At 56.7% G+C, this 230,686-nt stretch carries 210 protein-coding genes, 2 tRNA genes, 1 other RNA gene, 4 pseudogenes and 1 other annotated feature (2 of these 218 running past the window's edge); of the genes and pseudogenes, 99 read left to right on the plus strand and 118 right to left on the minus strand.

The window, feature by feature from the left end:
• From acnA to topA, 3 genes are all read right to left on the minus strand, one after another.
• Nucleotides 1-462: the 5' end (the start) of an aconitate hydratase AcnA gene (gene acnA / locus FCN80_RS02900; RefSeq protein ID WP_136988389.1), read on the minus strand. Its footprint begins 2,211 nt before the window's first position; the window shows 462 of its 2,673 coding nt (coding positions 1-462); the start codon lies at nucleotides 460-462; its stop codon lies beyond the left edge, outside the window.
• A 260-nt stretch (nucleotides 463-722) separates the two neighbouring features.
• A complete protein-coding gene (gene cysB, locus FCN80_RS02905; protein ID WP_136988390.1) occupies nucleotides 723-1,697 on the minus strand; it encodes an HTH-type transcriptional regulator CysB in 975 nt (324 codons plus the stop codon).
• A gap of 228 nt (nucleotides 1,698-1,925) precedes the next feature.
• The gene (gene topA, locus FCN80_RS02910) at nucleotides 1,926-4,514 is read right to left on the minus strand and encodes a type I DNA topoisomerase (RefSeq protein ID WP_136988391.1); all 2,589 of its coding nucleotides are present in this window, start codon (nucleotides 4,512-4,514) and stop codon (nucleotides 1,926-1,928) included.
• A 425-nt stretch (nucleotides 4,515-4,939) separates the two neighbouring features.
• On the opposite strand from topA, the gene FCN80_RS02915 reads away from it, so the two are divergent.
• Nucleotides 4,940-5,194 (plus strand): YciN family protein, encoded by a 255-nt coding sequence (locus FCN80_RS02915; protein WP_136988392.1) that lies wholly within the window; start codon nucleotides 4,940-4,942, stop codon nucleotides 5,192-5,194.
• A gap of 40 nt (nucleotides 5,195-5,234) precedes the next feature.
• Here FCN80_RS02915 and sohB read toward each other — a convergent pair whose 3' ends face one another.
• Complete coding sequence (gene sohB, locus FCN80_RS02920; RefSeq protein WP_136988393.1) at nucleotides 5,235-6,281, minus strand: protease SohB; 1,047 nt, start codon at nucleotides 6,279-6,281, stop codon at nucleotides 5,235-5,237.
• Nucleotides 6,282-6,561: 280 nt separating this feature from the next.
• Between sohB and FCN80_RS02925 the strand changes: the two genes are divergently transcribed.
• Together FCN80_RS02925 and cobO are read left to right on the plus strand one after the other, a co-directional pair.
• Nucleotides 6,562-7,320 carry a YciK family oxidoreductase gene (locus tag FCN80_RS02925; RefSeq protein ID WP_136988394.1) on the plus strand — a complete coding sequence of 253 codons (759 nt, stop codon included), beginning with the start codon at nucleotides 6,562-6,564 and terminating at the stop codon, nucleotides 7,318-7,320.
• 18 nt (nucleotides 7,321-7,338) lie between these two features.
• Entirely contained in the window at nucleotides 7,339-7,929 is a 591-nt protein-coding gene (gene cobO, locus FCN80_RS02930) for a cob(I)yrinic acid a,c-diamide adenosyltransferase (protein WP_136988395.1), read from the plus strand.
• A gap of 23 nt (nucleotides 7,930-7,952) precedes the next feature.
• Here cobO and rluB read toward each other — a convergent pair whose 3' ends face one another.
• From rluB to rnm, 3 genes are all read right to left on the minus strand, one after another.
• Nucleotides 7,953-8,834, minus strand: coding sequence for a 23S rRNA pseudouridine(2605) synthase RluB (gene rluB, locus FCN80_RS02935; RefSeq protein ID WP_136988396.1), 882 nt, complete (start codon nucleotides 8,832-8,834; stop codon nucleotides 7,953-7,955).
• A 131-nt stretch (nucleotides 8,835-8,965) separates the two neighbouring features.
• Nucleotides 8,966-9,586, minus strand: coding sequence for an L-threonylcarbamoyladenylate synthase (locus FCN80_RS02940; RefSeq protein ID WP_136988397.1), 621 nt, complete (start codon nucleotides 9,584-9,586; stop codon nucleotides 8,966-8,968).
• A gap of 49 nt (nucleotides 9,587-9,635) precedes the next feature.
• Entirely contained in the window at nucleotides 9,636-10,535 is a 900-nt protein-coding gene (gene rnm / locus FCN80_RS02945) for an RNase RNM (protein WP_136988398.1), read from the minus strand.
• Between the two features lie 187 nt (nucleotides 10,536-10,722).
• Nucleotides 10,723-10,826: a sequence feature (Trp leader region), on the plus strand.
• A 23-nt stretch (nucleotides 10,827-10,849) separates the two neighbouring features.
• On the opposite strand from rnm, the gene FCN80_RS02950 reads away from it, so the two are divergent.
• Genes FCN80_RS02950 through trpA form a run of 6 tightly spaced genes read left to right on the plus strand, consistent with a single transcriptional unit; the run spans nucleotide 10,850 to nucleotide 17,397 of the window.
• A complete protein-coding gene (locus tag FCN80_RS02950; RefSeq protein ID WP_136988399.1) occupies nucleotides 10,850-12,412 on the plus strand; it encodes an anthranilate synthase component 1 in 1,563 nt (520 codons plus the stop codon).
• Nucleotides 12,412-12,990 carry a glutamine amidotransferase-related protein gene (locus FCN80_RS02955; RefSeq protein ID WP_136988400.1) on the plus strand — a complete coding sequence of 193 codons (579 nt, stop codon included), beginning with the start codon at nucleotides 12,412-12,414 and terminating at the stop codon, nucleotides 12,988-12,990. The genes FCN80_RS02950 and FCN80_RS02955 overlap by 1 nt, the downstream gene beginning before the upstream one ends.
• A gap of 18 nt (nucleotides 12,991-13,008) precedes the next feature.
• Nucleotides 13,009-14,007 carry an anthranilate phosphoribosyltransferase gene (gene trpD / locus FCN80_RS02960; RefSeq protein ID WP_136988401.1) on the plus strand — a complete coding sequence of 333 codons (999 nt, stop codon included), beginning with the start codon at nucleotides 13,009-13,011 and terminating at the stop codon, nucleotides 14,005-14,007.
• Between the two features lie 3 nt (nucleotides 14,008-14,010).
• On the plus strand, nucleotides 14,011-15,369 hold the full coding sequence (gene trpCF, locus FCN80_RS02965) for a bifunctional indole-3-glycerol-phosphate synthase TrpC/phosphoribosylanthranilate isomerase TrpF (RefSeq protein WP_136988402.1): 1,359 nt from the start codon (nucleotides 14,011-14,013) through the stop codon (nucleotides 15,367-15,369).
• Nucleotides 15,370-15,400: 31 nt separating this feature from the next.
• On the plus strand, nucleotides 15,401-16,591 hold the full coding sequence (gene trpB, locus FCN80_RS02970; protein ID WP_136988403.1) for a tryptophan synthase subunit beta: 1,191 nt from the start codon (nucleotides 15,401-15,403) through the stop codon (nucleotides 16,589-16,591).
• Entirely contained in the window at nucleotides 16,591-17,397 is an 807-nt protein-coding gene (gene trpA, locus FCN80_RS02975) for a tryptophan synthase subunit alpha (RefSeq protein WP_136988404.1), read from the plus strand. Before trpB ends, trpA begins: the two co-directional genes overlap by 1 nt.
• A gap of 18 nt (nucleotides 17,398-17,415) precedes the next feature.
• Here the strand turns inward: trpA and FCN80_RS02980 are convergent, their stop codons facing one another.
• Genes FCN80_RS02980 through FCN80_RS02995 form a run of 4 tightly spaced genes read right to left on the minus strand, consistent with a single transcriptional unit; the run spans nucleotide 17,416 to nucleotide 21,612 of the window.
• Nucleotides 17,416-18,258, minus strand: coding sequence for a carbohydrate ABC transporter permease (locus tag FCN80_RS02980; RefSeq protein WP_136988405.1), 843 nt, complete (start codon nucleotides 18,256-18,258; stop codon nucleotides 17,416-17,418).
• Nucleotides 18,255-19,166, minus strand: a complete 912-nt coding sequence (locus FCN80_RS02985) for a carbohydrate ABC transporter permease (protein ID WP_136988406.1) — start codon at nucleotides 19,164-19,166, stop codon at nucleotides 18,255-18,257. Before FCN80_RS02985 ends, FCN80_RS02980 begins: the two co-directional genes overlap by 4 nt.
• A 10-nt stretch (nucleotides 19,167-19,176) precedes the next feature.
• Nucleotides 19,177-20,457 (minus strand): ABC transporter substrate-binding protein, encoded by a 1,281-nt coding sequence (locus FCN80_RS02990; RefSeq protein ID WP_136988407.1) that lies wholly within the window; start codon nucleotides 20,455-20,457, stop codon nucleotides 19,177-19,179.
• 51 nt (nucleotides 20,458-20,508) lie between these two features.
• Nucleotides 20,509-21,612 (minus strand): ABC transporter ATP-binding protein, encoded by a 1,104-nt coding sequence (locus tag FCN80_RS02995; protein ID WP_136988408.1) that lies wholly within the window; start codon nucleotides 21,610-21,612, stop codon nucleotides 20,509-20,511.
• Nucleotides 21,613-22,049: 437 nt separating this feature from the next.
• Between FCN80_RS02995 and FCN80_RS03000 the strand changes: the two genes are divergently transcribed.
• Nucleotides 22,050-23,327, plus strand: a complete 1,278-nt coding sequence (locus FCN80_RS03000) for an MFS transporter (protein WP_136988409.1) — start codon at nucleotides 22,050-22,052, stop codon at nucleotides 23,325-23,327.
• Nucleotides 23,328-23,392: 65 nt separating this feature from the next.
• Here FCN80_RS03000 and ompW read toward each other — a convergent pair whose 3' ends face one another.
• Nucleotides 23,393-24,031: an outer membrane protein OmpW gene (ompW, locus tag FCN80_RS03005; RefSeq protein WP_136988410.1), complete on the minus strand. Its 639-nt coding sequence runs from the start codon at nucleotides 24,029-24,031 to the stop codon at nucleotides 23,393-23,395.
• Between the two features lie 270 nt (nucleotides 24,032-24,301).
• Between ompW and FCN80_RS03010 the strand changes: the two genes are divergently transcribed.
• Genes FCN80_RS03010 through yciA form a run of 4 tightly spaced genes read left to right on the plus strand, consistent with a single transcriptional unit; the run spans nucleotide 24,302 to nucleotide 26,747 of the window.
• On the plus strand, nucleotides 24,302-24,883 hold the full coding sequence (locus tag FCN80_RS03010) for a YkgJ family cysteine cluster protein (protein WP_136988411.1): 582 nt from the start codon (nucleotides 24,302-24,304) through the stop codon (nucleotides 24,881-24,883).
• Between the two features lie 47 nt (nucleotides 24,884-24,930).
• Nucleotides 24,931-25,707, plus strand: a complete 777-nt coding sequence (locus tag FCN80_RS03015; RefSeq protein WP_136988412.1) for a YciC family protein — start codon at nucleotides 24,931-24,933, stop codon at nucleotides 25,705-25,707.
• 18 nt (nucleotides 25,708-25,725) lie between these two features.
• On the plus strand, nucleotides 25,726-26,271 hold the full coding sequence (locus FCN80_RS03020) for a septation protein A (RefSeq protein ID WP_136988413.1): 546 nt from the start codon (nucleotides 25,726-25,728) through the stop codon (nucleotides 26,269-26,271).
• A 53-nt stretch (nucleotides 26,272-26,324) separates the two neighbouring features.
• Nucleotides 26,325-26,747 (plus strand): acyl-CoA thioester hydrolase YciA, encoded by a 423-nt coding sequence (gene yciA, locus FCN80_RS03025; protein ID WP_136988414.1) that lies wholly within the window; start codon nucleotides 26,325-26,327, stop codon nucleotides 26,745-26,747.
• A 24-nt stretch (nucleotides 26,748-26,771) separates the two neighbouring features.
• On the opposite strand, the gene FCN80_RS03030 is transcribed toward yciA, so the two are convergent.
• On the minus strand, nucleotides 26,772-27,470 hold the full coding sequence (locus FCN80_RS03030) for a TonB family protein (protein ID WP_230492458.1): 699 nt from the start codon (nucleotides 27,468-27,470) through the stop codon (nucleotides 26,772-26,774).
• An 82-nt stretch (nucleotides 27,471-27,552) separates the two neighbouring features.
• Between FCN80_RS03030 and FCN80_RS03035 the strand changes: the two genes are divergently transcribed.
• The 3 genes from FCN80_RS03035 (at nucleotide 27,553) to FCN80_RS03045 (ending at nucleotide 28,818) form a co-directional block, all read left to right on the plus strand.
• On the plus strand, nucleotides 27,553-27,744 hold the full coding sequence (locus FCN80_RS03035; RefSeq protein ID WP_136988416.1) for a hypothetical protein: 192 nt from the start codon (nucleotides 27,553-27,555) through the stop codon (nucleotides 27,742-27,744).
• Between the two features lie 37 nt (nucleotides 27,745-27,781).
• Nucleotides 27,782-28,078, plus strand: a complete 297-nt coding sequence (locus FCN80_RS03040; RefSeq protein WP_136988417.1) for a YciI family protein — start codon at nucleotides 27,782-27,784, stop codon at nucleotides 28,076-28,078.
• Between the two features lie 506 nt (nucleotides 28,079-28,584).
• The gene (locus FCN80_RS03045; protein ID WP_136988418.1) at nucleotides 28,585-28,818 is read left to right on the plus strand and encodes a hypothetical protein; all 234 of its coding nucleotides are present in this window, start codon (nucleotides 28,585-28,587) and stop codon (nucleotides 28,816-28,818) included.
• An 80-nt stretch (nucleotides 28,819-28,898) separates the two neighbouring features.
• Here FCN80_RS03045 and FCN80_RS03050 read toward each other — a convergent pair whose 3' ends face one another.
• On the minus strand, nucleotides 28,899-29,072 hold the full coding sequence (locus FCN80_RS03050; protein ID WP_136988419.1) for a YciY family protein: 174 nt from the start codon (nucleotides 29,070-29,072) through the stop codon (nucleotides 28,899-28,901).
• Between the two features lie 303 nt (nucleotides 29,073-29,375).
• On the opposite strand from FCN80_RS03050, the gene cls reads away from it, so the two are divergent.
• Together cls and FCN80_RS03060 are read left to right on the plus strand one after the other, a co-directional pair.
• The gene (cls, locus tag FCN80_RS03055) at nucleotides 29,376-30,836 is read left to right on the plus strand and encodes a cardiolipin synthase (protein ID WP_136988420.1); all 1,461 of its coding nucleotides are present in this window, start codon (nucleotides 29,376-29,378) and stop codon (nucleotides 30,834-30,836) included.
• A 54-nt stretch (nucleotides 30,837-30,890) separates the two neighbouring features.
• The gene (locus tag FCN80_RS03060) at nucleotides 30,891-31,214 is read left to right on the plus strand and encodes an HI1450 family dsDNA-mimic protein (protein WP_136988421.1); all 324 of its coding nucleotides are present in this window, start codon (nucleotides 30,891-30,893) and stop codon (nucleotides 31,212-31,214) included.
• A gap of 139 nt (nucleotides 31,215-31,353) precedes the next feature.
• Here the strand turns inward: FCN80_RS03060 and oppF are convergent, their stop codons facing one another.
• The 5 genes from oppF to oppA form a co-directional block, all read right to left on the minus strand.
• A complete protein-coding gene (gene oppF / locus FCN80_RS03065) occupies nucleotides 31,354-32,370 on the minus strand; it encodes a murein tripeptide/oligopeptide ABC transporter ATP binding protein OppF (RefSeq protein WP_136988422.1) in 1,017 nt (338 codons plus the stop codon).
• Nucleotides 32,367-33,392, minus strand: a complete 1,026-nt coding sequence (oppD, locus tag FCN80_RS03070) for an ABC transporter ATP-binding protein (protein WP_136988423.1) — start codon at nucleotides 33,390-33,392, stop codon at nucleotides 32,367-32,369. Before oppD ends, oppF begins: the two co-directional genes overlap by 4 nt.
• Nucleotides 33,393-33,403: 11 nt before the next feature.
• The gene (oppC, locus tag FCN80_RS03075; RefSeq protein ID WP_136988424.1) at nucleotides 33,404-34,312 is read right to left on the minus strand and encodes an oligopeptide ABC transporter permease OppC; all 909 of its coding nucleotides are present in this window, start codon (nucleotides 34,310-34,312) and stop codon (nucleotides 33,404-33,406) included.
• Between the two features lie 18 nt (nucleotides 34,313-34,330).
• Nucleotides 34,331-35,251 carry an oligopeptide ABC transporter permease OppB gene (oppB, locus tag FCN80_RS03080; protein WP_136988425.1) on the minus strand — a complete coding sequence of 307 codons (921 nt, stop codon included), beginning with the start codon at nucleotides 35,249-35,251 and terminating at the stop codon, nucleotides 34,331-34,333.
• Nucleotides 35,252-35,356: 105 nt separating this feature from the next.
• A complete protein-coding gene (gene oppA, locus FCN80_RS03085) occupies nucleotides 35,357-36,994 on the minus strand; it encodes an oligopeptide ABC transporter substrate-binding protein OppA (RefSeq protein ID WP_136988426.1) in 1,638 nt (545 codons plus the stop codon).
• A gap of 1,772 nt (nucleotides 36,995-38,766) precedes the next feature.
• On the opposite strand from oppA, the gene adhE reads away from it, so the two are divergent.
• Nucleotides 38,767-41,484: a bifunctional acetaldehyde-CoA/alcohol dehydrogenase gene (adhE, locus tag FCN80_RS03090; protein WP_136988427.1), complete on the plus strand. Its 2,718-nt coding sequence runs from the start codon at nucleotides 38,767-38,769 to the stop codon at nucleotides 41,482-41,484.
• Nucleotides 41,485-42,756: 1,272 nt separating this feature from the next.
• Nucleotides 42,757-43,323: a histone-like nucleoid-structuring protein H-NS gene (gene hns, locus FCN80_RS03095; RefSeq protein ID WP_373880315.1), complete on the plus strand. Its 567-nt coding sequence runs from the start codon at nucleotides 42,757-42,759 to the stop codon at nucleotides 43,321-43,323.
• Nucleotides 43,324-43,952: 629 nt separating this feature from the next.
• On the opposite strand, the gene FCN80_RS03100 is transcribed toward hns, so the two are convergent.
• The 5 genes from FCN80_RS03100 to rssB form a co-directional block, all read right to left on the minus strand.
• On the minus strand, nucleotides 43,953-44,960 hold the full coding sequence (locus FCN80_RS03100) for an NAD-dependent epimerase (RefSeq protein WP_136988428.1): 1,008 nt from the start codon (nucleotides 44,958-44,960) through the stop codon (nucleotides 43,953-43,955).
• A gap of 8 nt (nucleotides 44,961-44,968) precedes the next feature.
• Nucleotides 44,969-46,312, minus strand: coding sequence for a UDP-glucose dehydrogenase family protein (locus tag FCN80_RS03105; protein WP_136988429.1), 1,344 nt, complete (start codon nucleotides 46,310-46,312; stop codon nucleotides 44,969-44,971).
• Between the two features lie 46 nt (nucleotides 46,313-46,358).
• A complete protein-coding gene (gene galU / locus FCN80_RS03110) occupies nucleotides 46,359-47,261 on the minus strand; it encodes a UTP--glucose-1-phosphate uridylyltransferase GalU (protein WP_136988430.1) in 903 nt (300 codons plus the stop codon).
• Between the two features lie 131 nt (nucleotides 47,262-47,392).
• The gene (locus FCN80_RS03115; RefSeq protein ID WP_136988431.1) at nucleotides 47,393-47,575 is read right to left on the minus strand and encodes a hypothetical protein; all 183 of its coding nucleotides are present in this window, start codon (nucleotides 47,573-47,575) and stop codon (nucleotides 47,393-47,395) included.
• 149 nt (nucleotides 47,576-47,724) lie between these two features.
• Entirely contained in the window at nucleotides 47,725-48,738 is a 1,014-nt protein-coding gene (gene rssB, locus FCN80_RS03120; protein WP_136988432.1) for a two-component system response regulator RssB, read from the minus strand.
• 464 nt (nucleotides 48,739-49,202) lie between these two features.
• Between rssB and FCN80_RS03125 the strand changes: the two genes are divergently transcribed.
• The 5 genes from FCN80_RS03125 (at nucleotide 49,203) to xthA (ending at nucleotide 51,827) form a co-directional block, all read left to right on the plus strand.
• Complete coding sequence (locus tag FCN80_RS03125; protein WP_136988433.1) at nucleotides 49,203-49,667, plus strand: YchJ family protein; 465 nt, start codon at nucleotides 49,203-49,205, stop codon at nucleotides 49,665-49,667.
• Between the two features lie 69 nt (nucleotides 49,668-49,736).
• The gene (purU, locus tag FCN80_RS03130) at nucleotides 49,737-50,585 is read left to right on the plus strand and encodes a formyltetrahydrofolate deformylase (protein ID WP_136988434.1); all 849 of its coding nucleotides are present in this window, start codon (nucleotides 49,737-49,739) and stop codon (nucleotides 50,583-50,585) included.
• A 145-nt stretch (nucleotides 50,586-50,730) separates the two neighbouring features.
• Nucleotides 50,731-50,815, plus strand: a tRNA-Tyr gene (locus tag FCN80_RS03135).
• A 45-nt stretch (nucleotides 50,816-50,860) separates the two neighbouring features.
• Nucleotides 50,861-50,992: non-coding RNA, RtT sRNA (locus tag FCN80_RS03140), on the plus strand.
• Nucleotides 50,993-51,020: 28 nt separating this feature from the next.
• Nucleotides 51,021-51,827 carry an exodeoxyribonuclease III gene (gene xthA, locus FCN80_RS03145; RefSeq protein ID WP_136988435.1) on the plus strand — a complete coding sequence of 269 codons (807 nt, stop codon included), beginning with the start codon at nucleotides 51,021-51,023 and terminating at the stop codon, nucleotides 51,825-51,827.
• An 80-nt stretch (nucleotides 51,828-51,907) separates the two neighbouring features.
• Here xthA and FCN80_RS03150 read toward each other — a convergent pair whose 3' ends face one another.
• Together FCN80_RS03150 and FCN80_RS03155 are read right to left on the minus strand one after the other, a co-directional pair.
• Entirely contained in the window at nucleotides 51,908-53,860 is a 1,953-nt protein-coding gene (locus FCN80_RS03150) for a DNA topoisomerase III (protein WP_136988436.1), read from the minus strand.
• Between the two features lie 47 nt (nucleotides 53,861-53,907).
• A complete protein-coding gene (locus FCN80_RS03155; protein WP_136988437.1) occupies nucleotides 53,908-54,459 on the minus strand; it encodes an NAD(P)H nitroreductase in 552 nt (183 codons plus the stop codon).
• A gap of 248 nt (nucleotides 54,460-54,707) precedes the next feature.
• Here FCN80_RS03155 and sppA point away from each other — a divergent pair, with 248 nt between their 5' ends.
• The 3 genes from sppA (at nucleotide 54,708) to pncA (ending at nucleotide 58,409) form a co-directional block, all read left to right on the plus strand.
• Nucleotides 54,708-56,558: a signal peptide peptidase SppA gene (gene sppA, locus FCN80_RS03160; RefSeq protein WP_136988438.1), complete on the plus strand. Its 1,851-nt coding sequence runs from the start codon at nucleotides 54,708-54,710 to the stop codon at nucleotides 56,556-56,558.
• Between the two features lie 161 nt (nucleotides 56,559-56,719).
• The gene (ansA, locus tag FCN80_RS03165; RefSeq protein WP_136988439.1) at nucleotides 56,720-57,775 is read left to right on the plus strand and encodes an asparaginase; all 1,056 of its coding nucleotides are present in this window, start codon (nucleotides 56,720-56,722) and stop codon (nucleotides 57,773-57,775) included.
• A complete protein-coding gene (pncA, locus tag FCN80_RS03170) occupies nucleotides 57,750-58,409 on the plus strand; it encodes a bifunctional nicotinamidase/pyrazinamidase (protein WP_136988440.1) in 660 nt (219 codons plus the stop codon). Before ansA ends, pncA begins: the two co-directional genes overlap by 26 nt.
• Here the strand turns inward: pncA and FCN80_RS03175 are convergent.
• Together FCN80_RS03175 and msrB are read right to left on the minus strand one after the other, a co-directional pair.
• Nucleotides 58,406-58,684, minus strand: a complete 279-nt coding sequence (locus FCN80_RS03175; protein WP_136988441.1) for a YeaC family protein — start codon at nucleotides 58,682-58,684, stop codon at nucleotides 58,406-58,408. The genes pncA and FCN80_RS03175 overlap by 4 nt on opposite strands.
• Before the next feature lie 134 nt (nucleotides 58,685-58,818).
• Nucleotides 58,819-59,232, minus strand: coding sequence for a peptide-methionine (R)-S-oxide reductase MsrB (msrB, locus tag FCN80_RS03180; protein ID WP_136988442.1), 414 nt, complete (start codon nucleotides 59,230-59,232; stop codon nucleotides 58,819-58,821).
• Nucleotides 59,233-59,582: 350 nt separating this feature from the next.
• Here msrB and gapA point away from each other — a divergent pair, with 350 nt between their 5' ends.
• Both gapA and FCN80_RS03190 read left to right on the plus strand, forming a co-directional pair.
• On the plus strand, nucleotides 59,583-60,581 hold the full coding sequence (gapA, locus tag FCN80_RS03185; RefSeq protein WP_170975306.1) for a glyceraldehyde-3-phosphate dehydrogenase: 999 nt from the start codon (nucleotides 59,583-59,585) through the stop codon (nucleotides 60,579-60,581).
• Nucleotides 60,582-60,662: 81 nt separating this feature from the next.
• Nucleotides 60,663-61,538, plus strand: a complete 876-nt coding sequence (locus FCN80_RS03190) for a D-hexose-6-phosphate mutarotase (RefSeq protein ID WP_136988444.1) — start codon at nucleotides 60,663-60,665, stop codon at nucleotides 61,536-61,538.
• A gap of 48 nt (nucleotides 61,539-61,586) precedes the next feature.
• Here the strand turns inward: FCN80_RS03190 and FCN80_RS03195 are convergent, their stop codons facing one another.
• Together FCN80_RS03195 and FCN80_RS03200 are read right to left on the minus strand one after the other, a co-directional pair.
• The gene (locus FCN80_RS03195) at nucleotides 61,587-62,444 is read right to left on the minus strand and encodes an aldo/keto reductase (protein ID WP_373880316.1); all 858 of its coding nucleotides are present in this window, start codon (nucleotides 62,442-62,444) and stop codon (nucleotides 61,587-61,589) included.
• A gap of 86 nt (nucleotides 62,445-62,530) precedes the next feature.
• Nucleotides 62,531-63,280 carry a MipA/OmpV family protein gene (locus tag FCN80_RS03200; RefSeq protein ID WP_230492459.1) on the minus strand — a complete coding sequence of 250 codons (750 nt, stop codon included), beginning with the start codon at nucleotides 63,278-63,280 and terminating at the stop codon, nucleotides 62,531-62,533.
• 440 nt (nucleotides 63,281-63,720) lie between these two features.
• Between FCN80_RS03200 and yeaG the strand changes: the two genes are divergently transcribed.
• Complete coding sequence (gene yeaG / locus FCN80_RS03205; RefSeq protein ID WP_136988446.1) at nucleotides 63,721-65,655, plus strand: protein kinase YeaG; 1,935 nt, start codon at nucleotides 63,721-63,723, stop codon at nucleotides 65,653-65,655.
• A gap of 36 nt (nucleotides 65,656-65,691) precedes the next feature.
• Nucleotides 65,692-66,966 (plus strand): YeaH/YhbH family protein, encoded by a 1,275-nt coding sequence (locus FCN80_RS03210; protein ID WP_136988447.1) that lies wholly within the window; start codon nucleotides 65,692-65,694, stop codon nucleotides 66,964-66,966.
• 108 nt (nucleotides 66,967-67,074) lie between these two features.
• Here FCN80_RS03210 and FCN80_RS03215 read toward each other — a convergent pair whose 3' ends face one another.
• Nucleotides 67,075-68,466, minus strand: a complete 1,392-nt coding sequence (locus FCN80_RS03215) for a diguanylate cyclase (RefSeq protein WP_136988448.1) — start codon at nucleotides 68,464-68,466, stop codon at nucleotides 67,075-67,077.
• Between the two features lie 455 nt (nucleotides 68,467-68,921).
• Here FCN80_RS03215 and FCN80_RS03220 point away from each other — a divergent pair, with 455 nt between their 5' ends.
• Complete coding sequence (locus FCN80_RS03220; RefSeq protein ID WP_136988449.1) at nucleotides 68,922-70,649, plus strand: potassium/proton antiporter; 1,728 nt, start codon at nucleotides 68,922-68,924, stop codon at nucleotides 70,647-70,649.
• A gap of 2 nt (nucleotides 70,650-70,651) precedes the next feature.
• Here FCN80_RS03220 and FCN80_RS03225 read toward each other — a convergent pair whose 3' ends face one another.
• The 3 genes and pseudogenes from FCN80_RS03225 to FCN80_RS03235 form a co-directional block, all read right to left on the minus strand.
• A complete protein-coding gene (locus tag FCN80_RS03225; protein ID WP_136988450.1) occupies nucleotides 70,652-71,086 on the minus strand; it encodes a MarR family winged helix-turn-helix transcriptional regulator in 435 nt (144 codons plus the stop codon).
• Nucleotides 71,087-71,178: 92 nt separating this feature from the next.
• Nucleotides 71,179-72,252: a catabolic alanine racemase DadX gene (gene dadX, locus FCN80_RS03230; RefSeq protein WP_136988451.1), complete on the minus strand. Its 1,074-nt coding sequence runs from the start codon at nucleotides 72,250-72,252 to the stop codon at nucleotides 71,179-71,181.
• A 34-nt stretch (nucleotides 72,253-72,286) separates the two neighbouring features.
• Nucleotides 72,287-73,575: pseudogene (locus FCN80_RS03235) on the minus strand (D-amino acid dehydrogenase).
• Between the two features lie 427 nt (nucleotides 73,576-74,002).
• On the opposite strand from FCN80_RS03235, the gene FCN80_RS03240 reads away from it, so the two are divergent.
• A complete protein-coding gene (locus tag FCN80_RS03240; protein WP_136988452.1) occupies nucleotides 74,003-75,538 on the plus strand; it encodes a SpoVR family protein in 1,536 nt (511 codons plus the stop codon).
• Between the two features lie 87 nt (nucleotides 75,539-75,625).
• Here the strand turns inward: FCN80_RS03240 and fadR are convergent, their stop codons facing one another.
• Nucleotides 75,626-76,342, minus strand: a complete 717-nt coding sequence (gene fadR, locus FCN80_RS03245; protein ID WP_136988453.1) for a fatty acid metabolism transcriptional regulator FadR — start codon at nucleotides 76,340-76,342, stop codon at nucleotides 75,626-75,628.
• A 565-nt stretch (nucleotides 76,343-76,907) separates the two neighbouring features.
• Between fadR and dsbB the strand changes: the two genes are divergently transcribed.
• The gene (dsbB, locus tag FCN80_RS03250; RefSeq protein WP_136988454.1) at nucleotides 76,908-77,438 is read left to right on the plus strand and encodes a disulfide bond formation protein DsbB; all 531 of its coding nucleotides are present in this window, start codon (nucleotides 76,908-76,910) and stop codon (nucleotides 77,436-77,438) included.
• A gap of 63 nt (nucleotides 77,439-77,501) precedes the next feature.
• On the opposite strand, the gene FCN80_RS03255 is transcribed toward dsbB, so the two are convergent.
• The 3 genes from FCN80_RS03255 to FCN80_RS03265 all read right to left on the minus strand — a co-directional run bounded on the left by FCN80_RS03255 (nucleotide 77,502) and on the right by FCN80_RS03265 (nucleotide 79,159).
• The gene (locus FCN80_RS03255) at nucleotides 77,502-77,948 is read right to left on the minus strand and encodes a YcgN family cysteine cluster protein (RefSeq protein ID WP_136988455.1); all 447 of its coding nucleotides are present in this window, start codon (nucleotides 77,946-77,948) and stop codon (nucleotides 77,502-77,504) included.
• Nucleotides 77,949-78,051: 103 nt separating this feature from the next.
• Complete coding sequence (locus FCN80_RS03260; RefSeq protein ID WP_136988456.1) at nucleotides 78,052-78,708, minus strand: fumarylacetoacetate hydrolase family protein; 657 nt, start codon at nucleotides 78,706-78,708, stop codon at nucleotides 78,052-78,054.
• Between the two features lie 178 nt (nucleotides 78,709-78,886).
• A complete protein-coding gene (locus tag FCN80_RS03265) occupies nucleotides 78,887-79,159 on the minus strand; it encodes a YcgL domain-containing protein (protein WP_136988628.1) in 273 nt (90 codons plus the stop codon).
• 292 nt (nucleotides 79,160-79,451) lie between these two features.
• Between FCN80_RS03265 and minC the strand changes: the two genes are divergently transcribed.
• The 3 genes from minC to minE are packed head-to-tail and all read left to right on the plus strand — an operon-like array spanning nucleotide 79,452 to nucleotide 81,236.
• Nucleotides 79,452-80,129 carry a septum site-determining protein MinC gene (minC, locus tag FCN80_RS03270; protein ID WP_136988457.1) on the plus strand — a complete coding sequence of 226 codons (678 nt, stop codon included), beginning with the start codon at nucleotides 79,452-79,454 and terminating at the stop codon, nucleotides 80,127-80,129.
• A 21-nt stretch (nucleotides 80,130-80,150) separates the two neighbouring features.
• Nucleotides 80,151-80,963, plus strand: coding sequence for a septum site-determining protein MinD (gene minD / locus FCN80_RS03275; RefSeq protein WP_136988458.1), 813 nt, complete (start codon nucleotides 80,151-80,153; stop codon nucleotides 80,961-80,963).
• 3 nt (nucleotides 80,964-80,966) lie between these two features.
• Nucleotides 80,967-81,236: a cell division topological specificity factor MinE gene (gene minE / locus FCN80_RS03280; RefSeq protein ID WP_136988459.1), complete on the plus strand. Its 270-nt coding sequence runs from the start codon at nucleotides 80,967-80,969 to the stop codon at nucleotides 81,234-81,236.
• 62 nt (nucleotides 81,237-81,298) lie between these two features.
• Here minE and rnd read toward each other — a convergent pair whose 3' ends face one another.
• The 5 genes from rnd to FCN80_RS03305 form a co-directional block, all read right to left on the minus strand.
• Entirely contained in the window at nucleotides 81,299-82,453 is a 1,155-nt protein-coding gene (gene rnd, locus FCN80_RS03285; protein WP_136988460.1) for a ribonuclease D, read from the minus strand.
• 51 nt (nucleotides 82,454-82,504) lie between these two features.
• Nucleotides 82,505-83,050, minus strand: a complete 546-nt coding sequence (locus FCN80_RS03290) for a Slp family lipoprotein (RefSeq protein WP_306767830.1) — start codon at nucleotides 83,048-83,050, stop codon at nucleotides 82,505-82,507.
• A gap of 131 nt (nucleotides 83,051-83,181) precedes the next feature.
• A complete protein-coding gene (gene tsaB / locus FCN80_RS03295) occupies nucleotides 83,182-83,883 on the minus strand; it encodes a tRNA (adenosine(37)-N6)-threonylcarbamoyltransferase complex dimerization subunit type 1 TsaB (protein ID WP_136988462.1) in 702 nt (233 codons plus the stop codon).
• 157 nt (nucleotides 83,884-84,040) lie between these two features.
• Nucleotides 84,041-85,942: a DNA repair helicase YoaA gene (locus tag FCN80_RS03300; protein ID WP_136988463.1), complete on the minus strand. Its 1,902-nt coding sequence runs from the start codon at nucleotides 85,940-85,942 to the stop codon at nucleotides 84,041-84,043.
• Nucleotides 85,939-86,145 carry a YoaH family protein gene (locus FCN80_RS03305; protein WP_136988464.1) on the minus strand — a complete coding sequence of 69 codons (207 nt, stop codon included), beginning with the start codon at nucleotides 86,143-86,145 and terminating at the stop codon, nucleotides 85,939-85,941. The genes FCN80_RS03300 and FCN80_RS03305 overlap by 4 nt, the downstream gene beginning before the upstream one ends.
• A gap of 301 nt (nucleotides 86,146-86,446) precedes the next feature.
• Here FCN80_RS03305 and pabB point away from each other — a divergent pair, with 301 nt between their 5' ends.
• The 3 genes from pabB (at nucleotide 86,447) to FCN80_RS03320 (ending at nucleotide 90,153) form a co-directional block, all read left to right on the plus strand.
• Complete coding sequence (gene pabB, locus FCN80_RS03310) at nucleotides 86,447-87,829, plus strand: aminodeoxychorismate synthase component 1 (protein ID WP_136988465.1); 1,383 nt, start codon at nucleotides 86,447-86,449, stop codon at nucleotides 87,827-87,829.
• Nucleotides 87,816-88,394 (plus strand): CoA pyrophosphatase, encoded by a 579-nt coding sequence (locus tag FCN80_RS03315; protein ID WP_136988466.1) that lies wholly within the window; start codon nucleotides 87,816-87,818, stop codon nucleotides 88,392-88,394. Before pabB ends, FCN80_RS03315 begins: the two co-directional genes overlap by 14 nt.
• Before the next feature lie 394 nt (nucleotides 88,395-88,788).
• The gene (locus FCN80_RS03320) at nucleotides 88,789-90,153 is read left to right on the plus strand and encodes an L-serine ammonia-lyase (RefSeq protein WP_136988467.1); all 1,365 of its coding nucleotides are present in this window, start codon (nucleotides 88,789-88,791) and stop codon (nucleotides 90,151-90,153) included.
• Nucleotides 90,154-90,162: 9 nt separating this feature from the next.
• On the opposite strand, the gene FCN80_RS03325 is transcribed toward FCN80_RS03320, so the two are convergent.
• The gene (locus FCN80_RS03325; RefSeq protein ID WP_136988468.1) at nucleotides 90,163-91,710 is read right to left on the minus strand and encodes a TerC family protein; all 1,548 of its coding nucleotides are present in this window, start codon (nucleotides 91,708-91,710) and stop codon (nucleotides 90,163-90,165) included.
• Nucleotides 91,711-92,275: 565 nt separating this feature from the next.
• Between FCN80_RS03325 and manX the strand changes: the two genes are divergently transcribed.
• From manX to mntP, 5 genes are all read left to right on the plus strand, one after another.
• Entirely contained in the window at nucleotides 92,276-93,238 is a 963-nt protein-coding gene (gene manX, locus FCN80_RS03330; RefSeq protein WP_136988469.1) for a PTS mannose transporter subunit IIAB, read from the plus strand.
• Between the two features lie 92 nt (nucleotides 93,239-93,330).
• Nucleotides 93,331-94,134, plus strand: coding sequence for a PTS mannose/fructose/sorbose transporter subunit IIC (locus FCN80_RS03335; protein ID WP_136988470.1), 804 nt, complete (start codon nucleotides 93,331-93,333; stop codon nucleotides 94,132-94,134).
• 12 nt (nucleotides 94,135-94,146) lie between these two features.
• Complete coding sequence (locus tag FCN80_RS03340; protein ID WP_136988471.1) at nucleotides 94,147-94,989, plus strand: PTS mannose transporter subunit IID; 843 nt, start codon at nucleotides 94,147-94,149, stop codon at nucleotides 94,987-94,989.
• Nucleotides 94,990-95,044: 55 nt separating this feature from the next.
• Complete coding sequence (locus FCN80_RS03345) at nucleotides 95,045-95,506, plus strand: DUF986 family protein (RefSeq protein ID WP_136988472.1); 462 nt, start codon at nucleotides 95,045-95,047, stop codon at nucleotides 95,504-95,506.
• Nucleotides 95,507-95,799: 293 nt separating this feature from the next.
• Complete coding sequence (gene mntP / locus FCN80_RS03350) at nucleotides 95,800-96,378, plus strand: manganese efflux pump MntP (RefSeq protein WP_136988473.1); 579 nt, start codon at nucleotides 95,800-95,802, stop codon at nucleotides 96,376-96,378.
• On the opposite strand, the gene rlmA is transcribed toward mntP, so the two are convergent.
• Nucleotides 96,361-97,209 carry a 23S rRNA (guanine(745)-N(1))-methyltransferase gene (rlmA, locus tag FCN80_RS03355; RefSeq protein ID WP_136988474.1) on the minus strand — a complete coding sequence of 283 codons (849 nt, stop codon included), beginning with the start codon at nucleotides 97,207-97,209 and terminating at the stop codon, nucleotides 96,361-96,363. The two genes, mntP and rlmA, sit on opposite strands and share 18 nt — an antisense overlap.
• Before the next feature lie 25 nt (nucleotides 97,210-97,234).
• Entirely contained in the window at nucleotides 97,235-98,974 is a 1,740-nt protein-coding gene (ftsI, locus tag FCN80_RS03360; protein ID WP_136988475.1) for a peptidoglycan glycosyltransferase FtsI, read from the minus strand.
• A gap of 192 nt (nucleotides 98,975-99,166) precedes the next feature.
• On the opposite strand from ftsI, the gene pgeF reads away from it, so the two are divergent.
• Nucleotides 99,167-99,910 (plus strand): peptidoglycan editing factor PgeF, encoded by a 744-nt coding sequence (pgeF, locus tag FCN80_RS03365; RefSeq protein ID WP_136988476.1) that lies wholly within the window; start codon nucleotides 99,167-99,169, stop codon nucleotides 99,908-99,910.
• Nucleotides 99,911-100,036: 126 nt separating this feature from the next.
• On the opposite strand, the gene cspE is transcribed toward pgeF, so the two are convergent.
• The 6 genes from cspE to kdgR form a co-directional block, all read right to left on the minus strand.
• Entirely contained in the window at nucleotides 100,037-100,246 is a 210-nt protein-coding gene (gene cspE, locus FCN80_RS03370; RefSeq protein ID WP_005968829.1) for a transcription antiterminator/RNA stability regulator CspE, read from the minus strand.
• 23 nt (nucleotides 100,247-100,269) lie between these two features.
• Nucleotides 100,270-100,404 (minus strand): DUF2627 domain-containing protein, encoded by a 135-nt coding sequence (locus FCN80_RS03375; protein ID WP_136988477.1) that lies wholly within the window; start codon nucleotides 100,402-100,404, stop codon nucleotides 100,270-100,272.
• A 1,351-nt stretch (nucleotides 100,405-101,755) separates the two neighbouring features.
• Entirely contained in the window at nucleotides 101,756-102,742 is a 987-nt protein-coding gene (locus FCN80_RS03380; RefSeq protein WP_136988478.1) for an MBL fold metallo-hydrolase, read from the minus strand.
• Between the two features lie 391 nt (nucleotides 102,743-103,133).
• Nucleotides 103,134-103,406 (minus strand): YebO family protein, encoded by a 273-nt coding sequence (locus FCN80_RS03385; RefSeq protein WP_136988479.1) that lies wholly within the window; start codon nucleotides 103,404-103,406, stop codon nucleotides 103,134-103,136.
• Nucleotides 103,407-103,583: 177 nt separating this feature from the next.
• Nucleotides 103,584-103,727, minus strand: a complete 144-nt coding sequence (gene mgrB / locus FCN80_RS03390; RefSeq protein ID WP_136988480.1) for a PhoP/PhoQ regulatory lipoprotein MgrB — start codon at nucleotides 103,725-103,727, stop codon at nucleotides 103,584-103,586.
• A gap of 232 nt (nucleotides 103,728-103,959) precedes the next feature.
• Nucleotides 103,960-104,751: a DNA-binding transcriptional regulator KdgR gene (gene kdgR / locus FCN80_RS03395; protein ID WP_136988481.1), complete on the minus strand. Its 792-nt coding sequence runs from the start codon at nucleotides 104,749-104,751 to the stop codon at nucleotides 103,960-103,962.
• A 208-nt stretch (nucleotides 104,752-104,959) separates the two neighbouring features.
• Between kdgR and FCN80_RS03400 the strand changes: the two genes are divergently transcribed.
• The gene (locus tag FCN80_RS03400; RefSeq protein WP_230492460.1) at nucleotides 104,960-106,351 is read left to right on the plus strand and encodes an MFS transporter; all 1,392 of its coding nucleotides are present in this window, start codon (nucleotides 104,960-104,962) and stop codon (nucleotides 106,349-106,351) included.
• A 37-nt stretch (nucleotides 106,352-106,388) separates the two neighbouring features.
• Here the strand turns inward: FCN80_RS03400 and htpX are convergent, their stop codons facing one another.
• The 4 genes from htpX to FCN80_RS03420 form a co-directional block, all read right to left on the minus strand.
• The gene (htpX, locus tag FCN80_RS03405) at nucleotides 106,389-107,270 is read right to left on the minus strand and encodes a protease HtpX (RefSeq protein ID WP_136988482.1); all 882 of its coding nucleotides are present in this window, start codon (nucleotides 107,268-107,270) and stop codon (nucleotides 106,389-106,391) included.
• Nucleotides 107,271-107,551: 281 nt separating this feature from the next.
• Nucleotides 107,552-109,606, minus strand: coding sequence for a carboxy terminal-processing peptidase (gene prc / locus FCN80_RS03410; RefSeq protein ID WP_136988483.1), 2,055 nt, complete (start codon nucleotides 109,604-109,606; stop codon nucleotides 107,552-107,554).
• A 19-nt stretch (nucleotides 109,607-109,625) separates the two neighbouring features.
• A complete protein-coding gene (gene proQ, locus FCN80_RS03415; protein WP_136988484.1) occupies nucleotides 109,626-110,348 on the minus strand; it encodes an RNA chaperone ProQ in 723 nt (240 codons plus the stop codon).
• A 95-nt stretch (nucleotides 110,349-110,443) separates the two neighbouring features.
• A complete protein-coding gene (locus FCN80_RS03420; RefSeq protein WP_136988485.1) occupies nucleotides 110,444-110,941 on the minus strand; it encodes a GAF domain-containing protein in 498 nt (165 codons plus the stop codon).
• A 234-nt stretch (nucleotides 110,942-111,175) separates the two neighbouring features.
• Between FCN80_RS03420 and yebS the strand changes: the two genes are divergently transcribed.
• The 5 genes from yebS (at nucleotide 111,176) to FCN80_RS27355 (ending at nucleotide 117,218) form a co-directional block, all read left to right on the plus strand.
• Complete coding sequence (gene yebS / locus FCN80_RS03425; RefSeq protein WP_136988486.1) at nucleotides 111,176-112,426, plus strand: membrane integrity lipid transport subunit YebS; 1,251 nt, start codon at nucleotides 111,176-111,178, stop codon at nucleotides 112,424-112,426.
• A complete protein-coding gene (locus tag FCN80_RS03430; protein ID WP_136988487.1) occupies nucleotides 112,398-115,022 on the plus strand; it encodes a PqiB family protein in 2,625 nt (874 codons plus the stop codon). Before yebS ends, FCN80_RS03430 begins: the two co-directional genes overlap by 29 nt.
• Before the next feature lie 364 nt (nucleotides 115,023-115,386).
• Nucleotides 115,387-115,875 (plus strand): hypothetical protein, encoded by a 489-nt coding sequence (locus FCN80_RS03435; protein WP_136988488.1) that lies wholly within the window; start codon nucleotides 115,387-115,389, stop codon nucleotides 115,873-115,875.
• Nucleotides 115,876-115,974: 99 nt separating this feature from the next.
• Nucleotides 115,975-116,220 (plus strand): hypothetical protein, encoded by a 246-nt coding sequence (locus tag FCN80_RS03440; protein WP_136988489.1) that lies wholly within the window; start codon nucleotides 115,975-115,977, stop codon nucleotides 116,218-116,220.
• Nucleotides 116,221-117,089: 869 nt separating this feature from the next.
• Entirely contained in the window at nucleotides 117,090-117,218 is a 129-nt protein-coding gene (locus tag FCN80_RS27355) for a YmiA family putative membrane protein (protein ID WP_136988490.1), read from the plus strand.
• 106 nt (nucleotides 117,219-117,324) lie between these two features.
• Here FCN80_RS27355 and FCN80_RS03450 read toward each other — a convergent pair whose 3' ends face one another.
• Nucleotides 117,325-117,810, minus strand: a complete 486-nt coding sequence (locus FCN80_RS03450) for a hypothetical protein (RefSeq protein WP_136988491.1) — start codon at nucleotides 117,808-117,810, stop codon at nucleotides 117,325-117,327.
• A gap of 265 nt (nucleotides 117,811-118,075) precedes the next feature.
• Here FCN80_RS03450 and pagP point away from each other — a divergent pair, with 265 nt between their 5' ends.
• Entirely contained in the window at nucleotides 118,076-118,648 is a 573-nt protein-coding gene (gene pagP, locus FCN80_RS03455) for a lipid IV(A) palmitoyltransferase PagP (protein ID WP_136988492.1), read from the plus strand.
• A gap of 67 nt (nucleotides 118,649-118,715) precedes the next feature.
• Here the strand turns inward: pagP and FCN80_RS03460 are convergent, their stop codons facing one another.
• Nucleotides 118,716-119,663, minus strand: coding sequence for a 2-hydroxyacid dehydrogenase (locus FCN80_RS03460; protein WP_136988493.1), 948 nt, complete (start codon nucleotides 119,661-119,663; stop codon nucleotides 118,716-118,718).
• Between the two features lie 398 nt (nucleotides 119,664-120,061).
• On the minus strand, nucleotides 120,062-121,045 hold the full coding sequence (locus FCN80_RS03465; RefSeq protein ID WP_136988494.1) for a VirK/YbjX family protein: 984 nt from the start codon (nucleotides 121,043-121,045) through the stop codon (nucleotides 120,062-120,064).
• A gap of 1,044 nt (nucleotides 121,046-122,089) precedes the next feature.
• Between FCN80_RS03465 and FCN80_RS03470 the strand changes: the two genes are divergently transcribed.
• On the plus strand, nucleotides 122,090-122,359 hold the full coding sequence (locus FCN80_RS03470; RefSeq protein ID WP_136988495.1) for a hypothetical protein: 270 nt from the start codon (nucleotides 122,090-122,092) through the stop codon (nucleotides 122,357-122,359).
• A complete protein-coding gene (locus tag FCN80_RS03475; protein WP_230492461.1) occupies nucleotides 122,359-122,769 on the plus strand; it encodes a type II toxin-antitoxin system death-on-curing family toxin in 411 nt (136 codons plus the stop codon). The genes FCN80_RS03470 and FCN80_RS03475 overlap by 1 nt, the downstream gene beginning before the upstream one ends.
• A gap of 328 nt (nucleotides 122,770-123,097) precedes the next feature.
• Here FCN80_RS03475 and FCN80_RS03480 read toward each other — a convergent pair.
• Nucleotides 123,098-123,833: pseudogene (locus FCN80_RS03480) on the minus strand (transposase); the annotation flags it as partial.
• 200 nt (nucleotides 123,834-124,033) lie between these two features.
• Between FCN80_RS03480 and FCN80_RS03485 the strand changes: the two are divergent.
• Nucleotides 124,034-125,089: a phage integrase gene (locus tag FCN80_RS03485; RefSeq protein ID WP_136988497.1), complete on the plus strand. Its 1,056-nt coding sequence runs from the start codon at nucleotides 124,034-124,036 to the stop codon at nucleotides 125,087-125,089.
• A 303-nt stretch (nucleotides 125,090-125,392) separates the two neighbouring features.
• Here the strand turns inward: FCN80_RS03485 and FCN80_RS03490 are convergent, their stop codons facing one another.
• The 3 genes from FCN80_RS03490 to ftnA form a co-directional block, all read right to left on the minus strand.
• A complete protein-coding gene (locus FCN80_RS03490; protein ID WP_136988498.1) occupies nucleotides 125,393-125,758 on the minus strand; it encodes a YebY family protein in 366 nt (121 codons plus the stop codon).
• Nucleotides 125,759-125,800: 42 nt separating this feature from the next.
• Nucleotides 125,801-126,685 (minus strand): copper homeostasis membrane protein CopD, encoded by an 885-nt coding sequence (gene copD / locus FCN80_RS03495; RefSeq protein WP_136988499.1) that lies wholly within the window; start codon nucleotides 126,683-126,685, stop codon nucleotides 125,801-125,803.
• A 347-nt stretch (nucleotides 126,686-127,032) separates the two neighbouring features.
• The gene (ftnA, locus tag FCN80_RS03500) at nucleotides 127,033-127,548 is read right to left on the minus strand and encodes a non-heme ferritin (protein ID WP_136988500.1); all 516 of its coding nucleotides are present in this window, start codon (nucleotides 127,546-127,548) and stop codon (nucleotides 127,033-127,035) included.
• 399 nt (nucleotides 127,549-127,947) lie between these two features.
• Here ftnA and FCN80_RS03505 point away from each other — a divergent pair, with 399 nt between their 5' ends.
• Both FCN80_RS03505 and exoX read left to right on the plus strand, forming a co-directional pair.
• Nucleotides 127,948-128,175 carry a DNA polymerase III subunit theta gene (locus tag FCN80_RS03505; RefSeq protein WP_136988501.1) on the plus strand — a complete coding sequence of 76 codons (228 nt, stop codon included), beginning with the start codon at nucleotides 127,948-127,950 and terminating at the stop codon, nucleotides 128,173-128,175.
• A 332-nt stretch (nucleotides 128,176-128,507) separates the two neighbouring features.
• Entirely contained in the window at nucleotides 128,508-129,182 is a 675-nt protein-coding gene (exoX, locus tag FCN80_RS03510; RefSeq protein ID WP_136988502.1) for an exodeoxyribonuclease X, read from the plus strand.
• A 7-nt stretch (nucleotides 129,183-129,189) separates the two neighbouring features.
• Here the strand turns inward: exoX and FCN80_RS03515 are convergent, their stop codons facing one another.
• Together FCN80_RS03515 and yebF are read right to left on the minus strand one after the other, a co-directional pair.
• Nucleotides 129,190-131,241 (minus strand): S9 family peptidase, encoded by a 2,052-nt coding sequence (locus FCN80_RS03515; protein ID WP_136988503.1) that lies wholly within the window; start codon nucleotides 131,239-131,241, stop codon nucleotides 129,190-129,192.
• A 263-nt stretch (nucleotides 131,242-131,504) separates the two neighbouring features.
• Entirely contained in the window at nucleotides 131,505-132,368 is an 864-nt protein-coding gene (gene yebF, locus FCN80_RS03520; RefSeq protein ID WP_136988504.1) for a protein YebF, read from the minus strand.
• A gap of 454 nt (nucleotides 132,369-132,822) precedes the next feature.
• Between yebF and purT the strand changes: the two genes are divergently transcribed.
• Nucleotides 132,823-134,001, plus strand: a complete 1,179-nt coding sequence (purT, locus tag FCN80_RS03525; protein WP_136988505.1) for a formate-dependent phosphoribosylglycinamide formyltransferase — start codon at nucleotides 132,823-132,825, stop codon at nucleotides 133,999-134,001.
• Between the two features lie 108 nt (nucleotides 134,002-134,109).
• Here purT and FCN80_RS03530 read toward each other — a convergent pair whose 3' ends face one another.
• Both FCN80_RS03530 and zwf read right to left on the minus strand, forming a co-directional pair.
• Complete coding sequence (locus FCN80_RS03530) at nucleotides 134,110-134,751, minus strand: bifunctional 4-hydroxy-2-oxoglutarate aldolase/2-dehydro-3-deoxy-phosphogluconate aldolase (protein WP_136988506.1); 642 nt, start codon at nucleotides 134,749-134,751, stop codon at nucleotides 134,110-134,112.
• 49 nt (nucleotides 134,752-134,800) lie between these two features.
• Entirely contained in the window at nucleotides 134,801-136,276 is a 1,476-nt protein-coding gene (zwf, locus tag FCN80_RS03535; protein ID WP_136988507.1) for a glucose-6-phosphate dehydrogenase, read from the minus strand.
• Nucleotides 136,277-136,588: 312 nt separating this feature from the next.
• Between zwf and FCN80_RS03540 the strand changes: the two genes are divergently transcribed.
• Nucleotides 136,589-137,473 (plus strand): MurR/RpiR family transcriptional regulator, encoded by an 885-nt coding sequence (locus FCN80_RS03540; protein WP_306767831.1) that lies wholly within the window; start codon nucleotides 136,589-136,591, stop codon nucleotides 137,471-137,473.
• 186 nt (nucleotides 137,474-137,659) lie between these two features.
• The gene (gene pyk, locus FCN80_RS03545; protein ID WP_136988508.1) at nucleotides 137,660-139,102 is read left to right on the plus strand and encodes a pyruvate kinase; all 1,443 of its coding nucleotides are present in this window, start codon (nucleotides 137,660-137,662) and stop codon (nucleotides 139,100-139,102) included.
• Between the two features lie 122 nt (nucleotides 139,103-139,224).
• Here pyk and lpxM read toward each other — a convergent pair whose 3' ends face one another.
• The 3 genes from lpxM to znuA all read right to left on the minus strand — a co-directional run bounded on the left by lpxM (nucleotide 139,225) and on the right by znuA (nucleotide 142,707).
• On the minus strand, nucleotides 139,225-140,184 hold the full coding sequence (lpxM, locus tag FCN80_RS03550; RefSeq protein ID WP_136988509.1) for a lauroyl-Kdo(2)-lipid IV(A) myristoyltransferase: 960 nt from the start codon (nucleotides 140,182-140,184) through the stop codon (nucleotides 139,225-139,227).
• A gap of 240 nt (nucleotides 140,185-140,424) precedes the next feature.
• Nucleotides 140,425-141,768 (minus strand): murein DD-endopeptidase MepM, encoded by a 1,344-nt coding sequence (gene mepM / locus FCN80_RS03555; protein WP_136988510.1) that lies wholly within the window; start codon nucleotides 141,766-141,768, stop codon nucleotides 140,425-140,427.
• Nucleotides 141,769-141,780: 12 nt separating this feature from the next.
• Complete coding sequence (gene znuA / locus FCN80_RS03560) at nucleotides 141,781-142,707, minus strand: zinc ABC transporter substrate-binding protein ZnuA (protein ID WP_136988511.1); 927 nt, start codon at nucleotides 142,705-142,707, stop codon at nucleotides 141,781-141,783.
• Between the two features lie 74 nt (nucleotides 142,708-142,781).
• Between znuA and znuC the strand changes: the two genes are divergently transcribed.
• Together znuC and znuB are read left to right on the plus strand one after the other, a co-directional pair.
• A complete protein-coding gene (gene znuC, locus FCN80_RS03565; RefSeq protein WP_136988512.1) occupies nucleotides 142,782-143,573 on the plus strand; it encodes a zinc ABC transporter ATP-binding protein ZnuC in 792 nt (263 codons plus the stop codon).
• Between the two features lie 85 nt (nucleotides 143,574-143,658).
• Complete coding sequence (gene znuB, locus FCN80_RS03570) at nucleotides 143,659-144,444, plus strand: zinc ABC transporter permease subunit ZnuB (RefSeq protein ID WP_136988513.1); 786 nt, start codon at nucleotides 143,659-143,661, stop codon at nucleotides 144,442-144,444.
• A 149-nt stretch (nucleotides 144,445-144,593) separates the two neighbouring features.
• Here the strand turns inward: znuB and ruvB are convergent, their stop codons facing one another.
• The 6 genes from ruvB to aspS form a co-directional block, all read right to left on the minus strand.
• Entirely contained in the window at nucleotides 144,594-145,610 is a 1,017-nt protein-coding gene (gene ruvB, locus FCN80_RS03575) for a Holliday junction branch migration DNA helicase RuvB (protein ID WP_136988514.1), read from the minus strand.
• Nucleotides 145,611-145,618: 8 nt separating this feature from the next.
• On the minus strand, nucleotides 145,619-146,236 hold the full coding sequence (ruvA, locus tag FCN80_RS03580) for a Holliday junction branch migration protein RuvA (protein WP_136988515.1): 618 nt from the start codon (nucleotides 146,234-146,236) through the stop codon (nucleotides 145,619-145,621).
• 170 nt (nucleotides 146,237-146,406) lie between these two features.
• Nucleotides 146,407-146,928 (minus strand): crossover junction endodeoxyribonuclease RuvC, encoded by a 522-nt coding sequence (gene ruvC, locus FCN80_RS03585; RefSeq protein ID WP_136988516.1) that lies wholly within the window; start codon nucleotides 146,926-146,928, stop codon nucleotides 146,407-146,409.
• A gap of 43 nt (nucleotides 146,929-146,971) precedes the next feature.
• The gene (locus tag FCN80_RS03590) at nucleotides 146,972-147,715 is read right to left on the minus strand and encodes a YebC/PmpR family DNA-binding transcriptional regulator (protein ID WP_136988517.1); all 744 of its coding nucleotides are present in this window, start codon (nucleotides 147,713-147,715) and stop codon (nucleotides 146,972-146,974) included.
• A 23-nt stretch (nucleotides 147,716-147,738) separates the two neighbouring features.
• Nucleotides 147,739-148,182 carry a dihydroneopterin triphosphate diphosphatase gene (gene nudB / locus FCN80_RS03595; protein ID WP_136988518.1) on the minus strand — a complete coding sequence of 148 codons (444 nt, stop codon included), beginning with the start codon at nucleotides 148,180-148,182 and terminating at the stop codon, nucleotides 147,739-147,741.
• Nucleotides 148,183-149,973, minus strand: a complete 1,791-nt coding sequence (gene aspS, locus FCN80_RS03600) for an aspartate--tRNA ligase (RefSeq protein WP_136988519.1) — start codon at nucleotides 149,971-149,973, stop codon at nucleotides 148,183-148,185. It lies immediately after the preceding gene.
• Nucleotides 149,974-150,333: 360 nt separating this feature from the next.
• Here aspS and FCN80_RS03605 point away from each other — a divergent pair, with 360 nt between their 5' ends.
• The 4 genes from FCN80_RS03605 to cmoB all read left to right on the plus strand — a co-directional run bounded on the left by FCN80_RS03605 (nucleotide 150,334) and on the right by cmoB (nucleotide 153,665).
• The gene (locus tag FCN80_RS03605) at nucleotides 150,334-150,915 is read left to right on the plus strand and encodes a hydrolase (RefSeq protein ID WP_136988520.1); all 582 of its coding nucleotides are present in this window, start codon (nucleotides 150,334-150,336) and stop codon (nucleotides 150,913-150,915) included.
• 42 nt (nucleotides 150,916-150,957) lie between these two features.
• On the plus strand, nucleotides 150,958-151,812 hold the full coding sequence (locus FCN80_RS03610; RefSeq protein ID WP_136988521.1) for a DUF72 domain-containing protein: 855 nt from the start codon (nucleotides 150,958-150,960) through the stop codon (nucleotides 151,810-151,812).
• A 141-nt stretch (nucleotides 151,813-151,953) separates the two neighbouring features.
• The gene (cmoA, locus tag FCN80_RS03615; RefSeq protein ID WP_136988522.1) at nucleotides 151,954-152,697 is read left to right on the plus strand and encodes a carboxy-S-adenosyl-L-methionine synthase CmoA; all 744 of its coding nucleotides are present in this window, start codon (nucleotides 151,954-151,956) and stop codon (nucleotides 152,695-152,697) included.
• Entirely contained in the window at nucleotides 152,694-153,665 is a 972-nt protein-coding gene (gene cmoB / locus FCN80_RS03620; protein WP_136988523.1) for a tRNA 5-methoxyuridine(34)/uridine 5-oxyacetic acid(34) synthase CmoB, read from the plus strand. Before cmoA ends, cmoB begins: the two co-directional genes overlap by 4 nt.
• A gap of 85 nt (nucleotides 153,666-153,750) precedes the next feature.
• Here cmoB and cutC read toward each other — a convergent pair whose 3' ends face one another.
• Nucleotides 153,751-154,509: a copper homeostasis protein CutC gene (cutC, locus tag FCN80_RS03625; RefSeq protein WP_136988524.1), complete on the minus strand. Its 759-nt coding sequence runs from the start codon at nucleotides 154,507-154,509 to the stop codon at nucleotides 153,751-153,753.
• 98 nt (nucleotides 154,510-154,607) lie between these two features.
• Between cutC and FCN80_RS03630 the strand changes: the two genes are divergently transcribed.
• A complete protein-coding gene (locus FCN80_RS03630) occupies nucleotides 154,608-155,750 on the plus strand; it encodes a MalY/PatB family protein (protein ID WP_136988525.1) in 1,143 nt (380 codons plus the stop codon).
• Here the strand turns inward: FCN80_RS03630 and FCN80_RS03635 are convergent.
• Nucleotides 155,747-156,307, minus strand: coding sequence for a VOC family protein (locus FCN80_RS03635; protein ID WP_136988526.1), 561 nt, complete (start codon nucleotides 156,305-156,307; stop codon nucleotides 155,747-155,749). The two genes, FCN80_RS03630 and FCN80_RS03635, sit on opposite strands and share 4 nt — an antisense overlap.
• 790 nt (nucleotides 156,308-157,097) lie before the next feature.
• Between FCN80_RS03635 and argS the strand changes: the two genes are divergently transcribed.
• Entirely contained in the window at nucleotides 157,098-158,828 is a 1,731-nt protein-coding gene (gene argS, locus FCN80_RS03640) for an arginine--tRNA ligase (RefSeq protein ID WP_136988527.1), read from the plus strand.
• A 43-nt stretch (nucleotides 158,829-158,871) separates the two neighbouring features.
• Here argS and murJ read toward each other — a convergent pair whose 3' ends face one another.
• The 4 genes from murJ to rimJ form a co-directional block, all read right to left on the minus strand.
• A complete protein-coding gene (gene murJ, locus FCN80_RS03645; RefSeq protein ID WP_136988528.1) occupies nucleotides 158,872-160,407 on the minus strand; it encodes a murein biosynthesis integral membrane protein MurJ in 1,536 nt (511 codons plus the stop codon).
• Between the two features lie 165 nt (nucleotides 160,408-160,572).
• Nucleotides 160,573-169,089, minus strand: coding sequence for a glycoside hydrolase family 94 protein (locus FCN80_RS03650; protein ID WP_306767832.1), 8,517 nt, complete (start codon nucleotides 169,087-169,089; stop codon nucleotides 160,573-160,575).
• A 259-nt stretch (nucleotides 169,090-169,348) separates the two neighbouring features.
• On the minus strand, nucleotides 169,349-170,293 hold the full coding sequence (locus tag FCN80_RS03655; protein ID WP_136988529.1) for a Gfo/Idh/MocA family protein: 945 nt from the start codon (nucleotides 170,291-170,293) through the stop codon (nucleotides 169,349-169,351).
• 63 nt (nucleotides 170,294-170,356) lie between these two features.
• Complete coding sequence (gene rimJ / locus FCN80_RS03660) at nucleotides 170,357-170,941, minus strand: ribosomal protein S5-alanine N-acetyltransferase (protein ID WP_136988530.1); 585 nt, start codon at nucleotides 170,939-170,941, stop codon at nucleotides 170,357-170,359.
• A 307-nt stretch (nucleotides 170,942-171,248) separates the two neighbouring features.
• Here rimJ and mdtH point away from each other — a divergent pair, with 307 nt between their 5' ends.
• Nucleotides 171,249-172,457 carry a multidrug efflux MFS transporter MdtH gene (mdtH, locus tag FCN80_RS03665; RefSeq protein WP_136988531.1) on the plus strand — a complete coding sequence of 403 codons (1,209 nt, stop codon included), beginning with the start codon at nucleotides 171,249-171,251 and terminating at the stop codon, nucleotides 172,455-172,457.
• A gap of 153 nt (nucleotides 172,458-172,610) precedes the next feature.
• Nucleotides 172,611-173,174: a lipoprotein gene (locus tag FCN80_RS03670; protein WP_136988532.1), complete on the plus strand. Its 564-nt coding sequence runs from the start codon at nucleotides 172,611-172,613 to the stop codon at nucleotides 173,172-173,174.
• Between the two features lie 45 nt (nucleotides 173,175-173,219).
• On the opposite strand, the gene FCN80_RS03675 is transcribed toward FCN80_RS03670, so the two are convergent.
• Nucleotides 173,220-173,786: a TorD/DmsD family molecular chaperone gene (locus tag FCN80_RS03675; RefSeq protein WP_230492462.1), complete on the minus strand. Its 567-nt coding sequence runs from the start codon at nucleotides 173,784-173,786 to the stop codon at nucleotides 173,220-173,222.
• A 55-nt stretch (nucleotides 173,787-173,841) separates the two neighbouring features.
• Nucleotides 173,842-174,780 (minus strand): 2-hydroxyacid dehydrogenase, encoded by a 939-nt coding sequence (locus tag FCN80_RS03680; protein WP_136988533.1) that lies wholly within the window; start codon nucleotides 174,778-174,780, stop codon nucleotides 173,842-173,844.
• Nucleotides 174,781-174,990: 210 nt separating this feature from the next.
• Between FCN80_RS03680 and FCN80_RS03685 the strand changes: the two genes are divergently transcribed.
• Nucleotides 174,991-175,080: transfer RNA gene (locus FCN80_RS03685), tRNA-Ser, on the plus strand.
• A gap of 415 nt (nucleotides 175,081-175,495) precedes the next feature.
• On the opposite strand, the pseudogene FCN80_RS27360 reads toward FCN80_RS03685, so the two are convergent.
• Nucleotides 175,496-175,776: pseudogene (locus FCN80_RS27360) on the minus strand (alpha/beta fold hydrolase); the annotation flags it as partial.
• Between the two features lie 236 nt (nucleotides 175,777-176,012).
• Entirely contained in the window at nucleotides 176,013-177,476 is a 1,464-nt protein-coding gene (locus FCN80_RS03695; RefSeq protein WP_136988535.1) for an MFS transporter, read from the minus strand.
• A gap of 97 nt (nucleotides 177,477-177,573) precedes the next feature.
• On the opposite strand from FCN80_RS03695, the gene FCN80_RS03700 reads away from it, so the two are divergent.
• Complete coding sequence (locus FCN80_RS03700; protein WP_136988536.1) at nucleotides 177,574-178,371, plus strand: helix-turn-helix transcriptional regulator; 798 nt, start codon at nucleotides 177,574-177,576, stop codon at nucleotides 178,369-178,371.
• A 52-nt stretch (nucleotides 178,372-178,423) separates the two neighbouring features.
• On the opposite strand, the gene FCN80_RS03705 is transcribed toward FCN80_RS03700, so the two are convergent.
• The 3 genes from FCN80_RS03705 to FCN80_RS03715 all read right to left on the minus strand — a co-directional run bounded on the left by FCN80_RS03705 (nucleotide 178,424) and on the right by FCN80_RS03715 (nucleotide 180,568).
• Nucleotides 178,424-179,146, minus strand: a complete 723-nt coding sequence (locus FCN80_RS03705; protein ID WP_136988537.1) for an SDR family oxidoreductase — start codon at nucleotides 179,144-179,146, stop codon at nucleotides 178,424-178,426.
• A gap of 310 nt (nucleotides 179,147-179,456) precedes the next feature.
• On the minus strand, nucleotides 179,457-180,248 hold the full coding sequence (gene phoH / locus FCN80_RS03710) for a phosphate starvation-inducible protein PhoH (protein WP_170975307.1): 792 nt from the start codon (nucleotides 180,246-180,248) through the stop codon (nucleotides 179,457-179,459).
• Between the two features lie 29 nt (nucleotides 180,249-180,277).
• Nucleotides 180,278-180,568, minus strand: a complete 291-nt coding sequence (locus tag FCN80_RS03715; RefSeq protein WP_136988539.1) for a hypothetical protein — start codon at nucleotides 180,566-180,568, stop codon at nucleotides 180,278-180,280.
• Nucleotides 180,569-181,021: 453 nt separating this feature from the next.
• On the opposite strand from FCN80_RS03715, the gene putA reads away from it, so the two are divergent.
• Nucleotides 181,022-184,825, plus strand: a complete 3,804-nt coding sequence (gene putA, locus FCN80_RS03720) for a trifunctional transcriptional regulator/proline dehydrogenase/L-glutamate gamma-semialdehyde dehydrogenase (protein ID WP_445081503.1) — start codon at nucleotides 181,022-181,024, stop codon at nucleotides 184,823-184,825.
• A 12-nt stretch (nucleotides 184,826-184,837) separates the two neighbouring features.
• Here putA and fliZ read toward each other — a convergent pair whose 3' ends face one another.
• From fliZ to FCN80_RS03735, 3 genes are all read right to left on the minus strand, one after another.
• On the minus strand, nucleotides 184,838-185,347 hold the full coding sequence (gene fliZ / locus FCN80_RS03725) for a flagella biosynthesis regulatory protein FliZ (RefSeq protein ID WP_136988541.1): 510 nt from the start codon (nucleotides 185,345-185,347) through the stop codon (nucleotides 184,838-184,840).
• A gap of 47 nt (nucleotides 185,348-185,394) precedes the next feature.
• Entirely contained in the window at nucleotides 185,395-186,120 is a 726-nt protein-coding gene (locus tag FCN80_RS03730; protein WP_306767833.1) for an RNA polymerase sigma factor FliA, read from the minus strand.
• Between the two features lie 241 nt (nucleotides 186,121-186,361).
• A complete protein-coding gene (locus FCN80_RS03735) occupies nucleotides 186,362-188,005 on the minus strand; it encodes a flagellin N-terminal helical domain-containing protein (protein ID WP_136988542.1) in 1,644 nt (547 codons plus the stop codon).
• A gap of 279 nt (nucleotides 188,006-188,284) precedes the next feature.
• Between FCN80_RS03735 and fliD the strand changes: the two genes are divergently transcribed.
• The 4 genes from fliD (at nucleotide 188,285) to FCN80_RS03755 (ending at nucleotide 191,410) form a co-directional block, all read left to right on the plus strand.
• Nucleotides 188,285-189,745, plus strand: a complete 1,461-nt coding sequence (gene fliD, locus FCN80_RS03740) for a flagellar filament capping protein FliD (protein WP_136988543.1) — start codon at nucleotides 188,285-188,287, stop codon at nucleotides 189,743-189,745.
• Nucleotides 189,746-189,787: 42 nt separating this feature from the next.
• Nucleotides 189,788-190,177 carry a flagellar export chaperone FliS gene (gene fliS / locus FCN80_RS03745; protein ID WP_136988544.1) on the plus strand — a complete coding sequence of 130 codons (390 nt, stop codon included), beginning with the start codon at nucleotides 189,788-189,790 and terminating at the stop codon, nucleotides 190,175-190,177.
• 137 nt (nucleotides 190,178-190,314) lie between these two features.
• Nucleotides 190,315-190,692 (plus strand): flagellar protein FliT, encoded by a 378-nt coding sequence (gene fliT, locus FCN80_RS03750; protein WP_230492464.1) that lies wholly within the window; start codon nucleotides 190,315-190,317, stop codon nucleotides 190,690-190,692.
• 463 nt (nucleotides 190,693-191,155) lie between these two features.
• Nucleotides 191,156-191,410 (plus strand): CsbD family protein, encoded by a 255-nt coding sequence (locus FCN80_RS03755; protein WP_136988545.1) that lies wholly within the window; start codon nucleotides 191,156-191,158, stop codon nucleotides 191,408-191,410.
• A gap of 32 nt (nucleotides 191,411-191,442) precedes the next feature.
• Here FCN80_RS03755 and FCN80_RS03760 read toward each other — a convergent pair whose 3' ends face one another.
• Nucleotides 191,443-191,646, minus strand: coding sequence for a hypothetical protein (locus tag FCN80_RS03760; protein ID WP_136988546.1), 204 nt, complete (start codon nucleotides 191,644-191,646; stop codon nucleotides 191,443-191,445).
• A gap of 641 nt (nucleotides 191,647-192,287) precedes the next feature.
• On the opposite strand from FCN80_RS03760, the gene FCN80_RS03770 reads away from it, so the two are divergent.
• Nucleotides 192,288-192,527 carry a con-10 family general stress protein gene (locus FCN80_RS03770; RefSeq protein WP_136988548.1) on the plus strand — a complete coding sequence of 80 codons (240 nt, stop codon included), beginning with the start codon at nucleotides 192,288-192,290 and terminating at the stop codon, nucleotides 192,525-192,527.
• A 199-nt stretch (nucleotides 192,528-192,726) separates the two neighbouring features.
• Complete coding sequence (locus FCN80_RS03775) at nucleotides 192,727-193,440, plus strand: helix-turn-helix transcriptional regulator (protein WP_136988549.1); 714 nt, start codon at nucleotides 192,727-192,729, stop codon at nucleotides 193,438-193,440.
• Between the two features lie 333 nt (nucleotides 193,441-193,773).
• On the opposite strand, the gene FCN80_RS03780 is transcribed toward FCN80_RS03775, so the two are convergent.
• Nucleotides 193,774-194,412 carry a PAS and helix-turn-helix domain-containing protein gene (locus tag FCN80_RS03780; RefSeq protein WP_230492465.1) on the minus strand — a complete coding sequence of 213 codons (639 nt, stop codon included), beginning with the start codon at nucleotides 194,410-194,412 and terminating at the stop codon, nucleotides 193,774-193,776.
• A 140-nt stretch (nucleotides 194,413-194,552) separates the two neighbouring features.
• Between FCN80_RS03780 and FCN80_RS26670 the strand changes: the two are divergent.
• Nucleotides 194,553-194,860, plus strand: a pseudogene (locus FCN80_RS26670) (IS3 family transposase); the annotation flags it as partial.
• Nucleotides 194,861-194,885: 25 nt separating this feature from the next.
• Here the strand turns inward: FCN80_RS26670 and fliE are convergent.
• On the minus strand, nucleotides 194,886-195,197 hold the full coding sequence (gene fliE / locus FCN80_RS03785) for a flagellar hook-basal body complex protein FliE (RefSeq protein ID WP_136988551.1): 312 nt from the start codon (nucleotides 195,195-195,197) through the stop codon (nucleotides 194,886-194,888).
• Between the two features lie 233 nt (nucleotides 195,198-195,430).
• On the opposite strand from fliE, the gene fliF reads away from it, so the two are divergent.
• The 13 genes from fliF (at nucleotide 195,431) to fliR (ending at nucleotide 206,341) form a co-directional block, all read left to right on the plus strand.
• Nucleotides 195,431-197,113: a flagellar basal-body MS-ring/collar protein FliF gene (gene fliF / locus FCN80_RS03790; RefSeq protein WP_136988552.1), complete on the plus strand. Its 1,683-nt coding sequence runs from the start codon at nucleotides 195,431-195,433 to the stop codon at nucleotides 197,111-197,113.
• A gap of 2 nt (nucleotides 197,114-197,115) precedes the next feature.
• A complete protein-coding gene (gene fliG, locus FCN80_RS03795) occupies nucleotides 197,116-198,102 on the plus strand; it encodes a flagellar motor switch protein FliG (protein WP_230492466.1) in 987 nt (328 codons plus the stop codon).
• Nucleotides 198,095-198,787 carry a flagellar assembly protein FliH gene (gene fliH, locus FCN80_RS03800; protein WP_136988554.1) on the plus strand — a complete coding sequence of 231 codons (693 nt, stop codon included), beginning with the start codon at nucleotides 198,095-198,097 and terminating at the stop codon, nucleotides 198,785-198,787. Before fliG ends, fliH begins: the two co-directional genes overlap by 8 nt.
• Nucleotides 198,784-200,142 (plus strand): flagellar protein export ATPase FliI, encoded by a 1,359-nt coding sequence (fliI, locus tag FCN80_RS03805; RefSeq protein WP_136988555.1) that lies wholly within the window; start codon nucleotides 198,784-198,786, stop codon nucleotides 200,140-200,142. Before fliH ends, fliI begins: the two co-directional genes overlap by 4 nt.
• An 18-nt stretch (nucleotides 200,143-200,160) precedes the next feature.
• On the plus strand, nucleotides 200,161-200,601 hold the full coding sequence (gene fliJ / locus FCN80_RS03810) for a flagellar export protein FliJ (RefSeq protein WP_136988556.1): 441 nt from the start codon (nucleotides 200,161-200,163) through the stop codon (nucleotides 200,599-200,601).
• Entirely contained in the window at nucleotides 200,601-202,040 is a 1,440-nt protein-coding gene (locus tag FCN80_RS03815) for a flagellar hook-length control protein FliK (RefSeq protein WP_230492467.1), read from the plus strand. Before fliJ ends, FCN80_RS03815 begins: the two co-directional genes overlap by 1 nt.
• A gap of 148 nt (nucleotides 202,041-202,188) precedes the next feature.
• On the plus strand, nucleotides 202,189-202,674 hold the full coding sequence (gene fliL / locus FCN80_RS03820) for a flagellar basal body-associated protein FliL (RefSeq protein ID WP_136988557.1): 486 nt from the start codon (nucleotides 202,189-202,191) through the stop codon (nucleotides 202,672-202,674).
• A 5-nt stretch (nucleotides 202,675-202,679) separates the two neighbouring features.
• Nucleotides 202,680-203,687, plus strand: coding sequence for a flagellar motor switch protein FliM (gene fliM, locus FCN80_RS03825; protein WP_136988558.1), 1,008 nt, complete (start codon nucleotides 202,680-202,682; stop codon nucleotides 203,685-203,687).
• The gene (fliN, locus tag FCN80_RS03830) at nucleotides 203,680-204,096 is read left to right on the plus strand and encodes a flagellar motor switch protein FliN (protein ID WP_136988559.1); all 417 of its coding nucleotides are present in this window, start codon (nucleotides 203,680-203,682) and stop codon (nucleotides 204,094-204,096) included. The genes fliM and fliN overlap by 8 nt, the downstream gene beginning before the upstream one ends.
• Nucleotides 204,097-204,501 carry a flagellar biosynthetic protein FliO gene (gene fliO / locus FCN80_RS03835; protein ID WP_136988560.1) on the plus strand — a complete coding sequence of 135 codons (405 nt, stop codon included), beginning with the start codon at nucleotides 204,097-204,099 and terminating at the stop codon, nucleotides 204,499-204,501.
• The gene (gene fliP / locus FCN80_RS03840) at nucleotides 204,498-205,265 is read left to right on the plus strand and encodes a flagellar type III secretion system pore protein FliP (protein WP_373880317.1); all 768 of its coding nucleotides are present in this window, start codon (nucleotides 204,498-204,500) and stop codon (nucleotides 205,263-205,265) included. Before fliO ends, fliP begins: the two co-directional genes overlap by 4 nt.
• Before the next feature lie 24 nt (nucleotides 205,266-205,289).
• On the plus strand, nucleotides 205,290-205,559 hold the full coding sequence (gene fliQ, locus FCN80_RS03845; protein WP_136988561.1) for a flagellar biosynthesis protein FliQ: 270 nt from the start codon (nucleotides 205,290-205,292) through the stop codon (nucleotides 205,557-205,559).
• 2 nt (nucleotides 205,560-205,561) lie between these two features.
• Nucleotides 205,562-206,341: a flagellar biosynthetic protein FliR gene (fliR, locus tag FCN80_RS03850; RefSeq protein ID WP_136988562.1), complete on the plus strand. Its 780-nt coding sequence runs from the start codon at nucleotides 205,562-205,564 to the stop codon at nucleotides 206,339-206,341.
• 113 nt (nucleotides 206,342-206,454) lie between these two features.
• On the opposite strand, the gene flgL is transcribed toward fliR, so the two are convergent.
• The 11 genes from flgL to flgB form a co-directional block, all read right to left on the minus strand.
• Nucleotides 206,455-207,420, minus strand: coding sequence for a flagellar hook-associated protein FlgL (flgL, locus tag FCN80_RS03855; RefSeq protein WP_136988563.1), 966 nt, complete (start codon nucleotides 207,418-207,420; stop codon nucleotides 206,455-206,457).
• Nucleotides 207,421-207,468: 48 nt separating this feature from the next.
• Nucleotides 207,469-209,112, minus strand: coding sequence for a flagellar hook-associated protein FlgK (gene flgK, locus FCN80_RS03860; protein ID WP_136988564.1), 1,644 nt, complete (start codon nucleotides 209,110-209,112; stop codon nucleotides 207,469-207,471).
• A 157-nt stretch (nucleotides 209,113-209,269) separates the two neighbouring features.
• Nucleotides 209,270-210,289, minus strand: coding sequence for a flagellar assembly peptidoglycan hydrolase FlgJ (gene flgJ / locus FCN80_RS03865; RefSeq protein WP_136988565.1), 1,020 nt, complete (start codon nucleotides 210,287-210,289; stop codon nucleotides 209,270-209,272).
• Nucleotides 210,289-211,413, minus strand: coding sequence for a flagellar basal body P-ring protein FlgI (locus tag FCN80_RS03870; RefSeq protein WP_306767834.1), 1,125 nt, complete (start codon nucleotides 211,411-211,413; stop codon nucleotides 210,289-210,291). Before FCN80_RS03870 ends, flgJ begins: the two co-directional genes overlap by 1 nt.
• A gap of 15 nt (nucleotides 211,414-211,428) precedes the next feature.
• A complete protein-coding gene (locus FCN80_RS03875; RefSeq protein ID WP_136988566.1) occupies nucleotides 211,429-212,157 on the minus strand; it encodes a flagellar basal body L-ring protein FlgH in 729 nt (242 codons plus the stop codon).
• Nucleotides 212,158-212,307: 150 nt separating this feature from the next.
• Entirely contained in the window at nucleotides 212,308-213,090 is a 783-nt protein-coding gene (gene flgG, locus FCN80_RS03880; protein ID WP_136988567.1) for a flagellar basal-body rod protein FlgG, read from the minus strand.
• 21 nt (nucleotides 213,091-213,111) lie between these two features.
• Complete coding sequence (locus FCN80_RS03885; RefSeq protein ID WP_136988568.1) at nucleotides 213,112-213,867, minus strand: flagellar basal body rod protein FlgF; 756 nt, start codon at nucleotides 213,865-213,867, stop codon at nucleotides 213,112-213,114.
• 21 nt (nucleotides 213,868-213,888) lie between these two features.
• On the minus strand, nucleotides 213,889-215,091 hold the full coding sequence (gene flgE / locus FCN80_RS03890; RefSeq protein ID WP_136988569.1) for a flagellar hook protein FlgE: 1,203 nt from the start codon (nucleotides 215,089-215,091) through the stop codon (nucleotides 213,889-213,891).
• A 57-nt stretch (nucleotides 215,092-215,148) separates the two neighbouring features.
• Nucleotides 215,149-215,826 (minus strand): flagellar hook assembly protein FlgD, encoded by a 678-nt coding sequence (flgD, locus tag FCN80_RS03895; protein WP_136988570.1) that lies wholly within the window; start codon nucleotides 215,824-215,826, stop codon nucleotides 215,149-215,151.
• A 12-nt stretch (nucleotides 215,827-215,838) separates the two neighbouring features.
• Nucleotides 215,839-216,243: a flagellar basal body rod protein FlgC gene (gene flgC, locus FCN80_RS03900; protein ID WP_136988571.1), complete on the minus strand. Its 405-nt coding sequence runs from the start codon at nucleotides 216,241-216,243 to the stop codon at nucleotides 215,839-215,841.
• 3 nt (nucleotides 216,244-216,246) lie between these two features.
• Complete coding sequence (flgB, locus tag FCN80_RS03905) at nucleotides 216,247-216,660, minus strand: flagellar basal body rod protein FlgB (RefSeq protein WP_136988572.1); 414 nt, start codon at nucleotides 216,658-216,660, stop codon at nucleotides 216,247-216,249.
• 187 nt (nucleotides 216,661-216,847) lie between these two features.
• Between flgB and flgA the strand changes: the two genes are divergently transcribed.
• The 3 genes from flgA (at nucleotide 216,848) to FCN80_RS03920 (ending at nucleotide 218,559) form a co-directional block, all read left to right on the plus strand.
• On the plus strand, nucleotides 216,848-217,621 hold the full coding sequence (gene flgA, locus FCN80_RS03910) for a flagellar basal body P-ring formation chaperone FlgA (protein WP_230492468.1): 774 nt from the start codon (nucleotides 216,848-216,850) through the stop codon (nucleotides 217,619-217,621).
• A 182-nt stretch (nucleotides 217,622-217,803) separates the two neighbouring features.
• The gene (gene flgM, locus FCN80_RS03915; RefSeq protein WP_136988573.1) at nucleotides 217,804-218,103 is read left to right on the plus strand and encodes a flagellar biosynthesis anti-sigma factor FlgM; all 300 of its coding nucleotides are present in this window, start codon (nucleotides 217,804-217,806) and stop codon (nucleotides 218,101-218,103) included.
• 12 nt (nucleotides 218,104-218,115) lie between these two features.
• Nucleotides 218,116-218,559, plus strand: coding sequence for a flagella synthesis protein FlgN (locus FCN80_RS03920; RefSeq protein WP_136988574.1), 444 nt, complete (start codon nucleotides 218,116-218,118; stop codon nucleotides 218,557-218,559).
• A gap of 98 nt (nucleotides 218,560-218,657) precedes the next feature.
• Here FCN80_RS03920 and FCN80_RS03925 read toward each other — a convergent pair whose 3' ends face one another.
• The 12 genes from FCN80_RS03925 to motB all read right to left on the minus strand — a co-directional run.
• On the minus strand, nucleotides 218,658-219,257 hold the full coding sequence (locus FCN80_RS03925) for a flagellar protein FlhE (RefSeq protein ID WP_136988575.1): 600 nt from the start codon (nucleotides 219,255-219,257) through the stop codon (nucleotides 218,658-218,660).
• A gap of 2 nt (nucleotides 219,258-219,259) precedes the next feature.
• Nucleotides 219,260-221,356, minus strand: coding sequence for a flagellar biosynthesis protein FlhA (gene flhA / locus FCN80_RS03930; RefSeq protein ID WP_230492469.1), 2,097 nt, complete (start codon nucleotides 221,354-221,356; stop codon nucleotides 219,260-219,262).
• Nucleotides 221,343-222,485, minus strand: coding sequence for a flagellar biosynthesis protein FlhB (flhB, locus tag FCN80_RS03935; RefSeq protein ID WP_136988576.1), 1,143 nt, complete (start codon nucleotides 222,483-222,485; stop codon nucleotides 221,343-221,345). Before flhB ends, flhA begins: the two co-directional genes overlap by 14 nt.
• Nucleotides 222,486-222,640: 155 nt before the next feature.
• A complete protein-coding gene (cheZ, locus tag FCN80_RS03940; protein ID WP_136988577.1) occupies nucleotides 222,641-223,276 on the minus strand; it encodes a protein phosphatase CheZ in 636 nt (211 codons plus the stop codon).
• A 12-nt stretch (nucleotides 223,277-223,288) separates the two neighbouring features.
• Nucleotides 223,289-223,678, minus strand: coding sequence for a chemotaxis response regulator CheY (gene cheY / locus FCN80_RS03945; protein ID WP_136988578.1), 390 nt, complete (start codon nucleotides 223,676-223,678; stop codon nucleotides 223,289-223,291).
• Nucleotides 223,679-223,717: 39 nt separating this feature from the next.
• Nucleotides 223,718-224,764: a protein-glutamate methylesterase/protein-glutamine glutaminase gene (locus FCN80_RS03950; protein WP_136988579.1), complete on the minus strand. Its 1,047-nt coding sequence runs from the start codon at nucleotides 224,762-224,764 to the stop codon at nucleotides 223,718-223,720.
• Nucleotides 224,761-225,621 (minus strand): protein-glutamate O-methyltransferase CheR, encoded by an 861-nt coding sequence (gene cheR, locus FCN80_RS03955; RefSeq protein WP_196239151.1) that lies wholly within the window; start codon nucleotides 225,619-225,621, stop codon nucleotides 224,761-224,763. The genes FCN80_RS03950 and cheR overlap by 4 nt, the downstream gene beginning before the upstream one ends.
• 33 nt (nucleotides 225,622-225,654) lie before the next feature.
• Complete coding sequence (locus tag FCN80_RS27210; RefSeq protein WP_306767835.1) at nucleotides 225,655-227,277, minus strand: methyl-accepting chemotaxis protein; 1,623 nt, start codon at nucleotides 227,275-227,277, stop codon at nucleotides 225,655-225,657.
• The gene (locus tag FCN80_RS03965; protein ID WP_136988582.1) at nucleotides 227,277-227,591 is read right to left on the minus strand and encodes a Tar ligand binding domain-containing protein; all 315 of its coding nucleotides are present in this window, start codon (nucleotides 227,589-227,591) and stop codon (nucleotides 227,277-227,279) included. The genes FCN80_RS27210 and FCN80_RS03965 overlap by 1 nt, the downstream gene beginning before the upstream one ends.
• 122 nt (nucleotides 227,592-227,713) lie before the next feature.
• Complete coding sequence (gene cheW / locus FCN80_RS03970; protein WP_136988583.1) at nucleotides 227,714-228,211, minus strand: chemotaxis protein CheW; 498 nt, start codon at nucleotides 228,209-228,211, stop codon at nucleotides 227,714-227,716.
• Nucleotides 228,212-228,248: 37 nt separating this feature from the next.
• Nucleotides 228,249-230,309 carry a chemotaxis protein CheA gene (cheA, locus tag FCN80_RS03975; protein WP_136988584.1) on the minus strand — a complete coding sequence of 687 codons (2,061 nt, stop codon included), beginning with the start codon at nucleotides 230,307-230,309 and terminating at the stop codon, nucleotides 228,249-228,251.
• Nucleotides 230,310-230,327: 18 nt separating this feature from the next.
• A protein-coding gene (gene motB / locus FCN80_RS03980; protein WP_136988585.1) for a flagellar motor protein MotB crosses the window boundary here: on the minus strand, nucleotides 230,328-230,686 show its end. The gene runs 1,213 nt beyond the window's last position; only the last 359 of its 1,572 coding nucleotides appear in the window; its start codon lies beyond the right edge, outside the window — the gene reads right to left on this strand; the stop codon is at nucleotides 230,328-230,330.

Raw genomic sequence — 230,686 nt, forward strand, 5'->3', positions numbered from 1 at the left:
CAAGTTCCGTTCCATTTCGAGATGGTTGTTTTCGGCATAGGCGCGATCATCGCCGTAGCGGTCCACGGTAACGGAATGATCGATGACCAAATCCACCGGCGACAAGGGATTCACTTTATCGACATCGCCGCCAAGCCGCCTGACCGCCTCGCGCATCGCGGCCAGATCCACCACCGCCGGCACGCCGGTAAAGTCCTGCATTAACACCCGGGCCGGACGATAGGCGATTTCCCCTTCCGCATGGGTATGCTCCAGCCAACCGGCTATCTGGCGCAAATGCGCTTCCGTGACAATATCGTCATCTTGATGACGCAGCAGGTTTTCCAGTAGCACTTTTAATGATTTGGGCATGGCATCCAGTGATCCGAGTTCGCTGGCCGCCCGTTGCAGGCTGTAGAAAGGGTAGGTTTTATCGTTTACCGTCAGGGAATCCTTACTGACTTTGCGAATATTCGACGACATAACTCCTCCAGGCTATTATCACCGTCATCTTTTGCGTTACGGCAAGGCGTAGGCGGGAACCACCCTGCCGCAACGCAAAATTGCGGGGGGAATAATATTTATTATAGTCATAACCCTATGGGAATTGAGGCTATCGCGCCACGATTTTATATAATGACTGCAACTTTTTCATAACATCGCCATGTCCAACCTTGGGGAGGGGCGGCCCCGCCGTTACCGCGCCAGGGTGAGCAGCCTGACCGATGAGCCTTCCGGCGCGGTTATTTGACCGGCAATTTAATGTCCCGGAACATCGTCTCGATTTCCTCGTTTGAACGCAAGGCAATGGCCGTGTCCACCACATCCCGGGTTAAATGGGGCGCGAAGCGCTGGATGAAATCATACATATAACTGCGCAGAAAGGTACTGCGCCGAAAACCGATTTTGGTCGTACTGAGGGCGAACATGGCATCGGCGCTGATTTTCACCAAATCCGGATCGGATTCGCTGTCCACCGCCATATTGGCGATAACGCCGACCCCCAGTCCCATTCGCACATAGGTTTTAATGACATCGGCATCGGTGGCGGTGAAAACGATGCGCGGGGTCAGACCAGCCCGGTTGAAGGCGGTATCCAGTTCAGAGCGGCCGGTAAAGCCGAAGGTATAGGTCACCAACGGATACGCCGCCAATTCTTCAATGCTCACATCGGTTTTGCCGGCCAAGGGATGGTTGGGCAATACCACGATGGCCCGGTTCCAGTGATAGCAGGGCAACATCACCAAGTCTTCGTACAAGTGCAGAGCCTCGGTGGCGATGGCGAAATCCGCCACGCCCTTGGATACCGCTTCGGCTATCTGCGTGGGGGATCCCTGGTGCATATGCAGCGATACGCGGGGATAGCGTTCGATAAAGCCCTTGATCACTTCAGGGAGGGCGTAGCGGGCCTGGGTGTGGGTGGTCGCCACATACAGGGAGCCTTTATCGGGGTAGGTATGTTCGCCCGCCACCGATTTGATGGCCTCCACTTTGGAGAGCACTTCGCGCGCGATACGAATGATTTCCTGCCCCGCCGGCGTGACTTGGGTGAGATGTTTGCCGCTACGGGCAAAAATCTGGACGCCCAGCTCGTCCTCCAGCATGCGCACCTGTTTGCTGATGCCGGGTTGTGAGGTATATAGCCCCTCGGCGGTGGAGGAAACATTCAGATTATGATTCACCACTTCGACGATGTAACGGAGCTGTTGCAATTTCATAATTGTCATCCTGGCATAACATGGCGCAAGGGTACTGTTTCGAGTCGCTGTCACTTTGCGTGGCCGGCTTTTTATCAGCATCAGACTGCAAACAACATTTTGCAATTAATACTATTTAATCATAAAAAATCTGTATATATAACTTATTTATAAACCAAAAAAAAACCAACCCGCAGGTTGGTTTTCCTTGAGCCGCCATAGCCCGCCATCGGCTCGGCCGCCAGCCGATTATTTGGCTACCGCCTGCCATTTGCCGTCAGTATAAAACGCGGTCCACCCCGTGGCTTTACCGTCTTTTTCCGACGCGACATATTGCTGTTTGGTCTTGCGGCTGAACCGCACCAAGGTTTTGTTGCCATCGGGATCGGTTTGCGGCGCATCAGCCAGATAACGCAACTTTTCCGGTAACCGGTCGCGGAAACGGGCCAATTCCTCCACCAACGGCGCACGGGTTTCCCGCGATTTCGGGAAAGTGTTGGCCGCCAGGAACACGCCGGCCGCGCCGTCGCGCAGGACGAAATAGGCATCTGATTTTTCGCACGGCAATTCCGGCAACGGTACCGGATCCTCTTTCGGCGGCGCGACCTCGCCATTGCGCAGGATTTTGCGGGTATTGCGGCACTCGTCATTGGTACATGCCATATACTTGCCGAAACGGCCCAGCTTCAAGTGCATATCGGATCCGCACTTCTCGCATTCCACCACCGGGCCGTCATACCCTTTGATGCGAAATTCCCCCTCTTCGATTTCATAACCGTCGCATAAGGGGTTATTGCCGCAAACATGCAATTTGCGGTGATTATCGATGAGATAGCTGTCCATGGCGGTGCCGCATTTCTTGCAACGCCGGCGCGCGCGCAGGGCATTGGTCTCGGCATCGTCGCCTTCCAGCACATTCAGGGTTTCCGATTCCGGGATCAGATTGATGGTGGTCTTGCATCTTTCCTTGGGCGGCAGCGCGTAACCGGAGCAACCGAGGAACACGCCGGTACTGGCGGTGCGGATCCCCATTTTACGTCCACAGGTCGGGCAATCGATGGTGGTCATCACCATCTGGTTCTGCCGCATGCCCCCCTCTTGCGGATCTTTCTCGGCCACTTCCAGCTGCTGGCTGAAATCGGTGAAAAACGAATCCAGCACTTCCTTCCATTCCGCCTGATTGGACGCCACCTGATCGAGTTTGTCCTCCATGCGGGCGGTGAAATCGTAATTCATCAGCTCGCGAAAATTTTCCTCCAGCCGATCGGTGACGATTTCCCCCATTTTTTCGGCGTAGAATCGCCGATTTTCCACATGAACGTATCCGCGTTCCTGAATGGTGGAAATAATGGAAACATAGGTGGATGGCCGGCCAATGCCGCGCTTTTCCAGTTCCTTTACCAGCGACGCTTCGCTATAGCGGGCGGGGGGCTTGGTAAAATGCTGGCTCGGCAGCAGTTTTTCCAACTCCAGCGTCTGCCCCACTTGAACGGCGGGCAATGTACGATCCTCATCCCCTTTGCGCAACGCCGGCATCACCCGGGTCCAGCCGTCAAAACGCAGGATGCGTCCCTTGGCCCGCAGGGAAAACTCGCCGGCCTTGACCGTCAGCGTGGTGGAATCATACAGGGCCGGCGTCATCTGACAAGCCACGAATTGACGCCAGATCAGTTGGTAAAGCTTTTGCGCATCGGCTTCCATGTCCTTTAGCTGTTCAGCCAGATTGGCCACATCGGAAGGCCGGATAGCCTCGTGGGCTTCCTGGGAATTTTCCTTGCTGGCGTACTCGTTGGCCTGCTTCGGCAGATATTTCCCGCCGAATTCCCGTTCGATATACCCGCGGGCCATGTTGAGCGCATCCTGGCTCAGGTTGGTGGAATCGGTACGCATGTAGGTGATGTGCCCGGCCTCATAGAGACGCTGGGCCAGCATCATGGTTTTTTTCACGCCGTACCCCAGCCGGGTGCTGGCGGCCTGTTGCAGCGTGGACGTGGTGAAGGGCGCGCCGGCTTTGCTGCTGGTGGGCTTATCCTCGCGGTCGGCGATGACATAGCGGGCTTTTTCCAAGTGCTCCACCGCCGCCTGGCTTTGCGCTTGGTTGACCGGTCTGAAGGGTTTGTCGCCTTGATGGGTGACTTGCATTTGCAATAGCGACTGGGCCGACACCCGCAAATCGGCATGCAATTCCCAATACTCTTCAGGCACAAAGGCCTTGATTTCCCTCTCCCGCTCCACCACCAGACGAACGGCCACCGACTGCACGCGGCCAGCCGACAATCCGCGCGCCAGTTTTTTCCATAACAGCGGCGAAACCATATATCCCACGACCCGATCCATGAAGCGCCGCGCCTGCTGAGCGTTCACCCGGTCGATATTCAGCTCGCCGGGGCTTTTGAAGGCCTGGGTGATGGCGTTGCGGGTGATTTCGTTGAACACGACCCGGCTAAAACGCTGGGCGTCGCCGCCGATCACCTCGCGCAAATGCCAGGCGATGGCCTCTCCTTCGCGGTCAAGGTCGGTTGCGAGATAAACGTGTTCGGCTTCCTGCGCCAAGGCCTTGAGTTCGGTCACGACCTTTTCTTTGCCGGGCAAAATCTCATAACGGGCTTTCCAGCCATGATAAGGATCTATTCCCATGCGATTAACCAATGCACTTTGCGCGTCGCTTTTCCCTTTCGTTTTTTTCGTTGTTTCGGCGCTTTTTTTACTGGCGGAACCGCTGGTGGGCAAATCACGGATGTGACCGACGCTGGACTTAACCACGTAGTCATTACCTAAGTATTTATTAATCGTTTTGGCTTTCGCCGGGGATTCAACGATAACGAGAGCTTTACCCATTTTTACCTTTACCTGAATGATTTCTTCTGTAAAAAGAAGCTTTTTTGTGCGCCAGACCCTGGCTGGGCTTGCCTCTGTTTTTATATTGCGGCAGCACCGCCAAAAATCAACCTCTTTCTCAACGGGTGTTTTCTTGATTGCAACATTCAATTAACTCTCTGTTAAATATAATAAATTTATCAATATTAACCCATGATATTGATAAATTCATTACCGAAACGGGCTGACCGACTCGTCCGGAGCCATGGAGGCCCACACTGTACATGATTAAAAACTTGACGCAACTTATTAGCGATGCAAAAAAGACCTCGGTTGTAAACCAATTAAGGAAAAAAAGTCCGCTTTCCGAATAAACCTTAGTCTGTTTGCAGCCAAACACAACCGGGGATTACAATAGTCCCGGCATTGACACAGGAGCGAAACTTATGCGTGCGAACACCACCCCCATTGATCGGCAGAGCCTGCTTGCCGAGGCGAATAGAATCATTCGCGAACATGATGAATATATGCACGGAATGGAAGCGACCGACGTTGAGCAAAAAGGCGGCGTGCTGGTTTTCCGCGGCGAGTTCTTTTTGGACGAGAACGGAATACCCACCCGCAAGACCACGGCGGTGTTTAATATGTTTAAACACCTGGCCGTCGTCCTGTCGGAGAAATATCATTTGCAGGAAGGGTAATTTGACCATGAGGGGGCCGAAACAGCCGGCCCCGCTAATATTACAGCAATGGCTTTTGGCTCCGTTGCCACCAATGCAGCAACCGTCCCTCGATACTTAACGCCGCACTATCGGTAAAACGCGAAAGCAAACGTTTACGTCTGGTGTATTTGATACCGATAACTTCATGATCGGCCATTTCGGCAATCAATAACTCATCACTGGTGCCGATGGCGTCAATGAGGCCGAGTTCCCTGGCCTGGCTGCCGTACCAATGTTCCCCGGTGGCGACCGCATCGATATTCAGCGTGGGGCGCATATCCTGGACAAAGCGTTTGAACAATTGATGGGTTTCGTTCAGGTCCTGGCGAAATTTTTCCCGTCCCTGTTCGGAATTTTCGCCAAACAGCGTCAAAGTCCGTTTGTAGGCGCCGGCGGTATGTAATTCGATATCGATATCATTACGCTTGAGCAAGCGGTTAAAATTGGGAATCTGCGCCACCACGCCAATGGAACCGAGAATAGCGAACGGCGCGGCGATGATCCGATCGGCCACGCAAGCCATCATGTAGCCGCCGCTGGCGGCGACCTTATCCACCGCCACCGTCAGGCGAATGCCATGCTCGCGCAGCCTTTGCAGTTGCGACGCCGCCAACCCATAGCCGTGAACCACCCCGCCGGGACTTTCCAGTCGCAGCAGCACCTCGTCCTCCGGTCGGGCGACCGCCAGCACCGCCGAAATTTCCTCGCGCAGCGAGCTGACCTCACCGGCATCCATGCTGCCTTTGAAGTCCAGCACGTACAAACAGGATTTGCCCGCCGCGCCGTCGCCTTGGCGGGCGCGGGCGCGGGCCAATTTGGCATCCTGCTTTTCCTGTTTTTTAAAGCGCTTGTGCCAGATACGCTGCTCGGCTTCACCCATACGGGCCAATTGCATCTCGCGCCGCATCTCGCGATAGTGCTTGCCCAAATCCTGTATCTGCAGTTCGCCCTGACGCCGCCGTTGCCGCTGCCGCAAACCGATAACCAACAACAAGACCGCGCCGATGGCTAGAACCACGGTGACGGCCTTGGCCAGAAATAATCCATAATTGAGTAAAAATTCCACACTGCCGCCTTGGGTAAAATGATTTGCATGAGACTTATTCTAACCAACGACCGGCTTTCCGTCGCCAGATAATTCGGAATATTCCTGATAAACTGCACAGTTACCGCAATCCGGCGCCCCATCGGGACGCCGTGCCCCTCCCCCTACCCATCCCCTGGTCCATCCTTTGGCCGACCGCAGACGATGCATTGAAATCGGGCGGCCTTTCAGGCATAACAGGAAAAGCCATTCCGGCATCCACCGCCGAGCCGGCCGTTCCCGTCAGTCAAAGGAGTACGACGTGTTTTACCAGCCCGCGCGCAATCTGCTGCAACAACGTATCATTATGGTGACCGGCGCCGGCGACGGTATCGGGCGCGAAGCGGCCTTAACCTATGCCCGTTACGGCGCGTCGGTGATCCTGCTGGGCCGAACGGCGGCCAAGCTGAACGCGGTGCGCTCGCGTATCGCCGACGAGGGCGGCGCCCAAGCCCGCGTGGTGGTCATGGACCTGTTGCAAGCCGCCGATGAGGATTACCGGCGGCTGGGCGAGGAGTTGCTGGCCCAAGTGCCCCGGTTGGACGGTTTGCTGAACAATGCCGGTCTGCTCGGCGAAGTGGCGCCCATGGCGCGTCAATCCGCTGACAGTTGGCGCCAGGTCATGGCGGTGAACGTTAACGGTACCTTTTTGTTGACCCAGGCCATGCTACCGCTTTTGCTCAAGGCGTCCCGGCCGTCGCTGGTGTTCAGCACCTCAAGCGTCGGCCATCGCGGGCGCGCCAACTGGGGCGCTTACGCGGTATCGAAGTTCGCCACCGAAGGTATGATGCAGGTTCTGGCGGATGAATACCCGGTCGGAACCCTGCGGGTCAATAGCGTGAATCCCGGCGGTACCCGCACGGCCATGCGGCGGCGGGCCTTCCCCGACGAAGACCCAAACAGACTTCCGACCCCGGCCGATATCATGCCGATATATCTTTACCTGATGGGTGACGACAGCCACCGCAAAACCGGCATCTGTTTCGATGCCCAGCCGGGCCGCAAGCCGGGACCGGCGTGAAAAGGACGAAAAGAAATTATGAGCGAAGAACGCCACCAGCAACGCCAGCAGCGCCTCAAAGAGAAAGTGGATGCCCGGATCGCCGCCGCCAATGAGCAGCGGGGAATTCTTATCGTGTTCACCGGCAACGGCAAGGGAAAGACCACCGCCGGCTTCGGTACGGTCACCCGCGCGGTCGGTCACGGCATGCGGGCCGGCGTGATCCAGTTTATCAAAGGACAATGGCCCAACGGCGAACGCAACCTACTGGAAGCCCACGGCGTGGAATTCCAGGTCATGGCCACCGGTTTTACCTGGAACACCCAAGACCGCGTCAGCGATCGGGCCGCCGCCCAGGAAGTCTGGCAACATGCCCGCCGCATGTTGGCGGATGACACCCTGGATCTGGTCCTGCTCGACGAGCTCACCTACATGGTGGCCTATGATTATATCGATTTACCCGAGGTTATCGCGGCGCTTAAAGCACGGCCCCATCACCAGACCGTCATCATTACCGGACGGGCCTGCCACCGTGAACTGACGGATTTGGCGGATACCGTCAGCGAACTGCGGCCCATCAAGCACGCCTTCGACGCGGGTATCAAGGCGCAGCAAGGCGTCGATTGGTGAATTCCGCAAGGTCGGCCCGGATGTCAATCGCCGGCGCGTTTGGCGCCCGAGCCGCCCCTTCTTCCCGACGTGAGCTGGGTGTGGCGTTTTACCGCCCGGCGGATTTGGTTGGCTTTCAACCGGCGGCGGTCGCGCTCAACCGGTACCTTGGATACCGTTTCAGCCGGCAGCGATACCAGCTCGCGCAGATAATTGGTCTGGGCCAGCGGCAGTTCGGTCCAGCCGCCGCGCGGTAACCCCTTGGGCAGGGCGATATCGCCATAGCGGGTGCGGATGAGACGGCTCACCTGCACGCCGACCGCCTCCCACAAACGCCGCACCTCACGGTTGCGCCCCTCGTTCAATGTCACGTTGAACCAAAGGTTAACCCCTTCGCCGCCCTGAAAACTTAAGGTCTTAAACGCGCCCGGCCCGTCTTCCAGTTGCACGCCCTGGGTCAATAGCCGGCGTTTTTCGTCATCCACCTGGCCGAAGACCCGCACCGCGTACTCCCTTTCCACTTCATGACGGGGATGCATCAGCCGGTTGGCCAGCTCGCCATCGGTGGTAAACAGCAACAACCCGGAAGTGTTGATATCCAGCCGCCCGACCGCTATCCAGCGCGCGCCCGTAAGCCGCGGCAGCCGATCAAAGACCGTGGGACGCCCCTCGGGATCCTTGCGGGTGCAAAGCTCCCCTTCCGGTTTATAATAAGCCAGTACCCGGCAGACGGATTCATCGGAAGCCGCGACGGTGATCACCCGACCGTCCACCCGAATCTTTAACGCGCCGACGGCGTCGACCCGATCGCCCAACGTGGCGATCTTGCCATTGACGCTAACGCGGCCCTGTTCGATAAGGGATTCGATTTCCCGGCGGGATCCCTGGCCGGCGCGGGCCAGGACTTTTTGCAATTTTTCGCTCATGGCGCTTCCTCACGTGTCGCCTTCACAGGCGTCTGGTCTGGTTGAACCGCCGCGACAAAGCGTCGCGCGGCCGCACATACTACACCAATTTTAACCCCGGGGGCTATATCGGACGCGAACGCGGCGGCGACTTAAAGAAACGGCGAAATATCACCGACCCCTTCGCGGACCACTTTAGGCGTATCCTCGGTTAAATCGATAACCGTCGTGGGCTGCTGTCCCAGAAACCCGCCATGGATCACCAGGTCGACCTGTTTGGCGAGATGATCTTTGATCCGCTCCGGATCCGACTCGGCGAAATCGTTACCCGGCAGCATCAGGGTGGTGGACATCAGCGGCTCGTTCATGCTTTCCAGCAGCGCCACGGCAATAGGATTGGAGGGAACCCGCAAACCGATGGTTTTGCGTTTTTCATTCATCAAACGACGGGGCACCTCTTTGGTGGCCTTGAGGATAAAGGTGTATTTGCCCGGCGTATTGTTTTTGATCAGACGGAAGGCCTGGTTATCAACATAAGCATAAGTGGACAATTCGGACAAGTCGCGGCACATCAAAGTGAAATTATGATCGCCGTCCAACTGGCGGATACGGCAGATCCGCTCCATGGCGTTCTTGTCCTCCAGGCGGCAGCCCAGGGCATACCCCGAATCAGTGGGATAGACGATGACCGCGCCGTTGCGCAGTTGTTCGACGGCCTGATTAATCAGCCGCAACTGCGGATTCTCCGGATGGATAGTAAAAAACTGGCTCATTAACACTCCTTATTTCGTTTCGCGGGATGACTGCCCCGGTAAACCCTGTTTATCCCTTTACGTTAAAAGCGGCCGACGGTGAAATCTCGTCGCCCTTCGGCCAATCCCGCCATATCGGCTCCACTGTACCTGGCAGCCAGAGTTTGCGTCCTAATTCGATCCAGGCGCAAGGCTGATGAAAATCGGACCCTTGAGAAGCCAGCAATCCCCGTTCACGGGCATAGCCGGCCAGCAAGGTCCTTTCCTGCGGCGCCTGCTGGCAGGAGGCCACTTCGATACCCTCGCCCCCCGCCTCGGCGAAATGATCCAGCAGACGTTTCAGCCATTTGCCCGAAAGCCGGTAGCGGCCCGGATGGGCCAGCACCGCCTGCCCGCCGGCCTGCCGTATGGCGGACACGGCTTGGGCGATAGTACACCACTGCGCCGGCGCATAACCGGTTTTACCTTTGGACAAATATTTCTTGAATACGCCGGCCAGCGTGTCGGCGGCGCCGACGCTCACCAAATAGCGGGCGAAATGGCCGCGGGTTATCGCCGCGCCGTCGGCGAAATCGCCGGCGCCGCGCCAGGCATTCAGGATACCGGCGCGCTCGAGACGCTCGGCGATAAGCACCGCCCGTTCCCGCCGCCGCACCCGTTGGGCCGACAACAAACCGGTCATGGCCGGATGCGCGCCATCGAACGCCAGCCCGACGATATGAATTTCGTGATGCAGCCATAAGGTGGAAATTTCCACCCCCGGCACCAGCGTTATCGGCAGATTACCGTCGATAATGGCCCGGCGCGCCGCCGGCAGGCCATCCAAGGTGTCGTGATCGGTTATCGCCAGCACGTCTACCCCCATGGCGACCGCGCGCGCCACCAGTTCCTCCGGCGTCAGGACACCGTCGGACGCGGTGGTGTGGCTGTGCAAATCATAAAGGGTGAGCAGTGGAGATTTGAACGTCAAACATCTACCTTACATTGTCAATGCCGTATGTCGTCCTATCATAACGTTTATCCTTGCGGATTCGTACCCGTAAGATTATTTGCCGAATTTAAGCGGCGGCTGTTGACAATTCATTGCCGAACTAGTTTACTAGTACGCAAGATTAACACGTAATGAGAATCCCATGATGTCGATGACGGCGGTTATGCTTCGCTGGTGGCGCACCTCCCTTTAGCGGGCGGTGTTATCATGCGTTGCTGTCATCAGACAGAGCAGGATCCCGAAAGCCCGCAGATTAGCGGGTTTTTTTATGGGCGAAAAACAGGACATACATCATGCCGACCATGCGACCACAACTGGAATTACTGCAAGCCGCCGCCACGTACCGGGACGATCCTACCGCCGTGTTCAATCATCTGTGCGGCGCGCGTCCGTCCACCCTGCTGCTCGAATCCGCGGAAATCAACAGCAAGCGCAATCTCAATAGCTGGATGATCCTTGACAGCGCCATGCGCATCACCGCCCTGGGCCGACAGGTCACAATTCAGGCGTTAACCGCCAACGGCGCGGCGTTGCTGCCGTTACTGGACGCCGCGCTGCCGCCCGAGGTGATAAACAGGACGCACCCCAACGGCCGCGAATTGGCGTTTCCCATCGTGGAAGAGATGCTGGACGAGGATGCCCGTTTGCGCGCCCTGTCGGTATTCGATTGCCTGCGTTTACTGCTGACGCTGGTGGGTGCACCGGACGACCAGCCGGAAGCCGTGTTCCTCGGCGGTTTGTTCGCCTATGATCTGGTGGCCGGCTTCGAAGCGCTGCCGCCGGTACGCCAGGACCAGCGCTGCCCCGATTTTTGTTTCTATCTGGCCGAAACGTTGTTGATCCTTGACCACCAGCATCGCACCTGCCGTTTGCAAGCCAGCCTGTTTACGCCGGACAGCGGCGAACGGCAGCGTCTTCAATCCCGTCTTGAACAATTGCAGCACCAATTGACTCAGACGCCGGGCCCTATCCCCCATCAGGTTATCGATAGCATGACGCTGGAATGCAGTCAAAGCGATGAGGAATATTGCCGCGTCGTGGAAAAAATGCAGCAGGCCATACGCGAAGGCGAAATCTTCCAGGTCGTGCCGTCCCGGCGGTTTTCCCTGCCCTGTCCGTCGTCGCTGGCAGCCTATCATACGCTGAAGGAAAATAACCCCAGCCCGTATATGTTCTTTATGCAGGATGACGATTTCACCGTGTTCGGCGCCTCGCCGGAAAGTTCGCTGAAATACGATGCCCGCAACCGGCAAATCGAAATCTACCCCATTGCCGGCACGCGTCCCCGCGGCCGCCGGGCGGACGGCGCCCTGGATGCCGATCTCGACAGCCGCATTGAACTGGAGATGCGCTCGGATCATAAAGAGCTGGCCGAACACCTGATGCTGGTGGATCTGGCCCGTAACGATCTGGCGCGGATTTGCGAGGCGGGCAGCCGTTATGTGGCCGATTTGACCAAGGTCGATCGCTATTCCTTCGTTATGCATTTGGTCTCGCGGGTCGTTGGAACCCTGCGATCCGATTTGGATGTGCTGCATGCCTATCGCGCCTGCATGAACATGGGCACGTTGAGCGGCGCGCCGAAAGTCCGCGCCATGCAGCTTATCGCCGAGGCCGAGGGCACCCGCCGGGGCAGTTACGGCGGCGCCATCGGTTACTTCACCGCTCAGGGCACGCTGGATACCTGTATCGTCATTCGTTCCGCCTATGTGGAAGACGGCATCGCCACTGTGCAGGCCGGCGCCGGCGTGGTGCTGGACTCGGTGCCGCAAGCCGAAGCCGACGAAAGCCGCAACAAGGCCCGCGCCGTGCTGCGCGCCATCGCCACCGCACATCACGCCAGGGAGATTTTCTAATGGCCGACATCCTGTTGCTCGATAATATCGATTCTTTTACCTATAACCTGGTCGATCAATTGCGCGCCAATCATCACCGGGTGGTGGTCTACCGCAACCAGCTTCCGGCCGCGACCATTATCGCCGCGCTGCAAAAAATGGAAAATCCGATATTGGTGCTTTCTCCCGGACCCGGCGCGCCGGCCAATGCCGGCTGCATGCCCCGGCTGCTGGAGCAATTGCGCGGCCGGCTGCCCATCATCGGTATCTGCCTCGGCCATCAGGCCATTGTGGAAACCTATGGCGGCCATGTCGGCCAGGCGGGGGAAATTTTGCATGGCAAAGCGTCGCTCATCGAACATGACGGTCAGGCCATGTTCGCCGGCATGTCCAACCCGCTGCCGGTGGCGCGCTACCATTCGCTGGTCGGCAGCCGGATACCGCCGGGACTGACGGTCAATGCCCATTTCCACGATATGGTCATGGCGGTGCGCCATGACGCCGATCGCATTTGCGGTTTTCAGTTTCATCCCGAATCCATTCTCACCACCCAGGGCGCACGGTTGCTGAACCAAACGCTGGATTGGGCGTTGGCTTAAGAAAATAAGGAACCGACCATGCAACAGATACTGGACACCCTATACCACGGCGACCGCTTAAGCCGCCAGGAAAGCGAACGGTTATTCGCCGCCATCATCCAGGGGCAACTGGAGCCGACCCAGTTGGCGGCGGCGCTGATCAGCATGAAGATTCGCGGCGAGCAACCGGAGGAAATCGCCGGCGCCGCCAGCGCGCTGCTGGCCGACGCCAGGCCCTTCCCCCGGCCGGACTATCCGTTCGCCGATATCGTCGGCACCGGCGGCGACGGCTCCAACAGCATCAATATTTCCACCGCCAGCGCCTTTGTCGCCGCCGCCTGCGGCGCCAGGGTGGCCAAACACGGCAATCGCAGCGTCTCCAGCCGTTCCGGCTCGTCGGATTTACTGGCGGCATTCGGCATCCGTCTGGATATGCCGGCGGAACAATCCCGGCAGGCGCTGGATGAGCTGGGCGTATGCTTTCTTTACGCGCCCCAGTATCACACCGGTTTTCGTCATGCCATGCCGGTACGCCAGCAGTTAAAGACCCGCACCCTATTTAACGTCCTCGGACCGCTTATCAACCCGGCCCGGCCGCCGCTGGCGCTGATAGGCGTCTATAGCCCCGAGCTGGTCCTGCCCATCGCCCGCACCCTGCAGGTGCTCGGTTACCAGCGGGCCGCGGTGGTGCATGGCGGCGGCATGGACGAGGTGGCGCTGCACTCTCCGACCCTGGTGGCGGAACTGAATCAGGGCGACATCGCCAGCTATCAATTGACCGCCGCGGATTTCGGGTTGCCGGGCCAACCGGCGGACGCGCTTTTGGGCGGGACGCCGGAAGAAAACCGTGACATTCTGGCGCGGTTGTTACAAGGTAAAGGCCAACTCGCACATGAAGCCGCCGTGGCCGCCAATGTCGCGTTGCTGTTGAAGCTCTTCGGCCGGGAGGATCTGCGGGAAAACGCCCAGCAGGCCCTGGCGGTGATCCGCGGCGGCCAGGCCTACGAACTGGTCGCCTCCTTGGCGGCGAGAGGATAACACATGCAGGATACGGTACTGGCGAAAATCGTCGCCGATAAACAGCGTTGGGTAGCGGACCGCAAACAGCGCCAGCCGCTGGACGAATTTCTACCGGCGGTGACGCCGAGCAGCCGCAGTTTTTACCACGCCCTGGCGGGAACGCGGACCGCTTTCATATTGGAGTGCAAAAAAGCGTCGCCATCGAAAGGCCTCATCCGGGCTGATTTCGACCCGGCGGCCATTGCCGGGATCTACAAGCATTACGCTTCGGCCGTCTCGGTACTGACCGATGAAAAATATTTCCAGGGCGATTTCGCCTTCTTGCGGCAGATAAGCCAGGTCGTTCATCAGCCTGTGCTCTGTAAGGATTTTATTATCGATCCCTACCAGATTTATCTGGCCCGCTATCATCAGGCGGACGCCATATTATTGATGCTGTCGGTACTGGACGACGATACTTACCGCCAATTGGCCGAGGTCGCCCACAGTCTGGATATGGGGGTACTGACCGAAGCCATTAGCGAGAACGAGTGTCGCCGCGCCGTTGCCCTCGGCGCCAAGGTGGTCGGCATCAACAACCGCGACCTGCGCGATTTATCCATTGACCTGAACCGGACCCGGACCCTGGCGCCAAAGCTGCCCGCCGGCGTCACGGTCATCAGCGAATCCGGCATCACGTCCTATCGTCATGTTCGCGAATTGAGCCATTTCGTCAATGGGTTCCTGATAGGCAGCGCGTTGATGGCGGAAACGGATCTGGACAGGGCCGTTCGCACCGTATTGCTGGGGGAAAACAAGGTTTGCGGACTGACCCGCGCGCAAGATGCTCAGGCGGCCTGGGAAGCCGGCGCCGTTTACGGAGGGCTGATTTTCGTGCCCGCCTCGCCCCGGCGGGTGACTATCGAACAGGCCAAGCGCGTTATCTCCGGCGCGCCCTTACGTTATGTGGGTGTCTTCCGCGACGCCGATATCGAATACATTGCGCTGACCGCCCAATCCCTGGACCTGTATGCCGTGCAACTGCACGGCGCCGAAGACCAGGCGTACATCGACGCCCTGCGCGGCCGTTTACCCGCCCCCTGCCGTATCTGGAAGGCGCTGGATATGCGCTCCGGCCTGCCGGCGCGGGATTATACCGGTGTGGATCGTTATTTACTGGACAACGGCGGCGGCAGCGGCCAGCGTTTCGATTGGTCGCTGTTGGCCGGCCAGCGCCTGGACGATGTCATGCTGGCGGGCGGATTGGCGGCGGATAATTGCGTGGCCGCCGCTAAACTGGGTTGCGCGGGGCTGGATTTCAATTCCGGCGTCGAAAGCGCGCCCGGACGCAAAGACCATCAAAAATTGGCTACGGTATTTCAGACGCTGCGCGCGTATTGACGGCGCCCGGCAAAACAAGAGACATGACAGCATGACATTACTCAACCCTTATTTCGGCGAATTCGGCGGCATGTACGTGCCGCAAATCCTGATTCCGGCGCTATTGCAACTGGAAGACGCCTTTGTCAGCGCGCAAAGCGATCCGGTTTTTCAGGCCGAGTTCCGCGACCTGCTCACCCATTATGCCGGACGCCCCACGCCCCTGACGCTATGCCGCAATCTGACCGCCGGCAGCAAAACCAGGCTTTACCTGAAACGGGAAGATTTGTTGCACGGCGGCGCCCATAAGACGAATCAGGTTTTGGGCCAGGCGTTACTGGCCAAACGGATGGGCAAAACCGAAATCATCGCCGAAACCGGCGCCGGACAGCACGGCGTGGCGTCCGCCCTGGCATCGGCCCTGCTGGGTCTGAAATGCCGGATATATATGGGCGCGAAGGATATTGAACGCCAGGCGCCGAACGTGTTTCGCATGCGGCTGATGGGCGCGGAGGTGATCCCGGTCACCAGCGGCTCCCATACGCTGAAAGACGCCTGTAACGAGGCGTTGCGCGACTGGTCCGGCAGTTATGAAAAAGCCCATTACATGCTGGGCACGGCCGCCGGCCCGCACCCCTATCCGACCATCGTGCGTGAATTCCAGCGAATGATCGGCGAGGAGACCAAACAGCAATTGCGCGAGCGGGAACACTGTCTGCCCGATGCGGTACTGGCCTGCGTGGGCGGCGGTTCCAACGCCATCGGCATGTTCGCCGACTTTATCGAGGAGCCCGCGGTACGACTTATCGGCGTCGAACCCGGCGGCCTGGGCATCGAAACCGGGCAGCACGGCGCTTCGCTCAAACACGGCCGTCTGGGCATCTATTTCGGCATGAAATCGCCGATGATGCAGTCCGACGACGGACAAATCGAAGAATCCTATTCCATTTCCGCCGGCCTCGATTTCCCGTCGGTGGGTCCGCAGCACGCCTACCTCAACAGTATCGGCCGCGCGGAATATGTTTCCATCACCGACGAAGAAGCGTTGCAGGCTTTCAAGGCCCTGTCCCGCCACGAAGGTATCATTCCGGCGCTTGAATCGTCGCATGCCCTGGCCCATGCGCTGAAAATGATCAAGGCGGAGCCGGAAAAAGAACAGATTCTGGTGGTGAATCTGTCAGGGCGCGGCGATAAGGATATCTTTACCGTTCATGATATTTTGAAAGCGCGAGGAGAAATTTAATGGAACGCTATGAGCAAATGTTCGCGGCGCTGCAACGCCGCCAGGAAGGCGCGTTTGTGCCTTTTGTGACCCTGGGCGATCCTAATCCCGGCCAGTCGCTGGCCATTATCGAAACCCTGATTGAGGCGGGCGCCGATGCGCTGGAGTTGAGCATCCCCTTTTCCGATCCCCTGGCGGACGGACCGACCATCCAAAATGCCAACCTGCGGGCCTTCAGCGCCGGCGTCACCCCCGATCACTGTTTTGATATCCTGACCGCCGTCAGAGGCAAATATCCGGCCATCCCCATCGGCTTGCTGATGTATGCCAATCTGGTGTTCAATAAGAGCATCGACACGTTCTATGCCCGCTGCGCGCAAGCGGGAGTCGATTCGGTGCTGGTGGCCGACGTTCCCATCGAGGAAAGCCTGCCATTCCGTAGCGCGGCGCTACGTCACGGTATCGCGCCGATCTTTATCTGCCCGCCGAACGCCGATAACGGCTTATTGCGGGAAATCGCCTCACACGGCCGTGCCTACACTTACCTGTTGTCCCGGGCCGGCGTTACCGGCAGTGAAAACCGCGCCCACACGCCGCTGGAACATCTGGTGAATACCCTTAAAGAGTACCATGCCGCGCCCGCCCTGCAGGGTTTCGGCATATCGGAGCCAGGACAAGTGAGGGCGGCGCTGGCGGCGGGCGCGGCGGGCGCCATCTCCGGGTCGGCGGTGGTGAAAATCATTGAACGCAATGTGGGCGATCCGGCGGCCATGCTGGCCCAACTGAGTGATTTCGTTCGGGAAATGAAAGCGGCCACTCGCGGTTAGGCCTGTAACAAACCGGCGTCAGCGGATGCCGGCGCGCATAAACGATTGCACGAACTGACGCTGGAAAAGCAGAAACAACGCCAGCAACGGCGCGGACGTCATCAGCGTCGCCGCGCCGATCAGCGCCCATTGCACGCCCTGTTCCGGAGCGGAAAACAGTTGCAGCCCAACGGTCAGCGGACGGACATTCACCGAATCCGTGATAACCAGCGGCCAGAGAAAATCATTCCAGTGAAAGCTTATGGATACCAGGGCGAACGCGATGTAGACCGGCCTGGCCAGCGGCAGATAAATTCGATGCAGTATCCGCCAGCGGCCGGCGCCCTCCACAATGGCCGCTTCCTCCAGCGCCAACGGGATACCCTTAAAGGTCTGGCGCAGCAGAAAAATGGCGAACGCCGAGGCGAAATAAGGCAGGCCGATGCCCAGCAGAGTGTCGCGAAGCCCCATGGCGCTGATGGTTTGGTAGTTTTTCAAGATAAGCACGTCCGGACTTATCATCAATTGCAGCAAAATCAGTGCAAACAACAACCCGGCCAGTTTTAGTCGAAAGCGTACCAGCGCGTAAGCGGCCATCGTCGCCAGCACCAATTGACAAAAGACAATCATCGCCACCAGCAGGAAGGTATTGAGAAAATAGCGGCCGAACGGCGCGGCTTGCCAGGCGCGAATGAAATTATCCAGCGTCAGCGGGGCGAACAGCGTGAACGAGGCCTGACTGGAAATGGGATGGAACGCCACCCAGAGCGCCGCCAGTATCGGCGAAAACCACAGCAGCGCCGCCAGCCAAATCACCAGGTTCAGGCACCGGCGGCCGGGGGAATATCCGGGCGCCGACGGCGATGTAAAGGTCAAACTCATTGATAGTGAGTCCTTTTATCCAACAAATGGAATTTGATGAGCGCGATGCCGGCCAGCAACGCCAGCAATACCACCGTCATGGCGGCGGCGGACGGTAAGTCCCAATAACTGAAGGCAGTCCGGTAGATATAAAACAGCAACAGGCTGCTGCTGTTGTCAGGCCCGCCGTTGGTCATGGCAATGACCTGATCGACGATGCGAAATGCGTTCATCGAGGCGTTGATCAAGACAAACAGCGTGGTCGGCATCAGCAAGGGCCATTGTACCCGGCGGAAAAAGCAGTAACGCGTCGCGCCTTCAATAGCGGCCGCTTCCGCCAGCCTGGGATCGATCTGTTGTAGCGCCGCCAGATAAAAAATCATAAAGAATCCGGCCTCGCGCCAAATCGTGACCGCCATCAGGCAATACAGCGCGGTGCCGGTATCCCCCAACCAGTTTACCGCCGGGAGTGAGAGCAGCGCCAAGAGTCGATTGAGCAACCCCAGTTGCGGCGTGTAGAAAAACAGCCACAAGTTGGCGATGGCTATCATCGGCAACAGCGAAGGAATAAAAAACGCCGAACGAATCAGGCTGTTGCCGCGAAAGCGGCGATTTACCGCCATCGCCATGAGCAGCGCCAGCGAGACCGATAGGGGAATGGTAATGACCGCATACCAGAGGTTATTGCGCAACGACAGTAAAAAAGTGTCGTCCCCCAGCAACGCCCGATAATTGTCCAGACCAACGAACCGGGCCGGGTGTCCGTTGCGCGCGGCGCTAAACACGCTTTCCCACATTGTCGCCAGCGCCGGATAATGTGTAAACAACATCAACAGGCCTAAGGCCGGCAACACCAGCAGATAGCCGTGGATCTGCAGTGACATTCCGCGGTTGCGCGCCGCCGGCGCCGCAGTATGAAGCGTGCTCATCGCGCCCCCGTTACTGGTAAGGCTTCAAAAGCCGATCCGCCTCTTTCTGCGCCGCCGCCAATGCTTGTTGCGGCGTTTTCGTCAGTGTGACCGCGGCTTCCACCGCATGGTTCAAGGCCTCCTGAATCTGGACGCTTTTGTAGGTCGACAACTCCGGCTGGGAATATTTCAGTTGTTCACGGGCCACCAGCGCTTGCGGAACCCGTTCGGCATAGTTTCGCATCAACGCGGTATCCCATGCGGCGGGCGATGTGGCGACATACCCCGTGGCGATACTCCAGCGCGCCGCCTGTTCGGGCGCCGACAGCCAGCGGATAAATTCCATGGCGGCTTTTTGCTGTTCCGGCGTGGTATTTTTAAACAGATAAAGGTTGCCCCCGCCGGTCGGACTGCCCCGCTGGGTTTTTTCCGGCAGCATTGCCACGCCGAACGGGAATTTGGCATTATCCCGTACCGTGGCCAGGTTACCGGTGGTGGTGACCATCATCGCCGTTTTACCACTGATGAAATCCTGCGGCGTGGTGCTCCAGGCGATGGCGCCCCGAGGTGAAACGCCGTACTTTTGCGCCAAATCCGTCAGCCATTGCAACGTTTCGATGTTTTGCGGGGTGTCAAAGGTCACCGCCGTGCCTTTCCCGTTGTCGAGCCGGCCGCCGTTGGTGGCGGCGATCCCCTGGAAGGTCCAGTAGCCCGTGGGCGTCGAGGGAATCTCAATGCCCCACTGGCTGACGCTCTCACCATCGCGTATCACCAGTTTTTTGCCGAAATCGACCACTTGTTGCCAGTTGGCCGGCGGCTTGGCGCTATCCAGACCCGCCTTGGCGAAGGCCTGTTTGTTCCAATAGAGCACGACGGTTGAACGCTGGAAAGGGATGCTCCAGACCTTGCCCTGTATATGGCGGATAAACGCCGGATAAAAGCCGGCAATCCAGGCCTTGCCCGCCGCATCGTCAGCCAGATCGCCAATGGGTAAAATCGCCCCGGCGTCGATTAGCGAGTACACTTCGATATCGCCTATCACGGCCAACTGAGGCGCGTTGCCGCCGCGAAACGCGGTCAGCGCCTTGGTGACCGTGGTGGCGTAGTCGCCGGTATACACCGGCTGTATGCGAATATCCGGATGGTTTTTCTCAAAATCGGCCACCAGCGAATCCACGGTTTGGCTGACTTTACCGCCGACGGCGATTGGATAATACATTTGCAATTTTACCGGTTCGGCGGCGGAAACCGACATGGCGGCGGCCAACAACCCGGCCAGGGCCAAATGCGACAGGCGCGCAGCGAAAGACATAATATCCCCTTTAAATTGAATTGATTTAACAGAACAGCGCTATAACGCTATTTAGACGGCGAATTTCTTTCCCAGCGGCAACGCCGATTGTTCGGCACCGTAACAGCGTTTCCCGGTGGCGCCGAAAAAAAAGTATTGCGCGGCGGCGCTCCAGTCCAACCCCACCGGACTTGTCGGGGCAAACCGTTTCATTCCGGGAACCTTGACGGTAATCTGCTCACGGCAACCGCGTGGCTGGCAGGAAAGCAGCGTATCGGCGCCCATATACTCGCAACTGACGACGCTGACGGTAAGCCGGGCATGTTCCGGCGCGGCCAGGCGAATATCCTCGGCGCGCAGGCCGAGGCCCAGCACGGTTTCATCGCCGTATTCCGCCACCGGCGCCGGCATATCGCCAATGAAGTGATGCGAACCTTTACGCGTCAGGGAGAGGATATTCATCGGCGGCGCGCCGATGAACTGCGCGGCAAAGACGCTGCCCGGATCCTGATAAAGCCTATCCGGGGCGCAATGCTGCTCAATGCGGCCCTGATTTAACAAAATAACCTGATCGGCCATGCTCATCGCTTCGGTCTGGTCATGGGTGACATACAGCAGGGTCAGACCGAGCGTCTTCTGTAAGGCGCGAATTTCGCGGCGCATGGTTTGACGTAGTTTGGCGTCAAGATTGGATAGCGGTTCATCCATCAGGCAGAGCCTGTTTTTGGCGATCACCGCCCGACCCAGCGCCACCCGTTGCTGCTGCCCCCCTGACAATTGTCCCGGCAGCCGGTCAAGCAACGGAGTCAGTTCGAGCAGTTCGCTGACCTCGGCCAATCGCGAGGGGAAATGCCGTTTATCCTCGCCACGGGCCCGCAGCCCGAATAGCAGATTTTCCCTCACGTTCAGATGCGGAAATAACGCATAAGACTGGAAGACCATCGACAATTTGCGTTGCGAGGGCGGCAAACAGGTCACATCCGCCTGCCGAATAACGACGCTGCCGCCATCAGCGCTCTCCAACCCGGCGATAATGCGCAGTAATGTGGTCTTGCCGCAACCCGATGGACCGAGCAACGCGACGAAATCGCCCTCGGCGACATCGAAACCGACATCGTCAAGCGCTTTCCTGCCGCCCCAGGATTTGGTGATATGGTGAAGGGAAAGATAACTCATGCCCAATGCCGCCAAGGAACATCTCTGTGGAAAGATGACCTTAAACTAGCCGGGGAAAGTGAACTTTTTATTAACCTTGCGCAACCGGTATTCTGCCGGACGCCGGTTTGCCGGCCGTGTTACCGAAAACTGTTACCGCCGGCCGCGCTCTGCGCGCCCACGCGCCGCCCACCACGAGATCGGCGAAAACCGGGTTCCGCCGGCCTATCGGCCCTAGGCCGTGCCGCCTGAAAATCCCGTTCCTCCGGCCAAAATCCCCTCCTGGCCGATCAACATGCCATAGGGATCACGTCTCCCGTAACAGCCTTTGTTAACAGGATTCAGCGTGATCTCTGTCGCAAATTCACTCATCAAAAACCGTTTTGATAAGCGTCGGAAAACACCCTGGGAAAATCCCGCAGCCCGGTAATTATTTAAATCGAATCGAGAACAGTAAAATGACCAAACTTCCCGCCCGCCGTTGGTTTTATCTTATGCCCACGGTCTTTATTACCTATAGCCTGTCCTATCTTGATAAAGCCAATTACAGTTTCGCCTCCGCCGCCGGCATCGGCGACGACCTCGGCATTAACCCCTCATTGGCGTCCCTGATTGGAGCGCTATTTTTCCTGGGTTATTTTACCCTGCAAATTCCGGGGGGGATGCTGGCGGAAAAGTGGAGCGTGCGCAAGCTGTTAACCTGGAGTCTGGTGTTGTGGGGCATCTGCGCCACATTAACCGGATTGGTCACCAATATCGCATCGCTTATTGTCATTCGCTTTGCCCTGGGCGTGGTGGAAGCCATCGTGACGCCCAGCCTGCTGCTCCTGGTTTCACGCTGGTTTACCCATACTGAGCGTTCCAAGGCCAACACGCTGTTTTTGCTGGGGAATCCCGTCACTGTACTATGGATGTCCATTCTTTCCGGCTGGCTGGTACAGCATTGGGGCTGGCGCCATATGTTTGTGGTGGAAGGGCTGCCCGCCGTGGTTTGGGCGATGGTGTGGTGGACGGTTATCCGCGATAAACCGGAACAGGCGCCTTGGCTGAATGAAGAAGAAAAAATGGCCGTTGCCGGCGCCTTGACCGAAGAGCAGCGATATAAAGAACCCATGACCCGCTGGGGCGAAGTTTTGGGGTCCGCCAATGTCATCAAACTGGCCGGCTGGATGTTTTTCCAAAGCATCGGTTTTTTCGGCTTCATGATGTGGCTGCCTTCCATTTTGCATTCCGGCGCCATCTCCATGTCGGAAACCGGCCTGCTTTCCGCGCTGCCTTACGGACTGGCGGCAATATCCATGGTCATCGTCGCCTGGCTGAGCGATAAATTGCAAAAACGGGTGGGTTTCGTCGCCTATCCGATCCTGGTGGCCGGCTGCTGCTTTCTGGCGCTGCCTTTTCTGGGCGCCGGCCATTTCTGGCTGTCGTATTTCCTGCTGGTCATCACCGGCGCTTGTCTGTACATACCCTTTGGGCCTTTTTTCGCGCTGGTGCATGATGTGCTCCCTTCGTCCATGGTGGGCGGCGCCGGCGGGATGATTAACAGCATGGCCGCGATGGGGGCGTTTATCGGATCGTACCTGGTGGGCATGCTCAATAGCGCAACCCACTCCACGGATTCGTCATACTTTCTTATGGCGGCCTGCCTCGGTATCGCGGTGGTATTCGCGATGACGATTAAACCGCGCAGAGCCGGGCATATGGGTGATATCGCCCGTCATTCCGCGCAAGCCTGAACGCATTGAGGCGGGGAAACACATTCCCTGCCTCGCAGAAAAGCATCGGAACCGGGCGTGTCAAACTAGAAACGGTAGCCCGTCGAGAACATGAACACCCAGGGATTAATATGGGTATCGATACTTTGCCTTCCCGCCGCGGTGGAATTGAAGCGCACTTTGGTATCCATATCGATGTACCAGACGGACATATTGATAAGCCAGTTGTCGTTCAGATTATAATCCACCCCCACCTGCCCGGCGACCCCCCAGGAATCCTTGAGGCTGAGGTCGCTTAGGCCCGCGTCATGCCCGGTTTGGTTGAACTTTTCATCGAAAAACGTCGTGTAGTTCACACCGACGCCGACATAGGGCCGTAATTTATCTTTCGGCTGACCGAAGTACCATTGCGCCATCAGAGTAGGCGGCAAATCCCTTACGCTTGCGATATCACCGGTGCTATTGAGTCCGACTTTATGGCGAAATGGCGTGGCGGCCAATAATTCCACCCCGATATTGTCAGTCGCCAGATAGGTCAGGGTCAGGCCGAGCTGGGTATTATTATTGATATTGAATCCCCCCAGACCCAGCACATTATCCGAACTTTCGCTCGGTCTCACCGTCGCGGTGCCCGCCCTTACGATCCAATCCCCCGCCTGGTGCGCTGATACCGCCGCCGAAAAAATACCCGATGCCAATGCTGCGCCAATCACCAACTTTTTCATATTCGCTCCTTGTTGAAAATGCGAGTTTTTGTCACCGCAAAATTGATCCACATGACAAATAGGACTATGCCACAGCAGTGCCCTCATTTGCGCTGAACCTTAATTAACTAGTTTTATACCAATCCCTTAATGTCCGTGTGGTTGATCTATATCAATCAAGATCGCGACATGATCAAAAAAGAGCGCTGAAATTAAATCCGATTGCTTTCCCGACCGCCGGTGAGTAATTTCATCTGAGGATTACTGCCGTGGAGTCGGCAACAAAACATCATGAGCGAAAGCGAGAATCCCTGTATGCATTGCGGCGCATGCTGCGCCTGGTTTCGGGTGTCTTTCTATTGGGCTGAAGGCGATGACGGCGGCGGCTCCGTTCCCAGCGGGCTCACTGAGGGCCTGACGCCTTTTTTGCGCTGCATGTCGGGCACCAATGAAAAAAAGCCCCGCTGTTGCGCATTACGGGGCGAAGTGGGTCATTCGGTGCATTGCGCCATCTATAGCGACCGCCCATCCCCTTGCCGCGAGTTTGCCATGTCGGGGGATGGGCAGCAGCGCAACAGCGCCTGCGATCGCGCCAGGGCGGCTTATGGCCTGGCCCCGTTGCCCGTCGCGCCGCACATATCCCCGTCGGAGATGACCGGCGCCGCGCAGCCGGCCCCTATCCGAATGCCGACCATCGCGTCGACATCGCCGGTGGATGTGGCCGCCGCCGCACAACCGGCCGCCATCCGGGTACCCGCCGACGCGCCAGCGCCGCCGGGGGATGTGGCCGCGCCGCTTCTTGCCCTGCCGTTGCCGACCGGCGCGCCGCCAATAACGCCGGGGGAGATCGGCGGGGTGCCAACCGGGCATTAACAAGGTAGAATAGCCGGCTACAGAGATTGTTTTGCCAAGGAGTCGACATGCCAATTATGGCAAGTGCCTTATACCGCGATATGCTGAATTTCACCCGCAATCAATTTGCCAGTATTGCGTTGCTGGCGTTATTGACGGCATTAATCAGCGTGTTGTTGGGGCACGTTTTATCGCCTAACACCGATCAACTGGCTATCATCGGCGGCGAGAGTAGCGGTTTATCTGATTCGGCCAACATGAGTTTGCAAGAACTGGTGCAGCAACTGTCCCCGGAACAGCAAAAGATTTTGCTCAAAGCGTCCGCCGCCGGCACCTTTGCCGGTCTGATGGGCAACGTTATCCTGGCCGGCGGATTGCTGACCATGATCCGATTGGTCTCCAAACGCCAATCGGTCAGCGTCATACGGGCGATCGGCCTTTCCGCGCCCGTGCTGCCGCGTTTGTTGCTCTTGATTTTTGTGACTACGCTGCTGGTGCAATTGGGGCTATTGTTAATTGTGGTGCCCGGCGTTTTATTGGCCATCGCCTTTAGCCTGGCGCCGATTATCGCCGCCAGCGAGAACCTGGGGATCTTCAAGTCCATGCGGCTAAGCAGTAAAATGGCCTTCGCCAATCTGCGTCTGGTGACGCCCGCCGTAGTGGCGTGGCTGCTGGCCAAAGCCGTGGTGCTATTGCTGGCCTCGCAATTCACCCAGGTATCATCGCTGTTGTCAGCGGTACTGCTGAACGGCTTGAGTAATTTCGTGTCCGCGTTATTACTCATTTATCTGTATCGTCTGTATATGCTGTTGCGTCAGGATAATGCACATATCGGCGCCAGTTAACCAACCACGGATTCGTCTATGAAGCAGTTTCTCGATTTTTTGCCGTTAGTGGTTTTTTTTATCGTCTATAAATTGTACGACATCTATCTGGCTTCCGGGGCGCTCATCGCCGCCTCGGCGCTGGTATTGGCTTTTATATGGATCAAATATCATAAGGTGGAAAAAGTCACTTTGCTGACTTTTATTTTGGTGGCCATTTTCGGCTCGCTGACCATGTATTATCGTGATGCCGAATTCATCAAGTGGAAGGTCACCGTCATCTACGGACTGTTTGCCATCGCATTGCTCTTTAGTCAATTCGTGATGAAAAGGCCGTTGATACAACGGATGCTGGGCAAGGAGCTGATATTGCCAGAACAGGTCTGGAATAACCTCAACATTGCCTGGGCCCTGTTTTTCATCGCCTGCGGCGCGGCCAATATCTATATCGCTTTCTGGTTGCCGCAGAATGTCTGGGTCAATTTCAAGGTATTCGGACTGACAGGATTAACGCTGATATTCACCTTGCTCAGCGGCGTTTATGTCTACCGCCACATGACTGAGGATCAGAAGAATTCCCGTTAAAACCTCGGCTACGGTCCGCGTCTGGCGGGCTTTTTTTAGGGGTGGAGCGCACCATGCGTGAAGAACCGGTATTACCCAGCGGCGAGCTGGTGTTAAGAACCCTGGCGATGCCCGCCGACACCAACGCCAACGGCGATATTTTCGGCGGCTGGCTGATGTCGCAGATGGATATCGGCGGCGCCATTCTGGCCAAGGAGATCGCCGAAGGCCGGGTGGTGACGGTCAGAGTCGACGCCATGACCTTCCTTAAGCCGGTGGCGGTGGGCGATGTGGTTTGCTGCTATGCCCGCTGCACCCGTACCGGCAACAGCTCGCTGAATATCAATGTCGAGGTGTGGGTCAAAAAGGTCATGTCCGAACCCATCGGTCAGCGTTACCGGGCCACCGAGGCGGAGTTTACGTATGTGGCGGTGGATAATAGCGGCAAGTCCCGGCCGCTGCCCGATGGGAAGCGCCAGTTCACGCCGGACGACTGACGCCCTTTGGCCCGGCGCCGGTATTCAGTGATGCTCGCTGGTGACGCCCGTCAGTTTGAATAGGATGGTCATGGAGATATTCTGCGCGGGCTTCCCGCTCTGATAACGCCAGCGCCGCGTCGCTTCGCGAATCTCCCGCTCGAAAACATTGCGCGGCGAGGCGGATATGATGCGCAGGTTGGTCACCTCGCCGGCCGCGGTGACATCGTATTCAATCTGCACCCGTCCCTCAATGCCCAGCGCCCTGGCCCGCTCGGGGTAGCCCGGATCGGGACGGCTTAATACCACCGGCCCGGTCTGATGCTCGGCGGGCGCGGCCGGCGGCGCGGCGGACGCGATTGCCGGCTTCGACGTCTGATTGTCGGTCGGCGCCGTCTGCTCAGGGGCCGGTATCTTTATTTTGCTTGGGCGCGGCCGGGCAGCCTCTTTATGCACGGGTTTCGGCTTGGGCTTGGGCTGGGGGATTGGTACCGGCGCCGGCGGTTCACTGACCGGTTCCGGCTCCGGTTGGGGCTGCGGTTCGGGTTCCGGCGGCGGAGAAACAGGTTCCGGCTGGGGTGTCGGCGCAACCGTCGGCGGCACGGGCGCGGGGACCGACACCGGCGCGGGCGCCGTCAGCATAACGGTCATCGGTTGTTCGACGGCTTGTGGCGGGCTGAACTGATGAATGGACGCATACAGCAGCCCCGCAACCAATGAAGTATGCAATCCCACAGATGCCACAAACGGCCACGTAAATCGTCGAGCGGTTTTCAAATTATCTCACACCATGACAACGCAATATTTTCTGTAGGGCGCAGTTTAAATGCAAATAGCAATCATATTCAATAACAGTTTGTACTCTAAATACGCCAAGGGGCTTCGCGGTGGCAAGCAAGGAGACGCCGTCAACGGAGAAGCACCCGGATATAGGACGAAACTACCCGGCAATGCCTTCACCGGCTCGCCTTTGGCGCCCGCTAAAATTTATATTGCGCTCGCCTGGCCGATGTCATAACGTGAAAACCCCCTTTTTGTCATCGGGAGTGCCAATCGTGCTGTATGTTATTTACGCTGAAGATGTCGCCGGTTCCCTGGAAAAACGTTTATCGGTCAGGCCCACTCATGTGGCGCGCCTGCAACTTCTCCGCGATGAGGGCAGACTGCTCACCGCCGGCGCGTTGCCGGCCATCGATAGCAGCGAGCCCGGCGCCGCGGGCTTCAGCGGCTCCGTCATCATCGCCGAATTCGACTCGCTGGAAGCGGCGCAAGCCTGGGCGGACGCCGATCCTTATGTGGCTGCCGGCGTCTATGCGACGGTATCGGTCAAACCTTATCGCAAGACATTCTGACACCGGCCGGGTACGACGGCGTCAAGCCGGCCCGGCATTTCCCTTTAACGCGCGGCTGTCTGGCCGTCAGCCCCGCCACATGGCGGCGGTCCGCCGCGCGGGCGACCCCATCGCATAACGGGCGCCGGCGTTTCGATGCTTAGGGGATCCGTCGTCACCCGCCCTTTTGCCCGCCCACCGATGAAAACGTTTTTACGCTCCCACGCCAATTGCCCCGCAACCGCAGTGCCCGCCGCCGCCCTACTCGAGATAATGTCCATCACGTCGCCGCCGTACAACCCGCAGTCATTAGAGTCAATACCCCGGGACATCGACAACCGGTATCAATTCAGATTTTTCTTAGTATAAAAATTAATCAACTTCAAATCAGTTATTTGTAACCCGTTACAGCACAAATGGCACCTTGAATCCTCGGCGAGGACCAATTGGCGATTTGTTGAGCAGAGTAAGATCGAATAACGTGTAGAGGCTGTACTCCCGTAAGTTCTCACCTTCGGAGGTAAATTATGATCAAAAAGATATGGTTGGCAGCATTCATGGTGTATGCCGCAGGTTCCACCGCCGCTCTGGCGGCCGGCGCGGCGGGGACCACCGAGATGGCGACCCAGAGCGCGTCCGGCTCCGCCAGTAGCGCCGATGCTGGAATCGTTTCCGGTTCGGTGGCGGCGCTTGCTTCGGCCAGCGACCCGGAAGGAAACGGCAGTTCCACGTCGACATCCACCACGACGGCTACCCAGTGAGTATTTAATCAACGCTTTTGCAACAAGACAGGGATGCCACACCTAATGCAAAACCGGCGCAGGGCCGGTTTTTTTTATGCTTAGAACATATTCATGGAAAACAGTAACGAACGACGTTGCTGCTTGAGCTGGATATGACGCAAACGGGTCAAATGACGATAGGTGCGGGACTGCGCCTCCACCCAACGACTGCGGCGGCGTTGCGCCTGCCGCAACATACGCCAGCGGCTGACTTCATTTCTGCTTCGTTTCATGCAACAACTGCTCTTGGTAATGATCGACGGCATCATTATAATCCTTTCGCCCCGCCAGCCAAAGCGACAAACGCGCGCTGGCCGCCGGGGGCGCGGATGATGAAGGGCCATCCCCCGCAAGACGGGCTGTTGCTCGGCGGCCGCCTTCATTTCCTGGGACAGTACCGCTCATCCGCCGCCGCGAAACGCCTCGTCTTATCCACAGCAACGTCCCAAGGGGATTGGCTTTAAAAGCATTTCCTCTTTTCGCCCCATATGCGTACACTCAGGGCTTATGCCTTGCGAACAGGATCCTTCGCCTCTATGACAACTTTCTATACGGTAATCAACTGGCTATTGGTTTTCGGCTACTGGTTACTGGTGGCGGGCGTCACCCTGCGAGTCTTGATGAAACGCCGGGCGGTGCCGTCCGCGATGGCCTGGTTGCTTATCATCTATATCCTGCCACTGGTGGGCATCATCGCCTATTTACTGTTCGGCGAACTGAACCTCGGTAAACGACGGGCGGAACGCGCCAAGGCCATGTGGCCCTCCGCCGCCAAATGGATGTCGGATCTCAAACAGTGCGAGCGGATCTTCGCCACCGACAACAGCGAGGTGGCGCAATCGCTTTTCCGGCTTTGCGAGCATCGCCAGGGCATGGGCGGACTGAAGGGCAACCAGTTGCAACTGCTCACCGGCACTGACGATACCCTGAAGGCATTGATCAAAGATATCGGCCTGGCGCAAAACAATATCGAAATGGTCTTCTATATCTGGCAGCAGGGAGGGCTGGTCGACCAGGTGGCGGAGGCGCTGATGGCCGCCGCCAGGCGCGGCGTCAGTTGCCGCCTGATGCTGGATTCCGCCGGTAGCGTGGCGTTTTTCCGCAGCCCCTATCCCGCCATGATGCGCCAGGCCGGCGTGGATGTGATTGAGGCGTTGCATGTCAGTATTTTGCGGGTGTTTCTGCGCAGGATGGATTTGCGCCAGCACCGCAAGATGGTGCTGATTGATAATTATATTTCCTATACCGGCAGCATGAATATGGTGGATCCGCGCTATTTCAAGCAGGATGCCGGCGTCGGTCAATGGATAGATCTGATGGCGCGCATGGAAGGCCCGGTCACCACGGCGATGGGCATCATTTATTCCTGCGACTGGGAAATCGAAACCGGCCACCGGATACTGCCGCCGCCGCCGGATGTCAATATCATGCCCTTCGAGCAGTCCACCGGCCACACCATTCAGGTTATCGCGTCCGGCCCGGGCTTTCCCGAAGGCGTAATCCATCAGGCGCTGCTAACATCGATTTACGCGTCACATCAACAATTGATCATGACCACGCCGTATCTGGTGCCAAGCGACGATTTGCTGCATGCCATCTGCACCGCGGCGCAACGGGGCGTTGATGTGCACATCGTCATTCCCCGCTACAACGATTCTCTGTTGGTCGGCTGGGCCAGCCGGGCCTTTTTCGCCGAATTATTGGAGGCGGGCGTCAATATACACCAATTTGAAGGCGGGCTGCTGCATACCAAAAGCGTGCTGGTGGACGGCCAGTTAAGCCTGGTGGGCACCGTCAACCTGGACATGCGCAGCCTGTGGCTGAATTTCGAGATTACGCTGGTCATTGACGATGACGATTTCGGCAGTGATTTGGCCCGGGTACAGGAAGATTACATGGCCCGCTCCCGGCGGGTGGATCCGGCCCGCTGGGCGCAACGCCCCTACTGGCAGCGGATCGTCGAAAGGTTGTTCTACTTTTTCAGTCCGCTGTTGTGATTTGGCCGGCAAGATGGGGTAATATTCTTTGGCAAACACCATGGGATCGCGGGTATGGATGGGGAAGATCGACTGACCGATGATGATATCATCGAGCAGGCATATGACATTTTTCTGGAACTGGCGCCGGACAATCTTGATCCGGCCGATGTATTGCTGTTTAAGTTTCAGTTTGAACAACGCGGCGCGGCGGAACTGTTCGATCCGTCCGAGCGATGGCGCGGGCAGGTGGATTTGCCGGTCAACCCGAATGATTTCGCCGAGGTGGTCATCGGCCTGGCGGAGCAGGACGGCATGCCGGTAGACGATGTTTTCGCCAGGATGCTGCTGAGCCGTGACCGGACGGCGAAAATCTGCCATATCCTCTGGAAGGAATAACGCCGCCCTTCCTTGATGCACGACAAGCACGCCAATCTCCCGGCGGCGGCAGGTAGGCAAACACCGCCGCCAGCAGAGCAACGGAAGGCATCGGCTACAGCAAAGGTATTAAAACAGCCCGCCGAAACGGGCTGTTAGCCTATTGCGGCAATTCGTTGATATCGACCTTGATACAGGAGCAGGCATGACGCAAGCCGCCCTGCAATATGGGCCGGGTCACGGCGCACCCTTCGTCGGCCATCGGACAGCGGGTGCGGAAAACGCATCCCGAAGGGGGATTGATGGGCGACGGCAAATCCCCTTCAAGCAACTGGATGGTTTTGCCGCGTTCCTTGTCCGGATCGGGAATCGGCACCGCCGACATCAGCGCCTTGGTGTAGGGATGCTGTGGGTTATTGTAAACCTCGTCATAGGTGCCCATTTCCACCGCGTGGCCAAGATACATCACCAGCACCCGATCGGAAATATGCTTTACCACCGCCAGGTCATGGGCGATAAATATCAGCGATAATCCCATCTCCCGTTGCAATTGCTTGAGCAGGTTAACCACTTGCGCCTGGATGGACACATCCAGCGCCGACACCGGTTCATCACAGATAACCAGTTTCGGCTCCAGAATGAGCGCCCGGGCGATGCCGATACGCTGGCATTGGCCGCCGGAGAATTCATGGGGATAGCGATTGATGAGATTCGGCAGCAGCCCAACCTTCATCATCATGCTGCGCACCCTCTCCTTCATTTCCTGGCGCGGCATTTTGGGATGATAGGTATGCAACGGCTCGGCGATAATATCGCCGATAGTCATGCGCGGATCCAGCGACGCCAACGGGTCCTGGAATATCATCTGCATACTGCTGCGGGTTGCCCGCCACTCGGCGGCGTTCATACCCTGGAGTTCCCTGCCTAACCAGGCGATCCGCCCGCTGGTGGACTTGACCAGGCCTATCAGCGCCCGGGCAAAAGTGGATTTGCCGCAACCGGACTCACCCACCACGCCCAGGGTTTCCCCTTCATACAGCCGCAAGGAAACGCCATCCACCGCCTTAAGCTGCTTGGCTGGCTGCCAGAACCACTGTGTATCGCCTTTAACATCGAAGTACACTTTTAGGTTATCGATATCCAGCAGCACCTTCCGGTTTTCAGTCATCGTGTTCATGCCAGTTCCTCCGCCGATTTGAAACAGGCGCGCAGCCGATCTTCACCAAACCGTTCCAAAGAAGGCATGGACGCGCAGGCATCCATGGCAAAGGGACAACGAGGCTGGAAGGGACAGCCCTTTGGCAATCGGAGCAGATTGGGGGGATTACCCGGTATCGTCACCATCAGGGCGGAACCATCGGCATCCAGGCGTGGCACCGCCGACAGCAGCCCGATCGAATACGGATGGCTGGGACGGTAAAAAATATCCGTGGCACGCCCGTACTCCATGGTGCGGCCAGCGTACATCACCAACACCCGATCGCAAATACCGGCCACGACGCCCAGATCATGGGTGATCATGATGATGGCGGTATTGAATTCACGTTTCAGTTCATTAAGCAGCGTCATGATCTGCGCCTGGACCGTCACGTCAAGGGCGGTGGTGGGCTCATCGGCTATCAGCAATTTCGGGCGGCACAGCAGCGCCATGGCAATCATTACCCGTTGGCGCATCCCGCCGGAGAATTCGTGGGGATACATTCGCATCCGCTTGCGGGCCTCGGGCATTTTCACCGCATCAAGCATCCGCACCGCCTCATCGAACGCGGCGCGGCGGCTGATCTTTTTATGCAGAATAAGGACTTCCATTAATTGCTCCCCGACCCGCATATAGGGATTAAGCGATGTCATGGGATCTTGGAAAATCATGGAAATTTGTTCGGCGCGCAGCTTGTTCAACTGCTTTTCCGGCAAATTGAGTATCTGGCGGCCATTGAAGGTCGCCTCGCCGGCAATTTTGCCATTGGCGGCCAAAAGCCCCATTAGCGCAAACGCAGTTTGTGATTTACCTGAACCGGATTCGCCGACGATCCCCAGGGTTTCGCCGGCGCGCAACGTGAAGTTGAGGTCGTTCACCGCGGTCACATCGCCGTCGGCAGTAGCGAAGGTGACCCGCAAATTCCGTACGTCCAGCAATGCCGGTTCAGTCGTTACCGCCGAGCGGCCGGCGGCCGGCGGGACGTTATCGATTGTGCTCATTTCGGCACTCCTTAACGATCTTTCGGGTCGAGCGCGTCACGCATACCGTCGCCGATGAAGTTGAAACAAAACAAGGTAATGACCAGAAACAACGCGGGAAACAGTAGCAGCCAGGGGGCCACTTCCATGGAATTGGCGCCGTCGCTCAGCAGCGCGCCCCAACTGCTCAGCGGCTCCTGGGTACCCAACCCGAGAAAACTGAGGAATGACTCAAACAGAATCATGCTGGGCACCAGCAAAGAGGCGTATACCACCACCACACCGAGTACATTGGGCACGATATGACGCAAAATGATGCTGCGGGTAGGCACGCCGCTGACCACCGCCGCCTCAATGAATTCCTTGCGTTTAAGGCTTAAGGTCTGACCACGTACGATACGGGCCATATCCAGCCAGGACACCATGCCAATGGCGACAAAAATCAGGAAGATATTTTGCCCGAAAAACGTCACCAGCAGGATCACGAAAAACATGAAGGGAAACGAGTTTAGAATTTCCAGCAAGCGCATCATCACCGAATCCACCTTGCCGCCGAGATAACCGGACATCGCGCCATACAATGTGCCCAGCACCACCGCCACCAAGGCGGCCGCGACGCCGACCATCAAAGAAATGCGACCGCCGATGGCGACCCGTACCAGCAGATCCCGTCCTGAGGAATCGGTGCCGAAATAATGTCCGGACGCCAGACTGGGCGCGCTCGACATCATGCTCCAGTCCGTGTCGTCATAGGCGAACGGTGAAATCATCGGCGCCAGCACCACAAACAACACGATACACAACAGCATGACGAGACTGGCCAGCGCGGCTTTGTTATGGATAAAGCGGCGACGGGCATCTTGCCAGAGACTGCGGCCTTCCACTTCCAGCGTTTCGCTGAATTTTTCCAGAGCCTCGCTGTTCTTATTGCTCACTAACATATCGGGCGGGCTCCAGAGTCAATAACGGATTTTAGGATCGATGACCGCATACAGCACATCGACGATGGCGTTGAACAGGATAGTCAGGGTTCCGACCAGGATGGTCAGGCTTAATACCAGGGAGTAGTCCCGGTTAAGCGCGCCGTTGACGAATAATTGGCCAATTCCCGGCAAACCGTAAATCGTCTCGATGACCATGGAACCGGTAATGATGCCGACGAACGCCGGTCCCATATACGAAATAACCGGCAACAAGGCCGGTTTCAAGGCATGACTGAAAATAATGCGGCGCATGGGCAATCCCTTGGCGCGCGCGGTGCGGATGAAATTCGAATGCAGCACTTCTATCATCGATCCGCGGGTGATTCGGGCAATACTGGCGATATAAGCCAGCGACAGGGCGATCATGGGCAGTAACACGTATTGGGGTTCCCCGCCATTCCAACCGCCGGCCGGCAGCCATCTCAGGGTAATGGCGAAAATCATCACCAATAACGGCGCCACGACAAAGCTTGGGATCACCACGCCGGTCATGGCAAAACCCATTGTGAGATAATCCCATTTGGTGTTCTGACGCAGCGCCGCCATCACGCCGGCAGCCACGCCCAGCACGACGGCGAACAAAAAGGACGCCATGCCCAGCTTGGCGGAAACCGGAAACGAATTGGCCACCAGGTCGTTGACCGAATAGTCCTTGTATTTAAAGGACGGGCCAAAATCGCCATGAGCCAATTGCAATAAATAGTCGCCATATTGTTTCAGTATGGGATCGTTAAGGTGGTATTTGGCCTCGATATTGGCCATCACTTCCGGCGGCAGACCGCGCTCACCGGTAAACGGACTGCCGGGCGCCAATCGCATCATGAAAAACGAAATGGTTATCAGGATAAACAGCGTGGGTATCGCTTCCAGAAACCGGCGAAGAATAAACTTTAGCATCAGTCATACCTATTACATGCTGTCTTACTTATGCCATGGGGATATCAACAGGAAAACAGGGCATGGCCTGCGCGGCCCTGCCCCGTCCTTTCCCTGCACTCGTCTTTAGTGTTTGATGATATAAAAATCTTTGGTATATAAGTTGTCCAGCGGGTCTTTGCCGGTATAACCGCCGACATAAGGTTTGACCAGCCGTGCATTCACGTAATAGAACACCGGTACAATGGCGGAATCTTTATCCAACTGTTGTTCAGCCTGCTGATAAATTGCGCTGCGTTGGTCTTCGTCTTTCGCCTGCGACGCCTCGGCCATCAATTTATCGAAAGCCGGGCTGGAATAATGCGCGGTATTGCTGGAACCGTTGGTAATCATGATGTTCAGGAAACTTGATGGTTCGTTGTAATCCGCGCACCAACCCGCGCGCGAAACATCAAATGTCCCCTGATGGCGTGTTTCCAGGAAGGTTTTCCATTCCTGATTTTCCAGTTTCACATCGACGCCGAGGTTTTTCTTCCAGATGGAAGCGGCGGCGATCGCCAGTTTCTTGTGCAAATCAGATGTATTGTACAGCAAGTCGAACGTCAGCGGCTTGTCTTTGGTGTAACCGGCTTCCGCCAGCAGTTTACGCGCTACCTGGTTGCGCTTTGCCTGGGTCCAGCCAAACCAGGCCGGCGGGGTCAGCTTGGCGCCATCGGTATAAGGAGGGGTAAAGCCGTAGGCCGGCAGATCGCCCTGGGCCTTGACCTTGTTGACGATGATATCGCGATCGAGCGCCAATTTCAGCGCGGTACGCACCCGGACGTCGGTAAAGGGCGCCTTTTGGTTATTGATTTCATAATAATAGGTGCACAAGTAAGGATCGACGTGGACTTCCTTGGGTATTTCCTGCTTAAGCTTATGGAATAGCTCGATAGGCATATTGTTGTATGTCATGTCGCTCTCGCCGGCGCGATAGCGGTTGACATCGGTCACTTCCGAGGAAATTGGCAGATAGGTGACCTGATTGATGACCGTCTTGCTGTTGTTCCAGTAGAGTGGGTTGCGGACCAGCACGATACGTTCATTGATCACCCAGTCTTTCAGTTTATAGGCGCCATTGCCGACCCAATTGGCCGGTTGGGTCCACTTGTCGCCATATTTTTCCACCACTTTTTCCGGTACCGGCGACATGGACGGGTGGGTTAGCAATTTCGGGAAGTACGGCACGGGTTCGGTGAGGGTCACTTGCAGGGTATGATCGTCTAGCGCCTTGACGCCCAGCGTATCCGGGCTCTTTTTCCCGGCGATAATGTCATCGATATTTTCAATATGGGCGTATTGCGGATAGCTTTCATAGGGCGAGGCGGTCTTGGGGTCGGCCAGTCGTCGCCAGCTGTAGACAAAATCCTGCGCCGTCACCGGATCGCCATTGGACCATTTGGCATTTTTGCGCAGATGAAAGGTCCAGATCTTGAAGTCCTTGTTTTCCCAGCTTTCCGCCACGCCGGGCACCGGATGACCCAGCGGATCGGTAATCACCAGACCTTCCAGCAGGTCGCGGCTGACGTTGGATTCCGGCACCCCTTCAATTTTATGCGGATCAAGGGATTGCAGTTCGGCGCCGTTGCCCCGAACCAGTTCCTGTTTATCGCTGAGCTTAACGCCGGCAGGCACGTCCGCCGCGAACGTGGTACCTACGGACACTACGCCCAACGCGGCGATAATTCCTGCCGCCAGTAGCGTTCTTTTCGTGATGTTGGTCATTATTAATGCACTCCAGTTTTTATTATTGCATGGCCGTCACGTGAACGGCCTGCGATTTCCCGTTTATACCCATCCCTTCCACGTTGCCTCACTATCGGCGGTGTTCATGCGAGTTCCCTCGGTTGCAACGCCAATTATGCTTCCCGAAGAGAATACGATACATCCCGTTCCTCACCAAATGTCCGCCATTGGCGGATGAAAATTTGTTTCAGACGAATGTGCCACTCATTAGCCGCCGTGATACAACGTGAATTATTCAGGGCAAAACGAGTCTGAGCGCCTCCCATTCCATCGCGGTGAACGAGCCCACGGGATGAAGAAGCGATATTCCTTATGAATAGACGCCTTATAGGAAACACGCCGGTATCGAACGGATGAATAAATGAATGCGGCGTAATGAAAATCCGGAAAGAAGTTATTCGCTATCATAATCAAATCTGGAAAAGTTGGCTTTGCTTCAAAAATCAGTATTGATTAATCCTTTGTTACACTTAAACGCGCCAGGCAACAAAAAACGGCCAAGGGAATACCACGCTGAATAATTCAAGTTGCATGGCGGCGGCAAGTAAACGACAAATTCGTCGAAACAAATTCCTATCCGCCAACGGCGCGCCACCGGCAAGAGACAAGATGTCCCTCATTTATCCCCAGGAACAGAGCCAACGCCATGACTGGGGTGAGCAAGCGCAGCCAACCAAGGGGCAACGTGAAATATGACGAGTAGAAACCCTAATGATTCATGGGGTAACACTAATAACACCTGTCTCTCTCTGTGACAAGGGCCTTAGCGTCAGAGGCCTAAAAAAAAACACGGCCGTTGGCCATCGCGTTGATATCCGTGTGAATAATGAAGTTATTTGCAAGTTTTATAGTCAAAATAATTCGAATGGCATCGCGGCAACGCATCAACGCGCCGAAAGCCGAGTCAACTCAGTTACGGGCCGGGGGAACGCGAACAAATGCGAACCGCCGACGGCGAGATGTGGAGAGAGATAAAATGTCCATACTATTTATCATCGCAAGCGGCGCGTCGAACAAAACGGCAATTAAGGCGCATGGAAAACATAATTGACTGATATGTAATGACAAACCTATTCTCCGTCTATTATTGTCACTTAATAAGGGAAATATTACGCGGCTAATTTCCCAAACGCATTGCCATGCGTGTTGGCGACATCGCGATGATGTCAGTGACGCCCCTTTCGCGGACGCGCCGTCCAATGCCCCGCCCAGCGCCCCGTTCCCTACTGGCCACGCATTAGCCGACCTGTTGACGCCCCGTTCTTTCGGATTACCGGCATGTTGTTTCGCTCGCCAAATATCCGTACCATGGGCGCAAGGTTAACGTTTTGCCACGTCATGCAAACGAATTGTTAATGAAAAAACGATGATTTTGGCCACCCATGTCATTGCTTAACGAAAGCATCTTAAAACGGTAACATTGACGTCTTTTTACCGTTGCTGAAAGGAGTCAGCTTGAACAAATTGTGATTTAAATCATAATTTGGAGTGTCAATACTCTTTACTATTCCTACAAGTGATTTTTCTGGCGCGATCCGGCCTGGAGGGATCACGGTAAAACAGGGAAAAAAATCATCGGCGCTAACTGTTTGAACAAGCTCGTTAAGTAAAAAGCCATTTGTGCCACTGCCCAATCGTTTTTAACTGGATAAACTATCCTTAAAAATCCGATTCACGACTGACATGGAAGGGTTTTCACTTAATGAGTTTAACAATTTAACCGAAAATTTAACACTTATTAGGAGAGCATTATGGCTGTTACTAATGTCGCCGAACTCAATACCCTGCTGGAACGGGTAAAAAAAGCTCAGCGCGAATACGCCAACTTTACCCAGGAGCAGGTGGACAAGATTTTCCGCGCCGCCGCGCTTGCCGCCGCTGATGCCCGTATTCCCCTGGCCAAGATGGCCGTCGAAGAATCCGGTATGGGTATCGTGGAAGATAAGGTTATCAAAAACCATTTCGCTTCCGAATATATCTACAACGCTTATAAAGATGAAAAAACCTGCGGTATCCTGTCGCAGGATGATACCTTCGGCACCATCACCATCGCCGAACCCATCGGTATCCTCTGCGGTATCGTGCCGACCACCAACCCCACCTCCACGGCGATCTTCAAGGCGCTTATCAGCCTGAAGACCCGTAACGGCATCGTCTTCTCGCCGCACCCGCGCGCGAAGAAAGCCACCAACCAGGCCGCTGAAATCGTATTGAAAGCCGCCGTCGCCGCCGGCGCGCCGAAAGACATTATCGGCTGGATAGACGAACCGAGCGTGGAATTGTCCAATCAACTGATGCATCATCCGCTGGTCAACCTCATCCTGGCCACCGGCGGACCGGGAATGGTCAAAGCCGCTTACAGCTCCGGCAAACCGGCCATCGGCGTCGGCGCGGGCAATACGCCGGTCGTGGTGGACGAAACAGCCGACATCAAACGGGTAGTGGCCTCGATACTCATGTCCAAAACCTTTGATAACGGCGTTATTTGCGCGTCCGAACAATCCGTTATCGTGGTCGATGAAATTTATGATACGGTGCGCGAACGTTTCGCCAGCCACGGCGGTTACATGCTGCGCGGTCAGGAACTGGCGGCAGTGCAAAGCGTTATCCTGAAAAACGGCGCGCTGAACGCCGGGATCGTCGGGCAGCCGGCGGCCAAAATCGCCGCCATGGCCGGTGTTACCGTTCCAAGCAATACCAAGGTGCTTATCGGTGAAGTCACGGTGGTGGACGAATCCGAACCCTTCGCCCATGAAAAACTCTCGCCAATGTTGGCCATGTATCATGCCAAGAATTTTGAAGACGCGGTGGTGAAGGCGGAAAAACTGGTGGAAATGGGCGGTATCGGCCACACCTCCTGCTTGTACACCGACCAGGATAACCAGAACGAACGCGTGAACTACTTTGGCGAAAAGATGAAGACCGCGCGTATCCTCATCAATACGCCGGCGTCTCAAGGCGGTATCGGCGATTTGTATAACTTCAAGCTGGCTCCGTCCCTGACGCTGGGCTGCGGCTCCTGGGGCGGTAACTCGATTTCCGAGAATGTCGGGCCTAAACACCTGATCAACACCAAAACCGTGGCCAAGCGAGCTGAAAATATGATGTGGCATAAGCTTCCCAAATCCATCTACTTCCGCCGCGGTTCGCTGCCCGTCGCGCTGGACGAAGTCGCCGGCGATGGCGCCAAACGCGCTTTCGTCGTTACCGACCGTTATCTGTTCAACAATGGTTATGCCGACCAGGTCACCGATGTACTGAAAAAACACGGCATCGAAACCGAAGTGTTCTTCGAAGTCGAAGCGGATCCTACCCTGAGCATCGTTCGCAAAGGCGTAGAGCAGATCATGTCCTTCAAACCGGACACCATTATCGCCTTAGGCGGCGGTTCGCCGATGGATGCCGCCAAGATCATGTGGGTGATGTACGAACATCCCGGCACTCCGTTTGAAGAACTGGCCTTGCGCTTCATGGATATCCGCAAACGGATCTACACCTTCCCGAAAATGGGTGTGAAAGCACGCATGATCGCTATCACCACCACGTCGGGCACCGGCTCGGAAGTGACGCCGTTCGCGGTGGTCACCGATGACGCCACCGGCCAGAAATACCCGTTGGCGGACTATGCGCTGGTGCCGAATATGGCCATCGTCGACGCCAACCTGGTCATGAATATGCCTAAATCCCTGTGCGCCTTCGGCGGCCTGGACGCGGTGACCCATGCGCTGGAAGCCTATGTGTCCATCATGGCGACCGAGTTCTCTGACGGACAGGCATTGCAGGCGGTAAAACTGCTTAAGGAATTCCTGCCGGCCAGCTACCATGAAGGGTCGAAAAACCCGGTGGCCCGCGAACGGGTGCATAACGCCGCCACCATTGCCGGTATCGCCTTCGCCAACGCCTTCCTGGGAGTCTGCCACTCCATGGCCCATAAACTGGGCTCGGAATTCCATATCCCCCATGGCTTGGCCAATGCGATGCTTATCGCCAATGTGATTCGTTATAACGCCAACGACAATCCCACCAAGCAGACGGCTTTCAGCCAGTATGACCGGCCGCAGGCGCGTCGCCGCTATGCGGAAGTCGCTGATCATTTGGGCCTGAGCCAACCGGGCGACCGCACGGCGCAGAAGATTGAACGTCTGCTGGGCTGGTTGGATGAGATCAAGGCCGATTTGGGCATTCCGGCCTCTATCCGGGAAGCCGGGGTGCAGGAAGCGGACTTTCTGGCGAAAGTGGACAAATTGTCCGAAGACGCCTTCGACGACCAGTGCACCGGCGCCAATCCGCGTTATCCGCTGATTGCCGAACTCAAACAAATCCTGCTGGATACCTACTATGGACGTAAGTACGTCGAACCTTACGAAAGTGCGGTAGAAGCCGCCATCGCCCCCGCGCCCATCGAGTCGATCAAAGCGACGGTCGCCGAAGTCAAAGCGGAAAAGAAAGGCAAGAAAGTCACCAGTTGATACGCTAACGTTCAACTGACTTTATGACCATTCCGCCCTCCGCGCCAGCGGGGGACGTATCCAGGCTCCGAAAGGGGCCTGGATTTTTTTCGGCCTTTTTTTATGCCCGGGCGGCATTTTCCACAATCCCGCCTCCCTTTCACGGCAACCCTCATTGTGCCAAAAACAAATTATACCGCCCGTAGCCAATGCATGGCCGAAGGGATGCACTCCCCTAGCCCATTAACCATAAAATGCTTCTTCGGCTCGTTTAGACGGCTTCTGTGGCCTATTGGGCGACGACGCCCGTCTGTCCTTTCCACATTGAAACCGAACATGCCCTTGCCGCGAAAGCATGCTTTTTACGCGCGCCCGGCCAGAGACGGCGGTATCGAAAATGCCGGCGCCGTCCCTGGCGATGACCGGCGTCAGGGACGCGACCAGACCTTGAACGCACGAGATGTCAAACAGCGGCGGAAAAATCAGGCGCCGACAGTCAAATCCGCGGCCCATGGCCCCAGAACGGCGCCAGGCGCGTCTATGGCGATGTGGCGAGCCAGTGGGCTTGCGCTAAGTCGGAAAACCGTCTGACGCCGGCCTGGTTGTCTTACCATGGCCGGTTAGCGACCCATTCGTCGTGAGCAAATGGGCATTACCAATGACGGACTTTCGGTAAGCGACAGGATGCCTCCCCTGCCTAGCCGTGCATATAACCGACACGGTGACTGGGTGAGCGAACGCGGCCGACAAAGAGACAACAAGGCGGTTTCCCCCTATAAGTTCATCACCTGGAATTACAGGCGGCCCACCGCCACGCCATGAGTTTGTCGGCATTTCTCCCCCTCTCCCCACGAATAAAATAAAGTGGCGTCATTTGTTTTTACAAACCGGCATCACAACGGTTCGCCAATGTTCGCCCATACCGGTTTATCCGAGTTGATTTGCCCGAGAACCTGTATGGCCTAGCCAACCCGCGCAAAAGACCGCTGTGTTTAAACTACTGTTATAAGATCGCAAATTTTTTCAAGATATATACTCTCAATAATTCACGTTGTGGGATGGCGGCGGCACCGCGACAAATTCGTCGGCGACGAATGTGAACCGCCAACCCGCCTTAGGTGTGAGACGAATGTCTCCGCATTCATCCATGGGAACATGACCGCTACCTGACTGAGGTGACTGAACACCGCCGACAATGAGGCAACGAGAAGTATGACAGGTATAATGAAATGCACTGTGCAATATGCGCTCCATTATGTGTCCACACCGGAAATCGCAGCCTGGTGAATCAATTTGTCATTACCGGCCCAAGGCATATATTTAGCCCTGCGCGGCGGCGGGGTTAAAAAAAAGATTATTTTTTACCTTACTTACAAACTAGCTATTGCAGAAAAGAAACTACCGCTCTATTATTACTCCGACGCCCCATTTATATTATTCGAGATTAGGACAATGAGCGAAGCACTTAAAATTCTTAACAACATCCGAACTCTGCGTGCGCAAGCCAGAGAATGTACTCTTGAAACTCTGGAAGAAATGCTGGAGAAACTTGAGGTCGTTGTCAATGAACGCCGTGAGGAAGACAGCCAGGCACAGGCGGAAATCGAAGAACGCACGCGCAAATTACAACAATACCGTGAAATGCTGATTGCTGATGGTATCGATCCGAATGAATTGCTGCAGACCATGAACGCGTCTAAAGCAACGGGTAAAACCAAACGCGCGGCACGTCCGGCCAAATATCAATATGTCGATGAAAATGGTGAAACCAAAACCTGGACCGGCCAAGGCCGTACTCCGGCGGTCATCAAAAAATCCATCGAAGAAGAAGGCAAAACGCTGGACGATTTCCTGTTGTAACCTCCCGTTTGCCCTATAAAGAGAATGCCCGTTGATTTTTTATACGGGCGTTTTTTTACGGTTCCTAGCGATTTCCCTCGCGGTTGTTTGATCATGTCCACGTTATCCCGCTGCAACCCGTCATCCTCTTGCATAGCGACATTATTTCGCCAGCTAAGTTCATAAACTGTGTATGCTCTTCATACCTGGGGTGGCTTGTTTGCCGATGGCGTTTGTTCGCCCCAACCACAGTGTTGTTTCCGCTTGTGCTAATGATCACCGACAAGATGCGCCTTATGGGAAACCCGCCGTTAACGGGTCACGGGTCCCCGGCGGATTTGTCCTGCTGAATTCTAATTATTTAATGAAAAATGTTTTGCTCACATTTCATACTGCGCTCTAAATAAGCCAATGCGCATCAGGGCGGCACTGCGCAACGGTATCGGTATGCCTAGAGGTATGACAAGGCATCATTTGGCAAGCACCGGTAAGCGACTTGAGGCGCTATCACGCCCGTTATTCCCGATAGGGATTCCCGGCGGCCCTTCAATCCCCTTGGACCGCACAAATACCGGCGATGGCCGGAGCAATAAAAAAAGCGGCCCGAAAGCCGCTTGCTACCTCAATCGAAACCACATTGCCCCAATGCGTCAACGATGGTAATAATTGCGAAACCAATTGACAAAATGACTTATTCCTTCAGCAATGGACGTTTGCGGCTTAAAACCGATAACGTTATACAATGCTCCGGTATCGGCGCTGGTCTCCAGCACATCGCCGGGCTGCATCGGCATAAAGTTCTTGACGGCGACAATGCCCAAAGCGTTTTCCAGCGCCTGGATGTATTCCATCAATTTGACCGGCCGACTGTTGCCGATATTATATACGCGATAAGGCGCCGAACTGGTTGCGGGCGATCCGCCTTCCACCGTCCAATCCGGATCGGCCGTCGGAATGACATTCTGCAGACGGACAACCGCCTCAACGATATCATCGATAAAAGTAAAGTCGCGACGCATTTCACCATGGTTATAAACATCGATAGCGCGACCGGCCAGCATCGCATCGGTGAATTTGAAAAGCGCCATATCGGGGCGCCCCCAGGGACCATACACGGTAAAAAAGCGTAAACCCGTGGTAGGCAGCCGATACAGGTGGGAATAAGTGTGTGACATTAATTCATTGGACTTTTTGGTCGCGGCATATAACGACACAGGATGGTCCACAGAGTCATCGGTGGAAAACGGAATTTTGCGGTTCAAGCCGTAAACCGAGCTGGAAGACGCATAAAGCAAATGCGCTACGTTGTTGTGTCGGCAACCCTCCAGGATATTCAAATGACCGATCAGATTGGATTGCGCGTAAGAGAAAGGATTTTCCAGCGAATAACGCACGCCGGCCTGAGCGCCAAGATGAATGACCCGCTGGAACTTCTCGCGCAAGAATAAATCAGCCATTCCCTGGGTATCAGCCAAGTCCAGTTTATAAAAACTGAAGCTTCGCTTATCATTCAAACGCGCCAGCCGTGCTTGTTTCAGACGGACATCGTAATAATCATTGAGATTGTCGATCCCCGTGACCTGATGGCCGTCAGCGAGCAACCGCTCGCTGACGTGAAAACCAATAAACCCCGCGGCACCGGTTACCAGAAATTTCATGTGGCCTCTTATTTATAGGAAGTGATCGACGCTCCCCGTCCAATGCCGTAATAAGTGATGCCCCGACCGGCCAGACGCTCCGGATCGTACAAATTCCGACCGTCAAAAATCACCGGCTGCTTTAACGCCGATTTGATAAGGTCAAAATCAGGGGCACGGAAACTTTGCCATTCAGTGCAAATAATCAATGCTTCGGCGCCATGCAAGGCAGATTCTTTGGTTCCCATCAACCGCAAATCATCGCGATGGCCGTAAATACGTTGGGTCTCATCCATGGCTTCCGGATCAAACGCCTGAATATCCGCTCCCGCCCGCCATAGTGTTTCCATCAGTACGCGACTGGACGCCTCGCGCATGTCATCGGTGTTGGGTTTGAACGACAATCCCCATAACGCGAAAGTTTTGCCTTGAAGATTTTCGCCGAAATGCCGTTTGATAAATTCAGGCAGTTTACTTTTCTGCTGATAGTTGACATCCTCGACCGCCTGCAAGAGCTTCGGCTGATAGCCGATGTGTTCGGCGGTGCGAATGAGCGCCTGGACATCCTTGGGAAAACAGGAACCGCCGTAACCGCAACCGGGATAAATAAAGTGATACCCAATGCGGGAATCCGAACCGATACCTTGACGCACTTTTTCCACATCCGCGCCCAGCAGTTCGGCCAGATTGGATATTTCATTCATGAAACTGATTTTGGTCGCCAACATACAATTCGCGGCATATTTGGTCAATTCAGCGCTGCGGATATCCATCAGGATCATGCGGTCATGATTGCGGTTGAAAGGCTCGTATAACTCTCTAAGCAATTCCACCACCGCCTCATTGTCGGTGCCGACCACAATACGTTCCGGACGCATGCAATCGGCGACGGCAGCGCCCTCTTTGAGGAACTCAGGGTTAGACACCACATCGAAGGTCAGATTGCTGTCCCTGGCGCTCAGAGTTTCCTGCATCACGGCGCGAACCTTATCCGCCGTTCCGACCGGCACGGTGGATTTGTCCAGAACGACTTTGTGTTCCTGCATATGCTGGGCGATGGTTCTCGCCACCGCGGTCACGTATTTCAGATCCGCGGAACCATCCTCGTCGGGCGGCGTTCCCACCGCGATAAACTGCATCACGCCATGGTTGACGCCGGCCTGGGCATCAGTCGTGAACTGCAGTCGGCCGGCTTCATGGTTCTGCTGCACCAACGGCGTTAAACCGGGTTCGTAGATCGGGATATTCCCTTTTTTCAGATTCTCGACTTTCTTCTCGTCGACATCCACGCAAAGTACATCATGACCGACTTCAGCCAATACCGCAGCTTGCACCAACCCCACATATCCGATACCAAATACAGTCACTTTCATGTTGTCAATCCCGGTTAAAATTTAGCCCCAAAAAAGGTTAACGCCGTCATTCCACAACGGTTTCTTTCAGCCATTGGGCGAATTCTTTCCCAAGGGTGTCGTGGCGGATGCCATATTCGACGAAAGCTTCCATATACCCCAGTTTATTGCCGCAGTCGTGACTCAGCCCTTTGAGGTGATAGGCTTCCACCGTTTCTTTTTCCATCAGCAATGCGATGGCGTCGGTCAATTGGATCTCGTTACCGGCGCCCGGGGGCGTTTTTTCCAGCAGCGACCAGATACTGGAGGACAAGACATAGCGGCCCACCACCGCCAGATTGGAAGGCGCTTCGTCCGCCGCCGGTTTTTCCACCACGTTCACCATGGGCGCGCTGTCGCCGGGTTTAAGTTCCGCGCCCTGGCAATCCACTACGCCATAGTTGGTTACATCGGCGACGGGTTCGACCATGATCTGGCTGCGCCCGGTTTCGTTGAAACGGGACAACATTTCACTCAAGTTGTCCCGTTTCAGGTCGGATTCGTATTCATCGATAATCACATCCGGCAACACGACCGCCACCGGTTCGTCGCCCACCAGCGGATACGCGCACAAGACGGCGTGGCCAAGGCCTTTCGCCAACCCTTGGCGGACCTGCATGATAGTGACATGAGGCGGACAGATGGCCTGAATTTCAGCCAGCAATTGCCGTTTTACACGTTTTTCCAACATGGCTTCCAGCTCAAAGCTGGTGTCGAAATGGTTTTCAATGGAGTTTTTGGAAGAATGGGTGACCAGGATAATTTCGTTGATTCCGGCGGCGATACATTCATTTACCACATATTGGATTAGCGGCTTATCAACCAGAGGCAGCATCTCTTTCGGAATGGCTTTTGTCGCCGGCAGCATTCGTGTCCCCAATCCCGCCACCGGGATTACCGCTTTTTTCACTTTGCTCTTATTCACAGACATCAACCACCTCTCTCATCTTGTCAAGATATTCATTTGACGTAAAGTCAGTCCTGGCAGGCGCCGGGGCACAGCCGCTTCGCACGCCCATCGCGCGGCTAAACCGGCAAAGCCCGCACTGTTCCCTCAGGACGTCAAGCGTCGGCCGGGGCCAGAATGGCAAGCAAAATAGCCCAATGGACAAGGCTTTCATACCCTCGATAATTCAAGCCGCTCCACTCAGGCGACTCAAGAACGAATTCATCGGGAACGAATACGAACCCGGCCTCCGAAAAGACGATTTGAAGTATCTCGGGCAGATCTGTTTTTAAACTCATTAAGTATATCATTTAAAGTCGGCGACGCGCGATCATAGGCAGGAAACGATTAAAAAAATAGGATAATTACCCAATCCTATAAGAGCTTAAAAAAGAAAGGCTTGGATACTTTCTAACCTGCCGGCGCCTCAGCTGTTTTCGGCGGGAAGTTATTCAGTTGACAACATTAATCTTAAGCGTCCGCCGTTACCCCATACCTGGCATTGCCAGGATGCGCAATGCTGGCTTATCTGGTTAAGATAAGCGCTATTCATTGTGCCGAGCGGAACGCCGCTATTGAGTCGGACTTGCTGGCTATTAGCGGTCAATGTCGCATTTAATCCGGCGGAAACCAGAATCAGGTTATTTAGGCCACGATGATAATATCCCACCAGCAAAGGAAATTGTCCGTCCAGGTTGGCTTTGCGCAACAATTGGTTGACTTGTTTGAGCAACGTCGATAATTCCGGCAGCCGATGGGAACGATTGGCGATATGCGCCTGCAACAAACCATTGAATAAGGCTCGGAGCAATAATGCGGCTAAAACGCCTTTTTCCTCCGCCCGGGTGACATCCAGGCAATAAAACGCCAGATCATGTTCGGAGAGCGCGGCGATATCCAATACCAATCCAGGCTGCTCTGCCATGGTCAGTTGCCGGTAGTTGACCTTACAACGGGCGATGGTCTGCTGCACCGGCGGCTGCAACTGTTTAAGCAATTTGGCGGCGGCGCCGGGATGCTGGCTCAGGGCGTCCCAATCCTGGAACAGTTGTTCCTCTTCATCCACCTGCGACGTGAACATGTCGGGATAAAGACACCCGAGCACCGTTTCGCGCAGTCGCGCGAAATCATCCAGGGGCTTGAGCAGAACATCCTGAACGCCCAGGCGCAATACCCTGGCGATATCGGTCATCTGATCGGTACCGGACACAATCAGGATAGGCGTGGCGGTATCGAATTGGCGAAATCGCTCAACAAAAGCCAAACCGTTCATTTCCGGCATTTCCAGGTCGCAGATGATCAAGTCGGGGCGGCAAGCGGTCAGCATATGCAGCGCTTCTCCGCCATGGGAGGCTTCACGAACTTCGGCGCCCAGCGATTGCAGGAATTGGCTCAGCACAGACCTGAAGACCGCCTCGTCCTCAATAACTAATATCTGTTTTTTTAATAACGGCTTAGCCATCAAAAACCCCTTCTTCCAATCAGCCCCATAGTGGCTTGTTCTGGCCACTTTTACTTTTAAAAAATGTCAGGAACTGATCAGTTCGTTACTCAATCACTACCTAAGTTTGCTTGTTGTACGTCCGTACCAGTCCGTTTTTTTCCTGTTTCCCCCGACACACTTTAGGGTATCGCGTGCTGGCCTACCCACTTCAACTCCCCAAAACGGGCTTCCCTTAATAAGGAGCGTAGTAGCCCTTAGCTAAAAATGCATCTCATCCAAACGAAATGATCGGGTTTTAGCACTCCATTGACAATGAATATTTAACCATTTCCTTGAAAAGCATCCATTTTAAAAAAAAACATTCACCTAAATTTACAATAATGTGCTGCTAAAACGTCTCTCGGATGAAAATTGTCCGATATGAGCTATAAAACAGACTCGTTAACGTCTATCATGGCGATTTTTGCAAGCACGGGTGATCTGTGGAAAAACGATGCATGTGCGGCAGCGGCAGCGATTATGCCGCGTGCTGCGAACCTTTTATCCTTGGCCGGGTATTGCCTGGCAAACCCGTGCAATTGATGCGTTCACGCTATGTGGCATTTGTCATGCATAATATTGACTATTTACTCGACACTTGGCATCCCGATTGTCATGCGCGGCAGTGGCGCGACGATATTATCCGCCATTTCCCCGATTGCCAATGGAAAGGCCTCACGATAAAAAATGCAACCGCCGACCCGAATTGCCCTGAGCAATTTGTGGAATTCATTGCAACTTTTTACCATAGTCAAACCCGGCGTCCGGGGTTTATTCATGAACGTTCGCGCTTTGTCCGACTGGATGAACGCTGGTATTATATCGACGGCATACAGTTTCTGCCCCGGAAAAATGACGCTTGCCCCTGTGGTTCGGGTAAAAAATACAAGAAATGCTGCGGGCGGTAACCCGCCGAGAAAAATCAGACATTTTCACCATGAATTCATAAGTTTGTATAGTATAAGATCGGTAAATAAATGCAGCCGCAAAATGTTCAACGAAAAATACTCCGTACTATCTGTCCGGATGCAAAGGGTTTGATTGCCCAGATAACCAGCATTTGTTTCAATCATCACTTGAACATTGTGCAAAACAACGAATACGTCGACCACCGCAGCGGGCGTTTTTTTATGCGCACGGAACTGGAGGGGGCGTTCGACGACAGGCGGCTGCTGGCCGATCTGGATCATGTGCTGCCCGTGGGCACGGTGCGCGAATTGAACGATGCCGGCCGGCGGCGGATTGTCATTCTGGTTACCAAAGAGGCGCATTGCCTGGGCGATTTGCTAATGAAAAGCGCTTACGGCGGGCTGGACATGGATATCGCGGCGGTAATCGGCAATCACGACACGTTGCGTCCCCTGGTGGAGCGTTTTGAAATTCCGTTCCATTTGATCAGTCATGATGGCTACGGGCGCGAAGCCCATGATGCGCGCATGGCGGCGCAAATCGACGCCTACGCCCCCGACTATGTGGTGCTGGCCAAATACATGCGGGTGTTGACGCCCGGCTTCGTGCAACGCTATCCCAACCAATTAATAAACATCCACCATTCCTTCCTGCCGGCTTTTATCGGCGCCCGTCCCTATCACCAAGCCTATGCGCGCGGCGTGAAGATTATCGGCGCCACCGCCCACTATGTGAACGATAACCTCGACGAAGGGCCAATCATTTGTCAGGATGTGATTAATGTCGATCATACCTATACGGCGGAAGATATGATGCGCGCCGGTCGGGATGTGGAAAAGAACGTGCTAAACCGCGCGCTCTACCGAGTATTGGCGCAGCGCGTCTTTGTCTATGACAACCGCACCATCATCTTTTAAACGCGCCGCTGGGCCATCGCGCTTTGCCGTTTATCGGCATTATGCCGAAAAAATCGGCAAGTGAATAATTTTCGACATGTTTATGCTTTACAGCGGCGGCGCATTTGATATGATGCGCCCCGCCTTGAGCAATCCTCAATTGCCTGGTGGGGTTCCCGAGCGGCCAAAGGGAGCAGACTGTAAATCTGCCGTCACTGACTTCGAAGGTTCGAATCCTTCCCCCACCACCATCATCACAACACGCCTGCTCGCCCACAATCATCCCCTCGCTAACAGAGTCCGCTTTCGGGGGAAGGGTGAGAACCTTCGACTTAGGTTCGAGTCGAGCGCAGCGAGACAACGTCGCGCAACGCGCGACGGCCCTTGTCCACCGACGTTTGAATGGCGGGATTTTTCTGGTACCATCAAGCGACCACCCCTCCAGCGACGCCAAACATGAAGTTTGTTTCTTTCAATATCAACGGACTGCGCGCCAGACCCCATCAATTAAGCGCAATTATCGACACATTGCGGCCGGATGTCATCGGGTTGCAGGAAACCAAGGTCCACGACGACATGTTTCCCGTAGATGATGTCGCCAAACTGGGTTACCACGTCTATTTCCACGGCCAGAAGGGCCATTATGGCGTGGCGCTGCTTTGCCGGGAACAGCCCCTGGCCATCCGGCGCGGTTTCCCCGATGACGGCATTGATGCGCAGCGCCGGATCATCATGGCGGATTTCGCCACCGAAAAAGGGGTGCTAACCGTGGTCAACGGGTATTTCCCACAGGGCGAAAGCCGCGACCATCCCATTAAGTTTCCGGCAAAAGAAAAATTCTACCAGACCCTGCAGCACTACATTGAGCAGAACCACCACGACGGCTCCTTACTGCTGGTCATGGGCGACATGAATATCAGCCCCACGGATCTCGACATCGGCATCGGCGAAGAAAACCGCAAACGCTGGCTGCGTACCGGCAAATGCTCGTTTTTGCCGGAGGAGCGGGCGTGGATGGCGCGTTTGTTGGACTGGGGCATGGTCGACACATTCCGGCGGCAGCATCCAAAAACGCAGGATCGTTTCTCCTGGTTCGACTATCGCTCACGGGGCTTTGACGATAACCGCGGATTACGCATCGACTTGCTGCTGGCCTCCAGCGCGTTGGCGGACACCTGCCAGGGCTCCGGAATCGACTACCGTATCCGGGCAATGGAAAAACCGTCGGATCATGCGCCGGTATGGGTGGAGTTCAGCCTGTAGTTCACCGGGCGCCGCCCCGCTTGCTTCACCGCTCGCCCATACGCCTTAGCTCAGGCAATGGCGCCGTCCGTATGGCGACGTCACTCCACCTGCCGACGCCGTTGCGGTTTTTGCCGGGCGGGCGTTTTACCGGTGCGACGTTTTATACCGGCCGTTTTGTGACCCGCGCTGTGCGGCGGCAGCCCGCACAACGATGTCGGCGGCGGTTGACGGCAGGCTTGGCCTATCAATTCCCGTAGGGTCTCGGTCAGCGGCATCATAAAATCCTGATAACGGCACTGCTTTTCGCTGATTTTGGTGAGCGTCGCTTCCCAGTGCGCGGTCATATCCGGCCGGGTGGCGCTCTCAGGCAAAGCATGGATAAGCCCTCGGCCACTTTCGCTGGCATGGATATGCCGTCCTTGTTTATACAAAAAACCCCGCTTGAACAATAATTCAATAATCCCGGCACGGGTGGCCTCGGTGCCCAGTCCGTCGGTGGCGCGCAAGATTTTTTTCAGCGCTTTATCCTGGACGAAACGGGCGATACCGGTCATGGCGGACAGCAGCGTCGCGTCGTTGAACGGCCGCGGCGGCTGGGTTTGCCGATCGACCACTTCCCCCGACTCGCAAAGCAACCGATCACCTTTCGCCACCACCGGCAGCGGGCTACCGTCATTGTCCTCGTCACGTTCTTTCGCCCCCAGGAGAGAACGCCAGCCCGCCTCGGACAAAAACCGGGCTTTGGCGACGAACGCACCGCCGGCGATGACCAGATCGATAACGCAGCGGCGGAAAATCGCGTCGGCGCAAAATTGCATCAAATACTGACCGGCAATCATTCGGTAGATTTTTTGCTCATCACCGGTAAGCGTTGCGCCGGCTCGCCGGGCGGTGGGGATAATACCGTGATGGGCATCGACCTTGTCATCGTCCCAGCAGCGGTTCTTGCGCGACGTATCCAGCGCCGCGGCGGTCATCAAGTCGGGTTGATGCGCGGCGATGGCGTCCAACACCCCTTGCCGGCCCGCGAAATGCTCTTGCGGCAGATAGCGGCAGTCCGAACGGGGATAGGTGATCAATTTGTGAGTTTCATACAACCTTTGACAAATATCCAGCACCTGCTGCGCACTCAGACCGTGGCGTCTGGCCGCCTCGATTTGCAGGGCCGACAAAGAGTAAGGCAGCGGCGGCGCCTGGGTTTCCTGTTTATCCTGATACCCCGTTACCAGGGCCGGCTGCCCGCTTATCCTGCCGACCACATGTTCAGCCAGCGGCCGATGCAGCAACCGGCCCTCCTCGTCGAGAAAGGCTTCGCACGCCTCGCTCGGCACCCAAAGCGCCACGAAACGTTCGCCCTTTGGCGTGACAATTTGCGCTTTCACTTCGTAAAAGTCTTTGGGTACAAAGTTTTCGATGTCTTCGTCACGCCGGACCACCAGACCCAACACCGGCGTCTGCACCCGCCCTACCGACAGCACGCCCTGAAAACCGGCGTTTCGTCCGAGCAAGGTGTAGGCGCGGGTCATATTAATGCCATACAGCCAATCGGCGCGGCTGCGCGCCAACGCCGACACGCACAACGACACGAACTCCCGATTGTCCCGCAGGCGGGCCACCGCCTTGCCAACCGCCTGGGGATTAAGATCATTAATCAGGCAGCGTTTGACATTGCGCCGCTTTGCTTCATCCAGTTCCAGGTAATCCAGCACTTCATCCACCAGCAACTGCCCCTCCCGATCGGGGTCGCCGGCATGTATGACGACCGATGCCTCGGCCAGCAATGTCTTAACGACATTAAGCTGTTTACGTACTGCCGGTCGGGGGCGCAATTGCCACTTATCGGGGATTATCGGCAAATCGGCCAACGACCAGCGCGTATAGCGCCCGTCATAGGCATCGGGTTCGGCTTGTTCGAGCAAATGCCCGACGCACCAAGTGACAGTGTAACCATCACCGCACGAAATGTAACCTTCGCCGCGCCGATGCGGGGTCGGCAAGATATCGGCGATAGCACGTGCCAGACTGGGTTTTTCGGCAATAAAAAGCTGCATTTCTCTCCATCGGTAAAACGATTGTCAACCCTATGGCTGTCAACGGCTCAAAAATGGCGCACAAACGGCTCGGTGTCAGGAGATATGATAGTGGTGGACGCTTTCAATTGCGGCGTGCCCAAGTAGAGAAAGCCGACGATTTGATCTTGTTCGCGGCAGCCGAACGCCTGGCGGACATCCTCCTGCGTCGCCCAAAGACCGGTACGCCAAATACCATTGAATCCCTGCGCCAGCGCGGCCATTTGCATCGCGTGAACCGCGCAGCCGGCGGAAACCACCTGCTCCCAATGGGGTACTTTGCTCTGGGTGTCGCACCATGCCAGTACGGCGATAATCAATGGCGCCCGAAACGGCGCGTTTTTGGCTTTATCCACGCCTTTTTCGTCCAAGCCGGCTTTCAGGGCGGCTTGGTGAAGCAATTCGCTCAACCGCGCCCGCCCTTCACCGGCAATCAACACAAAACGCCAAGGCTGCAATGCGCCGTGATCGGGAGCGCGCATACCGGCGCGAATGATAGTGTCCAGCGCGTCGCCGGCAGGCGCCGGTTCCGTCAACCGCGAGGCCGAGCGTCGATTTAATAACAGTTCAAGTGCATCCATTACAGTCTCCTCAAAGGGATCAAGTTGGCTACGATACCCTATGCCCGTCGCCGGTAATAGCATGACGCTTTTTGGTAAATTTTTTTATCTTTTTTCATGCTGACATTTGACGGGCGTATCTTTAGGATACCTGACAAGGAATATGTCCCGGCCTTTGCGGCGGGCATTAGGCCATTGCAGCGATGTCCGACCCGCGCCATGGTTATTTTACATCAAGAAACCTGCAAAAGGTGGTTTATGGAGAGCACATGCGCACATTGTGGCGAATAATATCCGGCCCGTTCAGATGGTGCTGGCATCTGTTGAATTTCATCCGTGAGTTTATCCTCAACCTGTTTCTGATAGCCATCATCGTGGTTGGCGTGGGCTTCTACCTGCAGGTTCATCGCTCAGCTCCGGAACCCAGTAAAGGCGCCTTGTTGATGGATTTGACCGGCGTCGTGGTGGAAAAAACTTCGGTCAATAACAAATTCCGCCAGCTCGGCCGGGAGATTCTGGGCGCCTCCAGCAACCGGCTGCAGGAAAATTCGCTGTTCGATGTGGTCGATATGCTACGCCAGGCCAAAACCGATCAGAACATCACCGGCTTGATATTATCGCTGAAGGATTTCTCCGGCGCCGACCCCACCTCGCTGCAATACATCGGCAAGGCGCTGCGTGAGTTCCGTGATAGCGGCAAACCCATTTACGCCATCGGCGACAGCTACAACCAGTCCCAGTATTACCTGGCCAGCTTTGCCAACCGGATTTACCTTACACCCCAGGGCGCGGTGGATCTGCACGGGCTCGCCACCAATAATCTTTATTACAAAAGCCTGCTGGATAAGCTGAAAGTCAATGCCCATGTCTTCCGGGTGGGGACTTACAAGTCGGCGGTGGAGCCCTTCCTGCGCGACGACATGTCCCCGGAGGCCCGTCAAGCGGATAGCCGCTGGCTGGGCCAGATTTGGGACAACTATCTGCAGACGGTGGCCGCCAACCGCCAGGTCACGGCGCAGCAGATGTTCCCCGGCGCCGATGCCATGCTGGCCGGCTTGCGCGCGGTCGACGGCGATACCGCCCAATTCGCGCTGCACAACAAATGGGTGGACGAGGTAGCGTCCCGTTACGCCATTGAAGGCGAGCTGATCAAAACGTTCGGATGGGACAAGCAGAAGAACGAGCTCAATGCCATCAGCATGTATGACTACCAGGTACATCCCCAGCCGGAAAAAGGCGGCCAGATCGCGGTGATTTTCGCCGATGGCGCTATCATTGACGGTACGGAAACGCCGGGGTCCGTGGGGGGCGATACCACTGCCGGACAAATTCGCGATGCCCGGCTTGATCCGCACATCAAGGCCATCATCCTTCGGGTCAACAGTCCCGGCGGCAGCGTAAGCGCGTCGGAAGAGATCCGTTCAGAACTGGAAGCGGCCCGCATCGCCGGTAAGCCGGTAGTGGTTTCCATGGGCGCCATGGCCGCCTCCGGCGGCTACTGGATCTCCACCCCGGCCAATTACATCATTGCCAGCCCCAGCACGCTCACGGGCTCCATTGGTATTTTCGGCGTCATCAATACGTTCGAAAATACCCTTGGCAGCGTCGGCGTGCATACCGACGGCGTAGCCACGTCGCCGCTGGCGGATCTGGCCGTGACCAAAGCGTTGCCGCCCCAATTTTCGCAAATGATGCAAATCAATATCGAAAACGGCTATAAGAACTTCATCACCTTGGTGGGCAAGGCCCGTCACAAGACGCCGGAGCAGGTGGACAAAATCGCTCAGGGCCATGTCTGGACCGGCAGCGACGCCAAAGCCAACGGTCTGGTCGACCAATTGGGCGATTTCGACGATGCGGTGGCCAAGGCCGCGGAACTGGCGAAGCTCAAGGAATATTACCTGAACTGGTATATCGATGAGCCCGGTTGGCTCGATTTGATCCTGTCGCAGACCAGCGCGTCCGTCTACGCGCGCTTGCCGGCCATGATCCAGGCCTGGCTGCCGGCGCCGGCCAATCAGTTGGCCTCGCTGTTCACCGGCCAGCCCGGCATTCTAACCAATTTCAACGATCCGCTTAACCGCTATGCCTATTGCCTGTCCTGCGGCGAAGTGCGGTAATCGCCACGGCGCCCGTTCATCGGCGGGCGCTCACCGTTAACGGCATGCCGCGGCCCTTCCCTTGCCGCGGCATGCCAACCCGGTTTCGTCAATGGCCGAAGGCTGGCGTTCTCCTGCACGAGCCGTATAATTGACCTATCACCTTCAAGCGCTCATGACTTATGTCCAAAAAATCCATTTATGTCGCGTACACCGGCGGCACCATCGGTATGCAACGTTCCGCTGACGGCTACATTCCGGTATCGGGGCATTTGCAGCGCCAATTAGCGAAGATGCCTGAATTTTACCGGCCGGAAATGCCCGATTTCACTGTTCACGAATATTCGCCGCTTATCGATTCGTCGGATATGACCCCGAACGACTGGCGGCAAATCGCCCAGGATGTGGCGAGCAACTACGATCGCTACGATGGATTCGTTATTCTGCATGGCACCGATACCATGGCGTTTACCGCTTCCGCCCTGTCGTTTATGCTGGAAAACCTGGGCAAGCCGGTCATCATTACCGGTTCGCAAATCCCGCTGGAAGCTCTGCGATCGGATGGGCAGACCAACTTGTTGAATGCCCTGTATCTGGCGGCGCATTATCCGGTCAATGAGGTCGGGCTGTTTTTCAATAACACCCTGTTTCGTGGAAACCGGACCACCAAAGCCCACGCGGACGGTTTTGACGCGTTCGCCTCGCCCAATCTGCCCCCCCTGCTTGAAGCGGGTATCCATATCCGCCGCTTGGCGCCGCCGTTGCCCAGGCGCCAGGACGCCCGGTTGACCCTTCATTCCATTACGCCGCAGCCAGTGGGGGTGGTTACCTTATATCCCGGTATTTCCGCCGATGTGGTGGGCAATTTCCTACGCCAGCCGGTCAAGGCGTTGATACTGCGCACTTACGGCGTCGGCAACGCGCCCCAGCATCCGGCCCTGCTGGATGAGCTGCGACGGTCGGTGGAGCGCGGCAGCATCGTGGTGAACTTGACGCAATGTTTCTCCGGGCGGGTGGATATGGACGGGTACGCCACCGGCAATGCCCTGGCCCGCGCGGGCGTAATTAGCGGTTTCGATATGACGGTGGAAGCCACCCTGACCAAATTGCATTTTCTGCTCAGCCAATCCCTGCCCGCCGCGCGCATTCGCGAGATCATGCAGCGTGACCTGCGCGGCGAGCTGACGCCCGACGACGAAAAGGAGCAAGCTTATGAAACAGGCTTTGATTCTGATTGATTTGCAGAATGATTTCTGCCAGGGCGGCGCACTGGCCGTCCCCGACGGCGACGCGGTCATTCCCGTGGCTAATGAGGCAATGACCGTCAGCCGGCGAAGGGGCATACCGGTGGTGGCCTCAATTGACTGGCATCCGGCCGATCATCGCAGTTTCGCGATCAATTCCGGCGGCGAAATCGGCGAATTGGGCGAACTGGAGGGATTGCCGCAGGTGTGGTGGCCGGTGCACTGCGTTCAGCACAGTCCCGGCGCGCAGTTGCACCCGGCCCTTAACGCCGCCGGCATCGACCAGCGGGTTTATAAAGGCTGCCAGACCGATATCGACAGCTACAGCGCATTTTATGACAATGGCCACCGGGGCCGGACGGTATTGCACGCTTGGCTCAAGGAGCGCAATATCAGCGCACTGCTCATCATGGGCCTGGCCACCGACTACTGCGTGAAGTTCACCGTGCTGGATGCCCTGTCGCTGGGCTACACGGTGATGGTTTTGACCGACGGTTGCCGGGGCGTGGACCTGACGCCCGGCGATAGCGGCGCCGCGTTGGAGGCGATGCGCATGGCCGGCGCCCGACTGGCGACCCTGGTGGATTTCGTCCGGGAACCCGGGCTCTGGGACTGCGCGCCCGGTTAGTCGGGCCGCCCCCGGAAAAGCTCTGCCGGTGGGTCGGTCAATGCGGCCAGCAATTCCCGTTTGCTCTTCATAACGATATTGCCGTCGGTATCAATACTCATATGGTCGGGCTGATGATTATGCCTGGCCTGCCACAACATGACCATTTGCAGGCAATTGGCTTTTTGTTCCTCTGTAAGAGGCACTCCGTCGGGCCATTTACCGAGTTCCACCGCCGTCACCAGACGCTGATAGATTTCCGGGGTCAATTGCGCCAACAATGCGTCAATTTCCATGGCACGCCCCCTGGGGGAAACCGCTAAGCAACATAATTATCCTCATCATAAGCCTTGTTGCCACGACGCGACGAGAGGGGGTTAGGTTATAGCTGAATCGTTAAAGCCAATTATTCCTACCGCTTTTGCCCCTGTTAACCGCTGATCTCGTCGCCGTTTTGTTCGTCCTTAAAGCGCAGCGATGCGGAATTAACGCAATAACGCGCGCCGGTAGGTTGCGGCCCATCCGGAAAAACGTGGCCCAGATGCGCGTCGCAATGCCCGCAACGGATTTCCACGCGCCGCATTCCGTGAGAATCGTCATCCAGATAGCGGATGGCGTCATCGCCGACCGGCTGGTAGAAGCTCGGCCAACCGCAGCCTGAGTCATATTTGGCGGAGGAATAAAACAACGGCGCATTGCAGCACAGGCAATGATATTGTCCGGTCCGCTTGTTTTCCAGCAGCTTGCCGCTGTAAGGCGGCTCAGTCCCCCGCTGTTGGGTCACATAGCGTTGCATTTCGGTCAGGGTCTCCCTCTGTGACGGGAACGTTTCATCTTTAGCCATAAGTGCTATTCTCGGGCGATTCATTAAAAAAAAGTCGCATATATCGATATATTATAACAAATAATTAACAACATGCAGGTCTTTTTTAGCTTAAACTGGCTAACGAAAGACAACGTGAGCGGAAAGTGTGATCTTCTTCACATTTGATAACCCAGTGCAGTTTCATTTGAAGGCGATGAGCCTCATATTATTCATAGCTGTGCAGGCGGCGGAACGAACGTTTATCGTGCAAACCGGGTGATTTGGATTGATTTGTAGCAACAATTGACACGATTCCGCTTGACGCTGCACGAGGTTTTTGTAAATTTACAACCAACCTTTTATTCACTAACAAATAGCTGGTGGAATATATGACTATCAAAGTAGGTATCAACGGTTTTGGCCGTATCGGCCGTATTGTTTTCCGTGCCGCGCAGGAGCGCAGCGATATCGAAATCGTTGCGATTAACGACCTGTTGGATGCTGACTACATGGCGTACATGCTCAAGTACGACTCCACCCACGGCCGCTTTAACGGCACCGTGGAAGTGAAAGACGGCCATTTGGTTGTAAACGGCAAAACCATCCGTGTTACCGCAGAAAAAGATCCGGCTAACCTGAAGTGGGGCGAAGTAGGCGTTGACGTCGTCGCCGAAGCCACCGGTATCTTCCTGACCGACGAAACCGCCCGTAAGCACATTACCGCTGGCGCGAAAAAAGTGGTCATGACCGGCCCGTCCAAAGACAGCACGCCGATGTTCGTCATGGGCGTCAACCATAAATCCTACGACGGCCAGGACATCGTGTCCAACGCTTCCTGCACCACCAATTGCCTGGCACCGCTGGCCAAGGTTCTCAACGATAAATTCGGTATCGTTGAAGCGTTGATGACCACCGTGCATGCCACCACCGCCACCCAGAAAACCGTCGATGGCCCGTCTCACAAAGACTGGCGCGGCGGCCGCGGCGCATCCCAGAACATCATCCCGTCGTCCACCGGCGCCGCCAAGGCCGTCGGCAAGGTTATCCCCGAACTGAACGGCAAACTGACCGGTATGTCATTCCGTGTGCCGACCCCGAATGTGTCGGTCGTCGACCTGACCGCCCGTATCTCCAAGAGCGCGACCTATGAAGAAATCTGCGCCGCGATGAAAGCCGCCTCCGAAGGCGAGCTGAAAGGCATCCTGGGCTATACCGCCGACGACGTCGTCTCCACCGATTTTAACGGCGAAAAACTGACTTCCGTATTCGATGCCAAAGCGGGCATCGCCCTGAACAGCAACTTTGTCAAACTGATTTCCTGGTACGATAACGAAACCGGTTACTCCAACAAGGTGCTGGATCTGATTGCCCATATCGCCAAGAAATAATCGCGATTGAGAGCGTATGGAGGGCGACAGTGATGTCGCCCTTTTTATTTGAACCGCATTCACACATTAAGAAGGCCGACTATGCAAGATACGTTATTCTCTTTACCCGTCAAAGAAGCGCTTTCCTCATCCGTCAGTCTGCGCCAGTTGGACCAGTTGCCCCTTATTGTTATCGATCACCCGCGGGTAAAAGCCGCCGTAACGTTGCAAGGCGCCCATCTTGTCGCCTGGCAGCCGGCGGGGGAAGCGCCGGTGTTATGGCTGAGCGACGCCAGCGCTTTCAAGGAAGGCGTGGCCATCCGTGGCGGTATCCCCGTCTGCTGGCCGTGGTTTGGCAAAGTCGCCAGTCCCAATCACGGTTTCGCCCGTATTCTGCCCTGGCAGTTGACGGAACATCAGGAAGATGACGAAAAAGTGACTCTATCGCTCACCCTACGCGATAACACCGCCACAGAACAATATTGGCCCAAACCGTTTACCCTGACCGCAAACTTCGTTCTGGGCGCCACCTGCGAAGTCACGCTGGAAGCGCGGGGCGACTTCCAAAACACTGCGGCGCTGCACAGCTATTTTACCATCGGCGCCATCGACGCTATTCGCGTCTCGGGCCTGGGGGATACCTATATCGACAAGGTCAACAACGGCATTACCGCCAAGCAGCAAGGCGAGTTGGCCTTCCATGGCGAAGAAATCGATCGCGTCTATACCCATCCGGAGGCGGTCAGCCAGATTCGCGACCCGCAGCTCAAGCGCGTCATTGAAATCCGCCACCATAACCACAGCGATGTCGTGGCCTGGAATCCCGGCGCCGAACTGACCAAGAATATCGCCGACATCACCGATGACGGCTACAAGACCTATGTCTGCGTGGAAACCGCCCGGGTCAACAATCCTCTCATCGCCACCAACGCCGCTCCCGCACGGCTGTCGACAACCATCAGCGTGCGCAAGCTTTGATTGAACACCGACGGGAAGCCGTTCGTTTCCCGTCGGCTCAACCGGCTCTCAGACGATATCCAGGTGGGTCTTGCGCCTGGGCGCCGGAAATGCCTCGTCAAGGGTGTGCAGTTGCGCATCGCTTAACAGGATATTCAGCGCTTCGGCATTTTCTTTAATATGCGCGTCGTTGCCGGCCTTGGGAATCGCAATCACCCCCGGTTGGCGAATGACCCAGGCCAGCAGAATCTGGGCCGGCGTCACCCTAAGTTCCTTTGCGATGCCGATCACCGCCGGATTATCCAACAAATCACTGCGCAATTTCCCGCCCTGGGCCAACGGACAATACGCCATAACCGGCAACGATTGTCGCCAGCACCAGGGCAGCAAGTCATATTCGATACCGCGGGAGGCCAGGTGGTAAAGAACCTGGTCGGTCATGCAAGCGCTGCCGCCGGGTACCGACCACAACGCCTGCATATCCGCCAAATCCAGGTTGGACACGCCCCAGCGCTTGATCTTGCCCGCCTGCTGCAAACGCTCCATGGCGACAACGGTCTGCGCCAGGGGGATACCGCCCCGCCAGTGCAGCAGATATAAATCGATATAATCGGTTTGCAACCGGCGCAAGCTGTTTTCGCAGGCCGTTACCGCTTTCTGACCGCCAGCATTCTGGGGATAGACTTTGGACACCAGGAATACATCGTCCCGGCGACCGCGTATGGCCTGACCGACCACCCGTTCCGCTCCGCCCTCGGCATACATCTCCGCGGTATCGATTAACGTCAGGCCCAGATCGAGACCGCGCCGCAGCGCGCGCGCCTCGCGCTCTTTATCGCCATCGCGTTCCCCCATGTACCAGGTACCCTGGCCGATGGCCGGCACCGAAACGCCGTCTGGAAAAATCACCTGTTTCATGGTCATCATTCTCCTGTTCTCATGAATCACGGCAATCGCACTATTTTAATGCAATATTCTAAAAAGGCGCTAATATGGTGCATGCGCCGCACCATTTAAAAGCGATAGGTGATCCCGGCACCAATTAGGGTCGTGGAACTGGCATCCACCATGGGGCTGTCCTTGACCTCATCGCTTAATCGCGTGTATCGCGCCATTAACATCGCTTGCCAGTTGTCGGTGACCGCATACAGGGCCGTGACCTCAAGATACGGCGACCAGCCGTCGTCGGCCTGGTATTGTTCGAGTCCGCTACGGCGGGCTTCGTGGGAGCTGACGCCGAAGTAATAGTCGTTTTGCTTGCCGCTGGCCCAGCCGGCGCCGACACCCGGCAGCAGCGTCAGACGCTGGAAGTGGAAGGGATACAGATAGGCCAGATCAGCGGCAAATCCATTGCTGTTATTAAGGATATCGCCGAGGTATTGCCCCCGAACGATGCCCCATTCAGCGCTGTACCGGTAGCTGATGCCCGCCATCGCGGTGGACCGGCGTTCATCAAGCTTTTTCATATAACCATAATCATCGTCGTCGGGCTTAAACCCCCAAGGCAGATAGGAGACGGTTAATGATAATTGATTTTGTTGATCTTTCCACAAATAATACCCGGCGCTCAACCCGCGGATATACAGGCTGTCGCCGTCATAGTTAATCACTGGAAAGGGTTTGATACGCTCATCGCCGCCTTTATAAGGCGAAGTCGATCGAAATGCCGACGCGCCGAGCGACCAGTCCGAAGCCATTACGCCCGGCGGCCAAAGCCCTGTTGCGATGATAATACTCAATAATTTTAAAGAGTAGCTTTTCACAATGACTGTTTCCCCTAGTGTAACGATTGTAAAAATTGCAACGGCACGAATGCAAATGAGAAGTGTAAAGTAAAGGTATGGCCTATGGCTGTTATTTACAGAAACAAACAATTAACCTCTAAATTATATCCTAATTTTCTATAAACTATAACGGAATCTGTTGACAGGCCTCCAGAGCGCGTCACAATGGGATCCAGAGGGTATTTCACCAACTGAGTCATTGATAAATCTTAAAAAAAGCGGTAACAGTTAAATGACATTTTCAAGATGCCAACTAGACTTTATCGTAGAGAGAGATTTTCTCTGGGAAAGTCCGCAACAAAATGCGTATAAGTTGGCATAGTGGTTGCTGTACTTCAGGAGGGATCTTTTTTCAGGAGCTGTAAATTACTCACTTAGCTCCTTTTAACCTGTGCTAATAACGAAGGACGGGCATCGCCATGAACATATTTGACCAGTATCGTCAGCGCTACGAAGCTGCCAAGGACGAAGAGTTCACCTTGCAGGAGTTCCTGGCCATCTGCCGCCAGGATCGCAGCGCGTTCGCCAATGCAGCCGAGAGGCTCTTGATGGCCATCGGTGAGCCAGTTATGGTTGACACCGCGCAAGAACCGGCTCTTTCCCGGCTGTTTTCCAACCGCGTTATCGCACGCTATCCTGCCTTTGAAGAGTTTTACGGCATGGAGGAGTCCATTGAGCAAATTGTTTCGTATTTGAAGCATGCCGCTCAGGGCCTGGAGGAAAAGAAACAAATCCTCTATTTGCTCGGCCCGGTGGGCGGCGGGAAGTCCTCCCTGGCGGAAAGGCTGAAGTCTTTGATGCAGCGCGTACCGATTTACATCCTGAGCGCCAATGGGGAACGCAGTCCGGTGAACGATCATCCGCTGTGCCTCTTCAATCCTCAGGAAGACGCCAATATCCTGGAAAAAGAATACGGTATCCCACGACGCTATCTCGGCACCATCATGTCGCCCTGGGCGGCGAAACGCCTGCACGATTTCGGCGGCGATATTACCCGTTTCCGGGTGGTCAAGGTATGGCCGTCCATCCTGGAACAGATAGCCATCGCCAAGACCGAGCCCGGCGACGAGAACAACCAGGATATATCGGCCCTGGTGGGTAAAGTCGACATCCGCAAACTTGAGGATCATGCCCAGAACGATCCCGACGCCTATGGCTATTCCGGCGCACTGTGCCGGGCCAATCAGGGCATCATGGAATTTGTGGAAATGTTTAAGGCGCCCATCAAGGTACTGCATCCGTTGCTGACCGCCACGCAGGAGGGCAACTATAACGGCACCGAGGGCATCGCGGCCCTGCCCTTTAACGGCATCATCCTGGCGCACTCCAATGAATCCGAATGGGTTCAATTCCGTAACAACAAAAACAATGAGGCTTTCCTTGATCGGGTTTATATCGTCAAAGTGCCTTATTGCCTGAGGGTGTCGCAGGAAATCAAGATTTATGAAAAACTGATAAGCCACAGCGAGCTGGCGGATGCGCCTTGCGCGCCCGGCACGCTGGAAACCCTGGCGCGTTTTTCCATTCTTTCCCGGCTGAAGGAACCGGAAAACTCCAGTATCTATTCCAAGATGCGCATTTATGACGGCGAGAGTTTGAAGGATACCGACCCGAAGGCCAAATCCTATCAAGAGTATCGCGATTATGCCGGGGTGGACGAAGGCATGACCGGTTTGTCGACGCGTTTCGCCTTTAAGATACTTTCCCGTGTGTTTAATTTCGATCACGGCGAAGTCGCCGCCAATCCCGTTCATCTATTCTACATTCTGGAACAGCAAATTGAACGGGAGCAATTTCCGCAAGATGTGGCGGAAAAATACCTCGAGCATTTGAAGGGGTATCTCATTCCCAAATACGCCGAATTCATCGGCAAGGAGATACAAACCGCCTATCTGGAATCTTATTCCGAATACGGTCAGAATATATTTGACCGTTACGTGTCTTATGCCGACTTCTGGATCCAGGACCAGGAATACCGTGATCCTGATACGGGCCAATTATTCGATAGAGAGGCGCTGAACGCCGAACTGGAAAAAATCGAAAAACCGGCCGGCATCAGCAATCCAAAAGATTTCCGAAACGAAATCGTTAACTTTGTCCTGCGCGCGCGCGCCAATAATAGCGGACGCAACCCGAACTGGACCAGTTATGAGAAGCTCCGCACCGTTATTGAGAAGAAAATGTTTTCCAATACGGAAGAGCTGTTGCCAGTCATTTCCTTTAATGCGAAAACATCCACGGATGAGCAGAAGAAACACGATGACTTCGTGGACCGCATGATGGAAAAGGGCTATACCCGCAAGCAGGTTCGATTACTGTGTGAATGGTATCTGCGGGTAAGGAAATCGTCATAAACGCGACCCGTAGATATTGTCGTCCGGAGGAGATATATGGCCTACTTTATTGACCGACGACTTAACGGCAAAAACAAAAGCATGGTGAATCGCCAACGCTTTTTGCGCCGTTATAAGTCACAAATCAAACAGTCGATTGCCGGGGCCATTAACAAGCGTTCGGTTACCGATGTGGAGAGTGGGGAATCAGTCTCGATACCCAATACCGACATCAATGAGCCCTTTTTCCACCAGGGCCGAGGTGGCTTACGTCATCGCGTACATCCTGGCAATGATCACTTTGTGCAAAATGATCGCATTGAGCGCCCGCCGGGAGGCGGGGGCGGCGGCAGTGGTCAGGGCAATGCCAGCCAGGACGGCGAAGGCCAGGATGAGTTCGTTTTTCAGATATCCAAGGACGAATATCTGGATTTGCTGTTTGAGGATTTGGCGCTGCCCAATTTGCAGAAGAACCAGTACAAACAGCTAAACGAATATAAAACACACCGGTCGGGTTATACCTCGACCGGGGTACCGGCCAATATCAGCGTCGTGAAGTCTTTGCAAAACTCCCTGGTGCGGCGCACCGCCATGACGGCCGGCAAGCGCCGCAATATCCGGGAGTTGGAGGCCGAGCTGGCGCTGTTGGCCAACAGCGAGCCCATCCAGTTGCTGGAGGAGGAACGGATTCACAAAGAAATCGCCGAGCTACGGCAGAAAATCGCCCGTGTGCCCTTTATCGACACCTTCGATTTGCGTTACAAGAATTTCGAACGGCGTCCCGAACCCTCCAGCCAGGCGGTGATGTTTTGTCTGATGGACGTCTCGGGGTCAATGGATCAAGCCACCAAGGATATGGCCAAGCGTTTTTACATCCTGCTGTATTTGTTCTTGAGCCGGACTTACAAAAATGTGGATGTGGTTTATATCCGTCACCATACGCAGGCCAAGGAAGTGGATGAACACGAGTTTTTTTACTCGCAGGAAACCGGAGGGACGATTGTTTCGAGCGCGTTGAAATTGATGGAGGACGTCGTCAAGGATCGCTACAATCCGTCGCAATGGAATATTTATGCGGCACAAGCGTCGGATGGCGATAACTGGGCGGATGATTCTCCCTTGTGCCACGAGCTATTGGCCAACCGGCTGCTTCCGGTGGTGCGTTACTACAGCTATATTGAAATCACCCGCCGGGCGCATCAAACCCTGTGGCGGGAATATGAAGATCTGCAGGCCAGGTACGATAATTTCGCCATGCAGCATATTCGCGACCAGGAAGATATTTATCCGGTATTTCGCGAGTTGTTCCATAAACAAGTTAACGAAAAATAAATCTTGCTCTCCCCCTATCAGCCAGACAGCGGCGGTTTCTGGCTGATTATCAACCCATAGGAAACCGCCGCTCCCTCCTTGTGCCGTTCTGGTTTTCCTAAAACCCGGTTATTTGCCTTCAGATCGGTATGTCCGGATGCGATCACGCCCTTGCTGTTTGGCGCTGTACAACGCGCTGTCGGCCTTGCGGATGAGACGGTCAAAGTCCGGATGCCCGTCGAAGGGGCACAGGCCGGCGCTGACGGTCAGTTCGATTTTCTGGCCGCCGGCGGCATGTATTGGGCGATGGGCTATTTTGGCGCGAATATTTTCAATGATCTGCAGCGCCTGGTTCTCCGTCGTCTCGACGAGAATCAGCATGAATTCCTCGCCCCCATAGCGAAAGACATAATCGCTGCTGCGCACGCTTTCATACAGCATCGCGGCAATGCTCTTCAACGCCTGATCTCCGGTATCATGGCCATACTGGTCATTGATGCGTTTAAAATAATCAATATCCAGCATAGCGATGACAAAGGGCGATTTGTTGCGCATGGACAACGCGATTTCCCGGCGCAGGATGGTGGGGATAAAGCGCCGGTTAAGCAGATTGGTCAGCGGATCCTTGCCGTTTTCGAACTTGGCCAGTTCATCGAACAGCGATGACAACAGGGATGTGAGTTTCATGACCCGATTACGGACTGTACGCAGCAATAGATAGCGCTCTTCGGCCACCGCCAGCATTGCCGGGCTATAGCCATGTATAAACCCATCGGTGTTGCCAAGCAAAGCGGCGATTTCCGTCGCTTCGTCCCCCTGCTCGAAGACATGCCGGCCTTTATGTTGAAACCATAAACCAAATTCCGATTCGGCCAAATCCTGAATTTCCCCTACCGGCAGGCCGGTGGCGACGGTATAGATAAAATGATTTTCCCAATTCAGCAAGGCGGCCAACTGGCGTTCGCGCTCAACATTGACATTATCCATAATGGAAAACAGCCGGTAGTTCTCCTTATCCTTGGTCGTGCTGTCATGGGTGCGGGAATAGGCGGTAGTCATCACTTCTATGGCGGTATCCATTACCAGCGAAGCGAAGCGCATGGCGTCGTAGCATAGCGCCGTATCGCGTTCTTCGCGACACAGGCACTGATAGAGGCCGAGCTTGACCCGCCGGGCGCCGCGGGCCACCAGATCAATGGGAATACCGATACGGGCATGCATCTCCCCCACTTTGCGCTGGGCGGCGATGAGTTGTTCCAGATTGGCGTCGGAACTGCCCAGGACCTGTTTTATCCAGTTTAACAATGTGCCGTGCAGCCGTTCCTTAACCTGCTTGCTTGATAAAAACAACCGGGCATCGTCGTCGCTCAGCATATAGTCGTAAAAATCATCCACCAGCGGACTGATATCCTCGTTGCTCAGCGACAGCAGCAATGTATGCGCGGCATTCCCGGTAAAGGCGATAAGCTCGCGCCATTCACCGAGGATCAGATTATCGTAAGACGGCCCGTCGATTCTCATTGGAAGGCAATTCCAGCGCTAAACAGTTTTTGTTGTGCTATTGTAACATGATCGGTGGAATGAAATAGCGCCACACTGGCGCCGGCGCGCAAAAAACGACCCCTGAAGGGGTCCTGGCCGGATTTCGGACAGGCAAATATGTTCTTTTACGGCGTATCCGTAGAATACCGCATCAAAGGCGGGAAATGCCGCTTTTTCAGGCGAAAAAATTTTGTTACCCTGAAAAAGGGTAGATTATTCAAGTTCGGCCGAAGCGCCGCCGAAACGGGCGCATCCCTTCCCAACCGCTGATCTTCCGGCTACGGCGATCTTTTTGACCGGCAAAACGCCGCCAACATCGCATGTTTTACCAAAACTGCCGAAATACGCCGCGACAAGCCTGGCGACCGGCTTTAGCCGGAGAATTCCTTGCAAGGCGACGTGGCCCGGGCAGGTGATAAGAAGGAGAGCGATATTTGGAAAGCGGTACCATTTTCAGTTTATTTATCATCGGCTCATTGCTGGTGGGCGGCAGCATAGTGTTAAGCTCCTTCTCATCCCGGTTGGGCATTCCCATTCTGGTCATTTTTCTCGCCATCGGCATGCTGGCCGGCGTTGACGGCCTGGGCGGCATCGGTTTTGATAATTATCCGATGGCCTATCTCATCAGCAATCTGGCCTTGGCGATAATACTTCTGGACGGGGGAATGCGTACCCGCGCCGCGTCTTTCCGCGTCGCCATGTGGCCTGCCCTGTCGCTATCGACGGTGGGCGTGATGATCACGGCCGGCCTGACTGGAGTGGTCGCCGCCTGGTTGTTCAGTCTTAATCTGGTGGAAGGATTACTTATCGGCGCCATCGTCGGTTCCACCGACGCTGCCGCCGTCTTCTCGCTGCTCGGCGACAAAGGCTTGAATGAACGCGTCAACTCGACACTGGAAATCGAATCCGGCTATAACGATCCGATGGCGGTTTTTTTAACCGTTACCTTGATAAGCATGATCCAGCAAAAGCAAACCCATCCCGATTGGATGTTTTTACTGGATTTTTTCCGTGAATTCGGTCTGGGCGTACTCTTCGGTCTGGGCGGCGGCTGGCTTTTGCAGCAGGCCGTGAATCGCATTTCCCTGGCCGGCGGTCTTTATCCGCTGCTGGCGCTCAGCGGCGGCATCATGGTGTTTTCCCTGGCCAACACGCTGGGGGGCAGTGGAATACTGGCAGTCTACCTGTGTGGTTTTATTCTGGGCAACCGGCCGATACGCAACCGCCACGGGATTCTGCAGACCTTTGACGGCATGGCCTGGCTAAGCCAGATCGGCATGTTTTTGGTGCTGGGACTGCTGGTCAATCCCCACGACTTATGGTTTATCGCCGCCCCGGCCTTGCTGCTGTCGCTGTGGCTGATGCTGGTGGCCCGGCCGTTATCCATTCTGGTGGGGTTGCTGCCGTTTCGCAATTTCACCACCCGTGAGCGCTTTTTCCTGTCCTGGGTGGGACTGCGCGGTGCGGTGCCCATTATCCTGGCGGTCTTTCCCATGATGGCCGGTTTGGAAAACGCCAGGCTTTTTTTCAACGTCGCGTTTTTCATCGTGCTGATCTCGCTGCTCTTGCAAGGCACGTCGCTGGAATACGCGGCTAAATTGGCCCGGGTCATCGTTCCGCCCACCGCGTCGCCCATCAACCGGGTCGGCATGGACATTCATCCGGAAAACCCCTGGGAACAATTCATTTATCAGCTCGGCAATGAAAACTGGTGCGTGGGCGCCATGCTGCGGGATTTGAAAATGCCGAAACATACCCGCATCGCCGCGCTGTTCCGCGATAATGTCCTGTTGCATCCCACCGGCAACACCCGGCTCAAGGAAGGCGATGTTTTGTGCGTTATCGGTCGGGAACGCGATTTGCCGGCCCTGGGCCGTCTGTTTAGCCAGTCGCCGCCGGTCGCGCTGGATCAACGCTTCTTCGGCGATTTCATTCTTGAGGCGGAGGCGAAACTGGCCGATGTAGCGGCTATTTACGGCCTGGATTTCGTTGAGAAGGACGATGTTAAAACCACCTTGGGCGAATACGTCATGCAACTGCTCGGCGGCGGCGAACCGGTGGTGGGCGATAACGCCATCGCGGAGGGATTGGTCTGGACCGTGGCGGAAAAAGACGAACAGCAAGTCAGTAAAATCGGCATCAAGATCGCCGAGGACCCCTAGCGTCAGGACAAGGATTCAGCCGCGGCATGCACCTGGGCCAACACGCGCATGACGGCTTGCATTTGCGACGGGTCGACATTTTCCAGTATTTCCTTGCCGATGGCGTCCGCTTCGCTGCGAACTTTGACATACAGCGCTTTACCGTCGGCTGTCACGATGAGCAGTTTTTTCCGGCGATCGGCTGATGTCGGTATCCTTTGCACCAGACCGGTTTTCACCAACCGATCCACCATGGTCACGATTGTGGCGCCCTCCACGCCCAGTACCTGGGCCAGTTCGCTCTGCGATAACGGCGATGGCGCGCTGGCGATGGCCGCCACCGCAACCCAGCTGGCCTGACTCAGTCCCAGGTATTTTAAACGGCGATCGATGGCGGCGCGCAACGCGCGGGAGGTGGAGTGCAACAACCTGGCGAAGGATTTGTATTCGATATCCATTAGGCAGCTTAAATTTAGTAATAATATGTCAAAAATTAACACACTTTGACGCCGAAGACCATCGACTGGGGGCGGAATGCGCCGCGGCGGCGCTACCGCGCCACGTCAACCGGTACCCGGGACGCCAGCGCGCACATCAATTCGTAGCCCAGCGTGCCCGCCGACGCGGCCACATCATCGATCTTCACTTGACCGCCCCATAATTCCACGGGGCTGCCGATATGCGCCGCGGGACAAGGCGTGAGGTCGACCATCAGCATGTCCATGGATACCGCGCCCAGCGTCCGCGTCATTACGCCATCAACCCATATCGGCGTACCGGTGGGGGCATGACGCGGGTAACCGTCGGCATAACCGCAGGCCACCACGCCCACCGCCAGGGTTTGCGACGCGCAGTAGCGGCCGCCATAACCGACCCGCCCGCCCGCCGGCACCTGTTGTATAGCGATAAGTTCGCTCCTGAGGGTCATGACCGGTCTGAGGCCGGTATTGGCGATATCACGCCACTCGCCGCTTGGGGACGCGCCGTACAAAATAATACCCGGTCTGACCCATTGGCCATGGGTGTCGGGATGCCACAATGTCGCCGCCGAATTAGCCAGGCAACGCGGACCGGCCAGGCCGGCCATCGCCTGTTCGACCCGCGCCATCTGTTTGTCTACCCCTTCGGGAAGGTCGGCGGTGGCGAAATGCGTCATCAACGTGATCGGGCCGACCTGCGGCAAATCATGCAAACGCTGCCAGGCCCGGCGCAGCCCGGCCTCATCAAACCCCAGTCGGTACATGCCGCTGTTGAATTTAAGATAAACCGCCAGCGGGGCCGTTGGCCGGGCGGCGGCGATAGCGTTGAGCTGCCAGTCGCTATGCACCACCGTCGTCAACCCATAGGCATCAATGACCGCCAAATCCGCCGGGTGGAAGAAGCCCTCCAGCAACAATACCGGTCCTTGCCAGCCGTTCTCGCGCAACATCACCGCTTCGTTCAAATCCAGCAGGGCAAAACCGTCGGTGGCGCGCAATGCCTGCCAGATCCGCCCGAGCCCATGACCATAGGCATTGGCCTTGACCACCGACCAGATCCCGATGCCGGGCGTAAGACGACGAATCACGGACAGATTGGCGGCAAGCGCCTGGCAATCCACCGTGGCCTTGATTGGACGCGGCATACTTATGCTCCCTTACACTCAGACGACCGGCGAATTAGACCGGCGAAGGTATGACGCTTGGACGAAAATCGTCGCGATACCTGTCTACTGACAAATCCTCGCAAGGGATCTCCGGCGCAACGCCGCTGATGATATCCGCCAATAACCGGCCGGAACCGCATGCCATCGTCCAGCCAAGCGTACCGTGACCGGTATTGAGAAAAAGATTGGCAATGGGCGTTTTACCCACGATGGGCGTACCGTCCGGGGTCATGGGACGCAGTCCGGTCCAGAAAACCGCCTGGCCTGTTTCGCCGGCGCCGGGAAATAAGTCGGTCACCACCATCTTAAGCGTGGCGCGGCGCGATTCGACCAGGTGGGTATTGAAGCCGACGATCTCGGCCATGCCCCCCACCCGAATCCGCTGGTCAAAACGGGTAATGGCGATTTTGTAAGTCTCGTCCAGCACGGTGGAGACCGGCGCGGCCTGTTCGTTTATCAGCGGCAGGGTCAGGGAATAGCCTTTCAGCGGATAGACCGGGATGCGCAGCAGATCCCCCAGCATGGCGGTGGAATAGGAGCCCAGCGCCATCACATAGGCATCCCCTTTTACGAGGGTGTCGCCGCAACGCACGCCGGCAATCCGGTCCCCCGTGCGCAGCAGGCGCTCTATCGGGCAGTGATAGCGAAACGTCACGCCCTGCTCGGCGGCCATCGCCGCCAGTCGCTGGGTAAATAACTGGCAGTCGCCGGTTTCATCGTTGGGCAAGCGCAGTCCACCGGTCAATTTATGCGCCGCCCCTGCCAGCGCCGGCTCAATCCGGGCCAATTCACGGGCTTCGAGAAGTTCGAACGGCACGCCCTCATCCCTGAGCACCGCGATATCTTTGGCGGCATTGGCATATATTGCGCCTGGGTGCGAAACAGTTGCAATGTGCCGCCCTGACGGCCTTCATAGGCGATGCCGGTTTCAGCCCGTAAGGCTTTCAGGCAATCACGGCTGTATTCCGCCAGCCGCACCATCCGGCTTTTATTAAGATGGTAATGTCGACTGTCGCAATTGCGCAGCATCTGCCACATCCAGCAAAACTGCCGCCCGGCGCCGTTGATCCGGATAGCCAGGGGCGCATGACGCTGAAACATCCATTTCAGCGCCTTAAGCGGCACGCCGGGCGCCGCCCAGGGCGCCGCGTAGCCGGGTGAAATCTGACCGGCGTTGCCGGCGCTGGTTTCCATGGCCGGTCCGGCCTGTCTGTCCAATACCATCACTTCATGGCCCGCCCGTGCAAGATACCAGGCGCTGGCGACGCCGATAACGCCGCTTCCCAAAATAATCACCCGCATATTTCGTCTTCCTTTGCCGAAATGTGTCACAGTAGAAACAACAGGCTATTCATCATGTTTACTCGCCAATGGTCGAGTGGACGCGGTATTGGCGGCTTTATGCGTAAGGCTACAGTTCATTAAATACACTGTGCCCCTGAATTTTCAATAGTTAATTGACCCTCCCCCTTTCCGGCCAGTCACCGAATAGATTGCGCGGCGCCGGGCCGTCCCAGCCGTCAAGAGCGCAACTTATTGATATATACCCGCCATACTTCGCGTTGCCTGCCCTCCCTTGCCGCCGCGATGCAACCTGAAGTATTTAGAGTATAAATTGGCGTAATCCGCAGAAAAAACCAGCCGGCGACACTCAATCATTTTCATCTTGCACTAGGATTAATAATAAGCCAGCATGGAGAAGTGCTGTCTGTAACGATGAGGTGCGCTGATGACCATTTCCACTGATGAACGTATTAAGGATTCGGCTTGTCTTAGCGATGGACCCGACTGGACATTCGAGCTATTGCAAGTCTATCTGGACGAAATTGACCGGGTGGCGAAATTCTATCGGCTGGACACCTATCCCCACCAGATAGAAGTGATTACCTCGGAACAGATGATGGATGCCTATTCCAGTGTCGGTATGCCTATCAATTATACCCACTGGTCCTTTGGCAAAAAATTCATTGAGACCGAACAGCGTTACAAACACGGCCAGCAAGGGCTGGCTTATGAGATTGTCATTAATTCCAATCCCTGCATCGCCTATCTGATGGAGGAAAACACCATGACCATGCAGGCGCTGGTGATAGCCCACGCCTGTTACGGCCATAATTCCTTCTTCAAAAGCAATTATCTGTTTCGCAGTTGGACCGATGCCGGTTCGATTATCGATTACCTGATTTTCGCCCGGAATTACATCACCCGCTGCGAGGAACGCTACGGCGTCGAGCAGGTGGAGCAATTGCTCGACTCCTGCCATGCGTTAATGAACCATGGCGTCGACCGCTACAAGCGTCCGCAAAAGATTTCCCTGGAAGAAGAGAAATCCCGGCAGCAAAGCCGCGAGGCCTATCTACAAAGTCAGGTGAACGAACTCTGGCGCACGCTGCCCCGTCGCGAAAAAGAGGAATCGCCGGCCCAGGTCGCCCGTTATCCCCAGGAGCCACAGGAAAACCTGCTCTATTTCATGGAGAAAAACGCGCCGTTGCTTGAACCCTGGCAACGGGAAATTCTGCGTATCGTGCGCAAGGTCAGCCAGTATTTTTACCCGCAGAAACAAACCCAGGTCATGAACGAAGGGTGGGCCACCTTCTGGCATTACACCATCCTCAATCATCTCTATGATGAAAAGAAGGTCACCGACCGGTTCATGCTGGAATTTCTCCACAGCCATACCAACGTGGTGTATCAACCGCCTTACAACAGCCCCTATTACAGCGGCATCAACCCTTATGCGCTGGGTTTCGCCATGTTCCAGGATATCAGGCGCATTTGCGAATCCCCCACCGAGGAGGACAGGCGCTGGTTCCCGGATATCGCTGGCAGCGATTGGCTGGAAACATTGCATTTCGCCATGCGTAACTTCAAGGACGAAAGCTTCATCAGCCAGTTTTTGTCGCCCAAGGTCATGCGTGATTTCCGTCTGTTCACGGTACTGGATGATGATCACAACAATTACCTGGAAATTTCCGCCATTCATAATGAGGAAGGCTATCGGGCTATCCGTCAGGAACTGTCATCCCAATATAACCTGAGCAACCTGGAGCCTGATATCCAGGTCTGGAATGTGGATTTACGGGGCGATCGCTCCCTGACGCTGCGCTACACACCGCAAAACCGCGCGCCACTGGCGAAAAACCGCCGGGAAGTGATGAAGCATATTCATCGCCTCTGGGGTTTCGATGTTTATATGGAACAGGTGAATGACGATGGCAATGTGGAGCTGATAGAACGCTGCCCCACCCGCAGTATGCCCCTTTAACACAATCTTTATGAAAGACGGGGGGGCCGGATTGCCGGCCTTCGCCCCCATATACAGAGCGTTTCCCCGTCCGCGGTTATCGCCGGGTTAACGTCCCTCGGCGATATCAAGGGGAAGGGAAGACTGCATGCTGTTCCAGATGGCGCGGCTTTCTTTACCGTAATGCCTGACCAAATCGATGACCTGGTCGTAAAGCCTATCGCGACACAGGACGGAGAGGCGGGTATAGAAGTTGCGCGCCAGCTCGCGGGCTTGCGGATTGGAGAAATAATAGCGCCCCGCCCGCAGATACAACCCTTTCAGTCCATTGAAAATCAGACCGTAAATGGGATTACCGGAAGCGAACGCCAGTTCGTGGAAGATCCGGTAGTCCATTTCGGTGAATACCTCGGGCTGGTCTTCAAGATTTGCCGCCTGCGCCAGGGCGTTCTGTGCTTTATCGGGGTAAAACCGCACCGCCATGCGGATAAAAATGGAGGCGATATTCGTGCGCACCGAAAGCAGATTATCAATGAGTTGCGGGACTTTGTCGTGATCAAGACGAGCCAGGGTTTCGAGGATATTCAGCCCCGAGGTTTCCCAGACATTATTCACCCGGGTGGGTTTGCCATGCTGGATGGTCAGCCAACCGTCCCGTGCCAACCGTTGCAGCACCTCGCGCAAGGTCGTGCGCGTTACGCCTATCACATCGGAAAGCTCCCGTTCCGCGGGCAGAATCGAACCTGGAGGGAATCGGTTATTCCATATGCTTTCGATGAGATACTCTTCCGCGAAACCGGCCGGACTTTGCGCCTTGATCACCATGATAGTATGTTCCGTAGCAGCAGCACTGGTAAGCTATACCCGTCATACCTTAAGCCGCCTCTTTGCCGCGGCTTGCATTACGCAGAGTATAACGAGTGGAAAACGGCCCGATGATAGCAGATCCCACGCCAGTGATATAGGGCGATATACCCGTCAGACTTCACATTGCCACTCTGTTGGCGGCGTCCGGCCATTCCAGACACCGTGTCAGCGCTACCATGCGAACAATTAAGAGGCTGCCCGGCTCTCACTGTAAGATCCCCGCCGGCATAATTCTTTCGCTGCCGGAGAAAGCTCCCGGTTTCTATTTTAGCGATGAAGCCCACCCTACTTCAAGCCGCCTCTTCATTCGCCGCGCGCTGGCCGGCAAACCCAGCGATTAAAGCCGCAATGACCGAAAATCCCGGACGCGCAAAATCCGATAACATGGCCTGGGTCGGGCGAAGTTGAATGAAATAGAAACGAGTCGATTAAAGACGACTGATTTATATCAAAAAGAGGCTGGCATCCGTCTCCAATTGATTTAAACTGCGTGTCTACAAGCAACTGGCCTGGATAATAATATATGTTGCAATTTCTTAACCGCTGCTCGCGGGGACGGGGCGCCTGGGTTTTGATGACCCTCACCGCCATGGCCCTGGAGTTGGTGGCGCTTTACTTTCAGCATGTCATGTTATTGAAACCCTGCGTATTGTGCATCTATCAGCGGGTTGCCCTTTACGGCATTATGGCGGCCGGCATCATTGGCGCCGTCGCCCCGGCGACCCCTTTACGCATCGGCGCAGTATTCATTTGGCTATACAGTGCCTGGGAAGGGCTGAAACTGGCCATGCAGCATACCGAAATCCAGCTTCATCCCTCCCCGTTCGTCACATGCGATTTCTTCGTCAGTTTCCCTTCCTGGCTGCCTTTGGATAAATGGCTGCCGTCGATTTTCAGCGCCACCGGAGACTGTGCGGTTCGCCAGTGGCATTTTCTGTCCCTGGAAATGCCGCAATGGATGATTGTTATTTTCAGCGCCTATTTGCTGGTGGGCTTACTGGTCTTGCTCGCTCAGTTCTTCCCGCCCAAAAAGCGTGACCTGTTTGGCCGCTAGGCCCGACACCGCGGATACGGTCCAAAAGGCCGTATCCGTATCATTGCGCTTTCTTCGCCACGCCTAACCCCGCCAGTCCGGGTGTCTTAGGATATGATCTTCCCAATCCTCCACCTCGTTTTCCGGTACCGCGATATGGCGCACCGAGATGCGTTCGCCGTGCATCGCCGCTTTGGAGCCGGTTAGCAGCGGATGCCAATGAGGCAGCGGCTTGCCCTCTTCCCGCAAGCGGTATGCGCAGGTCGGCGGCAGCCAGTCAAAGGTGGTAAGGTTCTCCCGGGTAAGCTTGATACAGTCCGGCTCATATTCGAAACGCCGCGCATAATGCCGGCATTGGCAGGTTTTGATATTGAGCTGATTACAGGCGACATTAGTGAAATAAATTTCATCGGTATCCTCGTCAATCAACTTATGCAGGCAGCAACGCCCGCATCCGTCGCACAAGGACTCCCATTCCGCGTCGGTCATCTCGCCTAGGGTTTTTTCCTGCCAAAAAGGCTGAGTCGTCATCATCATCTCGGGTGTCGTTGCAGGGGAACACACTATTGCGCCGGCCTCCGGGGGCGACCCCGGCCAGCGCCGCTTCGGTCAAAGCAGCGCGTTGGCATTATCCTCAGATAATTCGGGTGGTAAGGGTATGGTTGTTTACCGATACCGTCAAGTTGTCGCCCGGGATCAGTTTCGCCACACCCTGCGGCGTGCCGGTCAGAATGATGTCGCCGGCCCGCAAGGTGAAATAACGGCTCATATAGGCAATCAGGGGCAGGATGGGCGTTATCATATCCCGGGTGTTGCCCTGCTGTCGTATTTCATTATTCACTTGCAATGTCAGTTGCGCCTGTTGCGCATCCCCGAATTCCGCCACCGGGATAAAACCGGAAATCGGGCAGGAACCGTCGAAACCTTTGGCCTTTTCCCAGGGTTGCCCGGCTTTTTTGAATTTGGCCTGCTGTTCACGCAGCGTCAGGTCCAGCGCCACGCCATATCCCGCGATGGCCCGCGCCACATGATCCTCGTCGGCCTGTTTCAGCGGCATACCAATCAGTACGGCAAGTTCCACTTCGTGATGCACTTCGCCCTGATCGGTGGGAATCGCGATGGGTTGACGAATATCGCAAAGAGCGGTTTCAGGTTTGATAAACAATACCGGTTCAACCGGCGTGGCGCTGCCCATTTCCTTGATATGATCCGAATAATTGCTGCCAACGCAGACCACTTTATTTACCGGGAAATCCAATAAGGCCCCTTGCCAATCTCTGTGTTGATACATGTGGTTACACTCCTGCCTGCCAATCGCAATGGTTCATCATGTTAAAGACGAATGCATATCATCCTACATCGGCCGGGAAAAAGCGACCTTAGGATGCGCGACGCGGCGCGGGTTCCTTCTGGGAAAACGGTCCCCCGGATGATTGCCGCACCGGCAAAAACAATGGATTAATGATCAGTTATTTTCCCGGGGTCTGTTGATGGGCGGCCAATAAATTTTCCGGCGGCGGAGGAAGTTGAAGATAGTAGCCTTGTTCTTCCAGATCCTTTTTTACTTTGTTGATATCCGCTGCGGCCAGTTTTTTGCTACCATTTAACGGTAAAAGCATCGAAAGCACAGGTTTGCCGAATTGCGCCATTAGCTCGGGTGGAACCCTGGAAAAGTCGTCTTTGTTTTCCACATAAAGATAAGTTTGATCTCGTTTGCTACTTCTATAGATCACACAAAACATATTTTTCACTCGTTTTACCCGGTTCGATGGCTTGCCTGAATATAGGAGTAACTATAACATGCATACAATGCAACAGAATATCGCTTACCGGTAGCTTACCGGGTAAATATACCCATTGGATTTCGTGTTGCGGCAAGGCGGTGAGCGAGCGCGGCCAACGTTGCGACAGCGCGGAAGATAACGGGATCCCCGATGGCTTTCGTGTTGCGGCAAGGCGGTGAGCGGGCACGGCCAACGCCGCGGCAGCGCGAAAGATGACGGGGATACACAAGTCAAGGCTGAGTCAGGACAGATGTCACAGGCACCCATCGAGTTAAAAGGCAGTAGCTTTACCTTATCGGTAATTTACATCAATGATGCCCGGCCTGAAGATATTCGTCAGGCTTTGGAAAAAAAAATCGAACAGGCACCCGCATTTCTGAAAGAAGCGCCGGTGGTGGTGAATGTCTCCGCCTTGCCGCAGGATGCAAACTGGCCGCAATTGCGGCGGATATTCTCCGCCACCGGCCTGTATGTGGTGGGCGTTAGCGGCTGCCGGGACGAACAGCTCAAACGGACGATTATTCGCAGCGGACTGCCTTTGATGACCGAGGGCAAGGGGCAAAAGCGCGTAACGCCGCCGGAGCCCGCCGTTTCATCCGGAAAAACCAAGCGGATCGACACCCCGGTTCGATCCGGTCAACAGATTTATGCGCGTAACTGCGATCTGATCGTGACCAGTAGCGTTAGCGCTGGCGCCGAATTGATTGCCGACGGCAATATCCATATTTATGGCGTCATGCGGGGCAGAGCCTTGGCGGGGGCATCAGGGGATGCGTTTTGCCAGATATTCTGCACCCACCTTTCACCCGAACTTGTTTCGATTGCCGGCCGATATTGGCTCAGCGATCAAATCCCGGCGGAATATTCGGGCAAGGCCGCCCGACTCAGTTTGCAAGACAATACGCTTACCATTCAACCTTTAAATTAAGCCCTGACAAGGAAACCATTTATGGCACGCATTATAGTTGTTACTTCGGGTAAAGGAGGCGTCGGCAAAACCACATCAAGCGCGGCTATTGCGACCGGTCTGGCCCGGAAAGGCAAAAAGACGGTGGTGATCGATTTTGATATTGGTTTGCGCAATCTTGATTTGATTATGGGTTGCGAGCGCCGGGTGGTTTATGATTTCATCAATGTGATTCAGGGCGATGCCACCCTCAACCAGGCCTTAATCAAGGATAAGCGCACCGATAATCTTTATATTCTGCCGGCCTCGCAGACAAGGGACAAAGATGCTCTGACCCGCGAGGGTGTGGAAAAAGTCCTCGACGATCTTAACGGAATGGAATTTGAATTCGTGGTCTGCGATTCGCCGGCCGGCATTGAGACCGGGGCGCTGATGGCGTTGTATTTCGCCGATGAGGCAATCATCACCACCAATCCGGAGGTATCGTCCGTGCGGGATTCGGACCGTATTCTGGGCATATTGGCATCCAAATCCCGTCGCGCCGAAAATGGCTTGGAGCCGATTAAGGAACATTTGCTGCTGACCCGATACAATCCCGGCCGGGTTAATCGCGGCGACATGCTCAGCATGGAAGACGTCATCGAAATTCTGCGCATTCCCCTACTGGGGGTGATCCCCGAGGATCAATCGGTTTTACGCGCATCCAACCAGGGAGAGCCGGTTATTCTCGACCAGGCGTCCGATGCGGGTCAGGCCTATTCGGACACGGTAGATCGCTTGCTGGGAGAAGAACGTCCCTTTCGCTTCGTTGAAGAAGAGAAAAAGGGTTTCTTGAAACGCCTGTTTGGGGGATAAACCATGGCATTACTCGATTTTTTCCTGTCCCGCAAAAAAACGACAGCCAATATAGCCAAGGAACGGCTGCAGATCATTGTCGCCGAGCGCCGCAGAAGCGACAGCGAGCCTCATTACCTGCCGCAGCTGAAAAGGGACATTCTTCAAGTGATTTGCAAATATGTGCAAATCGACCCGGAAATGGTTTCTGTTCAACTGGAACAAAAGGAAGGGGATATTTCCATTCTCGAGCTGAATGTCACGTTGCCGGAGGCGGAAGAAAGCCCAAAATGAGACCCCGAGGCTGATTCCCCTGCCTCGGGTAGGGGAACCGACGCCGCCGGCCCGTCTCTTCGCTAGGACACCGCCGCGCCGTTTTCAGCCTGATCCCCGCCGTTAAGGATATCGCACACGGCCGCGCCAAATAGCGCATCCCGCCAACCGCTCAGCAGTTCGGGGAGACGCTGCGTTGGGGATAAGCGCCAATGCCAGCTCAGCAACTGATTGATTTGCCGCCGAGACGCCAGCAGTTCCACGCTCAGCCCCGATTGGCCGCTGGCATGCTGGATCTGTTCCTTTATACGCTTGAAAAGCACGCGGTAGCCGGGCTGCTCAAGCAGATTCGGCAGCGGCGCCGGCCAATGTGTTTCCGGCATGGCGACCGTTTCCTGTACCAGGCCAATCAGGGTCTTGCCATGGTAGCGAATTTCCGGGCCGCTCAGCCCCAGGTGATCCAATTCGCCGAGCGAACCCGGCATATAACGCGCCACCTGCCAGAGGTTTTCTTCCCGCACCACGAAGTTCACCGCCATGTCCCGTTCCCGCGCCAGGCGTAAGCGCCAGGCGGCCAACTTTTGCAGGCAGGCCAACTGCCGGGTGCGCAACTGCCAGGCGTTGCCGATATCCCGGTATGCCTCGTCGGGTTCGACGATTTCCCCGCGCCGTTGGCATAGGGCCCGGCATTCCTGCCGCGCGGCATCCAGCCAGCCGGCCGCGGCGGTTTCCTCCAGCAATTTATCGGCCACCGGCAAAAGCCAATACACATCCGCGGCGGCGTATTCGCACTGTTTCTGGCTTAGCGGGCGCGCCAGCCAATCGGTACGTGATTCGCTTTTATCCAGCATTACCCCCTGGTAATCCGCCACCAGCGCGGCGAATCCGCAAGACAACGCCCGTCCATTGAAAGCGGCCAGAACCTGAGTGTCGATAAGCGGCTCCGGTGGTTGGTTGAACGCATGCAGGAACACATCAAGGTCTTCGCTACAGGCATGCAGGATTTTGATGACCCCCGGATCAGCCAGCAGTTGCCGGAATGGCCGCCATTCGGTAATGGCCAAGGGATCGATAAGGGATACACGTTCGCCGTCATACAACTGAATCAGACCCAACTGGGGATAATAAGTGCGGATGCGAACAAACTCGGTATCAAGAGCCACCCGCGGCGATTGGCGGGCAAGGTTGCAAACCTCAAGTAATTCAGTGTCTGAAGTGATTAATTGATATTTTAGCACTGCGATCTCTTTAATTCGTCACAATAAACATGTCGGCATTGGCGGCCATCGTCATTCGCTGATGACGGTTTCCACTCGGGCGTCGCCGCCGTAATAGCCGCCCCAACCCATATCATAGGGCCCCCACCCGCGCCCATAATAGGGACCGCCCCATCCCCAGGGCGTCAGGGGCGGTCCCATGGGCGCCACAACTTGCTGGGTCAGTTGCCAACGCTTGTAGCCGGTGGCCTGTACCACAACATAGCGGTAGGGTGCTTGCCCGATGGTGCCTTGTTCGGTCCCGCTAATGGGGCCGACCACCGTCACCCATTGCTGGGCGAAATCGGCGGGTTCGAGAAAACCGGGGACATAGGCGATGATTCGCCCCACCGAGGGCTGATGGATAAGCGGCCGTGCCGCGTCATCCAGCGGCACGGTGGCGATTTCCAGTTTGGTGCGGCCGTTCTCGGTCGTGATCTTGACCACTTTGCCGCCAAAGCGCGCTTCCTGGCCGACATACAACGAAGGCGCATTCATGACCCGGACCAAATCTTGTTGCGGCGTGGCAGATGTTCCGCGAATGGCCTGCGGAATAGTGACGCACCCGGCAAGCGCCATAGACGCGCCCAATAATATAGACAAAACGGCCAAGCGACGGCGGGCCGACCTCAGAGTTGAACCGACATGCATACTGCTTATCCCTTGTGTTACGTATTTCTTGGACATGCGGCGACCGCGTTAGTTGCCGATTATTCCCGGCCGGGCAATTTTTTCCATGCCACATCATTACGCAAATAGGTAGGCCGGACCTGTTCCACCGGCGATGTCGCGCCGTTGGCCAATTCAAGTATAGCCAGCGGCAGCATATCCATCGCCGTGGGCAATTGAGCGTTGCCGGCGCGCAGTTTTGGACCGGGCGAGCCCAGCAGTTCCGGATAGGCGTCCCAACCGGTGCCCGCGCAAGCCCACTCGCCGCTTAGGCCGGCCAGCGTCTCCGCCAGCCGATCCGGCTTGATGACGCTTTCACTCTCTCCACCAAGCCAGGCGCCCTTCTCATCGCGCCGATATTGCGCCCAATAAACCTCCCCCATCCTGGCGTCGATGGCGGCGAGCGCCCGCGGTATGCCGGTCTGGCGGTACGCGCCCTGCGCCAGGGCCGCCAGGGTGGAGATGCCCATAAGCGGCAAGCCGGCGCCCAGCGCCAGGCCCTGCGCGATACCGACGCCGATGCGTACCCCGGTGAAACTGCCGGGACCCCGGCCGTAAGCCAGCGCATTCAATTGATGCAAACCCATGCCGGCATCGGCCAACAGGCTATCGATCATCGGTAAGATACGGCGGGTATGCTCCCTGGGACAGACCGCGAAGCGCTGGGTGACTTCGCCATCCAGCCAAAGTGCGGCGGAACAGGCTTCGGTTGCGGTATCAAGGGCTAAAATTCGCGTAGACATGCCAAACCTCGGGCAGGCGTTGGGAAGAGTACAAAAACGGGTTGGCACTATAGCATAACCCGAGTGGCGAGGGATACGGGCGTCGCCAGGCGGCATACGCCCATGACGCTGATGCCGGACAAAACAACGCTCCTCGGGGGCCAGGGCGCATCAACGATTACCGCCGGCGCAGGAAATCCAGGGTTGTTTGCAAAGAGCGGGTACGCGGCGCCGGTGGAAGGCTTTTCAGGAATATCTCGCCATAGGGACGAGTCACCAACCGCTGATCGCAGATAATGAGCGCCCCGCGGTCATCATAATCCCGGATCAATCGGCCGACGCCCTGTTTCAACGCAATGACCGCCTCGGGTATTTGTACTTCCAGAAACGGATCGCCGCCGCGCAATCGGCAATCGTCCACCCGGGCCTTTAGCAAAGGATCATCCGGGGAGGTGAACGGCAGCTTGTCGATTATCACGCAGGTCAGCGCATCGCCGCGCACATCGACGCCTTCCCAGAAGCTGCTGGTCGCCACCAGCAAGGCGTTGCCCGCGGCGATAAATTGCTCCAGCAAACGGCGCTTGGCGGTTTCGCCCTGCAATAACACCGGCAGCGTCAAAGCGGCGCGGAATTCGGCCGCCAGGTCTCTCATCATCTGATGGGAAGTACACAGAAAGAAACAGCGGCCGTTATTGGCCACCACCACCGGCGCGAGCATCCGCGCCAATGTGGCCGCCGCGCCGCGTTGATTGGGTTCGGGCAGAAAACGCGGAACGCATAGCAACGACTGCCTGGCATAGTCGAACGGACTGGCCAGCAGCAAAGTGCGGGCATCCGTCAGGCCAATGCGTTGCGTGAAATGATCCAGCCGGTCATTGACCGAAAGCGTGGCGGAGGTAAATATCCAGGCGCCCTTTTTGTCGAGCATGACCTCGCGGAAACGCTCCGATACCGACAACGGCGTCAGCGCCAGCACAAAATGCCGCGCGCTGCATTCAAACCAATAGCTGAATCCGGGCTGTCCGATGTCTTTAATGCGCGCGAGCCGCGCGCGATATAACACGGCCCGTTCGAATGCCGCGTCCAGCAGCGCCGATCGTCCCAGGGCCATTTTCGCCACGTCATGGCACAGTTCCAGCGCGTCGTCGAGCAACAACAGCGCCCGTTGCAGCGAACTCGCCTCCAGCGCTTCGCGCAGGTTGCCGCGAAACCCCGGCTCGCCCAGCGCCAGACGGAAATCCTGAGCGCGCGAGGCAAGCTGATCGGCGCTTTTCTGTAATTGCGCCATATCCCGAAGCTCGGTACGGTACGCCAGGGTCATGTCCCGCGACAAATCCAGCAATTGCCGACTGGTGAGCTGCTGGCCGAAATACTGGCTGGCGATATCCGGCAACTGATGCGCTTCGTCGAAAATCATGACCTCGCCGTCGGGTATCAGTTCGCCGAAACCGCCATCCTTAACCACCATGTCGGCCAAAAATAAATGATGATTGACCACCACGACATCGGCCTCCATGGCGCTACGCCGGGCCTTGACCACATGGCAGTCCTGATAGAACGGACAATCGCCGCCCAGACAATTATCGTTGGTGCTGGTCACCAACGGCCAGACCGCGCTGTCCTCCGGGATGTCGGCGCACGAGGCGATATCGCCGTCCGCCGTTTGCGACGCCCAACGACGAACGACCGGTAACGTTTCGAGAATTTCCGACGCCGCGCCGCCGCCGGCCAGCGTTTGCTGTTCCAGCCGCTCCAGGCAGAGGTAATTGGAGCGGCCTTTAAGCAATGCCGTACTGCCGCTGAATTTCAACGCCTGGGCGACTTTGGGCAGGTCGCGGTTGAACAACTGATCCTGCAAGGCTTTCGAACCGGTGGAAATAATCACCTTACGCCCGGCGCGTAACGCCGGCGCCAGGTAAGCATAGGTTTTACCGGTACCGGTACCGGCTTCCACCACCAACGACGTTTTATCCTTAATGGCCTCGCGGATCGCCTCGGCCATCAGGCGTTGCGACTCCCTGGGCTTAAACCCGCTGATAGCCCCGGCCAAGGCGCCGGACGGCGCGAAATCGTCGGTCACTCCGCATCCCGTCGGCGGCCGGCCTTATCCTCTTCATCATCCCAGATAACCACCGCCCGTTCACCGTGATATCCGGCGCGGATTTCCTCCGATACCCGCCGGATGGCTTCGCCGCTGCTCATGCCTTCGGCCATAAGGGCCTGGATGCGTTCCACCGCCTGTTGCTGTTGCTGATGGGTCAATGCGGGCTGGTCGTTTGACATACCGATTCTCTTCAATAAAACAATGCCGGCGATTATCTCACGTCGGACCGCACGACGCCATGCCGCGCGTGTTGCCCCCGCGGGGGAATTTCGGCGCGCGACGTGTCGGCAACCGCCCAGGTCGCCGCCTGCGGCGCCGGCGACGCGACCGGTACGGACGCGGGACGGCTTGAAAGATGCGGAGTATGTGGTAGGCTGTGTTCCCCGTCTTGAATAACGGGAGACGGCCCGCCCGCCAACGGCGCGATCATTGTCCGCTACCGTCCGGCGTCTGCCCGCCGGCGTCTCCGGTGTGGAGTCTATGTCTGCAAAATCACCGCAACTGATTGAATTGCCCTATCGTCCCGAGGCGATAGTCGAGGCCTTTGCGCCCTATTCCGCCCGTCCCTGGTCGGCGCTGTTGCATTCCGGACACGCCGACCACCCGGATAGCCGTTTCGATATCATGGTGGCCTCGCCGGCGGCCACCCTGGTTACGCGCGGCAAAGACACCGAAATACGCCGCGGCGACCACATCTGGCACAGCGATGGCTGCCCGTTCGACTTGCTGCGCCAGCAATTGGATTCGCTGAACATCCGCCCCGACGCCATGGAGGATCTGCCGTTTCTGGGCGGCGCCCTCGGCCTGTTCGGCTATGATCTGGCCAGACGGCTGGAGACCCTGCCCTGTCATGCCGAGCGGGACATCGACCTGCCGGATATGGCGGTAGGCATCTATGACTGGGCGGTTATCGCCGATCACCGGCGCCGGCGGTTAACCTTGCTCAGTTATACCGATGCCGCCGGCCGGGCCGCCGAACTGCAATCCGCCCGGCGGCCGGCGGCGGCGCCGTTTCGCCTGACCGGTTCCTGGGAATCCAATATGTCCCGCCGGCAATACGGCGAGCGGTTCAGGCGCATCCAGGCGCATTTACTGGCCGGCGATTGCTATCAGGTGTGCCTGGCGCAGCGTTTTACCGCACCCTACCAGGGCGACGAATGGCCGGCGTTTTTGCGTCTGCTGGCCGGCAACCGGGCGCCGTTCTCCGCCTTTATCCGTCTGCATGGGCAAGCGGTGCTCAGTTTATCGCCGGAGCGCTTTTTGCAAGTACGCCACCGGCAAATACAAACCCGGCCAATCAAGGGCACCCTGCCCCGATTGCCCGGCGCGCGGCAAGATAGGTTGCAAGGCGAACGTCTGGCGGCGTCGGCCAAGGATCGCGCTGAAAATCTGATGATCGTCGATTTGCTGCGCAATGATATTGGTCGAATCGCTCAGCCCGGCAGCGTCCGGGTTCCGGAACTGTTCAAGATTGAAGCCTTTCCCGCGGTCCATCATATGGTCAGCACCATTACCGCCATGCTCCCCCCCGAGCGGCATCCCAGCGAACTCCTGCGCGCGTGCTTTCCCGGCGGTTCCATCACCGGCGCGCCCAAGGTCAGCGCCATGCAAATCATCGACCGGCTCGAGCCGCATCGCCGCAACGCTTGGTGCGGCAGTATCGGTTATTTGAGCTTCTGCGGTTCCATGGATTGCAACATCGCCATTCGCACGCTTATCGCCGAGCGGCGGCGCCTGCATTGCTGGGCCGGCGGCGGCATTGTGGCCGATAGCCGGGAAGAAGCCGAATATCAAGAGACGCTGGATAAGCTTGCCGCTATTCTACCGGTACTGGAGGCGCCGAACGACCATGAATACGCCTGAGCCCGCCCTGACGCTCAACCATTTCCTGACCCGTTTCCAATTGCAGTTGCCCGGCGACGGCGCTCCCTCGCGCCAGACCCGACGGGCGGCGGTGCTGGTACCGATCATTCGCCGGCCGATTCCGACCCTGCTGCTGACGCAACGGGCGGCGTCTTTACGTCATCATGCCGGTCAGGTGGCTTTCCCCGGCGGTTCCGCCGACCGCGGGGACAAAACCCTGGTTGAAACCGCGCTGCGCGAAGCCTGGGAAGAAGTGGCCATCCCGCCGGAGACGGTGCGTATCGTCGGTCAATTGCCGCCGGTAGACAGCAGCAGCGGCTTTCAGGTCACGCCTGTGGTGGGCCTATTGCCGGCCGACTGCCGTTTTTCCCCCAGTCGGGAGGAAGTGGCCGAGATTTTCGAGATGCCGTTGCAGCAGGCGCTTTCGCTCGCCAGCTATACCCCGCTGGAAATACTGCGCCGCCAGCGCGCCCTGCGCGTCTATTTTTCCTGGTATCGCAGCCATATGGTATGGGGCATGACCGCGCAGATCCTTTATCGGCTGGGTCAGCATATACAGGGTTAAAACAAAACGGCCATGCTGCTTGCCATTTCGTTGAAAGCGCTTTTCATCATTCGCATAAATCAGCTAAAATCACTGAAATAAATTTCATTGTTAGAATTAAAAACCGCAAATTTATGATACCTGATATTTTATAGTAGTACGTCAACTATATTCCATTGCCTTCGCCTCGCGGCGCCATATCCGTTGCAATACCGGGTTCACATTAGCCTTATTTAAGGCCACGCCATGAATAGGGCCATCGGGCGCGGTGAATAGCGGCTTTTTAACAGGGTGTCATCGTTGTGACGGCATTAGTTTTTTTCATGCGAAAGCTCAAGCCCGCTCGGGCGCGAGCCATTACAATTAAAAGCGTTGGCCCAGGCGGCCATCGGGTGAAGCAGCGAGGAGAGTCAGCGTGATCAGTGTTTTCGATATGTTCAAAATCGGCATCGGTCCGTCAAGTTCCCATACCGTCGGGCCCATGAAGGCCGGTAAACAGTTTGTCGACGATTTGATCGCCCGCGGCGCCATCGACCAGGTCACCCGTATCGCCGTGGAGGTCTATGGCTCGTTGTCGCTCACGGGTCGCGGTCATCATACGGACAGCGCGATCATTCTCGGCCTGGCGGGCAATCGGCCGGATACGCTGGATATCGACGCCGCCGGGGCATTTATCCGCGATGTTGAGCAACGTCAGCGGCTGATGTTGGCCAATGGCCTGCGTGAAGCGGATTTCCCCCGCGAGGGCGGAATGATTTTTCACAGCGATTACCTGTCGCTACATGAAAACGGCATGCGAATTCACGCCTTCGCCGATGACGAATGCCTCTACAGCCAAACCTATTATTCCATCGGCGGCGGTTTTATCGTCGACGAGGCGCATTTCGGCCAACCGGTCCTGGACAGCATCAGTGTTCCCTTTCCGTTTAACAGCGCCCGGCAACTGCTGGAGCAGTGCCGCAACACCGGCCTATCCCTGGCCGGGCTGATGTTGCGCAACGAACTGGCGTTGCATGGGCAGACGGAAATCGACCATTATTTCAGCGAGATCTGGCAAACCATGCGCGCCTGTATCGATCGTGGGCTCAACACCGAGGGGGTCTTGCCTGGTCCGTTGCGGGTACCGAGGCGCGCCGCTGCGCTGCGGCGCATGCTGATGGCGGCTGACAAACACTCCAGCGATCCGATGAACGTCATCGATTGGGTGAACATGTTCGCATTGGCGGTCAACGAGGAAAACGCCGCCGGCGGACGGGTGGTCACCGCGCCGACCAATGGCGCCTGCGGCATCGTACCGGCGGTGCTTGCCTATTATGATCATTTCATTGAACCCGCCGCGCCGGAAATCCGCCAGCGCTATTTCTTGGCCAGCGGCGCCATCGGCATACTTTACAAACTCAATGCCTCTATCTCGGGAGCCGAGGTGGGTTGTCAAGGTGAAGTGGGAGTAGCCTGTTCCATGGCGGCCGCCGGCTTGACCGAATTGCTGGGCGGTAGCCCGGAGCAGGTCTGCGTCGCGGCGGAAATCGGCATGGAGCACAACCTCGGTCTGACATGCGACCCGGTGGCGGGCCAGGTTCAGGTACCCTGTATTGAGCGCAATGCCATCGCGGCGGTCAAGGCCATTAACGCTTCCCGCATGGCGCTGCGCCGCACCAGCGAGCCCCGCGTCTCGTTAGACAAGGTCATTGAAACCATGTATGAAACCGGCAAGGACATCAATGCCAAATACCGGGAAACCTCGCGGGGCGGATTGGCGGTAAAAGTACAATGCGACTGACCCCCTGGGCTATTCCTCGGCGTCATCCCGCTCGGTCTCGATACGTTCGACCCGCACCAGCTCGATTCGATACTCGGTCATCTGTATTATCGTGAAGCGCCAACGGCCGATGACGATCACTTCGCCCGCCGTTGGCATCTGATCACGCTCATCCAGCAGCATCCCCGCCAGGGACGCCACATCGTGCCGCGACAACAGTTCATCGGTGCCAAGCGCCTGCTGCAACGCATGTAAATCGGTGCCGCCTTTCACCAGCCAACCATCGGCTTCGACCACGATATCCGGCGTTTCATCTTCATCGGGGAACTCGCCGGCGATAGCCTCAAGCACATCCAGCGGCGTGATCACCCCCTGGATAACGCCGAATTCATTGGAAACCACCACCAATCCGCCCCGTGCCCGGCGCAAGACCTCCAGCAAATTGAGGACATCCAGCGTCTCGGGCACCACAATAGCCGGATTCGACGCGGCCAGGGACCGGATATCCTGGCCGCTATCCAGCGCCACCAGCAAATCCTTGGCGCGGACGATGCCCACCAGGAGATCCAGTTCGCCGTCGCAAACGGGAAACATGCCGTGCGGCGTCGCCAGTATGGCCTGGCGCAGTTGCGCCGCGTCGCGGCGGCAATCAATCCAGGAAATTTCGTTGCGGGGCGTCATTACGCTACGAAGCGTGCGGGACGACAGCGACAGCACGCCGCTTATCATGTAGCGTTCCTCATCGACAAAGGGCGCGCTTGGCGCATCCTCGGTTTCCGGCTCATGCTCGCGGCGCTGGCGGCGCCCTCCCATCAAGCGAAAAATCGCTTCGGCGGTACGCTCACGAATCGGCCGGCGCGATTGGGACTTGAGAAAATTACGTCGGGCTATCTGGTTGAACATTTCAATCACCACCGAGAACCCGATAGCGGCGTAGAGATAGCCTTTGGGAATATGAAAACCGAAGCCCTCGGCTATCAGGCTAAGGCCAATCATCAGCAGGAAGCTCAGACACAGCACCACCACCGTGGGATGGGCATTGACGAAGCGAGTCAGCGCCTTCGAAGCCAATAACATGACCGCCATGGCGATCACCACGGCCGTCATCATCACCGGCAGATTATTAACCATGCCCACCGCGGTGATAACCGCATCCAGGGAGAAAACCGCATCCAGGATGACGATTTGCAGCACGACCGCCCCGAAACCGGCGTAGGCCCGGTTGGCGTCCTGGTGGGCATCGCGGCTCTCCAGCCGTTCGTGCAGCTCCAATGTGGCCTTGAACAGCAAAAACAACCCGCCGACCAGCAAAATCAGATCCCGCCCGGAAAAACTGAATGTGGAGACGGTTATCAGCGGACGGGTCAAGGTCACCATCCACGAGATAAGCGAAAGTAAGGCCAGACGCATCAAAAGCGCCAGCCCGAGTCCCAGCATCCGGGCCTTATCGCGTTTTTTGGGCGGCAGTTTTTCCGCCAGAATGGCGATGAACACCACATTATCGATGCCAAGCACAATCTCAAGCAAGACAAGCGTCAGCAAACCGACCCAGATCGAAGGATCCATCAGCATGTCCATGGCGCGCTCCCAACCCAAGGCATTGGCATTGCGCAACCACGAGATAGCGTGCCCGCCGGCCGCGTATCACGGCCCTGGCGGTTAAGGGGGACAGGGGCCGACGTTCCCCCGCCGATGCCGCCTTGCGACGATGTGAATGATGTGGAGACTAAAATGGAATGGGGTAGTTTTCGGTGACAGTCCATAGGGGGGGCTGCGGCCCTTCGCTCCTCGATAATCAGACAGATTTCACTTTATCAGGTCTGCCGGCAGGGTCATAAAACTTTTTGCGAAAATCTGTCATGACGCGCCACTAGACTGGGCCTGTCAGTTTCGATTTGTGCGTTGATTCGTTTCCGCAACACAAATTGCTGAGCGTCGTCACAATTTTTATTTTTTTACACACTAAAATAAATCGCGTTTAACCGTTATTGACGCGTTTTAAGATTTCTTCGCGCGTCCTGGCGGGGATCAAACAGGGTGGCTCGTTACCCTGGCTAAGAAGTGTCTCCACCCTCTGGTAAAGACGTCTCGATGCCAGGTGGTTTCACTGCTTAACCCAATTTGTCAACAGAGGAGGTATCCAGTGAGTATTGCTATCGTCATTGGCACTCACGGGTCAGCGGCCGAACAATTATTGAAAACGGCCGAAATGATATTAGGCGCACAGAATAACGTCGCTTGGATTGATTTTGTTCCCGGGGAAAACGCTGAGACATTGATCGAAAAGTATACGGCGCGTTTGGCGCATCTCGATACCCAGGAAGGGGTGCTCTTCCTCGTCGATACCTGGGGAGGCAGCCCTTTCAATGCCGCCAGCCGTATCGTCGTGGACAAAGAAAACTACGAAGTCGTGACCGGGGTGAACATTCCCATGCTCGCCGAGACATTTATGGCGCGGGATGATAACCCGACATTTGCCGATTTGGTGAAAGTGGCGATTGAAACGGGCCGTGAAGGCGTTAAAGCCCTTAAGGCTCAGGATGTCAAGCCCGCAGCCGCGCCGGCCGCGCCGCAACGATCCGCGCCCGCGCCGGTTCAGCCTTCTACGGGCGGTCATATGACCATCGGCCTGGCCCGTATCGACGACCGTCTGATTCACGGCCAGGTCGCCACCCGCTGGACCAAGGAAACCAATGTCAAGCGCATCATTGTGGTCAGCGACGAGGTCGCCGCCGATACTGTGCGCAAAACCTTGTTGACCCAGGTCGCGCCTCCGGGGGTAACCGCGCATGTGGTGGATGTGGAAAAAGCCATTCGCGTGTATGAAAACCCGAAATATGCAAAAGATCGCGTCATGTTGCTGTTTACCAATCCGACCGACGTAGTGCGTCTGGTGGAAGGCGGGGTGAAAATCACGTCGGTGAATATCGGCGGAATGGCGTTCCACCAAGGCAAAACCCAGGTCAACGGTGCAATTTCCGTAGACGAGAAAGACGTCGAGGCGTTTCGTAAACTGGATGCCAAAGGTATCGAACTGGAGGCCCGCAAGGTTTCCACCGACTCCAAGCTGAAAATGATGGATTTGATCAGTAAGCTCGGTAAATAGCTTTTAGCCGAAAAAAACTAACTATCAAGAGCGCATGTATTTTCTGAGGAAATTATTTACCGCTCTCTTACGTTTGTCTGAGGAGAAGTGCAATGGAGATCACCACGCTTCAAATTGTGCTGATTTTTATTATTTCTTGTGTAGCGGGTATGGAATCCGTGCTGGATGAATTCCAGTTCCATCGCCCCCTGGTAGCCTGTACGTTGATAGGGCTGGTGCTTGGCGACATGAAGACCGGCATTATCATCGGCGGGACGTTGGAAATGATCGCGTTGGGCTGGATGAATATCGGCGCCGCGCTCGCGCCGGATGCCGCCTTGGCGTCTATCATCTCCACCATACTGGTCATCGCCGGTAACCAGAGTGTCGGCGCCGGTATCGCGCTGGCTATCCCCCTGGCCGCCGCCGGTCAGGTGCTGACCATTATCGTGCGCACCATTACCGTGGCTTTCCAGCATGCTTCCGACAGCGCCGCCGAACGCGGCAACTTAACCGCCTTAAGCTGGCTGCATGTGGGCGCCTTACTGTTGCAAGCCATGCGTATCGCCATCCCGGCGGTCATTGTGGCGGTTTCCGTGGGGACTGACGCCGTTCACGCCATGCTGAACTCGATTCCGGCGGTTGTCACCAACGGTTTGAGCATCGCCGGCGGCATGATTGTGGTTGTAGGTTATGCGATGGTCGTCAACATGATGCGCGCCGGTTACTTGATGCCTTTCTTCTTCCTGGGCTTCGTTACCGCCGCCTTCACCAACTTCAATCTGGTCGCCTTGGGCGTGATTGGCGTGGTCATGGCGATTTTCTATATTCAATTGAGCCCGAAATACAACCGGCCGCAGGTTATTGAAGGCTCGTCGGCGCGCGGCGCTAACGATCTTGACAACGAACTTGATTAAAAGGTGAGAGAAATGGTCGATACAACTGGTCAAAAGAAACTGACTGCCGGCGATATTCGCGGGGTCTTCTATCGCTCGAACCTTTTTCAGGGCTCATGGAACTTTGAACGTATGCAGGCGTTGGGTTTTTGTTTTTCGATGGTGCCGGTGATCCGTCGCCTATACCCGGAAAACAATGAAGCCCGTCGGCAAGCGATCAAACGCCACCTGGAATTTTTCAATACCCATCCTTATGTGGCCGCGCCTGTGCTGGGCGTTACCCTGGCGATGGAAGAGCAACGCGCCAATGGCGCTCCCATCGATGATGCGGCCATCAACGGTCTGAAGGTCGGGCTGATGGGACCGCTGGCCGGGGTGGGCGACCCGATTTTCTGGGGCACCGCCCGTCCGGTTTTCGCCGCGCTGGGCGCGGGTATCGCCATGAGCGGCAGCTTGCTCGGTCCGGTATTGTTCTTCGTGCTGTTTAACCTGGTGCGCCTGCTGGTCCGTTACTACGGCGTGGCCTACGGTTATCGCAAAGGGGTGGACATTGTTAACGACATGGGCGGCGGCTTCCTGCAAAAGCTGACCGAGGGCGCGTCTATTCTGGGGTTGTTTGTCATGGGCGCCCTGGTGAACAAGTGGACGCATGTCAACATCCCATTCGTGGTGTCGCGCATTACCAACCAGAACGGCCAGACGACCGTGACCACCGTCCAGACCATCCTGGATCAGCTCATGCCCGGCCTGGTGCCGTTATTGCTGACCTTTGGCTGTATGTGGTTGCTGCGGCGTAAAGTCAATCCTCTGTGGATCATTATCGGCTTCTTCGCGATAGGTATCTTCGGTTATTGGATAGGCGTGCTGGGTCTTTGACAACCGCTATTGGAAACCGGGGCCCGTCCCCGGTTTTTCTGTCTTTGGAGGATGCATGTCAATCACCGATATCTGTTTACTGATTATCATTATCATGGCGCTGGTGTTCGCTATTTACGATGAATTTATCGTCGACTTTTATCTGAAAGGCAAAACCCGCCTGAAAATCGGTCTACAACGTCTTAATCGTATCGACGGACTGATATTTATCGGGCTGGTGGGCATATTGATTTATCAAAATATCACTGCCAAGGGCACGGTTTTTACCACTACCCTGTTACTTATCCTGGCGTTGATGGCCATTTACCTGACCTATATTCGCCGGCCAAAATTGATTTTTAAGCAAGATGGTTTTTTTTACGCCAATTTTTTCATCAGATATGACCGCATAAAGAATATGAATTTATCCGAAGACGGCTATTTGGCCATTGATTTGGAAAAAAGGCGTCTTCTGATAAAAGTCAAGCAATTGGATGATTTGGAAACGCTTTATCACTTCTTTATGGACCGTTCCTAACATTCTGGCAACAAACAGTCTCACGAAAGGAGTATTAGTATTAATTTCATCGCCTAATCCCATTTCATTTTGTGGTTGTCTCAGGCCGAAATATTATGTTAAGGTTGGCCCGTCATTAGGGAGTAGCCTGTTTCCAGTCATTATGTATGGAAATGTCCGTGTCAACATGCTCGTTGTGGTTAAACGTGGTACGGACGACCAGGAGGGTTGGCGAGACTATAGACACGACGAACCATCGCTGGGTTGGGAGATGGTGAATCGTGTATATATTGGCTCCCAGCCGAGGCTCCGCTATGAACATTTCCGCAACGCTGTTTCTTGCTTTCGGCATGTCGATGGACGCTTTCGCGGCTTCTATCGGCAAAGGCGCCACGCTCCATAATCCACCACTGCGCGAGGCGCTGCGCACCGGCCTGATATTCGGCATCATTGAAGCGACCACGCCCCTGTTGGGCTGGTCACTGGGCCTCATCGCCAGTCATTACATCATGGAGTGGGATCACTGGGTAGCTTTCCTTCTGCTGGCCTGTCTGGGCGTCAGAATGATGATAAGCGGTTGCCGCCAGAAACAGGATGCCCCCGCCATCGCCGGCCACAGTCTGAAAGTGTTGGTGGTCACCGCCATCGCCACCAGCCTTGACGCGCTGGCTATCGGCGTCGGACTGGCCTTCCTGGAAGTGAACATCCTGCATATGGCCATGCTCATCGGCCTGGCCACCATGCTAATGACGACCCTGGGTATGCTGCTTGGCCGGTTTGTCGGCCCCTTTCTCGGCAACAAGGCGGAAATCATCGGCGGCGCCATTCTCATTGGTATCGGCTGCAATATTCTCTACACCCATATCGGTCCGTCGCTAACGGCCGGCTGGTGACGCCAACCCATGATCCCTGCGCCAGGCGCGCAAAATAAAATCGGTCTCGCACACAAATTTCGGCAAGGCGGTCAATGCCGTGATTATCTCCGGCGTGGCCTTCCAGGCGAAAGGCGTCATAAGCAGCAGCTCGCCCGCCGCCGTACCGGGTAAAACCAACTCGAAACGTAAACGCCGCTCCGCCGCCGCCGTGAAGCCGGGCAAGACCTCGTCCCTTAACGGATGCAGCATCACCTGGGAATAAATCCGTTCCTTTAGTTGATAAAGATGCCGCGGCCCCGGCGCCACTGTGACCAACAGCCCATCCGGTGTAAGGACGCGATACACTTCAGCCGGATTACAAGGCGCATAAATGCGCAACACGCCGTCCAGGCCATGATCGACGAAAGGCAGACGCTGGCTGGACGCCACACAGAAACGAACCCTCGGGTAACGCTTGGCCGCGGCGCGCACCGCGGGTTTAGCGATATCCAGCCCGTAGGCCTGGATATCGCCGCCCCGCCCCGCCAGCGCCGTTTCCAACGCGGACGTGTAATATCCTTCCCCGCAACCGATATCCAGCCAGCGGGCCTTAGCCGCCGTTTGCAGGCCGGTTATCATCGCCATTGCCGCATCGCGCATCGGTTGATAGTAGCCGGCATCGAGGAAGGCCCGCCTGGCCCGCATCATGGCCTGATTATCGCCGGGCGTTTTGCTGCGTTTGAATTGTACCGGCAAGAGGTTGACATAGCCCTCGCGCGCGCAGTCGAACCGGTGCGCCTGCGGACAATGCCAGAAACCCGCACCCGGCGATAGCGGCAGACGACAAAGCGGACATTGATAAACATGCATTAAAGGTTTGCTCCGCGCCGGCCCATCATGATGGATGGCCGCTGGTTCTGGACGCGATCACCAGGTGATTGTCATCTTCGGGCAAGGCATCCGGCTCGACGTTCATGGTACGCAACACTTCGGACATAATGGCGCTGAATACCGGCGCGGAGACGGCCCCGCCGTAATATTTGCCGGCCTGGGGATTGTTGATGACCACCACCAGCGCGAATCGGGGCCGGCTGGCGGGCGCCACGCCCGCCGTATAGGCGATATATTTATCGATATACTTGCCGTCCGGTCCGATTTTTTTCGCCGTGCCGGTTTTGACCGCCACGCGATAGCCGCGCACGGCGGCTTTAATTCCGCCGCCGCCCGGCAAAGCGACGCTTTCCATCATATGTTTAACTTCATGCACCAGATGCGGGTCCATGACCTGTTGGCCTTCGACCGGCGGATCGATACGGGTTATGGACAGCGGCCGGTATATCCCATCACTACCGATAGTGGCATAGACCCTGGCAAGCTGCACGGGGGTCACCATCAACCCATAGCCAAAAGAGAATGTGGCGCGATCCAGATCGCTCCAGCGCTGACGGTGAGGCATCAGCCCACTGCTTTCGCCAGTCAAGCCCAAATCCGTGGGTTTGCCGAGACCGAACGCCTTATAGGTTTTGAGCAACGCGGTAATCGGCATGGCCAATGCCATGCGCGATACGCCCACGTCGCTGGATTTTTGCAAAACCCCGGTCAGCGTGAGTGTCGGATAAAACGCCACGTCGCGAATCTCGTGGCCGCTTAACACATAAGGATGGGTATCGAGCAGGCTGTCCGGCTTAACAATGCCCTGTTGCAGCGCGGTCATCACCACCATGGGTTTGACCGTCGAGCCCGGTTCGAATATATCGCTTATCGCGCGATCGCGGAAATCCTCCTCGGTGGCGCCGGCGCGATTATTGGGGTTGAAAGTGGGATAATTGGCCAGGGCCAGGATCTCGCCGGTATTCACATCCACCAATACCGCCGCGCCGGAATCGGCCTTGTTGAACTCCACGGCATTGCTTAAGGCCTCTTCGGCGATACGCTGCAACCGCAAGTCGATACTCAGCGCCACATTATGCGCCGGCGAACTGTCAGTGGTCGACAGCGTCTCCACCACCCGGCCGAACCGGTCCTTACGTACCACTCGCTGCCCTGCCACCCCCGTCAGTAAACGGTTAAAGCTTTTTTCGACGCCCTCTATGCCCTGGTCGTCGATATTGGTGAACCCCACCAGATTCGCGGCGGTTTGTCCTGCCGGATAAAACCGGCGGGATTCCTCCTTGAGATAGATGCCCGGTAATTTCAGCTGTTTGACATAGTCCGCCACATTCGGCTCTATCTGGCGGGCCAGATAAATAAACCGCATATGGGGATCTTGCGCGATACGTTGCGCCAGTTCCCGAAATGGGATATTGATTGTTTGCGCCAGCGCCTCCCAGCGTGAATTATTCTCCACGCCGCCTTTTTGCGCCACTTCGTAGGGATCGGCCCAGACCGCGTCCACCGGGACGCTGACCGCCAGCGGCTGGCCGTTGCGATCGGTTATCATGCCGCGGGGAATCGGCGTCTCCTCCACCCGCAAAGACCGCATGTTCTCCTGAGCCACCAGATTATCCGGGTGTATCACCTGTAGCCAGGCGATCCGTATCAGCAAAACCGTCAGAATCAGCAAGATGCCCGTGCAAATCAGGCCGAAGCGCCATTGGATAAAATTCTGTCTAATCTGCCCCGAAGTCGTCTTCACAATGCACCCATATCGCTATCCTGTTGACTCATAGCATTAAACCTCATCCGGGAGGCTTTATTGCCCATAACAGTGCTACAAGATTGGCTAATTTGCAACAAAGCGCTAATTTGACTGAACTGACGGCCAAAAATGTAATAGGCTGACGGACAACATTCGATTGATATCACTTAACATCAGGGAATGACTCTTATGTCAGCGTGTTCCGCAATACTGGATAAGATCGCCGGCGTCCGCCATGGTTTCGGCGATGCCGCCACGTTGTTTCCAACGCCGCTATTACCCTGGGAACACAGCGCGACGATAAAAAAGCAAGTGCATGGCACCGCTATTTACCACGTCACCCACCCGGCTCAGGCCTGTGGAGAGGCGGACGGGCTAATCACGTCGACGCCAGGCGTTCTGCTGCATGTGCTCACCGCCGACTGCCTGCCAATTCTGTTGTGCCGCCAAGACGGCAAGCGTATCGGGGTTGTGCATGCCGGCTGGCGCGGATTGCTGGCGGGTATTATCGAGGCCTTCGCGGCGCAGATTTCGCGGCCTGACAGCCCCGCCAACTGGGTGGCGGCGATAGGACCGGCGGCCGGACCATGCTGTTATGAAGTCAGCGACGCGCTGGCGGAGGATTTTCTTCGTCATTTGGCTATTCCCGCGCATGTCGTCCAGCCGCGGCCGCGACATCTTGCTCTGGCCGCCATCGCCGTTTACAAGCTCAAGGCCTTGGGTTTTACCACCGTGGACAACCTGAATCGCTGCACGATTTGCGCAACCGACGGTCAAAATTATCGCTATACCAGCTATCGGCGATACACCCGGCAACGGGCCTCGGATCCCACCTGCCCGCCAATTTCCGGACGAAATCAGTATTCCGGGCTGGTAATTATGGATGCGGCGCACCCCCACATGACGGGAGGCGAAACCCACAAACCGCGCTAAAGCGACAACCATGGAATGGGAATGAAAACGGAAATAGCCAAACACCCTGCCAGTTCAGCACTGGCAGGGAGATTTACATGTGATCCAAATCAGTCAAAAGACCGATGGTTACCGAAGCAACCCGGATTACAGTGCAGTTACGTTAACTGCTGAAGGGCCTTTCTGGCCATCCTGGATTTCGAACTCTACATTCTGGCCTTCTGCCAGAGTTTTGAAGCCGTTACCCTGAATAGCGGAGAAGTGTACAAACACATCTTTACTGCCATCGGCCGGAGTGATGAAACCAAAACCTTTAGACTCGTTGAACCACTTCACTTGACCTTTGATCTTTGCCATCTTGCATGTTTCCTTTGGAGTGTTTAAATCGCCCGGAGGCGAGACAGAGACAAACTGGAGTCGTTACTGCTTGAGGCACTAAGATTAGGATCGGCAGAGAAGCGGCATACAACGAAATCGTCTTTACGCAAAACTTCTTTACTGAAAATGCCATTCATATACAGAACTGTACCTCGTTTTACCCAAATGCGTTATCACATACTCTGTAATCAATGGCAAGCCATTTTTAATCAGGGCCGGATATGTCGCACATAATTAAATCATTCAGTAGCATCCGGTTGTATGCACCCGGCATCCAGGTGCTGCAAAACTAACCTTTACGTGCCTGGAGAAACCACCGTCATGATTTCTGTACCATTAGTCATTAACCTTAGCGCAAAGTTTTGTCAACGTCCAATGCATTGTTCAAGAATAACTATTCAATTCTCGATAAAAGAAAACAAGAGGGCCAGCTCACATTTTTCCAGATTTTTTCAGACCGTAATCAACTATGGATACAAGGAAATTAAGCCCCTGCGCCCGGCGGTCCATCTTTAACCCCAGCGCAACGCCGCCTGCCCGCGGCCCCGCTAAACGGACGGCTTTACGGATAAACGCCCGCCCTGGACGTTATAGAGCAGGTTGCCGCTTTGTTGACCGCGTTATCCCCCCGTCTTAGTACGGTCTCTGTTCACGGCAAGACCCTTACCGCCGTGATGTAACGTTAATTATGCTGCGAATATACCCTTCCAGGGAAACAGTCCCGGATAGGATGCGCTATTTAGGATCACCAATATTGTGCAGCCCTCGATAATAAATACGGCGATGAGTTCGCCCGCCCCGTCATAGCGTTATCTACGCTGCCGGGATAAAGACGGATAACCTGTCTCTGGCCGAAGGCCCGTCATTGAAAATTCACATTTCTGCCCGTCGAAATTGTCACTTACTTGCCACCGCATTACTGATCGATATATTGAGTATGATAACTTTATTAGCAAGTTTACCCCTCTGTCATGAGGACGTAATAAAAAGCCTTGTTAAATTTAATTAAAAATTACTGATGATATGACCCTCTCTGACATATTTTCGTCATAGTGACTATTTGTCGAATAATCTTTATTAATGAATACAGTGATTCTCAAGCCAGCGGTACAACGCCCTCCTCCGCCACAGGGATCGTTACGCAGGACGGCGGCGATGATGCGACGGCACGGCAAACGTCCTTGGCCGCGCCGGCGGACAGCAAACGGCCGTGAAGGGCGGGCCGGCAAGCATGCCATAATTTTTGCAAAGCCAAAACGGTTAAACGCCGAAAAACGGTTCACGCGGAAAGACCGCCCTATTTCCCCATCGGCATGCTTAACCTTGCCTTTTCGTTGATGGTCGCAAATTAATTACATAGTTAACTAAGATGCAGGGCTGGATAAGAGACATCCTGTCTCTCAGCAAGAGCCCGCCGCTGGCGCGCGTAATGTGTTTTGGCGAATGTGCCGCTGCCCCGTCGCCGCCATGCGGTTCAACGTATTGAGATTATATCTTTATTTTCGAACCTATTTTCAGCGGAGTAAATTGATGTTCGGCAATTCCGGCCTTATCGAGAGCCTGTTGTAATTCCAAAGGCGGTTCATCCAGGGCCTCATCGGCCAATTCGAATACCCCCCAATGGATGGGAATAACCCGAGGGCACTGCAATTGCTGATAGAATTTTACCGCACTGGTCGGGCTCATGTGACTTTCCCCCATGAACCATTCTGGTGCATAGGCGCCAATGGGCAAGGCGGCGATATCAAAGGGCCCCAAACGCCGTCCGATTTCCGTCAACTCGTCGGTATAACCGCTGTCACCGGAAAAATAGAATCGCCAGTCGCCGGCGTCCACCACCCAGCCGGACCAGAGGCTACGGTTGCGATCGCGCAAAGAGCGCATGCTCCAATGGCGAGCCGGCACGCAATGCAGCCGTATGCCGGCGAAATCCAGACTATCCCACCAATCACATTCCTCAACGGCCCGCACGCCATGCTTTTTCAGCCAGTCCCCCATGCCCAGCGGCGTGACAACCTGCACGGTGGGAAAGCGCCGCAGCAATCGTCGAAGGGAACTGCGATCCAGATGATCGTAATGATTATGGGAATACACGATCAGGTCAATATCGGGCAAATCGGCGATATCCGCCGCCAGCGGCGTTTTACGTTTGGGGCCGACGAAAGGCAGCGGGGACGCGCGCGGCCCCAGCGCCGGGTCGATCAGGACATACTTACCGGCGATGCGCATGACCAGGCAGGCGTGCCCCAACCACCAAATGGCGTCTTCGGCGCCGCTGAAATCAGCGCGTTGCCACCAACGTTCCACAAAGGCGTCATATCCCCCTTGCGGCGCGCGGGGAAACCCGCTCTCTTTCCGTTCACGCCGCCAGCGTTTAAACGCATCGGCATTACGAATACTCGGCTCAAGGTTGCGAAATCCCGAGGGCGTATGATGGGGTTTGGCGGCGTCATACCAAGGATTGCGTTTCGGCATGATAATGTCGGTTCTCCTGTAGGCTTGATTTATACTCGTCATACTTCAAGTGGCCTCATTGTCGGCTGCGGCTGCGCCCGCGCGCCCCGGTCAAGACGTTATCCATGCGCCAGGGGAGGCTGAGAGAGACATCCAGTCTCTCACCGGTGGCTCGCCGTTGGCGGTTCAAATGCGTTCCCGACGAATTTGTCGCTCCCTTGCCGCCGCGATGCGACTCGACGTATTTTGAGAATATACGGCAAGAATGTGGGATCTCGCCGCAAATCATACAGTAAGCGTGTTAATTTAATGTAACATAGAGAGTTGCCGGATGAAAATTTCTGCGACAATGTCAGACCAAGGTAACCGTCCGGACCAGGATGGCGCGGCAGGTCGAAAGACACGGCGGGAATTACCGCTCAGCGATAAAATCCTTGAACAATGCCGGTTCGCCTGCCGGGGGCGTTTTAGTTTCCTCGTCCGCCGTCGAATGACGCCCGAGGCGCGCTAAGATCTCGGTTTGCCGTTTTTGCTGCTCCAACAGTTCGTTTAGCAGCCTTATCTGCTCATTGGCCCGGACACTGGCGCGATTGAGGAAATACCAGACCAGCAGACCGATGAGGAAAGTCACTAGAGACAGCCCCAGAGAGGCTAGATTGAGGGTGTTTAATCCGAATTCGTTCATGTCATGACCTGATTACTGATAACATCAGCATCTATCTTATCACCCCGCGGTCATCATGTATCCCACCGGACTCGTCATACTTTACGTTGCCCCTGGGTTGGCGGCCCAGCCCCGTTTAGGAGAAGGCGCCACCGGAGGCGGCGAGAAGTATCACGCGCAATTGGGCAAAAGCCCCCGTTACCACGGCATCCATTTGGTGACGAAACACACTCCATTAAAGAAATCACCACCCTGATCGCAAAAGCTATTCAATGCCGACAGCCATAACAACAGGCAAAGCAGCAAGATACCTATTACCGATAGTGTCGTGTTTCTTTTCAAAACCAGAGTCCTTAACTTCTCCGATACCTTATCTTAGGCGTCGGAACTTAAACAAAGACTAACTGTAATTCATTTATTATCTTGTTAATGATTTCACTCCGGACGTTCCGGCTCCGGCAAAAAAGAAGCACTGGAGGGCATTTTTACGCCGGACATCCGCCGATTCAAATAGTAGCCGGCGTCCGATGCCATCTCATGTGAACGGTCGGACGCGGCGCCTGTCTGCCATTACTCAAAAAGGATAATGGCGATAACCGATTTGCACACAAATATTGCGGGCCGCCTCGTGCAACATGGCGACATAATCGTTTTTGCTCTCCTCCGAGAAGCGGAGGGTGGGAAACGAAATGCTCAGGCCGGCGATAACCACGCCGAAGCGATCGAAAATCGGCACGGCAATACAACGCAGCCCGTCCTCCTGCTCTTCGTTATCTTCGCCAAAGCCCTGTTCACGCACCTTGACCAGCTCGGGCAGCAGGGCCCGCGCATCGGCCACCGTGCGGCGAGTGCTGCGGGTAAAAACGACCCCATCCAGAATACGGCGGGCTTCTTCCTCGTCGCGCCAGGCCAGCAGCACTTTACCAATGGCGGTGCTATAGAGCGGATTACGCCGGCCAATGCGCGAATACATGCGCAGGTTATACATAGAATCGATTTTATGGATATAGACGATACTGTCTTCGTCCAACGAACCCAGATGGATGGTTTCCCGAGTCAGATTGGACAAGACTCGCATCTGCACATCGGCAATGCGGATCAAATCGACGTTTTGCAGCGCCTTGGCGCCCAATTCGAACAATTTGAGGGTTAAAGCGTATTTTTCCGATTCGCCTTCCTGCGAAACGTATCCCAGGGATTTCATGGTCTGTAAGAAACGATAGACGGTACTCTTGGACATCAATACCCGCTGGGCCAATTCGGTGATGCCGATTTCACGCTCTTCGCCCAACGCCTGGAGGATACCGAACACTTTCAAAACTGACGATACGGAATCGGGTTGTTTATCTAAATCTGCAATCGCCATGGAGGGGTTGTCCTGGTCAGTATTTGTTTTAAAAAAAATAGAACATGATTTTCATTATAAAGGTAAGGCCGTCTTTACCGCAATGGGTTAGCGCCTCTGCCAGGCCTTATTGACGGAGGGTAATTATTACATTTATCAAGCCGCTTGTTGATCCGATTCCACATGAAATGGTGCTAGGATAAGGGTTTTAATGGTTTATGACACAAACATGATACAGAAAACCGCTGACGGAATCCCCACACCGCAACGTTACGGCGCCATCGTTACCATCGCACTGAGCATCAGCATTTCCGTACTGGATACCGCTATAGCCAATGTCGCACTGCCGACCATCGCCAGGGAATTGCACGCCAATCCGGCAACGTCAATCTGGGTGGTCAACGCCTACCAGTTGGCCATCATTATGACGATGCTGTCTTTCGCGACGCTGGGCGATATTTATGGTTATCGGCGTGTGTATCAGTGCGGCCTGGCGGTTTTCAGTCTGATGTCGCTGGGATGCGCGCTTTCCCATACGTTGTGGATGCTCATTGGCGCCCGGGTCATACAGGGGCTTGGCGCCGCGGCAATCATGAGTATCAATACCGCGCTGATAAGGATAATTTACCCGACGCGGATACTTGGGCGGGGAATGGCCATCAATACCCTGGTGGTGGCGGTATCCACCGCGGCGGGCCCCACAGTGGCCGCCGGCGTACTGTCGGTGGCGCCCTGGCAATGGCTATTCGCCATCAACGTGCCCATAGGACTGGCGGCGCTTATTCTCGGCCATCGTTTTTTACCGGCCAACCCGGTGAAAAACAAAGACCAGCGTTTCAATTACGCCAGCGCCATCCTAAACGCCCTCACCTTCGGATTGCTGTTATCGGCCATCGGGGGGTTCGCGCAGCGTATCGATAATACCGTGATACTGGTGGAATTCTGTCTGGGGGTGATATGCGCTGTCATTTTCATTCGTCACCAACTGCGCCAGCAGTGGCCGTTATTGCCGGTGGATCTCCTGCGAATTCCGCTGTTTTCCCTGTCGCTGTGCACATCAATTTGCTCTTTCTGCGCGCAAATGCTGGCCATGGTATCGTTGCCGTTCTTTCTGCAGAACACGTTGGGCCGCAGTGAAGTCGCCACCGGTTTACTGCTAACCCCCTGGCCCCTGGCCACCATGTTTTTCGCCATGCTGGCCGGCCGGCTGATCGGCCGAATCCATGCCGGCCTGTTGGGCGCGGTCGGGCTTGGGATGTTTGCCTTGGGCCTGTTCGCCCTGGCCTGGATGCCTTCCGCCCCGGCGGATGGCGATATTATCTGGCGGATGATGCTGTGCGGCGCCGGGTTCGGTTTGTTCCAGTCACCGAATAACCACACCATCATCACCTCCGCGCCGCGCAACCGCAGCGGCGGCGCCAGCGGAATGCTCGGCAGCGCCCGGCTGGTGGGCCAGACATCGGGTGCCGCGCTGGTGGCGTTAATGCTTAATCTGTTCGGTTATAGCGGCACGCACGCTTCATTGCTGCTGGCCGGCATATTCGCCGCCGTCGCGGCCCTGGTGAGCGCGTTGCGCATCAGCCAGCCCAATCCGCAACGACAAACCAGCTCGGGCCGGTAAGCCGCCCGCATGTCTCTTCCGCCGGGCCGGCGCCGGATTAGCGCAGATAGGTGCCGGAACGCAGCGCTTCAATACGCTTATCCAATGGCGGATGCGACATAAACAGCTCGCCAAAGGCATTGCCGCGACCATTGATGCAAAATGCCAGCATCGCGCTTTCTTCCTGCGGTTCGTAGCTGGTTTTCAGGCGTTGCAAGGCGGCGATCATTTTTTCGCGCCCCACCAGTTTGGCCGAGCCGGCATCGGCATGAAATTCCCGATGACGGGAAAACCAGAGCGTAATCAGGCTGGCCAGCAATCCGAATACCAGTTCCAGCACCATGGAAACGGCGAAATAGATCATGGGGTTGCCATTGCCGCTTTCCCCTTCGTCCCGGTTGGACGACAGGAAGCCGGCCGCCAGTTGCGCCAGCAAGCGGGAAACAAAGATGACAAAAGTGTTCACCACGCCCTGGATAAGCGTCATGGTCACCATATCGCCGTTGGCCACGTGACTTATTTCATGGGCGATGACCGCCTCGGCCTCATCCCGGCTCATGTTCTGCAGCAGGCCGGTACTGACGGCCACCAGCGAAGCATCGCGCCGCGCGCCGGTGGCGAAGGCGTTGATGTCCGGCGCAGGATAAAGCGCCACCTGCGGCATGGCGATACCCGCCTGACGGGCTTGCCGGCCGACGGTCTCCAGCAGCCAACGCTCGGTGGCATCGCGCGGCTGTTCAATGACCCGGCCGCCCACCGAGCGCAGCGCCATCGATTTCGACATCCATAACGAAATGAACGCGCCGCCGAACCCGAACAGGCCGGCCATGATCATCAGTCCGGCAACGCTGGAAGACTGGATGCCCGTCAGGTTCAGAACCAGACCAAACACCAGCATAACCGCCAGATTGGTTAGCAGAAACAGAGCTATGCGCATCATAAAGTCGAGTGTCCCCTGAAAAAGTCACGCCCATCGCGTTACTGGGATCGTATGGTCTCCAGCAACGTTTTCAAGGTTTACTTAACATTAAGTGTCTAAAAAGACATAACTTTACATTTTGTAAATATTTATTGAAGCAGCAGGACACCCGGCAAGGGGTAAAACAAGGGCGCCGAGTAGGCGCCCTGGAAGTCCCGTCACAGTGCGACATGTTGTGCTTATGCCCGACAAAGGCGTCGCTCGCAAACCGTCGCGTCGCAACGGGAATGGCTTCGGATCTGTTATTTCACCGCCACCGGCCTAAGCGGTTGCTGGCCGCTTTCCAACCTGGCCAGATCCAGGGCGATATGTTCAGTTTCGTCCAGATAGGGATCAGGCTCATGGTAGTCTTTAGGTAAGGCGTCCAGCGATTTGATGGGTTTTTTGCCTTCGCGCTTGAAACGGTCGTTGATCCGTTGCAGCCGAATGGCGTCATCCTCATGGTTTTCCTTCTCCCGCTGAGCCAGGTTGAGCGATACGATATTGCGTTTATCCTTGGTCGCGTTGAAGCGCGCAATATCCTGGGCGATATATTGGAACTCGGGATCCGCCGCAATCCGTGCTTGATGCGCCTTGATTAATTCCGGCAGGAAGGGCTTCAAATCACCGACTTTGGTGTAAGTCGCCGCATTGATGCTGTCCCACGGCAAGGCGTTATCTTCGAACTTCTCGCCGGTTTCAATAGCGGCGGCTTCGTCGCCGGTGGGCATGATAATATCCGGCACCACGCCTTTGCGCTGGGTGCTGCCGCCGGTCACCCGGTAAAATTTCTGGATGGTGTACTGAATGGAGCCCAGCGGCGGCCAATCAGGACGCAGCATCTGATCATAGATCCTATTCAGCGAACGGTACTGCTGCACGGTGCCTTTGCCAAAGGTCGGTTCGCCCACAATCAGCGCCCGGCCATAGTCCTGCATGGCGGCGGCGAAAATTTCCGATGCCGAGGCGCTGAAGCGATCTACCAACACCACCAGCGGGCCTTTGTAATAAACGATGCCGTCGGTGTCGCTGTCTTCCCTGACTTTGCCGTTATTGTCCCGCACCTGTACGATAGGCCCGCTGGGGATAAACAGACCCGACAACGAAACGGCTTCGGTTAGCGCCCCGCCGCCGTTGGTGCGTAAATCGATAACGACGCTGTCGACATTTTGTTTTTCCAGTTTTTGCAACTGCACCTTGACATCATCGGTCAGACCGACATAAAAACCGGGAATATCCAGCACCGCCACTTTCTGGCCATCGACCCGTTTAATGGTCATTTTCACCGCGCGATCCTCCAGACGGATACGCTCGCGGGTTACGGTGACGATGCGGGTTTTGGTGCCCTTGCCCGCCGGCAGGATTTCCAGCCTCACTTTGCTGCCCTTCGGGCCTTTAATCAGGGCCACCACATCGTCAAGACGCCAGCCAATGACATCCACCAGGGGCTTGCCGGTCTGACCGACGCCCACCACCCGGTCGCCGACGGCGATGGCCTTGCTCTTGGCCGCCGGCCCGCCCGGCACCAGCGAGTTGATCACGGTGTAATCGTCGTCCATCTGCAATACCGCGCCGATGCCTTCCAGCGACAGACTCATTTCGGTATTGAATTGTTCGGTGTTGCGCGGCGAGAGGTAATTGGTGTGCGGGTCGATTTCATGGGCGAAAGCGTTCATGATCATCTGGAACACATCTTCGCTATTACTTTGCGCCAGACGGCGAATGGCGAACTGATAACGCTTGGTGAGAATATCGCGAATCTCGCCGTCGCTTTTACCGGTCAGCTTAAGATTCAGCTCATCGTATTTCACCTTAGCGTCCCATAGCCTGTTCAGCTCATCCTCGCTTTGCGGCCAGGGCGCCTTACTGCGATCGAGATCGATGGTGTCGTTGCCGGTGAAATCCATCGGTTTGGTCAGACGGGACAGCGCATACTGGTAACGCTCGAAACGGCGCTGCTGGGCCATGTTATAAAGCGCGAAAGGCACATCCAGCTTGCCGCTTTTCAGTTCGTCATCCAAAACATCTTTTTTGTCGGCGAACTTCGCAATGTCGGACGCCAACAGGACGTTATGGTTGTAGTCCAGCATGTTCAGGTAACGGGCGAAGATTTTTTCCGAGAAAGCGTCGTCCAGATCGAACTGACGATAATGGGAACGGGTAAACCGGGCGGTAACGCGCTGGCTGACCGTTATTTGCTGCACTTCCTCATGCAACTGGGGTATCTGGTCGGCACGGGTAATCTTGACTTCCGCCGAGATAGCCGATCCTGCCAGTAGTAATCCCGCTAGTGCAGTGATTCTGACAAATGTGTTCATGCCCTGGTCGGCCTCCGTATCAGAACTGCAGGTGTTCTGCGCGTACTATCAACGCCATTCCGGATGAAAGCTGCACACGTACCCCTTCTTTGGCGATTTCTGTTACTGTCGCTTCCATGGGATCTTTGCCTACCTTGATTTTAACGGCCTGGCCGATTTGCAGTTTGGATATGTCGACCACCGATGCCTGAGGCAGGGGGGCGACTTTTGGGGTTTCTTTCGCATCTCGCGACGGACGTTCGCCCTTTGGCCGGTTGGCCGGACGCGGTTTACGCGGCCTGAAAGCGGATTCATCGGGGACCTTGCGGCTGCGTTCCGCGTCGGCCGGGTTGGCGGCGGGACGGCGGGGAGCGGAATGGGCGTGTTCATTTTGTTCGCGTTTTTTCGCCTGCTGGGCGGCACGTTGCTGCTGTACCCGCGCTTTGGCTTCTTCGAGCTGTTTGCGCGCATGCTCCACATGCTGCGCTTCCAGTTCGCCGCAGGGATTACCGTCGAGATCGACCCGCTGGGCGCCGAGTTTGATCCCGTACAAATAACGCCAGCTTGATGTATAAAGCCGCAGGGCGGAGCGCAACTGGGTTTTGCTGACGCGTTCTTCTCCCTGCACCCGGGCAACCAGATCGGCGAAGATACCTATCTTCAGCGGCCGCGCCTCACCCTCGGCGGTGAAACAGAGCGGAAAACGCTCGGCCAAAAAAGCAATCACTTCTTTGTTACTGTTCAACTTGGGTTGATTTTCCATGAAATTTCCTGATTACAACGGGTTTGCCAACCAGCGCAGGCATGAACAGGCGACATTATAATGACGCCATCGGCAAATGCCACGTTATCCGTATATCAATATAGGGTATTATTGATAAATCTCCGCAGATCAGTTTGTTCTAATTGCTGGCAAAGCCGCTCCACCAAAGCTTTCAGGCCGTCTTCGTCTTCCTGATCGAAGCGCCGATAAATCGTGCTATCGATATCAAGCACCGCCACCACCTGGCCATTTTGGACGATGGGCAGTACGATTTCCGACAGGCTGGCGGCATCGCAGGCAATGTGGCCGGCGAAGGCATGCACGTCATCCACCCGCTGGACGCGGTTTTCCGCCGCGGCCGTACCGCAAACGCCTCTGCCCACGGGAATACTGACGCAGGCGATTTTTCCCTGAAACGGTCCCAGGGTCAGTGTATCACCTTCACGCAGATAAAAGCCGGCCCAATTAACGTCTTCGAGTTGTTCAAAAAGCAATGCGCTGACATTGGCCAGCGTCGCGATGAAATGCGTTTCGTCGGCGATAAGGCCGGACATATTTTGTAGTAATTCGCTATAGAATTGTGGTTTTTTCATAGGTGAACCGATAGATGAGCTAATCTGTCTGATATTAGCTGGAAAAACGCTACTATAAGATAAGCAATAAGTGCCTACCGCCACAAGATTAATTCGATGCCGCTTCACAAAGTCGTCGGCGACGGGTATGTTTGCGCTACTAAGGCGCCCGGCAATGTTTATCCGCGGCGCGGCGCCAGCGGGTATGTTTAAGACGACGTGTAAGGCTTGGGTTCGAATAAGACTTTCCGGAATATGAATATTAAGCAAATCCGCTATGCCCTCCCCGAAGGCCGCTATCAACGTTGCGCCCAGTGCGATACTCTGTTTTTGCTGCCGTCCCTGGCGCAAAACCAGGACGCTTTTTGTCCCCGTTGCCGCGCCAGAGTGGCCCACGGCAATGAATGGTCTTTGCGTCGGCTGGCCGCCATGGCGCTCTCCATGCTGGTGCTTATGCCCTTCGCCTACGGCGACCCCCTTATCAGTATCCGTTTGCTGGGCACGTCCATTCACGCCGATCTGCTGCATGGGATCTGGCAAATGGCCGTGCAGGGCGACCCGATTACCGCCAGCATGGTGGCTTTTTGCACCATCGGCGCCCCTTGCACGCTGGTGTTTTCCCTCCTCTATCTGTTTATCTGCCGGCGGCTGGGGCTGAATCCGCGCCCTATCCTGGTAACCCTTAACCGCTTAAAAGAATGGGCGATGCTGGACGTCTATCTGATCGGCCTGGCGGTGGCGGCCATCAAGGTCAAAGATTATGCCGATGTCGATGCCGGCCTGGCGCTGCCGGCTTTTGTCGCGTTGTCGCTGCTCAGTATCCTGACGCTGGTTCGCCTTAATCTTGGTTATTTATGGCAGACGTTTTATCCACAGCCCGCGCCGCCGCCTTTTCGCCTGAATACCGCCGCGCTCAGGGTTTGCCTGGCCTGTAATTTCACCGGCGTGCCGGATAGCCGCGGCCGTTGTCCCCGATGCCATGTTCCGTTGCGCCCCCGGCGGCGCCAAAGTCTGCAAAAGACCTGGGCGGCACTGGTCGCAGCGATAATTCTGCTGGTGCCGGCCAATCTTTTGCCGATATCGATTATTTATGTCAACGGCAACCGTACCGAGAGCACCATCCTGGCCGGTATCGGGCAACTGGCGGCCAATAACATCCCGGTGGCGGCGGTGGTCTTTATCGCCAGTATTCTGGTGCCTTTTCTGAAAATCCTGGTACTGCTGGCCGTGTTGCTGAGCATTCATCTTAAGGCGCGGCACGGATTGAAAACCCGTATCCGTCTGCTGCGCTTCGTCAGTTGGATTGGCCGTTGGTCCATGCTGGATTTGTTCGTCATATCCATCATGATGTCCCTGGTCGATCGCGACCAACTGTTGGCCTTTACTATGGGACCGGCGGCCTTTTATTTCGGCTCGGCCGTCATTTTGACTATTCTCGCTGTCGAGTGGTTGGACAGCCGTTTGATATGGGACGCACATGCCGCAAATGCCGACTACGCCGACTAGCGCGAACATCAGGAATAAACGCCGTATTTCCCCCTTTTGGCTGTTGCCGTTTATCGCCCTGCTCATCGCCGGCTGGCTGGTTTACAGTACCTTGCAAGAGCGAGGCGCCACAGCCACCATCGATTTCATCTCCGCCGACGGTATCGTCGCCGGACGCACGCCGGTGCGGTATCAGGGGGTGGAAGTAGGGACCGTGCAGAATATCAAGCTGAGCGATGATCTGCGCACCATCAAGGTGGAAGTCAGCATCAAGCGGGATATGCGCGACGCATTGCGTACCGGCACCCAGTTCTGGCTGGTCACGCCTAAGGCGTCCCTGGCGGGAATTTCGGGGCTGGACGCGCTGGTCGGCGGCAACTATATCGGCATGATGCCGGGCAAAGGCGAGCCCGAAACCCATTTCACGGCCCTGGAGTCCCAACCCAAATACCGGGTGAATACCGGCGAGTTGTTGATCCACTTGCACGCCCGCGACCTGGGCGCATTGAATACCGGTTCGCTGGTTTATTATCGCAAGATACCGGTGGGTAAAGTCTATGATTACGATATCAACCGGGAACGGGGCGATGTGAATATCGATGTGTTGATCGACCGGCGCTTTACCGATTTGGTCAAAAAGGACAGTCATTTTTGGAATGTGTCCGGTTTCAAGGCCAATGTGGATTTGCATGGCGCCAATATTCAGATGGAAAGCGTGGCGGCGCTGGTCAACGGCGCCATCGCCTTTGATTCGCCCGCCGGCGGTCAGCAGGCCGGTACGGACCAAACCTATCAGCTTTATCCCGATTTGGCGCACAGTCAGCGCGGGGTTATCATCCAATTGGATTTGCCCAGCGCCGATAATCTTAGCGAGGGACATACGCCGCTGCTTTATGCGGGTTTGGAAGTCGGCACGCTGACCAAATTGACATTGGGCGACCATCATCGGGTCATCGGCGAGTTGTCCATCGATCCTTCCATCAAGGACTTGATGCGCAGCGGTACCCGAATTGAAATGATGTCGCCGCGGCTGTCCTTGAGCGACCCCAATCTGAGTTCGCTGCTGACCGGCACAACGCTGAATCTGCTGCCTGGCGGCGGCGAACCGCAACAACACTTTACCGTACAAGACAGTAACCATATGCTGTTGCAGGAACCGGGAGCGCGGGTGGTTACCCTGTTTGCGCCGGAGAGCTACGGCATTGATAGCGGCCAACCCCTGACGCTGTTCGGCATTCAGGTCGGGAAAGTCGTCAGCCGCAGTCTGAAGTCGAACGGCGTCCAGTTTGAAGCGGTGATCACCCCGGAATACGCGGATATCTTGCATAAAGACAGTCAGTTTATCGCCAACAGTCGCGTGAATGTCAAGTTCGGCCTGGACGGCGTACAGATTCAAGGCACCGGCGCCCAGGAATGGCTTGACGGCGGTATCATGATTTTGCCGGGCTCGCAGGGCAAACCGGTCGGGCAGTATCCGCTGTATGCCAATCGGGAACGGGCCGAGCAGGGAGTCGCGGGCGACAAACCCATACCGACGCTCACGTTGAGCGCCGAGAGTTTGCCGGATATCCAGACCGGGTCCGTCGTGCTTTATCGCAAATTCCCGGTCGGCGACATCACCGACGTACGGCCGACCACCCACGATTTCGCGGTCGATGTGTATATCCGCCCGCAGTATCGCAATCTGCTGACGGCAAACAGCATCTTCTGGGCGGAAGGCGGCGCCCGGGTGCAATTGAGCGGTAGCGGCATCTCAGTCCAGGCGTCACCCCTTGACCGCGCGTTGAAAGGCGCCATCAGTTTCGATAATGTCGAGGGCGCCGCCCGCACCGGCGGGCGACGGAAATTATATCCTTCCGAAAATGCGGCGCGGGCGGTGGGCAGCCAAATCCTTCTCCAGACTTTCGACGCCAGCAAGCTGTCGCCGGGTATGCCGATCCGCTATTTAGGCATTGATGTCGGACAGCTCGAAACCCTGAAACTTTCGCCGCAGAACAGCGCCGTGCTGGCCCAGGCGGTGTTGTATCCCGAATACGTCCAGGCTTTCGCCCGCGTCGGCACACAGTTTTCGGTGGTGACGCCGGAGATTTCCGCCGCCGGTATCGAACATTTGGAAACGCTGCTCCAGCCCTATATCAATGTGACGCCGGGCAAAGGCGACGCCACGCATACGTTTGTGCTGCAGCAGGCCACCATCACCGATTCCCGCTACCTGAACGGATTGGATATCGTGGTCGATACCCCGCAAGCCGGCGCTTTGCAAGTGGGCACGCCCGTCTTGTTCCGCGGTATCGAGGTTGGTACGGTAACCGGCATGACGCTGGGGCCGCTGGCCGATCGGGTTTATGTCTCGCTGCGCATCAGCAAACAGTTTCAGCACCTGGTGCGGGATAATTCGGTATTCTGGCTGGCTTCCGGCTATGATTTGAAATTCGGCCTGACCGGCGGGGTGGTTAAAAGCGGGACATTCCAGCAATTCATCCGCGGCGGTATCGCCTTCGCCACGCCGCCGTCCACTCCGTTGGCGCCCCAGGCCCGCCCGGGGAAACATTTTCTGCTAAACAGCGAAGCGCCCAAGGATGAGCGCAGCTGGGGAACGGCGGTGCCGCAACAATAGTCCGGTGGAACGAGGATTTCGCAATCGGCTTAATTTCGTCTACGATGACTGCAATGAAGGGAGAAATCGGACCCGATCAGCAATTAACCGGGGCGAAATGGAATAATGAAAAAAAGTCAGCCCGAAGGCTGACGACTGAAGAAAACAGGATTCATGAAACTGAGGGTTTTAGATAAGTATAGGGGCAATATCGCCGGATGCGACCTATCATTATGATAGTTATCACCGAAGCCGTGCCGCATTATGTAAACCGTTATGTTATCCGACGCGGGTCGTCGCTCCGGTTCAGCCCGTTTCATTCCGCCGGAACCGCTGGGACGCCACTTGCGTTACACGACCTGTTACAGGCTGGAGGAAAACCGGAATGATACGGACCCGGGCAGAACTGGAACACGTGCGCAGGGAATGCCGCAAAATGGTCACCCGACGCGCGGGCCTTTCCGCTGGCGCGGCGGTTATCCCAATCCCGGGCGTCGACATCGGCGCCGATGTTTCGTTATTGATGTCTTTATTACCGGCCATCAATGAGAAATTCGGCTTATCTCCCGAACAGATTGCAACGTTGAACCCCGATCGGAAAAAATACACGTTGCTGGCGATAACCGGCATTGGCAGCCGGGTTATCGGCAGCACCGTCTCCCGTAAGCTGGTTTCAGTTTTGCTGAAACGGGCCGGTGTGAAGATCGCCGCTAAAAGCACCGTGCGCTACGTGCCAATCATCGGCCAGGCGGCCGCGGCGGGATTGAGTTTCAGCGCCATGAAACTTTTAGGCAACGCCCATGTCGACGACTGCTACCAGGTGATCAGCCAGGTATTGGAAGCAGACGATTTGATGGCATCCGTGGCTGTTTGACGTTGGTGTCGGCCGTCCCGACGCAGGGTTAGGTATTTACCCGATTTTCACTTGAAAAATTCTTGCTGGTTTCCCACCCGGCATCTTTGGACAATGCTCGTGTCAGTCGAGCCGTCTATGGGCATTATCGCCACCGGCCGCTATCCCCGGTTATCACGCGACGGTTGCGACGACACAATACCGCGGCTTGTCCGTTTTCCGGCGCCGCCCTATCCCCTTGCCCGACGCCGGGATGACGAAATGATGCCTAAACGAAAATACCTGCTCTGGTTGTTATATGCGGTGATCATCGCCGAGTTAGTCATTCTTACCTTCCATTGGTCGCTGTTTCCCTGGGAGTCATAACCCTTCCGGCAGTAAACGGGACGGTAGTGCTTCCCGACGTCGAATTTTGTTAACATTTGCTCAGTCTATTTTGTGATGGGCATCACAAAATACTTGCTTTTTGTGATGGAGATCGTATTATAACGCCATAGGGTAATTAACAATCAGACAGCAACCATCGTAGAGGTTAGAAATGAAAGCTAAAGTGAAGAGCTTCTTTATCGAATGTTTAAACTCCTATTTCCGGACGTTTGAAAATCTGCCGAAGAACACCCATTTCCCTCTGTGATTGGCTGATCTTCAGCAAAAAGCCGCAAAAGCGGCTTTTTTTGTCGCTGTATTCCGTCCTTGGACGTCGTCGGTCGGGCGTGGTTATGCTTATCCGGGCGCCGTCACTGCCGGGCAACGGTTTTTTACGTTGAGATGACATAAAAATACAAATTTCGGCGCATATTATTAGCTCCATCATTTCTTCTCCTTGCAGAATTATTGTGTCCATACTCTTGCCCGCCATGCGGGCTTTTTTGTGTCCAGAACACGCACTCTGCCTCATTACGGCGGGCCATTAGCATGGGCACCCCCATTGGGAACCGCGATGCCGCCGACAAAACGGCCGATAGCCGTACCATGCGCCCACCTGCCTTCTCGTTGCACAAGCATTCAATGTCCCTGTGCGAAAGTGTCTCTCGTTTCCAATGCATTCCTTTTTCATTGCTGCGAACTGTTTAGGGTCAGCCTTGGCCCTTTTTTTTGCCAAATCATCCCTTAAACGATAAGAGCGCCGCATCTCTTCAGCGAATTCTCCCGCAGCATACCTCGGGGCGGAGGTTAAAGAGATGGAAAGCTTTTGCCGATAAACGCCATGTTATTAACAAAGCAGAGGCATGGATATGGATAACGGCCAGAACACACCGCCCAAGAGAACGCCGGACCTTAAACGTAAGGCCTGGATTGTCGTCTTTCTGTCTTGTGCTGTTTTCTGGTGTATTATTGGGCTTGTGGCATACTGGTTGTGGTGAAAAGGCCGGATGAGGGAATCACGACAGGCCTTGTGCGCGTTAACGACTTTTTCAGAATTTTCCCTAGGTGAATTCCATAAGTCGTAAAGGTCCGTCGCCGCGTTCCTTAATGGAGCAAGCCGTCCCCTGAACCGGTCAAACTGCCATCCGCATCGCCCAGACCGTTCTGCGAACCCGATAAGCCATCGCCGGCACCATCCAGGCCGTCGCCTGAAGTGCCCCAGCTGTCGTTGCCGTCATCCAGGTTATTGTGGGAACTGTACAAACCGTCACTGGAATCACTCGATCCCGCGCCGCTATCCTGATAATCATCCCCCATGCCCACTTCGTTGGCGGTGGATTGACCCGCCATTCCCGAACTGCCGATGGTTTCTGTTTCGCCGGTACCATCCGGGATGGTACTGGTCATTTTACCATTGCTGTACAGCGTATCTTTGCCATCCGCCTCATTGGGGATGCTATTGGACGTGGTGCCATTGTCATAAATACAAAAAGTTCCGCCCAGGCCGTTGGGCTGGCAATCTGCGGCATAAGCCGGTAAGGCCATCGGTAAAGAAAACGCAAACAGTAAAGCGGACGTTATGGTTTTCAAATTCTGTCTCCCCTGCCGTATGATAAGTAACCCCGAGTTGGCTTTATCGCTCAGTCGCCGCCGTGAGGCAATTCCTCATATTAAGCGTATATAGCCTAGCTTGTTGCGAAATTCTTTATCAGATTGTTATCCTATTTTGCAGACGTGCGAGGGCCCTTCATCCCATGAGCTTTTCATGGCAGTGCAAGGAAGGATCATCGAATCTTAAGCGGCTATAATGAAATTATCGCATAAAAAAACCAACAATATTTCTGGATTCCAGGGCATGAGAAAACCATTACCACTCGCTTTTCTTTGGGTATCTGTGATGAGCGGACCGGCCTTAGCCGATACCCCCGATTCCCCCTCAGGCAACGATACTTCCTGGTATCGTCGTTTTCTGAGCAATGTCGAGCAAACCGCGTCGGCACCGCAACATACCGACCTGTACATTCCCGCCATCACCTGGCATAACCGCGCCACCTATGACAGAGAACATATCGATAGGTACAACGAACGTCCTTGGGGTTTGGGCGTCGGGCTGTCTCGATGGGATGAGGAAGATAACTGGCATGGCCTTTATATCATGGCGTTCAAGGACTCTTTCAACAAATGGGAACCCATAGGCGGCTACGCCTGGGAAAAAATCTGGCGTCCGTTTGTCGCTCAGGACGTGAGGCTCGGGCTGGGTTATACGGCGGGCGTGACCATGCGCGACAATTGGCATTATATCCCCATACCGCTCATCTTGCCGCTGGCGTCGGTGGGATATTCGCAGCTCACCTTCCAGATGACCTACATCCCCGGCACGCATAATAACGGTAATGTCTATTTCGCCTGGCTACGATGGCAGTTTTAACGCTCGGCCCTCAATTCACCCCGCGCCGCGCCCACGATGAGATGACCGCCCTGAACAGGCCGCCGCGTCAGGCATGCCGATTCATGATTTCTTCGCCACGCATTAAACGGCGCAGGTTGTCGCAGACGCCCTGAACGTGACCGGCCAAAGAGACATCCGTCACACCGCCGATATGGGGAGTCGCCAGCACATTATAGCGAAACAGCGCATCATTTGGGTCCGGCGGCTCCTGCCAGAATACATCCAGTCCGGCCCCGGCCAAACGGCCGGCGGCCAGCGCCTGTTGCAACGCATCCCTATCGATAAGTCCACCCCGACCCACATTAATAAGAAACCCGCCCGGCCGCATGCGAGCCAAATTCGCCGCGTTGATTAAACCGTGCGTGGCTTCGGTGTCCGGTAAGCTGAGTATGACAAAATCCGCCTGCTCCAGCAGTACCGGCAGATCCTCAAGCGTGCCCAACCACGCCAAATGATGGGCGCGGGCGAAATCCGCCTCGACCCGTTGTTTGATGCCGATAAGCCGCATATCAAAAGCCGCCAACCGTTTGGCCAGCGCTTTACCTATGCCGCCCAATCCCACCAACCCGGCAGTTTTACCTCGCAAACCCAATCCCATTGGGCTGCCCAATTGCGACTTTTGCAGCGCGGCGGGGATTGCGCGGATATTGCGCGCCAGCGCGATCATCATGCCGACCGCCAGTTCGGCCACCGAATCGGCATTACCGGAGCAATCGGAAGGCACATTGGCCACTGCGATCCCCTGTTGGCGGGCCGCCGCCAGATCAACGCCCTCCAGACCGGCGCCGGCCTGCTGTATGAGCCTCAAGCGATCGCTGGTCTTTAATAGCGCGGCATCCAACCTTGTCATGGTGGGAATAACAACATCGAAACCGGCCAGCGAAGGTATCTGGTAATGACCCGCAGCGACGAATTCCACCTCGGGCAACGCTTGCCGAAATTGTGCGAGAATATTGCCCCACGCTTGATCCGGCGCGGCAAACAGCACTCTCATGGCGGCTCCTCGAATTGTCGCGATGCAACGCGACTGATGCAAAATATAGACGTAAAACTTCGCGTTGCATCACGGCGGCGAGGGAACGAATTTGAACCGCCAACGGCGGGCCTCCGGTGAGAGACAGAATGTCTCTCATGCCTCCCCGGGCGCATAGCCGACTCTGTGACTGGAGTGAGCGAGCGCAGCCAACAAAGAGACAACTTGAAGTTTGACAAGTATATGGTGATATTAATTTACTATAAAATGAATTGTAGGCATATAGTAATTCTTAAGCTTGACAATTTGTGGCCAAGATCCTCCACAAGAGACGTCCCGTCTCTCGCCGAAGACACTCTGCCGGCGGCGCACGATCATTCCCAACGATGGCGAGGCTGGCCTGCCGCCGCGACACGAGGCTACGCATCTGCATCTGAAGTGGAGCGCGTTTTGTCATCGCCCCCGAACCGCAATTCAACACTTCCGTTCAGTGCGTCAAGCAGAAGATAACGCCTTTTGTATTCGGCGCGTTTTTTGCTTGGTAGCTCGGACATATCCTTACGCGCAATGCGCAAAGGCAAATCGTATAACGCGTTGGAATGGGACACCGCGCCAATTGACTCCCAGAATTCGTTATAGCTTGCCTTGAAAACCTCCTTTTTTCTGTGACGATAACGCCAGGAGTAAAATACATGCCCGGCATCGCTCACCGCCATAATCCGCTGAATATTCATTTTTGCGGCGACGCATTGCAGGCACTCCAGAAGTAATCGTTTGGGAAACAACCCATGGCAAGACTTGGTGGCCTGTTTGATGACATCATGAGGGGTGGCGCGATTCGCCCCCTGGAAGCCGCCAATGATGATCATATAGCCGCTCTGGCACGGCGTGATGCTGAATGTCAATGCGGCCAATCGAGTGTCATCCATGTACAAGAACAAGTTGGTTTCCCCTTCCCGTTCCGATCGGCCAATCGATCCCATTTTTACCGAAAACGTTTCACCTTCCTTTCCACTGAATAAGCAAACGACGTTGCCGTGCGGGCTTAAGAAAGTATCTCTGATAGTGGGATTCTGAATTTTATCGATAAAGTTATAATGCGCGAACAGTACCGATGCGCGCTGCCGTACCGATAAACCTAAATACAGATAAGGCTTATGAATTTTGTCCGGTAATTTTGTTTGCGCGGCAAAAGCCGTTTTCCAAACCGGATTTATTACGATCTGATTAAGGATTTTCAATGTGATGATAGGGTGGCTTAACGTCCTTAACCCAAATTTTATTCGGAAAAGACGTTCTCGCCATAACTCATCGGGAATAGAGGTCGCACGCAGTAAATCGATAAAAAGGCTTAGGCCCCCTTTATTCTTATTGTGGGACCCATTGGCGAAGATTTGTTCCATACTGCTTACATCCTGACTATAGGAAAAGAGAATTTACCACCTGGTTTATAAACAAATTTACAATGCGCAGACTAAAAGGATAAGTTTTGAAGGATTATTAATTTTCGTTTAAGAATTGTTTAACTTAGTTACCTTACGCCGCTCCCATTGGATACTTTTTCACCTATCAGATTGATGGTGCTGCTTCAAGGCATACCGGCTATTTGTGGATCAGGGAAAAACGACGCCAAGCTGGCCATTCCTCTGGATCTGAAATTGACGGCGGCCGACATCATATTGGGCGACATTGTGGAGGGGTGCCAGGGAATAAGCCTTGTGACTTCCCGCGTTATTCCGATGTTCGTCGTGGCGGCCGGGCCCGCTGACGGCGGATGGCCTGACACAGGCGTTTTCCGATGTCAGGGACACAAGCGGGATCCCGTTCAGCGCTAACCCGCCCTCTTTTCACGAAATGCGCAGCCTGGCCGGGCGACTTTATGAGTCCAAATAGGGGGTGTAATTCGCGCAAGAATGACTCGAACAGAATAACATGGCCATGACACAAAAATATCTGGATAACCGCGGTTCGGAGTACATTTCAATTGAGACAAAATACAGGTTTTCGGGGAGTTTTTAGGGATTTTCAGGGGAGGCAAAAATACGCAACAAAATCAATAAATACAATAAGTTAAAGATATCATATGAAAAGGCGTCTACAAAATGGCTACTATAAACTATGATGGTGGCCGCCTTGCCTACACTCAACGGCAAATTGGCAAATAGGCGGTCAAATATCGCGGTTAACAGCAGTGAACTGGATAGGCTCCCTTGATGTCACCGTCAATATCTTGGGCTCAGTTGGTTAACACAGCTTAGGCTGAGCTTTGGGTACACGGCGACCATCCCCCTTAGTACGGGATACAGTAGCGTATAACCGCCTTATCATATTGATAATTATATGATTGGTAATGATATGGAGTTATGTTCCAGTACACTACCCCATAGCCGCATTTTCAGTTGATAGGCTGTATGCTATCATTGCGGTATACGATAAAGGAGGTGCCTATGAAATCGATATCCTATGAAGAATTTCAGCAAGACCTTCCCTACTGGCTGGCTTATTTACGCGATGGCGGAGAATTATCCGTCAAGCAGGCAGCGCAGAAAACTGTTAAACCGTCTGCTAATGACGCAAACTCTGGCCGAAGCAAAAACATTGCTCTTTCGTCTAATTCAGTCAGAGTTAGAGACAATAGAAAATTATCGTTTAAGGATGCCCTTGAGACCACAAGAACCCGGCATGCCAATACCATAAAGATCTTGGGTGATAAATAATGGATTTTGATTTCCTGACGCAAGAACAAGTGATTGAAATCCAATTATTAACTCTGCCACAATCAGGTCTACCGGATATCAATAAACTTGCCGGGGCGTTAAACCGCGTCGAAACATTGCATTATTATGAAAATTGCGATGACGTATTTAAATTGGCAGCCATGTATTTAATCGGCATCGCTAAGGCGCATGCGTTTAATGATGCTAATAAAAGAACCGCGTTCCAGGCGACGTCCGTATTTTTATTAATGAACGGCATTGAATTAAATGAATCGCTTTATCTTGTAAAGCTGACCCTTTTTGCTGCCATGGATCAGGCCAATATAGGGGAAACTGCCTTTGCTTTACGTTTGTTATCCAATTACATGAATGAATTATTGAAAGAGAATATTGATAACTATGTTGAGTAATGTTTCATTGATAATATAATTTATTGTATTATGTAATAAATAAAAAATTTCTCAATGATGATATAGCACTATATTTACTCTTATACGTCGACACAATAACCCATAAAAAATAGACATCGTAGTTACGCAACTATTGACAAAATTTATCTTAACCATACTCGATAATATCAATAAATTAAATCGATAACAATGCCATTAGTTATCAGCTTAAAATAGTTATATTTTTTCATCAAAACTTAAACTTTAATAGATCTAGTTTGTAATGCAGAATTTCTTTCTTTTCCGCTGAGTAATAAGCCTGATAAAAGTCAAAACTAAATACCTGTGCCTAATGTCGCTCCACTTTTGTTAGCCCATGCCCATTGCCGGGAAATGGTGACGCCGCTTTCATAAATATTTGTACCTTTCGCAATAATTGCCACATGTATCGATATCGATGATTGCGTGTAATGGTCTCATGGAGTGCCAGCCATAGCAGTTCGATCCGATTGACCCAAGATAAATAAATCGGTTGATAAATAATAATAAATTTCGTGTTCCGTTTCAGCCATTGTTGTGTTTTCTTACTTTTGTGAATGATGTAGTTATCAACGATGACTGTAATACTCTTCGCGCTGCGGTAAGTGCTTTTCAGGTGGTTGAGCATCTGGATAAATAAATCAGAGTTTTTGCGAGTTGCGCTGACGTAATCGACCCGACCGGTTCCGGCATGCAATGCGCCAGCCATGTAATGTTTTTCGTTTTTGCCCGGCGTTGGGAGGAGCCGCCCGACGCCAAACAAGCCCGGCTCCTGGCAACCATTTACGAAGCGTTGCTGGATGCAATGTGGCATTAAATAATCTATTAATTTCAATAGATAACAACTCGCTACTCCAGCGTGAACGAAGATAACCAAAGTCTTGTGGAGAACGTTGAATTAACAGGTTAAGCATTCGCATGATAGCGTTTACTGGCCAGCGTTTTTGACGTCCAGAGGGAAGACTTTTTAACCCCTCGATGCCGAATAAGGTAAACCAGTTAATCCATCGGCCTACCAATGAACGCGCAGCACAAAGGCTCCTGGATCCCCGGTAATATCAACCCCGCCCCACCCCACGCGGAAAACCGACAAGCGGTATTATGGATGTAACCGAATAAAAAGCCTGCAAAAGCAGGTTTTTTTATTGCCAAAAACGCCTATGTTTACCCACAGCCTAAACAAACATTGAATACTGTTTTTATATACAGTAAATTCACGTTTTTGTTTAGACTGTGTTTCTTTTAAATGACCATAAAAAAATTGCCGACCGGGAAATGGATTTGCGACTACTACCCGAATGGCCGGAGCGGCAAGCGGGTTAGGAAGACCTTTACCACCAAAGGCGAAGCCACGGCCTATGAACACTACTTGGTGGAACAGACCAAAGAAAAACCCTGGCTGGGGCAGAAAGAAGACCGGCGCAAGCTGAGTGAATTGATCGATCTTTGGTATAAGCTCCACGGCTGTTCGTTAAACGACAAAAAAGGCCGCCTGGGAAAACTCAATATCATCTGTAATGGCCTGGGCGATCCGATCGCCTCGGCGCTGACCGCCAAAGATTGGGCGCATTACCGCGATCAGCGCCTGGAAGGTTTAATCGATAACGGCTATAGCACCAGTCTTGCCACCCGCAAAGTGTCCACCGGTACGATTAACTGCGAACACGCTTTCATAAGGGCGGTATTCAACGAGCTGAAACGGCTTGGGGAATGGTACCAACCTAACCTGCTGGAGAATATCCGCGAATTCGATCAGTCGGAACGGGAAATGGCCTGGCTGACGCCGGAGCAAATTCAGCGGTTATTAGCCGCCTGCACAACTCATGGCAATCCCGAGCTGACGTTGATAGTGCGCCTTTGCCTTTTCACCGGCGCGCGCTGGAGCGAAGCGGCCAGCCTCAAGGCGTCGCAACTATCGCCCTGTAAAATCACCTTTATTAACACCAAAGGTAAAAAGAATCGCACCGTGCCGCTGGCCCAAGAGATGTATGACCAGTTGATTAAACGGGAAGGTAAATTATTCGCGCCGTGCTATAAGCAATTTTACCGGGTAATCAGGCTGGCGGGCATTGAATTACCTGAAGGACAAATGACCCATGTATTACGCCATACCTTTGCCAGCCACTTTATGATGCGCGGCGGTAACATTATCGTGCTGCAACGTATCCTCGGCCATTCCGATATCCGCATCACCATGCGCTATGCGCATTTCGCGCCTGACCATCTGGAAGACGCGATCCATCTCAACCCGTTGGCCGGTTTCAATGACTACAAAGTGTCTACAGAGCGTCATAATGGGTAGAATACGGTAGAATAGGGTGAGGGTAAGTGACTGATTGCAAAGTAACTGGTTGATTGCACTACCCTTTAAAAAAAGACCGAATACGATTCCTATATTCGGTCCAGGGAAATGGCTCTTTGTTCAGAGCCGTGCGCTAAAAGTTGGCATTAATGTAAGCTGTTTAGCCTTACAAGTGTCAGTATAGGAGTTTATCGCCACTTTTCCACCGGCGCGGCCCCATCAAACGCTCCATTCGTTCACAAAATCATAACTTTGTGATATCAAGCACGCTTATAGTTATTAACATTGTAAACTATCAATCGGCTAACTATCCGTGCGGCCAGCCTGTGGGGTATCGCAAAGCCGCAAAGCACGTTCGGTGAAAGGCGCGATGCGCATTTTTTTACCTGGACGGGAAGGATCGTTTAGCAGAATATTCTCCACCGGGGCCGCTTTAACCTGTCCGGATTTCATCGCATCCACCGCTTTGTCATTAAGGGGATATTGCACCAACGTATTCATATTCAGCGCGAATACGGAGTGATCCGGCCGGCATAACAATTGGAGCTCTTCCATAGTGAACGCCCATTGTTTGCCATACTGAAATCGGCTTACGGTAACCATTTGCGCGGCGGCGGCCGATTGGGCGAGTAATATTGTCGCCGCGGCGAATAAAGGCAAAATTTTCATAGCACAACTCATTCCCTCATCAATAGGGCGCCAGTGGGCGCCTCAAGGCTCGAAGGTCGCGAAAACGCTGACAATTAATAATACCACCGCACCCAATATCAACTCTGCCGCCGTCAGTATGGCCAGGTAATGGACGCCGCGCGGATGATGACGGGCCATCGCCGGCACTACCCGGTAACGGTTGACGATAGCCAGAATAACCATGACGCCGACCAGCGCCACCTTAACGGACAACAGCCAATGATAGGCATTGGTGAAACCAGGCAGCCACCGGCCCGAAATAAGACGGACATTAAGCCAACCGGATAAAATCACCACCGCCACCGCCACATGCGCGCTACGGGAAAAACGGATCAAGGCCGAAATGGCCTCCGGCCGGTCGGCCTGACGCAGCAAAGGCAGGCAACATAATAAAGGCGCCAGGCTCCCCACCCACCAGGCGGCGGAGAACAGATGGAGTATTTGATTGCCCCGCTGCAACACGCCACGTAAGCCGTCGGACATCGCGGCGTGGCCGGTAAGGGAGTAGGTTATCAGCAATCCGGCCGCCGCCAGCAACATCCCGCGTTGCCACTGGGCCGATTGCGGCGGGCCGGCGGCGATGATGACAGCCGCCAGCGCGATAATCCCATGCCAAAGCCACACCGATCCGAAGACGGTATGCAACATCGCCAGCCAGATCGCCGGGCGAATGACATCGCCCCATCCCTCGCCCATCTGACCGCTTTGCGCGAGGAATATCAGTATGGCGGTCAGAAAAACCCACCAAACCAGGATTCCGACGGCACGCGCAAACAGGGCGCGCAAACGCGGCCGCAATGTGGCCGGCGCGAAATATTCGCCAAACAGCAGTATGCCGAACAGTTGCATTAGCGCCGCAATATGGACGAAACGGCCAACCGAGAAAAAGGCCGCCAAGGTCAACATTTTTCCAAGGCTATGGCCTTGATCCTTTGTGTCGGATTGCGGCGGGAACGGCGGACTTATCCGGTCCGGTGGGCATCAAGCCGGCCAATGCCGGAAAAAACGGCGGGAACCTTAGCTGTATCGACATCAACTGCCATTCCTTATTATCGCGGGCGCCTGGTGGGCCAATCCAACGCCCCGCGGCCCATTCCCGACCATCGCGGCGCCTTGCTGAATAACGCAGGGAAAGCCCCGTTGAAACACTGGCTCGCCACAGCGCCCATCGATAATAGCGATTGACTGGACCGAAGTCGAGAAAACCACGCGGCGCCGGGGAACAAGGTTAATCCGGCGCAACGACTTGCCGGTCAGGCCGACGTGGCGTCACCCTCGCCGTTTTGCATTTTTTTCAAATCCTGATCGATAAAGAACAGGCCGCTGCTGTCGGCATCCACCAGCGACAGTTTGTCGAGAATGGAACGGAATAGTTTCTCCTCTTCATGCTGCTCAGCCACATACCATTGCAGGAAGTTGAAAGTGGAGTAATCACGCAGGGTCATGGCCTCATGGGCCAGTTCGTTAATCTTGACCGTGATCATCTGCTCATGTTCGTAGGTGCGTTTGAACAGCTCCGCCAGCGAGGCAAACCCGGTGGGCGGCGCTTCAATGGCGCCCAGTATCGGCATAGAACCGGTATCGTTCAGATAATCGAACAGGCGCCGCATATGATCCATCTCTTCCCGAGACTGTCTTTTGAGAAACGCGCTGGCGCCTTCAAAACCTTTATCACTGCACCAGGCGCTCATCTGCAAATACAAATTGGCAGAGAAGAATTCCAGATTTAATTGCTCATTCAGTTTATTTGCCATTTCTTGTTTTAACATGGGCGGGCTTCCTGTATTAGAGATTTGTCATCTTCATTGGCATTATGCCAATAATATAACAAAATTTAAACTTAAAATTAACCCAGATTGATAAATAACAAAATCACGCTATATTTCAATGAGATTGAATATTTCTTTTGACGGCGCCAACAAGAAGCTAATTGGAAAAATGATATTGATAAACGTTATTATTTATATTTAAGGCGAGTTGGCAATGCTAATTCACCACGGCATCACCCATTAGATAATGACAACGATTATTATTCGTATGCATCAAAAATAATGGGCTTTGCCATGCGGCGGCACAGACCATGGCAGGGATGGCGTCCAGCCCCCCCCTTGCCTTTTATCCCCAGGTCCACTATTTTAGGCCGTCGGCCCGTCAATACAGGAGGAACGATGGCCTATAATCTGGCGAACCTTGACCGCGAGACAAGAGATAAAATCAACGTCGATTTGGCCGCGTCGGGCGTCGCCTTCAAAGAACGCTACAACATGCCGGTGGTGGCGGAGCACATTGAACGGGAACAACCGGAATCCTTAAGAGCCTATTTCCGTGAGCGGGTGGCTTTTTACCGGCATGCGTCGCTTGGTTTTTCCCGCTTGCCCTACGAGCCGAAAAAATAGCGCGGCGGCAGTGTTTCCGGCCCGTCGACCCACGCGCAATAGCACGATTTGACTTGATTAACGTACTCAACAGGCAGTTAATTATTGCCGTGTTTCCGATTCTTTTACAGCGAGGTAAATCATGAGTAAGGGAATGGATCGAAAGAAAGACACCAAGAAAAAGCCGCTGAAAACACCCGAAGAAAAACGGGCTGAAAAGCGCGCTAAAAAGGCCCAACCCGATATCGCCTGATATTCGTCCGGTCCGCCAAGATGAAACCCGCAGCGCATGCGGGTTTTTTGTTGCCGCCGTTCAGGCCATAATAGGCCTTTGGGCAACAGTGGTAAAAACCATGTCATTTCGTATTATCGACACCGAAACCTGCGGTCTGGAAGGCGGCGTCGTCGAGGTCGCCTCGGTGGATCTTATCGATGGCAGACTCGTCAACGCCATGAGCGATCTGGTGAATCCCGGACGCCCCATCGACTACGAGGCGATGGCCATTCATCATATCACCGAGCAGATGGTCGAAGATAAACCCCGAATCGCCAAAGTGATTGGCCGGTATCAGGGCAGTCCTTATTATGTCGCCCACAATGCCGCGTTTGACAGGCGTATGCTACCGGAAATGCACGGGCAATGGATTTGCACCGTTAAACTGGCCCGTAAACTGTATCCGGGCATCAAGTACGGCAATCAATATCTGCGTTATGCCCTGGATTTGCCGGTGGCGGTACCCGATGGATTATATCCTCATCGCGCTTTGTATGACTGCTATGTCACGGCGGCGTTGCTGATGAAAATCATCAATGATTCGGGATGGAGCGCCGAGGAGATGGCCGCCCTGAGCAACGAGGCGACCTTATTGACCACGTTGAAATTCGGCAAATACCGCGGCCAGTCTCTGGAGCGCATCGCCCGGGAAGACCCGGGCTATCTGCATTGGATGCTGAAAAACCTGAAAGATTTATCCGCGGATATGCGTTATAGCATCAGCCATTTTTTGAAAAACGCCGCGCGGGAATAACCTGCGGTCACTCCACCGCCTTTTCCGCCAGGGATAAGATAAACGTGTATTCCATAGAAACCCCCTCGTAACCTTTGAAACGGCCCGATTTGCCGCCATGCCCGGAGTCCATATCGGTGCACAGCAGCAGCAGGTTATCGTCTGTCTTGTTGGCGCGCAGTTTGGCGACCCATTTGGCCGGTTCCCAGTATTGCACCTGGGAATCGTGCAAGCCGGTGGTCACCAGCAGATTGGGATAAGCCTGGGCCTTAACCTGATCGTAAGGGCTGTAGCTTTTCATATAATCGTAATAGGCCTTTTCCGCCGGGTTGCCCCATTCATCGTATTCGCCGGTGGTCAGAGGAATGGTCTCATCCAGCATGGTGGTCACCACATCGACAAAAGGCACTTGCGCCACGACGCCCTTGAAGAGATCCGGCGCCATATTAATGACCGCGCCCATCAATAGCCCGCCCGCGCTGCCGCCCATGGCGAAGACCCGGCTTGCGTCGCCGCGGCCCTGGTCGATAAGGGCGCGGGTGACATCGATAAAGTCGTAAAACGTGTTCATTTTTTTAAACAGTTTGCCGTCTTCATACCACTGCTGGCCGAGTTCGCCGCCGCCGCGGACATGGGCCAGCGCATACACGAAACCGCGATCCAGCAAGCTAAGCCGGCTGGCGCTGAAATCCGGATCCATACTGCTGCCGTAAGAGCCATAGCCGTAGACCAGTAATGGGTTGGCGCCCGGCTGATAAAGATCCGTGCGGTACACCAGCGATACCGGCACCTCTACGCCGTCCCTGGCGGTGATCCACAGCCGCTCGCTACGGTACTGGCCGGCATCGAAATTTTTGACCCGCGATTGTTTGAGCATCTTGCGCTCGCCTGTGTCCATATTGATTTCGAACAGCGTGGTCGGCGTGGTCATGGACGAATAGCCGTACCGGAGCCAAACGGTCTGCGGATCGGGATTATAGGCAAGCCAGGTGACATATGTGGGGTCATCGAACGCGATCCCTTTCTCTTCGCCGCTTTGCCAATGGATCTGCCGCAAGCTGGTCAAACCCTGATGGCGCTCTTCCACCACCAGCCAGTCGCGAAACAGCGTGAAACTTTCCAGCACCACGTCCTCCCGCGCCGGGATAAGCGTCCGCCACGAGGTCTCATCCGCGGTTTCGCAACGATAGAGCGCGAAATTTTTACCCTCGCGGTTGGAACGTAAATAGAAATGGCCCTGGTAGTGGTCCAGTGAATATTCGTGATCATGGCGCCGCGCCAGGAACCGCTGCGGCTTCGCGTTCGGGCAATCGGCGTCAAGCAACAGGATCTCGCCGGAAGTGGTGCTGCCCAGCGCGATGATAATGTAGCGCTCGGAAGTGGATTTATGCACGCTCACATAGAACGTGTCGTCGTTTTCCTCATAAATCAATTCGTCCGATTCAGTGGCCGTACCGACTTTATGCCGAAAGACCTGGTAAGGCAGCAGGGTCTTTTTATGTTTACGAACATAATAGATGTATTGCGAATCATTAGTCCATTCAAAGCCAGACGAGGCATTTTCGATCACCTCCGGATACCATGAATCGCGCGCCAGGTTTTTAAAACGGATGCCGTACAGCCGGCGTGACAGGAAATCCTCAGCTGCGGCGACAATAGTATTGTCCGGACTGACATCCAATGATCCCATGGTGTAAAACTCGCTCTGTGCGGCGCGCTTGTTGCCATCCAGCAGGACTTCCCAAGGGGAGTCTACCCCCAGCGCCTCCGCCTGGCGGGTATACACCGCGTATTCATTGCCTTGTTCGTAACGGCTTTGGTAACGGTAGCCGCGTCGGACATAGGGAACGGAGCGATCCTGTTGCGGTATGCGTTCCACCATTTCGGTAAACAGGGTGTGCCGCAGTTCTTCATGGCCGGCCATCATTGCCTCGCCATAGGTATTTTCGCCGGCCAGGTAGGCCAATACCTCCGGGTCCTCGCGCTTGTCATCGCGCAGCCAATAGTAATCGTCCACCCGGCTGTCGTCATGCAGGGTGAGCGGATGAGGCCTTTTTTTGGCTATGGGGGGAAAAATCATAGGTTCCATTCCTTAAATTCCGGATAAGAAACAGAGTGGCACGAATATGCTTGGATGCCAAGCGTAGGCGGGAACATGTCCTTGTCCCGCAAAGGCTTCCGGCCGCCGGTAACCGGGCCGCCGACCGGCGGGAATGACGGCCAGCAGAGACTTGATAACCCGAGGCGATCATGGGCATGCCGATGTCGGCGACAGGCGTTGACCACGGCCGCCCGCCCCGGGCGACCGTTAAGCCAATCGGTTAGGGCGGGGAATGGCCGGGATCACTTTTTCAGAGAATAACTGATCTCGCCTTTCTGGCAATCAAGGCTGACCTGATAGCTGCGATCGGCGGCGGCGCCACGGACTTGCAGCGGAGCTTGCCAGTCATCGCCCGTACCGGTGACATCTTCCGGATTCACCCATGCCACGATGTTGTCGCTGCCCAACGCCTGCTTATCATCCTCAAAGCGCGGAAAGCGATTTTCGGTGTAATCCTGTTTAATGAGATCCGCCACTTGTATCGCATTCAGATCGGGACAAGCCGACACTTTGAATGTTCTGACATCAGTGGCTTTGGCGGCGGGCTTGGTTTTATCGCTTTCTTTGGCGGTGGCCGCAGCCTTTTCAGCGTTTTTTTTCTGGGCGGATTTTACCGTGGTTTTTTCCGCGGAAGCAGATTTCTTTACCGGCTTTTCCGCCGGCGCGGGTTTTGACTCGGTCTTTTCCGCCGGCGCGGGTTTTGACTCGGTCTTTTCCGCCGGCGCGGGTTTCGCCGCCGGTTTTTCCACCGGCGCAGTCTTTTCAGCCCCAGCGGATCCGGCATTGTCCTGCGACGAGGACGGCGCCTTCTGGTCCGGTACCGGCGCGATTTTCGCCGCGGGCGGTTTTGGCGAAGGCTGGGGCGTCGCCGGCACGGGCGGTACCGCGTTTTGACTGGTGGACGGCGTCGCGGAATTCTCGGAGGTCGGCGACGTGGCCTGGGATGTATCGGCAGCGGGTTGCGTCGCCGCAGACGCATCGGCCGATGCCGGCGCGGTCGACGACGACGTCCCGGTCGAGGGGGTCTGGAGCGCCGCGAGGACGTGAGGCGACAATAACAGTCCGAGTACTAACGCGCCTACCAGACCGGATCCCGATTTATGCATAAAGCCTCCACTTGTACTGTTTATCTTTTTTTCAAGGTATGGGGTTGCGTCCTGTCGGGTTCGCTTCGGCGTCCGTATACGTGACCCTTTGCAAAACGCAATCTATTGATAATAGCCTGTGCCAAATCCCTTGAAAAAGGGATTTATACTTTAAGTATGTCGAGTTGCATCGCGGGGGCGAGCGGGCGCGGCCAACAAAGAGGCAACGTGAGGTATGGCGAGTCTATCAGTTCGGCCATAAATCATAACGATTTATACGCGTCAGGCTTCTGGCCGACGTTGGGCCTGCCGGGTTCACGCTCAAAGGATCCGCCGACAGGTAACCCGTTCTGCTGCGCAGGCAAACGTTTTCGTTTATACTTTCGTGCCTTCAAATCGCCGCCTAGTCTGTTGCGCGAAGGTCCCGGCCTTCGCGTGATGACTGCGGACAAATTTATCAATCCAGGTGAAGAAAATGCTAACCATAGGTACCGCTCTGCGTCCCGACGCCACCAAAGTGATGTTGCTGGGTTCCGGCGAGCTCGGCAAAGAGGTCGCTATTGAATGCCAGCGCCTGGGCGTGGAGGTGATCGCCGTCGATCGCTACGCCGATGCGCCGGCCATGCATGTCGCCCATCGCGCCCATGTCATTAATATGTTGGACGGCGAGGAACTAAAAGCGGTGATTGAGCAGGAGCGGCCCGATTTTATCGTGCCGGAAATTGAGGCCATCGCCACCGATATGCTGGCGTCGCTCGAACAGCTCGGCCACCTCGTGGTGCCCTGCGCCCGCGCCACTTGTTTGACCATGAATCGCGAGGGCATCCGTCGCCTGGCGGCGGAAACGCTAGGCCTGCCCACGTCGCCCTATCGTTTCGCCGGCAACCGCGATGAATTCGCTGACGCGGCGGCGGCCATCGGTTTCCCGCTGTTCGTCAAACCGGTGATGAGCTCGTCCGGCAAGGGACAAAGTCTGGTCAGAGATCCCGCGTCATTGGATGACGCCTGGAAATATGCCCAACAAGGCGGCCGTGCCGGCGGCGGCAAGGTTATCGTCGAGGGGCTGGTCCGTTTTGATTTTGAGATCACCGTGCTGACCGTGAGCGCGGTGGACGGCATCCATTTCTGCCAACCCATTGGCCATCGGCAGGAAGACGGCGATTATCGGGAATCCTGGCAACCTCAGCCAATGGGTCCGCTGGCCTGGCAACGGGCGTGCGATATCGCCGGACGGGTGGTCAGCGCCTTGGGCGGACGAGGGTTGTTTGGGGTCGAGCTGTTCGTGTGCGGCGATGAGGTGATTTTCAGCGAGGTGTCGCCCCGCCCCCACGATACCGGCATGGTGACATTACTGTCGCAGGATCTGTCCGAGTTCGCCCTGCATGTCCGCGCTTTTCTGGGGTTGCCCATCGGCGGGATCCGGCAGTACGGGCCCACCGCCTCCGCCGTCATACTGCCGGAGCTTAACAGCGATAATGTCCGGTTCGATGGATTGGAGCAGGCGTTGGCCTCCGGCCGGCAGATCAGACTGTTCGGCAAGCCGTCCATCAACGGTAAACGCCGGATGGGCGTGGCGCTGGCCGCGGCCGATACGGTGGAAGACGCCGTGAAGGAGGCGAAAACCGCTGCGGCCGCCGTCAACGCCCGCAGCTGACAATCCCCCCGGACGGGGGAATCTGCCTGTCGTCCATGGCGACGATGGACTAGCCGACAACCCGGCGGGTCAATTCCTGCCGGATGCCGGCGGGTACAGGGCCGCCGATCAGGCTTTTGCGCCGGCGACGGCGTCTTTCGCCAGTTCGGTGATGCGCGCGTAGTCGCCCGCCTCCAGCGCGTCATTAGGCACCAACCAGGAGCCGCCGATGCACAAGACGCTTTTCAACGCCAGGTAATCACGGTAGTTTTTCGGCGAAATACCGCCAGTTGGGCAGAAACGGATCTGGGAGAATGGGCCGGCAATCGCCTGAAGGGCTTTTACGCCGCCGTTGGCTTCCGCCGGAAAGAATTTGAATTCCCGCAAGCCGTAATCCATGCCGAGCATCAACTCAGAAACGGTAGCGATACCGGGAATAAGGGGGATGTTGCCCTCGACGGCGGCTTTCAGCAGCGGCTCGGTCACGCCGGGACTGATGGCGAACTGGGCGCCCGCGGCGGTGACTTCGGCCAACTGATTGACATTGGTCACGGTACCGGCGCCGACGATGGCTCCCGGTACGTCGTTGGCAATCGCGCGGATGGCATCGACGGCGCAAGCGGTGCGCAACGTGACTTCCAGCACCCGCACCCCGCCGGCCACCAGCGCTTTCGCCAGCGGTACGGCCTGTTCCAGTTTATGGATAACGATGACCGGCACAACCGGACCCGCGGTCAAGATGGTTTCCGCGCTTGTTTTCCAGTTTTTCATTACGTGTTATCTCCTGTCTTGCCGATACGGCAACAATTATTGGGTTAACTTATTCGAATTCGTTCCAGGAGCGGCCGTCGCGGGTGATCATGGCTACCGAGGCCACCGGACCCCAGGTGCCAGCCTGGTAGGGCTTCGGCGCATCGTTGTCCGCCGCCCAGGCCTCCATGATGGAGCCCACCCACTTCCAGGCTTCTTCCACTTCATCGCGGCGCACAAACAGGGCCTGGATACCCCGCATGGTCTCCAGCAGCAGACGTTCATAGGCGTCCGCCAGATGTTCCTGGTTGAACGTTTCGGTGAAACTCAAGTCCAGTTTGGTGGTTTGCAGCCGATGCTTATGATCGAGTCCTGGGACTTTGTTAAGGATCTGGATATCCATCCCCTCGTCAGGCTGCAAACGGATGGTCAGTTTATTCTGCGGCAATTGTTGGTAGGAGTCGCGAAACAGATTGAGCGCCGGATTTTTGAAATAAATAACCACTTCGGAACATTTGGTCGGTAGTCGTTTGCCGGTGCGCAGATAAAACGGCACGCCGGCCCACCGCCAGTTATCGATATCCACCCGGATGGAAACGAAGGTCTCGGTATGGCTGCTCTTGTTCGCTCCGTCTTCCTCAAGATAGCCCGGCACTTTTTTGCCTTGCACGAAGCCAGCGGTATATTGTCCTCTCACGGTGGTGTCACGGACATTGGTATGATCGATACGGCGCAGTGAACGCAACACTTTGACTTTCTCATCGCGGATACGGTCGGTGGTCAGATCGGACGGCGGCGACATGGCGATAATGGCCAGAATTTGCAACAGGTGGCTCTGGATCATATCGCGCATCTGGCCGGCTTTGTCGAAATAACCCCAGCGGCCCTCGATGCCCACTTCTTCGGCGACGGTAATCTGCACCGAATCAATGGTGCGGTTATCCCAGTTGGTGGCGAATAGCGCATTGGCGAAACGCAGCGCCAGCAGGTTGAGTACGGTCTCTTTGCCGAGATAATGGTCGATGCGGTAGACCTGGCACTCCTTGAAATATTTTTCCACCTGGTTGTTGATGACTTGCGAGGAAGCCAGGTCGGTACCCAACGGTTTTTCCATAACCACCCGGGCGGGTTCTTGGTTCAGCCCGGCTTCCCCCAGGCCTTGGCAGATGGCGCCGAATGTATTGGGCGGCATGGCGAAATAGTTGATGGTGACACGGTTCTGCTGGTCGAGTTTTTCTCCCAGGCGCGCGAAATTTTTCGTGTCGTTCACGTCGAGATTGCAAAAATCCAGGCGCGCGCTGAGCGTCTTCCAGAGCTTTTCGTCGATAGGCTCCTTCATGAAGGTTTCCAGCGCTTCCCGCACCACCTTGGTATAAGCTTTCGCGTCCCAGTCGGCACGCCCTACCCCGATGATGCGGGTTTCCGGATGGATTGACCCGGCCTTTTCCAACTGATACAGGGAAGGCAGTAATTTCCGTCGCGCCAGATCGCCCTTCGCGCCGAAAATCACCAGATCGCAAGCCTGGGTAATGGATGTTGCCGCCATGTTCCTCTCCTCGTGCAGGATGTTTGTAATTTTATTACATATTAAAAGAATTTTTTTGACATCAACCAGTAAATTATCAGAAAAAGACCCTATGCAGCACTTTTATCAGCTTATTTCAACTAGTAACCGCTGATAAAAATGTAATTTATATACATTAATGTCAATATATTACATCTTTGAAAGTTAGACACGGGTCATACTCTGGCAAAAAACTCGCTATGTCAGCCGGATTCGCTGCCTTTGCTTACCGGCACGTAGTATATTTCATCAAAACGGTAATGATTTCATCTTTAGGTGAAATCGGCTAAAACCATGAGCTATTCACTTATGAACATGCTGGAAAAGATCAACAGCCATAGGGAGTTGCTGAGCAAATCCGAACGGAAGGTGGCGGACGTGATTCTCGCTTCTCCCCAAAGCGCCATTCACGCCAGCATCGCGCTGTTGGCCCGGATGGCCGATGTCAGCGAGCCTACCGTCAATCGTTTCTGCCGCCGTCTGGATACCAAAGGCTACCCCGATTTCAAATTGCAGCTTGCTCAGAGTTTGGCTAATGGCACACCGTATGTAAACCGGAATGTGGATGAAGACGACAGCGTCGATTCCTACACGGTGAAGATTTTCGAGTCCACCATGGCCAGCCTGGAACAGGTGAAAACCCGGTTGGATATCGCCGCCGTCAACCGGGCGGTGGATTTGCTGACCCAGGCGAAAAAAATCTCGTTTTTCGGTCTTGGCGCCTCAGCCGCCGTCGCCCATGACGCAATGAATAAATTCTTTCGTTTTAACATTCCCATCGTCTATTCCGAGGATATCGTCATGCAGCGCATGAGTTGCATGAATTGCGGCGAAGGGGATGTGGTGGTGCTGATTTCCCATACCGGTCGGACCAAAATACTGGTGGACCTGGCGCAATTGGCGCGCGAAAATGACGCTACCGTCATCGCCGTAACGTCGCCTTACTCGCCGCTATCCCGCGAGGCTTCTCTTACGCTGGCTCTGGATGTCCCCGAGGATACCGATGTCTTTATGCCGATGATATCCAGGATTGCCCAGTTGACATTAATCGATGTTTTGGCCACCGGTTTTACTTTGCGCCGAGGGGCCAAATTCAGAGACAACCTGAAACGGGTCAAGGAAGCCCTGAAGGAATCGCGCTTTGATAAAGTGGATTCCGCCGCATATAAATTTGATTAATACCGTATTATATGAAAAATAACCTCACCAGGGGGCCGAAAAACGGACCGGCCCTTGTCAGATGCGAGGGAAGACTTTACACAGCCGTATCACGCCTCTTCCGCAGCCATTAAGCCGGCTACCGGGATAATGAATGATACGATGGATTTTTGCTACACCAATAATGCCCAAGTCAACGGAGTTACCATGTCCAGACGGCTCAGAAGAACCAAAATCGTAACCACGCTGGGGCCAGCCACCGACCGAGACAATAACCTCGAAAAGGTCATTGCCGCCGGCGCCAATGTGGTTCGCCTCAATTTTTCCCACGGCAGCACAGAAGATCATCTGATCCGCGCCAATAAGGTACGTGAGATTGCCGCCAAGCTGGGAAGGCATGTGGCGATCCTGGGGGATTTACAGGGACCGAAAATCCGTGTTTCCACTTTCAGGGAGGGCAAGATATTCCTTAGCGTAGGTGACAAGTTCATACTCGATGCCAATCTGGGCAAGGGCGAAGGCGACCGGGAAAGGGTCGGCATCGACTATAAGGGCTTGCCCGGCGATGTGGTGCCCGGCGACATTCTGTTGCTGGACGATGGGCGCGTGCAGCTCAAGGTTCAGGAGGTATCCGGCGCCCAGGTGCATACCGAAGTGACCGTGGGCGGTCCGCTGTCCAACAACAAGGGCATCAACAAAATGGGCGGGGGGCTGACGGCGTCTGCCCTGACGGAGAAGGACAAGCTTGATATCCTGACCTCGGCGAAAATCGGCGTGGACTATCTGGCGGTCTCTTTCCCGCGTACCGGCGAAGACCTTAATTACGCCCGCCGACTGGCGCGCGATGCCGGTTGCAACGCCAAGATCATCTCCAAGGTGGAGCGAGCCGAAGCGGTATCCAGCGACGAAGCCATGGACGATATCATCCTGGCCTCCGATGTGGTGATGGTCGCTCGAGGCGATCTGGGCGTTGAAATCGGCGATCCCGAGCTGGTGGGGATCCAGAAGAAACTGATCCGCCGCGCCCGTAAACTAAACCGCGCGGTGATCACCGCCACGCAGATGATGGAATCCATGATCACCAATCTGATGCCCACCCGGGCCGAGGTGATGGACGTGGCGAATGCCGTGCTGGACGGCACCGATGCGGTAATGCTGTCCGCCGAAACCGCCGCCGGCCAATACCCGGCGGAAACCGTGGCCGCCATGGCGCGCGTTTGTCTCGGCGCGGAGAAAATACCCAGCATCAATGTCTCCAAACACCGGCTGGACGTGCAATTCGATAACATCGAAGAAGCCATTGCCATGTCCAGCATGTATGCCGCCAATCACCTCAAGGGCGTCAGCGCCATCATTACCTTGACGGAATCGGGACGCACGCCGCTGATGATGTCCCGTATCAGTTCAGGGCTGCCGATTTTCGCCCTGTCGCGCCATGAGCATACCCTGAACCTCACCGCTTTATACCGGGGAGTAACGCCGGTGTATTTCAATAGCGACGGCGAAGGCGTCTTTGCTGCCACCCAGGCTATCAATCTGTTGCGGGACAAGGGTTTTTTGGTGTCCGGCGATTTGGTGATTATCACGCAGGGCGATGTCATGGGCACGGTGGGCACCACCAATACCAGCCGTATCTTGCGGGTGGAATAAATTTTGCCCGCCGCGCCGGCGGCGGATATCAAGCCCTCCCACTGTGGAGGGCTTTTTGCTATGGCGCCGCCTTCCCCCGCCGGGACAGCGCGAACCGCACGGCGTAATCCGGCGAGGCCCGCTCAGCGTTGATAAGGGTTGGCATCGCCCGGCTTGCGGGTTTTAAGCAGTTTCAAGATCCAGGTATACTGCTCGGGATTCGGCCGGACCAGATTTTCCACTTCCTCGTTCATGCGGCGGGCTATTTGCCGGTCGTCCGCCTCGGCGATATCGTCCATGGGCGGCCTGATATAGACATCCAGTTCGCCGGTGCGATTGTTGTATACCGGAAATAGCGGCACCACCGCGGCCCGGCAAATCTTCATCATCCGGCCGATAACCGGCAGGGTCGCCTTGTATGTGGCGAAAAAATCCACAAATATGCTGTGCTCCGGTCCGTGGTCCTGATCAGGGAGATAGTAGCCCCAATACCCCTGGCGGACCGATGCGAGAAAGGGTTTGATACCGTCATTGCGCGCATGCAGGCGTCCCCCAAAGCTGCGCCGCATACGGTTCCAGACATAATCCACCAGTTCGTTGCTCTGATTGTGAAACATCGCCGCCATTTTCTGTCCCCGCGCCGCCAGCAACATGGCCGGGACATCCACCGCCCAACCATGCGGCACGAGGAAAATAATATTGCGTTGGCTGTCGCACAGGCCCTGGAGGATGTCTTCCCCATGCCAGTGGACCCGCTTGCTCAACCGGGCGTAATCGCGGCAGACCAATTCGGCCATGAAAACCGTCGATTGCGGGATCATGGCGAACATTTCGTCTATCAGACCTTCCCGTTGCGCCTCGGACAGTTCCGGCAGGCAATAACGGATATTGGCCCGGGCGCGACGGCGTGCGCCTTTGGCGAATTTCCCCGCCAGCTTGCCCAGCGCGCCCAACACCGGATCACGCCATCGCGGCGCAACGTATGTCGCGCCGGCGATTAAGCCTATGGCGCACCAGATGCCCCAATACCGGGGCAAAAAAAATCGCGTTTTGAACTCGGGAATGAACTCGACCGCGGATGTGGCTTTGTGAGCGTTTTCCATGTCTGTCTCTGCACTCTGTTTTTACCGGGTTGCCTTACCGGAACTGATGACCGGGCCGCTATTATCGGCAAACCGCGACCGGTAAGCCAGTATCGTCTGGCGCGGCGGCGTAAAAGGCTATGCTCCCGTGGGTGAGTGACGTCCCGTCACTCACCAAAAACCCACTGCCGGCGGTTTAGCCTCTTCCTGGCCAACGTGTCGCTCAACCAACGCCGCGATGCCATTCGAATGGGTCAGGATTCAGTTGGGTTGCAATTGCGGCATCGCTTCCTTGACTTGCGCCAGGTAATCGACGCGCTCCCGTCCGGAAAGCGCTTCGGTGCGGGGCAGTTTGGCGGTCAGGGGATTGACCGCCTGATTATTGATCCAGATTTCAAAATGCAAATGCGGCCCGGTGGATCGCCCTGTGTTGCCGGACAAGGCGATGCGCTCGCCGCGCTTCACCTTTTGACCGGGTTTAACCAGCAGGGTTTTGAGGTGCATATAGCGGGTCATATATTGGCGTCCGTGACGAATGGCGATGTAATTGCCGGCCCCGTCACCGTTTTTGCTGACCACCACTTCCCCGTCACCCACCGCCAGCACCGGCGTACCCACCGGCATGGCGAAATCCACGCCGCGATGGGGGGCGATATGGCCGGTCACGGGGTTCAGGCGCCGCGGATTGAAATTCGATGAAACACGGTAATGCTTGGCGGTGGGAAAACGCAGAAAACCGCGGGCCAGACCGGCGCCGTCGCGGTTGTAAAATTTACCGTCGTCAGCGCGGAAAGCGTAGTAATCCTTGCCGCCGGTATGCAGGCGCACCCCCACCAAATCGCTTTGCTCGCTACGGCCATTGAGCATTTCACGGGAGGTCAGCACGGAAAACGCATCGCCCTGCTGCAATTTCCGAAAATCCAGTTGCCATTGCAATGCCTTGATGACCGAACTGATTTCCTCGCCGGATAAGCCCGCCGAACGCGCGCTGTTGATAAAACTGCCGTCGACCTTGCCCCGTACCACGACATCGCGCCATACCCCGGCCTGCTGAGCCACGCTTTCCTTGAAAGCGCCATTGACCAAATCATAGGTATGGGTTTCCCGCCGCGACATTTCCCATGTCAAACGTTGCAGATTGCCGGCATCGTTCAAGGTCCAGGATATCCGCTGGCCTATCTGCAAATTGCGCAGTTGCGGAAACTGCTGCGCCAGTTGGGTCACCTCTGACATATCAATGCCGTATTGGGTCAATATGCTGCCAAGCGTATCGCCTTCCGAAACGACATAATCATGGACGCCGGTTTCGCCGGTGATTTTTTCGTCGAGATCGTCCACCGGGGGCACATCGTCGTCATTGACGGCCGGCGCCTGCTCCAGAGGCTCGCTGGACCCCGGCGCCAAATTGCTCAGGGTCTTTTTGACCGGCGGGAGGGGACGGCTGCCGGCATCGTCGGAAACCGTGGTGGTGGATACCGGAGAGTAGCCATAAGGCCGCCAAACTGCGACGGCAAGGGTGATTAACGTCAGAGACCCCAGCATTACGCGGTGGGGTTTGGGCAGATTATTATATGCCAGGGCGATGGAACGTACGAGCTGCGGCACCTATTCCTTTCCTCATGGATGTGTATTCAGGCAGCTCAAATAGGCGTCGGACAGTTGCGTCAAAAAACGGAAATAACTCTCCTTGCCTAAGGGGATGCCGATTCCCAGCGGGTCCAGCGTGCCTTTGCGCACCGACGTTCCCCTTGCCACGGCATCAATAACGGCCGGCCTGAATTGCGGCTCAGCAAAAATGCATACGGCTTTATGCTCAACCAACTGTGTTCGGATAGTATGTAAGGCCTGGGCGCCGGGCTGAATTTCGGGATTAAGGGTGAAATGCCCCAGCGGGGACAACCCGTAGTGTTTCTCGAAATAGCCATAGGCGTCGTGGAAGACGAAATAGCCCTTCCCGGCAACCGGCGCTAGCATTGTAGCGATTGTTTTGTCATTTTTTGTCAAGGACGCGGTGAAAGATTGTAGATTTTCATCTAATTGTGATTTCTTATCGGGTTTTAAGGCCAACAAGCGATCATGAATAGCAATGGCGGCGGCTTCGGCGATGGCCGGCGATAGCCATAAATGCATATTGACCCGGCCATGATCATGGTCGCCATGGGCGGACCGGGTGTCATCGTCGTCATGGCCCAGTTGCAGCAACGGCCGCACCGACGGCAGATCGCTAAGCGTCAATACGCTCTGCGCCGGCAATTCCCTGACCGGTTTGGTCAGAAAGGCCTCCATTTCCGGCCCGATCCATATCACCAGATCGGCGCGGCGAATCCGGCCAAGGTCGGAGGGGCGCAGCGCGTAGCCGTGCGGCGAGGCGCCGTCAGGCAGCAGGATATCGGTGTCGATGACGCCATCGCCGATGGCCGAGGCGATAAATCCCAGGGGGCGGATGGAGACCAGCATGGCCGCCCTGCTCTGTCCGGCAGCGCCAATCAGCAGGAGAACAGCCGTTATCAGGGCGCCTAGCCATTTTGTCTGAGGTGAATTCATGATGATAATTCTCTTCGGCAACGATTCGGCGTGTGATAATATAACAATTTGTTTGTTTCGTAACGTTTAATCACATGACGACGCTGGTAGCACTCGACCATATATCTGTGAGTTTCGGCGCCAGGCGCGTTCTTTCCGATATTTCACTGACGTTGCAATCCGGACGCATCCTAACGTTGGTCGGCCCCAACGGGGCCGGTAAATCCACGCTGGTCCGGGTGGTGCTGGGATTGATAAAACCGGACAGCGGCGCGTTACGACGCGACCGAACGCTCGGTATCGGCTATGTGCCGCAAAAAATCCATCTGGATGCGACGCTGCCGCTGACGGTGGAGCGGTTTATGCGCTTGCGACAAGGGGTGAAAAAAACCGATATCGACCCCGCGCTATCCCGGGTCGGGGCCGGGTATTTGCGCGGCCTGCCCATGCAGAAACTGTCCGGCGGCGAGATGCAGCGGGTGCTATTGGCGCGCGCCCTGCTCACCCGACCGCAGTTGCTGGTGCTGGACGAACCGACTCAGGGGGTGGACGTGGGGGGACAGGCCGCGCTCTACGATCTGATAGACCGGTTGCGCCTGAGTCTGGGGTGCGGGGTATTGATGGTGTCCCATGATCTGCATCTGGTGATGACCAAAACCGACGAGGTGTTGTGTCTGAATCGCCATATCCGCTGCATCGGCACACCGCAAACCGTGTCGGCCCACCCCGAATTCGTGGCGCTCTTTGGCCGGCAGTATGCGCTGAATGCGTCGAGTGGCATCGCGGCGTCAAGCGAACAGGTCCCCAGGAGCATAGCCGACTATGTGGCCAACGTGAGCGAGCGAAGCCAACAAAGAGGCAACGTGAAGTATGACGGGTATCTATGACGCAACTGACATTGTATCGCCACCAGCATGATCCCCTCGATGAGCCGTGCCGGGGGAATACGATCCGGCGGAAGGCGCGCCGGTTATGATGGCGTTATTGCTGCCCGGCTGGCTGGCCGGGATTTTGCTGGCGTTGGCGGCCGGTCCGTTGGGCTCTTTCGTGGTCTGGCGCAAGATGTCGTATTTCGGCGATACCCTGGCCCACGCTTCGCTGCTGGGCGTCGCCCTGGGGTTACTGCTTAACGTCAATCCGTTCTATGCGGTGATCGCGGTTACGCTGCTGTTGGCGCTGGGCCTGGTCTGGCTGGAGCGCTTTCCGCAACTGGCCATAGATACGCTGCTGGGGATTTTGGCGCACAGCGCGCTGTCGCTGGGTCTGGTGGTGGTCAGTCTGATGTCGGATGTGCGGGTGGATTTGATGGCTTATCTGTTCGGCGATCTGCTGTCGGTAACGTTTGACGATATTCTGCCCATCGCCGGCGGCGTCATCGTGGTATTGGCGCTGCTGGCCTGGCAGTGGCGGTCATTACTGTCAGTCACCATCAGTCCTGAACTGGCCCATGTGGACGGCATTAGCCTGCCGCGCGTCAAACTGCTGCTGATGCTGTTGACCGCGTTGACCATCGGGCTGGCCATGAAATTTGTCGGTGCGCTTATTATTACCTCCCTGCTCATTATACCGGCCGCCGCGGCCCGCCGTTTTTCCCGCACGCCGGAACAGATGGCGCTGCTGGCCGCGATTGCCGGCATGCTGGCCGTCACAGGCGGATTGGGCCTGTCGGCCTGGTATGATACGCCGGCCGGCCCCTCGGTGGTGTTATGCGCCTCGTTGCTATTTGTGCTGAGTCTGGGGTATCGCCAACGTATCTAGCGCCGAATCGCCCAGGCGGGCGCAACGCAACGCCGCCACTGCTCTGCCCTCGCCCGCATGGGGGCGGGTTGACGGCGGTGTTCGCCTAGGGCGGCCGCGCGCCAACGACAACGTTGGCATGGCGGGCCGCCGACGGGGCCCGTCACCGATTATGCCTGCGAGTCATCGTCGCGGTCGATACCAAAGTGCCGATAAGCGTAAGCGGTGGCGATCCGGCCACGGGGCGTGCGCTGGATAAACCCCTGCTGGATCAGAAAAGGCTCCAGTACATCTTCGATGGTTTCCTTTTCTTCGCCGATGGCCGCCGCCAGATTATCCAGCCCCACCGGACCGCCGACGAACTTGTCGATGATGGCCAGCAGTAACTTGCGGTCCATGAAATCGAACCCCTCGGTGTCGACATTCAGCAAATCCAGGGCGTTGATCGCCACCTCATCGCTTATGACGCCCTGCGCGCGCACCTCGGCGAAATCCCGTACCCGGCGCAACAGCCGGTTGGCGATACGGGGCGTGCCTCGCGCCCGTTTGGCGATTTCGTGGGCGCCGTCCTCGGTGATAGGCAAGTCCAGGCATTCGGCGCTGCGCTTGACGATATGCTGTAAATCCGCCACTTGGTAAAATTCCAGCCGTTGCACGATACCGAACCGATCGCGCAACGGAGACGTCAGTGAGCCGGCCCGCGTGGTGGCGCCCACCAGGGTGAAAGGCGGCAGATCGATCTTGATGGAGCGCGCCGCCGGCCCCTCGCCTATCATGATATCAAGTTGATAATCTTCCATGGCCGGATACAGGACTTCTTCCACCACCGGCGACAAGCGGTGGATTTCATCGATGAACAGGACATCGTGCGGCTCGAGATTGGTCAGCAGCGCCGCCAGATCGCCGGGTTTTTCCAGTACCGGTCCGGAGGTGGTGCGTAAACTCACCCCCATTTCATTGGCGACGATATTGGCCAGGGTCGTCTTACCCAGTCCCGGCGGACCGAATATCAACAGATGATCGAGGGCATCGCCGCGCAATTTCGCCGCCTGGATGAAAATTTCCATTTGCTCGCGCACATGCGGCTGGCCGATATAATCCGCCAGGGTTTTCGGCCTGATGGCCCGGTCGATGACCTCTTCGGGCAGCACCACACCGGCGGAAATCAAACGATCTGCCTCAATCATCCTTTACCTCACAACGCGGCGCGCAGCGCGTCGCGGATCAACGTTTCGCAGTCGGCGTCCGGCCGCGCCACTTTATTGACCAGCTTACTGGCCTCTTGGGGTTTATAACCCAACGACACCAGCGCGGCAACCGCTTCCGCTTCTTTATCCTTTTCCGTCCCGCCGGCCACGGGCGCGCTCGGCGGCATATCCGCGGCGCCGGGGGCGAACAGATCGCCGTTCATGCCCTTGAATCTGTCCTTCATTTCCACCACCAGCCGCTCGGCGGTTTTATTACCGACGCCGGGCAGTTTGACCAGGGCGCTGATTTCCTGGCGCTCCACCGCGCTGACGAACTGCCTGGCCGACATGCCCGACAGTATGGCCAGCGCAAGTTTCGGCCCCACGCCATTGACCTTAATCAACTCGCGAAACAGGGCACGCTCTTGTTTTTCATTGAACCCGAACAACAGCTGCGCGTCTTCACGCACCACGAAATGGGTATATACCACCGCCTCCTGGCCGGTTTCCGGCAAGGCGTAAAAACAGGTCATGGGCATGTGGATCTCATAACCGACGCCATGGGCCTCCAGCAAGATCTGCGGAGGCTGTTTTTCCAGGATAACCCCTCTTATCCGTCCAATCACATCAATGCTCCTTATTATTGTCTCACTGTCACCGGGAACGAGCGCCGCCAAGCAAAGAAGCAACGTGAAGTATGATAGGTGTATAACACAAAATAAAGGCTGGATAAATATCCAGCCTGAAAGTCATGTTTCTTCCGCGCGCTACTGTCGAATAATCCGGCGGTTTCCCTTCAGGAAAGCCTGCCGCGCGACAAGTTAAGGCGGCTGTTGCCCATCCGTGCCGCATTCTGGCTGATATGGCAGTGAGTGATGGCGATTGCCAGCGCATCCGCGGCATCCGCCTGCGGATTGGCGGGCAATTTCAGCAATACCCGTACCATATGCTGTACTTGCGCTTTTTCGGCCGACCCCACGCCGGCCACGGTCTGCTTGACTTGACGGGCGGCGTATTCAAAAACCGGTACGTCTTGGTTCATGGCCGCCACAATGGCCACCCCGCGCGCTTGGCCGAGTTTAAGCGCCGAATCGGCGTTTTTGGCCATGAACACCTGCTCGATGGCCAACAGGTCCGGCCGAAACTGGGTAATGATTTCCGTGATCCCGGCATAAATCCGCTTCAAGCGGGTGGGTAAATCATCCGCCACGGTTCGGATGCAGCCGCTGCCGAGGTAGGCCAGCGTCCGGCCTTGCTGGCGCACGATGCCATAGCCGGTAATGCGCGAACCGGGGTCGATACCGAGGATGACCGTCATCGTCCGGCACCACTCAGGCCCGCACGGCGCCGGGTGACTTTCTTCACAGGGTTGCCGCCACCTCATCGGAAATGTCGCCGTTGTGGTAGACCTCCTGCACGTCGTCAGAATCTTCGAGCATATCAATGAGACGCAACAGTTTGGGGGCGGTTTCCTCATCCAGATCGGCCTTGGTGGAGGGGATCATCGCCACCTCGGATTCCTCGGCATGCAGGCCGACGGCCTCCAGCGCGTCTTTCACCACGCCAAAGCTTTCCGGCGTGGTATACACGTCGATGGCGCCGTCATCATAGGTCACCACATCGTCCGCGCCGGCTTCGATGGCCGCATCCATCACCTGATCCTCGTCCAGCCCCGGCGCAAAAGAGATGACGCCTTTTTTGCTGAACAAATAGGACACCGAGCCGTCGGTGCCCAGGTTGCCGCCGGTCTTGGTGAAAGCGTGACGCACTTCGGATACGGTGCGATTGCGGTTGTCGCTCAGGCATTCAACCATGACCGCCGTGCCGCCGGGGCCGTAGCCCTCGTATATGATGGTTTCCATTTCCGCGCCATCGTCGCCGCCGACGCCCCGCGCGATGGCGCGATTAAGGGTATCCCGCGTCATATTGTTGGCCAGCGCCTTGTCCACCGCGGCGCGTAACCGGGGATTAGAGCCGGCGTCACCGCCGCCGAGCCGGGCGGCGGTCACCAGTTCGCGAATGATTTTGGTGAAGATTTTTCCGCGTTTGCTGTCTTGAGCCGCTTTACGATGCTTGGTATTGGCCCACTTGCTATGACCTGCCATAACGTTCTCCGAAATAAGCCTTTTCAGGCCGGATAAATAACAAATTCTTCAATCGCCTGCCGATTGCTCCAGGACTTGGTCAATAAGGCGGCCTGTTCGGCGCCGAGCCAACGGTACGCCAGGTGTTCGCTGATGACTGGCGTACGCTCAGAGGGTAGCTGCAAACTGAACCAGTATTCTGTATTGCGCGTCACTCCTGGCGCATATCGGTGGCGTAAATGACTGAAAATTTCAAACTCGACGCAACGCTCGCAGTCCCGCAGCGTCAATTGTTCGGCATCGATATCAATGCCGGTTTCCTCGCAAACTTCCCGCTTGGCCGCTTGAGCGGGGGTTTCGCCCGCCTCCAGGCTGCCGGTAACCGATTGCCAGAAGTCAGGATCATCCCGACGCTGCATCATCAAAACCCGGCCGCTGTCCCGGGCGTAGATGACGATGAGAACCGACAGCGGACGCTTCCAGGCCATTTAGCGTTGTCCGCGTTCCATTGCGTCCTTGCCCTTGCCAACCACGGCGATGGACAAATCCGCCAGCGCGTCGGGATTGCCGAAACTGGGCGCGTCGGTCATCAGATCGGCGGCCGCGGTGGTTTTCGGGAAGGCGATGACATCGCGGATGTTGTCGGTCCCGGTCAGCAGCATCACCAGCCGGTCCAGGCCAAATGCCAGACCCGCGTGCGGCGGCGTACCGTATTTTAGGGCATCGAGCAGAAAACCGAATTTTTCACGCTGCTCCTGCTCGTTAATGCCCAGAATGCCGAATACCGTTTGTTGTATCTCGCTGCGGTGGATGCGCACCGAACCGCCGCCGACCTCATAGCCGTTCAACACCATGTCGTAGGCGTTGGCCACCACGGACAGCGGTTCGGCCCGCAGCGCCTCGGGCGTGGTGTCCAGCGGCGCGGTGAACGGATGATGCATGGCGGCCAAGCCGCCCTCGTCGTCTTCCTCGAACATGGGAAAATCAATCACCCACAACGGCGCCCAGCGCCGTTCGTCGGTCAGTTGCACATCACGCCCCAGCTTCAGACGCAACGCGCCCAGTGCGTCCGTGGCCACCTTGGCCCGATCCGCGCCAAAGAAAATGATATCCCCGTCCGCCGCGGCGGTGCGGTCCAAAATCGCCGTCAACACGTCGGCGGTCAGGAACTTGGCCACCGGACTTTGCACGCCTTCCAGCCCCGCCGCGCGATTGTTCACTTTAATATAGGCCAGCCCCTTGGCGCCGTATATCTCGATGAATTTGGCGTATTCGTCGATCTGCTTACGGCTCAGATGCCCCGCGCCCGGCACGCGAAGCGCGGCCACCCGACCCTTGGCGTCATTGGCCGGCCCGGAAAATACCTTGAACTCACTATCCTTGACCAGATCCGCCACATCGACGATTTCCAGCGGATTGCGCAGATCAGGCTTGTCCGAACCGTACCGCCGCATGGCCTCGGCGTAGGTCATCACCGGAAACGCGCCCAGGTCGACGCCCAGGATCGCCTGCCACAAAGCACGGATGAGGCGTTCCATTACTTCACGCACCTGCGGGGCAGTCATAAATGAAGTCTCAACGTCGATCTGGGTGAATTCCGGCTGCCTATCGGCGCGCAAGTCCTCGTCGCGAAAACACTTTACAATCTGGTAATAGCGATCAAACCCCGACATCATCAACAATTGCTTGAAGAGTTGCGGCGACTGCGGCAACGCATAGAATTTGCCCTTGTGTACCCGGCTTGGCACCAGATAATCGCGGGCGCCTTCCGGGGTCGCTTTGGTCAGCATGGGCGTCTCGATATCCAAAAAGCCCTCGCCGTCCATGAAACGGCGCACAAAACTGGTGATGCGCGCCCGTGTTTTGAGACGCTGGGCCATTTCCGGGCGCCGCAGATCCAGATAGCGGTATTTCAGGCGCTGTTCTTCGGTGTTGTTTTGATTGGAATCCAGCGGCAACGGTTCGGCGCGGTTGATGATGGACAGGTCGGCGGCCAGCACTTCCACCGCGCCGGTAGCCATGTCGTTGTTGATTTGACTGTCCGGCCGCGGCCGAACCGTGCCGGTCAACTGAATGCAGTATTCATTGCGCAGTTCCGCCGCGAGCGCGAAAGCCGCCTGCCGGTCGGGATCGAAAAATACCTGTACCAGCCCTTCGCGGTCCCGCATGTCAATGAAAATCAGCCCGCCAAGATCGCGACGGCGGTTAACCCAGCCGCACAGGGTCACTTCCTGGCCGACGTGGGACAGATTGAGTTGACCGCAATATACAGTACGCATAACGATATCCTTAAATTTAAGCCCGTGCCGTCCTGCCATCTCAAGGGGATAAAGACTGTTCATTATTCATTGGGACTGACGGCTGTGCATTGGCGTTGCGCCGGCATGCGAAAGGCGGCCATTATAAAGGAAATTACGCGTCAGGATAAGTCCATCGCCGCTTGCGGCGCGGGGACCGCGCAAATAATGATTGATATCACCTGATATGATTCCCGTTGACGGGCATATTAACATATTTTTTAACATATTTTTTGGCCGGAGGGCTGTCGGTTCCCCCGATGACTGGCATACCCTTGCCCGTCTGTGTGCTAAAAGTACATTGCCGATGAGTCCGGTTTTTCAAATGACAGGAGATGCATTATGCTAAAACGCGATCTGAAGCTCGATCCCTCCCATACCGCGCTGGTGCTGATTGATTTGCAGGAGGGCATTTTGCCGTTCGCCGGCGGGCCGCACAGCGCCCTGGATGTGGTGACGCGGGCCGGGCGGCTGGCGCAGCGCTGTCGTGAAAAGGGCGCGCCGGTTTTTCTGGTACGGGTCGGCTGGTCGCCGGATTTCGCCGAAGCGCTGAAACAGCCGGTGGACGCGGTCATGGGCGGCGGCGAGCTGCCTGCCGAATGGTGGCGATTCCCGACGCAATTGCAGGCGCAAGACAGCGACATCCGCATTATCAAACGCCAGTGGGGCGCGTTCTACGGCACCGAGCTGGAAATGCAATTGCGTCGCCGCGGTATCGAGACCGTGATATTGGCGGGCATTTCCACCAATATCGGCGTGGAATCCACGGCGCGCAACGCCTGGGAGATGGGGTTCGGCCTGGTGCTGGTGGAGGACGCCTGCAGCGCCCACAACAAGGAACAACATGACAATAGCTTTCAGAATATTTTCCCGCGTATCGGCCGGGTGCGTAGCAGCGAGGAAGTGCTGGCCGCTCTCGCCTGAATCCGGTCGCCATGGGGCGGGTGGCAGGCCGCCTTCGACCCAATGGGCAAACGGCGCGGCATCGGTGTGGCCGGCGCCGTGATCTACATCGGCCTACCGCAATGGCAACATGGCGGATGGAGCAGGTTCGGTATGCGCACCCTGGCCGATTACGCCCGGTATTTCAACTGCGTGGAGGGCAATACCACGCTGTATGCACTGCCGGACGCCAGGCGGGTGCTCGAATGGCGCGCCATGACCACCGATGATTTCCGGTTTTGTCTTAAATTTCCGGCGGCCATCAGCCATCAGGGCGGATTGCGCGATTTCCATCACCCGCTGGCGCAATTCTTCCTCACGCTGGAGCCGTTGGCGGAACGCATTGGGCAATACTGGCTGCAATTACCGGCCGCGTTTGCGCCAGCGGATCTCCCCGCCCTGTGGACGTTTCTCGATGCCTTGCCGGTCGCCTTCCATTATGGGGTGGAAGTGCGCCATCCCCAGTTTTTCGCCAAGGGCGAGGAAGAGCGCCAGCTTAATCGCGGCCTGCACCAACGCGGCGTCAACCGGGTCATTCTCGACAGCCGGCCGGTCCATTCGGCCCGTTCCGGCGCGCCGGCGCTGCTGGCGGCGCAACGCAAAAAACCTAAAGTGCCCGTCCATGCGGTATTGACCGCCGAACGACCGTTAATACGCTACATCGGCAGCGATGATTTCGCTGAAAGCCTGCAACTGTTCCAACCCTGGCTGGAACGCCTGCCGCACTGGCTTTGCCGGCACACGCCGTTTCTTTTTATCCACACGCCGGATATCGCCCATGCGCCGTCGCTGGCGCAGGCGCTATGGCCTATGCTGGCGGAAAAGTTGCCCGACATCGGTTCCGCCCCGGTCTGGCCGCAACAAGATTTGCTGTTCTGAAACCACAGGGCCGGCCCCCGGCGCTTTGTCGCGAATCACGGGGATTGAGCGGGGCCGGCATGGCCGCGCCCGGAAGGGGTGGCATGCTTTACGGCGCGGATCTGCTAGAATAGCCCTTTTCCGTACATTCCCGAAATGACCATGACAAACCGCGATATGCTTTTTTCGGCGCCCATCGCCAATCTTGGCGACTGGACGTTCGATGAACGGGTGGCCGAAGTCTTCCCCGATATGATTCAGCGTTCGGTACCCGGCTATTCCACCATTATCTCCATGATTGGCATGCTGGCCGGGCGCTTCGCCCGACCCGGCTCGCACATCTACGATCTCGGCTGCTCCCTTGGGACGGCGACCCTGGCCATGCGGCGCGCCATTACCGCCGAGCATTGCCGGATTATCGCGGTGGACAACTCTCCGGCCATGACCGAACGCGCCCGCCGGCATATCGACGCCTTCCGGGCCGCTACGCCCGCGGACGTGATGACCGCCGATATCCGCGCCATTCCCATCGACAACGCGTCGCTGGTGGTGCTGAATTTTACTTTGCAGTTTCTGGCGCCGGACGACCGCCAGTTGGTGCTGGACAAGGTTTTCGCCGGTCTTAATCCCGGCGGCGCCGTGGTATTGTCGGAGAAACTGAGCTTTCAGGACGGCCAGATCAACGAGTTGCTGTTCAATATGCACCATGACTTTAAACGGGCCAACGGCTACAGCGAACTGGAAATCAGCCAGAAGCGCAGCATGCTGGAGAATGTCATGCTGACCGATACGGTGGAGACCCACAAGGCGCGCTTGCGCCAGGCCGGGTTCGGGCACGCGGAAATCTGGTTTCAGTGTTTCAATTTCGGCTCGCTGATCGCCATCAAGCCGGAGCGCGCCGGATGATCGATTTCGGGGATTTTTATCAGTTGATCGCCAAGGGTCCTCTCAGTCACTGGCTGACCACCCTGCCCGCCCAATTGGATGACTGGCGCCAGGCCACGCCGCACGGCAGGTACAGCCAGTGGTTTAATGCCGTTGAGCGGTTGCCGGCGTTGACGCCGGCGCGGCTGGATTTGTCGTGCGGCGTCGACGCGCAAAGCGAAACGCCGCTCACCGACGGCCGGCGCGAAGGGATGGAGGCGTTGCTGCGGCAACTGATGCCCTGGCGGAAAGGCCCGTTTTCCCTTTATGGCATTGAAATCGATACCGAATGGCGTTCGGATTGGAAATGGCAACGGCTGCTGCCGCATATCCAGCCCCTCTCCGGACGCCGGGTACTGGATGTGGGCTGCGGCAGCGGCTATCATCTGTGGCGCATGGTAGGCGCAGGGGCGCAACTGGCGGTGGGAATCGATCCGACGCCGCTGTTTCTTTGCCAGTTCGAGTCGGTGCGCAAGCTGCTCGGCAATGATCAACGGGCCCATTTGCTGCCGCTGGGCATTGAACAGTTGCCCGAGCTGGCGGCTTTCGATACGGTATTTTCCATGGGGGTGCTGTATCATCGCCGATCGCCGCTGGACCATTTGCTGCAATTGAAAGCCCAACTGACGGCAGGGGGCGAGCTGGTGCTGGAGACGCTGGTGGTGGAAGGGGATTCGCGACAGGTCTTGTTGCCGGGGGAACGTTACGCCCGCATGCGCAATGTGTATTTCATTCCTTCGGCGGCGGCCCTGATGGACTGGCTGGCGAAATGCGGCTTTGCGCAGATACGCCTGGCGGATACCACGGCCACCTCCCTCGACGAACAACGGCGGACAAGCTGGATGACCAATGAATCCCTGGCGGATTTTCTTGACCCCGACGATCCGCGCAAAACGGTGGAAGGCTATCCGGCGCCATTACGGGCCATTATCACCGCGAGCAAACCCTAGACAAAAAAAAGCCCCAAAAAAGAGGTTGGGGCTTGGTACTTGCAAGCATCACGCGGGTTAGTTCGTGTGCGCGGCAAAAACGTATTCAGGCCAAACGTGGCGATAGGCTGGATAATGTCAGTGCATGCTTCATCGCCGCGACCATATCGCCGTCAACACAGTAGTGGGTGAATTCATCCGCTTCATAGTCGACACTCATGCTGACCCCCGCTTTCCGATAACGCATACCGGAGGGTATGACCTGCCTTGCCGAACTGTGTAGCTCGCGTATGCCGCTACGCTGAAATTTATGCAGATTGGACAAGCGCACGCCCGCTCCGGCCATGATAATTGGACCACGACTTTGTCCGGTCAGTTCCCTTAATAATGCCAAACCCGCTTCGGCGTTCTGTTGCTGGCCTGAGGTCAGTATGCGGGCCACCCCCAGATCAGTGAGTTGGGCCAGGGCCTGGTGGGGGTTAAAGCACATGTCGAAAGCGCGATGGAAAGTGATCGCCATCCCCTCGCTTTGCCGCATGACTCGCCGCATGCGCGGCATATCGATGTGTCCTTCCTCATCCAGAACGCCTATCACCGCTCCCGGAAACCCCATTTCGCGGATGAAGGCCAGTTCGCTGAGCATGATGTCAAACTCAAGTTCGCTGTAGCAAAAATCACCGCCCCGGGGACGGATAATGGGATGCACCGGAATCGTCACCTTTTCGCGGGCCATTTTCAGTGTTCCGTAAGCCGGGGTTAATCCGCCTTCCTTGGGCGCGGAGCAAAGCTCGACTCTATCGGCACCCGCTTTCTGCGCTGTCATTGCACACTGAACGCTATAGCAGCAGACTTCCAGTTTAGGCATTGCATACTCCTTCTCGACGCACCAGACTAACAGGCATTAAAAGACGTGAACATCCGTATGTTGCGATAAATTCTTATTTATCACCCAAGGAAATAACTATGGCATTCAACTTTGATGAAAGTATCGACCGCCGTCACAGCGACAGTTATAAGTGGAAAAAGTATGATAAAAAGGATGTTATCCCGCTGTGGGTCGCCGATACCGACTTCCGTTCGCCGCCCTGTATCATCGAGGCATTACAGGCGCGGGTCGCCCATGGTGTCTTTGGCTACGGTTTCCCGCCGCCGGAATTAATCAGTCTGTTTGTTCAGCGTATGCAGGAACGCTACCAGTGGCGAATTAAACCCGAATGGCTGGTTTTTCTGCCCGGACTGGTCAGCGGCATTAATCTGGCCGTCCGCGCCCTGACCGGACCGGAAGAAGAGGTGGTAATGCCGTACCCGATTTATCCGCCGTTTCGCTCATCGGCACGCAGCGCCGGACGTCCGCAGCGCCTTGCGCCGATGGGCCTGCGCAAGCAGCGATGGCTGGCGGATCTCACAGCGGTGGAACCCATGCTGACCGGACGGGAAAAATTGCTGTTACTGTGTAATCCCCATAATCCCGGCGGTACCGTTTACCGTCGCCGGGAACTGGAGGAACAGCTTGATTTCGCGCAGCGCCACGGGCTTTGGGTCTGTTCCGATGAAATACATTGCGATCTGCTTTTAGAGCCGGGCGTAAGGCATATTCCGTTCGCCTCGCTCAACGAAGACGCCGAGCAGCGGTCTGTCACGCTGATGGCGCCGTCGAAAACCTTCAATATCGCCGGTCTGGGCGCATCGCTGGCGATTATTCCCAACGTCCGGTTAAGGACCCGGTTTATCGCCGAACGCACAGGACTCGTGCCGAATGTGGATGTGCTGGCTTATACGGCGGCGACCGCCGCCTGGCGCGACGGACAGCCCTGGTTGGACGAATTGCTGGCCTATTTGCGCGGTAACCGGGACTGGCTGGCGGAACGCATTAATGCGCTGCCGGGTTTACGCATGACGTCGCCTGAAGCGACTTATCTGGCTTGGATCGACGCCAGCGGGCTGGGGCTGGATGACCCGCAGCGCTTTTTCGAAGACGCCGGCGCGGGATTATCGGCCGGCGCGGATTTTGGCGATGCACGCTTTGTTCGCCTGAATTTTGGCTGCCCTCGCGCGCTGCTTGAAGAAGGCGTGGAGCGTATGGCGCAGGCTATCGCCCGACGCTAGCCTTCACTGGCGGCCACCTCCCGCAGGCTGTGGGGATGAAACTTGATGGCCGTTATGCCATCCGACACCGCCAAAGTGGGATTGGGCAACGCCTCTCCCCCGGCATACGGCGCGCTTTGCCTGATATGGATATCCGGCGACGACAGCGCCGTGTCGTCAAGCAGCGTCAACGCCCGTTGCGACAGGGTATCCGCCGGGCCGGGCAGCACGATTTCAATGTGTTCCCAACCTTCATGGGGATAGCGGCGCGGTCCGGGCCAGGGCAGTTCAAGGCAATCCACCGACCAGCGGCCGACCGGCAGCGGCGCCGGCAGATCAAACAGCGCAATAGGGCGTCCATTGACCAGGCTTTTCCGGAAACAGCGGCCGTAACGGCTCCAGCCCTCAAACCACCGTTGGGCGGTGCTTTCCCGATGGCAGCGCACGGCGATGTGATCAACCCGGCAATCGGCCAGGTTAATGCCCAACCGTTCGGCCAGAAGAGCTAATTGCCGCGCGAACCGGGGTAAATCTTCGCTTAAATCCGCTAATTGCGCTAGCTTTGTCCAACTTTCCATGGGTTACACTCTAAAAGATGCCGCGGGAAATCCCTTGTGGACATTATCTTAAGCTTAAAAAGGCATGGGTCGCAAAATTAATATTATCTTGCTATCTATTAATAATCTAATTATCACCAGCATTAAAACATCCTCGCGCCATGGCCGCGTCATACTGGCCCTTCTCACGCGGACAACCCGGCAAATATCGTGTAAAGCCGTGTCTGGCGCGGGCTCCAGCCGCCCGTGGACATTTAATGCTCAGTATATTCTTAAACCCGAGGAACCCGGATTGAAGTGCAAAGGGAAATACGTTAGCTTCAATATTAAATAATAGATAGAGTAAATGATTATGTTGTTATTAGCGCTATGTTTGGTACTTGTCATCATCGCCGTATTTGCGATTATTCAGCATATTCGCACCAGAAACCGCACGCAATTAGGCGCTTCCCGCAAATCCCGCAATCGTTGACTGTTCTTCCGCCATCACCAGCATGTCTTTCACCCGCTCCCCTTCCGTCATCCCTCAAGCGGTCTCTTAACCGACGGCTGCGATGGCGGCAAACGCGCTGTCCGCTTTTCGCCAATCGCTGACGCGTGCGTCGCGCCATGATTGACCATCGCGATACGCGTCGGCGGTGCCGCCGCAATCATCCGCATACTGACGCGGCGCGCCAATTATGATATAAGCGATGTCTATTTTTGCTAAACCGTCCGCAGCGGCGTATTCCGCCCCATCTTCGGCGCGCGATCGCTTTATCGGACGACCGGCGGCGGCACCGCCGCCAACGCGAGTATTAAAGGTAACACGGTGAATATTCAGACTCTTCTTGCAGAAAAGGTCAGCCAGGCATTATCGGCTGCCGGCGCGCCCGCGGGCAGCGAAGCGCAACTACGCCAGTCGGCGAAAGCGCAGTTCGGCGATTATCAGGCCAACGGCGTCATGCCCCTGGCCAAACAGTTGGGTATGCCGCCCCGGCAACTGGCGGAAAAAGCGGCGGCGCTGCTGGATTTAGACGGTATCGCGGACAAGATTGAGATCGCCGGGCCGGGCTTTATCAATATTTTTCTGGACAGACGCTGGCTGGCGGCGCAAGCCGAGGCGGCGCTGGCCTCGCCGCGCCTCAATGTCGCCGCGGTGCAGCCGCAAACATTGGTGGTGGATTATTCCGCGCCCAACGTGGCCAAGGAAATGCATGTCGGCAACCTGCGCTCCACGATTATTGGCGATGCCGCGGTGCGGACGCTGGAATTCCTCGGCCATAACGTGATTCGCGCCAACCATGTGGGCGATTGGGGCACCCAGTTCGGGATGCTGATAGCGTATCTGGAAAAGCTGCAAACCGACGATGCGCAGGATATGCGGCTCGCCAGCCTGGAGGAGTTTTACCGGGCGGCCAAGAAGCACTACGACGAGGATCCGGTGTTCGCCGAGCGCGCCCGCGGCTATGTGGTCAAATTGCAAAAGGGCGATGAAGAATGCCGGCGCATGTGGCGCAAACTGGTGGACATCACCATGGCGCAAAACCAGAAACTCTACGATCGGCTAAATGTCACCCTCACCCCCAAGGATGTGATGGGCGAAAGCCTGTATAACGATATGCTGCCCGTCATCGTCGCCGATTTGAAAGCCCGCGGGCTGGCGGTGGAAAGCGAAGGCGCCACAGTGGTCTACCTGGACGAATTCCGCACCAAGGAAGGCGAGCCCATGGGGGTCATTATCCAGAAAAAAGACGGCGGCTATCTTTATACCACCACGGATATCGCCTGCGCCAAATACCGCTACGAGACGCTCAAAGCCGACCGGGTGCTGTATTACATCGATTCGCGGCAGCATCAGCATTTGATGCAGGCCTGGACCATCGTGCGCAAAGCCGGATACGTGCCGGAAAGCGTCTCGCTGGAACATCATATGTTCGGCATGATGCTTGGCAAGGACGGTAAGCCGTTCAAAACCCGCGCCGGCGGCACCATCAAGCTGGCCGATCTGCTTGATGAGGCCCTTGAGCGCGCCCGCCGGTTAATCGCCGCCAAAAACCCGGATATGCCGGCCCAAGAGCTGGAAAACCTGGCACGAGTGGTGGGAATTGGCGCCGTGAAATACGCCGATCTGTCGAAAAACCGCGCCACGGATTACATTTTCGATTGGGATTACATGCTCGCCTTCGAAGGCAATACCGCGCCCTATATGCAATATGCCTATACCCGTGTGGCATCGGTGTTCAAACGCAGCGGCCTGGAGGAAGACCATCTGGTTTTGCCCATCGTGTTGGAAGACGAGCAGGAAACCCGGCTGGCGACCCGACTACTGCAATTTGAAGAAGCCGTCACCACGGTTGCCCGCGACGGAACCCCTCATGTTCTGTGCGCCTATTTATACGATCTGGCCGGGCTGTTTTCCGTGTTTTACGAACATTGTCCGATCTTGTCCGCCGACAGCGATGCCATACGGCAAAGCCGGCTAAAACTGGCGCGGTTGACCGCGCGGACCTTGAAACAAGGTCTGGATTTGCTGGGGATCGAGACCGTCGAACGCATGTAGCGGTCCCCAGGCGCATCCGTCGCCGGCCGTTGCGATGGCCCGGTCAGCCCACCGACCGGGCGAAATCGCGCAACCTGAACCCCAGCAATCCCAGCATGGCGAAATAAGACGCCGCGCCCACGGCCACCACCAGCGCCAGCCGCAGCAAGCGGGACGGCATATGGCCCTGCGCCCAATCGGGCATCAGCCATAACATACCTAGCAACGCCGCCGCCATGCCCGCGATGGCGATAATCAGACGCAGCAAAAACAGTCCCCACCCCGGTTGCGGGACGTACATTTTCTTTTTGCGCAGTTGCCAATACAGCAGGCCGGCGTTCAGACAGGCGGCCAGACCGATGGACAAAGACAGTCCGGCATGTTTGAGCGGGCCGATAAAGGTCAGATTCATTAATTGCGTCGCCGCCAGCGTCAGCATGGCGATTTTCACCGGGGTTTTGATGTCTTGGCGAGAATAGAAGCCCGGCGCCAGCACTTTCACCAAGATCAAACCAATCAGCCCAACGGAATAGGCGATAAGCGCCCGCTGGGTCATGGCGGCATCGAAGGCGGAAAAGCGGCCATACTGGAACAGCGCCACCGTGAGCGCTTTCGACAAAATCCCCATGGCGATGGAGCTTGGCAGCGCCAGCATGAAGCACAGTCTGAGCCCCCAGTCCATTAAGTGGGAGTATTGCTCATGATTGCCGCTGGAAAAGCTCTTCGCCAGCGAGGGCAACAAAATGGTGCCCAACGCCACGCCCAGCACGCCGGAAGGAAATTCCATCAGTCGGTCGGCGTAATACATCCAGGACACCGAGCCGGAAACCAGAAACGATGCGAAAATGGTATTGATGATAAGGGATATCTGGGCGACCGAGACGCCGAGGATGGCCGGCCCCATTTGCCGCAATACCCGCCAGACGCCCGCATCCCGTAAACGGATGCGCGGCAGCACCAGCATGCCGATTTTTTTCAGGTGGGGTAATTGATAGCCTAGCTGTAATACCCCCCCCGCCACCACCGCCCAAGCCAGCGCCAAAATCGGCGGATGGAAATGGGGCGCCCCCAGCAGCGCGAACGAGATCATGCTGACATTGAGTAGCGTGGGCGCGAACGCCGGCACCGAAAAGCGGTTCCAGGTATTAAGGATGGCCCCCACCAGCGAGGCCAGCGAGATCAGCAGAATATACGGAAATGTGATGCGCAGCAGCGCCGACGTCAAGGCAAATTTCTCCGGCGTGTCGGCGAATCCCGGCGCGGTCACCAGAATCACCCAGGGCGCCGCCAGCATGCCGGCAGCGGTCACCAACGCCAGCGCCAAGGTCAACAACCCGGCGATGTACGCGACAAAGGTCCGGGTGGCCTCTTCCCCCTGCTGGCTTTTGTATTCCGCCAGAATCGGTACGAATGCCTGGGAGAAGGCGCCTTCGGCGAAAATCCGCCGCAACAGGTTCGGTAGTTTGAATGCGACGAAAAAGGCGTCCGTCGCCATCCCCGCCCCGAAAGTACGGGCGACGATCGCATCGCGGGCAAAACCCAGCACCCGCGAAAACAGGGTCATGGAACTGACGGTGGCCAGTGACTTCAATAAATTCATGGTGAGTATTCTGTTACGCCCGGGTGCCCAAGGTCCGCGGCTCGCGCATTCCCCGCCGGCATCCCTCTCTTTTATGGTGCGCCTAGTCTACCCTGACTTACGCAAATCGCTACCGTCAGTTGTAAAATAACGCAACAGAATCAGAGCGCCTCACCCTTCCGCCGATTATATTTCCAGCAGCAGCAGATGGCTGCCGCCGTCCAGCGGCGCGCGGACCTGGTTATCCTTAAGCGTCAGCGGCCGATCGTCCAAACGGGCCTGGGCCGCGCCGTATTTGCGCGCGCCATTATTGACGACTCGCAGCGTAAAACGGGTTTCCAGCACCCTTATCTCGGCGTCAAACCCCGGCCAGTGCTCCGGCAGGCAAGGGTTGACAATCAGTTCACCGCCCTCGCGCCGGATGCCCAAAATGCCCTCGACGCCGGCCCGGTACATCCAGCCCGCCGATCCGGTATACCAGGTCCAGCCGCCCCGCCCGACATGCGGCGCGACCGAATAGACATCCGCGGCAATCACGTAAGGCTCGACTTTATAACGCGCCGCCTCCTTCAGCGTGCGGGCATGATTAATGGGGTTGAGCAGAGCGAACAATTGATGGGCCTTGTCCCCCTGTTCCAGCCCGACGAAAGCCAGAATCGCCCACATGGCGGCATGGGTATACTGGCCGCCGTTCTCGCGCAGACCCGGAGGATATCCTTTAATATAGCCCGGCTCCCGCGTGGTCTTATCGAACGGCGGAGTAAACAGCAAAGCCAATTGATCTTCGGGACGGATAAGCCATGTTTCCACCGCCGCCATGGCGGCGGCGGCCCGGTTAGGATCGGCCGCGCCGGACAACACCGCCCAGGATTGGGCGATACTGTCGATGCGGCATTCGTCGTTTTCCCGGCTGCCCAACCAGGCGCCGTCGTCGTAAGTGGCCCGGCGATACCATTCGCCGTCCCAGGCTTCCCGTTCAATGGATGCTCGCAGGGTTTCCGCCGCGGCCTGCCAGCGCGCGGCCCGCGCCGGTTCCCGCTCCGCGACGAAAGGAGCGAACAGCGTCAGGGTTCGTATCAGCAGCCAGCCCAGCCAGACGCTCTCCCCCCGTCCGCCCTCGCCCACCCGATTCATGCCGTCATTCCAGTCGCCGGTGCCCATCAGCGGCAACCCGTGTTCGCCGAATCGGGCCAAGACACACTCCAGGCCGCGGATGCAGTGCCGATACAGGCTGTCGTTTTGCCCGCTAACCGTCGGCAGGAAAAAGGCGTCGTGCTGCCCAGGCGCCAAAGCCGGCCCGGTCAGATAATCCTGCTTTTCTTCTAAAATCTGCCGATCGCCGCTGCACCGGACATATTCGGCCACGGCGTAGGCCAACCAGACCCGATCGTCGGCGATGCGGGTGCGCACGCCCTGGCCGGAATGCGGCAGCCACCAATGCTGCACATCGCCTTCGATAAATTGCCGTCCCGCCGCGCGCAGCAGATGGCCGCGGGTCAGATGCGGCTGGGAGAAGGTTAGCGCCATGCCGTCCTGCAATTGATCGCGAAAACCATAGGCGCCGCTGGCCTGATAAAATCCGGAGCGGGCCTGGATACGGCATGCCTGGGTTTGATAGAGCAGCCAGCCGTTCAGCATGATATCCATCGCCGGATCCGGCGTGTTCACCCGGATCGCGCCCAAGCGCCGCTGCCAGTGCCGCTCGATCCGCTCCAGCAGCGCGTCCTGGGAAGCGGCGCGATAGGCGCGGATCAGCCGCCGCGCCTCTTCCGCCGTTTCTCCCTGGCCGATAAGCCAGACGATTTCCCGGCTTTGCCCGGCGCTAAGTTCAAAATGGGTCTGCAATAGCGCGCAGGGATCGAAACCCGCGCCGCACGCTCCGCTCAGGCGTTGGCCGGTAAGTAGCGCGGCCGGCGCATCCATGGCGCCGTTACGCCCGAGAAATTCGGTGCGATCGGCGGTAAAACCGTCTTGCCGGCCGCACAAATCAGCGAAAGCGACCCGGCCTTTGAAGGCTTCCGACCAACTGTTACGCACCAAAACCGCGCCGGTGTCGTCATCGACCTCCGTAATAATATACGGCGCCGAAGCGCTGCGATCGGTGCCGAGCACCCACTCGGCATATGCCGATACCGACAGACTCAGCGTTTGTTCGCTGGTATTGCGCACCGTCAGGCGGGATATTTTAACGGCGTCGTCTTCGGGGGGCGCATATTGCACCAATTCGGTAGCGGTATGGCCGGTATGGTGTTCAAACCGGCTATAGCCGAAGCCATGGCGCGCCAGATAGCGGCCGCCGTCATCAATGGGATAGGCGGTGGGACTCCATAGGGCGCCGGTGTTTTCGTCGCGCAGATAGAAGGCTTCACCGCCATGATCGAGAGCGGCGTCATTCGGCCAGGGCGTCAATTGATTATCGCGGCTATTGCATGCCCAGGTATATCCGCCACCCCGGGCCGATACCAGGAAACCGGCCGCGGCATTGGCGATAACGTTTATCCAGGGAGCCGGCGGGCGCGTTGCGGCATCCATAATCGTGACGTATTCGCGCCCATCCAGGGCAAATCCGCCGATCCCATTAAAAAACAGCAAATTTTCCGGCACAGGGATGTCTGCCACGGGGGGCAGACGGCGTTTGCGCCGCGGCAGCGGCATAACCGGCGGTTGATCCAGCGCCGCCAGGTGCGCGCCGATATCACCCCGCCGCGCCGTAAGCGTAACCCGTGCCACCGATTGCAGCAATTGCCGCGCTTCGACACTGATGAGATCGGCGCGTAGGGCATAGACGCCGCCGCGGGCGACGTCGCCGGCATATCGGGGCCGGGTCTGGCTGCCGCGCACCGCGGTTTCTATGGCATTTTGCAGCGTCTGTAAATAGGAAGCCGAATGTTCGTTGAGGATCACCACATCCGCGCTCAACAGCTTCATATGCCAGTATTCCTGGGCACGCAATACTTGCCTGACTTGGGCAATATCCTGCAAATCATCTATCAGCAACAAAACGATGGGTTTATCCCCGGAAATCGACAACGGCCAGAGAGAGGATTGCTCCCCCGCGCCCCGAATAATACTCGCCGATGAGGGACGAAAACGGGCGTCCGCATACAGTAAAGGCGCGGCCAGCCGCTGGAAATCCGCCGCCTCTTGCGCATTGATATCCAGATGGCGTAACTGGACTTGCGCCTGGGTCCAGGCCAGCGTCTTGGCCCGTTTATAAGCGCCGCGATCACAGTGCTTATCCATAAGCGTCATCAATTCCGCCTCGCTGGCGGCCGCCAGCGTCCAGAAAGCCACCCGCACCGAGCCGCCAGGCGGCACCCTGACCCGGTGGCGCAAGGAAAAAATCGGGTCAAGCACGGTACCCACCGTACCGGACAACGCCTGACGCCCCCGCACGGCGTCGCCGCGAACGGGTGATGCGCCGCGGCCGATAAACCGCGCCCGATCGGTTTCATATTGCGCCTCGCCGATGCTTTCACCTTCAACGATGGCCAAATGGGCGGACCAGACAGGAGCATCCTGCGGCGTTCTGCGCCGACGGGTGGCGACCAACGCATTGTATTCCGGCAGATAACGCGTCTGGACAAACATTTTGGCGAAGGCCGGATGGGCCGTGTCGACGGACGGCGGCGCCAGTACGATCTCCATGTACGACGTCAATTCAACCTCGCGTACCCGACGGCCGCAATTGGATAACATGACGCGTCTGACCTCGCCATCGTCTTCGCCGGAAACCAGAACATTTAACGTGGTGGTCAGTGTTCGATCATGATGGATAAACGTGGCGCCATCCTCGCCAAACGCGACCTGATCAAAGGATTTGCCTTTCAGGGCGCGGATTCGCTGTTCGCCCGAATCGGTGAGTCCCTGGGTCGCCAGCCCGGCCGTCCAGGGTTTACCGCTGCGCATATCGCGCAGCAGAATAAATGAACGGCTGTCATCGCAGGTGGCATCCGCCCGCCAGCGAGTGATGGCGATATCCCCCCAGCGGCTATAGCCGCCGCCGGTTACGGTCAACATAACCGCGTACCGGCCGTTGGACAACAGATGCGTCGTGGGCGCGCCGAACGGAATGGCGGTGAAACGGCGCTGAACCATGCGGTTGTGTTCGGCCGGGAAGACCGCCCGTTTCACTTCCTCGGCATAGGGCTTGGCCAGGGCCACCTCTCTGGGCACCCGTTCTTGCAACAGCAATTCGCTGGCCTGAATCATGGGTTCGCGATGAAACCGTTCGCGCATGTTGCCGCGCAGCAAGGCATTATTCAACGCCACCAGCGTCATACCCTGGTGGTGGGCCATATAACTGCGTATCACGGCCACGGTATGATTTTCCGGCAGGCGCGCCGGGGTAAAATCCAGCGCCTCGTAGTAACCGTATTCTCCACGCGCGCCCCATTCCGCCAGCCGCCGAAAATTTTCCCACGCGCCTGGCCCCTCCACCATGGATGCCAGACCGGTGGCATAAGGGGCGACCACCCGGTTTTGGGCCAGGCCGCGCTGCAAACCCAGTCCCGGCACGCCAAAGTTGGAGTATTGATAAGTGAAATCCATGTCGCGGGCGTTGTAGGCGGATTCGGAAACGCCCCAAGGCAGATGTAACGCACGGCCATAGGCTTGTTGGCGGGCCACCGCCACCCGGCAGGTTTGCTCCAGCAAACTGCCGGTCGCCGCGCGCATCACCAGCGACGGCATCAGGTATTCGAACATCGACCCCGACCAGGAAACCAGCGCCGAGTCCCCCCCTGATTTGATGACGGCCCGGCTCAATCGGTACCAATGCCGGACGGGAATATCCCCCTTGGCGATAGCCATCAGGCTGGTCAGACGCGCTTCGGAAGCCATCAAGTCATAGCAGCCGCCATCCAATTGATTATCGGTAAACGAATAACCGATGGACAACAGGTTGCGCTCTTCATTGACCAGAAAGCGAAAATCCATGCCTTGCGCCATTTGCCGGGCGGCATCAGCCAGCTTATGCAGGCGGTTGTCCAGCAGGTCGGGCGTCCCGTCGGTCAACTGACGATCGGCTTCGTGGGCGGCCAGCCCGTCTTTGAGCGCGGCCAGCCAAAAGAGCAACGTCGGATCGGGAGGTTCTTCCGCAAGCCCTTGCATATCGTCCACCAAACCGTGCGCCTCTTCCGCCAAGGTGTGCAATCGCGGCAAAAGAATTTGCAATGGACGCATGAGCGCCAGTTGCTTGCCGATTTCGTCCAACGCCAGGGTGAGCGGCAGATTATCGGATTGCGGGGAACGGGCCAGGGCTTGGCGCGCCAGCAGCCAATGATCCCTGGCCCCTGCCCGCCAGCTTTCCGCCACATGCTGATGCAGCCACTCCTCGCAGGTGTTGGCCAGCGCGATGAGATGCCCGGCCAGGTTGCCGCTGTCCACCGAAGAGACATAAGCGGGTGTCAAGGTCTCCAGGCTGCGGGTTTCGTACCAGTTGAACAAATGGCCGCGGTAGCGTTGCAGCTTACCTAAGGTGGCGAAAGTCGCCTCCAGCCTATCCAGCGCCGCCTGTGTGCCAATCCAGCCGAAATCCCGCGCCGTCGCCGTCGACAGCAAATACAAGCCGATATTGGTGGGCGAGGTTCGGTGCGCCAGTACCGGTCGCGGATCCTCCTGAAAATTGTCCGGCGGCAGCCAATGATCGTCCGGCGTGACGAAGGTTTCGAAAAACCGCCAGGTATGACGGGCGATCATTCTGAGCTCCTGCGTCTGTCTCGGCCCGAGGACTGTTTGCGGCCGCACGGCCGGCGGCCGGCTAACCCACCAGGCGGCGAGCGGCGCCGATAGCCACAACAGCGCCAGCGGCCACGCCAACGGCCAATTCCAGGGGGCGACGGATAAGGCGGCGGCGACCATGACCAGGGCCAACGTCAATCCCGGCAGCATGCGGCGGCAATAGCCGCCCAGGGAGGGTCGCGGGCAGCCATCGGCCTGGGCCGCCGTCGTCCATTCCAGCAATTTGCGGCGGCTGACGTAAAGTCGATACAGCGTCCGGGTTATGGCGTCTAGCATGTGCCAGCCTTGATCGGCCAGGAAAATCACTTGCAGCAGAATTTTCAGCAACGCATAACGCAGATCGGACATCACATTATGCCAATGGGCGACCAGCGGAATACGCCGGCGCCGGGGCAGTAAGTCCCAGGCAATGGGCACCAGCGCCGGCAGGGAGATCGCGGCCAGGATAAACAGCGTCGCCGCCAACGCCTGCGGCGCGGGCAGCAGCCAGCACCAGCCCAGCGCCAGCACTCCGCTGGGCGCCAACAGCGATCGGCGCAGGTTATCGATCATTTTCCACCGGCCCACGGCGAAAACCCGGCATCGTTGGCCGAAGACCCAGGGTAATAACTGCCAATCGCCCCGCGTCCAACGATGTTGCCGTTTTTGCACCACATCATAGCGGGCCGGCGTATCCTCCACCAATTCCACATCGGAGGCCAGACCGGCCCGGGCGAAAATGCCTTCGAACAGGTCATGGCTGAGCAAGGCGTTTTCGGGGATGCGGCCGGCCAGGGCGGTCTCGAAGGCGCGGACATCATAGATGCCCTTGCCGGTAAAGGAGCCCTCGCCGAACAAGTCCTGATAGACATCCGAAACCACTGAGGCGTAGGGGTCGAGCCCGCCGGGGCCCGACAGAACGCGCTGATAGAGCGAACCGCCTTTGCCCAGCGGCAGTGACGGCGTGACGCGGGGTTGTAGGATGGCGTAGCCGCTGCGAATCCGGCTGTCGGCGGGGTCAAAACGGGGATGATTCAGGGGATGGGCCATCTTGCCCACCAATCTTTTCGCGGCATCTTTCGGCAGGCGGGTATCGGCATCCAGGGTAATGACATAGCGAATGTCGGCCGGCGCCCTGGTGCCGTCGATAAAGCTTGTATCGCTGGCGCCGCGCAACAGGCGGTTGAGCTCGTGCAGTTTGCCCCGCTTGCGTTCCCAGCCCATCCAGCATCCCTCGCGGGCATTGAAACGACGCCGGCGGTGTAGCAGCAGGAAACGATCGCCGTCCGGACCGGGACCGTATTTCCGATTAAGACGCGCAATACCGCAGCGGGCATAATCGATAAGCAGGGTATCGGCGGGCAACGACTCGACCGGCGCATCCAACACATCCGACAGCAGGGCAAAGGTCAGAAAGCCCTCGCCCCCGGCCAGGTAGTGCACTTCCAGCCGTTCCAGGTGCGTCTCTATTTCCTGGGTGTCGCCAATCAACACCGGCATGACCACCAGCGTGCGCAACGTCGCCGGCACGCCTTCCCGTAACGCCATTCCGGCCAGCGGCGATGCGCCTAGCCGCCAGTTAATCAGGCGATTGACCAAGGCGCAGGCCGCCTCGCCGACCACCGGCAGGCTGAGCAACGCGAACAAGATAAGCCAGGGAACGCCGGCGACCTGGCGAAACAGTAGCGCCGCGCCGCATGACGCCAGTAGACTGAGCAACACGATTGTGCCGGCGTAGCCGACAATGCCCGGCAGCGCCAGCCAGCGACTTAGCCGCAGTTTCCAGGGCGGCCGAAAGCCAAGCTCGATCTCCAGTTTGCGCCGCCCGCCGCCTATCAAATGATAACCCGGGTCGCCGACCCGTATCGCTTCCTGGGCATTGGTTTGCGCTTCGGCCGCCGCTCTGGCCGCGGACAACACCCGGTCGGCAACCTCCAATTCCTCGAGGCCCGCCCCACGCGCCAACTGCTCGATAGCGCCGCGATAGAGATTACGGGTGGTAAAATCCATGTCGTCGAACGCGCTGCCGCGCCGCAAACGGCCGTCCACCAAGCTGACGCTTTCAAACAATACCGCCCAGTCGATATCTGAGATTAAACGCAAACTGGTAATGATATTGCGCACCGTGACGTTGGACGCCCCCAGGAGTAGCTGGGCGTTTTGCACCGCGGCGTCCACCGAGCCGCCCTGGCAGGCCAGACGTTCCTCCAGCCAACCCAGCGCCGGCGTGGTGCGCGGGTCCTGATTGCGCAATCTTTTGGCCAGTTGCGCCACGAAATGGGCATTGCCGTATTGGACGTCCCGTTCCAGCCGGGCGGCCGCCAAAGCGACTTGCGCGTTTCCCTGCCTGGCTAATAACCGATCGGCCAACGTTTCCGCTCGCTCGCGGGCCTGGCGTCCACGCTCCATTTCGTCGGCCAGCCGGCGCAGATTTTCAATAAGCACGATCCGAAACGAAATGGCCACTGCCCAGAGTTCGCCGATGGTCAGCGGCCGCAGCCGTTGATAGGCGGTAATAAACCCCCTGAGATTGTCTGTATCGACATGGCTGTCGGTATGGGCGACAAAGGCCCAGGCCAGACCGAAAACCCGTGGATATCCGGCCAGCGGCCCGCGCCCCAGTTTCGGCAGTAAACGGTAAAACCCGGGAGGGAGATCTTCCCGGATTTCCCGAATGTGCTCTTCCACCAGATGAAAGTTATCCAACAGCCATTCGGCCGACGGCATAACGCTTTTGCCGCTTTCCACCGCGCGAGCGCTGGCGCGGTAGGCTTGCAGCAACACCCGGGCGTTATCGTCAAGACGCGTTCGCAACGGCAGTACGCGCAGCGGGCGGGCGGTTATCGCTTCGGTCGCCGCCAGTGTGGCGGCAAGTTGCTCCAGACGTTCAGCGCCGAAGAATTCCGCCCTGATGGGCGCGATATCCTGCCAGGGGGGAGTGATTTTCCGTAAACCTAACACCTTAGCGAGCATCTTATTCATAGCGGCCTTTAGCCCTGGCTTCATGCCATGGGGTGCAAAAAATGAAACGGCGGCGCCGCGCGGACGACAGCCGGTTATCCCCTTGTCGGGGACGCTCGATTAACCCTGGGAAAAGAACGCCGGATGACGGCGCCGGAGCAGACATGCCCTGCCGAGCAGGGAAGACGTGTGATAATAAGAGTACGGGCACAACACGGCCCGACCCGCCGGCGACGCCCGGATTCCGGCGGGTCTACTGACTATGGACCATAAAAGCGGTTTATGCCAACCGGCCGCCGGCGGCCGGCGGCGTATCGACGTTTGCCAGCAATTTTTCAATCCAGGACTGAGCCTGCAAAGCTTGCTGGCCGCTGACCAACGGCGCGGTCTGGTTGCTTACCGCCTCGAGGAAATGCCGCACCGCGCCGGTAAATCCACGCTGGGTCAAAACAGTCTGCCAGGCGGGTACCGGTAATTCGCTGACGACGCCCTGGTTCTCATGGCGCCACAAACGCATGTCCTCAATATGATAAAGCGCGCCGTCATCCACAGCGGCCAGGGTTTCACGTTGGCTGCCGGCCCGACGATGCATACTGGTGGTAATGCAGCAGTCGCCCTGCCGGAAATGGTGCTCGGCATACAGCATCCGGCCATCCAGGGTCGCCCGCAGGACGCCGCTTTGCAGGGTAGGCGCGCCATCCGCCAGCCATAAGGCGGTGTCCACCACATGCAAATAATCGTCCAACAGGGTGAAGCGCATATCCTGCGGGCCAACGCTGTCCTTCCGGTGCTTGTCCATACGAATGGACGCCGGGTGTTGCAATTGTTGTTTCAGCCGCAAGTATAACGGCGCAAAACGGCGGTTGAATCCCACCATCAGCGCGCGTTTCCGGCGCTCGGCCAATTCCACCAGTTGTTCAGCCCGCGACAGGGTGTCGGCCAAGGGCTTATCCACATAGACATGCATACCGCGCCCAAGCAGGGCCGAGACCACATCGAAATGACTGCCGGTGCTGCTGTGAACGAATACGGCGTCGCAAAGGCCGGCAAGGGCGTCAAGGCTGGCGCAAAAGGGAATGCGATAACCCGCGCAAATGTCCCGCCCCTTGCCGTGGTTGGGGGAATAGGCGCCGGCAATCGTCCAGTCCCCCGGCTGGCACAAAAGCGGTAGATAGACTTTTTGCGCGATGTCGCCCAAACCGACAATGCCGATACGTAATACCATACTGACCTCCGCAAAAAACCCGCTACGCGGCCAACACTGCCGCAGCGTGAAAGATGCCGGGTATCAGCGCCCTTGCGTCCAGCCCTGATACGTCAGTGCCGTCAGGATGTGATCGCGCCACTGGCCGTCTATCATAAGATAATCTTTGGCGTAGCCTTCCCGTTCGAAACCCAGCCGCGCCAGCAGGTTGCCGCTGCGCTTGTTGTGCGGCATGTAATTGGCCATGATCCGGTGCATTTGCTGTTGGCGCTGCATGTAACGGATGGCGGCTTGCAGGGCTTCGAACATCATGCCTTGCCCTTGCCATTTTTCCCCTAGCGAGTAGCCGAGGAAACAGGCGTGGAATGATCCTCGCAGGACATTGCTGAAATTCGCTACGCCGTAGACTTCGTTTTCTTGCGGATCGAGCAGGATGAAGTAATAGGCGCTGCCTTGCCGGTGCATTTCGGTGATTAGGCCCAGTCTGGCCTGCCAGCCAGAGGGAAAACAATGGCTTTCGTCACGGATGGGTTCCCAGGGTTTGAGAAAGGCCCGGTTGCTGGCATAGTAATCGGCCAGCCGATACGCATCGCGTTCGTGGACCAAACGCACCACCAGCCTGGCGGTTACCAATCGCACTTTCGGCGACGCTGAGCGATAGCCAAACATCAGTCCTCCGCTATCAGGGTAGCTAATCATTATTTTGGGTCACGATCCCGATCATGAGCCGACACAACCCTCACGGCAAGACCCTCTTATACGTTTGAATGACTATAACCTTTTCATTTCGCCAGAGTAAAACCCGGGGCGAAGATTTTGTTCGCCGGCTGGCGGGAATGTGATCGGTCTGAAAGAAGTCATCGGTATATTCCTCGGATTTTTGGGAAAAATATCTTATTTGGCGGGGGTTTCGTTATTACGCCGTTACGTTCAGAATGGGTATTCTCATTCAGGGATTGTGAATTTGTGGTGGAGTATGTCGTCGGTTTCGCAAGCCAGAAGCTTGGGTAAATATTTCCTGCTGATGGATAATATGTTGGTGGTGCTGGGTTTTTTTGTGGTTTTCCCGCTCATTTCCATCCGGTTTGTCGATCAATTGGGCTGGGCGGCCTTGTTGGTGGGTATTGCGCTCGGATTGCGCCAGTTTGTACAACAGGGCCTGGGCATTTTCGGCGGCGCCATCGCCGACAGGCTGGGCGCCAAACCGATGATTATCAGCGGCATGTTATTGCGGGCGCTGGGTTTCGCCTTGATGGCGATGGCCGCCGAGCCCTGGGTGCTCTGGCTGTCCTGCGCCTTGTCCGGTCTGGGCGGTACGTTATTTGACCCGCCCCGCACCGCCATGGTGGTCAAGCTAATCCGTCCTCACCAGCGCGGTCGCTTCTTCTCGCTGTTGATGATGCAAGACAGCGCCGGCGCGGTCATTGGCGCGCTGATCGGCAGTTGGCTGTTGAAATACGACTTTCATTTGGTCTGCTGGGCGGGGGCGCTGCTGTTCATCATGGCGGCGGCCTTCAATGCCTGGATGCTGCCGGCCTATCGCGTCTCATCCCAGCGCGCCACGCCGGTGTGGGAAGGCATGCGTCGGGTCATGCGCGACGGCCGTTTCGTCGCCTACGTGTTGACGCTGACGGGCTATTATATGCTGGCGGTCCAGGTGATGCTGATGTTGCCCATCAAGGTCAACGAAGTGGCCGGCCAGCCCTCGGCGGTGAAATGGATGTACGCCATCGAGGCTACTTTGTCCCTCTTGTTTCTGTATCCCGTTGCCCGCTGGAGCGAAAAGCGTTTCAGCCTGGAAACCCGCTTGATGATCGGTCTCGCCATTATGATAGCCGGCCTGTTTCCCATCGGGCTGGTCAATGATTTGCAGACGTTATTCAGTCTAATTGCCTTGTTTTACTGTGGTTCAATCATCGCCGAACCGGCGCGGGAAACCCTCGGCGCCTCGTTGGCCGACAGCCGGGCGCGCGGCAGCTACCTGGGATTCAGCCGTTTGGGCCTGGCGCTGGGGGGCGCTATCGGCTACAGCGGCGGCGGCTGGCTGTATGACTGGGGACACCGGTTGTCCATGCCGGAGTTGCCTTGGTGCATGCTGGGTGTGATTGGCCTGTTGACGCTGTTCGCGCTGTTCCGGCAATTCCGCCGTCGTCCCATTGAATCGGCCATGCTCAGCAGCCGGTAGGGGGCATTTCGCCATTACCCGCGGATAGGCCGGGGGCGGGGAGAATTGCGAAAACCGCGCCCGGCCACTTGATCCGCCGGATTGAATCGTTAATATCGGTTACGGCGAAAGACAATCGGCCGCCCAGGCGGGCGGTCTTATCATGGAACAAGCATGAAAAAACGCATTCTGACGACGGTGATCTTACTGTTAAGCGTGTTGCTGACCGGGTGCAACAAGCTGACCGAATACCGGCTCAGCGAGCAGGACATCAATCACTATTTGCAAGAGCACAATGACTTCAAGAAATCCATCGGCGTGCAAGGTCTGCTGAACGCCGACATCGTGCTCACCGGTTTGAGCAGCCAGATAGGACGCAATGAGCCGGATAAGGTCCGGGTATCGGGGGATGCCAAGGTCAATATCCAAACATTGTGGGGTTCCAGGCAAGCCGACGTGAAACTCATCCTGGAAGCGCAACCCTTCTATGACCGGACCGAGGGCGCCGTCTACCTCAAGGGCATGCAACTGGTGGATTACCAGGTGCAACCCGATAAACTGCAATCCACTTTCAAGGTCATGGCGCCTTATCTCAATCAGGCGCTGACGACCTATTTCGATGCCCATCCAGCTTACGTGCTTGACGCCAATCGCAGTAAAACCGAGGCGTTGGCCAAAAAACTGGCCAAAGGTCTGGAAGTCGAACCCGGCGAGCTGGTCATTCCTTTTGTGGGCTAAGGATCGCCGGCATCGTGTCCGCGCCGGCCGCGTTGATCCGGCGCGCTACCGGGTCCCGTCGTCGTCCAGATCTTCGCGCAACGCTTGCAGCGCCTCGCGCGTCATGGTGGCCAGCGCGCGATAGAAGTCGCTGCGCGCGCTGGTTTCCACCTTGCTGAGAAACCCATCGCTCCAGGGCAACAAAAACACATCGAACAGACGACTAAGCGCCAGCACCTCATCGGCGGCGGCATGATCTTCCAACCAGGACCCCGCCAGCAACAGCGCCCCGAAATGATCGGCCGGCGACGCCGGTGAAACCATGCCGGCTTGCTGCAGAAAATCCCTCGCCTCGCTTTCCGTCGTCCGCAGCCATGCCGAACGTAGCGGCGAAACCTCGGCGGCATCGCCCACAAATAGCCCGGCGTAGTCATCGGCCAATACCTCGGGCCGGCTGTCGCCGCGCAAACGTTCCAGCAAAGCGCCCTGCTCCAGCGGCCAGTATTCAGCCAACTTACCTTCGCGAATCAACACCAGCAACGGCGCCAGCAGCGAGTCTTGCGGCGGACGGTAGAAAAGCGTGCCCAGTACCCGGCATACCATGGAAAAATCGTTCATATTGTTATCCATCATTGTTTCCCGGCGCAGACCTTGGCATAAATCCGCGTGTTGCGCAATGCGTGAAGCCTCAATATCCGTTCGCGCGATCAACATATCCGGAGGGGCTAAGGCCGGCCTCAATCCGATGGATATTATCGACGATGTTATCTAACGCCGGCTCCGGTAAGGTCGCGGCGGCGATATGCGGCGTGAGCGTGACGCGCGGCGCAGACCAGAAAGGATGGTCGGCAGCCGGCGGTTCGTCCCGGCAGACATCCAGTGTGGCGGCGGCGATCTGACCGGAAGCCAGTGCCGCCAGCAAATCGGCCTCCACCAGGTGTTTGCCCCGGGCGGCGTTAATCAGATACGCTCCCCGGCCAAGCTTGGCGAACAGCGCGCTGTTGAGGATATCGCGGGTCAGGGGCGTGTCGGGCAACAGGTTCACCAAAACCCGCAGTCCCGCGAGAAAGGCATCCCGTTGTTGTTCACCATAACCGGCTATGCCGGGCAGGCTTTTAGGACGGCGGCTCCAAAGCCGCACCGAAAACCCCAACGCGGCCAAAACCTGCGCCGCCCTAGCGCCCAGCACGCCGGCGCCGGCGATGCCCACCACGAAATTCCGCTTATCCGGCAGCGCCAGTTCCCGCCAGAAGCCTTGGCTTTGCCCCGCCTGATAATCATCGAAGCGGCGATAATAGCGCAGCACGGCGGCGCAGACATACTCCGCCATTTGCGTCGCCATGCCGGCGTCCTCAAGCCGCAGCAACGGCACGTCGGGGGCCAGAGCATCAGGGTGCGCCCGCAGCATATCCATTATGGCATCCACGCCCGCGCCCAGCGCGAACACGCCTTTTAAACCCGCGCGGCCCGCCAGCATGTCCAGCGGCGGATGCCAAACCAGCGCATAGTCCGCCGGCGCGTCGTCACCGGGACGCCAGACCCGCACATTCGCCTCGGGCAACCGACGGCGCAGCCCATTCAACCAAATTCCCGCCGGCATGGCGGGATGATAAATCATGATATTCATAAGGTATCGGATCACAGACCGTTTCGAAGAAACCAAGATAACCGCGTGGCGAAAGGGGAACAATTTATTATCAAAACCGGCACTTGGCGAGGGTTTGCCTCCCGACACGCTTAAACCCTGAGCAAACACGCCATCATTAAGAAATTATGCTTGACCAAAAAGGGCCGACTCCCTATAGTACCGCCCCGTCGACCTACTGGTTGACGGCACGGTGAGATGTCCGAGTGGCTGAAGGAGCACGCCTGGAAAGTGTGTATACGCGAAAGCGTATCGAGGGTTCGAATCCCTCTCTCACCGCCACCCCTTTCGATTTTCCTCCATTGTCCCCTATTGTCGCCGAAACACAGCGATTTCCGTATCCTTCGTAGGGTACTGGGAACGGTTATATTCACGCCATTGCACGATACCCGGCGTAGGGAACGGCGCGGAAGGCGGACTGTCGGCCTTTTTACCCATACCCTTGGGTGACGTCCCCGATGGGACGCGGGTAGCAGACCGGGGCTCTCTTCTCAGAGCCGCGCCAGAAACGTAAGGATGAGTTCAGTTACCCCCCTTGGCCGCTCCTGTTGGAGCCAATGGCCCGCGCGGGGAAGAATATGCGAGCCACGGAGGAAGGGTTCGGCGTGCCATCGCCCAGTTTGCGCGGGCCTGCCTCGCCACTCGCCGCGAAGATAAGCTTGCGAAGGGTCAGCCTGACATCTCTGCTGAACTCGACTTCGGGGCCGTCCGTCTTGCCGTAACCCCGCATGTCCGGAGCAACGGCGCGATAGCCCGCCTGCGCCAACGCCTCAATCTGGTGCCGCCACGCGTGCGCGGTTTCAGGGAAGCCATGACAGAACAAGATCAACGGGCCCTTCCCGGCGTCGAGGAAACGCATTTTGATGGCGCGGGTCTGAAGAATGGTCTCTCTCACAAAACCTCCAGAGAGGATGCTAGGGGATAGGATGCGGCGACAACCAAGACTGCCGACCCGACCAGGAACTGGCGACGCGGCATAAGCGCCCTTGTTATTCCCCAACTCTTTATTTTATGGAATGAAAAGGGATTTAAAATATTATAACACTTATCGTTTCGGAAAATCGCGCAATCAGAACCGATGAACATGTCTTCAATACCGTACTCGAAGAGTCACATACCGATGCAAAGCTCGAGCTCCTGGCGAGATAAGCTTCGACAACACTTACTCACATCGTCGCCATCGCTCTTGCCATTGTCACCGACCCAGCGGACGATCAGGATTTTTGCGAAAGCCTCGCCATCGCGCTAAACAAGACAGCCGCGACGGTCGCAGCCGCAAGGTTGTAGACCATCCCTTCCACAAAGGCAGAGGCATAGAGACCGGCGTGCCCTTTGCCCACCGGATCGCGCGTGAGTACCATACCGAACAACATCCCGGCCATCGCCACGCCGAGCGCGGCGCCCACTTGCTGAAGCGTCGAGATGATGCCGGCGGCCATGCCGGCCTGCCGCTCTTCGACGAAACCGAGCACAAGATTAAGCAACGGCGTCATGACCATCGCTTGCGCCCCGCCGATGACGACCAGAACCGGAATAAGGCGAGCGACGACAAGATTGGCGCCGGCAAACCAGACCAGCGCAATTATAGTGCCTATTGAACCGGCATAAAATAGCGCGCCTATCGCAATTGCCAGGGGACCAAAACGTGCGACGAGACGCGAAGCCATCATGGACGCGAAGACAAAAGCAATCGAGCACGGCACAAAAACGCCGCCCGCCTCAAACGGACTGAGACCGAACCCGGTTTGCGCCAGCAAGGCGAAACAAAGAAAGAACGATGATGAAGTAGAATAAATCAGTAATACCAGCAACCCGCCCAGCGCGAAACGGGCCTGGCGCAGAAGCGTCATATCCACAAGGGGCTGGTACCCCGCGCGCCTGCGCCCTTCCTGATGGTGGTAAAAACCGGCAAGTAAAGCGCCGGCGGCAAAAAGCGACAGGACGCTCCAGATTCGCCAGCCATACGTGGACAACTCGATCAAAGGGGTAAGCAGGCACGTCAACCCGAGACTGACCAAGCCCACACCCGGCCAATCGAGCGCCACGGCCTCCGGTGCCCGGGTTTCAGGAATAACGCGCGCCATGACAATGGCGAAAAGCCCGATTGGCACATTAATAAGAAAGACGGTCCGCCAGCCGAGGTCGAAAAGGTTGGCTTCAACCAGAAAGCCGCCGACGATTTGACCGGCAATCGCGGCCAGACCCAGTGTCATGCCAAGAAAGCCAAAAGCACGACGGCTGTCATCGCCGGTGAAATTCACCCGGATCGACGCATAGACCTGCGGGAACAGCAGGGCCGCCGCTCCCCCCTGCAACAGGCGCGCGCCAATCAGCACTGCAATATTGGGGGCAATTCCGCAAAGAAACGATGATAACGTGAACCCCGTCATGCCGGTGACGAACAGTCGCCGTCGACCATGGAGATCCCCAAGCCGACCGCCCGTTATCAGCAATACACCGAAGGCCAGTTCATAACCAGCCACGATAAAGCCGATCTCGGACAGGTTCGCGCCAAGCCCCACCCGCATCGACGGGATCGCGACATTGACCACGAACAGATCAAAAATCGTCACAAAGCCGGCCAGCAGCAATATTGAAAGACCGATCCAGGAACGGCGACCGGGAATTTCGGCGATTTTTGTGGCGGATGATTCAGTGATGCGGGCATTGGGTTTCATTTTGCGTCCTTTTAGGGTGACGCATTAGAGAATGCCACAACTAAATCATGTTACAATTTAACTCATTATACTATTACTAGTAGTAAGAGGCTGACCAATGCGGACACTGGAACGAACTCGCCCCGATCTTAGCGAATTCCTGCGCGTTCATCGCGAACGGCTGTCGCCCGAGGATGTCGGTCTACCAAGGGCTAGGCGGCGGCGGACGCCAGGACTGCGGCGGGAGGAGGTCGCGGCGCTCGCCGGCGTTGGCCTCACGTGGTATACGTGGCTGGAACAGGGACGCGACATCGGCGTTTCCGCTGATTTTCTCAATACGCTTTCACGAGTGCTGAAGCTTGATGCGGCCGAGCGTCGGCATCTGTTCTTACTCGCCCATGAACGACCACCCGCCGAACCCGGAAAGACGTTTTGCATCGTGCCGGCCTTGGCCCTGCGATTGGTGCAAGACCTCGCTTTGCATGCCGCCTACATCATCAATCTACGATGGGACGTATTGGCCTACAACGAAGAAGCCGGCCGTCTGTTCGGTTTCGGCGAACACCCTTGCGCGCGGCGAAACCTTCTCTGGCTGTTGTTCACCGACCCGGCATTGCGGGAAACCTTTGCCTGCTGGGACAAGGATGCGCCGGCCATGTTGGAAAGCTTTCGCCGGGATTTTGCCACCGCCCGCGCAGATGCCGATGCGCTCGCTCTTATCGACGAGCTGGAGCATGTTTCGCCGGACTTCAAAACCTGGTGGCGGCGGCAGGATGTCCGCGCGCCATGCACCGGTGTCCGAACACTTAATGTCAACGGACACCGCCTTGATTTCGAGCACACATCCTTGACGATTGACGGCGGCCAATATCTCAGACTCGTGGTATATGCTATCGTGCAGCCGGTCTTACCCTAATCCGGCGATACCGATTCCACTCGACGGCCTGGCCCGGGCGCACGGCCAAAGCTCAGCGACCGCCCAAGCTTCCGCCGCCGTCAACGGCCAGAATCTGGCCGGTAATGAAGCTGGCACCCGGCGACAAAAAGAAGCCGATGGCGGCCGCCACCTCGGCCGGCGTGCCCAGCCGACGCATTGGAATAGCCGAGAGCGCGCGCTTTTCCGCCTCGCTTCCGACGGGTCGGGTCTTGCGAAACAGTTCCGTTTCGGTGGGACCGGGAGCCACCGCGTTTGCCGTGATGCCATATTCCGCAAGCTCCAGCGCCCATGTGCGCGTACAGCCGACCAAGGCACTCTTCGCGGCGGAATATGCCGTGCGGTCGAACGCGCCATAAATGGCGCGGCTGCAAACATTGACGATGCGGCCGGAGCGACGCGCCTTCATGCCTGCGACAAGGGCCTGTGTCACCTGAATGGCGCTACGGACATTGAGATCCAGAACATGCTGCAGCGTCGCCATTTCAATCTTGCCGAGCGGTTGCGGAGATGCCACGCCGACATTATTCACGATGCCGTCGACCGCAAAGTTTTCGGCAACGCGCGCCAGCGTCGATTCCGTCGCGTCAATATCGGCGAGATCACAGGATAGGAACGTGCCGGGAAACCCGGTTTCGCCGGGACCACGGGCAATGCCGATCACATGATTGCCTTGCGCCGCCAACATGTCGGATACCGCCCGCCCGATGCCTTTACTCGCGCCTGTTACCACGATCGTACGATTTTCGTGAGCCATGATCTTCTCTTGAAAACAATGCCGCCGGCAAAGCGTCGATGCGCGATATACACACTAATGACGCCAAGTTGCATCGCGGCGGCAAGGGAGTGAGAAAGAAACAACCTAGGGAGAGTATAAAGGGAATTGATTACGGTATTGCAAGCGTATCCCGCTTTGTTGATAAAAAAAGTCCCGGTCGTCAAGGCCGGGACTTCGTTCGCTGACATGAAGAAAAGTCCTTAGGGAAATAAGACCGAAACCTGGCCTCAATAGCCCGCAATTCCGGCGGGCCTTTTCATTGCCTCACGGCAAAAAAAACGTCTCGCCTTTATTGATAGGCATTAAGCGTGCGCTGGCATAATGCCGAACGAACGCAATCCTGCTTACCGAAACGCACGATGGCTATCATCTCATCATCCTCGGTAAAACGGGTCAAGGCATCCTCCAACCCGGATTTGACGCCACGGGGCAAATCACACTGGGTAATGTCGCCATTGACGATAACCGTGACGTTTTCACCCAACCGAGTCAGAAACATTTTCATTTGATTAACGGTAACATTTTGCGCCTCATCAAGTATGACGATGGCATTCTCAAACGTCCGGCCCCGCATATAAGCGAAAGGCGCGATTTCCACCTTGCCGATTTCCGGTCGCAAGCAGTATTGCATGAATGACGAACCAAGCCGGCGCAGTAAAATATCATAAACCGGTCGGAAATAAGGCGCGAACTTCTCGCCGATATCGCCGGGCAAAAAGCCAAGATCTTCATCAGCCTGTAATACCGGCCGGGTAACGATGATACGCTCCACCTCTTTATGTATTAATGCGTCGGCCGCCTTGACGGCGCTTAAAAAGGTTTTACCACACCCTGCTTCGCCGGTTGCGAAAATTAACTGTTTGGTATCGATGGCAGATAAGTAATACTCCTGAACGTCATTACGCGCCTCAATCGGCCTGGTATCGCGGATATCGCGAGCCATACCGATGGATTCAATCCCGCTCATATGAACAAGAGAAGTGACCGAGTCTTCCTCACGCATTTTCTGGTTACGTGATTCACGCCGTATAACGCGTTTTGCCTCACGACGTGCTTTGATCACTACTTTTTGTCTTCCCATAAGTGGCACCTTACAGTTTGTTTCACCATTCACGCGGGCCAAACCCGGTGACTACGCTTCACATTCAAAAAGGTTGTGGCTTCCTTTAGAGCCATTGAGAGCCGTTGGATGCTATGAAATACATCGCTGACCGACGTGAAAATTAATCGGACCGGACGTTTTTTCATGGAATGGATAATGAATTCGGGTGCAAGAATTGCGGGAGACGGGGAGATAACGGTCAGGGCTGGTACAGTTTCGGGAAGGTAACCGCCGATAAACTCGGAGGCGGTAAAGAAAACATCCGGTGGTGTCGTTAGCCCATAAATGGACACTGTCATTAGCGATCCCCGTAATGAGTATATGCATTATATACTCGGCGTACGTCAAGTTGCCTCTTGGTTGGCTGCGTTCACTCACCCCAGTCACCGAGTTAGCTATGTGCGTCTGGGCCGCCACGATGCAACTCAACGTATTTAGAGTTTATACCGTTTCGCGTCTGAACTACCGCTTGCTATCTTGAGTATAATGACATTGCTACAAATTGCAGTCCCATTGCAACTCTTTTTTTTATCAGGCGAGCAATAATTAACCGTCATTGCGACAACATGTTTATATTAAAAAGAAAAATACCCTGGGGCGAATAAATGGGGTATATATACTCTGAATAATTCAAATCGTATCCCGGCAACGCGCCGACCGTCATTATCACGCGCGTCGCCTTTGCCCCCCGTTCGGAGAGATGGCCTTTGGAGAGCGAACCCGATAACGAACCGGCCGCCGTTGCCGATGATATACCCCCCCCGCCGCGCCAGACACCCGTTTTCCGGGATTTTGCCGACGCGTTATTGCCCATTTCGCCATTACGCGAAGCCACGCTTGCCGCCTGGCGCGCGCCGGAGACCGCGCTGATACCCGCCCTGCTGGCGCAGGGGCGGTTAACGCCGGCACAAAACGCGGCCATCGCGTCGCTGGCCGCGCGTTTGTCCGCGGCGCTGCGTTCCGCCGACGGTCGAAGCGCACGAACCGGTATCGCCCAACGGCTGCTACAGGAATACGCCTTATCGTCGCGGGAAGGGACCGCCTTAATGTGTCTGGCGGAAGCCCTGTTGCGCATTCCCGATAACGCCACCCGCGACGCCCTGATACGCGACAAACTCAGCCGGGGACGCTGGCAGGTCCATCGTGGCCACAGTCCCTCCCTGTTTGTTAATGCCGCCACCTGGGGTCTATTGCTGGGCGATCGAATACTGTCCGCGCAAGAGAAGCCGGGCCTTGCCCGCACGTTGTCCCGGGTCGTCGCCCGAGGCGGCGAACCGCTGATTCGCCAGGCGATGGCGGCCGCCATGCGTTTGATGGGCGCCGAATTCGTCGCCGGCGAGGACATCGCCGCCGCCCTGCGCCATGCCCGCCGGTTGGAAACGCGAGGTTTTCGCTATTCCTACGATATGCTGGGCGAGGCCGCGCTGACCGATGACGATGCCCTGGCCTATCTGGCCGCCTACCGACGGGCTATCGAAGCTATCGGCGCGGCGGCGGCCGGGCGCGGTATTTATGGGGGACCGGGAATATCCATCAAGTTATCGGCGCTGCATCCCCGCTATTGCCGGGCGCAATACACGCGGGTCATGACGGAACTTTATCCGCGGCTAGTGGAATTGACGGTGCTGGCCCGCCGATATGATATCGGCATTAATATCGATGCCGAAGAAACGGATCGGTTAACGATTTCTCTGGATTTGCTGACCAGATTGTGTTTTGAGCCGGCGTTGCAAGGCTGGGACGGTATCGGCTTTGTGATTCAGGCTTACCAGAAACGCTGTCCACAGGTCATCGACGAGCTGGCCGACCTGGCCGGACGCAGCGGCCACCGGTTGATGGTCCGGCTGGTCAAGGGCGCCTATTGGGACAGTGAAATCAAGCGGGCGCAAATCGAGGGAGCGGTGGATTATCCGGTCTATACCCGCAAAATCCATACCGATATCGCCTATCTGGCCTGCGCCCGGCGCCTGTTGGCTCAGCCCGCCCTTTTCTATCCGCAATTCGCCACCCATAATGCCCGGACGCTGGCGGCTATTTATCAGGTTGCCGGACCAGAGCGATATTCGCCTGGCCAGTATGAATTTCAGTGTTTGCATGGCATGGGCGAGGCCTTGTACGCCCAGGTGGTCGGCCAAACCGCGCAGGGCGGACTCGATCGCCCTTGCCGCGTTTATGCGCCGGTGGGTGGCCATGGGACGCTGTTGGCTTACCTGGTGCGCCGGCTTTTGGAAAACGGCGCCAATAGCTCTTTTGTGCATCGTATCGCCGATCCCGCCCTGCCGCTGGAAACCCTGCTGGCCGATCCGGCGGCGCAAGCGGTGAATCAGGCCGGTGGGGACGGCGTGGTCGGTCGTCCCCACCGCGCCATTGCTCTGCCCCGTCATCTTTATGGCGCAAAGCGGTTAAACGCCGCCGGACTTGATTTGGCCGATGAGCTTTGCCTGCGCCGCCTGGCGGAGGCGTTGACCGGGGATGCCGCTTTTGAGCGGGCGGAACCGCTGGTTGCCGGTCGCTGGTGCGCGACGGAAGCAAATACCGCCGATACGGTTTTTGGAGAAACGCCCGTGGCGGATGCCATGACATCCGCCAGCAACGCCGTGGACTGGCGACCGATTCACAACCCGGCCGCCAGCCGCGATCAGGTCGGCGTCTGTCGCGATGCCGACATGCCCGACGTGCGGCTCGCCCTTGACTATGCCGGGCGCCATGCCGCTGACTGGGCGGCCTGTCCGGCCGGGGAGCGGGCCGAGGTTCTTAACCGGGCGGCCGATTCGCTGGAGGCGCAAATGCCGGCGTTTATCGGTTTACTGGTCCGCGAGGCCGGCAAAACCCTGGCTGCCGCCATTGGCGAGGTGCGGGAAACAGTGGATTTCCTGCGCTACTACGCCAGTCTTGTCCCGCATATCGCCTATGGCGCCGCAACGCCGCTCGGCACGGTGGTCTGCATTAGCCCCTGGAATTTTCCCTTGTCGATTTTCCTGGGCCAGATAGCGGCGGCGCTGGCAACCGGTAACCACGTGCTGGCCAAGCCGGCGGAGCAAACCCCGCTTATCGCCGCGCGCGCCATTCGCGTATTGCTGGCGGCAGGCATCCCCCCTGAGGCCATCCAGTTACTTCCTGGCCCCGGCGAGCGTGTCGGCGCGGCGCTGGCCGCCGATACGCGCGTGCGCGGCGTCATGTTCACCGGCTCAACCGACGTTGCCCGGCAATTGCAAAAGACGTTGGCGAACCGCTTGAATCCCGACGGACAACCGGTACCGCTTATCGCCGAAACCGGCGGTCTGAATGCCATGCTGGTGGATTCGTCCGCCCTGACCGAACAGGCGGTGGCGGATATCGTGACTTCGGCGTTTGACAGTGCCGGTCAGCGCTGTTCCGCGTTGCGTCTGCTCTGTGTGCAAGACGCCGCCGCCGATCGCACCCTGGCGATGTTGCGCGGCGCCATGGCGGAATATACCCTTGGCGATCCGCGCCGGCTGTCCGTTGATATCGGACCGGTCATCGACGAGACCGCCCGGCGGGATATTGAGACCTATATCGAGGCCATGCGGGCAGCCGGACATCGCGTATGGCGGGTTAACGCGCCGGCCGGGGACGGCGGGGGGACGTTTGTCGCGCCGACCCTTATCGAATTGCCGCGAGTCGAAGCGCTGACCCGCGAAGTCTTCGGCCCGGTACTGCATGTGGTGCGTTACCGGCGGGAGGCCCTCGACGACCTGATTACGGCGATCAACAGCCGCGGCTACGGACTGACCTTTGGCCTACACAGCCGCATTGACGCCGTCGCCGAGCGGGTTATCCGCCACGCGCGGGTGGGCAATTGCTATATCAATCGCAATATGATCGGCGCGGTGGTAGGCGTGCAGCCGTTCGGCGGCGAAGGTATGTCGGGTACCGGTCCTAAAGCCGGCGGACCGTTGTATCTCTACCGACTGCTGGCCCGGCGGCCCGACGATGGCCTGCCGGCAACATTGACCGCGCTGGGTGAAGGGGAGCCTGGTTGCCGGGAAACGCGCGCGGCGCTAACGGCGTTGATCGCTTGGACCGAAACCCGCCACGGCGCGGAACTGGCCGAGCGTTTTCGCCGGCTCGGCGAGCTTTCCCCATCCGGCCGGCAATGGATGCTGCCCGGCCCCACCGGCGAGCAAAATCTTTATTATCTGGCACCGCGCGCTCACATACGCTGCCAGGCGGACAACGATGTCGATCGGTTGACGCAACTGGCCGCGTTGGCCGCCATTGGCGCCGTCGCCCTGTGGGCCGCGACCCCCGGCGAGCGCGCGCTTCATGACGCGCTGCCGGCCGCGGTCCAAGATATGATCAGGCTGGGAGCGGCCGATAACGATAGCGTGGAAGGAGCGCTGTTTCATGGCGACGACGAGACATTGACCGCGCTGGTTCGCCGCCTGGCCGACCGGCCCGGCCCAATCATACCCGTGCAGGCTTACAGGCGAGGCGACACGGCGATTAGGCTGGACGGACTGCTGGTGGAACGGGCGGTCAGCATCAATACTACCGCCGCCGGCGGCAATACCGAATTAATGGCGCTGGAGTAGCGCTGCTTGGCGTTAAAAACTGCGCTGCCAATCGAGATATTGATCGTATTTGCGCAGCGCAATTCGATAATTGCTTTGCGCCGCGTCGGGAATATCGTCGATTAATTGTTGCGATGCGCACGGTCGCTCCAATTTATCATGAGGATAATTGCGGGCGGCCAGCATTTCATCCAGGCGACGTAGCCTTACCACATATTCACGAATTGTGCTGTGGCTCATGGCGGTCTGTTCAAATAGATATTGCTTGAAGGCTTTTATATCAAAATAATTTGGTTCGGCATGGCAGGAAATCACGCTGCAAAACCGGCATAATGCCACCAGTTCCCGGCTTAAATTGTGCCAAAGCGTATCGTCAATCAATTGATCCATGCCGGCGATGGCTTCTTTATTGATAATTTGCCCGCGAAAGACCAGCGTCATGCGGTCCAGGGGCTTGCCGCACTGGCAACAATGGGTTTGGCTGTGCTTGAAATCTTTTAGATAGCGGCTAAGCGGCCGTTTCTTTTCCACTTTGGCTAACATGTCGTTTTCCCTAGTGCTGGAATCGGTTGCCTCTGTGAGAAAGGCGGTCAGATATCGTTATTTAATCGCGCCCGCAAGCGTTTGATAGCCTGGCTGTGTAATTGGCTTACCCGCGATTCGCCGACCTCCAACACCGCGCCAATCTCTTTGAGGTTCAGTTCTTCCTGGTAATAAAGAACCAGGACCATCTTTTCTCGTTCAGGTAATGCGTCAATGGCTTCTATGACTTTTTCCCGCAATTTACCTTCCATGAGGACATTCAGGGGATTGGATTCCTCATAGCCCGGCATGAGATTATCGACGCTGTCCCCATGATCTTCACACCATTCGTCATAGGAAAATAACTGGCTGTTATTGGTATCCAGTAATATTTGCCGATATTCCTGCAAGCTAATATTTAAAGTCTGGGCCACTTCCTGTTCCGTGGCCGCCCGGCCAAGCTGCTGTTCGGCTTGATGGATGGCCTGAGCGACTTCTCTGGCGTGTCGCCGCACGCTGCGCGGCACCCAATCCCGGCTTCTCAGCTCGTCAAGCATGGCGCCGCGAATGCGCTGCACCGCATAAGTGGTAAACGCCGTGCCCTGCAGGGAGTCATACCGTTCCACCGCGCTCAACAGCCCAATGCCGCCGGCCTGGAGTAAATCATCCAGTTCTACGCTGGCGGGCAGTCTGACCTGTAATCGCAGAGCCTCATGGCGGACCAGGGGAATATAGCGCTGCCAGAGGGACTGTTTATCGATTACGCCCGTGGCAGTATACAGATCGCTCACCATGACTCACCCTACATTGATCCCGTTATCACCTGTATTATCCCGGTACCGGCCAAGATCAATCGCTGGAATAGTCACGCAATTACCCCTTTATTTACGTCTTGTTACCTAACTTTGCTGTTTGCTTGCAATAAAACAAATCATTAATAAACAATTACCTGCCTATCGAGTTACTCCCTACGCCTGGTGTGGAAAAACCCCGCGCGAGCGCGGGGTCGTCGGGTTTGATCGCCTTTTGGGACGATTATTTCAACAGAGACAGGACGGTCTGCGGAACCTGGTTGGCTTGCGCCAGTACCGAGGTACCCGCCTGTTGCAGAATCTGCGCCTTGCTCATATTGGACACTTCCGTCGCATAGTCGGCATCCTGGATACGGGATTGCGCTTCGCTCAGGTTGGTGGTGGTGCTGCTCAGGTTGTCGATGGTGGAATCCAGACGGTTCTGGATGGCGCCCAGGTTGGAGCGCAGGGTATCCACTTCCGACAGGGCATGGTCCAGGGTCGCCAGGGAATCCGTGGTCGCCGGGCTGGTAATGGCCTTGGTGGAGTCGGCGGTTACCGACACGGCGCCGGTGGAGCTGTCGATGGAGACCGTTGCGGCATAGGAGTTACCGTCTGAATCCTGGACGAAATAGTTGCCGTCGGCGTCTTCCACCAGCGTACCGCCGGTCAATGCCGAGCTGTTGTTGCCGCTGGTATCGCTGATGCTGATGGAGGTGACATCGGTGCCGTTGATCGTGCTGGCGGTGGTATCTTCACTAAAGACACCGCCCGTCGTGGTACCGGCCGTCTTATTACCTACAGTGATAGTTGATCCATCGCTGCTGACAGACTGCGCATCATAAAGTCCATCAGACGTTTCAACGTAATATTTACCGGAGGCATCTGTTACCAGTGTCCCCCCGGAAATCGTTTTGCCCGAGTCGTCCTTGAATGTCAGCGATGTCGGATCCGCAATAGTCGCCGTGGTACCGCCCAATGTTACAGTGGTATTGGCAGCGGTGACATCGGTTAATGTCTTATCGCTATCCGGTACGAAGCCCGTCGTACTGTCACCAGTGGTCGCACCGCTTACCTTAACGGACGTACCGTCGCTGCTGATGGAATCGACCTTGTACATGGTAGTACTGGTGCCGCTTCCGGTTTCAATATAATAGTTATTATCATTGCCTTTCACCAGCTTACCGCCGGAGATAGCGTTGCCAGCGGAATCCGTTACCGACAACGCACTAAGATTTGCCGTTGTTTCAGTGACAGTGGTACCGCCAACCGACACCGAATCACCATCTGCAACGTCGGTTACTGTGGTCAAATCACCCACCGTCCCTGCCTTGACAGTATTGGTCTGACCCACGGTACCATTGACATTAAACGTTCCCAGGCCCAGGGTCTTGGAATCCACCTGCTGCAAATCAATGGAAATGGTTTCGCCGTCGTTGGCGCCCACCTGAATGGACAGGCTCTTATCCGAGCTCAATACCTTAACGCCGTTGAAATCGGTCTGCTGGGAGATACGGTCCACTTCCGACAGGCGCTGGGTGATTTCATCCTGGATGGATTGCAGGTCGCTTGAAGAGTTGGTGCCGGTTTGCGCCTGTACCGTCAGGGTACGGATGGCTTGCAGGTTATCGTTGATTTCGTCCAGCGCGCCTTCGGTGGTCTGCGCCAGGGAGATGCCGTCGTTGGCGTTGCGCGATGCCTGGGTCAGGCCGTTGATATTGGATGTCATGCGGTTGGCGATGGCTTCGCCGGCGGCGTCATCCTTGGCGCTGTTGATACGCAGGCCCGATGACAGACGTTCAATCGCTGTTCCCAGGGCGGATTGGGACTTATTCAGGTTATTCTGGGCCATCAGCGAAATGCTGTTGGTATTAATCACTTGTGCCATGGCATATTCCTTTTAATGAATCATCAGGGCTGAGTTAACTGTGTCGGCGTTCTCGCCGGTCGGCGCGAATGGCCGTCCCCCCTTGTATCGGCGACGCCCTGGCAACCTTTAGACGAAAATGCAAAATTTCCCCTCTGTTCCCCCCGGGAGCCAATGGCCGGAAATACCCACGCTAATGCCGCTGTTTATCCCCGATGGCGCGCAAAAAAATTCGGTAAACTTCCTGCCGTCTGTGCCGATAACCGCTGTGCTTACCGTGCATGCATATGGAGAAAGAGTATGACAGCAGCCATCAGCTCATTAGGCGTCGGGTCCAATCTGGATTTAAGCAGCTTGTTGGATTCGTTGCAGACAGAAGAAGAAACACGGCTTGACCCCATTACCGCCAAACAGGACAGCTATAACGCCAAGCTGACCGCTTACGGCACCTTGCAAAGCGCCCTGGAAACCTTCAGCACCGCCACCCAGGCCCTGGCCGATCCGACGCTGTACACCCAGCAGGTGGCCAGCACCAGCGATAATTTCAGTACCGATGTGGGATCCGACGCCGTCAGCGGCAGTTACAGCATCAGTATCCAGCAACTGGCCTCGGCCCAATCGCTGGTCACCAACCAGGTGTTCAGCGATACCTCCACCGCCATCGGCGCCACCGGCAGCACTGATCGCACCCTGAGCATCCAGGTCGGCGACGGCAGCGCGGTCGATATCAGCCTGACCGACGCCCAAACCAGCCTGAGCGGCCTGCGCGACGCCATCAACAGCGCCAACGCCGGCGTAACCGCCAGCATCGTACAATCCGGCGACAGCGGCTACCAATTGGTGGTGACCTCCAATGATACCGGCGCGGCGTCCCAAATAACCATGAGCGTCAGCGGCGACGATACCCTAAACGCCATCCTCGGTTATGACAGCAGCGACACCGACGGCAACGCCGATTCCGGCATGACTGAAGCGGTTAAAGGCCAGGACGCGCTACTGACCGTTAACGGGATTTCCATCGATCGCAGTAGCAATACCATCAATGATGTGCCGCAGGGCGTCACCCTTACCCTGAATTCGGTGACCACCAGCACGCAAAACCTGGTGTTGCGCCAAAGCATCACCGATACGGACAAAGCCATTGACGACTGGGTATCGGCCTACAATTCCCTGCTTACCACGTTTAATACCCTGGACGCCTACACGGCGGTGGATGTCCAGTCCAGCTCGCAATCAAGCGACAACGGCCCGTTGCTGGGCGACAGCGTGCTTAGCTCGGTAAAAGATCAGATAAAAAGCCTGCTCAGCACCGCCCAAAGCAGTTCCACCTACAAGGTACTGAGTCAGTTGGGCATCACCACCAATGTGGACGACGGCACCCTGAGCGTCGATGAAACCTCGCTGATTAAAAACCTGACCGCCAACCCTTCCGCGGTATCGGACTTTTTCGTCGGCAACGGTACCACCACCGGCCTGGCCACGCAAATGGTGTCCACTATCAACACCTTTACCTCGGACGATGGCGTTATCGCCGGCGCCGAATCCAGCGTGAAGTCCATTTTAAGCGGCCTGTCTGATCAGTATACCCAGGTACAAAGCAGCATCGATTCCGATATCGCCCGCTACAAAACCCAGTTCACGCAACTGGACGTGCTGATGTCCTCCCTCAACCAGACCAGCACCTTTCTGACCCAACAGTTCGATGCCATGAACGGGACTTCCAGCAGCAGTAGCAGTAGCAGTAGCAGCAGCAGTAGTTGAGGACGGACAAAAAACGAATAAGGGAAACGCAAGGATTTTACTATGTACGGTACACAGGCATACGCCGCGGTGGGACTGGAAAGCGGCGTGATGAGCGCCAGCCCGCACAAGTTGATTACGTTGCTGTTCGACGGGGCGCTTAGCGCCCTGGCCAAGGCGGATATCTATCTGGCGCAGGGCGATATCCCCGCCAAAGGCAAATCGCTATCGCACGCCATCAATATTATCGACAACGGGCTGAAAGCGGGATTGGATATGGACCAGGGTGGCGAGCTCAGCCGCAATCTCGCCGAACTTTATGATTATTTTTGCCGGCAACTTATCCAGGTCAATTTGCACAACGACCGGGAGTTGCTAAAACGGATCCGTGGATTGCTCTGGGAAATCGCCGATGCATGGAAACAGATCTCTCCCGACAACACTCAACCATAGCAATGGTGACGACTTGAACAGTCTCGTGTTCCGTTTCTAATAATGGTTATCCCGACACGTCAAGGTGTGTGATAAAAGTAGCTAGAAAATGAGCAGGATTAACCCATTGTATATGTCAAATACCTTTTAGGATAGCCATGATGGATGCTTGCCCCTCCCTATTGGACCATTACCAGCAAATCCTTGCCTTGAGTGAAAATATGCTGATGATGGCGCGTGAGTCAGAATGGGATACGTTAGTTTATATCGAAGAAAAATACGTTCAGGCCGTGGCGAAAATCACCGAGCTCAATAACAGTCAAGACAACGCCCTGCCGACGGTTATTCAGGAAAAAATCAGTCTGGTACTACGGCAATTGCTTAAAAACGAATCAGAAGTCAATCGACTGCTGCAAGCCCGGCTGAATCAATTGCGCGAGCTGATAGGCCAATCCAACCGCCAGCAATCGGTCAATTCGACTTATCATAAATTTTCAGACCCCGCGTCGATGTTGCCGGGTGAAATAAAAAAATAACCGTTTACCCGAACGGTAAAAATCATCCCATCCGCGGATGCATAGAGAGTAATGTGAACCTGCCGCAGACATGATGCTTGCATAACCCGCAGGCATCTATGCCCGGTCCTGGCCCGCCGCGATGCCCAACCCGCCCCGCACAAGCCCTCTTCCCCCTCGTGCCGCGCCTTATGGCCATCCCCCTACTTCGATGCGCGTTAGGCATCCTCTCCGTGGCGGTACACACAGCGCGTGGCACGACAAGCGAATCGCCATGCTTTACATCGCCGCTTTATTGACGGCGTTCGCCGCCCCGGCGCCGGCGCCTTCGCATCTGGGGAAGTGAAACCGGCCCCAGCGGGCGGAAAACAATAACCTCGCCTATACTCGTGATACTTCACGTTGCCGCTTTATCGGCCGCGAGGCAACGCGAAATCGCTTGACGAAACAGTCAACCATGTCGGGATAACGCAGGAGGATGATCATGTACAATAAAGCCAGAGACAAAGCGGAGACATTGGCGGGCAAGGTTCAAAAGGCATCGGGGCGCGCCACGGGCGATTGCGCGTTGCGCCTGGAAGGAAAACTCCGTAAACACGCGGCCCAGGCTTGCGAATGCGTGAATGACTGCATGGCGACGCTTAAGCGCAAAACCGCCGATGATCCGGTTTCCGCGCTATTGATTGCCGGCGGCGTGGGATTTCTGCTGGCCAAAGTACTCGGTCCCCGTCGCCGCTAACAGGCTTTGGCGGGCCGCTCGCACGGCATCGGTCACACGGCGAGTAGGCCGATGGCGACCCCGATGAAAAAACGCCGGGCAGGGTCCGGTTCGCGTTCTTGCTCGCCGGCGAGATAAGCCAACAGATTCGCCGTCTGTATGTATTGTCCTTGCCGGTGCAATGCCAATACCGCGCGTCCGACAATTTGCTCAATGACATCATGGGTGTGCTGCAATGCCTGTTCGGTTACATCCATCGCCGTTTCCCGTCATAAAAACGTCATGTTAGCCGGCTTCCATGTCAGAAATATGACGGCGGCGAAAAGGAGGATGCATGCCGAAAGCGCCTCGTACCCAAATGACCAAGTACGATTAAACCCCTCGCGGGATTTTGCCGGCGCTTGCCTACGGTAACAGTGAATAAAAATCTTATTCCCGCTTTGCCGCAGACTTTACGTTAGGGTAGTGACTCATTCAGTCAGCAGGTATTCAGGCGTTAATTTCACTCCCATAAATATCCTCGCCAAAATTTACGTATCACGCGGGTAAGATTAATCTTAAATGCCCGCAACGTTTTTGCCTGGGGAACTGTTTTATTCTAAATTTTATTATAAACACATTAATTATTTTAATGATTATATATTTTACTTCGAGACGCATCGCGGCGGCAAGCGAGCGGCAAATTCGCCGAGAACGAATGTGAACCGCCAACGGCGGGCCTCCGGTGAGAGACCGGATGTCTCTCATGCCTCCCCAGACGCATAGCTGAGGATGTGACCGGGGCGGGCGGGCGCCGCCAATAAAGGGCAACTTGAAGTATGACCAGCATATTGGGGTATTACGCTATTTTTATCACCCAATCTCATGTCTGATAAAAGCAACGGACCAGGACAAGATTATGGTAGAACATCGCGGCGGTTCAGGTAATTTTGCGGAAGATAAAGAGAAAGCCTCAAAGGCGGGCCGAAAGGGCGGCCAGAATAGCGGCGGGAACTTCAAAAATGATCCTGAACGCGCCTCGCAAGCGGGACGCAAAGGCGGCCAGCACAGCGGCGGGAATTTCAAGAACAGTCCGGAACGCGCTTCGCAGGCAGGACGCAAAGGCGGAAAAAACAGCCACGGCGGCCGCGGTTCCTGATGATTCTTTCCGGCCCTTTGCCGTTTCGGTGAAGGGCGTTTATCGCGGCCTGCCGCCATTCGACCCTTTCGCGGCCTTGCCCCCCGCTCACCCGAACAAAGACGCGATAGAGCAATATCTACTCTTCAAAAACGCTTATTTAGTTGTAGTTTAGTCATTATCATTCGTTAAAGGAAAGTTTTTCGCCAGGAGGCCAACTATGAAACCACAACACCCCATCGAACCGGAATGTTTGATGCTCGATTCCCTCAATCACGTTCCGCTGATTGCTTTAATGGAACACTCGACCATTCCATGGGCCATTAAAAGTAACGACTCGCGTTTTGTTTATATCAATGAGCCATGTAAAGATTTCTTTAATATCCCGGCCGGTTTTGATTTCGAAGGCCGGCTGGATGAAGAGTTTCCCACGCCATGGTCCGAAATGGCGCCGGAATACCAAGCGCATGATCGCAAAGCGGAAGCCAGTAAAGAAGGCGCCGAGATTATCACAACATCCTATTTCGGCCGCGATGCCATTCTTGAACCCTGGTATTGTCCCAAGTTCCCTCTTTATAACCGGACAGGCGATGTCATCGGCAGCATTTTTTACGGTAAACGATTTAATTTCCTTTCCGTATGTGATTTTTTCAACAGTCTCAAGCCGTCGGTCCTTACCCTCTCGCCGCCGGATGATACCTTCACTGAGAAAGAACTCGATGTCATTTTCTACGTTTTACAAAAATTGAGTGCCAAGGATATCGCCCTGCGTTTATGCCTGTCGCACCGAACCGTGGAAAACCGGCTGAATACCATTTATGGCAAAATCAATGTCAACTCCGCCAAGGAATTGATTGAATATTGCCATCACTCGGGATTGAACTGTTATGTGCCGAAGAAGCTGCTCCGGGAAGGCGTTGATTTTTTCTGGTAATGGCGACTCTACGGACACGCGGCGCCGGCGCATTAACCAACTTGACTTTATCAAAGGCAAGCAGGGCTCACACCGTGGTGCTCCTTGGTCGGAGAAAGGAATTGATATCGGAATTGAAGCCAAAAATTAACATTTCCGCTTAGTGTTGTATCATACGTTCCAGTTGATTTATTTGGGCCAACAGTGGCCCTTTTTTCATGCTATGGGAAAAGAACTTTGATAATTGTGAATATTAATCCTGGCGTAAATTTGTTCTAATTCGCACATACCTATCGATTAAGTTTTTATGTTTATCATAATACCGATTACATTTGAATCATAATTTTCAAGAAATTAAAATTCCAAATGCACTACTCCAATAAAACGCTTAGGTAAATATCGGTGATATTCTTTAGAGACACAAAAATTTTTGAAATCATCGAAATGATTCACGCCAACCTTTTCATACAAGGTTTGCATATAACTTTCCACTGTTCGCGTAGATAAGTTTAGCCTTTCCGCTGTTTCTTTGTTCGTTAAGCCCTGTAATCGAAAAAACATCACCTCGCAATTCCTCTCTGTAAAAAAATAATCCGGCTTATTGAGAAGTAATGATCCCGGCATATTCCCTTTTATGAAATCATTCAATGTAAAGACTTCAAGATTTTTTGTATAAACACAAATACCCACGCATTCATTTTCATCATTATAATAAGGGACCTTGTTAACTATATATGGACACTCAACAGCGGCGGGATGAATTTCAAGGCATCGCATTGCCTTTTCACTCGATGTTATTTGTTTGTCTTGACGTATAAATTCCACGCCCGTATCATCTATTTCGAATAATTTAGATTTAATTTCAATATCTGATTTTCCCAACACGTCAGACTTGTTTTTCAACCCCAACAAATCCAATGCGGCTTTATTTGTATAAATATGTCGGGATTCAAGATCTTTAATCACATATGGCGATGAAAACTGATCAAGCAAACTTATCATTGATTGATGAATTTATAGTGAAAAGTGTTTTGTTATCAAATTGACATTATACAAAACCATAGCTGAGTCTTGCTGGAGTCCAGGCGGTTAAAAATGACAACGAAATGGAAGCGCTCAATCAGCGCCGGTTCATCAATTTTATGCATGATGCGCGGGTATATGGCCGACGCTTTGGTACTTTCAATGTGGCGGATGATGTTAACCGTGAAGCCCTGGCAATAAAATTGACCTGAATATCCCCGCACGGCGTATCATCCGGGTTTTGGACAAGATCGTGCCAACCCGTGGTTACCCGCTGAAGATACGAATGGATAACGGGTTTCGCTGACGCTGGCTGACGGAAATTAACAGCCCGCGTCCTCATGAATCCTTGAAGAACCTGATGCCGGAAGATTACCGGCTGATAGCGGAAAAACCGGTCCTCTCGAAAAGTGGTTGAAGCCAAAACGGCTGTGCTTACCCCTCTACACCGACATATTCATGATATCCTGGTACGCCGAAACCAGCTTGTTTCTGACCTGCACGCCGGTTTGCAGGGCGATGGAGGATTTTTGCATATCCACCATCACGTCATTCAATCCCACCGACGGACTGCCGACCGCATAGGCCTGGGCTTCCGCGCCGTATTTGTTTTGCGTGGCGCTGATATTATCCAGCGCCGCGCTGAGCTGGGCGGCGAAACTGCCGCCGGCGTCCGGCGTTTCACTGATGCCGCCCGCCGCCCGGGCCGCCTGGCGCAGTTGCTGTAATGCCGACTCGATACCTTGAATGGCCATCTCTTCCCCCTGGTTTTTTTATCAGGCGTTTACCTTAGCAGAAGCCCATGGCGGCTAAGGCGCTAAATAACACCAATTTACCCGGTTATTTCAGCCATCAAATTGCCCGGCAAAGGCAAATAATGACGTTCATCTTTCTATGATGACCGCCGGTTAACCGTTTAGCACAGCAGGGAGAGTGTTTTGTTATCAGCCATTAACCCAAACCGTTCGACTCATGGCGGGATCACGCGATGAATACGGTCAAAAACGGTACTAACGGCCAGAGCAAGAATCCGTTCACGTTATTGCAAGAGCGTCTTCGCACCAACCCGAAAATATCCATCGCCATCGCCGCAGCGGCCGCCATCGCCGTGGTTCTGGTGCTGGCCTTGTGGGCCAGAAGCCCCGATTACCGGGTGCTCTACAGCAATATCGGCGATCGCGACGGCGGTGATATCGTCACCCAGCTTACGCAGATGAACATACCCTACCGTTTCGCGGAACAAGGGACAGCGATAATGGTGCCGGCCGATTCTGTCTATGAAACGCGCCTGAAACTGGCCAGCCTCGGCTTGCCTAAAGGGGGCGCGGTGGGCTTTGAACTGCTGGATAAGGAAAAATTCGGCATCAGCCAGTTCAACGAGCAGATCAACTACCAGCGCGCACTGGAAGGGGAACTGGCCCGGACCATCGAAACACTGGGCCCGGTGCGCTCCGCTCGGGTTCACCTGGCGGTGCCCAAGCCCTCTTTGTTCGTCAGAGAACAGAAAAACCCTACCGCGTCGGTCACGTTGAATCTGCAACCGGGGCGCGCGCTGGATGACGGCCAGGTCAGCGCCATCGTTTATATGGTTTCCAGCAGCGTTGCCGGTCTCCCCCCCGGCAATGTCACCGTGGTGGACCAACAGGGACATTTACTGACCCAGTCCGACGTCAACGGACGCAATCTCAACGCTACCCAGCTTAAGTACAACAGCGAGCTGGAAAGCCGCTATCAGCGGCGGATTGAAAATATCCTGGCGCCCATGGTCGGCAATGGCAACGTGCATGCCCAGGTCACCGCCCAAATCAATTACGACAGTCAGGAACAGACTGACGAACATTATCAGCCCAATGGGGGCGACACCAATTCGGCAATACGCTCCCGGCAAACCGATCAGAGCGAGCAGATAGGCGTCACGCCGCCCGGCGGCGTGCCCGGCGCGTTATCCAACGAACCGGCGCCGGCCGCCACCGCGCCCATAGACCGGCAAGCGAGCGTAACCACCGGCGCAACGGCCGCCGGCAACCGCTCGGGCGCCAACGGACCGACCCGTCCCACCGTGCCCTCCAACACCCATCATGAAGAAACGGTCAATTACGAACTCGATCACAAGGTGGTCCACGTCACCAGTAGCGAGGGCAAGCTGGAGAGACTTTCCGTGGCGGTGGTGGTGAACTATTTGCCGGGCGCCGACGGCAAACCGCCGGTGCCGCTGACGCCGCAGCAAATGACACAAGTGGAAGATCTGACGCGGGAAGCCATGGGATATTCGGCTGAACGCGGCGATAGTTTGAACGTAGTCAATACGCCTTTTGTCAATGCCGAGGACAATGGAGGCGCCTTACCCTTCTGGGAACGCGGTGAGTTCTTTGACGGGCTGATGACCGCCGGGCGTTGGCTGCTGGTGCTGCTGGCGGCCTGGATCTTGTGGCGCAGGGCCGTCCGCCCGCTGGTCAAAGCCCGGCTCGCAACGCCGGCCGTTGAGCCGCCCGCTCCCGCGCCGGTTGAGGATGTGGTCGTGAGGCTCAGCCGGGATCAGCAGGAAGAAAAGAAACGGGCGCAGCAACGTGAAAATACCGAGGCCCGCAGCCAGCGGGTCCGTGATGTGGCCGACCAGGATCCGCGGATCGTGGCGCTGGTGATTCGCCAATGGATGAGCAATGAACAATGACAATGACCGGAACTGAAAAAAGCGCCATTTTATTGATGACATTGGGCGAAGATCGCGCGGCGGAGGTGTTTAAACATCTCTCGGCGCGGGAAGTGCAGCAACTCAGCAGTTCCATGGCCAATATGTCGCAAACCTCGCAACAGCAGTTACTGGAGGTGCTAAAGGAATTCGAGGCGGAATCGGAGCAATTCGCCGCGCTGAGCATCAACGCCAGCGATTTCCTGCGTTCGGTGCTGGTAAAGGCCCTGGGGGAAGAGCGCGCCTCCAGCCTGCTGGAGGATATTCTCGAAACCCGGGAAACCACCACCGGCATGGAAACCCTCAATTTCATGGAGCCGCAGAGCGCGGCGGATCTTATCCGCGAAGAGCACCCGCAAATCATCGCCACCATCCTGGTGCATCTACGACGCACCCAAGCGGCGGATATTCTGGTTTTGCTGGATGAAAAACTGCGCAACGACGTCATGCTGCGCATCGCCACCTTCGGCGGCGTACAGCCCGCGGCGCTGGCCGAATTGACCGAAGTGCTTAACGGGCTGCTGGACGGACAGAATCTTAAACGCAGCAAAATGGGCGGTATCCGTACCGCGGCGGAGATCATCAACCTGATGAAAACCCACCAGGAAGAATCGGTCATTACCGCGGTGCGGGAATACGATAACGAGCTGGCGCAAAAAATCATCGATGAGATGTTCCTGTTTGAGAATTTGGTGGATGTCGACGATCGCAGCATCCAGCGCCTGTTGCAGGAAGTGGAGTCGGAATCGCTGCTTATCGCCCTGAAGAACGCCGCCCCGCCCCTGCGGGAAAAATTCCTGCGCAACATGCCGCAGCGGTCGGCGGAGATCCTGCGCGACGATCTGGCGACCCGCGGGCCGGTCCGCATGTCCCAGGTGGAAAACGAACAGAAAGCCATTTTGCAAATTGTCCGCCGCTTAGCGGAAAGCGGCGAAATGGCCATTGGCGGTGGGGAGGATACCTATGTCTGATGCGTTCAATCACCTGCCCTGGCGGCCCTGGGCCTTAACGGATCTGGCGCAACCGGTACTGCCGCCGGTGCTGCCGGCCCCGCTGGAGCGGACGGTAGAGGACGAAACGGCCCAACAGACGGCCCTCGACGCCTTGCGCGCGAAAATCCAGGCCGATGCGCAGCGCAACGGTTATGACGAAGGTTTCAAGAAAGGCCAGTTGGAAGGCTACCAGGCCGGTTTGCGGACCGGACAGGATGAAGGCCGGCAGCAAGTCCACGCCGAACAACAGCCGGCCATCGCCCAGTTGCAATTGTTGGTCAACGAATTCCAACATACGCTGGACGCGCTGGACAGCGTCATGGCCGATCGTTTGGCGCAATTGGCGCTGTCCGCCGCCAGGAAAGTCCTGGGCCAGGGGCCGACCGACGATGGCGGCGCCATGCTGCAACAAATTCAGCAATTCCTACAGCAAGATGCGCTGATGAACGGCAAGCCCCAGTTGCACGTGCACCCTTCAATGATCCCGCTGGTGGAAAAGCACCTGGGCGCAACCCTGAACTTGCATGGCTGGCGCCTGGTGCCGGATGCCGAGGTGCATGCCGGCGGGTGTAAAGTCGCCTCTCAGGAGGGGGATTTGGATGCCAGCCTGGCGACACGCTGGCATGAACTGTGCCGTCTTGCGGCGCCGGGTAAACTGTCATGACGGCGCGCCTCGGACGATGGCTCAAATCGCTGGATGCTGTTGAACAGCGGCTGGCGGGCACGCCCATGGTGCGGCGCTACGGCCGGCTTACCCGCGCCACCGGGCTTATTATGGAAGCCACCGGTCTGCAATTGCCGCTGGGCGCCTCTTGTCTTATTGAGCGTCAGCACCAGGACGATATTGACGAAATCGATTGCGAAGTGGTGGGGTTTAATGGCGACAAACTGTTTTTGATGCCGCTGGAGGAAGTGGAAGGCATCGTGCCGGGCGCCCGGGTGTATGCCCGGCTACGCGCCGACGGGCAAACCGGCAAGCAATTACCGCTTGGTCCCGAATTACTGGGCCGGGTACTGGACGGCAGCGGTCGGCCGCTGGATGAATTGCCCGCGCCGGACACCGGTTATAGCGATTCACTCACCACCCCGCCCGTTAATCCGCTGCAACGCACACCCATCACCCATGTGCTGGACGTGGGCGTGCGCACTATTAATGCGCTGCTTACCGTGGGCCGTGGTCAGCGTATGGGGTTGTTTGCCGGTTCAGGCGTCGGTAAAAGCGTGCTGCTGGGAATGATGGCGCGCTACACCCAGGCCGATGTGATTGTCGTGGGTTTGATTGGCGAACGCGGCCGGGAAGTGAAAGATTTTATCGATAACATCCTCGGCAGCGCGGGGCTGGAGCGCTCGGTCGTGATCGCCGCCCCGGCGGACGTCTCCCCGCTGCTGCGCATGCAGGGCGCCGCTTACGCCACCCGCATCGCCGAGGATTTTCGCGATCGCGGCTATCATGTGCTGCTTATTATGGATTCACTCACCCGTTATGCCATGGCGCAACGTGAGATCGCCCTGGCGGTGGGCGAACCGCCGGCCACCAAAGGCTATCCGCCTTCCGTATTCGCCCGCCTGCCCGCCTTGGTGGAGCGTGCCGGCAATGGCACATCCGGCGGCGGATCCGTTACGGCTTTTTACACCGTGCTGACCGAAGGCGACGATCAGCAAGATCCCATCGCCGACGCGGCGCGGGCCATTCTGGACGGCCATATTGTGTTATCGCGCCAGTTGGCCGAGGCCGGGCATTATCCGGCTATTGATATTGAGGCGTCCATCAGTCGCGCCATGACCGCCATCGTCACGCCGCAACAAGAACAGCAGGTCAGACAGTTCAAGCAATTGCTATCGCGCTATCAACGCAATCGCGACTTGATAAGCGTCGGCGCCTATGCCGCCGGCAGTGACGCTCTACTGGATCGCGCCATCGCGCTCTATCCGACGATAGAAGCGTTTTTGCAACAAGATATGCACACGCGCAGCAGCTATGGCCAAGCTTGCGAACAATTACAGGCGTTAATGAATTAATCCGGTTGAAGAGGTCCGATGAAAAACCAAACACCGCTGGATATTTTACGCGAACGGGCGAAAGAAGAAGTGGACCAGGCCGCCATCCGCTTGGGGCAAGTGCGCCAATCCCATCAGTCGGCCAGAAACCAGCTGGAGCAATTACAACGATATGAAAACGAATACCGGCAAAAACTGCAACGGGGCATGACCCAGGGAATGGCCTCCGCCAGTTGGTACAACTACCAGCAATTTATCATCACCCTTGAAACCGCCATCGAGCAGCATCGCACTTTGTTGGCGCAATGGAGTCAGCGGCTCCAACAGGCGATTCAGTTTTGGCAGGCCAAGCAACAACGATTAAATGCGCTGATTACCTTGCATGCCCGTAATCTGCGCATCCAGCAGGTTTATGAAAACCGGCAAGAGCAAAAACGCACGGATGAATTCGCCCAACAGGCCTTCGTGAGGAAAAACTAATGATTACCGCAGCTAGCGAGACGATGCCGATAACGGGCGGTAAGGGTATAACCACCGGCGCGGCGACCAGTTCGGCGGATACCAACGATCAAAGCTTCGGCGCCATGCTGGATACCCGCATCGCCGGCAGGCAATCGGCAACCTCCGCCAATGGGCAAGGCGACACCGCCGATAACGGCGCAACCGCCGCCGACACCGGCGAGAAGGCGACCAAGACCCGAACCGATAGCCGGGAGGCGATGCGTGAAGAACGACAGGCAGCGCAGGATACGGCGGTCAGCGATAAAACGGCGGCCACCGGCGACAGCGATGCGCAGCAAGCCAATGCCGTCGATCCGGGCAAGGCGACGACGCAACAACAGACCGGGCAGCCGGATCCGGCCCTTGACGGCAATGCGGCCCAGGCATTGATGGCGCTGCTGGCGCAGGCCGCCGCCGGCGCAACGACCGGCGGCGCGGTCGCCGATAGCGCCGCTTCGGGCGGGACGGTCGGCGCGAACGACAAAGGCGGCGCCGGAGTCAATGCGCTGACGGCCGCCGCGGTCAGCGCTGCCGGCAACAGCGCGCCGCAACAGCCGGATATCGCCGCGGCAAGCGGCGCGTCCACGGCGGACGGCGCGACGGCCAATGCCGCCAAGCGAGCCATACCCGCCGTGTTGCCGGCCGGCGCCAAGGCGGCGGCCGGCATTGTCGATACCGGACAGAAAGACAAAACCGCGTCCGATGGAACGGCCGACAAAAATGCCGCCAAGACCGCCGATACCAGCGGCGGCGCGGCATCGACCGCCCAGACGGCGGATACCGGCGGCAATACCTCGACCGTCGGCGGCCCGACGCAGACCGCCGAGGTACCCACGTTCACGCTGAAAAAGGCCGCTGTCGCCGTCATGGATGAGACATCCTCATCCCGGATAGACGCCCAACCGGCGGCGACGCCCTCCTTAAGCGCCGCCGGAACGAGCGCCGGCACAACGCCCACCCCCGCAAGCGCGCTGATAAGCGCGCAACTGGGTAGCGACGAATGGCAGCAGGCCATCGGCCAGCAGGTGATTATGTACAGCCGCAATGGCCAACAAAACGCCGAGTTGCGGTTACACCCGGAAAGTCTGGGGACAGTGCAGATCAGTTTGCAGGTGGATACCAATAATCAGATGCAAATTCATCTGGCATCCGGACATAGCCAGGTTCGCGCCGCGCTGGAAGACGCCCTGCCCCAATTGCGCGCGGCGCTGGCCGGCAGCGGGATTAACCTGGGACAGAGCAGTGTGGGCGGCGAATCCATGCCCAACTGGACCGCAAGCGGTCAGGACACATCGACGGGCGGGCGCAGTAGCGACGCATTTACCCTTAATGCCATAGCCGGCACGGCCGATAATGGAATAATGCCGACGGCGTCGGCCGTCGTCAGCCGCAACATCGGTATAGATACCTTTGCCTGACGCCGCAAACGGGTGAGCTTAGGCAAATTATCCCGCCTATTCGCCCCATTGAATCGCGCGGCAGACGGGATAATTGTCTATAACAACCGGCATTTAGCGGCATGCGCAAAGGAAATATGTCGTTACGCTATAGGAATACCGAAACGCTATGTCTCAAAATGTGCTTCCTTCGGCCAGGAAACCATCGAAATGGAAATGGGTACTGATCATCATCGTTCTTTTAGCCGCCTGTGGCGCGGGCGGTTATTACTGGTGGCGGCACCCCGAGATCAGTGGATGGATGAAGAGAACCACGACGCCCCCGCCGCCGCCCGCGCCGATTTTTCTGGCGCTGGATACGTTTACGGTAAACCTGGTCAATCCGACCAATGATCCCGAACGCGTATTGTATATCGGCGTGACTCTCCGACTGCCCGATGAAGCGACGCGCAAACGGCTGAATGAATACCTGCCGGCGGTGCGCAGCCGGCTTATCATGCTGCTCTCGCGACAGGATGCGGATGCGCTGGCCAGCGTCCAGGGCAAGCAACAGTTGATACAACAAATCAAACAGGTGCTGAGCGTACCTTACGTCAACGGGCAGGCGGGGCCGGTCGTCGACGATGTGCTGTTCACCGCCTTTATATTGCGTTAATCACTATGAGCGATAGCAACAGCATTTTATCCCAGGCCGAAATCGACGCCTTGCTTAACGGCGATGACAATGTGCAATCACCGGTGAGCAACGGCGTCGATACCGACGTCAAACCCTACGATCCCAATACGCAGCGACGGGTGGTGCGCGAGCGGCTGCAAGCGCTGGAGATTATCAATGAGCGCTTCGCGCGGACGTTTCGCATGGGGTTATTTAATCTGTTGCGCCGCAGCCCGGATATCACGGTCGGCGCCATCAAGATTCAGCCGTACCATGACTTCGCCCGCAATCTTCCGGTACCCACCAACTTGAATCTTATCCACCTCAAGCCGTTGCGGGGCACGGCGTTGTTCGTGTTCTCGCCAAGCCTGGTTTTTATCGCGGTGGATAACTTGTTCGGCGGCGACGGCCGATTCCCGATCAAGGTGGAGGGACGGGAGTTCACCCATACCGAGCAGCGGGTGATCCGGCGCATGCTGAAGTTGGCGTTGGAAGGGTATGAAGATGCCTGGAACGCCATTTACAAACTCAACGTGGAATACGTCCGCGCCGAAATGCAGGTGAAGTTCACCAATATCACCACTTCCCCCAACGATATCGTGGTCACCACGCCATTTCATGTGGAGATCGGGTCGATGGTGGGGGAATTCTATATTTGTATTCCCTTTTCCATGATTGAACCCTTGCGGGAGCTGTTGACGAACCCGCCGCTGGAAAATTCCCGGGTGGAGGATCAGAGTTGGCGGGAAAATCTGGTCAAGCAGGTGCAGCACTCGGAATTGGAATTGGTGGCCAATTTCGCGGAAATCCCCCTTCGGCTATCGGAAATCCTGACATTGTCGCCGGGCGATGTGCTGCCCATCGACAAACCCGACTACCTGATAGCCCATGTGGATGGCGTACCGGTGCTGACCGGCACTTACGGTACCTTGAATGGCCAGTATGCCCTAAGCGTAAAGCAACTGATCAATCCCGTATTGAACTCCCTTGATGAGGAACAGCCCGATGAGTGATCCCAAGAAACCGTCCGGTGAAGACAAGCCATCCGCCGACGATCTGTGGGCTGAGGCATTCAACGAACAAACCGCGGCCAAGGAGCGACCGGCATCCACCGACGGTATCTTCCACCAGTTGACGGCGGACGACGGCAATGGCCCGTTGCAGGATATCGATATGATTATGGATATCCCGATAAAGCTCACCGTCGAACTGGGCCGGACCAAAATGACCATCAAGGAACTGCTACGTCTGTCGCAAGGTTCGGTGGTCGCCCTGGACGGCCTGGCGGGCGAGCCGCTGGATATCCTGATCAATGGTTATCTGATCGCCCAGGGAGAGGTGGTGGTGGTGGCGGACAAGTATGGGGTGCGTATTACCGATATCATCACGCCATCCGAACGCATGCGCCGCTTGAGCCGTTAAATGAGCGCCGCGCCTTTGCAAACCGCCGCGCATACCGGCGCGGCCGCCGCCCAGGGATTTGACGCCGCCGGCGCGCTGGTGCAGATGAGCGCCGCGCTGGGGGGGGTGTTACTGGTTATCGTGCTGGCCGCATGGTGTATTCGCAAACTCGGCCTGACGCCGGCGGCCGGGCAATCACGGCGTCTGAGGCTGCGGGCCAGTTGCGCGCTGGGACAACGGGAGCGCGTGGTGGTGATTGAAGTCGAAGGCACCTGGCTGGTGCTGGGCGTGACCCCGCAGCAGATTACCCCGCTGCATAGCCTGCCGGCGCCGGCAGGGGATGATGACGAAACCCCCTCCGCCCTGGCCGGTGATTTCCGCCAGCGTTTGCGGCAGGTGTTGCTCCGCACGGGAAAAGCACAATGAACATGCATCGGATGCCGTGGATTCCCCGTCCGGGTGTTATAGGGCCCCTGGTCTTGGGATTGTTGTTTGTCGCGCCGCACGCGTGCGCGCAACTGCCGGGTATCATCAGCCAGCCGCTGGCCGGTGGCGGGCAAAGCTGGTCGCTGCCGGTGCAAACCCTGGTGTTTCTCACCTCGCTGACCTTTCTGCCCGCCATATTGCTGCTGATGACCAGCTTCACCCGCATCATCATCGTGCTGGGCCTGCTGCGCAGCGCCATCGGCACGCCTTCCGCGCCGCCGAATCAGGTGTTGCTGGGCCTGTCCCTGTTTCTGACCTTTTTCGTGATGGCGCCGGTGTTCAATAACATTTACGACAATGCCTACCTTCCCCTCAGCGAAAACAAAATCAGTATGCAGCAGGCCCTGGATAAGGGTGCCCGGCCGCTGAAGGCGTTTATGCTGCGCCAGACCCGCGAGGCGGATCTGGCCCTGTTCGCCCGCCTGGCCAATCAGCCGCCCCTGGACGGTCCGGAAGCGGTACCGATGCGTATCCTGGTCCCCGCTTACGTCACCAGCGAGTTGAAAACGGCTTTTCAAATCGGCTTTACCATTTTTATCCCTTTTCTGATTATCGATCTGGTGGTGGCCAGCGTGCTGATGGCGCTGGGTATGATGATGGTGCCGCCGGCGACCATCTCGCTACCGTTCAAACTCATGCTGTTCGTGCTGGTGGACGGCTGGCAATTACTGCTCAGTTCACTGGCGCAGAGTTTTTATACTTAGTCTTATGCTGACACAGGCGACGACATGACTCCGGAATCCGTAATGACCCTTGGCCATCAGGCCATCACTGTGGCGCTGGCGCTAGCCGCGCCGCTGCTGGTGGCGGCATTGCTCAGCGGGCTGATTATCAGCCTGCTGCAAGCCGCCACCCAGATAAACGAAATGACCTTGTCCTTTATCCCGAAAATCCTGGCGGTGGTCGCCACCGTAGTGATAGCCGGTCCCTGGATGCTCAATCTGATCCTTGATTATATGCGCACCCTGTTCACCAGCTTACCCTCCCTTGCCGGCTAACGATGCTGCAGTTGGACACCGCGCAGCTGGCTCTGTGGATCGGCCAGTATTTCTGGCCGTTGGTGCGCATACTGGCGTTAATCGCCACCGCGCCGCTGTTTAGCGAGCCGACCATACCGACACGGATCAAACTGGGCGTTGGGGCGCTGACCACGCTGCTGGTGGCGCCCGGCCTGCCCCCGGTGCATACCACGCTGTTTTCTGTCGCCGGCTTTTGGCTGGTGATGAAAGAGCTGCTGATCGGCACCGCGCTGGGCCTGTCCATGCAATTCACCTTCGCCGCCGTGCGAATGGCGGGGGAAGTCATTGGCCTGCAAATGGGACTGTCCTTCGCCACGTTTCTCGACCCGGCCAGTGGCCTGAATATGCCTATTCTGGCGCAATTGCTCAACTTGCTGGCAATATTGGTGTTCACCAGCCTTAATGGCCATTTGTGGATGATTTCCATCCTGGTCGACAGTTTTCATTCCCTGCCGATTTCCGGCCAGCCGCTGAATGCCAATGCCTTTATGGCCATATGCCGGGCCGGCGGCACCATTTTTATCAGCGGCCTGATGCTGGCCCTGCCGATGATCACCCTGCTGCTGACCATGAATATCGCTCTCGGCCTGCTTAATCGCGTGTCGCCGCAGTTGACGGTATTTGTCATCGGCTTTCCCCTCACCTTGACCATCGGCATTTTGACCTTCAGTTTGCTGCTGCCCTTGTTGGCGCCATTTTGCGAAAAACTGATGGGGGAATCCTTCGATTTACTGGCGGATATTCTGCGCGGCATGTCATAAGTAAAAAAAAAGTATGTCGTCCGGCGGAAACCGGCCGACATACCAAGGGGGCGTATGGCTACACATCCGCCCCAAGGACCCGCCTGAGCCACCGGACGGGTCTGGTGCCCGGTTTAGCTGTTCATTTTGAACAACGAGAGTTGCTGCATTGAATTGAAGGTACTGTATGACGCCTGCAGGGCCGCCTGTTGCATCGTGTAATCGGAGATAGCCTGATACCAGTCGACGCCGGTCAAATCACTTATCTGGGTCTGGTATATGGTGGAACGATCGGTGCCGATGCTGTCCAACGTATCCAGTTCGTTCAGCTTGCTGCCGTTCGACGACTCCACATTCAGCACATTGTCCAGCGCGTTGCTCATGCCCCGGCTGACTTTGGCGATTTGATCGCTATAGTCGTCCAGGGTGGTTTGATCCGCATCGTCCAGCGGCGTATTCAAGGCGGTCAGCGCCAGATTAATGGTATCGAACACATTGGCGACGCTATCGCTGCCATCAGGTTCAGGGGTATAACCGGCCGTCAGGCGATCGAACACATCCGCGCCGGTATCGCTGACCGTCATGGTCCGGCTGCTGTCCACCTGCTGGCTGATCGCCTGATCGCCGCCGACATAGGTCACGTTGCCGTCGGCATCCTCCTCGAACGGCTGACTGTCGGTTTTATAGCCGGCGAACAGATAATTGCCGTTGCTGTCTTTGGTATTGGCCAGCGTCAGCAACTGATCTTTGTAGGATTCCAGCGATGTGGCCAGGGATTGTCGGTCCGAATCACTTAAGGTGCCGTCGCCCGCCTGCACCACCAGCGATTGAATATTGTGATAAACATCGGTTATCTGATCGAGCACCGAGCTTTCCAGGCTCAGGCTGGCATTGGCGGAGGTGCGCGCCGCGCCATATTGATCCCCCAGCGCTTCGACCTGTTTTAAGGTTACCGCCTGCGATGCGGCGATGGGATCATCGGACGGCGTATTGACCCGCTCGCCGGTGGACAGTTGCGTCCCGGTGCTTTGCCATTTGTTATAGGCATTGGTGATGCCGTCCAGGTTTTGCTGATAAATGATACTGGTACTCAGACGCATGGCTAGGATCCTTTGCGCTAATGCTCTTTGTGATATTTTTCCGCCCGGTTAGCCGGCCACCGCCGACAGCAGGGAGTTAAACAAATCGTTGGCCGTGGAAAGAACCTGGGCGTTGGCCTGGTAGTACTGCTGATACCGGGACAAATCGATATATTCCTCGTCAAGGTTGACGCCCGACACCGACTGTTGCTGGGTGGTCAGTTCCGACACGATATTGCTTTGGGCCGTATTGGTGGCCTCGGCATTGCTGGTTTCAGTCCCGATCTTGCTGACCAGCGTGGCGTAAGCGGTACTCAACGTCGACGACCCGCCGACGATTTTGCTGGTTTGCAGCGCCAGCAAAGCCTGGGCGTTGCGGTTGTCGCTCTCGCCGCTGTCGTCGTCGTCCTCGCCGGCGGCGATCTTGGCCGGATCGCTAATGGCCACCGACAAGCTATTGATCACATTGGATACGGTATTGATGGTGTATTTATCGTTGTTTGCCGGCGTACCGGTCACCGTGACGCTTAAGCCATCAAAACTCAGCGTGGTATTGCCGTCCGTATCGGTGCCGACATCGGCATCAATAACGCTGCCGTCGCTTTCCCGGGTCACCTGCCAGCTGCCGCCGGTATACTTGACCGAATAATCGCTGGCCTGTACCTGGGTGGTATCGCTGTAGGCCACCGCCAGGGAGGCATCGCCGCTGTTTTTGGTATTATAGGTGACCGACGGCGAGTCGTAGTCGAAAAACGCCTCGCCGGCATCGCCATTCAAATCAACCCCTTGCTCATGCTGGGCGTTAAAACTGCCAGCCAGACTCAAGGCCATCTGCCCCAGGGCGTTGCGCGCATCGGCCAGCGCGCCGGAACGAAACGACAGTAGCCCGCCGACGCTGCCGGTGGTCAACGTCTTTTCGTCTATTTCCACCGGCGTGCCGGTGCCGCGATCATAGGCAAGGGTGGTTTGCGTGGGATCGGCGCTGGATGGCACCGCCTCCACCTGGTAGGCGCTGTTGCCCTGCACCAGGGTCAGGCCGTTGCCGAAGGTGATATTAACCGAATTGTTATCCTGAACGCTGGCGTTGACGCCGATAATATTGTTGAGCTCGCTAACCAGTTCGTCCCGTTGATCCAGCATGGAGTTGGGCGCGTCGCTGCCCCCCGCCCGCACGATCTGCTCATTGAGATTGGCCAATTGCGTGGCGTAGTTATTGATTTGGTCGGCGCTGGAGGACAGGGACTGATTGATGGAATCGTCCATGGTCTGCAAGTAGCTATCGGTGCTCTTGAACTGATTGACCAGCGTATTGGCGCTGTCGATGACGGTCTGGCGGGCGGAGCTGTCCGAGGCATTATTGGAGAGCGACTGGAGACTGGTGAAAAAGTTGCTCATCATGGTGGACAAGTCGGTATCGCTACTGGACATCATGTCATCAATTTGCGAGATCTGGTTGTAATAGCTATTGGACGCAGCGGCGGCGGTGGAGGCGGAGCGCAATTGACTGACGATCAGCGAATCATAGGCCCGGCTGACGCCGGTAACGGACACCCCATTGCCGGTGGTGCCCGAGCTTATTTGCTCGGCAAGCTGGGTTGTTTCGCGATTATAACCGGTCACCGCCGAGTTGGTGATATTGTTTCCCACCGTATCCAGGGCGATCTGGGCTGCCTTGATACCGCTCGCGGCAATATTGCTTAAAGAACTGGACATTGCGTTTCCTTTTTAACGGGGGATGATGCATCGCCGCGCGCCGTCAGCGACGGCGATGAACTCCGCTGTTACTTATATCGGCCGCGGCGCGCCAAACTTGAGCGTCACGGACGAAAAGCCGCGCCCAGCCCGGCGGACCCGCGCGCCGGTCTGCGCCCTAAAACAAGTTGCCCAGATCATGGGTATAGGCGGTCACTACATGGCGCGCGGCATTTTTCAGTTGGCCGATAATCTGCACCAGTTTGGCGCCGTAGTCCGGATCGGTGGCATAGCCCGCCCGCTGCAAGGCATACGCGGCGGCTTCCGGCCGGCTGGCGCTGACGACGCCGCGATAGCGGGGATTTTCGGTCAAAAGATGGATGTAGTCGTTAATGGCGTCGACATAGGAATCGTATACCCGAAACCGTTGTTGTACCTTAATCGGCTGGCCGTTCTGGTATTCCGTGGTGGTCACGGTGGTGGTCTTGCCCCGCCAATCGCCGGTGGCTTTGATGCCAAACAGGTTATAACTGGGCTTGCCGTCGGCGGTGGGAATTTCCCGCCGCCCCCAGTCCGACTCCAACGCCGCCTGCGCCAGGATGAGATGGTGGGAGATGCCGCTTTGCCGGCTGGCGACCATGGCCGGCACGCTCAGTCGGTCGGTAAAGTGGCGACTGACCGCCGAGCTGTCTTGCCCGTCGTCGTCACCGTCCGGATAAGAGGGGTCATCATTATGGCGGGAAAATCCGCTCCACATCGGCGGCGGCGCCAGCGGCGTTAAGACCGCGTCCTGGCCGACGCGCAACGGGATATCCGCCGCCGTCGGCTTATCGGCCGCGGCAGGCACGGCCGGCTTATCGGTCCCGGAAGGGGCGGCGCCATCGGCGGCCGGCGTGAAACGGCTAAGCTGCCGGACCATCTGGTCGGCCAACCCCAAACCTTTACCCGTTAATTGCTGGGCAACCTGTTGATCATACATGGATGTATACATGTCCGCCTGGCTGCTATCCAACAAACCGCCCTTGGGAATGGCGGCGCGCATGCTCTTTAGCATCATCTGCACGAATACCCCCTCCACCTGGCGGGCCACCGCCTTGATAGCCTGGGGGGTAGAGGACGCCGCCTGGTTGCGCAGCTTCTGCAACGCATTGGCGTCATAGGCGGCGGAGCCCAGATCAAAAGCGCTATCAAGCTTCATCAGATAATCTCCAATGTCGCCTGCAAACAGCCGGCGCTATGCATTGCCTGTAGAATAGACATCAGATCGTTGGGCGTGGCGCCCAGGGTATTCAATGCCCGGATAACGCTGCTCAGGCTGGCGCTGGATCTGACGTTTTTCAAGGAGCCGCCGCCCTGGTTGAGGGATATCTGCGTTTGCTGGGTAACCACTGTTTGCCCGCCGGCAAGCGGCGTGTTGGGCTGGCTGACGTTTTGCTGGTTGTTGACCACCACCGACAGGGAACCCTGGGCCACGGCGCAATTATCCAGCATCACATTGCGGTTCATGACCACCGATCCCGTACGGGAGTTGATGATGACCTTGGCATCCATTTCGCCGACATTGACATTGATATCTTGAATTTCGGACAAAAACCGCACCTGGGCGGTGTTATCGGCCGGCAATTGCAGCACGATGGTGCGCGCATCTACGGCCTTGGCGGTCGCCATGCCGTTCATGCCATTGATGGCGTCGCTGACCCGTTGCGCCAGGCTGAAATTTTCCTCTTTGAGGGTCAACGTCAGCGTGCGGCTGGTGCCGAAACTGCTCGGCAGTTCCCGTTCAATCACCGCGCCGCCGTTGATACGGCCGCCGGCCAATTGATTCACCTGTACCCGGCTGCCGCCGGACGAGGCGCCGGCGCCCCCCACCAGCAAATTGCCCTGCGCCAGGGCGTAGACCTGATTGTCCGCCCCCTTCAGCGGAGTCATCAGCAAGGTGCCGCCACGCAGGCTTTTGGCCGATCCCATGGATGACACCACCACATCGATTTTCTGGCCGGCGCGGGCGAAAGCCGGGTATTCGGCGGTCACCATGACGGCGGCGACGTTTTTTAATTGCATATTGGTGCCGGACGGCACCGTGATACCCAATTGCGATAGCATATTGGTCAGGCTTTGGGTGGTAAACGGCGTTTGGGTGGTCTGGTCGCCGGTGCCGTCCAGCCCCACCACCAGCCCATAGCCTATCAGGGGGTTGTCCCGCACTCCCTGGATATCCACCAGATCGCGCAATCGCTCCGCCCCGGCCGGCGCCGTGATCATCACCAGCGCCAGTACCAGAACGCGCCAGTAGCGACAAAAATGTGAGGCTGTCATCCACATACTGATATCACCTGCCTAGAAAGGCGCAATATTGAGGAAGAAACGCTGAAGCCAACCCATCTGCTGCGCTTCATTGATGTAGCCTTTACCCACGTACTCGATACGCGCGTCCGCCACCTGGGTCGAAATCACCGCATTGTTGCCGTTGATGGTCCGAGGATTGACCACGCCGGAAAAACGAATGTATTCCGTACCCTGATTGATGGCGATCTGCTTCTCGCCCACCACTTTCAGATTGCCGTTGGCCAACACCTGATCGACGGTCACGGTGATGGTGCCGGTGAAGGTATTTTGCGCCGACGCGCCGCCCTTACCGGAGAAATCATTGGTGCCGGTGGTGTCCAAATCAACCTTGCCGTTGCCGATCAAACCATTGAGCGCGGTGGGCGCGGTGGGAACCGACAGCGTGCCGCTGCCCTTGCGATCGGCGCTGGCGCTTGAGCTTTTGGACGCGCTGACGTTTTCTTGCAGGGTGATGGTCAGGATATCCCCGACATTGCGCGGCCGCCGGTCCTCGAACAAGGGCTGATAGCCGTAATTCATCGGCTGTACCGCCTGAAAGATGGAGCCATTGGGAACCGGTGGGATGGCCGGCGCGGGCTCCGCCGTCGTCTGGCCCTTAACCAGCCTGTCGTGGGGTACATAGGCGCACCCCGCCAGCAACATGGCCAGTAGCAACGACAGCCTTGTCGCCGCCCCGGAGCCGGCCGTCCGAGACCTGAAAACGATCTTTGCTAGATTCATAAACTTCGTATCATCCTGACGGTTAGGCTGTTGTGCCGCATCGCCTTTTTGTTACATCGTCACTTATTTGTTACAGCGTCACAATTTAGCCCAATTGAACGGGAACCGTTATGGGCGTTAGGCGGAACACACGTTAGCCGCTGATGGCGATTACATTTGCGTCAATTTCTGCAGCATATCGTCAGAGGTGGTAATCGCCTTACTGTTGATTTCGTAAGCGCGCTGAACCTGGATCATATCCACCAGCTCTTCCGCGACATTGACATTGGAGGTTTCCACGTAGCCCTGGTAGAGCAAACCCGCGCCATTTTGCCCCGGATTGGATTCGGTGGGCGCGCCGGAACTGTCCGTTTCCTGATAAAGGTTCTCCCCGAGGCTTTCGAGTCCGGCCTCGTTGATGAAATTGCTCAATGTCAATTGCCCGACCTGTTGCGCGTTGGTTTGTCCCTGAACCGTCACGCTCACCGCGCCGTCGCGGGCGACGGTAATGGTCAGGGCATTGCTGGGGATCGTGATGGCCGGCTGAATCGGGTATCCGCTGGCCGTCACCAGTTGTCCGTTCTGGTCCACCTGGAAAGAACCGGCGCGGGTATAGGCGGTGGTGCCGTCCGGCATAAGTACCTGGAAAAAACCTTTACCGTTGATGGCCAAATCCTTGGACTCGGAGGTCTGCTCCAGATTGCCCTGACTGAACAGCCGTTCAGTGGAGACCGGCCTGACCCCGGTACCCAGTTGCAGGCCGGAAGGCAGGTTGGTCTGGTCGGAGGATTGCGCGCCGGGCTGGCGAACGGTCTGATACAGCAAGTCTTCGAATACCGCCCGTTGGCGCTTGAATCCGTTGGTGCTGACGTTAGCCAGGTTATTGGATATCACATCCATATTGGTCTGCTGCGCATCCAGGCCGGTTTTGGAAATCCATAAAGAACGGATCATCCGTTGGTACTCCCAGGTTGATTAACTGAACGAAAGCAGCTCATTGGCATGTTCCGCATTCTGATCGACATCGGTGATCACTTTCATCTGCATTTCGAAGCGCCGGGCGTTGTCTATCATGTCCACCAGGGTTTCGGCGGTATTGACGTTACTGCCCTCAAGGGTGCCGGGCATCACCTTGATGGTCTCGTCATCGGGCAGCGCGCCGCCCGTTTGGGCGCTGGCCGCGGCGGTAAGATGAAACAGGCCGTCGTCGCCGCGCTCCAGTTGACCGGCATCGGCCCGGACACGCTTTAACTGGCCCACCTCCTCAACGGTATTCGGCTGATCGCCGTCGCCCAGCGCCGATACGGTGCCATCCGTGGCGAGGGTAACGGTGGCTTGGGTGGGCACCACCAACGGACCGTTCTGCCCCACCACGGGATAGCCGTCAATCAGCAACTGTCCGGTGTTATCCACCTGAATATTGCCGTTGCGGGTATAGGCTTCCTGGCCGTTGGGCAGTTGCACGGCCAGCCAGCCCTGATCCTGTACCGCGACATCCAATGGCCGCCCGGTACTGTTTAGCGGCCCTTGCGTCATCAACGATCCTGGAGTGGAGGCCACCGACAGCGTCCGGGTCGGCAGGGTTTCGCCGTTAATGGGCACCGCCCGCATGGCCGATAACTGCGCGCGAAATCCGGTGGTCGAGGCATTCGCCAGGTTATTGCTAATGATCGCCTGCTGATCAAGGGTTTGGCCGGCGGCGTTCATCGCGGTATAAATTGCATGATCCATGGGCTGGGTCCGTTAGGGGGTTTAGCTCATGCTGACCAGGGTCTGCATAATGGTGTCCTGCGCCTTGATGGTTTGCGCGTTTGACTGGTAATCTCGCTGGGCGACAATCAGATTGACCAGTTCCTGGCTTAAGTTGACGTTGGAGCTTTCCAACGCGCCGCTGGTCAAGGAACCGAAATTGCCGCTGCCGGCGGTGCCGAGAATGGCCTGACCCGAGGCGGCGGTGGCGCTCCAGACGTTATCGCCCTGCGACGACAAGCCCTGCGTGTTGGCGAAGTTGGCCAACACGATTTGCCCGAGCAGTTGGGTTTTGCCGTTAGAATAGGTCCCGGTTATGGTGCCGTCGTCGTTGATTTCGTATTTGGTCAGATCGCCGGCGGTATAACCGTCCTGGTTCTGGCTGCTGACGCTGCTGGCGCTGGCGTATTGTTGCTGGGTGCCGCTGAAATCGATGGAGAAACTGTCGGCATTGGCGCCGTTGATGCCGTTGGTGTTGATGGTAAACGACGTCGTGCCGGTCAAGGTGCCGTTGGCGGTAAAATTCAAGGTGCCGAGATCCTGGTCCGTGGCGGTGCTGTCGCTGCCGTCGACGCAGTGTACCTCCCAGGCATTATCGCCGGTCTTGACGAAATACAAGTTCAGGTTATGCGGGTTGCCCAGACTGTCATAGGTGGTCAGCGGCTCGGAATAGCTATAGGTGGAGGAATCGTTGGGATCGAAAGTCGTGGTTATCGTATCCGCGCTGGAGGTCAGATTCAGCGCCATGGTGGCCGACGTGGTTGCCTGCGCCGCTATCCCGGTGGTAGGGATGCTAAGGTTGACCGGATTGGCGCCCTGCTGGATAGTCGGCGGATTGCCGGAAGCGGGATAGCCGGTGACATACATGCCGGTGCTGGTCATCAGGTTGCGGTTGTCATCCAGGGTCAGTTCCCCATCGCGGGTGTAATACACTGAACCGCTGGAATCCACCACCCGGAAGAACCCATTATTGGAGATGGCCACATCCATGCCGTTATCGGTGGTGTTCACCGTACCGTCATTGAAATTCTGCATGACCGAGGCCACTTTGACCCCCAGCCCGACTTGCGAACCGGCATAAACATCGGCGAACGACACGCTGGATGATTTGAATCCGCTGGTTTCCGAGTTGGCGATATTGTTGCCGATAACGTCCAGATTACTGGACGCCGCATTCAACCCGCTTATCGCTTGAGAAAAACCCATAACATTCTCCTGTAAAATCACGGCGGGATGCCGGAGTGAAGCGGCCCCCCCAGCCGGTTAGATGATCTGCTTGACCTTGTCGAGGGTCACGTTGCCCGCCAGGCCGAGGTTTAATTCGGTCGTACCGCTGGTGTTGGTGTTTACGCCGTACACTGCGGCATATTGCAACGCCGTGGCGTCCACGCTGCTGCCGGCCGAGTTGCTGGCGGCAACCGAGAAGGTATAGGATCCCTCCGGCACCGCGGTGCCCGAATCATCGGTGCCGTCCCAGGTAAAGCTATGCACGCCGGCGCTTTCGGCGCCGATTTGCACCGTGCGCACCGTGTTGCCGCTGGAATCCTTGATTGTCACCGTGGTGCTGTCGGCGGCATCGCTGAGCTCAAAGCCGAACGGCGTGGTGGAACTGTCGCTGCCCACCAGAATGGCGTTGCCGTCAATCATCACGCCATGCCCCACCAAGGTGGAAGCCTGTAGGTTCTGCGATGTATCCAGTTGTCCGGAAATCGATCCCAGGGTGGTATTCAAATTCTCAATACCGTTGAGCGTGCTAATCTGCGCCAATTGCGTGGTCAGTTGCGAGTTGTCCATCGGATTGGTCGGATCCTGGTTTTGCATTTGCGCGACCAGCAGATTAAGGAATTCGTTTTGCAAATCGGCGCTGGTATCGCCGGTCGTACTGCTGGTGGACACCGTGGTATTGTCCACCGGGTCGTTCATACTCACTGCGACGCCCATGTCGTCCTCCGGTTATTGGCCCAGTGTCAGGGTCTTTTGCATCAAGGATTTGGCGGTATTCAACACTTCAACATTAGCTTGGTAGCTGCGCGAGGCCGACATACTGTTGACCATCTCATCCACCACGTTCACGTTCGGCATCCGGACATAACCGTTGGCGTCGGCCAACGGATTGCCCGGCTGGTAAACCAGTTTGTCCGGCGCCGGCGATTCCACCACGCCGCTGACCCGCACGCCGCCGATTTCCTGACCGGCCGGCGCCGCCACCTGGAACACCACTTCCTTGGCGCGATAAGGCTGGCCGTCCGGTCCGGTCACGCTGTCGGCGTTGGCCAGATTACTGGCGGCCACGTTCAGCCGCTGCGATTGGGCGGTCAATGCTGAACCGGAAATCGCGAAAATCGATGTCATTCCCATGGCTTATGACTCCTGGAGTACCGACAGCATATTTTTGATTTGTCCGCCCAGTACCGCCAGATTGGTCTGATATTGCAGGCTGTTGTCGGCGAAGGCGGTTCGCTCGCGATCCATGTCGACGGTATTGCCGTCAAGCGCCGGCTGATCCGGAACGCGGTACATCAACTGACTGACCGGCGAGGTCGATGCGGACGCTTCAATATGGCGCGGGGAGGTGAGCGTGAGGGAAAGGCTTTCGTCATCGGCCCGCCCCTGAGTCAGCGCTTTTTGCAGTTCACTGGCGAAATCGATATCGCGCGCCTGATAACCCGGCGTATCGGCATTGGCGATATTGGCGGCCAGTATTTCCTGCCGCTGCGCGCGTAAATTCAGCGCCTCCTGCTGGAAACGCAAGGCGGCATCCAATTTATCAAGCATGATTTTTCCGCAGATCCATTATGATTCACGCATGCCAGCTTAGACGCTTCGCCCTGTTGCCTATCGTCGGAATAAGCATGAATTGCAGCGCTATTTTACCCATTGGCCCGCCACGGAATCAGTACACTGTATCGACCGGCCTTGCCGGGGTGTTTTTGATGATGACGGCGGACAAATTCTGGATACTATGACGGATGACAGGCAGGATCAGGACACAGACGGCACGCTGCGGCCGACTTTAGAGCCCGTGCGCGTCAGCGGCGCGACACGCGGCCGCCGACCGGGCGCTTCGGCAACGGGCAAACGTTGCCGGTTGGCAATGGCCGCGGGATTGTGGCTGGTCTTCGCCGGCGCGAACGCCGCCGATACGCTGACCGGCCCCCTTACCGCCTTTATGCTGCGGCAGTACGCCTCGCCGCCGACATCCCTGACCGTTGTGCTGAAAACGCCGGCCGCGCAATTGCCAACCTGCGATAATCCTCAGTTTATGCTGCCTTCGCGCAATCGTATTTGGGGCAATATCAGCGTCGCCGTGACCTGTGGCGCGCGAAAACGCTATGCGCAGGTTCTGGTCAAAGTGACCGGCCGTTATCTGGTGGCCGCCCGCCCCATCGCCGATGACCGGCTACTGACGGCGCAGGATATCGCCTGGCGTACCGGGCGGCTGGATATGATGCCGTCCCTGCCGCTGATGGACGTAAACGCGGCCATCGGCAGTGAAAGCGTCCGGGCGATAGGCGGCGGACAACCGCTGACCGCCGCCATGCTGCGCCGCCCCTGGCGGGTGACCATCGGCCAGCCGGTACAGGTGCTGGCCCAGGGCGCCGGTTTTGCGGTGCAAAGCGCCGGCAAGGCCATGAATAATGCGGCGGTCAATGATGATTTGCGAGTCCGTATGGAATCTGGACAAATCGTCAGCGGCCAATTGTTGCCGGACGGCAGCATCCATGTTGTGTTATAACTTTCCGGAACCCTCGAGACCCGGCGATTTTCGGGCCGCGCGGCGGCAAATGGCGCGCGAAGGCGGCCAGCCCGGAGGCGACCTGAAGGTTGACGAATATAAATCGTTAAAGGTTTGACGGGTTCATCCGATAACTGAGGCATTCCTCCCGTGCAACAAAATATGACCATAAGCGAGGCTGTATGAGTATTGATAGTACCCGCCCGATTACCCCACTGACGCCGATCCAGGGTTCGGAAATCGGTACTGTTCAGCCGCAAAAAAACAAATCCGGCGATTCCGGCGCCATCGGCGGACAAACCCAGGTCAATCTCAGCGACGCCCAGGCGCGTTTGCACCAGGCGAGCAGCGAGGATATCGACAGCGCCAAGGTAGAGAGCCTGAAGGCCGCCATCCGCAATGGCGATTTGAAAGTCGACACCGGCAAAATCGCCGATGCGCTGATTGCCCAAACGCAGTCGATGCTTAACGGGCAGGATTGATCAAGCGACGACATGAACGATCTTGAGCTCATCTGCGCCAAAATGCTGGGTATCCTACAGCAATTGGAACTGATACTGGTTGAAGAGCAGCGCCTGCTCAGCGCCGGCCGCGTCAATGCCGCGTTGCTGCATCGCGTAACGGAAAACAAAAACGAAGAACTGGCCACGCTTCAGCACGCGGATAGCTTGCGGCAAAAGACGGCCCTGATACGCGGGGCGGGACAGCCGCCCTATGAGGCCTATCCCGAATTGCAACGGCTATGGCAGTCTATCCGGCAACTGACGGAAAAGCTCAGTCACGATAATTTTCGCAACGGTTTACTGCTAAACCAGCACTTACAACACAACCAGCAGATTCTGGCGGTACTGGAAGAACGCCAAATCCAGCGTCGCCTTTATGGTCCCGACGGCCAGTCCCAAAGCAGCCATATTCTCGGCCGCAAATTCAGCGTCTGATCCCCCTTCTCGCCCAGCGCATGGCCGTCGGCGACCATGCCGGCAAGCGCCGGCCACCCGGCGTCGATGCGGCTTGCCCGTTGGTCCGACGGCCATCCCTAATCGCCGTTACGGTAGTTCACCAAAATCTGATAACGGGTCACCACCACCGGCGGAACCAATGTCCCCCGGCCGGGCAGCGCCAATTCCAATACCGCCGGCCCGCCGGCCGGCCACATCGTCCAGGCATCGCTGCGTCCCGTCGGCGCATCCAGCGGCCGGCATCGCTCCGACAGACACAGGCGCAGCGTCATGCCGGCGGGTAAAGGCCGGAGTGTCTCCACCCGCCAATAAACCGACGTCACCCGCGCATCGGACGGTATAGGCACCGTCGGGCGCAGCGGCAGGCTGCTTACCACATAATCGCGCTGATTGACCGTCAGCATTCGCCCTTCGGCCGACCAGCCGCCATCGGCGCGGCCGGTGATGGACTTAATGCCCGGCGCGCGGACGGTGGGCCGGGCGGCGCCGGATAACGGCGCGGACGACGGAGGGGCGGCGCCGGACGCCGCTTTACCGGCGACGAGCGGTTCGATACCGGCCGGCAACGCTTTTTCGGCCGCGTCGGACGGCGGCATCAGCAATAGGCCCGCCAATGCGAACAGTCCAACCCTGTCTGCCGCCCGGCGCGTCATTCCCGGCCGGCCGGTCGCGGTCATGGTTATTTGGCGCCCCCCAGCATGGATGTCATGCGGATCTGCCGCTGGTCGCTGACCTCCAGATTGGATAAAACCGCCAGTTGCGGTAGCGTGCGCCGCAGGAAACGGGCCAGCAACGGACGCAAACTGTGGTTAACCAGCAAGACCGGCGGCGCGTTGAGGCTTTCTTGCTGGCGCAATGCCTCGCGGGCCTGCGTCAATACCCGATCCGCCAATCCCGGCTCCAATCCGCCGCCATTTTGCAGCGCCTGCAGCAGAACCCGTTCCAGCGCCAGGTCCAGGCCGATCACCTGAATTTCCCCATCGCCGGGGAACCAACGCTGGGTGATGGCCCGTCCCAGCGCCACCCGCACCACCACGGTCAGTTCCACCGGGTCTTTTTGAATGGGCGCGTGCTCCACCAATGTCTCGATAATGGTGCGCATATCGCGGATCGGTACGTTTTCGGCCAAGAGATTCTGCAACACTTTATGGAATACGGTCAGCGACAGGGTACCGGGGATGAAATCCTCGGTCAGTTTGGGCATTTCCTGCGCGACGCGATCAAGCAATTGCTGGGTTTCCTGCCGACCCAGCAGTTCGCTGGCATTCAGGCCGATGAGATGATTAAGATGGGTGGCCACCACGGTGCTGGCCTCCACCACCGTATAGCCCTGCGTCTGCGCCTGTTCTTTGAGGGCGCTGTCAATCCAGATGGCCGGCAGACCGAAGGCCGGATCGCGCGTGGCGTCTCCGGGTAAATCCCCCATGGCGCTGCCGGGGTTGATGGCCATCCAGCGCCCGGGATACGCTTCGCCGTGCCCGACCTCCACGCCTTTAAGGAGGATACGGTAACTGGCGGGCTGTAATTCCAGGTTATCGCGAATATGCACCACCGGCGGCAGATAGCCGGTTTCCTGGGCGAATTTCTTGCGGATGCTGCGGATACGGCCCAATAGCTCGCCATTTTGCTGAAAATCCACCATTGGAATCAACCGGTATCCCACCTCCATGCCCAGGGGATCTTCAAGTTGTACGTCATTCCAACTGGCTTCCCGGGCCTGGGCATTATCCTGGCGCGTCCGCGGCTCGCTGACCGCCGGCGTGTCGGCGCTCTTGCCCCGCAACCACCAGGCCAGCCCCAACAGCATGGCGGTAAAGAGCAGAAAGACCAGATTCGGCATGCCCGGCACCAGTCCCAATAACCCCAGCACGCCGGCGCAAAGCACCATGACTTGGGGATTATTGAACAGTTGGCTAACCAATTGCTGACCAACATCCTCATTGGTGCCGACTCGGGTTACGATGACGCCGGCGGCGGTGGAAATCACCAACGCCGGAATCTGCGCCACCAACCCATCGCCGATGGTCAGCAGCGTATAACTTGCCGCGGCGTCGCTCAGGGCCATGCCGTGCTGAATCATCCCCACCAACAGCCCGCCTATTACGTTGATCACCATAATAAGCAGGCCGGCGATGGCGTCGCCGCGCACAAATTTGCTGGCGCCGTCCATCGACCCGTAAAAATCCGCTTCCTGGGTCACCTCGCTACGCCGGGCCTTGGCCTCGCTCTCGCCGATAAGCCCGGCGTTCAGATCGGCATCAATAGCCATCTGTTTGCCGGGCATCCCGTCCAATACGAACCGCGCGCCCACTTCCGCAACACGCCCGGCCCCTTTGGTGATGACCATGAAGTTAATCACCACCAAAATAATAAACACCACGATGCCGATAGCGAAATTACCGCCCACCAGGAAATGGCCGAATGCCTCTATCACCCGTCCCGCCGCCGCCGCGCCGGTATGACCGCGCAACAAAATGATACGGGTGGAGGCGATATTCAGCGACAGGCGCAACAAAGTGGAAAACAGCAACACCGTGGGAAAGGCGGCGAACTCCAGCGTGCGGCGGGTAAACATCGCCACCAGCAAGACCATAATCGACAGGGCGATATTAAATGTAAAAAGCAGATCCAGGATGAACGGCGGCAGCGGCAGAACCATCATGGACAAAATCATCAGAATAAGCACCGGCCCGGCAAGGATTTGCCATTGGGCCGATTTCATATTGGAAGGCAAGCGCAATAGGGATACCAGATAGGCCATGTCACTGTTTTCCATGAACGAAATCCAGTGCCGTCGGCACCGGTAAATGCTGCGGTTTTTTCGGAATCAGGCCGCCTTCCCGCCGCCAGCGCTTTAGCTGATAAACCCAGGCCAGCACCTCGGCCACCGCCGCATAGAGGGCGGAGGGAATCGACTGGCCGATATCGCAATGGCGATAGAGCGCCCGGGCCAGCGGCGGCGCTTCCAGTTGCGGCACCCGATGCTGCTCGCCCAGCTCGCGGATACGGGCGGCGATATCGCCGGCGCCCTTGGCTATCACTTTCGGCGCGCTCATTTTGCCGTCTTCATAACGTAGCGCCACCGCGTAATGGGTTGGATTGGTGATGATGACGTCGGCTTTCGGCACATCGCTCATCATCCGGCGGCGGGACAAGGCGCGCTGTTGCTGGCGAATACGGTTTTTGACGTGCGGATCGCCCTCTTGCTCCTTGAATTCGTCGCGGATCTCCTGGCGGGTCATGCGCAACTTGCGCATATAGCTCCACAGTTGCCAGAACACGTCGAACGCGACAATCGGAATAAGCGACATGATAATCAGCAGGATGCAGGTGGCGATGAGCGCCAGTGCGTCCCCCAGCGCCGAGACCGGCGATTCCAGCACCAGATGCAGCATGCGCGGCCAGTTGTGCCACAAAAACCAACCGGTCACCCACCCCACCAACAGCGCCTTGAGCACCGCTTTGAACAGTTCCGAAAAGGATTGGGCGGATACCAGCCGGCCCAGACCCGGCAGCGGATTAAGCTTTTTCAGGTCGAATTTTATCGACGCCGGATTAAACATAAAGCCGCCCAGCAGCACCGGCGCCGCCAGCGCCACCAGCACCAGACCGGCAAACACCGGCAACAACGCCCAGACCGTCTGCGTAATGAGCGATCGGATCCGAAACAGGATTTGCCGATCGTCGCTGATAATACCGTGATCGAAACGTAAACCTTCGGAAATCATCGCCGACAACTGCCGCGCCAGCGGCTCTCCCCCCATCCAAAGCACCGCCAGACCGACCAGCAGCATCAGTACCGAGGTCAATTCGCGGGAACGGGGAATTTGCCCCTCTTCGCGAGCCTTTTCCAAACGGTGGGAGGTGGGGGCCTCGCTTTTTTCCTGATCGCTGTCTTGCGCCATCCAACATCCTGTTTGTTACCGGCATCGGGGTTTTATGTCATAGAATGACAAAAAAAGTCCGGTCTTATGGCGGGAACAAAAGGCTAAAGAGGCGGTTATTTGGCGGATAAGGCCCGCCCGGTCGATCGCCTTTCGCCGGGCCGTGGCCGCCGTGTTCAGAAACCGAGGCTATCGAGCAGATCGTCCACTTGATCCTGGTTAGCCACCACGCCCTCGACGCTATGATCCAGTTGCGGACCATTGAGCAAACCGTCGTTTTCGCGCCGGGACTGCTGCGGCTCGGGCATATTTTCCAACAACACCATCAACAATTGCTTTTCGATTTCCTGGATCACGTCCATCATGCGCTTAATCACCTGCCCGGTCAGGTCCTGAAAATCCTGGGCCATCATGATCTCCAGCAATTGGGTATGGGTGAAGGCGGTATGCTCAGGCACTTCCCGCAAATAGCGACGGGTATCGGTCACCAGCTCGCGGGCATCAGCCAGTTCAATGGGGTTCTCGAACCATTCGTCCCAGCGGACGGTCAGCGCCTTGGCGCCATTTTCAAGTTGCGTCTGCCTGGGCTGCGCCGCTTCCACGCTGTTTAGCGCCCGCTCGGCGGCCTGGGCGGTCATTTGTACCACGTAGTCCAATCGATCGCGGGCGTCGGGGATAGCTTCGGCGGCCTGGGCAATAGCCTGATCCAAGCCCAATTCCTTCAGACTGTCCCGCAGCATCCGGGTTAATTGACCGATTCGGGCAATGATTTCCGTGGCGCTGGCATTCGGCATGGCAGGTGCATTACTCATAATCCCTCCTGGTTACATCCCCAGCTTTTCAAAAATTTTATTCAGTTTTTCTTCAAGGGTGGCGGCGGTGAACGGTTTGACCACATAACCGCTGGCCCCCGCCTGGGCGGCGGCGATAATGTTTTCCTTCTTCGCCTCCGCCGTCACCATCAGCACCGGCATCGCCTTAAGCGCGCCATCGGCGCGAACGTTTTTCAGCAGCTCAAGCCCGTCCATGTTCGGCATATTCCAGTCGGAAATGACGAAATCGACATTGCCGGCCCGCAGTTTAACAAGGGCGTCCACCCCATCCTCGGCTTCATCCACATTATTGAAACCCAGTTCCTTCAATAGGTTGCGAACGATACGACGCATCGTCGAGAAGTCGTCCACCACCAGAAACCTGAGGTCTTTATCAGCCATACCTACTCCTGTTATCAATATTTTCCCGCTAGCGGGTCGCTAAATACGTAGTGCCTGCCCGGCGCTGATTTGTGCCATCATCCGCTGACTTATTTGCAGCAGGGGCACAACCTCATGGCTTGCGCCCATGGCAATAGCTTCCCTGGGCATGCCAAATACCACGCAACTGGCCTCGTCCTGCGCCAGGGTGTAGGCGCCGGCATTACGCATGGCCAGCAAGCCGGCTGCCCCATCGTTCCCCATACCGGTGAGAATCACGCCGACGGCATTACGTCCGGCGAATCGGGCGACCGAATGAAACAAAACATCCACCGACGGACGATGACGATTCACCGGCGGCTCATCATGTAACCGTACCTGATAGTTGGCGCCGCTGCGCGCCAGTTCCATGTGCCGCGCCCCCGGCGCGATATAGGCATGTCCCGGCAGGACGCGCTCGCCGTCTTCCGCTTCTTTTACCGTGATCCGGCACAATTTGTTCAGCCGTTCGGCGAAGGACCGGGTAAATCCCGGCGGCATATGCTGGGTTATCAAGAGCGCCGGACTGGTGGCCGGCAAAGGTTCAAGCACATGACGAATGGCTTCGGTGCCGCCGGTAGACGCGCCGATGGCGATCAGTTTCTCGCTGCTTAGCAGGGGGACGCGCAAAACCTGGGGCGGCGTATGGGCCTGCCGCTTCGGCAAGCGGGCGCGCGCGGCGGTGCGGATTTTCTCGGCGATGGCCTCGCTGTAGGCCAGCATACCGTCCCGCAGGCCGCTTTGCGGCTTGGTCACGAAATCCACCGCCCCCAGCTCCAGCGCCCGCAGGGTAATTTCCGACCCATGACCGGTCAGCGAAGACACCATGACCACCGGCATCGGCCGCAGGCGCATCAGTTTTTCCAGAAAATCCAGACCGTCCATGCGCGGCATCTCCACATCCAGCGTCAGCACCGTCGGATTGAGTTTTTTGATGAGCTCCCGCGCCACCAGTGGATCAGGGGCCGTCGCGACCACTTCCATATCGGGAAAACCGTTAATGATTTCCGTCATCAATTGACGCATCAATGCGGAATCATCCACGCACAGCACCCTGATTTTATTCATCGTCTTTCCTTAGTCAGCTGATAGACCGTTTGCCCGCGCAGCTTGAAGTCCTCGCTGATCTGGCTGAAATTTTCCGAATGTCCGGCAAACAGCAACCCGCCGGGTTTCAACAACGGCACAAAACGGCGCAGCAGCCGTTCCTGTGTTGTTTTGTCGAAATAAATCATCACATTACGGCAAAAAATGGCATCGAATGGACCTGGCAGATCCCATACTGACGCCAAGAGGTTGAGATACTGGAAACGCACCAGCGCGTGTAATTCCGGGCGGACACGCGCCAGGCCGTCATGGGGGCCGGTGCCGCGCAGAAAAAACCGTTGCCGTTGCCGGGCATCCAGCCCGCGCAGTTCTTCTTGCCGGTATACCCCGGCACGGGCTTTATCCAGCACCTGGGTATTGATGTCGCTGCCAATCACTTGCAGTTGTCCCGGCAGATTGTCGCGCGCTTCCAGAAGCGTCATGGCGATGGAGTAGGGCTCTTCTCCGGTGGATGCCGCGGTACTCCATACGCTGTAGGCGCCGGGACGATCCCTGGCATGTTTAGCCAGAATGGGGAAATGGTGCATTTCACGAAAGAAAGCGGTCAGATTGGTGGTCAAGGCATTGGTAAACGCTTCCCATTCTTCGCCATCGACCTCCGCCTCCAAACGCGCCAGATAGGTGCCGAAATCGTTCAGTCCCAAGGTCCGCAGCCGTCTGACCAGACGGTTATACACCATCTCCCGCTTGTGGCCGGCCAGCACAATACCGGCCCGCTGATAAATCAACTGGCAGATACGCTGAAAATGCGTATCGGATAAAGGCACCGGCAGTGCCCAATTTGACCATCGCGCCGCGATGTCGCCCTTATTCGGCATAGTCTTTCTCATTGCGCCGTATTTGCAACGACGTTAGGGTGTTTGCCCGATGGTTTGTGACGCCAATTCCGGAATGCATAACAGGTCGTCGGTTTGTTCGCCATCATGGTGCTGTAACCGGAATACCCGGACCGCCTGCATCAGGGAGTCCGCCTGGTCCTCCAATGCGCTGGCGGCGGCGGCCGATTCCTCCACCAACGAGGCATTCTGCTGGGTCGCCGAGTCCATTTCATTGACGGCGGCGGCCACCTGATCGATGCCGCGGCTCTGCTCATCGGAGGCCGAGGCGATTTCCCCCATGATGTCGGTGACGCGGGCCACGGCGCGGACGATTTCATCCATGGTCTGGCCGGCGGAGGCCACCAGTTCCGTCCCCTGGTCGACCCTGGCGACCGATTCGTCTATTAACGTTTTAATTTCCTTGGCCGCCTGGGCGCTACGCTGCGCCAGGCTCCGCACCTCGCCGGCCACCACCGCGAACCCCCTGCCCTGCTCGCCGGCCCTGGCCGCTTCCACCGCCGCATTCAGCGCCAGGATATTGGTCTGGAAAGCGATGCCATCAATCACGCCGGTTATATCGCTTATCTTGCGGGAGCTGGTGGCGATATCCGCCATGCGGCTCACCACGTTTTCGGTCAGCGAGCCGCCCTTATGGGCGGTTTGCGACGCTTCCAGCGCCAGTTGGCTGGCCTGGCGGGCGTTTTCCGCGTTCTGTTTTACCGTGGAGGTCAGCTCTTCCATGCTGGTGGCGGTCTCCTCCAGTGACGCCGCCTGCTGCTCGGTACGCGCCGACAAATCGTTATTGCCGCCGGCGATTTTCCGGATGCCGCTTAGCATGGCATCCGTGCCCTCGCGCACGGCGAATACCGTTTTGGCCAACTCGTCCCGCATGGCTTCCAATTGATGGAACAGCAAGCTTATTTCGTTACGGCCGCTCACTCTGATGGGATTGCCCAAATCGCCGCCGGCGATGGCGTTGAAATGGCCGCGCATCACGGCCAGCGGCCGCAGCAGCATGACCCTGAGCCATCCGAGCGACAACAGGATAAGCGCCAGCGTCACCCCGGCCGCCGCGCCCAGCATATAGCCGGAAAGCCGGTAATCCCGCTGGTTGGCGGCGCCCGCTTCCGTGACAATGCCGGTCAGGTAATCCATATTGGCGTCATATTGTTTTTCGAAGTTATCTTGGAACTGCTGAGTGGGTTGCGCCATAAACGCCTGCGCATTGCCGTTATCCAACAGCTCGACGGCATCGCTCAACGCCTGGACAAACGCGGCGAACCGTTTGCTGGTCTCGGCGTGCAGCGCCCGCTCCCGGTCGCTGCCGACCGGCGAATCGCTGAATTGTTTATAGGTTGCCTGGGCGTCCTTCAAGGAACGCTTGGCCTCGTCCATAATGGGCGTTATCTGATCCAACGGCGCATAAGCCGCAAACCGGGTCGCCGCCCGGTTGAGGGAATTACGAGTCTGAAGGAGCTGTGTCCAACTCTGGCTCAATAAATTCCGTTTCAGATTATCCGCCTCGACCCGTTGAAAACTTTCACTACCCTGCCTGAAGGCGCCGAACATCAACCCGCTGCTGACGAATTGCATCAGGCCAAATACCAGGACAATTAAAATCAAACTGGTGGAAATCCGAATACGCGCTAACATCATTACCCTCTTTTAGGTGTTCCAACCGCCATACCCTTCATCACTGGCGCAAGAGTGTTCCAGAGCGAAAGACCGCCATCATCGAAAAGTGGGATGGGATTCGCCCAGGAGCGGGTGAGAGTAGTGTGGGTTCCCTCCAACACGGCTAGGCTGTCGCCGCGGGCGGTACGCTGTCGTTGAAAATGGTGTTGAATTGAGAAGCCGCGCTGATCGCGCGCCACCCAACAATAAAACACGCCTCCCGATAAAACCTGAAACAAACCAAAAATAGGCAAAATAAGCATTAAGCCGATAAAAACATCAATTGGGTTAAACATGCCTGAATTCCCACCTCACCACGTGTTAGTTCTATCGGCAGGCGTCGGGCAAACTTTATCGGTAAAGCGTAAAATAACCGGACGGACGGAAAGCAACCCGCCTTGTCCGTCCGGATGCGGCCTCAGCCCACCGTGGCGCTGTCCACCAGCGCCATTTCTTCGCTATTGAGCAAACGTTCGATGTCCACCAGGATCAGCATACGTTCGCCAAGGGATCCCAGACCGGTAAGATATTCCGTGGACAACGTCACGGCGAATTCCGGCGCCGGCCGAATTTGCTCGGCCGTCAGCGACAGCACGTCGGACACGCCATCCACCACGATCCCCACCACGCGTTCGCTGAGATTCAGAACAATCACCACGGTATTGTCGTTGTATTGCACATCGGTCTGGGCGAATTTGATCCGCAAATCAAGAATCGGCACGATCACACCGCGCAGATTGGTTACCCCCTTGATAAAGGCCGGCGTATTGGCTATCCGGGTGACCTGATCATAACCGCGGATTTCCTGGACCTTCAGTATATCAATGCCATATTCTTCATCACCCAAGGTAAAGATCAGGAACTCCTGACCTACGGTTTCCCCTGTCATTTCGGTGACATTTGCGAGTCCTGCCATGGTTTTCACCTTTTAATAAGTCGACTAATATTTGGAATTAAGCGGCACCAGCCATGTTTTTCTTACGGTTCAGCGCCTGAAGCGCGGAAACGTCGATAATCAATGCCACGCTGCCGTCGCCAAGAATGGTGGCGGCGGAGATGCCAGGCACCTTGCGATAATTGCTTTCGAGATTTTTCACTACCACCTGATGCTGGCCTATCAGTTGATCGACGAGCAACGCATAACGGCGGCCGGCGCTTTGCAGTATCACGACAATGCCCTCGGTGGGGTCGGTTTTGGCCCCGGCCACATCAAACAACTGATGAAGTTCCACCAGCGGCAGGTATTCGCCCCGTACCTGCAAGACCTGTTCGTCCCCGGCCAGCGGATGAAGATCTTCCGCCTGCGGCTGCAATGATTCCATCACGGTATTGAGGGGCAAGATAAACACGTCCTCGTTCACCCTGACCGACATCCCATCAAGAATGGCCAGCGTCAGCGGCAACATGATCCGAATGGTGGTGCCCCGCCCGGATTGGGACAAAATATCCACATGGCCGCCCATGGCCTGGATATTGCGTTTGACCACATCCATGCCGACGCCGCGACCCGAGACGTCGGTCACCTGCTCGGCGGTGGAGAAACCCGGCGCGAAGATCAGCATATTCACCTCTTCGTCGGTCATGCCGTCGCTTACCGCCAGTCCCTGAGACTGCGCCTTGGCCAAAATCTTGGCGCGATTAAGCCCGGCCCCGTCGTCGATGACTTCAATGCAAATATTGCCGCCTTGGTGTTCAGCCCGCAGCAACAGGTTGCCGATGGGCGCCTTGCCCGCCGCCTGGCGAATATCCGGCGGCTCGATGCCGTGATCCAGACTATTGCGCACCAGATGGGTCAAGGGATCGATGATTCGCTCGATTAAGCTTTTGTCCAATTCAGTGGAACTGCCTTCCAACGTCAGTTGCACCTGTTTGTTCAGCTTGGCGGCCAGATCGCGCACCAGACGGGGAAAACGGCTGAACACATATTCCATCGGCATCATCCGGATCGACATCACCGATTCCTGCAAATCGCGGGCATTGCGCTCCAACTGTCCCATGCTATTGAGCAAATCGCTGTGCTGCGCCGGGTCGAGAGTACCGGTGCGTTGAGCGATCATCGACTGGGTGATGACCAGCTCGCCGACCAGATTGATCAACTGATCGACCTTTTCCACCGCGACACGGATACTGGATTCGGTGGGTTTGGCGCGCGCCGCGGCGGCCCCCGCCATGTCCCGTCCTTCCGAACCGCCCGCCGGACTTTTTTTAACCACTTCCAGGTGCGGTTGGCTATCTTGGGGCGATGTGGCAGGGGCGGACTGATTGGCCGGGATGCCGGCGGCGCCCTCGCCGGAAGGGGTTTTATCCCCGGAGCCAACCGGTTCTGACACCGGGTCGAAATGAATTTGTCCGGCGTCCAGGACGAAACACAGTACCGCGCAAATATCGTCCTCGCTCACTGTGGTGCGTAATTTCGCCACCACGTCATCGCCGGTCTGGTCGTGTTCCAGTACGGTGCCGAGATTGGCCAGCTCTTCGAGCATCAATGACGCCTCGCCCTCATGCAGGCCGCTTAGGTGGATGACCCGTACTGTTTCGGCTGATTTGGCCTGCGCGGGAGCGGACGGGGGAGCGGCATTGACCGCGGAACCCGCGTCGGCTGCCGTTTGCGGCGCGGCGCCTTTGGCTTCCAGCGCCAACTGACGCAACGCGGCGCAAATATACTCAAAACTCGCCGCATCCGGCTCCTGGGCCGTTTTGTAGGCATCCAATTGATCCTGCATGATGTCTTTGGTTTCCAAAAAGAGGTTGACGATTGCGGTGCTAAGAGACATTTCCCCCCGCCGCGCCTCATCCAGCAGGTTCTCCAGCAAATGGGTCGTTTCCTGCAGTACGGTGAAACCGAAGGTACCGGCCCCGCCTTTGATGGAATGCGCCGCGCGGAAGATTGCATTGAGCTGTTCATTGTCCGGATGTTCCGGATCCAACATCAGCAGATGCTGCTCCATGTCCGCCAGCAATTCGGCAGCCTCATCAAAAAAGGTCTGGTAAAATGCGCTGATATCCATGCTCATAAAATTACCCCTGCTCAATCACATTCGTTTGACGACGAGGTCTGGCGCTAAAGACCATCCGCCCCGTCCCGGCAGCGGCGACAAGAACGTCGTATGTTCGGGACCGGCGTGGCGCGCCGGGATAACCGTCCGCGCATCCGGCGCCGGCGGAATAGCCGTCGATATGCCGCTCCGGCGCCGCCCCGCGCCGGCGGATGGGGCCTGGGGCGGATTTGCCGCCGGCAACGGCGTCGTGTTACCGGCCGGCGCCGCGCTGGAAGGCTTCGCCCCACCCGTTACGGGCGCGGCGGTCGGCGACGTAACCGCGCCGGCGGCCGGTTTGGACACTGCCCCACCCGTTGCGGGCGCGGCGGTCGGCGGCGGCGTAACCGCGCCGG

The sequence above is a fragment of the Martelella alba genome (genome assembly GCF_005217455.1).
Taxonomy (GTDB): Bacteria; Pseudomonadota; Gammaproteobacteria; order Enterobacterales; family Enterobacteriaceae; genus Acerihabitans.

Bases quoted from the DNA above. Each gene is read 5' to 3' on its own strand.
- cysB (WP_136988390.1), bottom strand. From the start codon at position 1,697: ATGAAATTGCAACAGCTCCGTTACATCGTCGAAGTGGTGAATCATAAT.
- topA (WP_136988391.1), bottom strand. From the start codon at position 4,514: ATGGGTAAAGCTCTCGTTATCGTTGAATCCCCGGCGAAAGCCAAAACG.
- FCN80_RS02915 (WP_136988392.1), top strand. From the start codon at position 4,940: ATGCGTGCGAACACCACCCCCATTGATCGGCAGAGCCTGCTTGCCGAG.
- cobO (WP_136988395.1), top strand. From the start codon at position 7,339: ATGAGCGAAGAACGCCACCAGCAACGCCAGCAGCGCCTCAAAGAGAAA.
- rluB (WP_136988396.1), bottom strand. From the start codon at position 8,834: ATGAGCGAAAAATTGCAAAAAGTCCTGGCCCGCGCCGGCCAGGGATCC.
- FCN80_RS02940 (WP_136988397.1), bottom strand. From the start codon at position 9,586: ATGAGCCAGTTTTTTACTATCCATCCGGAGAATCCGCAGTTGCGGCTG.
- FCN80_RS02950 (WP_136988399.1), top strand. From the start codon at position 10,850: ATGCCGACCATGCGACCACAACTGGAATTACTGCAAGCCGCCGCCACG.
- FCN80_RS02955 (WP_136988400.1), top strand. From the start codon at position 12,412: ATGGCCGACATCCTGTTGCTCGATAATATCGATTCTTTTACCTATAAC.
- trpD (WP_136988401.1), top strand. From the start codon at position 13,009: ATGCAACAGATACTGGACACCCTATACCACGGCGACCGCTTAAGCCGC.
- trpCF (WP_136988402.1), top strand. From the start codon at position 14,011: ATGCAGGATACGGTACTGGCGAAAATCGTCGCCGATAAACAGCGTTGG.
- trpB (WP_136988403.1), top strand. From the start codon at position 15,401: ATGACATTACTCAACCCTTATTTCGGCGAATTCGGCGGCATGTACGTG.
- trpA (WP_136988404.1), top strand. From the start codon at position 16,591: ATGGAACGCTATGAGCAAATGTTCGCGGCGCTGCAACGCCGCCAGGAA.
- FCN80_RS02980 (WP_136988405.1), bottom strand. From the start codon at position 18,258: ATGAGTTTGACCTTTACATCGCCGTCGGCGCCCGGATATTCCCCCGGC.
- FCN80_RS02985 (WP_136988406.1), bottom strand. From the start codon at position 19,166: ATGAGCACGCTTCATACTGCGGCGCCGGCGGCGCGCAACCGCGGAATG.
- FCN80_RS02990 (WP_136988407.1), bottom strand. From the start codon at position 20,457: ATGTCTTTCGCTGCGCGCCTGTCGCATTTGGCCCTGGCCGGGTTGTTG.
- FCN80_RS02995 (WP_136988408.1), bottom strand. From the start codon at position 21,612: ATGAGTTATCTTTCCCTTCACCATATCACCAAATCCTGGGGCGGCAGG.
- FCN80_RS03000 (WP_136988409.1), top strand. From the start codon at position 22,050: ATGACCAAACTTCCCGCCCGCCGTTGGTTTTATCTTATGCCCACGGTC.
- ompW (WP_136988410.1), bottom strand. From the start codon at position 24,031: ATGAAAAAGTTGGTGATTGGCGCAGCATTGGCATCGGGTATTTTTTCG.
- FCN80_RS03010 (WP_136988411.1), top strand. From the start codon at position 24,302: ATGAGCGAAAGCGAGAATCCCTGTATGCATTGCGGCGCATGCTGCGCC.
- FCN80_RS03015 (WP_136988412.1), top strand. From the start codon at position 24,931: ATGCCAATTATGGCAAGTGCCTTATACCGCGATATGCTGAATTTCACC.
- FCN80_RS03020 (WP_136988413.1), top strand. From the start codon at position 25,726: ATGAAGCAGTTTCTCGATTTTTTGCCGTTAGTGGTTTTTTTTATCGTC.
- yciA (WP_136988414.1), top strand. From the start codon at position 26,325: ATGCGTGAAGAACCGGTATTACCCAGCGGCGAGCTGGTGTTAAGAACC.
- FCN80_RS03035 (WP_136988416.1), top strand. From the start codon at position 27,553: ATGCAAATAGCAATCATATTCAATAACAGTTTGTACTCTAAATACGCC.
- FCN80_RS03045 (WP_136988418.1), top strand. From the start codon at position 28,585: ATGATCAAAAAGATATGGTTGGCAGCATTCATGGTGTATGCCGCAGGT.
- FCN80_RS03050 (WP_136988419.1), bottom strand. From the start codon at position 29,072: ATGAAACGAAGCAGAAATGAAGTCAGCCGCTGGCGTATGTTGCGGCAG.
- cls (WP_136988420.1), top strand. From the start codon at position 29,376: ATGACAACTTTCTATACGGTAATCAACTGGCTATTGGTTTTCGGCTAC.
- FCN80_RS03060 (WP_136988421.1), top strand. From the start codon at position 30,891: ATGGATGGGGAAGATCGACTGACCGATGATGATATCATCGAGCAGGCA.
- oppF (WP_136988422.1), bottom strand. From the start codon at position 32,370: ATGAACACGATGACTGAAAACCGGAAGGTGCTGCTGGATATCGATAAC.
- oppD (WP_136988423.1), bottom strand. From the start codon at position 33,392: ATGAGCACAATCGATAACGTCCCGCCGGCCGCCGGCCGCTCGGCGGTA.
- oppC (WP_136988424.1), bottom strand. From the start codon at position 34,312: ATGTTAGTGAGCAATAAGAACAGCGAGGCTCTGGAAAAATTCAGCGAA.
- oppB (WP_136988425.1), bottom strand. From the start codon at position 35,251: ATGCTAAAGTTTATTCTTCGCCGGTTTCTGGAAGCGATACCCACGCTG.
- oppA (WP_136988426.1), bottom strand. From the start codon at position 36,994: ATGACCAACATCACGAAAAGAACGCTACTGGCGGCAGGAATTATCGCC.
- adhE (WP_136988427.1), top strand. From the start codon at position 38,767: ATGGCTGTTACTAATGTCGCCGAACTCAATACCCTGCTGGAACGGGTA.
- FCN80_RS03100 (WP_136988428.1), bottom strand. From the start codon at position 44,960: ATGAAATTTCTGGTAACCGGTGCCGCGGGGTTTATTGGTTTTCACGTC.
- FCN80_RS03105 (WP_136988429.1), bottom strand. From the start codon at position 46,312: ATGAAAGTGACTGTATTTGGTATCGGATATGTGGGGTTGGTGCAAGCT.
- galU (WP_136988430.1), bottom strand. From the start codon at position 47,261: ATGTCTGTGAATAAGAGCAAAGTGAAAAAAGCGGTAATCCCGGTGGCG.
- FCN80_RS03115 (WP_136988431.1), bottom strand. From the start codon at position 47,575: ATGAGTTTAAAAACAGATCTGCCCGAGATACTTCAAATCGTCTTTTCG.
- rssB (WP_136988432.1), bottom strand. From the start codon at position 48,738: ATGGCTAAGCCGTTATTAAAAAAACAGATATTAGTTATTGAGGACGAG.
- purU (WP_136988434.1), top strand. From the start codon at position 49,737: ATGCAGCCGCAAAATGTTCAACGAAAAATACTCCGTACTATCTGTCCG.
- xthA (WP_136988435.1), top strand. From the start codon at position 51,021: ATGAAGTTTGTTTCTTTCAATATCAACGGACTGCGCGCCAGACCCCAT.
- FCN80_RS03150 (WP_136988436.1), bottom strand. From the start codon at position 53,860: ATGCAGCTTTTTATTGCCGAAAAACCCAGTCTGGCACGTGCTATCGCC.
- FCN80_RS03155 (WP_136988437.1), bottom strand. From the start codon at position 54,459: ATGGATGCACTTGAACTGTTATTAAATCGACGCTCGGCCTCGCGGTTG.
- sppA (WP_136988438.1), top strand. From the start codon at position 54,708: ATGCGCACATTGTGGCGAATAATATCCGGCCCGTTCAGATGGTGCTGG.
- ansA (WP_136988439.1), top strand. From the start codon at position 56,720: ATGTCCAAAAAATCCATTTATGTCGCGTACACCGGCGGCACCATCGGT.
- pncA (WP_136988440.1), top strand. From the start codon at position 57,750: ATGAAACAGGCTTTGATTCTGATTGATTTGCAGAATGATTTCTGCCAG.
- FCN80_RS03175 (WP_136988441.1), bottom strand. From the start codon at position 58,684: ATGGAAATTGACGCATTGTTGGCGCAATTGACCCCGGAAATCTATCAG.
- msrB (WP_136988442.1), bottom strand. From the start codon at position 59,232: ATGGCTAAAGATGAAACGTTCCCGTCACAGAGGGAGACCCTGACCGAA.
- gapA (WP_170975306.1), top strand. From the start codon at position 59,583: ATGACTATCAAAGTAGGTATCAACGGTTTTGGCCGTATCGGCCGTATT.
- FCN80_RS03190 (WP_136988444.1), top strand. From the start codon at position 60,663: ATGCAAGATACGTTATTCTCTTTACCCGTCAAAGAAGCGCTTTCCTCA.
- FCN80_RS03195 (WP_373880316.1), bottom strand. From the start codon at position 62,444: ATGATGACCATGAAACAGGTGATTTTTCCAGACGGCGTTTCGGTGCCG.
- yeaG (WP_136988446.1), top strand. From the start codon at position 63,721: ATGAACATATTTGACCAGTATCGTCAGCGCTACGAAGCTGCCAAGGAC.
- FCN80_RS03210 (WP_136988447.1), top strand. From the start codon at position 65,692: ATGGCCTACTTTATTGACCGACGACTTAACGGCAAAAACAAAAGCATG.
- FCN80_RS03215 (WP_136988448.1), bottom strand. From the start codon at position 68,466: ATGAGAATCGACGGGCCGTCTTACGATAATCTGATCCTCGGTGAATGG.
- FCN80_RS03225 (WP_136988450.1), bottom strand. From the start codon at position 71,086: ATGGATATCGAATACAAATCCTTCGCCAGGTTGTTGCACTCCACCTCC.
- dadX (WP_136988451.1), bottom strand. From the start codon at position 72,252: ATGCCGCGTCCAATCAAGGCCACGGTGGATTGCCAGGCGCTTGCCGCC.
- FCN80_RS03240 (WP_136988452.1), top strand. From the start codon at position 74,003: ATGACCATTTCCACTGATGAACGTATTAAGGATTCGGCTTGTCTTAGC.
- fadR (WP_136988453.1), bottom strand. From the start codon at position 76,342: ATGGTGATCAAGGCGCAAAGTCCGGCCGGTTTCGCGGAAGAGTATCTC.
- dsbB (WP_136988454.1), top strand. From the start codon at position 76,908: ATGTTGCAATTTCTTAACCGCTGCTCGCGGGGACGGGGCGCCTGGGTT.
- FCN80_RS03255 (WP_136988455.1), bottom strand. From the start codon at position 77,948: ATGACGACTCAGCCTTTTTGGCAGGAAAAAACCCTAGGCGAGATGACC.
- FCN80_RS03260 (WP_136988456.1), bottom strand. From the start codon at position 78,708: ATGTATCAACACAGAGATTGGCAAGGGGCCTTATTGGATTTCCCGGTA.
- FCN80_RS03265 (WP_136988628.1), bottom strand. From the start codon at position 79,159: ATGTTTTGTGTGATCTATAGAAGTAGCAAACGAGATCAAACTTATCTT.
- minC (WP_136988457.1), top strand. From the start codon at position 79,452: ATGTCACAGGCACCCATCGAGTTAAAAGGCAGTAGCTTTACCTTATCG.
- minD (WP_136988458.1), top strand. From the start codon at position 80,151: ATGGCACGCATTATAGTTGTTACTTCGGGTAAAGGAGGCGTCGGCAAA.
- minE (WP_136988459.1), top strand. From the start codon at position 80,967: ATGGCATTACTCGATTTTTTCCTGTCCCGCAAAAAAACGACAGCCAAT.
- FCN80_RS03290 (WP_306767830.1), bottom strand. From the start codon at position 83,050: ATGGCGCTTGCCGGGTGCGTCACTATTCCGCAGGCCATTCGCGGAACA.
- tsaB (WP_136988462.1), bottom strand. From the start codon at position 83,883: ATGTCTACGCGAATTTTAGCCCTTGATACCGCAACCGAAGCCTGTTCC.
- FCN80_RS03305 (WP_136988464.1), bottom strand. From the start codon at position 86,145: ATGTCAAACGACCAGCCCGCATTGACCCATCAGCAACAGCAACAGGCG.
- pabB (WP_136988465.1), top strand. From the start codon at position 86,447: ATGTCTGCAAAATCACCGCAACTGATTGAATTGCCCTATCGTCCCGAG.
- FCN80_RS03315 (WP_136988466.1), top strand. From the start codon at position 87,816: ATGAATACGCCTGAGCCCGCCCTGACGCTCAACCATTTCCTGACCCGT.
- FCN80_RS03325 (WP_136988468.1), bottom strand. From the start codon at position 91,710: ATGGACATGCTGATGGATCCTTCGATCTGGGTCGGTTTGCTGACGCTT.
- FCN80_RS03335 (WP_136988470.1), top strand. From the start codon at position 93,331: ATGGAGATCACCACGCTTCAAATTGTGCTGATTTTTATTATTTCTTGT.
- FCN80_RS03340 (WP_136988471.1), top strand. From the start codon at position 94,147: ATGGTCGATACAACTGGTCAAAAGAAACTGACTGCCGGCGATATTCGC.
- FCN80_RS03345 (WP_136988472.1), top strand. From the start codon at position 95,045: ATGTCAATCACCGATATCTGTTTACTGATTATCATTATCATGGCGCTG.
- mntP (WP_136988473.1), top strand. From the start codon at position 95,800: ATGAACATTTCCGCAACGCTGTTTCTTGCTTTCGGCATGTCGATGGAC.
- rlmA (WP_136988474.1), bottom strand. From the start codon at position 97,209: ATGCATGTTTATCAATGTCCGCTTTGTCGTCTGCCGCTATCGCCGGGT.
- pgeF (WP_136988476.1), top strand. From the start codon at position 99,167: ATGTCAGCGTGTTCCGCAATACTGGATAAGATCGCCGGCGTCCGCCAT.
- cspE (WP_005968829.1), bottom strand. From the start codon at position 100,246: ATGGCAAAGATCAAAGGTCAAGTGAAGTGGTTCAACGAGTCTAAAGGT.
- FCN80_RS03375 (WP_136988477.1), bottom strand. From the start codon at position 100,404: ATGAATGGCATTTTCAGTAAAGAAGTTTTGCGTAAAGACGATTTCGTT.
- FCN80_RS03380 (WP_136988478.1), bottom strand. From the start codon at position 102,742: ATGCCGAAACGCAATCCTTGGTATGACGCCGCCAAACCCCATCATACG.
- FCN80_RS03385 (WP_136988479.1), bottom strand. From the start codon at position 103,406: ATGAACGAATTCGGATTAAACACCCTCAATCTAGCCTCTCTGGGGCTG.
- kdgR (WP_136988481.1), bottom strand. From the start codon at position 104,751: ATGGCGATTGCAGATTTAGATAAACAACCCGATTCCGTATCGTCAGTT.
- FCN80_RS03400 (WP_230492460.1), top strand. From the start codon at position 104,960: ATGATACAGAAAACCGCTGACGGAATCCCCACACCGCAACGTTACGGC.
- htpX (WP_136988482.1), bottom strand. From the start codon at position 107,270: ATGATGCGCATAGCTCTGTTTCTGCTAACCAATCTGGCGGTTATGCTG.
- prc (WP_136988483.1), bottom strand. From the start codon at position 109,606: ATGAACACATTTGTCAGAATCACTGCACTAGCGGGATTACTACTGGCA.
- proQ (WP_136988484.1), bottom strand. From the start codon at position 110,348: ATGGAAAATCAACCCAAGTTGAACAGTAACAAAGAAGTGATTGCTTTT.
- FCN80_RS03420 (WP_136988485.1), bottom strand. From the start codon at position 110,941: ATGAAAAAACCACAATTCTATAGCGAATTACTACAAAATATGTCCGGC.
- yebS (WP_136988486.1), top strand. From the start codon at position 111,176: ATGAATATTAAGCAAATCCGCTATGCCCTCCCCGAAGGCCGCTATCAA.
- FCN80_RS03430 (WP_136988487.1), top strand. From the start codon at position 112,398: ATGCCGCAAATGCCGACTACGCCGACTAGCGCGAACATCAGGAATAAA.
- FCN80_RS03435 (WP_136988488.1), top strand. From the start codon at position 115,387: ATGATACGGACCCGGGCAGAACTGGAACACGTGCGCAGGGAATGCCGC.
- FCN80_RS27355 (WP_136988490.1), top strand. From the start codon at position 117,090: ATGGATAACGGCCAGAACACACCGCCCAAGAGAACGCCGGACCTTAAA.
- pagP (WP_136988492.1), top strand. From the start codon at position 118,076: ATGAGAAAACCATTACCACTCGCTTTTCTTTGGGTATCTGTGATGAGC.
- FCN80_RS03460 (WP_136988493.1), bottom strand. From the start codon at position 119,663: ATGAGAGTGCTGTTTGCCGCGCCGGATCAAGCGTGGGGCAATATTCTC.
- FCN80_RS03465 (WP_136988494.1), bottom strand. From the start codon at position 121,045: ATGGAACAAATCTTCGCCAATGGGTCCCACAATAAGAATAAAGGGGGC.
- FCN80_RS03470 (WP_136988495.1), top strand. From the start codon at position 122,090: ATGAAATCGATATCCTATGAAGAATTTCAGCAAGACCTTCCCTACTGG.
- FCN80_RS03475 (WP_230492461.1), top strand. From the start codon at position 122,359: ATGGATTTTGATTTCCTGACGCAAGAACAAGTGATTGAAATCCAATTA.
- FCN80_RS03485 (WP_136988497.1), top strand. From the start codon at position 124,034: ATGACCATAAAAAAATTGCCGACCGGGAAATGGATTTGCGACTACTAC.
- FCN80_RS03490 (WP_136988498.1), bottom strand. From the start codon at position 125,758: ATGAAAATTTTGCCTTTATTCGCCGCGGCGACAATATTACTCGCCCAA.
- copD (WP_136988499.1), bottom strand. From the start codon at position 126,685: ATGTTGACCTTGGCGGCCTTTTTCTCGGTTGGCCGTTTCGTCCATATT.
- ftnA (WP_136988500.1), bottom strand. From the start codon at position 127,548: ATGTTAAAACAAGAAATGGCAAATAAACTGAATGAGCAATTAAATCTG.
- FCN80_RS03505 (WP_136988501.1), top strand. From the start codon at position 127,948: ATGGCCTATAATCTGGCGAACCTTGACCGCGAGACAAGAGATAAAATC.
- exoX (WP_136988502.1), top strand. From the start codon at position 128,508: ATGTCATTTCGTATTATCGACACCGAAACCTGCGGTCTGGAAGGCGGC.
- FCN80_RS03515 (WP_136988503.1), bottom strand. From the start codon at position 131,241: ATGATTTTTCCCCCCATAGCCAAAAAAAGGCCTCATCCGCTCACCCTG.
- yebF (WP_136988504.1), bottom strand. From the start codon at position 132,368: ATGCATAAATCGGGATCCGGTCTGGTAGGCGCGTTAGTACTCGGACTG.
- purT (WP_136988505.1), top strand. From the start codon at position 132,823: ATGCTAACCATAGGTACCGCTCTGCGTCCCGACGCCACCAAAGTGATG.
- FCN80_RS03530 (WP_136988506.1), bottom strand. From the start codon at position 134,751: ATGAAAAACTGGAAAACAAGCGCGGAAACCATCTTGACCGCGGGTCCG.
- zwf (WP_136988507.1), bottom strand. From the start codon at position 136,276: ATGGCGGCAACATCCATTACCCAGGCTTGCGATCTGGTGATTTTCGGC.
- FCN80_RS03540 (WP_306767831.1), top strand. From the start codon at position 136,589: ATGAGCTATTCACTTATGAACATGCTGGAAAAGATCAACAGCCATAGG.
- pyk (WP_136988508.1), top strand. From the start codon at position 137,660: ATGTCCAGACGGCTCAGAAGAACCAAAATCGTAACCACGCTGGGGCCA.
- lpxM (WP_136988509.1), bottom strand. From the start codon at position 140,184: ATGGAAAACGCTCACAAAGCCACATCCGCGGTCGAGTTCATTCCCGAG.
- znuA (WP_136988511.1), bottom strand. From the start codon at position 142,707: ATGAATTCACCTCAGACAAAATGGCTAGGCGCCCTGATAACGGCTGTT.
- znuC (WP_136988512.1), top strand. From the start codon at position 142,782: ATGACGACGCTGGTAGCACTCGACCATATATCTGTGAGTTTCGGCGCC.
- znuB (WP_136988513.1), top strand. From the start codon at position 143,659: ATGATGGCGTTATTGCTGCCCGGCTGGCTGGCCGGGATTTTGCTGGCG.
- ruvB (WP_136988514.1), bottom strand. From the start codon at position 145,610: ATGATTGAGGCAGATCGTTTGATTTCCGCCGGTGTGGTGCTGCCCGAA.
- ruvC (WP_136988516.1), bottom strand. From the start codon at position 146,928: ATGACGGTCATCCTCGGTATCGACCCCGGTTCGCGCATTACCGGCTAT.
- FCN80_RS03590 (WP_136988517.1), bottom strand. From the start codon at position 147,715: ATGGCAGGTCATAGCAAGTGGGCCAATACCAAGCATCGTAAAGCGGCT.
- nudB (WP_136988518.1), bottom strand. From the start codon at position 148,182: ATGGCCTGGAAGCGTCCGCTGTCGGTTCTCATCGTCATCTACGCCCGG.
- aspS (WP_136988519.1), bottom strand. From the start codon at position 149,973: ATGCGTACTGTATATTGCGGTCAACTCAATCTGTCCCACGTCGGCCAG.
- FCN80_RS03605 (WP_136988520.1), top strand. From the start codon at position 150,334: ATGCTAAAACGCGATCTGAAGCTCGATCCCTCCCATACCGCGCTGGTG.
- FCN80_RS03610 (WP_136988521.1), top strand. From the start codon at position 150,958: ATGGGCAAACGGCGCGGCATCGGTGTGGCCGGCGCCGTGATCTACATC.
- cmoA (WP_136988522.1), top strand. From the start codon at position 151,954: ATGACAAACCGCGATATGCTTTTTTCGGCGCCCATCGCCAATCTTGGC.
- cmoB (WP_136988523.1), top strand. From the start codon at position 152,694: ATGATCGATTTCGGGGATTTTTATCAGTTGATCGCCAAGGGTCCTCTC.
- cutC (WP_136988524.1), bottom strand. From the start codon at position 154,509: ATGCCTAAACTGGAAGTCTGCTGCTATAGCGTTCAGTGTGCAATGACA.
- FCN80_RS03630 (WP_136988525.1), top strand. From the start codon at position 154,608: ATGGCATTCAACTTTGATGAAAGTATCGACCGCCGTCACAGCGACAGT.
- FCN80_RS03635 (WP_136988526.1), bottom strand. From the start codon at position 156,307: ATGGAAAGTTGGACAAAGCTAGCGCAATTAGCGGATTTAAGCGAAGAT.
- murJ (WP_136988528.1), bottom strand. From the start codon at position 160,407: ATGAATTTATTGAAGTCACTGGCCACCGTCAGTTCCATGACCCTGTTT.
- FCN80_RS03650 (WP_306767832.1), bottom strand. From the start codon at position 169,089: ATGAATAAGATGCTCGCTAAGGTGTTAGGTTTACGGAAAATCACTCCC.
- FCN80_RS03655 (WP_136988529.1), bottom strand. From the start codon at position 170,293: ATGGTATTACGTATCGGCATTGTCGGTTTGGGCGACATCGCGCAAAAA.
- rimJ (WP_136988530.1), bottom strand. From the start codon at position 170,941: ATGTTTGGCTATCGCTCAGCGTCGCCGAAAGTGCGATTGGTAACCGCC.
- mdtH (WP_136988531.1), top strand. From the start codon at position 171,249: ATGTCGTCGGTTTCGCAAGCCAGAAGCTTGGGTAAATATTTCCTGCTG.
- FCN80_RS03670 (WP_136988532.1), top strand. From the start codon at position 172,611: ATGAAAAAACGCATTCTGACGACGGTGATCTTACTGTTAAGCGTGTTG.
- FCN80_RS03675 (WP_230492462.1), bottom strand. From the start codon at position 173,786: ATGATGGATAACAATATGAACGATTTTTCCATGGTATGCCGGGTACTG.
- FCN80_RS03680 (WP_136988533.1), bottom strand. From the start codon at position 174,780: ATGAATATCATGATTTATCATCCCGCCATGCCGGCGGGAATTTGGTTG.
- FCN80_RS03695 (WP_136988535.1), bottom strand. From the start codon at position 177,476: ATGAAACCCAATGCCCGCATCACTGAATCATCCGCCACAAAAATCGCC.
- FCN80_RS03700 (WP_136988536.1), top strand. From the start codon at position 177,574: ATGCGGACACTGGAACGAACTCGCCCCGATCTTAGCGAATTCCTGCGC.
- FCN80_RS03705 (WP_136988537.1), bottom strand. From the start codon at position 179,146: ATGGCTCACGAAAATCGTACGATCGTGGTAACAGGCGCGAGTAAAGGC.
- phoH (WP_170975307.1), bottom strand. From the start codon at position 180,248: ATGGGAAGACAAAAAGTAGTGATCAAAGCACGTCGTGAGGCAAAACGC.
- FCN80_RS03715 (WP_136988539.1), bottom strand. From the start codon at position 180,568: ATGACAGTGTCCATTTATGGGCTAACGACACCACCGGATGTTTTCTTT.
- fliZ (WP_136988541.1), bottom strand. From the start codon at position 185,347: ATGTTAGCCAAAGTGGAAAAGAAACGGCCGCTTAGCCGCTATCTAAAA.
- FCN80_RS03730 (WP_306767833.1), bottom strand. From the start codon at position 186,120: ATGGTGAGCGATCTGTATACTGCCACGGGCGTAATCGATAAACAGTCC.
- FCN80_RS03735 (WP_136988542.1), bottom strand. From the start codon at position 188,005: ATGGCACAAGTGATTAATACCAACAGCATTTCGCTGATGGCCCAGAAT.
- fliD (WP_136988543.1), top strand. From the start codon at position 188,285: ATGACAGCAGCCATCAGCTCATTAGGCGTCGGGTCCAATCTGGATTTA.
- fliS (WP_136988544.1), top strand. From the start codon at position 189,788: ATGTACGGTACACAGGCATACGCCGCGGTGGGACTGGAAAGCGGCGTG.
- fliT (WP_230492464.1), top strand. From the start codon at position 190,315: ATGATGGATGCTTGCCCCTCCCTATTGGACCATTACCAGCAAATCCTT.
- FCN80_RS03755 (WP_136988545.1), top strand. From the start codon at position 191,156: ATGTACAATAAAGCCAGAGACAAAGCGGAGACATTGGCGGGCAAGGTT.
- FCN80_RS03760 (WP_136988546.1), bottom strand. From the start codon at position 191,646: ATGGATGTAACCGAACAGGCATTGCAGCACACCCATGATGTCATTGAG.
- FCN80_RS03770 (WP_136988548.1), top strand. From the start codon at position 192,288: ATGGTAGAACATCGCGGCGGTTCAGGTAATTTTGCGGAAGATAAAGAG.
- FCN80_RS03775 (WP_136988549.1), top strand. From the start codon at position 192,727: ATGAAACCACAACACCCCATCGAACCGGAATGTTTGATGCTCGATTCC.
- fliE (WP_136988551.1), bottom strand. From the start codon at position 195,197: ATGGCCATTCAAGGTATCGAGTCGGCATTACAGCAACTGCGCCAGGCG.
- fliF (WP_136988552.1), top strand. From the start codon at position 195,431: ATGAATACGGTCAAAAACGGTACTAACGGCCAGAGCAAGAATCCGTTC.
- fliG (WP_230492466.1), top strand. From the start codon at position 197,116: ATGACCGGAACTGAAAAAAGCGCCATTTTATTGATGACATTGGGCGAA.
- fliH (WP_136988554.1), top strand. From the start codon at position 198,095: ATGTCTGATGCGTTCAATCACCTGCCCTGGCGGCCCTGGGCCTTAACG.
- fliI (WP_136988555.1), top strand. From the start codon at position 198,784: ATGACGGCGCGCCTCGGACGATGGCTCAAATCGCTGGATGCTGTTGAA.
- fliJ (WP_136988556.1), top strand. From the start codon at position 200,161: ATGAAAAACCAAACACCGCTGGATATTTTACGCGAACGGGCGAAAGAA.
- FCN80_RS03815 (WP_230492467.1), top strand. From the start codon at position 200,601: ATGATTACCGCAGCTAGCGAGACGATGCCGATAACGGGCGGTAAGGGT.
- fliL (WP_136988557.1), top strand. From the start codon at position 202,189: ATGTCTCAAAATGTGCTTCCTTCGGCCAGGAAACCATCGAAATGGAAA.
- fliM (WP_136988558.1), top strand. From the start codon at position 202,680: ATGAGCGATAGCAACAGCATTTTATCCCAGGCCGAAATCGACGCCTTG.
- fliN (WP_136988559.1), top strand. From the start codon at position 203,680: ATGAGTGATCCCAAGAAACCGTCCGGTGAAGACAAGCCATCCGCCGAC.
- fliO (WP_136988560.1), top strand. From the start codon at position 204,097: ATGAGCGCCGCGCCTTTGCAAACCGCCGCGCATACCGGCGCGGCCGCC.
- fliP (WP_373880317.1), top strand. From the start codon at position 204,498: ATGAACATGCATCGGATGCCGTGGATTCCCCGTCCGGGTGTTATAGGG.
- fliQ (WP_136988561.1), top strand. From the start codon at position 205,290: ATGACTCCGGAATCCGTAATGACCCTTGGCCATCAGGCCATCACTGTG.
- fliR (WP_136988562.1), top strand. From the start codon at position 205,562: ATGCTGCAGTTGGACACCGCGCAGCTGGCTCTGTGGATCGGCCAGTAT.
- flgL (WP_136988563.1), bottom strand. From the start codon at position 207,420: ATGCGTCTGAGTACCAGTATCATTTATCAGCAAAACCTGGACGGCATC.
- flgK (WP_136988564.1), bottom strand. From the start codon at position 209,112: ATGTCCAGTTCTTTAAGCAATATTGCCGCGAGCGGTATCAAGGCAGCC.
- flgJ (WP_136988565.1), bottom strand. From the start codon at position 210,289: ATGAAGCTTGATAGCGCTTTTGATCTGGGCTCCGCCGCCTATGACGCC.
- FCN80_RS03870 (WP_306767834.1), bottom strand. From the start codon at position 211,413: ATGTGGATGACAGCCTCACATTTTTGTCGCTACTGGCGCGTTCTGGTA.
- FCN80_RS03875 (WP_136988566.1), bottom strand. From the start codon at position 212,157: ATGAATCTAGCAAAGATCGTTTTCAGGTCTCGGACGGCCGGCTCCGGG.
- flgG (WP_136988567.1), bottom strand. From the start codon at position 213,090: ATGATCCGTTCTTTATGGATTTCCAAAACCGGCCTGGATGCGCAGCAG.
- FCN80_RS03885 (WP_136988568.1), bottom strand. From the start codon at position 213,867: ATGGATCATGCAATTTATACCGCGATGAACGCCGCCGGCCAAACCCTT.
- flgE (WP_136988569.1), bottom strand. From the start codon at position 215,091: ATGGGTTTTTCTCAAGCGATAAGCGGGTTGAATGCGGCGTCCAGTAAT.
- flgD (WP_136988570.1), bottom strand. From the start codon at position 215,826: ATGGGCGTCGCAGTGAGTATGAACGACCCGGTGGACAATACCACGGTG.
- flgC (WP_136988571.1), bottom strand. From the start codon at position 216,243: ATGGGAATGACATCGATTTTCGCGATTTCCGGTTCAGCATTGACCGCC.
- flgB (WP_136988572.1), bottom strand. From the start codon at position 216,660: ATGCTTGATAAATTGGATGCCGCCTTGCGTTTCCAGCAGGAGGCGCTG.
- flgA (WP_230492468.1), top strand. From the start codon at position 216,848: ATGACGGATGACAGGCAGGATCAGGACACAGACGGCACGCTGCGGCCG.
- flgM (WP_136988573.1), top strand. From the start codon at position 217,804: ATGAGTATTGATAGTACCCGCCCGATTACCCCACTGACGCCGATCCAG.
- FCN80_RS03920 (WP_136988574.1), top strand. From the start codon at position 218,116: ATGAACGATCTTGAGCTCATCTGCGCCAAAATGCTGGGTATCCTACAG.
- FCN80_RS03925 (WP_136988575.1), bottom strand. From the start codon at position 219,257: ATGACCGCGACCGGCCGGCCGGGAATGACGCGCCGGGCGGCAGACAGG.
- flhA (WP_230492469.1), bottom strand. From the start codon at position 221,356: ATGGAAAACAGTGACATGGCCTATCTGGTATCCCTATTGCGCTTGCCT.
- flhB (WP_136988576.1), bottom strand. From the start codon at position 222,485: ATGGCGCAAGACAGCGATCAGGAAAAAAGCGAGGCCCCCACCTCCCAC.
- cheZ (WP_136988577.1), bottom strand. From the start codon at position 223,276: ATGAGTAATGCACCTGCCATGCCGAATGCCAGCGCCACGGAAATCATT.
- cheY (WP_136988578.1), bottom strand. From the start codon at position 223,678: ATGGCTGATAAAGACCTCAGGTTTCTGGTGGTGGACGACTTCTCGACG.
- FCN80_RS03950 (WP_136988579.1), bottom strand. From the start codon at position 224,764: ATGAATAAAATCAGGGTGCTGTGCGTGGATGATTCCGCATTGATGCGT.
- cheR (WP_196239151.1), bottom strand. From the start codon at position 225,621: ATGCCGAATAAGGGCGACATCGCGGCGCGATGGTCAAATTGGGCACTG.
- FCN80_RS27210 (WP_306767835.1), bottom strand. From the start codon at position 227,277: ATGATGTTAGCGCGTATTCGGATTTCCACCAGTTTGATTTTAATTGTC.
- FCN80_RS03965 (WP_136988582.1), bottom strand. From the start codon at position 227,591: ATGTTTAACCCAATTGATGTTTTTATCGGCTTAATGCTTATTTTGCCT.
- cheW (WP_136988583.1), bottom strand. From the start codon at position 228,211: ATGGCAGGACTCGCAAATGTCACCGAAATGACAGGGGAAACCGTAGGT.
- cheA (WP_136988584.1), bottom strand. From the start codon at position 230,309: ATGAGCATGGATATCAGCGCATTTTACCAGACCTTTTTTGATGAGGCT.